Origin of the sequence: Mucilaginibacter roseus (genome assembly GCF_021215455.1) — a bacterium.
In the GTDB taxonomy this organism is placed as follows: Bacteria; Bacteroidota; Bacteroidia; order Sphingobacteriales; family Sphingobacteriaceae; genus Mucilaginibacter; species Mucilaginibacter roseus.
Genome location: NZ_JAJPWV010000003.1, coordinates 403,701 through 634,386, shown reverse-complemented (window position 1 = coordinate 634,386; position 230,686 = coordinate 403,701). Strand labels below are relative to the sequence as shown.

The following is a 230,686-nucleotide window of genomic DNA, read 5'->3' as shown; positions in this document are numbered from 1 at the left end:
ACTGCGTACGTATTTTGCGCTCTTTCAGGTTATCCTCTTTGTTTAAATCGTACACATGATACATGTAATCCTCAAAAACCTTGATGGAGCTAACCAGCAGTACCGCAAATGAAATAATAAGCGATATCTCCACAAAGCGGCTAAACGGTATGTAAAAACGCTTTTGCATATCCATCAATGGCAGCATCAGGTTGAGCACCAGCAACGGCACAAAGTGGTTCATGGGCCTGCCGGTATGCACAATAATGCTCCGGAAAAGCGAATAATCGTTGCGGTTTTTATAAAAGTTAAGTATCGATTTTATAATCAGCTTTATAATAAGGCCGATAATCACCGCCGTAATAGTTATCAGTATATTCCATAGCCACGACGGCATGTTATCAGACCAATTTTCTAAAACTTCTTTCATACTTTTTCCTTTAGTAGTGTATAACTCAACAACGGTTTAATTGTTAGTTACATTTTTAAATGTGGCTAAAAAAGGCTATTTTATGGCTTTTGCACGTTAAAACATACTACTTATGAGTAAAACAATCATTGTTTCAAACAGGCTGCCTGTAAAGATATATGAGGATGATGGCGGCTTTAATATTGTAACAAGCGAGGGTGGCCTGGCCACCGGGTTAGGCTCTGTTTACCGGTCGGGAGATAACGTTTGGCTGGGTTGGCCCGGCATTGAAGTAACCGACGAAGCCCAGCAGGAACAAGTGAAGCAAAAACTTGCCGAAAAGAGCCTAGTGCCGGTATTTTTGAGCGCGGATGAAATATCAGGCTATTACGAAGGTTTTTCAAATGAGATACTTTGGCCGATTTTTCACTATTACGCATCAACTTATTCAAACTACAAACAAAGCAACTGGGAATATTACAGCGCCGTAAATAAAAAGTTTATGGCCGCCGTAATGCAGATTGCCGAGCCCGGCGATACCATTTGGATACACGATTATCAACTGCTGTTACTGCCAGGCCTGATACGTGCTGAACAGCCGGACGTGTCTATAGGTTTCTTTTTGCATATTCCGTTCCCGTCTTTCGAGATGTTCCGCCTGATACCATGGCGAAATGAACTGATTGAAGGTATGCTGGGTGCCGACCTGGTGGGCTTTCACACTTTTGATGATGCCAGCCACTTTATAACCGCGGCAACCCGACTGTTGCCCTACAATTCAACATCAAACGTAATTACGGTTGATGACCGCCCGGTGGTGGTGGAATCGTTCCCGATGGGTATTGACGATGAAAAATATGCCGCATTAACCACAACTGACCGCGTAAAGCAAGAAGCAGAGCATTTAAAAGAGACGTTTAAGGATAAAAAATTGATCCTGTGTATTGACAGGCTCGACTACAGCAAAGGCATATTACAACGTTTGCAAGCCTTTGAAATGTTGCTCGAAGCGCATCCTGAGTATCGGGAGAAAGTTGTATTGCACATGATTGTGGTGCCTTCACGAGATAATGTACCGCAATACAAGGAGCTTAAGGAAAATATTGACCGTAAGGTAGGTGATATTAATGCGCGGCACCGCACCATAGAATGGAGCCCGATAAATTATTTTTACCGTGCGTTCCCGATCGAAACGCTATCAGCACTATACCATACGGCTGATATATGCCTGGTAACGCCCATGCGTGATGGCATGAACCTGGTAAGCAAAGAGTACGTTGCCAGCCGCACACAGGAAACCGGCGTATTGATATTAAGCGAAATGGCCGGGGCATCCAAAGAGTTGATTGATGCCATAATTGTAAACCCGAGCAACATTAATTCCATGGCTAAGGCTATGGTAAAAGCGCTCAGTATGCCGGTGTTTGAACAGCGCCGCCGCATGAAACTGATGCGCCAGGTAGTATCAAAATTTAACATTAAGCATTGGGTGCGCATATTTATGGAGCGCATTCGGGAGGTAAAACAGATGCAGCAATCCATGCGCTCGCGCCATATTACCGATGTTACCGAGCAGGCTATTAAAAAGATATATAGTAAAACGCAAAACCGTGTAATATTCCTGGATTATGACGGAACGCTGGTAGGCTTTAAATCAGATATTAACGCAGCCAAACCGGATGAAGAACTTTATGCCCTGCTTGACGACCTGAACGCCGACCCTGCCAATCAAATAGTACTGGTGAGTGGCCGGGGTTATGATTGCCTGGAAGAGTGGTTTGGCCATACTAAACTTACCCTGATTGCCGAACACGGCGCCTGGATGAAGAAAAACGGCGAGTGGGAAAGCATACCCGGCCTTAACGATCAATGGAAACAGGATGTATACCCGCTGCTTGAAATGTATGTTGACCGTACGCCGGGCGCTTTTATCGAAGAAAAAAACTACTCGCTGGTATGGCATTACCGCAAGGTGGAGAAAGGCTTGGGCGAACTCCGCACCAACGAGTTGATGAACAACCTGCGCTACCTGATTAATGACCGAGGCCTGCAATTGCTGCCCGGCAACAAGGTGGTTGAAATAAAAAACATGGAAATTAACAAGGGTAAAGCAACATCAGCCATGCTGCACAATAAGGACTACGACTTTATAATGGCACTTGGCGATGACCATACCGATGAGGATATTTTTAAGGCCCTGCCTGATAATTCGCTTACGGTGAAGGTGGGCAGCAATATCTCCGCCGCTCGGTTCTACCTGCGTAATCACCACGAGGTTAGGCACCTGCTGCATAGCCTGGTGCAGCCCGTAACCATAACTGCTGATAAATAACTGCGATAGAGCCTCATAACGGGGCTCTTATTTTTTTTCAAAAAATTTGCACGATAGATAATTAATCATTTACTTTGAAAATAAAAGTACTTTCCAGTGGAAGAAAAGGAATTGCATGATGAGTTGAGCTCCATACGTAGTTTAATGGAGCGATCATCGAAATTTATATCGCTAAGCGGCCTGTCAGGTGTAATGGCGGGAGTGTATGCTTTGATAGGGGCGGCACTCGCTTATTATTACATTGCGTATACTAACCAAGTTGGTTATTACCAATCTGACTCCCCTGTTGCAGGGTATTTTGCAGATGAAGCAGGGTCAGTAATCAGGCCCTTATTTATCATAGCCATGCTGGTTTTGGCCTCATCTTTATTAACAGGTGCTTATTTAACTAAACGTAAGGCAAAGCGTAAAGGGCAAAAAGCGTGGGGTAAAACCAGCAGAAATTTGCTAATCCATTTAGCGATACCGCTTGTTGCCGGCGGGTTTTTTTGTTTAATATTACTCAGCAGAGGTTTCATAGGTTTTATAGCCCCGGCCACACTAATTTTTTACGGCCTGGCCTTAGTTAGCGCAAGTAATTATACTTTTGGCGACGTAAAATACCTGGGTTTGCTGGAAATTAGCCTTGGTTTGATTGCTGCCCTGCTGCCAGGATATGGTTTATTGTTTTGGGCGATAGGTTTTGGCGTGCTGCATATTATTTACGGTAGCATAATGTATTTTAAGTATGACGGGTAATAATCCTTTCGAGAAACTTGATAAGGCTTTTGAGAACCGCGTAAGGCTGCAGATAATGAGTGTGTTGATGGCTAACGAACGTTATGACTTCAACTCGCTTAAAGAGCTGTTGGGCATTACGGACGGTAATCTGGCATCGCACCTTAAAGCTTTGGAGAAGGACGAATATATATTAGTGAACAAAACCTTTGTTGGCCGAAAGCCAAACACAAATTATGAAGCTACCAAAAAAGGAAAACAAGCATTTGAGCAACATTTAAACGCGCTTGAACAGTTGATCAGGTTGCAAAAAGGGATGTAATTTTTTTTGTGTATATACTTTGAAATAAAAAGTACTTTTAATTAAAATATCATGAACTCAGAAAATCAATCATTTATGCCGGTATGGCAAAAATTATCCAGCACTATCAAGGCAGTTATTTTGGGTGTACTTACGCTGGTGCTGCTTATCCCGTCAATCTTTGTACAAAACCTTATTGAAGAACGACAGAACCGCAACCAGCAGGTTTTGGATGAAATATCAAACCAATGGTCGGGCAGCCAACTCATTAACGGGCCGGTATTGGTTATTCCTTACCGTTCGTACGAAAAATATGTAGATACCTTTAAACAGGTGAACGTACGCGAAACCATTGGTAAGCTGTATATACTGCCTGAACACCTGAACTATAAGGCAGATACCAAATCACAAAAACTACACAAAGGCATATTTTATGCTGCCGTATATAATGCTGACGTAAATGTAAACGGCGATTTTGGAAAAATTGACCTTACCGGCATGCAGATATCGCCGGCGCAGCTATTGCCCGAGCGAGCTTACTTACTGTTTGGGCTTAGTGACACTAAGGGCTTAAAAAGCCTCCCCGAGATTAATATCAATGCTCAAAAAATAACGGCCCGCCCCGCTTTTAACGATACCCTTTTTGAAAACACTATGCAGGCCGCTTTCAATGCAACCGAATTATTAGAAAAGAGCGGAAAGTTCAATTACAACCTGCAGATAAAAGGCAGTAACGAACTTCAATTTCTACCGTTAGGAAAAGCGACTACAGCCCGTATATCCGGTAACTGGAACTCGCCGTCTTTTGATGGTTCGGTTGCTGCGGATAGTCGCAATGTTGATACCAGTGGTTTTACGGCTAGCTGGCATACCCTAAATCTGGGCCAAACCTTTCCGCAGCAATGGATAAACGTTGATAATGTATTTGCCAACAAACTAAAAGTAAGCAAGTCATCATTCGGTGTAAAAATGATTATCCCGGTTGATGATTATCAAAAAACCATGCGTACCAGTAAGTATGCTATCCTGATTATACTGTTAACTTTTGTAGCCCTATTTCTTACCGAAATTATTACCCGGACAGTCATCCACACCTTTAATTACTTGTTGGTCGGGGCGGCTATGGTAGTATTTTATATACTGCTGCTATCATTTGCCGAGCAAGTAGGCTTCAATATCTCATATGCGATAGCGGCAGTAGCTACAGTAGGGTTGATATCCTGGTTTATAGCATCATTATTAAAAAACAGGAAAGTAGCAGGTTTACTAACTTTTATACTCGCCGTGTTTTATGTGTTTGTTTTTGTCATCATCCAACTGGAAGACCTTGCCCTATTGGTTGGCAGTGTAACCTTATTTGCCATCATCGCTATACTCATGTACTTTTCGCGCAAAATAAATTGGGATAACCAGTAAACATATCTCAACCTAACCCTATCACCCCGCCCGGCGGCAATAGTCGCCGGGCTTTACAAACAACATCACTCATCCTAACTACAATATAAAAACATGCACACAAGTAACTACTGGGTAGGCCACTTTAAGGCTAATGCCACACAGCACCGTATTAACTGGGAGCAGCTCCCCTTAATAAGTCTTAAAGAAATAGATCGTATACTGCCTTCGCTACAGGCCTGGCAGCTTGGCGAAACGTCCGAAGGCAAACAACTTATAGCCGCGGCAACACGCTATGCGAGCAAAACAAATGATCCGGCGTACCTGGAAGCTATTAAACTATTTATTAAAGAAGAACAAAAGCATGACAATAACTTGGGGAGGTATCTTGATGTGCTCGATCTGCCGCGCATCAAACATAACTGGGGCGACTCGCTTTTTCGCTTCGCGAGGCACCTCAATACCAGCATGGAGATGTGGACGTTGGCGGTTATTACGGTTGAAAGCACCGCGCAAATATTTTATCAGGCATTAAGGAACGCCACCAACTGCCCGTTGCTAAAAGAGATCTGCACCGACATACTGATTGATGAGGCATACCACATCACCTTTCAAACTGAGCGGCTGGATATGATATTTGCCAACAAATCCGTATTTTTAAAAGCGTGGCGTGGGGTAGCCTATAAAATATTCTACTACGCCACCATCCTAACGGTTTGGGCGGCACACCGCAAATTATTTAACGCGGGAGGTGTAGATTTTACCGCTTATTTTAAAAAAATGCGGTATAAGTATGCCAAAACCATTAAAAGTATTACACATTCATCAGGCTTTGTACAATTAGCTTAATATAAATGTCAAGTTCACTTAAATATTCATTGAAAACAGTAGGGGCCAGTATATTACTTTCGCCTGTTGCTGCATTGTTAACAAATGGTTTAAAAGACCCATCGTCACTTGTGTTCTTATACTTTTTAATGGTGTTTTTTGGTGCTATCGCCGCCATTCCAATCTTTATCTTATTTTGGCCTGTCTGTCATTGGCTTAATACGTTCGTAAATAATAATTATATTAAAAAAAGTATACTAAGCTTGCTAACAGCGGTATTGATTGCTGCGGATTTTTATTTTATTCATTATGATCTTGGACCTGACGGGCCAGAATTCAATGATGTAGCGGCTTTTGCAGTTTGTTATATTTTGTGCTGTTGTTCAGCTATATGGTATTATAATATTAAACCATCGCTCACTGCATCGGAAGTAAAACCGGTAAGCCAACAAATTTAAATAATTGGCTTAACTTTGCAGCCTGATGAGCAGAGGTGCAAAAAAAAGTAAGTTCTTCGAGAACGTAGCTATAATTGATATTGCCGAGGAAGGCAAGGGCGTAGGCAAGGCCGATGATTTTGTGTTGTTTGTGGATAAGGCCATCCCCGGCGATGTGGTAGATGTAAACGTTTTTAAAAGTAAAAAGAATTTTGGCGAGGGCCGCATAACTGAGCTAAAAAAAGCATCCGAGCACCGTGTTCAGGCTTTTTGCAAACATTTTGGTACCTGCGGCGGCTGTAAATGGCAGCACATGACGTATGATGCCCAGCTTACCTTTAAACAAAAAGCTGTGGCCGATGCCATCACTCGCCTGGCTAAGCTGGATGCCGGCGGCATTATGCCTATTGTGGCTTCGCCTGCCGATAAATATTACCGTAACAAACTGGAATTCACTTTTTCCAATAAGCGCTGGCTGTATGATGGCGAAAACCGTGAAGACCAGCAACTGGATATGAACGCCCTGGGTTTCCACATCCCCGGCCGTTTTGATAAAATACTGGATGTGGAACATTGCTACCTGCAAGCTGAACCATCCAACTCGCTGCGTAACAGCATTCGCGAATTTGTGAAGCAGCATGGCTACAGCTTTTATGACCTGAAACAGCACACCGGCGCGCTGCGCAACCTGATTGTGCGCACCTCATCAACCGGCGAGGTAATGGTGGTGGTAGTTTTTGCCTATGCTACCGATGAGGAAGTGCAAAAACTGATGGGTTTTATTGAGGCCGAGTTTCCGCAGATCACCTCGTTACTATACATCATCAACCATAAAAAAAACGATACCATTTTTGACCAAGAGGTAGTAGCCTTTAAAGGCCCTGAATATATATACGAGGAGATGCCATCGCCAAATGGGGTAATCAAATTCCGCATCGGGCCAAAATCATTCTACCAAACCAACTCCATACAGGCATTAAAGCTGTACGAAATAACTCGTGATTTTGCCGGATTTAAGGGCGATGAACTGGTGTATGACTTATATACCGGTGCCGGCACCATTGCCAACTTTGTGGCAGGCCATGTGCGCGAAGTAGTGGGTGTTGAGTATGTACCATCGGCCATTGAGGATGCCAAGATCAACTCGCAGATCAATAACATCAGCAACACCAAATTTTACGCCGGCGATATGAAGGATGTGCTTTCGGCTGAGTTTGTGGCCGAGCATGGCAAGCCTGAAGTTATTATTACCGATCCTCCGCGCGCGGGTATGCACCCGGATGTGGTAGCCCGCCTGATGGAAATTGAAGCCCCCAAAATTGTTTACGTAAGCTGCAACGCCGCCACACAAGCCCGTGACCTGGTAGTACTTAAAGAAAAGTACGACCTGGTAAAAATTCAACCGGTTGATATGTTTCCGCATACACAACACGTAGAGAATGTAGTGCTGTTGGTGTTGAGATCAGAGATTGTTGGTGAGAGATTAGAGACCGGTAATTAGTAGTATTAGAGTTTAGAAATTAGTATTTAGATTTAAAAGAGAGATGAACCCCGAAGATCTGTTGAACGAGGGCGCTGACGATAAGAAGAAGCAAAGTCCGCTGGTTAGCCTTGAGGTCGACCTGAAATTCTTTAGCGAATCCATACGTGAGGTAGCTGTGGAAATAATGGTTGAAGGCCTTTCAGCCTACCCCATATTTATCGCCCATCAGCACGATGTAAGCATTGGCGAGTTGATACTTGACCACAATGAGTTGAATTCGGAATGGACCATCAATGCGTCGACCCTTGAGGAATTTATTGAAAAGGGTGTTATCAAAAAAGAATTAAAACAGCGCTTTATTGACAGCTATAAAAACCCGCACGATTTTATGTGCGTTTTTGCTATAGTGCCTGAGGGTGCTAATTTTGTTTTCTTTCCGTATAGTAAGGAGTAAAGCTTATATATTAGCTCCGTAAATCAATAAAAGCTGCCGCCATGCCCGAAAAAAAATTGCTCATATTAAACAGCCAGCAAATACAGCAGAAGATAGACAGGATTGCCTATCAAGTATTGGAAGACAATTTTGATGAGGAAGAAATCATGATAGCGGGCATATTGCCCCGCGGCAATGTTATAGCAGAACGCATAAAAGCTATACTGGATGAAAAGGCGCCATTTAAAAGCCGCCTGTTAACCATTGATATTGACAAGCAAAGCACCACCTTACAGGCCAAAACTGATTTTGATATAGAGGAGTGCCGCGATAAGGTGATCATTATTGTTGATGATGTACTTAACAGCGGTAAAACCCTGGCTTATGGGTTGGGTGTGTTTTTAAACGTGCCTTTAAAGAAAATACGCAGCGTAATTTTAATTGACCGTAACCATAAAAGCTTCCCGGTGACTACTGATTTTTCGGGCATCGCGCTATCAACTGTAATAAAAGAGCACGTAGATGTGCGATTAAATGAAACAAATGAGGCCGATGCTGTGTATTTAATATAGTTTTTGATTTGCTTTGTGACCAATTTTCCCACTTGGGGAAAATGCACCCCGCTCGATGGGGTAAAAAATACACGTTAAAACATCATTTTTCGCGAATTAAACTTAATTATAAGTTGAAATAAGTTCACGTTCGGCCTTGGCATCACTTTTGGATATGTATTAATACCCTTCTCAGAGGGTTTGTTTTTCATAGGTAGATGTAAGGCCGAGATACTGCGAGAGTGTTATCGGCCTTTTTTATTTTACCTGGCGGCGAGTGCCTGTTTAGCAAACCGCAATAGCTCGCTCGGCTCAATAAATCCAACCGTATGCAGCACACGTTTGCCTTTTGAATTAAAGATAAGCAAAGTAGGGTAACCCTCAAGCGCCCACTGCGAACCCAGTTCAGGCCCCTGCCCTTTTTCCATATCCATGGCAACGTTAACAAAGTTTTTGTTGAAGAAGTCGGCTACTTCTTTATCCTTAAAAGTAGTGCGTTTAAGCATTTTACAAGGCCCGCACCAAACTGCGTAAGCATCTACAAAAATGTATTTATCCTGCTTGGCTGCTTGCTTTAAGGCTTCGCCCCATGAGTTCTCTATGAAGTTAATTCCGGGAGCATCATCAACGGCTCGTTTGCCCTGGGCATTGCTTGCCAGGCCTACGCAGCATAGCAGCAACATAAGTAAGTTATATCGTAAGGTAGCAATCATGGTATAAAAGTAAGGACAATTACTTTACGCAATTGTCCTTACCATCTAATATTAAGATAACGATTTTGTTATAATCAGTTACGGCCCGGGCGGCCACCGCCTCTGCTGCTGCGTTGTTCATCACGCTGTTGCTGGCGTTGCTCTTGTTGTTGCTGCCTTTGCTGATCGCGCTGCTGGCGCATTTGCTCCTGCTGTTGCTGGCGTTGCTGATCGGCTTGTTGACGTGCTTGCTCTTGTTGTTGCTGGCGTTGCTGATCCGCCTGTTGGCGGCGTTGCTCTTCCTGCTGTTGCCTTTGCTGATCGCGCTGCTGGCGCATTTGCTCCTGCTGTTGCTGGCGTTGCTGGTCAGCCTGTTGGCGGCGCTGCTCTTCCTGCTGTTGCCTTTGCTGATCACGTTGCTGGCGCATTTGCTCCTGCTGTTGCTGGCGTTGTTGATCGGCCTGTTGGTCGCGTTGCTGACGTTGCGCTTCACGCTGCTGGCGCATTTGCTCCTGTTGTTGTTGACGTGACTGATCGGCCTGTTGGTCGCGTTGCTGACGTTGCGCTTCACGCTGCTGGCGCATTTGCTCCTGTTGTTGTTGACGTGACTGATCTGCCTGCTGGTCGCGTTGCTGACGTTGTGCGTCACGCTGCTGGCGCATTTGCTCTTGCTGTTGCTGGCGAGATTGATCCGCCTGCTGATCGCGTTGTTGGCGTTGCACATCACGCTGGCTGCGGTCGCTGCTGCGTACATCGCCATCGCGCTGTGGCCTTTGTCCGCGGTTATTGTTATCGTCGTTACTTTCGCGGCCACCTAACTGTTGGTCGCGGCGGTTTACATTACCCATTACAGCATCGCCACTATTGTTGTTATCGTTCGCACGATTACGTATTTGTTCGTTACGGCGTGATGCACGGCTTTCGGGCCTGTTCTCATTAACCCTTACCACATTATTGTCGGGCTTTTCGCTGCGGGCAACCCTTGCCAGGCGGTCGGCATTACCACGGCTGATACCTGCTGAACGGTCGGCAATGCGCTGATTCGGGTTTTCACGCTGATAAGCGGCACCATCAATAACCCTTGCAGGCCTTGCATTATCAGCCCTGCGAACGTTGGGACGATAGATATTTACACTATTATCACGTATACCGGTACGTTCAGGGCGGCCGCTATTGTTGATATTATATATCCTTACCGGCCTGCCTGTAATACGCTCAACATCATTAGCTCTCGGGCCACTGTAATACCTCCGGTTATTATATACATAGGTATTGTTTATATAAGTGGTACGGTTAATTATAGTTACCCTGCGGTTATAAGGCACATAATAATTGTATATGTTTGGGCTGGTAATGTAAGCCTGGGGCGCGCATACCCAATAGTTATCCGGAATGTTATAGTTGCCGAATGATACGTTAATGTTTATACCCGGTGAAAGCGGAGCCCAGCCATAATAACCACCACCCTGGCGCCATGCCACCCATGCAGGTGCCCATTCGTAGCCTGGTATCCACACCCAGCCGTAGTAATTATCAAAACGCCAGCGGCCATAGTGGAAAGGTGCCCAGCCCCATTCATAGTCAGACACCCAGGTATTACCGTATGATGTCATTGCCCAGTGGCCCCGGGTAGCATAAGGCTGAAAACCCTCATCAACATCGGGCACCCAAACGTTACCATAGTCAGGGTCATCAACCCAGGTACCATAAGGTTCAAGGCCATCGTAAAACTCTTGGTCGGTAACATAACCCTGAGCGTAGCTTTTATTTGGTGAGGCAAATGCCATAATCAGCATCATGATACCTAAGCCCCATATTTTGTTAAACATCTTCATAACTATATAATTGATAAACGGCTAACGCCTTTGTACTGTTATTGACGAGGCAAACCTGAAAACGTTTAAACCGTTATTATTAATTATAAACATACCTGTGTAATAAACGGGCTAAGTGTAATTTTGTAACTTTAATAAACACAAACAATAAGCATCCACGCTATGAGTACAGTAAATATACCCAGGCTTGACCTGAATAATTATACAAACGGCTCCGCCGAGCAACGCCAGCAATTTTCGCAGGATATTGGCCGCGCCTTTAATGAAACCGGCTTTGTTACCATAACTAACCACGGCCTGAGCAAGCAGCTTATTGAGCGTTTGTACGAACAGGTTAAAGCCCTGTTTGCTATGCCCGACGAGATAAAAGCCAAATACGAGATACCCGGCCTGGCCGGACAGCGCGGTTATACCGGTAAGCAAAAAGAAACTGCCAAAGGTTTTACCAAGCCCGACCTGAAGGAGTTTTGGCAGATAGGCCAAACCGTTGAAGACAACGACCCGGTAAAAGATATTTACCCGGCTAATGTACAGGTTGAAGAGTTGCCGGAGTTTAACGCCGTTACCCTGGAGATTTATAAAAAACTCGAGGCTATTGGCAAGCAATTGCTGCGGGCTATTTCGGTTTACCTTAACCTGCCCGAAAATTATTTTGACGATAAGGTACATAACGGCAACAGCATACTGCGTACGCTGCACTACTTCCCCATTGCTGACCCGGATGCCATATCTGACGATGACGTACGCGCAGGAGCGCATGAAGATATAAATCTGATTACCCTATTAATTGGCGCCAGTGCCGACGGGCTGGAAGTGCTTACCCGCGAGGGCAGCTGGTACCCGGTAAAAGCGCACGGCGAAGACCTGGTGGTAAACGTGGGCGACATGCTGCAAAGGCTAACCAACAACAAACTCAAATCAACCACACACCGGGTGGTTAACCCGCCGCGCGAACTGATGAAGACCTCAAGGTTTTCGGTGCCCTTCTTTTTGCACCCAAAATCAGATATGGATTTAACCAGTCTGGAATCATGTATTGATGCCGAGCATCCTAAATTATATACTGATATCACCGCAGGCGAATATTTGGATGAGCGGTTAAGGGAGATTGGGTTGAAGAAGTAATTATTCCATCCACGTAGGATGCACTGAAGAAAACACCCACGTGTTACCACTCTTTTTGAAAATAGCTTCGGCACCACCGCCTTTGGTTGATCTGAATTCTACTATGGCGGTGGTGCTTTTTTCGTTTAAATATACACCCACAAAATTTGGATAGGTAACTGGGGTTACGTTAAAACCCCATGATGAACTATGTGATAAAGCTACAGCAAGAGATAAAAAGTGCTGTCGCTTTACACGTTCGTTAATTATGTATTTAATATTTTCTTTGGTTATTCCCTTAGGTAAGTTTATCAATAAGAAATCATCAAACATTTTCTTGTCTTCTGCATGGAGATAAATAACTTTTTTATTACTTGAAGGGATGACAGTTCTAAAATTTTTGATAACTCCTTTACTTTCCCCCTTTTTGCTTACATATCTTGTATTAGTGTCTTGCTTTATGGAGTATATGCTAATGGTGTCAGGTAAAAATAAGTAATCTGTGTTTTTGTATGACTTTTGAAAGTATTCATATTCGTCCATCTTAACTAAGTTTTCTTTAGTATAAAAAGCGCTTATCACCTCATTTATTACGCTTTTCTGCTTTGTTTTTGAGCTATCGGGTAGCAAATTGTTCTGATACCACTTTTCAAGAAATTGATCTAATAAAAGTCGCGATTGCTGATGATAGGCTTTATGCAGAAGTGATGTATCAGGTTGTGCCTTTGCTGATAATGTGGCAAGGATGAGTGCTAACAATAGCGTGCGAAACATGGGTTTTCAGGTTTTAGTTTTTGCAATGGTGTTTTAAAGATAGGTTTTATACGACATGTTTTAAACGGCTCTTTTACTATCTTCGCCGTTATTTTAAAGCAAACCAACGGGACGAATGATATTCCTGACCTTTTTTATCGGGCTGATAGCCAATTTTATCGGTTACATTCCGCCCGGTAACATTAACCTTACCTTAGTACAAATCACCATTAACCGTGGCATGAGGCATGCCTTTCAGTTTATCACAGCATTTTCGGTGGTTGAGTTCTTTTTCACCTTCGTAATTATGCATGGCGCTAAGTGGCTTTCGGAGCAGGCGCATCTGGATACGGTGATTGACTGGGTAATGGTAGTGCTTTTTGGTACGCTCGGCATTTATACCTGGATAGGGCGCAACAATCCGCCTAAAACAAAATACTCCAATCATGCCAGCATCAGGTACGGCATTATGCTTGGTTTTTTAAACCCCATGCAGATTCCTTTCTGGATGGTTACCGGCACCTATGTTATCACGCATGAGTGGATACTGGACGGAAACTTCGCACTGGTCATTTTCAGTATCGGCTCTGCATTGGGGTCGTTTTTGTGCCTGTACCTGTACGCAAAATTTGCGCAATACATTCAAAGCAAGTTCGCCTTAAGTACAAGGGTAATTAACAGCAGCATTGCCTGGCTGTTCTTCGCTTTCGCGGCTTACCATATTTGTAAGCAATTGTATATCATCTTTATTAAATAACCATCTTTTTACAAACGCAATTGTATTAGGTAACTATTTGTTGCCGTTATTAGTATCATGAAAACCGCGTACACTAACCTGCTTAAAGGTATCTTCATAATACTGATAGCTTTTACCGGCTATAACACGCAAGCGCAAACGGCAATAACCCGCTCGTCACTTACTTACGAGGTAAAAAATCTGGGAATAAACACAACGGGTAAATTTACCGGCGTAAAAGCTGACATTAAATTTAACCCTGCCCAGCCGGGCAGCAGCAGCATTGAGGCAGTTGTCGACGTTAATACCGTAAACTCCGATAACGAAACGCGCGAGGAGCATCTTAAAGGCGCCAAGTTTTTTGATGCCGCTAAATACCCCACTATCAACATTAAATCAACCTCCATACAAAAAAAGGGCAGCGGTTACCTGGGTAAGTTCAACCTCACCATAAAAGGTACCACCAAGCCGGTTGAAATACCTTTTACTTACACGGCAGGTGGCGACAAAACACAATACAAAGGCAGCTTTAAAATAAACCGTAAGGATTATAATGTAGGCGGCAGCAGCATGACGTTAAGTGACGAGGTAACCATCAATATTGATATTGAAACCGCTAAATAAGTAGTTTACAGGTTACTAAAAACCGTAACTTTAAGGCATGAAATTACGTGTTTTGGTTTTTATAAACGCCTTTGCGGTGGCGGTTACCTTATCAATTGCCAACTATTACTTTCAGCAAAGCCTGCACGCTGTTTTGGTAACCTTTTCGGCTACTTTTATTATTAGCTACATTATTTTCTACTATCTGATAGAAAAGTACATATACTCCAAAATCAAGCTTATTTATAAACAGATACACAACCTAAAACTTGGCCGCGACCTGCGCGACGCCCTTGGCGAGCATGTATCTGCCGACCCGATAAGCGATGTTCAGCAGGAAGTGAAAGAATGGGCTAACCAAAAGAAAGGCGAGATTGAAGTATTACGCGCGCAGGAAAAATTCAGACGTGAGTTTTTGTCGAATATATCGCACGAATTTAAAACACCGCTGTTTGCCATTCAGGGTTATATTGACGCCATTGAGGATGATGATTTCGAGGACAAGGATATGGCCCGCGAGTTTCTGCAAAAGGCGGCGCGCAATGTGGAGCGTTTGAGTTTTTTGATTAAGGACCTTGACGAAATATCAAAGCTGGAAACGGGACAAATTGCTATCAATTACAGTAAGTTCAAGATAAACGATTTGATTAAAGAAGTGCTTGAAAACCTGGAACTAAAAGCCAAGAAGCATCACATCAAATTGGTTTTTAAGGAGAAGTATGATGAATCGATCATGGTAAACGCGGATAAGCAAAAAATAACGCAGGTGCTTACCAATCTAATTGACAACTCGCTCAAGTACGGCAAAGTAGGTGGTACTACCGGCATCAGTTTATTTGAATTGCACGACCAGGTTTTGGTTGAAATAACCGATGATGGTATCGGCATCGAAGAGAAATATTTGCCTCGCCTATTTGAACGCTTCTTTCGTACGGATAGCAGCCGTTCAAGGCAAATTGGTGGCTCGGGATTAGGGCTGGCCATTGTTAAACACATTGTGGAAGCGCACGATCAAACCATTAACGTGCGCAGTACCGAGGGCTTAGGGTCTACTTTTGGGTTCACATTGCAAAAAGCAAAACAGCAAATAAATATAGCCGGTATACCTGTGTTGAAAAGTTAACATTAACTTAACATACGTGGGTTACCTTTGCACCATTAAAAAGCAACAATGTCATTAAACAGTATCTTCCAGTACTTTGTCCCAAAGGATAAGAAAGTATTTTTCCCTTTATTTGAGCAAGCATCAAGCAACGTGGTTGCTATGGCTACCGTTTTGGTTGAGGCAGTTAACTCGGCTAATGCCAACACCCGCGAAGAGCTGTTCAAGCAAATTGACAAACTTGAGAACAAAGGCGATGAAATTACCCACCAGATTTACCTGGAACTGGGCAAAAACTTTATTACGCCGTTTGACCGTGAGGATATCCACTCCCTGGCAACCGCTATTGATGATGTTGCCGATTATATACAGGGCGCTGCTAACCGCATGATGTTATATAACGTTGATAACGTTAACGAGCCGATAAAAAAATTATCAGAACTTATTTTGCAAGCCAGCATTGACCTGGAAAAGGCAGTTAAAGAACTACGCGACCTTAAAAACGTGCGCAACATTGCCGACTCTTGCATCCGCATAAACAGTGTTGAAAACCAGGCTGATTACGTATTTGACCGTGCCGTTGCCGACTTGTTTTTGTACGAAAAGGATGCGATAAACCTGATTAAGTACAAAGAGATATACGCTGCACTTGAAACCGCGACGGATATGTGCGAGGATGCGGCCAATGTAATGGAATCAATCTTAGTTAAGAACGCGTAAGCAATATATTTTTATTCCACAGATACATGGTTACCACCCTGCTTGTAGTTGTAATTTGCCTGGCAATTATATTCGATTTTATAAATGGTTTTCATGATGCCGCAAACTCTATTGCTACCATTGTATCAACCAAGGTATTAACGCCGTTTCAGGCAGTGCTTTGGGCGGCCTTGTTCAACTTTTTGGCTTTTATTGCGGTTAGGTACTTTGGCTTTCATGGCGGTAACTTTGAGGTAGCCAATACTGTTGCTAAAACCGTGCTCGAGGAGTTTATTACCATGAAGGTGGTATTAGCAGGTTTAGTTGCCGCTATTACCTGGAACCTGATCACCTGGTGGTTTGGTATCCCTTCAAGCTCGTCGCACACGCTGATTGGCGGTTTTGCCGGCGCGGGCATGACGAACGCCGCTTTTTTAGGCGTAAACGCTTTTAAGGCAGTTAATACATCCGTCGTGCTTAAAACCGTTGCGTATATATTTTTAGCGCCATTTATCGGTTTATTTATAGCCTACGTAATTACCATCATCATTTTATATATCTGTAAAAATGCGCGCCCTGCTACTGCCGAGCGTTGGTTTAAAAGCGGGCAGCTGATATCGTCAGCCGCGTTAAGCTTTGCACACGGCGGTAATGATGCGCAAAAGGTAATGGGTATTATCTACGTAGCCCTGTTTTCATCTCAGGTAATACAAAACGGCGATCCGATGCCAACCTGGATACCGGTAGCCTGTTACAGTGCCATAGCCTTAGGTACGCTTTCAGGTGGTTGGAAGATTGTAAAAACCATGGGTAGCAAAATTACCAAGGTTACCCCGCTTGAGGGTGTAAGTGCCGAAACTGCAGGTGCCGTAACCTTATTTATTACCGAGAACCTGGGCATACCGGTATCAACCACGCATACTATCACCGGTTCTATTATTGGTGTAGGTTTAACTAAACGTGTTTCAGCTGTACGCTGGGGCGTAACACTTAACCTGGTTTGGGCCTGGATCATCACCATCCCTATTTCAGCGCTTATAGCTGCTATAGTATTCACCGTGGTAAAATATATTTAATAAACCTTTTGCTTCCAGACAGGTTTAATCAGGTATGAAAAAGGTATTACTTATCATTCCTGCCCTTATAGGCATGTCTATCATATCCGGCTGCGACACCCTGAATCAGGTTGCGCAAACCGCCGGCCAGCAAATTGGCAATCCGTCGGCTTTTGAGATAGCATCGGCACTAAAGCAGGCGTTAGAACAGGGTACCACCAAAAGTTCAAACGAGTTATCAGCACAAAACGGTTTTTTTGGTAATGCGCTTATCAAACTGGCGTTCCCGCCCGAAGCTCAAAAGGCTGAAAAAACACTGCGTTCAATCGGCTTAAATTCGCTTTGCGACAACGTGATACTCTCATTGAACCGCGCCGCTGAAGACGCTGCAAAAGAAGCAAAGCCTATTTTCATCAATTCCATTAAACAGCTTACTTTGCAGGATGCCACCAATATATTGTTTGGTGATAAGGATGCCGCTACGCAATATTTTAAACGCACTACCATTAACCAACTGGCAGCGAAATTTAAACCAGTTATTCAAAACAGTTTAAATAAAGTAGGCGCCACACGTTATTATGGCGATGCAGTTACAGCGTACAATAAAGTTCCGCTGGTTACCAAGCTTAACCCCGACTTGAGCGACTATGTTACCCAAAAAGCGATTGAAGGCTTGTTTGTGGAGATAGCTAAAGAAGAACTGAACATCCGCCAAAACCTATCGGCACGCTCAACTACGTTGATGCAGCGGGTATTTGGTTATGCTGATAGTAAAAGAGCAAAAGGTTAAGCTGTTCGATTATTTGGATGCCTGAACATAATAAAGGCAAACAGCAAAGCCATCACCACATAAATACCGGCCAGTATAACTAAGCCGGCAGGTAGTTGCTGATTGCGTAATGCTGTTTTAGCCAACATAGCCCCGCCGATAAAAAAGTGGGCGAAGTTGGCCATTACTAAAGGCTTGTTATAAATGCCGCCGATGATTGCCCCTTTTGCCATCCAGTTAAGTACGGCAAAGGCAAAATAAGTTGCGCCTAATAATTGTGAGATAATCCTTAATATTTCTGTCGGCTCAGCAACAAAAGTTATGATGATATCATCTGCCGCGAATGTTAAGGCGATACCCATAACCGCTAAAAAAGCTGCGCATATGGTCATGATCAGTTTAGAATTCATCAGAGGGAAAAATATTTAGCCCGCAAACATACATTTATTTGCACATCAGCGGGCTAAACATTTCGCTATAATCCCTTTTCAATCGCTTTGTAAACCACATCCTGAATACGCGGACGAATACGCAGGCTGGACAATTTTTCGGTAACCTTTGGATGTACCCGGTTTGAAAGGAAGATGTAAACCAGGTTATATTTCGGATCAACCCAAACGCAGGTGCCGGTATAACCGGTATGTCCATAGGTTTGATCGGATGCCAGTTCGGATGGATAGTGACGGGTCAGGATCGGGTCCCAACGGTCAAAACCCAAGCCCCGGCGACTAACCGCTGATTGTTTTGCAGTGAATTGCTCTACCGTTTCGGGTTTAAAATATTGTACGCCACCGTAAGTGCCCTTGTTCAACATCATTTGGAACAATATGGCCAGGTCATTAGCATCAGCAAACAATCCCGCATGGCCTGATACGCCGCCTGCCAAAGCCGCACCCTGATCGTGCACATAACCCTCAAGCAAGGTGTGCCTGAAATAGGTATCATCCTCAGTTGGTATTATACGGTCGACACCAAAACGGTTGCGCGGCAAAAAGCCCGCAGTTTGCATACCCAGCTTATTATAAAACTCGGTTTGTACATATCTATTCAACGGTTCAGCGGTTATGGATTCCACAATTTCCTTCATAAAGTACATACTCAAATCGCTGTACTCATATTGCCCGCGCGTGCGCAAACCAGTTTTAAGCATACGGGGCAGCATATAGTCGGAGTAAAACCCTTTACGCACAAAATAACCGTCGGCTACCTTGGTATTATATACAGCAGATGAATCGCTGCTGTGATCTGCCGGTTTTATATCGTTATGAAACGGAATGTAGGGCACCAAACCAGCCTGGTGCAACATCAGTTCGCGCACGCGGATATTATTTTTATTTGTGGCACGAGCTATCGGCAAGTAGTCGCCCATGGTAGAGTCAAGGCTTAGCTTGCCCTGTTCCGTCAGGCGCATCACTTCCATAGTGGTAGCAGCAATTTTAGTTACGGATGCAAGGTCGAAAATATCGGTGATCTTATCCGGCTCATCAGCGCTGTAAGTATGATAGCCGTAAGCTTTGTTAAAAATCACCTTGCCATCCTTGGCCACCAATACCACACACCCCGGCGTAGCCTGCTGGCGCATAGCTTCTGCGGCAATATTATCAATTTCGGTCAGGTTGGCTGAGTTTATACCCGCCGCCTCCGGAATAGTGTACTGCAACCGTGTTTTAAGTGTAGCAAAGCCGCTATTAGCTACATATTTAGGAGAAAAAGTTTGCGGCAGTTTTTGCGATAACGGCACGCCGCCAAATATGGCCTGGGCAACATAACTTGCCGATACGGGCGTAGCCTTTCCGCTCCAGATAATGGGATTTTGCTCAGCATTTAATTTAGCCAGCGCGTTGCCGTTGCCAAACAATGCAATAACCACCTTTTTCAGCTTGCGGTTAAGCGCAATAAAACTCATTACCTGCGGATTGTTCAGGTCAATATCGGTAAGCTGAATAACGAGGGTATTATAAAACTTGAGATCCTGTGCCAGATCGTTAACAGTTTTTTGGCCAAGATAGCCTGCACCATTAAATGAGCGCACTTCGGCATACTTGTTCAGCAGGCTATCAAATTGTGCAGCATAAGTATTTGAGAAATTTACACTGGCAATTTTTATGCTATCCAGATTTTTTAGGGGCACCGACTGGCTTTCGTTATTCAGCAACACGGTGTTTTGTTCGGTTTGCTTTTCTTCGCTCAGGTAGGTTACGGCACTCATGGGCGGGTTTTGCGCGCAGGCCGAATTGAACATTACAAACAAGGCTAACATAAAGGGCATGGCACCCCACTGGTTTTTTCTCATATACAATAAGTAACGGTATTTTATGTTACCTGATATTTACAGGCGCATGTTTTATTACAATCCACAAACCGTAAAGTTATGCCGTCAATTGATTAATTTTACACCCTGAATTTAATTTTTCTATCTCATGCCCGATATCATACAGCTTTTACCCGATTCCGTTGCTAACCAGATTGCCGCAGGCGAGGTGGTGCAGCGCCCGGCATCGGCAGTAAAGGAGCTGATAGAGAATGCCATTGATGCCGGGGCCGATAAAATACAGCTTATTTTAAAGGATGCAGGCAAATCACTCATCCAGGTTATCGACAACGGCTGCGGCATGAGCATGACCGATGTGCGCATGTGTTTTGAGCGCCATGCCACCTCCAAAATCCGCAAGGCTGATGATCTATTTGCGATACGCACCATGGGTTTCAGAGGCGAGGCCATGGCATCTATAGCGGCCATTGCGCAGGTGGAACTAAAAAGCCGTCGGCATGAGGATGAACTGGGTACCTGCATCACCATCGAAGGGTCTGAAGTGATCAGCCAGGAGCCCTGCGCTACAGCTACCGGTACATCTATCTCTGTAAAAAACCTGTTTTATAATACACCCGCCCGCCGTAACTTTTTAAAAAGTAACCCGGTGGAGATGCGCCATATTATCGACGAATTTCAACGCGTAGCGCTGGCTAACCCCCAGGTGTTTTTAACGCTGCATCATGATGGGCAGGAGGTTTATCATTTACCGGCATCCGGCTTAAAACAACGCATTGTACACTTATTGGGTAATAACTACAACCAGCGTTTGGTACCGGTTGAGGAAGATACCACCATTATAAAGCTGCACGGCTTTGTAGGCAAGCCGGAGTTTGCGCGTAGAACACGTGGCGAGCAGTTCTTTTTTGTAAATAACCGCTTTATCCGGGATGCGTATCTGAACCATGCGGTGCTGACTGCCTTTGAGGAGCTTTTACCCGAGGATAGCTTTCCGTTGTACGTGCTGTTTATTGATATTGACCCGGCTAAGATCGATATTAACGTACATCCTACTAAAACAGAAATCAAGTATCAGGATGAAAAAGCTATTTACGCCATTATCCGTTCAGCTGTAAAAAGGGCCTTAGGTAAATATAACATTACGCCTACTATTGACTTTGACCAGGAGAACAGCATCGGCCACCTGATAACTGAAAAGCCACTGAGCGAAATAGTACCGCCAACTATTACGGTAAACCCTGATTTTAACCCATTTGCTGTAGAAGCTAAACAGCCAGCACGCGAGGAACACCCTTTTTTGCGCGACAGCAACTTAAACCGGAGCAATGGAAGCGGCGGCGGCTATCGCCAGGCGCCTGTACCGCAAAACTGGGATACGCTTTATCAGATCAGCAAACGTGAGCAGGCCGTACAGCAGGACCTGCATACAGAGCAGTTGATCACAGTTAACGAGCAGGATGTGAACAAGGCCAGCGAACGCCAGTTGTTCCAGGTGCATAACAGGTTTATATTGTCGCAAATAAAGTCGGGCTTTATGCTGATTAATCAGCAGGCGGCGCATGAGCGGGTTTTATACGAGCGCTTTTTGCAACAGCTGGAAAGCCACTCGGGCACCAGCCAGCAAAGCCTTTTCCCGCAGTCGGTCACACTAAACAGCAGCGATTTTGAGTTATTAAGAGAACTGCTGCCCGATATAAAATCCCTTGGATTTGATATACGCGAGTTTGGCAAAAACACGGTGGTGGTTGAGGGCATACCTGCCGACCTGAACAATGCCAGCGAGCACGAACTGCTGGAGCACTTGCTTGAAGGTTTTAAAAACAACCAGGCAGTTTTAAAGTTAAATAAACGCGATAACCTTGCCCGTTCGCTGGCGCGTAACGCGGCCATAAAAGCAGGCACCAAGCTATCGCTCGAGGAGATGAACCTGTTGATTGATCAGCTTTTTGCCTGCCAGATGCCTAACGTGGCCCTGAACGGAAAACCGGTAATCAGCACCTTTACCATGAATGAAATTTTAGAGCGATTTGAAAAGTAACAACTTTTTATAATGGCTATATTTAAATAAAAAGCTTAACATGCAATTTAACCTTACCCCGGCGGTAAAAAACCTGCTCATTATTAATGTAATCTTCTTTATAGCAACCATAAGCCTAAAACAATTAGGTTTGGTTGAGCATCTGTCTGCATTTTATTTCGACTCGCCTTTTTTTAAATTTTGGCAACCTTTAACGTACTTGTTCATGCATGGGTCATTTGAGCATTTGTTGTTCAACATGATAGCTGTTTTCATGTTCGGAACCGTGATTGAGCAAACCTTAGGCATCAAACGCTTTATAGAGTATTATTTTATTACAGGCTTAGGAGCACTTGCGTTACATATGTTTGTACAAGGGCTGGAAGTTTACTCTGTACTCGGATCGTTCACTGCAAATACAGTTAACGCCGGTAATGTTAATGATGTAGCTGGACTTATAAAAGTAAGAGATATTTATAGCACCCCAGTATTAGGCGCCTCGGGAGCAGTGTTTGGTATATTGCTCGCGTTTGGATATCTGTTTCCCAATGCCGAAGTATTTATTTTTTTTATTCCGATTCCCGTTAAAGCAAAATATGTAGTTACGGGTTATATGCTTATAGAGCTCGTTCTTGGTGTGCGTAATTCTCCGGGCGATTCAGTTGCGCATTTCGCACATATAGGCGGTGCGCTGTTCGGATTTATACTGCTGAAAATATGGGGGTACCGCAGCTCAAGAAATTTCTATTAAAACACACAGGAGTTATCAATCATGACACTCTGGCAAAATATATCTTACAAAATAAAATATGCGCAAAGCAAACTGTTCGTGCTCATTGGCATTAATGTAGCGGTGTATCTGCTCATTAATATCCCGGCTGTATTTGAACAGTTATTTGTATCCGGATTCGGAAACAGCAGGATTATCGCCTTCAGCCGGGAATATTTGCAACTGCCTGCCCAATTTAACGAGTTATTGCACCGCTTCTGGACACCGGTTACCTATATGTTTATGCATGCCGATATTTTCCATATCCTGTTTAATATGTTATGGCTTTACTGGATGGGGCAAATATTTGAGGAGTACCTCGGCCACAAGCGTACTATAGGTTTGTATTTGATGGGCGGTTTAGCCGGAGCTTTCTTTTTTGTGTTAGCCTTTAATACCATCCCGGCATTTGAAGGCGCAAATGCGAGTGTGGTAGGTGCATCCGCAGGGGTGATGGCTATCATTATCGCTACAGCAACTTTATTGCCCGATTATACTATCCATTTGTTTTTATTTGGCCCGGTAAAGTTAAAGTGGCTGGCCATATTTTATGTACTGATTGATTTTTTAAGCATGGCGGGTAGCAACGCAGGCGGCAGTATCGCCCATTTGGGCGGAGCTTTTTTAGGCTTTATTTATATTAAACGCCTGCAACGCGGCAGCGATTGGGTGGGCAACGTAAACAACCTGTTTAAGCCGAAACCCAAAATGCGCGTGGTTTCCAAAAATCCTGAAAAAAGTACTTCATCCTATCCGGCACAGGACGAAATTGACCGTATATTAGACAAAATTTCACAATCGGGATATGACAACCTTACCCGCCAGGAGAAGGAAGTGCTGTTCCGGGCCAGTAAGGATGAACGCTAAAAAAAAGAAAGCCAGTTTTTTTGACCGCATTTTTTTGTGGATAAATTACCTGCTTTGCGCGGCGTTGCTGGTTAGTTACCTGGCGCCGGTGATAAATCCGGTCAAAAGCTGGGTGATCGCTTTTTTTGGGCTGGCTTACCCATTTCTACTACTGGGCAATATCCTCATCATCGTATACTGGTTGTTTCGCAGAAGCGCTTATGCGGTAATATCTGTCATCGCTATTGCAATAGGATATAATATTCTGTTCAACAATATTGGTTTTCGCGCATCTGGCAATAATAAGGCTACCGCTAACAGCATGCGCGTGCTTACTTATAATGTACACAACTTTAAGCCATATGGGCTGGAGAACGACTCGGCTACCAGGCATGATATTTTAAAACTCCTGTCGGCGCAGCAGGCGGATGTGATCACCTTTCAGGAGTTTTTTACCCGCAAGCGCGGTAAGTACGCGCTTGTTGACTCGCTTACAAAGCTGATGCAAAGCAGCCATTATTTTTTTAAGCCGATACATTCCAGTCAGCAGGAAGATATCGGTATGGCTATATTCAGTAAATACCCGGTACTTAATACCGGTTCAATTACCTTCACCAGCCAGAATACCGATAACCAGTGCATATATGCCGACCTGGATTGTAAAGGCAAAAAGATCCGGATTTATAATGTTCATTTGCAATCGGTAAATTTTGGACCGGAAGATTATCGCTACCTGGATACCGTATCGCAAAAAGGTAAAGCCAGCATGACAGCCAGCCGTCGCCTTGGCGGTAAGCTTAAAACCGCTTTTATAAAACGCAGCGAACAGGTTTTCAAAGTAAAGGAACATGCTTCGGCTTGTCCGCACCCCTACATTATTGTTGGAGATTTTAACGACACACCAACTTCATTCGCGGTTAATACCATGGCCAAGGGATTAAAAAATGCCTTTAGGGAAAAAGGGTCGGGCATTGGGCGTACCTATAATGGCAGCTTCCCCAATTACCAGATAGACTACATACTGGCCAGCCCACAGTTTGACATTGCAGGCTATCGCATCATCGAAAAAAAATTATCTGATCATTATCCGCTCTACAGCGATGTGGTGCTTAAATAAGCACTAGCCTATCATCATACTTATATAAAATATGGCAGCTTTGGGCATACATTTAGAGGGGGTTTTGTAAGTTTGCGCTTATATGAAACAAAACTTATTTGTTTATAATACTTTAACACGTAAAAAAGAAGAATTTAAGCCGCTTAATGCGCCCCATGTGGGCATGTACGTTTGCGGGCCCACTGTTTACAGCGATGTACACATGGGTAATTGCCGTACTTATATATCTTTTGATTTGATTTTCAGGTACCTGCAGCATTTGGGCTATAAGGTACGCTACGTTCGTAATGTTACTGATGCCGGTCACCTGGAGGGCGACGCCGATGAGGGGGAAGATAAAATCACCAAAAAAGCCAAGCTCGAAAAATTGGAGCCTATGGAGGTGGTGCAACAATACACCGTTGGCTTTAGAGAGGTGATGAAAACCTTTAATACCCTGCCGCCCAGCATAGAGCCTACGGCAACCGGCCACATTATTGAGCAGATTGAGATGGTAAAGGGCATTTTAGATAAAGGCCTGGCTTATGAAGTTGATGGATCAGTATATTTTGATGTTGAGAAATACAATAACAGCCAGGATTACGGCGTACTGAGCGGCCGAAACCTCGAAGATATGCTGAACAATACCCGTACCCTGGGCGGGCAGGATGAAAAACACGGTAAGCTTGATTTTGCCCTATGGATAAAAGCCAAGCCTGAGCACCTGATGAAATGGCCATCGCCTTGGAGTGTGGGTTTTCCCGGCTGGCATCTGGAATGCTCGGCCATGAGCCATAAATACCTGGGTGATCAGTTTGATATACATGGTGGCGGATTGGATTTGGTACCTACCCATCATACAAACGAGATAGCGCAAAACATGGCTTGCTGCGGCAAAAACCCGGCTCGCTACTGGGTGCATACCAATATGCTGACAGTTAACGGCCAAAAGATGTCAAAATCATTAGGCAACAGCTTTTTGCCACATGAATTGTTCTCTGGCAATAACCACATCCTGAGTAAAGGCTACAGCCCGATGATGGTGCGCTTTTTTATGTTACAGGCACATTACCGCAGTACACTTGATTTTGGTAACGAGGCTATGGAAGCATCTGAAAAAGGTTTCAAGCGCTTGATGAATGCGCTGAGCCTGCTTGACGGATTGAAGACCAATTCCTCGACTGAAGTGGAGATACAGCCACTGATTGACCGCTGTTACGAGGCCATGAATGATGATTTTAACAGCCCCGTGTTAATTGCCGAATTGTTTGAAGCATCGCGCATTATTAATTCCGTGCACGACAATAAGCTGAAGATCGACTCAAAAAATCTGGAGTTGCTTAAAAACATGATGCACACCTTTGTGTTTGATGTTTTAGGTTTGAAAGATGAGCAAACCGAGAATGACGATCTGCCAAAGATAATGGACTTTATTGTTGACCTGCGTAACGAGGCAAAGGTTAATAAGGATTATGCCACGTCAGACAAAATTCGCAACGGCTTGCAGCAGATAGGGTTTCAACTGAAGGACGGTAAGGAAGGTACTACCTGGAGCAAAGCTTAAACTGTTTATAAATTACAGGCAGGTATAATTACATAACATATTATTCGTTAAAGTAGCATCTGTCAATTAATCAACATACACCATACACATATTTATGAAAAAACTACTATTAGCCGCCGGTATTCTGTTTACCTGTAATGGCATTGTGGCAGCACAAACAACAAGCGCGCAAAGTGGTGCTCCGGCCGAAGTAAAAACCGTTGTAGCAGCAGAAAACGCCTTTGAGAAATTGATAGCACGCAAAGGCATTAAAGACGGTTTTTTAGCAGTTGCTGATCCGGAAGGTATTGTTTTTAAACCCAACGCGGTTAAGATAAGCGAGTTTTATGGCACTATTGCCAAGCAACCTGGTTTGCTAACCTGGCAGCCTAAATTTGCACGTATATCAGCCAGTGGCGACTTAGCTTTTACTGCCGGACCATATATCTATCAAAACAGCAAGAAGGACGATGATAAAATTTATGGCGAATGCGTTTCGGTTTGGCGCAGCGATGCACAGGGTAAGCTTAAATTGCTGATTAACCTCGGCATTCAGCACCCTGAACCTACAAAGGAAACTATTGAGGATATTAAAGACCCGGAAGCGGTTAAGGCTTCTACAAGCAAAGATCCCTTTAAAGGAAAAAATATTATACTGGCTACTGATAAGCAATTTAACGATGCGCTTTTAAAATCATCTGCCGGCGCTTATAAAGAATTTTTAAGTCCGGAAGGGCGTTACTATTTCCCGGGTTTTGAAGCTATGACCGGTCAGGACCAGGTGATGCGCTTTGTACAAAACCAGGCTATATACGTTACAGCATCAACAGTTAATGCCGGCCGTTCGGCAAGCAGCGATCTGGCATACAGCTATGGCACTGCCCGCATCAAAAAAGGCAACATTGTAAGCAATTTTAATTACGTGCGCGTTTGGGAGATGGATAAAAGCCATAAATGGAACATTTTGTTAGAGATATTCTCTGCAGTAGAAAACTAATCGATAAGAATTTTTAGAGATGTGAGGCCGGACATGATGTTCGGCCTCTTTTTTTTGCCTGAAATTTAGTTTGGATTAAGCTTTCGGAGTTTTACTAAAGAAATGAACCCGGTTTGATCATTTATATGGTTGTTCCTTATAGTAATTAAAAAATAGCAGTTTGATTTATTTCAAGAATGAAGAAAATTTATTGGTAGCAATTGATTATTGAGTAAATAATTCGATTAATTAAAGGATTTATTCACTTAGAATCGATTTTGAAGATATTATTTTTGAATTATTTTTAATTTTATGTTATTTTTATTGAAATATTTTTGATATTGCGATGTGATTTATGAAATTATACGATAATTTAGATTGTTGTGTCAATTATATAGTTGATAAGTTGACGATTTAATCGGAGAATTAGGCATTAAGTGCAAATGTCATCTTGTTTCGAGAAAAAAGAAGAAAATATTAACCTCAATAAATAATTAACCCTAACTAAAAAAAGCGAAATGAAAAAAATCCTACCCTTTTTACTTTTGGTGGTGGTTGTCGTGCTCGCACTGATTTACCCCTCTGTTGACGTGACTACCATTGCCGATAGCAAAATTGACAGTGGCGACACTGCATGGCTGCTGGTAAGTACCGCGTTAGTACTCATCATGACCCCGGGCCTGGCCTTCTTTTACGGTGGTATGGTGAGCAAAAAAAACGTACTTTCTACCATGATGCAAAGCTTTGTGTGTATGGGCATCATCACTATTTTATGGGTGGTGTTTGGCTTCAGCCTTGCTTTCGGTAAAGACATGTTCGGCGGCTTCCTGGGCGATCCATCTACCTTCTTTATGATGAAGGGGATGCTGGGTAACGATACCTGGCCGTTAGCGCCAACCATTCCGTTGGTGTTATTCGCCATGTTCCAGTTAAAGTTTGCCGTAATTACCCCGGCGCTTATAACCGGTGCTTTTGCCGAGCGTATCCGCTTTAACTCTTATGTGATATTTCTTTGTTTGTTTATGATATTCATTTATGCCCCGCTGGCGCATGCTACCTGGCACCCGGAAGGTTTCTTCTTTAAATTAGGGGTGTTGGATTTTGCCGGTGGTACCGTAGTACACATGTCGGCAGGTTGGGCAGCTCTGGCATCAGCTATCTACCTTAAACAACGTACAGATAAAGCACACGCTCCAGCCCGTATCAGCTATGTGCTGTTGGGTACAGGTTTACTTTGGTTCGGCTGGTTCGGCTTCAACGCGGGTTCGGCTTTAGGTGCTAACGCACTTGCAGCTACAGCTTTAGGTACTACAACCACAGCATCAGCTGCCGCCGCTATCGCCTGGATATTTTTTGATATGCTGCGCGGTAAAAAGCCATCTGTTGTAGGTGCATGTATAGGTGCTGTTGTAGGTTTGGTGGCCATTACACCTGCTGCCGGTTTTGTAACTATCCCGCATTCACTAATTATCGGTATTGTTGCCGCCGTTGTAAGTAATTTGGTAGTAATCTGGCGCAGCAAAACCAGCATTGACGATACGCTTGACGTATTCCCTTGCCATGGCGTTGGTGGTATGGTAGGTATGCTGTTAACCGGTGTATTTGCTCATGCTAACGTAAATAGCGCCAACACTACCGGTAATGGTTTATTTTATGGCGATACCAAGCTGTTTGTAACTCACCTTATTGCTTTGGTTGGCGTATCAGCATTCGCATTTATCGGTTCATTCATCCTGCTAAAGGTTACTGACCTGATCTCAAAACTGCGTGTTACTCCTGAAGAGGAAGCTATCGGCCTTGACGTTAGCCAGCACGACGAAGAATTATAATCAAGATTTTCAATAAATATTAACTGACCATTGTATTTATTTACCGGCTGCGCCCTCCAGGTGCAGCCTTTTTTATTTACAGCCTTTTATATTTGTTAATGTATGATATGTTATAAAAAGGGCTGGTTAATGTTGTTAATACTTGCGGTTTGGTTGCCGGTAATCGCGCAGGACGTTAAAGTAGCTGCCGCGGCAAACCTGCAAAGCGTTATGAAACCGCTCGCTGCTGAATTTAAAAAGCAATTGGGCATTAGCATAGCCGTTATCAGCGGAGCATCAGGTAATTTAACGGCGCAGGCCATGAACGGCGCGCCTTATGACATATTTTTATCAGCCGACGTAGCCTTTGCTGAAACATTACACAATAAGGGCTATGCTATCAATAAACCTACGATTTATGCATCAGGTAGTCTTATATTATGCAGTCAACAACCTATCGATGCAAAAAAATGGAAAGCACTGCTGACTGATAATGCCACGAAAAAAATCGTGATAGCAAACCCGTCAACTGCCCCTTATGGCAAAGCGGCTATGGAAGTTTTCAAAGCAGGTGGTGTGCTAAACATCCTAAAACCTAAGTTGGTGTATGGCGAAAGCATATCGCAGGTGAACACTTATATTACGACCGGTGTTGTATCTGCGGGGTTTACAACAGAGGCTTTAATTAAAGACCCGCAATTGAAAACCAAACTGTATTGGCTTAAAATGGATAGTAGCGCTTACTCCCCAATAAAACAAGCGATGGTGCTGTTAAAAGCCGGAAAGCATAAGGCCGATGCTCGGAAATTTTACGATTTTCTGCTAAGTCCGGCGGCAAAACGCATTTTTAAACAATATGGTTACCGATAAATAATGGATGCTGCACCAATTTGGCTATCACTTAAGCTGGCTGTAGTAACAACCTTGCTGCTGTTGATCATCTGCCTGCCGTTGGCCTGGTGGCTGTCAAAAAAGCGTACCCTTTTCAGGATGCTGGCAGAGGTGCTGATCACCATGCCGCTTGTACTGCCGCCATCGGTATTAGGCTTTTATCTGCTGTTAGCTTTTAGTCCGCAACTTGGGTTAGGTAAATGGCTGAATGATGTGTTTGATGTGCAACTGGTTTTCTCGTTTCCCGGCTTGGTATTAGCGTCGGTAGTATACAGCTTACCATTTATGGCGGGGCCGGTTAAGTCAGCATTGCAACAATTGCCACCGTCACTTGCCCAGGCATCGTATACGATGGGTAAATCGGAGTGGCAAACCTTCAGATATATACTGCTGCCTAACATAAAGCCGGCGCTCCTAACGGCTGCGGTATTAACCTTTGCTCACACGTTGGGTGAGTTTGGCGTGGTGCTGATGATTGGTGGTAACATTCCCGGCGTTACGCGCGTTGCATCAGTAGCGGTGTATGATGCTGTTGAGCAAATGGATTATAGCCTTGCCGCCAATTACTCTGTTTTGCTGTTCGGTATTACTTTTTTATTGTTGATGGGCGTATTTATCTATAATCGTACACAAGCTAAGTCCCCGTTGGAATGATCGAGATCAATATTGAAAAAAAGTTAAACATGTACAACGGCGGGCAATCGATAAAATTCTCGGGCCGTTTCCCGTTACATATGGTTACTAAAATAACGGGACCATCCGGTGCAGGCAAAACAACGTTATTAAAAATTATAGCGGGGTTAATAACGTCTGAATCGGGACGTATTTCTGTAAACGGTTCTATTTGGCTGGACACTGAAAGGGAAATAAATCTACCACCTCAAAAACGCCTTGCCGGATTTGTATTCCAGGATTACGCCTTATTCCCGAACATGACGGTGCTGCAGCATTTGCAATATGCTACAAAAGACGCGGAATGGATAAACCGCCTGCTAAATATAGCTGAGCTAACGACATTCGCTGATCACAAACCTATACATCTATCAGGCGGGCAACAACAGCGCCTTGCGGTTGTTCGTGCGCTTGCTATAAAACCAAAACTGGTTTTAATGGACGAGCCATTTTCGGCATTGGATAGTAAAACCAAGTCGAGGTTTTTACCGGCGTTAAACATACTTTTTGAAGAAATCAAAACTACCGCGGTAATAGTTAGCCACTATCCGATGGAACTGGATGTTTTTACAGGTAATGAAATCAGTATGGGAGAATGATCAGGGGGCTTTCGCTACCACAATTTTACTCAGGTTATGCAGATAACGCCTGCCGGTTTTGTAATCTTTAGCAGAAAGCATCTGTATGCTTTCGGGCATTGCGGTGATATCAATACCATTCTTTTCAACCAGCAGGTATACAGTTTCACCAACGGCGGTATTATACAACTCATTCCAGGAGTAAACCACTTTATAACCATCGCTCGCCACAAAAACCAGGTAAAGCTCACTTAACAGTTTCGGACTACCAACCTTAAACTTAGTATGGCTTAGTACGTCTCTAAGCAAAATGCCTTTTAGTTTTTCGTCTTTATGCTTAAACGCGCCTGTATGGCTGGTTACATTAAGGCTGTCGATATAATACAACTTGTATCGCTTAAGCGAGTCAACAGTAATTAATTGTTGCTTAATTACCTCGCCGCTTATTAAAAAGCTTTTGGTTTGTTGCGCAAAGCCTACGCAATAGCACATCAGCGCAACGCATAAAACATGTAACCGTTTAAACATATAGCGCTAACTTATGAAAATTATTTTTACTGTAATTGGTAAAACTTTTACCATAAAAAGCTTGTTGCAACGTATATAAAACGTTTTTACAACTTTTTGTGCTAATTGTGTACTATTACCGGATAATAATATTAAAAGAGAAAGTGTTATTATTACAATAATATTGCGCAAATAGAGTTACTTTTGCAGCATTCAATCGATTTCTATAGCATAGGTTCGATTGTATTAAGTGTTCCTGTAGACGTTGAGTTATCCGTTACCTGAACAAAAAGTTTAGCTGCCCTTTGCAGCTTTTTGATTTGGCTTTTTTTCAATAAAAAGTATAGTTTAATTTAATTGGTTACCCGCCAGGCGCGAGGCCCAGCGGGTTTTTTTATCTTAAACTACTATTATTTAATCTTTCTTGCAGGCACACCTTCATTGGTGATTTTAACAGGTTTTATTTCCCCGTTTTCGTCAAAATAGATTCGATCTATACATGTTGCACGGTGATTACCGTCTGTTTCAGTAAGTGGTCGGCGGTGGTAAATAATATACCATTCGTCAGTACCGGGTATGTTAATCATAGAATGGTGGCCTGCGCCGGTCGCAATACTGGCATCCTGTTTAAGGATGGTATTAATGCGTTTGAACGGTCCGGTTGGTGAATCGCCAATGGCGTAAGCCACACGGTAATCAGGGCCTGTCCAGCCACCTTCACTCCACATAAAGTAATATTTACCCTTGCGTTTAAACATTACCGGGCCTTCTACATAACCTTCAGGCGTTATTAATTTATAAGTTTCGCCATTCTCAAACGGAACTAAACCTGTAAAGTCCTTATTTAGCTGGGCAATGTTACACTGGCCCCAGCCGCCGTAAATAATGTAATATTTACCATTGTCGTTAAACACAAACTGGTCGATAGGCTGCGCTTTATTAATGATCTTATCAATCAGCGGCTTGCCTAAATGATCTTTAAATGGCCCCGCCGGGTTGTCGCTCACTGCTACGCCTATGCCACCATATTCATTGTTATTCTGAATATCATTCGCCCCAAAAAATAAATAGTATTTATTGCCTTTTTTTGTGATGGCCGGCGCCCATAATGCTCGCTTTACCCATTTTAAAGCCGAGGTATCAACAATGCTTGGATGCTTAGTCCAATGCACCAGATCAGTTGATGAAAAAGCATCAAACTTAATCTGCTGGTTATACGGCGCAGAGTAAGTAGGGTAAACCCAAAACGTTTTACCAAAAATAGCCGCCTCCGGGTCGGCATACCATCCCTCGAATATCGGGTTGCCTGATGTTTCCTTTTTTTCCTGGGCTAATGACAGTTGTGTTGATGCCGCAAGCACGCCCATTAAAAGTATAGTTCTTAATTTCATTGGTTGTTTGTTGGTTTCTTTTTATTACCAAAGCGTTTATTTTTACGCTTAAAATGAGGCTTCTTTTCTTCCGTTAATACGGGCGCTTCACCCAACTCGGCAGGTATCGGCTTTTGCTCTATCGTTTTTTCTATGAGCGATTCGATGCTCTTAAACCGGCGCAGATCACGTTGATTTACCAGGGTAATAGCCGTTCCGGTGGTAGCGGCACGTGCTGTACGGCCAATGCGGTGAATGTAATCCTCCGGATCGGGCGGAACATCGTAATTGATCACCAGGTCGATACCTTCCACATCAATACCACGCGAAAGCGCATCAGTACCAATGATGATCGGCAAGCTCTTGTTTTTAAATTCCAGCAAGATCTGCTCTCGTTCGGCCTGCTCCAGGTCAGAGTGAAAGGCGCTGATTTTCAAATTGCTTCTCTTCAAATCCTTGTAAACCTCCTTCACCTTATCCTTGGTTGATGAAAAGATAATGATGCTGTTATAGTTGCCATCGCGTAGCAGCATTTTAACCAAACCATTTTTTTGCTGATCGGCAATGTAGTATACCTGCTGATCAATGCCTACTGCCGGCTGTGATACAGCAAGATTTATCTGCTGCGGATTATGCAACACCGTTTTGGCCAGTGAGCGGATACGCGGCGGCATAGTTGCTGAAAACAACAGCGTTTGCCTTTTTTTAGGCAGATAACTGATGATGCGCGTAATATCATCCTGAAAACCCATATCCAACATACGGTCGGCCTCGTCAAGTATCAGGTGGCGTATGTGGTTAAGCTTTAACACGCCAGATGTTAAGTGCGCGATCAACCTGCCGGGTGTGGCTATAATGATATTTACGTTATTTTGAATGCCGCGGCGCTGCTGCTCATACACAATACCATCACCGCCGCCAAATACAGCAAGCGAGCTTATGCCGGTAAAGTAAGCCAGCCCTTCAACCTGCTGATCTATCTGTTGTGCCAGCTCACGCGTGGGGGTAAGTACAAGTGCGGTTGTGTAATGCTTATGCTCTTCAGTGATAAAATTTAGCACCGGCAGTAAAAATGATGCGGTTTTGCCGGTGCCTGTTTGGGCACAGGCTATCAGGTCGTTACCTTCCATAATAACCGGAATTGCCATTTCCTGTATGGGGGTTGGCTTGGTGTAACCCATGCTCAAAACGCCTTCTAATAAATCACTGTTAAAATTAAAATCCTGGAATGTCACTGTCTCTGCTTATAGGTGAGTGCTGCAAGATAACAAAATTTAATTTATACTATTAACGAGGGCTTTACATACCTATTTTAATAACCTTACGTTTATAAAAAGGTATCCGTTTTTTTACATGCCTGATTTCAAATTCTAAAGCATCTATTTAAAAAAGCAATATATTTACCGCACCTACACTTGCACGCACACAAAAAACTTATTGAATAAACTATGAAGAAATTATTACCGGGCATTGCTGCTCTATTACTTTGCAACTCAGTATTTGCCCAAACCACGCCGGCCACTACTCCTAATAAGGATAAAAACGGCTGGACAACCCTGTTTGATGGAAAAACCACCACAGGATGGCATACTTATAACAAAGGCGAAGTAGGCAATGCATGGACAGTTGTTGATGGTGCCCTAACGCTTAACCCGGGCGCTGATGGCCGTGGCGACCTGGTTACTGATAAAGAGTATGAAAACTATGAGCTTACCCTGCAGTGGAAGATTGCCGAGGGCGGTAACAGCGGTATTATATTCGATGTAAATGAAAACCCGAAATACAGCTACTCGTTTTTAACCGGCATTGAAATGCAGGTGCTTGATGATGTTAAGGCTGAGGATAACAAAAAGGAAAACCACCTTGCCGGATCGTTATATGACATTATCGCGCCATCAAAAAAAGCAAAACCTGCCGGTGAGTGGAATACCATAAAAATACGCCAGAAAGATGGCCAGCTTACCTTTTGGATGAATGGCAGCAAAACGGTTAACGTAAAACTTTGGGGCCCGGAGTGGAAAGCATTGGTTGAAAACAGCAAATTTAAATCGTACCCGGCGTTTGCTACCTACTATAAAGGACACATAGCTTTGCAGGATCACGGTAATACCGTTTACTACCGCGATATCAAGATAAAAGAACTATAATAGCGTTTTTTTTAGCCACTACTATTTATTTATTAGCCGGGAGGACAGGCATGAGTGAATTTCAGATAAAAAAATCAACCGTTGTTTATGACGCCGTGATTGTGGGTTCGGGGGCAGGAGGCGGCATGGCCGGTTATGTATTGGCTCATGCCGGTTTAAAAGTATTGATGCTGGAGGCCGGGCCGTTTTACGATCCGGCTAAAAACTCCGATCAGCTGCGTTTCAGCTGGGAGTCGCCACGCCGGGGTGCGGGCACAACCCGTCCTTTTGGCGATTTTGATGCCGCCTTTGGCGGCTGGGAACTGGAAGGCGAGCCCTATACCACCAAAAACGGTACTGATTTCCAATGGTTTCGCTCACGCATGCTGGGCGGGCGTACCAATCACTGGGGGCGTATATCATTACGTATGGGGCCAAAGGATTTTAAACCTACCGACGGGCTTACTGAAGAATGGCCGTTTACCTATAATGAGATAAAACCATATTACGATAAGGTTGACCGCCTGATTGGTGTATTCGGTACAGTTGAAAATATAGAAAGTGAACCGGACGGCATCTTTTTGCCGCCGCCCAAGCCAAGGCTCAATGAGCTTTTTATAAAGAAAGCAGCAATTAAAGCCGGCGTAACTACTATACCAAGCCGTGGTTCAGTACTCACCGAAGCGTTGCCGGGCAATAAAGATAGGAATGCCTGTTTTTTTTGCGGGCAATGCGGCCGCAGCTGTAAAATTTATGCTGATTTTTCTTCATCATCGTGCCTGGTTATCCCGGCATTGAAAACGGGAAACCTGCAGGTAATATCAAACGCTATGGTGCGCGAGGTGCTGACGGATAAAAACGGACAGGCCACCGGTGTATCATACGTAAATAAGGATGATATGCTGGAGTACCAGGTAAAGGCGAAGATTGTAATACTGGGCGCCAGTGCATGCGAGTCGGCAAGGCTGCTGCTCAATTCAAAATCAGCAGCGCACCCTAACGGGCTGGCTAACGAAAGTAATGTGGTTGGTAAATACCTGCATGATTCAACCGGATCAAGCGCTTCAGGTTTTTTACCACAATTGCTGGATCGTAAACGTTATAATGAGGATGGTGTAGGCAGTATTCACATCTATTCACCTTGGTGGCTTGATAATAAAAAACTTGGCTTCCCGCGCGGATACCATATTGAATATGGCGGCGGTATGGGTATGCCATCATACGGCTTCGGCTCAGGCATGCACCTTAAAAACGGACTGGTACCCGGCCCCGATGGTAAAGTGAAAGAGGCCGGTGGCTACGGTGCATCTTTAAAGAACGATTATCGCAGATTTTACGGTACCGAGGTTTATATGGCCGGCCGTGGTACCGCCATTGCACGCGCTGATAACTATTGCGAGATTGACCCTGAAGTGGTGGATAAGTACGGTATACCGGTATTGCGTTTCCATTACAAATGGGCGGCTGATGAATACAAGCAGGCCAAACACATGCAAGAAACCTTTAAGGAAATAATGCACAACATGGGCGCCTTGGGTGCCGAGTTTAAGGGAGCTGATACGGGCTATGGCCTTGAAGCGCCAGGCAAGATCATACACGAGGTAGGTACTATCCGCATGGGTAACGATCCTAAAAAATCAGCCTTGAATAAATGGTGCCAGGCGCATGACTGTAAAAATCTGTTTGTGGTAGATGCCGCACCGTTTGTGCAGCAAGGTGATAAGAATGCTACCTGGACCATACTTGCATTGAGTATGCGTACAGCTGAGTACATTTTATCGCAACGTAAAAAATTGAACGTTTAATATAGAGGGAATATGAACAGGCGCGACTCGTTAAAAGCCCTTGGTTTGGGCACACTGTCAACCACTTTACTGCTTGACGCATGTAAGCCTAAACCCGTAAAAAAGGCTGCTGAAACTCCGGCGGCAGCACAACCCCAAGCTCAACCTCAAGCCACTGACAATAACCCCGGCAGGCAATCCTGGGAGATAGAGCGTGATAAGCAATTGCTGGCACAGCGCTTTTTTACTACACAAGAGATGACTGCCATCACCATACTATCAGATATTATAATTCCGAAGGACGATGTATCGGGCAGCGCGTCTGATGCTAAGGTGCCGGATTTTATTGAGTTTATTGCTAAAGATCAGCCGGAACACCAGGTACCGCTGCGCGGCGGGCTGCGCTGGCTGGATGTACAATGCCTTAATCGATATAATGCCATATTTGCTGATTGCAAACCCGAACAGCGCATTGAGCTGATTGATCAGATTGCTTATCCAAACAAGGCCAAACCGGCCATGCGCCAGGGTGTAGCTTTTTTTAACCGCATGCGGGATTTGGTGGCTACCGGTTTTTTTACCTCACAAATGGGTATGAAAGATATTGGCTATGCCGGTAACGCGCCTAACCCGCAATGGGCTGGCGTGCCTGCCGATGTATTAAAGCAATACGGCTTTTCAAGCAATTCTTAACCATTTATCCATCGAGCAGGAAAACAAATAGTTCTTTGGGGCCATGTGCGCCTAAAACCAACGTTTTCTCGATATCTGCCGTGCGGCTTGGCCCGGTAACGTTGGTTATCATGCTGGGCAGGTTACTGCCGTATTTTTGCTTCAACAACCGGAAGCCGTCTTTCAGATCAAGCACCATCTGCGATGTGTAAGCCAGCACAATATGTACCGGCGGATATATGCTCAACCTGCGCCCTGCTGCGCCCGCGTTTGATAGCAGAATGCTACCATTACGCGCTATTAAAGCCTCGCACAAGGTAAAACCTACCTGAGCTTGGTCAAAGTCTTTATCAGTCTCAAAATACGGATATTCATATTGCTGCAGCATTTGCTGTAAGGCAGGCTCCCAGCAATATATTTTATGCCATTTACGCTCTTCGGCGAGGTTGAGCAGGTTTTCTATAAACTGTACCTCATCCTCACAAAAAACAAACTGCCCGGCAACGGCGGTAAATTGCTCGGCAAATATCACCTCAAGCATATCATCAGCAAGCGGGTAAAGCGGCTGATCCTCAAAGTTTGGATATGGGTTTTCCCGCTTCTCCAGCAAAGCCTTGCGGATTTTTTTTAACAGTTTTTCTTTAGAGGTAGTGATATCTTTCATCATTATAAACAACAAAGCCATCCGTTTTTAATGCGGATGGCTTTATGGGTTATTAGTTTTTAATTACCGGTTTCGGTACCGTTGGCATCCTTTTCTTCAGGGTTGCGGTTAAAGGTGCCTGAGTGGTCGTTAACACCCTCATGCACCAGGTTTTGCGCAACCGGGTCCTGGTTTGATTCCTGCGCGCCGTTTACAAACTCATCATAAGTAGTACGATGATCGAACGGGCGTTTTCCCAGTATCTCTTCCAGGTCTGATTGGAAAAGGATCTCTTTTTCCAACAGCTTATTAGCCAGTTTTTCCAAACCTTCGCGCTTGTCGGTCAGTAACTGCTTGGTCATATCATATACACGATTGATCAGGTTACGCACTTCTTCGTCAATCAACTCCGATGTTTTTTCAGAGTATGGTTTGTTAAACTGGTACTCGCCCTGGGTATCGTTAAATGATACATTACCCACTTTAGGATTCATACCATAAATAGTTACCATGGCGTATGCCAGTTTGGTAATGCGCTCTAAATCGTTCTGCGCGCCGGTTGATATTTTGTTGAATACAATGTCTTCGGCAACGCGACCACCCATGGTCATGCACATACCGTCAAGCAACTGTTCGGTAGTATATAAAAATTGCTCCTTAGGCAGGTATTGCGCGTAACCTAATGCAGCAACACCACGAGGTACTATTGATACCTTAACCAGCGGATCAGCATGCTCCAGGAACCAGCCTGCAATAGCGTGACCGGCTTCGTGATAAGCAACAATGCGTTTTTCCTCTGGTGATATGATCTTGTTCTTTTTCTCTAAACCACCGATCACACGGTCAATAGCATCCTGGAAATCCTGCATATCAACTGCCTCTTTGTTTTTACGGGCGGCTATCAGGGCAGCCTCATTACAAACGTTGGCAATTTCTGCGCCCGCAAAACCCGGGGTTTGGGCGGATAGTTTTTTAGCGTCAACACCCTCAGCCAGTTTTACGGGCTTCAAGTGTACTTTGAATATTTGTTCACGACCAACCAGATCCGGTTTATCGATAGATACCTGCCTGTCGAAACGGCCCGGACGAAGCAATGCGGAATCCAGTACATCGGGGCGGTTAGTGGCCGCCAGGATGATGATACCCGAATCGGTACCGAAGCCGTCCATTTCTACCAGTAATTGGTTAAGCGTATTTTCACGCTCATCGTTACCGCCAACAATATTGTTTTTGCCACGGGCGCGGCCTATAGCGTCAATCTCATCAATAAATATGATACAAGGCGCTTTATCCTTAGCCTGGCGGAACAGATCACGCACACGTGATGCACCCACACCTACAAACATCTCCACAAAATCAGAACCTGAAAGGGAGAAGAATGGCACCTGCGCTTCGCCTGCAACGGCTTTTGCTAATAAGGTTTTACCGGTACCAGGTGAGCCAACAAGCAACGCGCCTTTAGGGATTTTACCACCCAGGTTAGTGTATTTTTTAGGGTTTTTCAGGAAATCAACAATTTCCATAACCTCCTGCTTGGCTTCTTCCAAACCGGCAACATCGTTAAAGGTTACGGTTACCTGTGCTTCCTTATCAAACAAGGTCGCTTTTGATTTGCCGATGTTAAATATCTGGCCACCCGGGCCACCGCCCGCGCCACCGCTCATGCGGCGCATGATGAACATCCAGATAGCTACCAGCAATACGCCCATGATGATGAATTGCAGCAACGGGCTTGATAACCAGTTGTCGTGCTGAACGTAAACGATCGGCGTTTTTTGTTCATCAGGCAAATCTTTCTCGGTAGCATTGATCGATTGCTTCAAACTTTCGTAAGAGGCATCAGTAAAAGTATACTGCGGTCCGCCGGAGCCAAGGCCAATAGAACGCTTGTCGCGCTTTACATCCTCATATTGCGGTTTGTTTAAGCTTGATGGTTTGATATACACATCAGCATATACCAGCTCACCGCTTTTGTAAACTTCTACCTTTTCAACATCGCGCTGTTTAAGCATCTGTGTTTCAAAACGCTTATATGCAATACGCTTGCCCTGCGAACCGTCAAGAATGGTGGGTACAACCAGCACCGCTATGATAACGATGGCATAAAGCCACATTAAATTGAATTTAGGCGGCTTGGGCGTTATCTTTTTATTTGATAGTCTTCTTATAGGTTTTGGCTTATCCAATTTATTATCTTTCATGTGTTTTATACCTGCTCAAACTTACAATCAATATTTTAATAATAGGCAATGTTAATATGGTTGTATAATTTAAGCGCTCCTGTAGCTTTTTATCTCCGCATCGCCCCATAGGTCTTCAACGCCGTAGTACTCTCTTTTATCGGTTCTGAATACGTGGATAACCACGTCAATATAATCAAGCAATATCCATTCGCTATACTCTAAACCTTCTTTGCGCCATGGTTCCTGGCCGGTGGCTTTGTATATTTCATCTTCAACGCTCGCCGCTATTGCACGCACCTGTGTTGACGAATCGGCATGGCATATTACAAAGTAATCAGAAACTGAACTGAATATGTTCCGAAGGTCTAACCTCACTATATCATTCCCTTTTTTTTCCTGTATGCCGTGTATGGCTATTTCAGAAATGTAAGCGGATTCATTTAACGCTTTATTTTTTACCATTAAAAAGAATTAGTTTTGAACGATTTTAATATACAGAATATTATACATTGCAAAGTAACATATTTTCAGGATTATTTGTTGGCCGAAATTTAGTAACTCTTAAGCAAGTTGACTCAACAAACACATTCCTAAAAAATCTATTGGCAAATTCCACGCCAGTGTCTGAAGGCACCGTCATTATGGCAGAAGAACAGTTTGCCGGCCGTGGCCAAAGGCAAAATACCTGGTATGCACAACCCGGTAAAAACATTACTGCCAGTATATTGCTCAATCCCTCGTTTTTAAATATAAATAACCAATTTGACCTTAACCGCGCCGTTAGCGTGGGCATACAGCGCGCGCTTAAACCCATATTAGGCAACAAACTAAAAGTTAAATGGCCTAATGATATATATTATGACGATTATAAGGTAGGTGGGATTTTAATTGAAAACATTTTATTTTCAAATATTCTTAAACACGCCATAGTAGGTATAGGGCTTAACGTTAATCAGGATGAATTTCCGCAGGATGTAACCAACGCGTCCTCTGTAAAGCAGATATTACACAGGGATTATGATTTGAAAGTTTTACTTTCAGACCTTTGCAGCGGTATTGAGGCTGCTTACCTGGAATTAAAGGCCGGTAAGGTGCAGGAGCTGCGTAATGAATACACGCAATACCTGTACGGATTAAACGAAAAGCGGCAATTCAAGTCAAATAATTATATTTTTGACGCCACCATAACCGGGGTTGCACCTAACGGTTTGCTGGTGCTGCAAAATGAAAATGAAGAATTAACGTTTGACCTCAAAGAATTAGAATTTTTAAACCCAACTACATGAAAAAATTACTGGTATTATTTGCCGCCATCATGCTATCAGCAAGTGCTTTCGCACAGATAGAAACCCCCGTTAAATGGAGCTATGCAGCTAAACGAGTAAGTAAAACTGAGGCTGTTGTATTTTTTAAAGCCACTATGGAAGATGGCTGGCACATATACTCGCAAAACGTAAAAGAGGGCGGCCCTAACAAAACATCATTCACTTTTGCCGCTTCAAAGGATTTTACACCGGTTGGTAAAACCACCGAGCCAAAAGGCATCACCAAATACGAAAAGGTATTCAGCATGGATGTTACTTACTTCGAGAAATCAGTAATATTCCAGCAAAAAATAAAACTCAAGTCAGCAAAGGCTACCACTGTAAAAGGCAAGCTGGAGTACATGACCTGTAATGATATGAAGTGCCTTCCGCCGGAAGAAGTGGCATTTAGCATACCTGTTAAATAATAGCGCCTTAAAACGATGAATACTCTCACAACGTCGCTAAAGCGTATATTATTTATATTGATTGTTAGTTCACTGTCACTTGCATTTTCTACAAACGTAAAGGCGCAGGACACGTCTTCGACCGATGGACTGGAGTTTACCGACATCCCTACCGCTGCCGACAGCCTGGCTGCTGCTAAAGCAAAACAAAAGCAGGATACAGTTAAAAAAGCTGCGGTTGCAAAAACCACGGTAAGCGCACCTAAGGAAGCTAAACAAACCTTGTGGCAAATATTTATTGCCGGTTTTTTAGGAGGCCTGGTTGCCGTTAGCATGCCTTGCATATATCCAATGTTGCCGCTCACCGTTAGCTTTTTTACTAAAAAAGCAGGCTCGAGAGCAAAGGGTATAACTCAGTCCATGATCTACGGGCTATCAATCATTATAATTTATGTGCTGCTTGGCATGTTGGTAACCTTAATATTTGGTGCCGATGCTTTAAACGCGCTTTCCACCAACGGCATATTTAATTTTTTCTTTTTCCTGCTTTTGGTGGTGTTTGGCATCTCCTTTTTGGGAGCGTTTGAAATTACTTTACCCAGCTCGCTGGCTAATAAGCTTGACGAAAGCTCAAACAAAGGGGGCCTTACGGGTATATTCTTTATGGCGGCCACACTGGTTGTGGTGTCATTTTCATGTACAGGCCCTATCATTGGTACATTGTTGGTTGAGGCGGCTTCAAAAGGCGCACGTTTAGGCCCGGCTATTGGCATGCTCGGCTTTTCAATAGCGCTTGCCTTACCTTTTACATTATTTGCATTATTTCCCTCAACTTTAAAAAGCCTGCCAAAATCAGGCGGTTGGCTCAACAGTATTAAAGTGGTGTTAGGCTTTTTAGAGCTGGCGTTTGCTTTAAAGTTTTTATCAAATGTAGATCTCGCTTATCACTGGGATTGGTTTGACCGTGAGGTGTTCCTTTCATTATGGATAGCGATCTTCTTCCTGATGGGATTATATCTGATCGGCAAGATTAAGTTTTCTCATGATAGTGACCTGCCATATTTATCGGCTACCCGCACTATTATAGCTGTAGTAGTTTTCGCGTTTGTGGCTTACATGGTACCAGGCTTATGGGGTGCGCCGCTTAAATCAATCAGCGCGTTTTTACCACCACCGGCCACGCAGGATTTTTATTTATCAGACAACGCAGGGCAGGCTGCACCTGTTGTCGCGCAAAAAGTTTCAGTGGGAGAAAAAAAATACGCTGACTTATTTAAACGTGTACGCATAAAAGGCATTGATAGCTGGTATGATTATGATCAGGCATTGCTTGTGTCAAAGCAACTAAAAAAACCTATCATGATTGATTTCACGGGTTGGAACTGCGTTAATTGCCGCAAAATGGAGAATGATGTATGGGAAGATCCGCAGGTGTTTAAGCGTTTACGTGATGATTATGTTTTGTTGCAATTGTACGTTGACGAAAAAACTGCGCTAAAGCCCAGCGAAGTATATATATCTGATTTCAGTGGCAAAAAAATTACTACATTAGGCGCAAAATGGAGCGATTTTGAGGCATCACGTTTTAATGCCAATTCGCAGCCCTTTTATGTATTGCTTGATAGTGACGGAAGTTTGATGAATGATGCACATGGACAGCCTATACAGCCTTCTGGTGTTAATTTAAACATTGAGAGTTATATAAAATTTTTGGACAGCGGAATTGCTGCCTACAAGAATAAAAAATGAGTGAGATAAAAAATATTGGAGTATTTACGTCAGGCGGTGACGCGCCGGGCATGAACGCTGCCATCAGGGCGGTAGTGCGTACAGCTTTATATCATAATCTGCAGGTTACCGGCATACGCCGTGGCTACGAAGGCATGATTAACGGCGAGTACGAGCCCATGAACCGCAAATCCGTTTCAAACATTATACAACGCGGCGGTACTATTTTAAAATCAGCCCGCAGCGAAGAATTTAAAACCCCCGAAGGCCGTAAGCTGGCCTACTATCAGCTGAAGAAACATAAGGTTGATGCCCTGGTAGCCATAGGCGGCGATGGTACTTTCACCGGCGCCCGTTTATTAGGTGATGAGTACGGCATACCCGTTATTGGTTTGCCCGGTACTATCGATAACGACCTGATAGGTACTGATTACACCATTGGTTATGATACTGCCATTAACACGGTAATCAACGCCGTTGATAAGATACGTGATACAGCCGAATCGCACGACCGTTTGTTTATTGTTGAGGTAATGGGCCGCGATTCGGGTTTGATTGCCCTGCGTACCGGTGTCGCGTCGGGCGCTGAAGTGGTTTTGATACCTGAAAGCACTGAAGATTTACCGGCGCTGCTGCACCGCCTGGAGCATGGCCGTAAAGATAAATCATCGCGTATTGTAATGGTTGCCGAAGGCGACCGTGAGGGTGGCGCTTTTGAGATCGGCAACATCGTTAAAGAGAAATTCCCACAGATTGACACGCGTGTATCTATACTGGGCCACATACAGCGCGGCGGCAAACCAACCTGTATGGATAGGGTACTGGCAAGCCAGGTAGGCTTCGCGGCTGTTGAAGCCCTGAAAGCCGGCCGCAAAGGCGAAATGGCAGGCATCATCAATGGCGAAATAACCTTTACGCCGTTTGATCAGGCTTGCAAAAAGAATTCGCACAAGCTGGATGCCAACATGGTAAAATTGGTAGAGATATTATCGCTGTAGAATATACAGCAATAAAAACGAGAAAGGCTTTGCAATGCGCAAAGCCTTTCTCGTTTTATTACAACAGCAAATCGGCCACCTCCTGCCAACTATTCACGCGCTCATAATCGTGTATGTTCAGGTTATGCGGCGAGGTGAACAACAGCTTGCGGCCCTCAAAATTCACAAAGTTTTTAATACGGTCGTCAATCATAATATCCACGTCGACAATCTTATGTCCGCAAAAAACAATGTTCGTCCATGATATAAACGGGAAGTGCTCATTAAGCCACTCGAGTTTATCAGCCAATGAGTTTTTGAATTCCATGGCAGCCGATACGATGTACAGGTCGTATTTTTCGTGCAGTTTTTCAACCACCTCGTAAGCGCCTTCCATTACCGGTATATCCCTGAAAAAGCCGGGCTCGTTAATATAAACGCGCAGGGTTTGGCGAATGTCTTCAGGCAATACCTCTCGGAACTCTTTACCGGGCAAATCTTCAAGCTTTACAATGGTTTGATGCCGCTTTTCGTAAACGGTTATAAATTTGCCAATGGTGTCGGCCAGTACTTCATCCATATCAATGGCAAGTCGTAGTTTTCTCTCCATGGTGTTAAAAATACACGTTGCGGCGGTATTGTTTGCCATTTATTTTAATTTGAAAATAAGGCTATTACGAATGATATTTTTTAGTACCTTTGCGTCCCCGCTGAAAGAAAACTCCGGGGGAATGTTGAATACATAATTTAATTTAAAGCATGGCAACTAAAATCAGATTGCAAAGACATGGTAAAAAAGGCAAGCCTTTTTACTACATTGTGGTAGCCGACTCACGCGCTCCACGCGATGGCCGTTTTATTGAGCGTTTAGGTTCATACAACCCAAACACCAACCCGGCTACTATCGACATCAACTTTGATAAAACTTTTGAATGGGTTAACAACGGTGCGCAGCCAACTGATACCTGCCGTGCTATCCTTTCATACAAAGGTGTTTTATACAAAAAACACTTACAAGGTGGTGTAACTAAAGGTGCTTTAACTCAAGAGCAGGCTGATGAAAAATTCACTGCATGGGTTGATCAGAAAGAAGGCAAAATTACCGGCAAAAAATCAAACCTGGCAACTGCTAAGGATGATGCCCGTAAAGCCGCTTTAGCTGCTGAGGCTAAAAAGAATGAAGACAGAGCTGCTGCAATTGCCGCTAAAAATGCTCCTGTAGCTGAAGAAGAAGCTCCGGCAACTGAAGAGGGTGCTGAAGCTGCTACTGAAGAAACAAGCGAAAACGCTGAATAATTATTCTTCGCAAAAACTTTAAATAATGGCGATGCACCCTAAACGGTCATCGCCATTGTTGTTATATTGAAATTACGCCCATGAGTAAACAGGAAAACTTCAGGATAGGTACCATATTAAAAACACGCGGACTAAAAGGCGAGCTGCAGCTGTATGTTAACTTTGATGGCCTTGATGCTATAAAGTTCAACTCGTTATTTGTGGAAATAGCCGGTAAGCAAGTGCCTTACTTTGTAGCCTCTATAAAATACCCCATGCCTAACACAGCCTACCTTAACCTGGAGGATGTGGATACTATTGAAAAAGCATCAGCCCTGGTAAAAAAGGATGTTTACCTGGCCGGTAAGTTGAAACCTAAAAAGAAGAAGGACGAGTTTACCCTGATGGATGTTAAAGGCTTTATAGCTATTGATGATAATCACGGCGAACTTGGCGAAATAACCGATGTGTTGGAATACCCGCAGCAGATCATCGCCACAGTACGTTACAATAACCGCGAAGTGCTTTTCCCGCTAAACGAGGCAACCATTAAGGGCATAAATGCTGAAGACGGCGAGTTATACATTGAGCTGCCTGACGGTTTACTTGATGTGTATATGGAATAAAAATGTCAAATATATTTGACATTTGTAAAGTTTGTTTTACTTTTGGTAAATCAAACTTTACATACATGAAAGCACGTTTTCTTTTTCCGCACAAATGGAGCCTGATCGGGGCTATTCTGTTTATTCTTGGTTTTGTAGTTGCCGCGCTCAATTACCATTATTTACATCGTATAGAAGTGATGCAAGGCGATACTACTTTTGACATCAACGGTGCATTACACGACATCGCCATACTCCTGTGGATAGGCGGGTTATTTCTTGTAGCATTTTCAAAAGAGAAGATAGAAGATGAGCAAATAGCGCAACTTCGCCTCGACTCGCTACAATGGTCTATTTACTTCAACTATGCCATCCTGGTATTATGTATTCTGTTTATCGACAGGTGGCACGTGATGCTGGGTGTGGCAGCTCATTTTATATTTACCCCATTACTGTTTTTTATCGTTCGCTTTAAATGGGCTATCTATCAACTTAATCGTTCACTAAAAAATACCGACTAAGCGCATGAAGAATACCCTGCGCGTAGAACGCGCCATTAAGAACATGACCCAGGGCGAGCTGGCCGAGCTGATCGGTGTATCGCGCCAAACCATAAATACCATCGAGAGCAATAAATATGTACCCTCAACTGTGTTGGCCTTAAAAATCGCCCGCGTGTTTGAAAAGCCGGTTGAAAGTATTTTTATATTGGAAGAGGAGGATTGAGTGTAGTGATTGTATTAATTAGGCTGCAGCAAAATTACTAACCTACTTGAAAAATTCGACGATTACAATCACGACAGGAAATCATTACTATGGTCGTTGAAATGACCGTAAGTGCTGTTCTTGCGAAAAAGGATAATATAAAAGTATGATGCCGGAAGATAGGTAATATGCGTTGAAGTCGAAGGACTATTGTTATTTATATGAAATAAAGACTATCAAATAAATTAGCAGAATTGTTAAATTGCAAATCTAAACCAATTGCAATGTATTTAATGTATGTCGATGAAAGCGGTGACCCTGGAGTAAGCCAACATTCATCGCCCCATTATATATTATCAGGATTAATAATATCTCAAACTGACTGGGATAAGTACTTACAACGGTTAAAGGTTTTTCGTAAAGCAATTAAAGCTACTTATAATCTAAATCAAAGAACTGAAATACATACTTCGGAATTGATAAGGATAAATAAGATAGAGGAATATAAGAGGATTAACAAAACTGATAGGATTAATATAATTAAAGATTATTGTACTCAGATACCTTTAATGTTCGATGAATCTCGCTGTATTAATATTTGTATAAAAAAAGCTGAACATGTTGGCCAAGACATTTTTAACCTTGCTTGGGCAAGACTGCTTCAAAGGTATGATACCTTTTTAAAAAAGGATACTACTGATAAAGGAATAATTATAGCTGATGATACTAATAGCCTAAAATTAATGAACATTCAAAGAAAAATGAGAGTATTTAATATAATCCCATCGCATTTCACTGGTACTTATAATGCACCTATAGATAGTATTTTAGAAGATACATTCTCAAGAGCATCTCACCATTCCTATTTCTTGCAGTCAGTTGATGTTATCGCATATTGTCTTTATAAAAAAGAATACCCTAAAGGAAGCCAAAAGAAATATGGTTTACATCTTCAATTTGATAAGATTGAACCTATTTTGTTGAAGAAAGCCAGTAGAAGTGATAATTTAGGAATAGTCCGATCATAAGAAAACCCCGGTTAAAAACCGAGGTTCAAGTAATCTCTTGATTTTCGCGGCCCGATAAGAGCAAGCGGTCTTACCGAGTCGACTTATAACAAATATACAAAAGCTACACCTGCATTGTGTCAAAAAGTTATCACGATATTAACAATTTAGCTGATAATAATAAATTCAGATACGAAATTACAGTTTATCACTTTCGTATCTTTGCCCCATGCGTTTTGATATCCTTACCGTTTTACCGGGCCTGCTCGAAAGTCCTTTTGCACATTCAATTTTACAGCGTGCGCAAAAAAAGGGCATAGCCGAAATTCACGTACACAACCTGCGCGATTATGCCACCAACAAGCATAAAAGCGTTGATGATTATCCTTACGGTGGAGGCAGCGGTATGGTAATGATGATTGAGCCTTTTGCGGCTTGCATCGAAAAATTAAAATCAGAGCGCGAGTATGACGAGGTGATTTTTATGACGCCCGATGGCGAAACGCTTAACCAAAACATTGCCAACCAGCTATCGGTAAAAGGCAACATTATAATACTTTGCGGGCACTACAAGGGGATTGACCAGCGCGTGCGCGATCTGTATGTTACCCGCGAAATTAGTATTGGCGATTATGTACTCTCCGGCGGTGAATTGCCCGCGGCCGTATTGGTCGATTCTGTTGTAAGGCTAATTCCGGGTGTGCTGAGCGACGAAACTTCGGCCTTGTCCGACTCCTTTCAGGGCGACCTGCTGGATGCCCCGGTTTACACCCGCCCGGCCGATTGGAACGGCCATAAGGTGCCCGATATCCTATTGAGCGGCAATACGCCCGAAATTGAGAAGTGGCGGTTTGAGCAGGCTTTGGAGCGTACCAAAACCCGCCGTCCCGATCTTTTGAATGAGTAAAAGCGTTATTGCAGGATGTTATTCCTGCAATACGCCGATGTAGTAATTGAAGGTATCTACCTCAACATTATCTTTAGTAGCGCCATCAAGCGCGAGCGGCGATAAGCCCCTGTTAACATTCACCACTTTATATTCTCCGCCTTTTATGCGGATGCGTACAGGCATGGCAAAACGTGGTGTTTCAGCTATCCAGCGGGCATATACTTTACCGCGAACATCCACCAGTTCGAGTACCGGCAAGGTACTATGTTTCAAATACTGCTCAAATACGGTCGACAGGTCAATACCGGCCTGCTCGCTGATGTATTTGGTCACATCATCATAGGTAACCGTTTTGTGGTAGAAGGTTTTGCCCAGGCCACGCAGTATGCCGCGCCATTTTTCATCATCATTAATAATGGTGCGTACCATGTTCAGCACATTAGCCCCTTTAGGGTACATATCGCCAGAACCTTCCTTGTTTACATCATACGGGCCAACAATCGGCCCACCGTTTGATATGCCGGTACGCTGACCGTGTATATACTCCTGCCCGGCTTGCTTACCCCAGCGGCTTTCGGTGTATATGCCTTCGCTATAAGTAGTAAAGCTCTCGTGTATCCACATATCAGCAATATCCTTTGAGGTAATGTTGTTGCCGAACCATTCGTGGCCGCTCTCGTGTACAATAATGTAGTCCCATTTGGTACCATAACCCGTGCCCGACATATCCATACCCAGGTAGCCTTTTTTGTATTTGTTACCATAAGCCACGGCGCTTTGGTGCTCCATACCCAGGTGAGGTGTTTCAACCAGCTTGTAGCTGTCTTCATAAAAGGGATATGGGCCAAACCAGTGTTCAAAGGCCTTAAGCATTGGCTTTACATCTTCCGCAAAATGAACTTTAGCTTTGGCCAGGTTGTAGCTCAACACCCAAAAACTTAGGTCGAGTTTGCCTTTTTCGCCGGCATAACTGTCGGTCCAGTTGGCATAATCCCCTATGTTGGCGGCAACATCATAGTTGTTGATGGGATTTTTGACGATCCAGTCGAAACGGGTGTAGCCATCCTTCAGTTGCGTTACTTTACGCAGGCGACCGTTTGATACATCCTTCAACCCCTTTGGTACGCTGATGCTAATGAGCATACTATCTACCTCGTCGGCCTGATGATCCTTATTTGGCCACCAGATGCTGGCACCCGCTCCCTGGCAGGCCGTAGCCACCCAGGGCTTCCCTAATGAGTCGGCCGTAAACACCACGCCGCCATCCCAAGGGGCATTTTTGGCGATGGTTGGGTTGCCTGAATAATAAACTGTAAACTCATCCTTGCTGCCTTTTTTGATGGCCTTAGGGAAGGTAGCAAACACTGCGTTAAACTCACGGGTAAACGGTACTTCTTTACCTTTATAAGTTACCTTTTCAACTTTAAGGTTATCATACAGGTCAAACTGAAGTTTAGTAAAATCCTCGGTGGCTGTGAATTTGAAAAGGTTATTACCGCTGATAAATTTCTGCTCGATGTTAAACTTAACATCGAGGTGGTAGTAATTAATATCGTAACACATACGCAGCGGAGTAAGCATACCACGCAACGTATCGGCACGTGTAAAGTCGTTCTTTTTTTTCATTAACTGGGCAGATGCAGTACTGATCATCGTACTACAGGCCGCTAATAGTAATAAGGTTTTGCGCATGGGTCTATTTTAATATCTGTACATCAATAAAGCTATCGTTAAATACGGTTTCGGTAGCTTTTATGTAATCGCTCTCGTTGGCTTTATATGGGTTATCCACAAATTTTTGCGGGTTGCGTGCCACTATCGGGAACCAGGTACTTTGTACCTGTACCATAATTCGGTGTCCTTTTTTAAAGGTGTGCAATACATCCTGCAAACGGAAGTTCACATCAGCCTTTTGCCCGGCAACCAGCGCTTCCGGCTTTTCAAAGCTTTTGCGGAAACGGGCCGGCATTACTTCCGAGCGTACCATTTGCCAGTAGTTGCTCAATATGATGCTTTTATTCGGCATATAGGCATGGTTAGCCTCGTCTGGTGGATACACGTCTATCAGCTTCACCACAAAATCAGCGTCAGTACCAGTGGTGGCAATTTTCAGGTTAGCCATGATCTCGCCGCCAAGGGTAACGTCATCCGTCAATACATCGGTTTGATACACCAGTACATCCGGCCTTCGGCCCGCAAAGCGCTGATCTTCGGTCATGTAATTAAACGGGGTAAAGCCCATGGTGCTTGAGTTATCCTCGGTGTAAGGCACCGGTTTCATTGGGTCGCTGATGTAGCTCATAGAGCCTGGCGTTGTTGGCTGTGTATCGGCCAGTTTACCGTCGGCAGCTAAATAGAATTTTTTGTGCTCGGCATTGGTAGCAGGCCATTTATCAAAAGTAGCCCATTCTTTTTTTCCGGTGTTAAACATATACGCTTCGGGCAGACCGGTAGCTTTATCGCCTTTGCCCTTTAAAAAGTGCCTGAAAAATTTGGCCTCAATTTCCTTTTGATAAAAGGTGGCTATACTATCGCCAAAGTACACATTACTGTGCAGCGTATGCCCTGTCTCCTGCGACCAACGGCCATGGCCGAAAGGCCCCATCACAATGGTATTGTAGGCTGATGGATTCTTCTTCTCGATGGTTTTATAAATGTTAAGCGGGCCCGAAAGATCCTCAGCGTCAAACCAGCCGCCAACGGTCATCACCGCAGTTTTTGATTTATTGTTGAAGTGCTTTAACAAACCCCGCTTTTGCCAGAATTCATCATAGTTAGGGTGATCAATGGTTTCCTGCCAAAAAAAGTTGTTTTTGTAATATTTATCGGCATTTTTTAGCGGACCAAGATCAAGCAAAAACTGGTAGCCATCGCGGGTGCCAGGGTTGATCATCTTACTGGCGAACCATGATGCGCCGGTAGTATCGGCATTGCCTTTAGGCACACCAAACACCGGGAAGGTGAAAAAGTAGCTCTCGATAAAAGCGCCGTTATGATGAAAGTCATCAAACCAAAAATCAGAAATCGGAGCGCCTGGTGACGATGCCTTTAAAGCCGGATGATTTGACAATATACCCGCCGCGGTGTAAAAGCCCGGGTACGATATGCCGTACTGCCCTACGCGGCCATTATTGCCGGTAACGTTTTTAACCAGCCAGTCGATCGTATCATAAGTATCCGATCCTTCGTCCACATCGGTCTTGCTTTTCTTATTGTCGATAACCGGGGTCATGTTGGTCCAGGTACCCTCACTTTTGTAGCGGCCGCGCACATCCTGATAAACAAAAATATAGCCTTCTTTCATGATCTCGGCGGATGGGCCAAGCCTTCCGGGATATTTATCAGCACCATACGGACCTATGCTGTAACAGGTGCGGTGCATCATTATCGGGTATTTGTTTTGCTTTGAGGCGTCCTTTGGTGTGTAAATGGAGGTAAACAGCCTCACCCCATCGCGCATGGTAATGTAAACATCCTTTTTGGTAAAATGCTCCTTAACATAGTCTTGCTGTGCAAAGGCGGCCTGGCAAACAGCTATAGCTGTTAAAAACAGTGCGGTAAACTTTTTCACGAGATTGAATAATTGAGTGTACAGTTAATGCAACTAAAATAGCAATAATGTAGCAATATGTTGCCGCATAAGCGGCCAACCCTGTATCTATAATAAACAAATTATGCGGTATGCTGTCCTATTGTCAACCCGGGGTATAAAAGGGCTACATTAGGGGTGGTTTAGTTTCAATACCAGCATTTAATGTTTTAACTTTGCCCCGTAATAAAACACGAAATTATGCAATATGATGTTATCGTAATAGGGTCAGGCCCGGGTGGGTATGTGGCTGCTATACGTTGCGCCCAATTGGGTTTAAAAACCGCTATCATTGAAAAATACAGCACACTTGGCGGCACCTGCCTTAACGTAGGCTGCATCCCGTCAAAAGCCCTGCTCGATTCATCTGAGCACTATCATAACGCTGCACATACTTTTAAAACACATGGCATCAACCTTGATAACCTGGGCATTGATTTTGGCCAGATGATAAAACGTAAAGAGGAAGTAGTTAACGCCAATACCAGCGGCATCACTTACCTGATGAAGAAGAACAAGATCGATGTTCACCAGGGTGTGGGCTCATTCAAGGATAAAAATACTATTGTAGTTACTAAAGAGGATAAAAGCACGCAGGAGCTGACCACCAAAAATGTGATCATCGCTACCGGTTCAAAACCGTCTTCACTGCCGTTTATCAAGATAGATAAACAACGCATCATTACCTCTACTGAAGCCTTAACCCTTAAAGAAGTGCCTAAGCATTTGGTGCTGATAGGCGGTGGTGTTATTGGCCTGGAGCTGGGTTCGGTGTATGCTCGTTTAGGTGCCAAGGTATCGGTAATTGAGTTTATGGATGGTATTATCCCCACCATGGATAAGAGCCTGGGCAAAGAGCTGCAAAAAGTGTTGAGCAAACTGGGTATGGAATTTTACCTGGGCCACAAGGTTACCGGCGCTACTGTACAAGGTGAAGAAGTTACCGTTACGTTTGACAGCCCTAAAGGCGAAAAGAAAGAACTTAAAGGCGATTACTGCCTGGTAGCTGTAGGCCGTGTGGCTTACACCGATGGCTTAGGTCTGGAAAACATCGGGCTTACCGTTGAGGAGCGCGGCCGTAAGATCACGGTTGACGAGCACCTGGAAACCAGCGTTAAAGGTGTTTACGCCATTGGCGATGTGATAAAAGGCGCCATGCTTGCCCACAAAGCCGAGGATGAAGGTACTTTTGTAGCCGAAATTATTGCCGGGCAAAAACCGCACATCAATTACAACCTGATACCGGGCGTAGTTTACACCTGGCCTGAAGTTGCCAGCGTAGGCTTTACCGAGGAACAACTGAAAGAAAAAGGCACTAAATACAAAACCGGTTCATTCCCGTTCAAGGCCAGCGGCCGTGCACGTGCCAGCGGCGATCTGGATGGTTTTGTTAAGGTATTGGCCGATGCTACGACCGACGAGATACTGGGTGTACACATGATAGGCCCACGTGCCGCGGATATGATTGCCGAGGCTGTATTAGCCATGGAGTACCGTGCATCAGCAGAGGACGTTACCCGTACCAGCCATGCGCACCCTACCTATACCGAAGCTATGCGCGAGGCCTGCCTTGCTGCAACCGGCAACCGGGCAATACACATTTAATTTTTAGGTAGCAGATATTAGTAGCAGTTGCAGTAAGTTTTAAGCTTATTGCAACTGCTTTTTGTTTTAGGCGTTTCTATTTATCACCAACCACTTCGTCGTCTCGAACAAGGTAGAAGGAGAAATCTATCGCCTGTTTATAAATGCGGACAGATTTCTCGCTATCGCTTCGAAATGAGAAAGCATTAAGATTAGGACCTTTATTTCAAAGCGCCCTGCTTTATTTCTTCAACAACGGCCGGATCAAGCAAAGTTGACGTATCGCCTAAATTTGAGGTATCGCCTTCAGCGATTTTCCGCAGTATACGCCGCATGATTTTGCCTGAACGTGTTTTAGGTAATCCGCTTACAAACTGGATCTTATCAGGTTTGGCAATCGGACCGATAATCCTCGATACGGTCATGATAATATCTTTGCGGGTAAGATCCGGACTGTCGTGCATATCCGGAATAACTACATAGGCATATACGCCCTGGCCTTTAATATCATGCGGATAGCCTACTACGGCCGACTCTACCACGCTGCTGTGCATATTGATGGCATTCTCAACTTCGGCGGTGCCTATACGGTGCCCTGATACATTGAGCACATCATCTACCCGGCCGGTTATCCGGTAGTAACCGTCATCATCGCGCAGGCAACCATCGCCGGTAAAGTATAAATTATCGTAAGTAGCAAAGTAAGTGGTACGGCAGCGCTCGTGATCGCCATAGGTAGTGCGCAATATACCCGGCCATGGAAACTTAATACAAAGATTGCCGTTTACGCCATTGCCTTCTATTTCTTTACCATTCTCGTCAACCAATACCGGTTGTATACCGGGCAGGGGCAAAGTAGCGTAGCCGGGCTTTGTAGGTGTAACGCCTGCAATCGGCGTTATCATGATGCCGCCGGTTTCTGTTTGCCACCAGGTATCAACAATAGGGCATTTGTTGTGGCCGATATGATCATCCAGCCAATGCCAGGCTTCCTCATTTATAGGCTCACCTACCGAGCCGAGTTTTTTTAATGTGCTCAGGTCTTTGTCTTTTACATAATCGAGCCCGAAACCCATCAGCGAGCGGATGGCTGTGGGGGCGGTGTAAAGGATATTCACGTTATGCTTTGCAACAATATCCCAAAGCCTGCCGGCATCCGGGTATGTTGGCACGCCCTCAAACATCAATGTGGTTGCCCCTTGCGATAGCGGCCCGTAAACGATGTAGGAATGCCCCGTGATCCAACCAATATCAGCCGTACAAAAATATACTTCGCCGGGGTTGTACTGGAAAACGTTTGCAAACGTATAGCCGGCATAAACCATGTAACCACCGCAGGTATGCACTACACCCTTTGGTTTGCCGGTTGAGCCAGATGTATAGAGGATAAAAAGCATATCCTCTGCATCCATTTCTTCTGCCGGGCATTCCGGGTTGCCTTGTGTTTCTACTTTTTTAATCTCGTCTTCCCACCAAACATCACGGCCTTTTATCATGGATACGGCTGTGCGGCTGCGAGTAAGTACTATGGTACGCTTAACCGACGGGCACTGTACCAGCGCGTCGTCAATCACGTTTTTCATTTGTATATCCTTATTGCCACGGTATGCCCCGTCAGAGGTGATCACGATATTACAATCAGCATCCTTTATCCTGTCAGCAATGGATTGTGCCGAAAAGCCGCCAAATACCACAGAGTGAATGGCGCCGATGCGTGCACAGGCCAAAACGGCAATGGCCAGTTCGGGCACCATAGGCATGTAGATACAGATGCGGTCGCCTTTTTTAGCGCCATTGTTCTTTAATACGTTAGCAAACTGGCAAACCTTATCATGCAGTTGTTTATAGGTAAGTATGCGGAAATCTTCAGTCGGGTCGTTTGGTTCCCATATAATGGCCGGGGTATCGGCGTTTTTCTCGAGGTGGCGGTCAAGGCAGTTTTCGGTAATATTAAGTTTGGCCCCGCTAAACCATTTAACATCCGGATCTTTAAAATTCCATTGTAATACGTTGTCCCATTTCTTTTTCCAGGTAAAGTTATCGGCTACATCAGCCCAAAACTGTTCCGGTTGCTCAACGCTTTGCTTGTACGCCTGCTCGTATTGCTCAAACGAGGTGATCTTCATCGGTTTAATAAGTTAAAATCGGTTTATAAAAATAATTAGCCGCGGGGTTAACTAACTCGCCTAAAATACACTTTTCAACATGCTTTTGTGCTGATTATAAAGATTTTTAAAAATTTTCCACATCGCTATTGTCTGTTAGTCAAAAAATTCTGATATTTGCACTCCTCTTTAAAACAGAGGTTGTAATTAATACGAATTGTCATGTCAAGAATTTGTGATTTAACAGGTAAAGGATATATGAACGGTTTCAACGTTTCAAACTCAAACGTTAAAACCAAGCGTAAATTTTATCCTAACTTAAAACTTAAAAAGTTTTACATCCCTGAAGAAGATAAGTGGATCACTTTAAAAGTATCTACTTCTGCTGTTAAAACCATCAGCAAAAATGGTATAACCGCTTGTATAAACAAGTTTGTTAAAAAAGGTTACATTTAATAGATTGAACTGGTAACAGGCTGCCTGCATGTATTGTATGTAGTAGGCCAATACCATAATAAAAAAATACCATGGCTAAAAAAGGCAACAGAGTTCAGGTAATACTGGAGTGCACTGAGCACAAGGAAAGCGGCTTGCCAGGCATGTCTCGCTACATTACCACCAAGAACAAAAAAAATACAACTGAAAGGCTTGAGTTAAAAAAATTCAACCCGGTTCTGCGTAAAGTAACAACTCACAAAGAGATTAAGTAATTAACCTGGTAGCGTTGCTGTTAAGGCAATGATATCAGCATAAAATTTAAACAGAGATGGCAAAGAAAGTAGTTGCAACCCTGAAAACAGGTAAAGGCAAAGAATATTCAAAAGTGATCACTGCTGTTAAGTCACCAAAAACAGGTGCTTACACTTTCAAAGAGATCATTGTACACAACGATCACGTTAAGGACGCTATTAGCGAAGCTAAAGCTTAATTCGTTCCTTTTTCGTTCTGATAAGCTACAAAAGCCGTCTTGTATTTAACGAGAGGGCTTTTTTTGTTGTGTTGGGTTTAAGTGTACCGTCATCCTGAGCTTGTCGAAGGATGTGTGTGGTGGGAAAGCAGTCTGGTAATACGTCGGCAGGCTCAGCATGACATACTCGTAAAGTATATAATATATGGCTGTAATGTAAAGATGTTAGCCGGTTTCGCATTTTAAGCTTTTAATCCGCACATTTACATATCTGCATATTTGCACATAATCAATATCTGCACATAATTATGGGTTTATTTGATTTCTTCAAGAAAAAAGAGAATACCGTACAGGAACAGCAAGCGCTTGACACCGGGCTCGAAAAAACCAAGGACAATTTCTTTTCTAAGATAACCAAGGCCATCGCCGGTAAATCAACCGTTGACGATGACGTGCTGGATGATCTGGAAGAAGTTTTGGTTACTTCGGATGTTGGTGTGAGTACCACCCTAAAAATAATCGACCGTATACAAGCACGTGTAGCGCGTGATAAGTATGTAAATACTTCCGAACTTAACACCCTGCTGCGTGATGAGATACAAAACCTGCTTGCCGAAAATAACAGTAACGATTTTGCCAGTTTTGAATACGGCAGCCACAAGCCTTATGTAATTATGGTGGTGGGTGTTAATGGCGTAGGTAAAACCACTACGATAGGCAAGCTGGCGCACAAGCTTAAACAAGCGGGTAACCAGGTGGTATTAGGCGCTGCCGATACCTTCCGTGCAGCGGCGGTTGACCAGATCAAACTTTGGGGCGAACGTGTTGGCGTAAAGGTGGTAGCACAAGCTATGGGGTCTGACCCGGCATCTGTTGCTTATGATACCCTGCGTTCAGCAGTATCAAACGGTGATGATGTAGCCATTATTGATACGGCGGGTCGTTTACACAACAAAGTAGGTTTGATGAACGAGCTTACCAAGATCAAGAATGTGATGCAAAAGGTGGTACCCGGTGCACCGCACGAGATATTGCTGGTACTGGATGCCTCAACTGGCCAAAACGCTATTGAGCAATGCAAGCAGTTTACCGAGGCTACTTCCGTAAATGCTCTTGCTCTTACCAAGCTTGACGGTACAGCCAAGGGCGGTGTGGTTATAGGCATATCGGATCAGTTTAAGATACCGGTTAAATACATCGGCGTTGGTGAGGCGATGGATCACCTGCAATTGTTTGACCGCAAGACTTTTGTAGATAGTTTATTTAAAAACTGATTGCACTGATTGTAAATAGATTTCACCGATTAAGGTATGAGCAGTTTTGAACACGACACGCTTACCGAACAAATAATCGGTTGTTGCTATGAGGTGCATAGCACATTAGGCCCTGGTTTTGTAGAAAAAATATATGTTAAAGCGTTAAGGCATCAGTTTAATTTAAAAGGCCTTAAATTTGAATACGAGAAAGAATTTGACGTATTCTTCAAAAACGAATTTGTTGGGAAGTTTAGATGTGATCTGTTTGTTGAAAATAGAGTTATAGTTGAATTAAAATCTGTTACAGGATTTATTCCAGCATTGTTTAAATCCCAATTACTTTCTTATTTAAAAGCGAGCAAAGTTAAAACGGGCTTATTAGTTAATTTTGGAAATCCAAGCTGCGAAGTAAAACGGATTTCAACATAAAAGAAAAGAATCAGTGAAATCGAATATAAAATCGGTGAAATCCAAACCAAGAATTAACGTGGTTACGCTGGGTTGCTCAAAAAATATCTATGACTCAGAAGTACTGATGGGTCAGCTTAAAGGTAACGCTTTTGATGTGGTGCATGAGGCGGATAAGGTAAGCAGTAATGATATAGTGGTGATCAACACCTGTGGTTTTATTGATAATGCCAAGCAGGAATCTATCGACACCATTTTACAATACAGCGAATTGAAGGAGCAGGGTAAAGTGGGTAAGGTTATCGTTACCGGATGCTTGTCTGAACGTTATAAACCTGAGCTGCAGTCAGAGATACCTAATATAGATGCTTATTTCGGAACCAACGATCTGCAGGATGTATTGAGCACTATTGGCGCCAACTACCGTCATGAATTAATCGGCGAGCGTTTGCTGACTACGCCTTCACATTTTGCTTACTTTAAAATAGCGGAGGGCTGTAACCGTCCGTGTTCGTTTTGCGCTATCCCGCTGATGCGTGGCAAGCACGTAACCAAACCGATGGAGGAATTGGTTGCGGAAGCCCAAACATTAGTAAGAAATGGCACCAAAGAATTGATATTAATCGCCCAGGATCTGACCTATTATGGGCTTGACCTCTACGGCAAACGCAACCTGGACGAATTGATCCGCCGTTTATCTGACGTGAATGGTGTGGAATGGATCAGGCTGCAATACGCCTACCCGTCCGGCTTCCCGATGGAGGTGCTGGATGTGATGAACGAGCGTGAGAACGTTTGTAAATACTTGGACATGCCATTGCAGCATATTACCGATAATATGCTTAAATCCATGCGCCGCGGCATCACCAAGCAAAAAACCATCGACTTGGTGAACGAGATCCGCGACAGGGTGCCCAACATCGCCTTGCGTACTACGCTAATTACCGGCTACCCCGGCGAAACCGTGCAGGACTTTGAAGAAATGGCACAATGGGTTGAAGATACGCGTTTTGATCGCCTGGGCTGTTTCACCTACTCGCACGAGGAAAAAACCCATGCCCATAGCCTGGTGGATGATGTACCTGATGAAGTGAAGCAGGAACGCGCTGATGCGATTATGGAAATTCAGCAGGGCATATCATTTGAGAAAAATCAGGAGAAGATTGGCAATACCTACAAAGTGCTCATCGACAAAAAAGATGGGGAATACTTTGTTGGCCGTACCGAGTTTGATTCGCCCGAGGTGGATAACGAGGTATTGATCGATGCTAACATAAACTATGCTACCGTGGGCGGCTTTGTTAACGTGAAAATTGACAATGCCGAGGATTTTGACCTTTATGGACAAATTGTAAAATAATTGAAACGTTCGGTTCTTTTATCTTAATCGTTTACATTTGGGCTGATGGATGCTAATTGTATCAGCTATAAGGATACCGGTTTCTTTTCGCAAACGGTAATTGATTACGTGGACGATGCCCCGGCCCTTCGACCATTCTATGGCTACCGCCCGGATATGGATGGCTTTGCACAATTGCTGGCCGCTAAAAAAGTTGTTGCCGACAGGCGGGTGCTGGTTGATGTGTTAACCCGTCAATACAATGCCATTACACATATTGATGGCGGGTTGACCAAAGCTCCGCTTGAACGTATAAAAGAACTTTTATCAGCTGACACATATACTGTTACTACCGGCCATCAACTTAATATATTTGCCGGGCCGCTATACTTTATTTATAAGATAGTAACGGCCATTAAGCTCACCCAACAACTAAAAGCACAATTTCCGGATAAAAACTTTGTGCCCGTTTACTGGATGGCCAGTGAAGACCATGATTTTGCAGAAATAAACTATACCAACATAGGTGGCAAAAAGGTACACTGGTGGTATGAGGCATCGGGCGCTACCGGGCGTATTAACCCGGACAGTATGCGCCAGGCGCTAAACCAATACAAAGGTGTGCTGGGTCTGGAGAACCATGCGTTACCGTTAGCGCAAATAGTTGAAAAGGCATATACCGGTTTCGATAAACTGGCCGATGCTACCCGGTATTTGGTGAACGCCCTGTTTGGGCAATATGGGTTAGTGGTTATTGATGCGGATGATATCGCCTTTAAAAAACAATTCGCGCCGATTATTGAGCAGGACATTATTGAGCAAAACAGCTTTAAACATATTAGCGCTACTAACCAGGAGTTAGAAAAGCTTGGCGTTAACATTCAGGTTAACCCGCGCGAAATCAACTTTTTTTACCTGTTGGATGGCTTGCGCGAACGACTGGTTTTTGAAAACGATACATACAAAGTACTGAATACCGAGATAGCCATTAGCGAGGCTGAACTGAAAGCCGAAATAGCGGAGCATCCTGAACGTTTTAGCCCGAACGTGGTAATGCGCCCGCTTTACCAGGAGTGCATTTTACCCAACATTGCCTACATTGGCGGTGGCGCGGAGGTGGTTTACTGGCTCGAACTAAAAGCAAACTTTGAACATTACAGGGTTGATTTCCCGATACTGATACTGCGTAACTCTGGCTTGGTGATCCCTAAAAAAACATCGGCCAAAATTGAGCAGATGGAGCTTTCGCCAGTGGACTTATTTAAGTCAGCCGACCTGATCAAGAACGACTGGGTAAAAAAACACAGCGAGCATATGCTTTCTCTCAACGAGGAATGGCAGCAACTACAGTCCGTTTTTGAAAAAATAAAACAACGCGCCCAAAAGATAGACCCTACACTTGCCCCATCAACCGAAGCGGTAAGCTCAAGACTGAAACACGCTATTGATAACCTGGAGAAAAAGCTGGTGAAGGCAGAAAGATCAAACTACCAAACCCGCCTGGAACAAGTAGAACAGATCAAAGCCGAACTATTCCCAAAGAACAGCCTACAGGAACGTGCCGAAAACTTCGGGCTATTCTATGTGAAGTGGGGCCAGCAATTTATTGATGAATTGATCGAACACTTTGAACCGCTGGATTTTAAATTTACCGTACTTTCTGAATAACACTTAATTACTAAAAGTAAACAAACTATGCTGGCTGGCCGTATGCAGATCGCGCCATACATGGTTGATCTCTGTGTCCGGGTTTGCGGCTATCAATCCGCAGTAAGGATATAGTTGATCTACCATATTCCGGGCAAGTGTAGCAAGGGTATGCGATGCTTTGCTTACAGCCTTTAACGCTTTAGTACTGTCAGCTTTTTGACTTACCGCCTGCCATGAAGCATCGACTGCGAAGTAAAAAGCTCTGCGGGCATGGTTCAGCCTATCGATGCTTTCCTGTAACAACTGTTGTACTTTTTGTTGTTGCGCGGCATTGTACCGGCCACGAAAAGGTTTATCGGCAAACAAGGTTTCGCATAGATCAGTAAAGTGTATGGCCATGCCGCTCATGTTGGCGGTCAGTGTAGCTTCGGCTAACTGTATAAAGGGGTAATTATACAACGCTCCATTAACCTTAGCGGCCGAAGCATCTATTTTAAAGCAACGGCTTGCAGGCACAAAAAGGTTATTTACCCGGTAAGCATCGCTCCCGGTAGCCATCATACCCACATATTTCCATGCCGATTGTATGGTAACATCTTCCCGGTTGAACACAAAGGGCAATATCAGCGGCGTGCCATCCGCATTTAATACCGTTTCATCACCTTGCTTTATTATGCAATTGGCGGTTACATGCGTGGCATGTTGTATCCCGCTGGCGTATTTCCACTCACCGTTGATGATGTAACCGGCATCCGTAATAGTAGCCGTACCGCTTGGCGCGCCGCTGCCTGCCAGGCAAAGCTGCGGGTTTGCAAATATCTCTTGAGCTGCATCCGGCTCAATAAAACCACCGAACCAACCCGCGCCACTGCACAGCGTTACCACCCAGCCCAAACTACCGTTGGCCCAGGCCAGGCTTTCCTCTAATCTAACCTGATCGGTCAGGTTGAGTTCAAGGCCTGAATAAATTGCAGGTACCAAAAACTTGAACCAGCCCTGTTCATGCACCAGCGCCAACTGCGCCGGGTGTAACTTGCCGCTCTTTTCGGCTTCCGGCACATGGCGGCGTATAATATCTACCCATTCGGGTTTTAGCAGTTCAGATGGATGCATAAACAGTTTTTATTGAACGGCTATATTGATTTTACCGTCCAGCTTCTTCTTCCAGTCGAAAAAGCCGAATATAGCCACCACAAATAAAAAGATGGTCAGGCAGGCAAAAAGCGGCAGGCCTTTATAAAACAACAGGGGCACCGCCACAAAATTACTTATGTTGAGCAGCACCCAGTTCTCAATTTTCCGCCTGGCCAGTAACCACATACCCGCCCACGCGGTTGATGACACAAAGGAATCCAGTATTGGCACATCCGAGGGGGTAAAGTATTTTAGCAGCAGGTACAGTACCGCCCAGCCCCCTAAACTGATGGCAAGGGTAACAATCCACTCGCTACGGTTTGCATAGCTGATCTGCACCGGTGGTTCATCGCGCTTTCGCGTCCAGTATATCCAGCCGTAAATGCTCATTATCAGGTAATACATGTTCAAGGCGGCCTCGGCATACAGCTTAACATCCACCAGCAAATACAACGATAGTACAATACCAATGATACCCGCCGGATAAAGCAATATGTTATTACGCTTAGCCAGCAGCACCTCGGCCATACCGAATACGGTGGCAATCCACTGCAGCGGGCTGGTTTCTTTTATTTGTGTGATGAATAGTTCTATCCAGTGTTGCATGATACCCCTCCCAACCCTCCCCAAGGGGAGGGCATTTAATTATCGACTATCGTCATTTTATTTCAACTAACTATCCTCCCAATGGCTAATCAAGTCCTCCCCCTCGTGGAGGATTTAGGAGGGGTTAAAACGCCAAGCTCAATGATGCCAGGAAATTCCTGGTGGCCTGTACGTAGAAATAGTTATAATTATAAATATTGCTGCCGCTAAGACCAGGGTAAGTGGCGCCGTTTGCTTCGTATTTTTTGTTGAACACGTTGTTCACCAGCAAGCCGATACCGATGTTTTTAACCGCCTTGGTGCTGAAATTATAACGTAGGCGCACATCGCTTACAAAGTAACCGTTTATTTTACGGTTGGCGGCGTAAGGGTTTAAGGCGCTTTCGTCGTCAATCGTATAACCTGCAGGGTTAGTATTCATAGTGTTATCCAAAAACTGGCTGCTGATGTATTTGCTCAGCAAAGCAATCTCGCTTCCTTTTATAGGTGAATAACTTATCTCGCTCGATCCTATGAATGACGGAGAGAAGGCGATAGTGGTTTTCTTTAGCTGTAGTTCAACCAGGCTGTTATCATCATAATTGGTGAAGAACTGTCCATAGTCTTTAATTTTGTTTGCACTTACCGTGGCAGTCGCTCCCCAGGCTAATTGATCAGTTATCTTCACCCTTCCATCAAATTCAACACCTGCACGATAGCTGTCCTTCACATTGCGGCGAATAGCGGAGCCCACATCATTCAGTTGTCCGGTTAATATCAGCTGATTTTTATAAAGCATATAAAACCCGTTGATGCCACCGGTAAAACGCGATGTGCTAATGCGGTAACCGGCTTCAAAATCTTTCAGGTTTTCGTGTTTCGGACGGCTTTGGGGAGAAGAGTTTGTAAAGTCGTCGCGATTAGGCTCACGGTTACCCACCGCGAATGATGCGTAAACGTTGCTACGGTCGTCTATCTTGTAAGTAACACCGGCCTTTGGATTAAAGAAATTCAGTGTAGCGCTTTGTTGTACGTTGTTCAGATTCCTGTCAAAACCCAGGAATGAATAGTAAACATAGCGGTACTGCATATCTGCATACAGCAACCATTTTTCCAGATTCCATTCCGCACGGGCAAATATGTTAAAGTCGTTCTTTTTGGCATCGTCTCGATAGTACTCATAGTTATACGGTACGTTGATGGTATTGCTGCTGTTAATGATGTTGCCGTAATGGCCCCCTTTATATTCATTGTAAGCGCCGCCCAACGTCATGTTCAGTTGATCGGTAGGCAGATATTTTAAAGCGTAGGTTACTCCGTAAAAATCGTTATCTAACCATCGGCGACGAACTATATTACTGGTTGCCAGCGTGTCGCTACCATAAATTACCGGGTTTAAGCCATAGTTCTTTACGGAATCGCCCTCACGGAATTCCTCGTAATAACCCTTACCCTTGGTGTAGTGCAGCGCTCCACTAAAAGATAATTTGTCGGATATACGCTGGTCTAACAGTAGCTGGTAATGGTTTTGGGTGTAGTTATCTACCTGATCTTTATAAGTATATTCGTTATAGCGGCGGTTATTCTGTATTTCATAGTCCGGCACACCGTTCCAGGCTTGATAGGTGCGCTCGTAACCGGTAAATACGTTGGCACGGATCGTAGTGTTTTTACCATAATAAGCACCGCTTAAAAAGTACGATTTGAGGTTAGAAAAGGCACGGTCGATATAACCATCAGAATGGATGCGCGATAAACGGCCATCAAAACTGAAATGGTTGCCCAGCAAACCTGTACCTACGCTTACAGTGTTTTTTACCGTGTTGAACGAGCCTGCGGAGTTGTTCAGCTCGGCGTAAGCCGTATCGCGGCGGGTTGCCGTTTGTACGTTAATGCTGCCACCAAATGCGCCCGCCCCATTGGTGGATGTGCCCACGCCGCGCTGCACCTGTATGTTATTTACGGATGAGGCGATATCCGGGATATCCACAAAGAATGAACCTTGGCTCTCTGAATCATTATACGGGATGCCGTTGATGGTTACGTTGATACGCGTTGGGTCGGAGCCGCGAATACGGATGCCGGTATAACCCACACCTGCGCCGGCATCAGAGGTTACCACTACCGATGGGGTTTGATTAAGCAGGAAAGGCAGATCCTGGCCGAAGTTGTTTTTTTCGAGATCTTTTTTACTCAGGTTGGTGAAAGCCGTAGGCGAGTTTTTACTTGCCCGGGTTGCTGTAACCGTTACCTCTTCAGTAGTATAGTTTGATGGTACCAGGCTAAAGTTAACCGTTTGGTTACCGCGCACCGCAATGCTTTTAGTAGTTTGCTGATAACCGATATAGTTAACAACTATAGCATACGTCCCGGTTGCCAGGCTTAACTTATACTGGCCGGAGGCATCGGTTACGGTGTTTTGTTGTGCTGACGAGATGGTGACCGTTGCACCGGGCAATACGTCACCGTTTTGATTAGTTACTTTTCCGGATACAGAAAACTGGGCCGATACCACGTAAGGCAACAGCAGGGCGATGATCGCCGCGAATAAATTTTTCAATGTGTTTAGTACAAAATTGAGTTAAACCATCTGCAAGCCAGGGCGAACATGCAGTACACTTAACTTATTACCTCTCCCTACGCCGGCATTATCCGGATCAGGTGCTGCCCCCGGCCCCTGAAGGGGTGAGTTATAACTGATAGCTCAGCAATAACTCCCTTCAGGGCCGGGGCACGGGTATGATCTCAGCCTGTCTTTCAGTTTGGCAAACCATCTGCAGATAGTTTATTTGACCAAAGCAAGGCACCCCTTGAGAATTCTTTGCGGCAAATATAGTTTTTTATATCAAAAATCAGCTATGCTAAACTAATCAGCTAAAAGCCCTTTTTACGAACGATCCCTTGTCTGCGCGATGGTCGTTTAGCTTTTTGCTCATCATCATCATCCAAATGATAACGTCGGGCCATTTTGGCTACGCGTTCCTCCAGGGTTTCGGTAGTCAGTTTGTCGCGGCTCAGGTTGTCAACCATAATGGGGAAAGCGAACGGCGTAGGCCTTTCAATATGCTTTAAAATAATATTTTGCCCGGCGATGCGCTGCAAGGCGGCGCGTAACCGAAACTCTTCTAACTGAAAGGAGAGTGCCTCGTTATAAGCCTGCCTGATCAGCAAGTTATCAGGCTCGTATTCGGTGAATACCTCAAACAGTAACGAGGTGGAGGCCTGTAGGTGCTTGTTCTTGATCTGCTGACCGGGGTAGCCGGTAAACACCAGGCCGCCAATATGGGCAATGTCCCTGAATTTGCGACGGGCCATTTCATTGGCGTTCAGGCTACTGTGGATATCATTCAATAAATTATCTAACGAGAAAAAATCAGCATCTTCCAAAATTTCTTCGATGGCGATATCCTCATCAGCCAGCAGCTCAAAGCCATAATCATTCATGGCGATGGAAAAACTGGCGGGTTTAACTTTGGTAATGCGGTAGGCAAGTATGGAAGCCATTCCCTCATGCACTAACCGCCCCTCAAATGGATAAAATATAAGGTGGTGACCTTCGCGTGATTTGAACGACTCGATCAGGAACTCATTGCTTTGCGGCAAGTGCGAAAGTTTGTTTTGCAATTCGAATAAAGGCTTCAAGGCTTTAACCTCGATATCCTTTTCTACGCCGTGCGATACCTCATCCAGCTTATCCCTAAACACGGCCGATAATTGCGATGACAATGGCATACGCCCGCCAGCCCAACTGGGTATCAAACCTTTTTTTGCGTTCGATTTTTTAACGTAGGCCGTCATCTCCTTTACCCGAACAAATTCCAGGCTGCGGCCTGCAAACCAAAAGGTATTACCGGGTTTTAGTTTAGCTATAAAACCTTCTTCAATCGTGCCCAGCGATCCGCCGCTCAGCCAGCTTACCCTTATCGTCATCTCGCTGGTGATGGTGCCGATACTTAGCCGGTGGCGCATAGCTACCCGGCGGCTGTTCACTTTATACAATCCGTTCTCTACCTCTACCTTTAAAAACTCATCATACTGGGCAAGGGTTTTGCCGCCGCGGGTTATAAAATCAAGCAACTGGCCATATTCATTTTGGGCTAGATCGGCAAAGGCATACGTAGTTTTTACTTCGTCAAACAATTCATCTGCACGAAAACCATCAGACACGGCTAACGTAACCATGTATTGCACCAGCACGTCCATGGTAAGCAGCATAGGGTCGCGGCTTTCAAACACGCCGCGTTTAATAGCTTCTTTTAAGGCTGCACCTTCCAATAACTCCAGCGAGTGCGTAGGCACAAAATACGCCCTTGATATTGCACCGGGATGGTGACCGCTGCGCCCCGCCCGCTGCATAAACCGGGCAACGCCTTTCGGGCTGCCCACCTGCACCACGGTATCAACCGGACGAAAATCTACCCCTAAATCCAAACTTGAGGTACAAACCACAAGTTTTAAGGCCTCGGCATGGAGGGCTTGCTCAACCCAGTTTCGCAATTCGTTATCCAGCGAACCATGGTGCATGGCCATTACACCGGCGTACTCTGGGTAATTATCTAAAATGGCATGGTACCATATCTCCGACTGTGAGCGGGTGTTACAGAATATCAGGGTGGTTTTGCTTTTAGCTACAATATCCATCACCTGCGGCAGCAGCTTTACGCCAATGTGCCCGGTCCACGAGTAGTTCTCGATGTTGTCCGGTATCACCGAGCGTATATCCAGTTTCTTTTCAATGTTAGCGCGCACCATGCGTATATTTTCCTTCGGGAAGGTGTTACCTAACAGCACCTCGGCCGCCTGTTCCAGGTTGCCTATGGTCGCGCTGATGCCCCAGATTCGGACCCCACCCCGACCCTCCCCGAGGGGGAGGTCGTTTTTATTTTGCTCGAGATTATCCTTTATATTTTGTATAACCTTATCGGGAGCTCGTAATACTTCGTCATTAGTAAAGCGTAATATCTTGTAACCCTGTTCTGCTAAGTAAGCGGAACGTTGTTCATCTGCTAATTTTTGTTCTTTTTCAAGATGATAGCCCCCATCAACCTCTATTATCAACTTCTTTTCAATACAAATAAAATCAGGGATATAGTCTAATACCGGATGCTGCCGCCTGAATTTATAGCCGGTCTTTTTACTTCTCAAAAGTTGCCATAGCATATTTTCTGCCTCAGTAGGCTTATGCCGCATCGCTTTTGCGTTTTGCAAATTAGTTGTCCAACTAAGCGCATCAGTCGTATAATATCCCGGTCTGTCTTTACTATCAGAGTTATTTCTATTATCCTCCACATCAATAGCTCCCTCTCCTCCGGAGAGGGCCGGGGAGAGGTTCTTCAACCTGCTCAACCCCAACTCCACCTGCACGCCACGTTTCGTACCCAGCAGTTCGTGCCACTCGTCAACAACTACCACTTGCAGGCTCTTAAATATTTTAGGGTATTCCTTTTGGGCCAGCATTAGGTGCAGGCTTTCAGGGGTGGTTAGCAGTACCTCGGGCAGCTTTTTTTTGAGGGCTTGTTTCTCGGCGGTGGAGGTATCGCCCGTACGGGTGGCAATCTTCCAGGGCAGGCCGATCTCGTCGCAAGCCTCCTGCATGGCTTTGCGGATATCGTTGGTAAGCGCGCGCAGGGGCGTTATCCACATCATCAGCAAACCATTATCCTTACGGGTTTGCCAAGTATCGGGGCATTGGTTGATGTAGCCTGCTAAAAAAGGTAAAAACAAAGCATAGGTTTTACCGCTGCCCGTAGGCGCGTTCAGCAAACCCGAATAGCCATCCAGGTAAACCGCCTCCATCTCTTTTTGAAACGGAAACTGTTTCCAGTTTTTCTGTTTATACCATTGCTGAATAATCTTTTGGCCGGGCGTGCTCATAATCAATGTCAATAACAAAATAAGCGGTAAATGGTTATTACATCCACACCAATTCTGTTATTCATGAAAAAAACATTTTTGTTTATGATAGTGCCGCTGCTATTCGCTTGTAACAGCCCGGCAGATAAAAAAGTGGCCGACAGCGCGACAACAGACACCACCGTAGCAATTGAAACCGAGGTTAAACCGGATCAATTGATTACGCCCGGTAAAGGTATCGGTCATCTTACAATTGATTTACCAGTAGACAGCGCCATAGCTAAACTGGGTAAACCTGACTCATCCGACGCGGCTATGGGTAGCAGCCTGATGGCCTGGTACAGTAAGGACGCCGATAAATACCGCACCGCAGTTTTTGCCCGTCGCAATATGGGTAACGATGAAGTTAGCCGTATCAAGCTCATCATGGTGAGTTCGCCATGGTTTAAAACGGATGACGGTATTGCAACGGGTACAACGCTTGCTGATATAGAAAAGAGCTATCAATTAAAACCCGTTGATAACACTGCCGCCGCAAAAAAAGGTTTGCTTGTGTATGATGATAATGCAAAAGGGATAACCTTTGACGTTGACAGCGCCAGCAAAAAATGCGTTGCTATTACCGTTCATCAAGCTAACGAAAAGCCGGGTTCGTATATTAATATGCATTAAATAAAAAAGCGGCAGACTGATTTAGTCTGCCGCTTTTTGATCCGTATAGATTCCTTATTTCTTTTCAGGCATAAGTATAAGCTTTATCAGGTTTTTACCGCTCAGATATTTGTTAGCGGCATCCTTTGTGCTTTGTACCGTAACTTTCTCGGCAGTTTTAGGGTAATATAATATGCGGTGCGGAGGCAAATCATATTGCGATCCGCTGGCCAGGTAGCCCGCCCAGAAATAGTTTTCGTGCAGCTGTACTTGTTTCGAGCGCATATCTTCAGCCTTGAATTTTTGAATATCTGTGGCCTGCGCGCCGTTGGTTTTAATCTTGTTGATCTCATCCATCGTGGCGGCTATCAGCTTGTCCACATTTTCGGGAGCGCAGCCAAAGCTTACCGTAATGGTGTATCTGCCTGTAGGTATTTTTTGGTAGATAGACCGTACGCCAGGCGCGTAAACGCCGCTTTCCTGCTCGCGTAAGCGCTCAATCAGCTTAATGTTCAACACTTCCTCAAGCGCGTCGAGCTGCATGTTGTTCACCTCGCTATAATCATAGTCTCCGCTGAATACTAATTGCACGGTACTCTTTTCGCCAATACCTTTGTTTACTGTTTTAGAAACCAGGCCGGCAGGCGGGTACATGCCAAGGTCTTTATACGTTTTTTTGTTTTCGGATGATGGCAGGCTGCCCAGGTAGGTAGCTAATAACGGTTTAATGGCGTCAATATCAAAGCTACCTACAAAGGTGAAAACAAAGCCATTCGCGTTGGCAAAGCTGCTTTTATAAAAATCGTAAGCCTTATCAAGCGTTGCGTTATTAAGCCGTTCGGTAGTCGGAACCATCGCCCTGAAATTATAGCGGTTTAACACCGCCGATACGGTGTCCTGAAATACGCTGTTTGGGTCAAGGTTGCGGTTAACCAGCAAAGAACGGTACTGGCTTATGTTTGATTCCCAAATATCCTTATCCTTACGCGGCTGTGTAAAATAGAGGTAAATAAGCTGTAGCGCCGTACCCAGATCCTTAGTAGTGGAGTTGCCGCTAAAGCCCTGCGTATATTCGCTGATGTAAGGCTCAACCGATACACTTTTGCCGGTCATCATTTTTTGCAACTGTATTTGATTAAACTCGCTTACACCGCTATTGCCCACAACACCCGATGCCATGCTGGCCGAAGTATAATCAACATCGCTTACCACTGATGTGCCGCCAAAGCTGTATCCGGTAAGTATTACCTGGTTGTTTTTAAAATCGGTAGGTTTTAAAATAGCCTTTACGCCGTTTTTAAAAGTAAGCGTGGTTACACCAATAGAGTCGTCGCGCATTTGGTCAACAATTTCGCCGGCATCAGGTATGTTCTCAATAAGCGGTTTGGTACTTACGTTATCCACGTAGGCAGTAAGGTTTTTACCGGCTTCGCCTATCCATCCCAGCAAAGCTGCTTCGGTTGGCAGTTTTGGCTTTTCGTTATCAGGGGCTTCAACAATAATGCTGCGGCTTTGTCCGGCAATAACGCGGGCGGCCATGGCATTCATTTGTTCAAGGGTGATCTTGTCGATATTATCCAGGTAAAACTGGTATTCCCAGGCTATACCCGGTATACCCGATCCGTTTAAAAAGTGTTGCTGGTATTCGCTTACAAAGTTTGATGAACGTGTTTTATCACGCTCCTTATACGCATCGCCCATTTGCACCAGGGCGTTCTGCTTGGCACGTTCAAACTCCGTTAAAGTGAACCCGAATTTGCGGGCACGCTCAGTTTCGGCTACCAAGGTTTTTACCGCTGTTTCCAGTTCACCCGGGCGGGCCACCACTGTAGCGGTAAAAGCATCCTGCTTGCCAATGAAGTTACCGTAGGTAGCACTACCGTACAAAAACGGCGGGTTTGATTTTTGCAGCAGCTCGTTCAACCTTGCGTTTAGCATCTGATTAAATAATCCGCTGCGCATGCTTTGCAGGTATTCGGCCGTGGTGCGCACCTGTGTGCCAGGCATCTTAACAATTATCTGCGCTACGGTGTATGGAAACTCAGGGTCGGTAGCAAATTTAACACTGGTGCCGGGCGCTGAGGTTACTGTATATTCTGTACGCGGTTTTGGCGAAGCCGGGTTTTTAAGCTGCGAGAATTTCTCTTTTATCAGCTGTTCTACTCTTTTCGGGTCAAAATCGCCTACGGCTATCACCGCCTGCAAATTCGGGCGGTACCAATCATCGTAAAAACTTTTTATGGTAGCCAGGTTAAAGTTTTTTATAACGTCCTCTTTACCTTTTGGCAAACGGGTGGCGTAGCGCGAGTTGTTTAGTATCACCGGTAGTACCTGCTGCTGCAAGCGTTCCTGCGCGTTTTTACCACGCAATCGAAGCTCCTCTAATATTACACCTCGTTCTTTATCCAGTTCTGCCTGATCAAATGATACATAACCCGCCCAGTTAGCCAAAATGTCAAAACCGCGCTCAAATACCTTGGCGCTGTCTGTAGGCAACGGTAACTGGTAGACCGTTTCATCGAATGAGGTGAATGCGTTAAGATCGGCACCGAAGCGTACACCTGAACTTTGCAAAAAATTCACCAGCGCGTTTTTCGGAAAGTCGCGTGTGCCGTTAAAGGCCATGTGCTCGGTAAAGTGTGCCAGGCCCTGCTGTGCATCAGTTTCCAATATTGATCCGGCTTTGTTAACCAGGTATAGTTCGGCACGGTTTTGCGGCAAACTGTTTTGCCTGATGTAATAGGTTAAGCCGTTAGGTAATTTGCCGATAATAACATCTTTATCAACAGGCAGTGTAGCGGCTTTAACCTGTGCTGCCGGGTTAGTGGGTTTTTGTTTTGGCGATGGTGCAGGTTTCTTTTTTACCTGCGCGAAAGCTCCGGTTGCGGCAACGCATAAAGCCAGCGCCGCAACCGATAGTTTAAAATCAATACGCATATTTAATTAAGGGACATGTATCTAAAAACGAAAAACTTAGTTCCGGAAAATTAGTAAATAATACGCTATCTTAAAACTTAAAGCAAAAAAGTTACCTTTTAACAAAGCCTGAACAATCGCCTCATAAAAAATTAACACAACAGTATGCTGTTGTTGCTGTTAAACTATTATAAATCACCCGTTATGAAAGAAGTAAACATGCCCGAAGGGTACCAGGCCGTAATGCCTTACCTCATTTTAAAAGATGCCTTGAAGTTTTTTGATTTTACCTCGGCCGTATTTAATGCAGAAAAGAAAACGCGTACCCTGCGCGATGATCAAACGCTGATGCATGGCGAGGTGAGTATTGTAGGTAGTACCATAATGTTTGCCGAGGCTACCGACGAGTATAAGGTGCAGAATGCCGGTATGTTTGTTTACGTGGATGATTGCGACAATGCTTACCAGCTGGCACTTGATGCAGGCTCGCAAAGCATAATGCCGCCGGCCGACCAAAGCTATGGCCGCAGTGCAGGCGTTACCGATCCGTTCGGCAACACCTGGTGGATAACATCGGCCCAGTAATTATTTTTTATGCGAGAATAACCATGGCAGCAGGTCCGGCTCGGCAAAAGCCTGTGTCCAGCTGTCGTGCATGGCAGTTGGGTATACCGTATAGCGCGGGTCGCCGCCTGCTTCGCGGATAGCGGCTACCATCACTTCGGAGTGATCCGGCGGCACAACATTGTCCTTAGCGCCGTGGAATATCCATAAAGGAACTTTTTTAGCATAGATTTTTGCATTAAGCGTATTATCTCCACCGCAAATAGCAAACGCGGCGGCAAATACTTTAGGCTTGCGGCGCAGCATCTCGAATGTGCCCATGCCTCCCATTGAGAGGCCGCCAATGTATACCTGCTTTTTGTTTACATATGGCTTATCCAGCAATTCTTCTGTTAAACCCATCAGCGCTTTCATGGCCTTGGTAGGTTCGGCCTTGGCATCCTGAAAATAAAACTTGCGCTTGCCGGATAATGAGTCTTTCCTGATATCGACGTTTGACCAATAGCTGTCCGCCGGGCATTGCGGGTAAACCACAATAGCCTGGTGCTGCTGTCTCACTTCCTGCGATAGAAAGAGCTTGGTGCCGTACGCCAGCTGCGCTTCATTGTTACTGCCGCGCTCACCGGCGCCATGTAAAACAATTATTAACGGGTATTTGGTGTTGGGGTCAAACTGAACCGGGAACAATATACGGTAGCGGAGGGTGTCGCTTTTTTCGGCGTAAAGCCCTTTATCAAAAGCAGTTTTATCCTGCGCGCGGGTAATGCCTGCTGCCAACAAGGTAAGTACGAATAGCAGCGTGCTGAATTTTTTAATCATGCTATGGTAGTAAGTTGAATAATCCGCAGATCAAGAAGTAAACGTAATAAACTACGATAAAATTGCCAACAGGGTTGGTACAGCTTAACATGTAGCGACTGAATTGGTTTTAATTACCCATTTGTTATTCACTAATTAGGCTCTAAGATAGTTTAAAGGGCATTATGGGTTTTGAAAAATGGCTCACCGGGCAACTATTAAGCAGATGCCAACTTAATTAAATGCCCTGCTTTAAAACCCTTTGTTGTGTGCAAAAGTTATATCATTGCATTAATAGCTTTGTTATGAGATCAATATGGAAAGGTTCGATAGGCTTTGGGTTGGTAAGCATTCCGGTTAAATTATATTCGGCTGTGCAAAGTAGTTCGCTTGATCTGGATATGCTCGACGGGCGAGACCACTCACGTATTAAATACCAGCGCGTAAACGAGAAAACACATAAGGAAGTTCCCTACGATAAAATTGTAAAGGGCTATAAACTGGATGAGGATTATATAATACTTGAAGAGCGTGATTTTGAAGATGCAGCGCCCGAAAAAAGTAAGGTGATTGAGATTGAGAGTTTTGTGGATATTGCCGACGTTAACCCGATGTTCTACGAAACATCGTACTACACCGAGCCCGATACCAAGAATAACAAGGCTTACGCCCTGCTGATGCAGGCATTGGTTAAATCAAAAAAAGCCGGGCTTGCCCGTTTCGTATTACGCAGTACCGAAACGCTTTGTATTGTGCACCCAGTTGAAAACGTGCTGGTGGTAACCAAGATCCGTTTCGGGCAGGAAATACGCAGCACGGAAGACCTTAACATTGCCGATGACGTAAAAGTGAGCAAGAAGGAGCTGGATGTGGGCTTGGCGCTAATCAACCAATATGCTGAGGATTTTGATGTGTCTAAATTCAAAGATGAATACCATGAGGAGCTGCTGAAGATCATTCAGGCAAAAGCCAAAGGCAAGCGGCCAACCATCAAAAAGCTAAAACCACAGAAAACTAAGGGAACCGATTTGTATGAACAATTGATGGGAAGCCTTAAAGCAAAAAAAGGTGCATAATTAATTGATCGGCTACAACTATGTAGAATATAACATACAGATCATTTCGACAGCGCAGGTTATCAAATATAAAATATTGAGACAATGGTGCTTTGTAAAGATAATTCAAAATTTATCCTAATAGTTAATTGTGTGGCATAAAATTAGCTGATGCTATGGTAAATAACATCTATCAATTATGGCAACCACAAAAGCAAAATCAAAAAAAGCTGAAACCGAAACCACAGAGATTGCGGAAGAATCAGCATTGAACGAATTATTTATTGACGAGTTAAAAGATATTTACTGGGCAGAGAAACACCTTGCAAAGGCGCTGCCTAAAATGGCCAAAGCTGCAACATCTGATGAGTTGCGCGCCGCCATTGAAACACACCTTGAAGAAACCGAAAACCAGATAACCCGCCTGGAATCTGTTTTTGAGTCGGTTGACGAAAAAGCGGCCGCCAAGAAATGTGATGCGATGGAAGGTTTGATAAAAGAAGGGGAATCGATAATTAAAGATACAGAGGATGGCAGCATCACACGCGACGCAGGTTTGATCTCGGCTGCTCAAAAAATTGAGCATTATGAAATTGCGTCTTACGGTACGTTAAGAACCCTTGCCGCAACGTTAGGTTATGATGAAGCAGTTGAACTGCTGGACGCTACCTTGCAGGAAGAGAAAAAGACTGATGGTTTGTTAACCGAACTTGCGGAAGCGGGTATCAACCAAAATGCTAAAAGCGAAAAGAAATAGTTTTAGCGATTAATTTGATTTATGAGGGGCCGCTTCTAAACAGGAGCGGCTTTTTTGTTGAAGCAAGTCGTTCTGATTGATATAAATATCGGTAATAAAAAAAGGGAGCATTTGCTCCCTTTTCTAATGTTATTTAGCGATGGTTTACACCGCCGTATCTCTGCGGATAATACCTAGTAACAACGCTATAACAGCAATTACTAATAAAGCGTGGATTAAACCTGTTGCAGTGTAAGCGAATACGCCAATTGCCCAACCAATTATCATGATCACAGCAATAATATACAGTAGAGATCTCATAGTTTTTTATTTTTATAGTTAAACATAGATAGATATTGGTTTAATACCATAAACTGTGCCGAAACTGCTTTTAAGCGTATTCGATAGCAAAAAAGGCCGTTAGCGCTTAGCTAACGGCCTTTTTTGTAAACACTTTAGTTGTAATTACAGATTAAGCCATTTCTTTCTAACAGCTAACTGTTTCTCGGTAGCATTATCTGCCGGTTCAACTTTATATTTAACGCGGGTACTTTTTAACAGGGTAACAGGCAGTACCAATTGCTTGCCATCGCGTGTAACGGTAAAGTTTACTTTGTCGCCTACCTTTTTGCTGTTAATTAACGATTGCATATCCGTAACCGGGCTACCGTCAATAGCTGTAATTTCATCATTCACATTTAATCCATCAACCCAGGCAGATGAACCTCGGCTAACGGCCGTTATCATGATGTGGTTATTTGCTGTTGAAGTAGCCACGCCCAACGCAGGTGTGTTACTACCGGCAAGCTCATCGGTAACTTTATAACCGGCATAACCTAAGTAAAGTGCATTGTCGGGCAGTTCAACGCCATTAACATATTTTTTATAAAAGTCGTCCAGGTTTTTACCGGCGAATTTTTCAAGGCCAAGCTTAAACTCCGCATCGGTGTAACCACGCTTTTTCACTTTGTAGTACTCGTTGTACATGTATTTCATCACATCGTCAAGCGAGTATTTGCCGTTTGAGCTGTTGATAATTTCCAAGTCGAGCATGTAGGCAATGATAGCGCCCTTGCCATAATAAGATATGGTTGAGTTATTCGAGTTTTCGTTAGGGCGATAAAACTTGATCCAGGCATCAAAGCTTGATTCTGCCGCCGATTGGATCTTACTGCCCGGCTGATTGTCGTGGTTACTCAGGCTGGTTGCCAATGTATTTACATAACCATCCGCAGGTAATAAACCGGCATGGCGCATGGCCTTAGCCTCGTAATAAGCGGTAAAGCCCTCGGCTATCCAAAGGTTGGTGGTGTAGTTTTCGTTCTCATAATCAAACGGACCAAGCGCTATCGGGCGCAGGCGTTTTACATTCCAGAGGTGGAAATGCTCGTGCGATACCAGTTCCAGGAAGCCAAGGTAGCCGCGCTCTGTGCTATAAGCATCGCGCGAAGCGCCTAATACAGTAGAGCTCAGGTGCTCCAGGCCGCCACCACCGCGTTGAAAATTGTGCACAATGAATACATAGCGCTTGTTCGGGTTCTCGCCAAACGTTTTGGTGTGCTGCTCTATCACTTTCGGCATATCTACTTTAAGGCGTTCCTTGTCGTAATTGCCGCCGCCATACATGGCCACCTCGTAGTTTACATTGCCTACCTTAAAGCCAAAAACGTCCTGCGTGCCAACTTCTATCGGCGAATCAAACAAGATATCATAATTAGGCGCCGTCACCGTAAACTGGTCACCGCCTACGGTTTCTAAACTGGTTGATACGGTTGTCCAGCCTTTGTAGGGCACTATTTTGATGGTTGATGGCTGGTTAAGCATTCCCTGCGGGTAAAGAAATAACCCTGAAGTTGACAGGAAAGCGTGCGATGCATCAATAAAAGCGGTACGTACCGATATTTCATTAGCGTAAACGCGATACTTCACTTTAAGCGTTCCTATGCCCGCGGTATTTATACGCCAGGTGTTTTTATTTACTTTTCCGGCCGGTATTTCTTTGCCGCCGTTCCAGGCGGTAAAGCCTTCAACGTTCTTGGCAAATTCGCGTACCAGGTATGATCCGGGTGTCCAAACCGGCATTTTAAGGTTAGTTGTTTTTTGCGCCAGGCCGCTGATGTTCATCTCAATATCAACGTAATGCGCCTGCGCTTCAGGAAAAGAAACCGTGTAGCTGATTTTAGCCGCGGGTGCCGCGTCGGCCGTAATGCTCATTAAATTCAGTATTAAAAAAGTATAAACTAATGATAGAAAATTTTTCATCCGGCAATTTATAAAAAATTGCCCTGCGCCATAAAGTTTTTGTAACACAAATGAGATGTAAAATGGTTGATACATAAAACCTTTTATGCGCCAATTGCGATTATTTTGCCGGAGGTATTCTGGTACATGGAACAGCCTCAATATCAACTTTCGCTAAGCCTTTGAGGCACATTGTAAATTATGAAGATCAGATATATTATTTATACCCTGCTGGTACTGCTGGTAGGCTATTTATTGTACAACAAGTTTTTTGGCGAAGGGGCGTCGAAAAAAGAAGGCGCAGGCGGAGCTAAGGGAAGCCGTAAGGGCGGACCAGTGCCGGTTAACGTTTTGCTGGCTCATGATACCACCCTTAATACCGTTATTGATATTACCGGAACTATAAGCGCTAATGAGCAGGTAAACCTGGTTGCCCAGGCATCGGGAGATGTAACCGGCATTTATTTTAACGAGGGCAGCCGTGTAAAAAAGGGACAACTGCTGGTGAAAATTTATAACCAGGATCTGCAGGCGTCGCTGGCACAAAATAACTACAATGTAACGCTGGCCCGCGAAAACGAAAACCGCAACCGCCAGCTTTTTGAAAAGGAAGCGATAAGCAAGCAGGAATACCAAACCTCGCTGGCGTCATACAATGCGCTTAAAGCACAAAGCGATGCTATAAACGCACAAATAAAACGCACCGAAGTAAGGGCGCCATTTTCCGGCACTATTGGTTTGCGTAATATTAGCCCGGGTGGTTATATATCGCCGCAAACGCCAATAGCTACGCTGGTAAACATTGATCCGGCCAAGCTTACCTTTTCGGTTCCTGAAAAATACCTTTCGTTGGTTAAGGTGGGTAACAAAGTAAAGTTTACTACCGAGAGTGCCTCAAAAACATATAATGCTACGGTTTATGCCATCGAGCCTTCGGTTGATGTAAACTCGCGTACAATAACCGTGCGTGCAAGGGCTGCCAATCCGGATAACGAACTTACCGCAGGCAGCTTCGCAAAAATAAGCCTAGCGCTAAACCAGATACCTAAAACCTTTATGGTGCCAACGCAAAGCGTAATTCCGGATATAAAAACCAATTATGTTTTCGTAGTGGATAGCGGAATGTCGGTACAGCGCGAAGTTAAAACAGGTTTGCGTACCGATACGCAGATTGAGATTACCGAAGGTCTTAAAAATGGCGACAGCGTAATTGTATCGGGCATTATACAGTTGAGGCAGAAAGCGCCTGTTAAGGTACAAAAGGTGGTGAAGAAATGAGTTTATCGTCGGTAAGTATAAAAAGGCCGGTACTGGCGGCCGTAATGTCGGTAACCATTGTGATATTTGGTATTGTGGGCTACCGTTACCTGGGCGTGCGCGATTTTCCTTCTGTCGATCCGCCGATCATCTCCGTATCCACTTCTTATTCGGGAGCTAACTCGGATGTTATAGAATCGCAAATAACCGAGCCGCTCGAAAAAGCTATTAATGGCGTGCAGGGAATCCGTAACATATCATCAACCAGTTCGGTAGGTTCAAGCAATATTACCGTAGAGTTTGACCTGGACGCCGACCTGGAAACCGCTGCCAACGACGTGCGCGACAAGGTATCGCAGGCACAGCGCCAGCTACCGCAGGATATCAACGCGCCGCCGGTGGTTACCAAGGCCGATGCTAATGCCGACAATATTATCACCCTGATTGTAAGCAGCAATACGCGTAACATTATGCAAATAAATGATTACGCGGAGAACGACCTTCAGGAGGCTTTGCAGACTATCCCCGGAGTAAGCTCCATCAACATTTTAGGTCAGCGCCAGTATGCTATGCGTTTGTGGATCGATCCCAACAAGCTAACGGCAATGGGGCTTGCCGCTACTGATATCAGCACAGCGCTCGCGCAGGAGAACGTGGAGCTGCCTGCCGGTAAACTGGAGGGCAATAACACTGAGGTTACCATACGTGCCATTGGTAAATTACGCACGCAGGATGACTTTAATAACATGATCATCCGTGCCGATAGCAACAAGGTGATACGCTTGCGCGATATTGGTTACGCCGTTTTAGGCTCATCTAACGAGCAAACCGCACTTAAGGAGGATGGCGTACCCAAAGTAGGCCTTGGCCTGGTGCCGCAGCCCGGCGCAAACTACGTGGAGATAGCCGACGAATTTTACCGCCGCCTGGAGCAGATCAAAAAGGATGTGCCGCCGGATATTCAGCTTAAGGTAACGATGGATAATACCAAGTTTATCAAGCAATCTATCAAAGAGGTGGAAGAAACGCTGATCCTGTCGTTCATACTGGTGGTAATCATCATCTACCTTTTCTTCCGCGACTGGCTCATTGCTTTCCGTCCGCTGATTGATATACCGGTGTCACTGGTAGGTACGTTCTTTGTAATGTATACCCTTGGATATTCTATCAACATACTTACCCTGCTGGGTATTGTACTGGCAACCGGTTTAGTGGTGGATGATGGTATTGTGGTAACCGAAAATATCTTTAAGAAGATTGAAGAAGGCATGGCGGTTCGTAAAGCCGCTTTCGAGGGCTCAAAAGAAATATTGTTCGCGGTTATATCAACCTCAATAACGCTTGCTGCGGTGTTCCTTCCCATTATATTTCTGCAAGGGTTTACCGGGCGTTTGTTCCGTGAGTTTGCAGTGGTGGTAGCATGTGCTGTGCTGATATCAGCTTTTGTATCGCTATCGTTAACACCAATGCTGAGCGTGATCATGATACGTAAGGATCAGAAGAAATCAAACTTTTACTTAAAAACCGAGCCGTTCTTCGAAAAGATGACCAGTGGCTATACTGAAACGCTGATCAACTTTATGAAACGTAAATGGGTAGCCGTGGCGGTATTGGTGGCATCTGTAGGCATCGCTGTGTTTTTCCTGACATCAAAAACCATCCCGTCAGAACTTGCCCCGTTGGATGACCGCAGCATGCTGCGCTATAACGTTACCGCCGTGGAGGGCGCTACTTATGAGTACATGACCAAGTATATGGATAAGGTGGCGCAGCTGATCACCGATTCCATACCCGAAGCCAATGTTAACCTGGAGGTCATTTCGCCGTCACGTGGTGGGGCCGGATCTGCCAACTCAGGTTTTGGCAGGATAGGCTTGGTGCTGCCCGACGAGCGGGAACGATCGCAGCAGGAAATTGCCGACTGGCTCAACGCCAAGCTTGCTAAAATGCCCGATGCGCGTGCCCTTGTATCGCAGGAGCAAACCATAAGCGGCGGCGGTAGCGGCGCCCGTAACTCATTGCCGGTGCAATATGTTATCCAAAACCAGGATTTTGAAAAGATCCGTAAGGTACTGCCCGACTTTTTTGCCGAAGTACAACGCAGCCCCGTTTTTCAGGGTACCGATGTTAACCTGAAATTCACCAAGCCCGAATTACGGGTAAATACCGACCGTGACCGTGCGCGCGACCTGGGAGTTTCGGTAGCCGATATCGCGCAAACGCTGCAACTTTATTACAGTGCCGGGCGGCTCGATTACTTTTTAATGAACGGTAAACAGTACGAGGTAATAGCACAGGTTGACCGTGCTAACCGCGATCAGCCGCTTGATATGAAATCGGTATACGTGCGTAGCGCGCGCGGCAGCTTGGTGCAGTTGGATAACGTGGTACAGGTTGCCGAAAGTTCTGCGCCGCCATCCATCTATCACTTTAATCGTTATAAGTCGGCTACGGTACAGGCAGGGCTGGCACCGGGTAAAACCATTGGTGACGGTTTGGAAGAAATGGATCGCATCGCAAAAAAATATCTCGACCCTACGTTTAGCACCGCACTTAGCGGCCCTTCAAGAGATTATGCCGAAGGTGGTTCGGGCATTCTGTTCGCGTTCGGCTTTGCGCTGGTGCTTATATACCTGGTGCTTGCCGCGCAATTTGAGAGTTTCCTTGATCCGTTGATTGTTATGTTTACCGTACCAATGGCTTTGGCCGGTGCTATGCTTTGCTTATGGCTTTTTGATCAAACCTATAATATCTTCGGGCAGATAGGTATCATTACACTCGTGGGCCTGGTAACTAAAAACGGTATCCTGATCGTAGAATTTGCCAACCAGCGTATGGAGCACGGCGTGTCAAAATATGAGGCCATTGTTGAAGCCGCAACCTCACGCCTGCGCCCGATTTTGATGACCAGTTTAGCCGTTATTTTAGGTGTGGTGCCTATTGCCTTTGCACTGGGAGCGGGTGCAAAAAGCCGCGTTTCGTTAGGAATTGTTATTATGGGGGGCATGTTGTTCTCATTGATACTCACGCTGTATGTCATACCTACCATGTACCTCATTATGGCACCTAAAAAGCGCCGCGACCCTGACCACGAACCCGAAGAGGAACCCATACATCAACCTAAACTTATAGAGAACCTGTAATGATTACGATGAAAAGATTAGGTTTATTGTTTTTATTCATACTGTGTGCAGCCCGGTTAACTGCACAGCAGGCGCCGCCTAAGCTTACGTTGCAGGAAGCAGTGGAGTTAGCGTTGAAAAATAATTTTAACATTAAGCTATCGCAAAACAACGCCGCTATAGCCAAAAACAATGTAAGTGTTGGTAATGCAGGCATGTTGCCGTTTGTTACTGCTGATGTAACCTCAAGCAACAGTATACAAACCACCCGGCAAACACGTGCCGATGGCACCATAAATAACATTACTAATGCACGTAACACCGGTATTACCTATGGCGTAAACCTCGATTGGACTATTTTTGACGGTTTTGCCATGTTTGCCAATTATGATGAGTTAAAGGAACTGGATAAATTAGGCCAGCTTCGTTTACGCGATACAGTGCAAAGCATGGTAGCCAATGTAATAACTACCTATTACAGTTTAATAAGCCAGGACGCGCAGATCAGGGCGCTGAATGGCGTACTATCAACCTCGCGCACGCAGGCGCGATATGCCAATGACAGGTACCAGGTGGGCAGCGCGTCGCGGCTGGAGCTTAACACCGCGCTTGTAAATGCCAATTTAGATACCGCCAACTTAATAAACCAGATACAGCAGTTCAGGTACACCAAAATTCAGCTCAACCAGTTATTGGTTCGGGATGTACAAACCGAATTTGTGGTGGCTGATACTATTATTGTTGACGAGAGCCTGAAACTTGCTGATATTATTAATGAAGCACAAACCCAAAACCCGGCGATATTAGCCGGGCAGATTAATAAGCGTTTAGCCGAAATAAATTTGCGGCAGGTGAAAGCTACCCGTTATCCGCAAATTGCCGTTACATCGGGCTATACTATAAGTGATAGCAGGAACCCGGCCGGTTTTGCCAGGGTGCAAAACGCGCGAGGCTTTAATTATGGTGTAACCGCCTCATTAAACATTTTTGATGGCTTTAACCAATGGCGGCGCGAACGCAATGCAAAGTTGGAGATACAAAACGCCGAACTGAATTTTAAGCAAAGGCAGCAGGATATAGAGGCAACTATCAGCAACTTTTTTATCAGTTATGCTTCGGGGCTTGAGTTGATCAAGATAGGGCAAGCCAATAAGGATCTGGCTAAACGGAACCTGGAACTCTCGCTTGAAAAATACCGCCTGGGCAATATAACCCCGCTGGAAATACGTGAGGCTCAACGCGCTTACCTGGATGCGCAATCGCGCTTTTCGGCCGCGCAATATCAATCAAAACTGGCCGAAATAACGTTGAAACAGCTGACTAACAGGGTAGATATTAAATAAAAATTTATAAGATATTATTTTAAAACATTAAATTTGGTTAATGTTTGCCCCTTTCAAATTATGTTTATTGATTGACGATAATTACATCGATAATTTCGTTACGACCAGAATGTTGGAGTCGGCAAACTTTGCTGAAAAGATAGTGGTATACCAGTCGCCATCAGAGGCTATTGACGCGCTCAGGGATGGCAAGGTAAAACCCGATGTGATATTTTTGGATATACGCATGCCTGTAATGAGCGGGTTTGAGTTTTTGCAGGAGTATGATAAGCTGGGTATCGATAAAGATAACATCAAATTATATATGCTTTCGTCATCGCTCGACCCGACGGATATCCGTAAATCAACCGATAATAAATACATAACACAATTTATTCATAAGCCGCTTACCTTCCAGGTACTCGAGGATATTTGTACATGATATTAGTTGCTGATAGCGGTTCCTCAAAAACGGATTGGCTATTGGCTATTCCGGGTAAGGACCCCAAACCATTTAAAACCGACGGACTAAACCCATATTTTTTATCGGAAAAGGAGATCGTAAAGATCATGCAAAGCCAGGCCGAAAGCCTGCTTAGCTATGCACCCGATATAAAAGAAATATACTTTTTTGGAGCGGGATGTTCCAGTCCTGACCGGCATGAGATTGTATCAAATGCCTTGAGCCAACTTTTTCCGGATGCTTATGTAAGTGTGGACAGCGACCTTTTAGGGTCAGCCTATGCTACCTGCGGCCACGAAAAGGGGCTCTGCTGTGTGTTGGGTACTGGGTCAAATATTTCTTTTTTTGACGGTACCGATATCCACGAAGGGCAACACGGGCTTGGCTACGTTTTGGGCGATGAGGGATCAGGAACAGCCTTTGGTAAAGCGCTGATAACCGATTACCTGTATGGTAACATGCCTGCAGAAGTACATACGTTATTTAAGGATACTTATAAGTTGACCAAGGCGAGCGTGATTAAAAATGTGTACCGCATGCCTAAGCCAAACTCATATCTCGCCTCATTCACCCGTTTTTTATACAAAGTACGCACAACGGATTATGCACAGGACCTGATCAGGCGATTGTTGCAGGATTTTATCGATACCAACATTAAACCTTATCCGCAGCATCATCGCTACAAATGCCATTTTGTTGGCTCGGTAGCTTTTGTATTTGCCGATGAGCTAACAGCTTTGCTGGCTGAAAACAACATCAAAACAGGTAAGATAATTAAGCAGCCAATAAATGATTTGCTCGACTTTGTACTTACCCGAGAACAGGAGCAGTTGGATTGATTCGCTTCCTAAATTTAAGATTAAAAATTACGTAAAATATTCCGATAATTGTTAACAGGCTTGCTGCTTTTGGCAGGTAATCGCCAAAGCGGGCATAGAATGTCAAATCGGAGTTAAGATTGATGTCTTGCTTAAGCGCGGACTGCACCCACCAGCCGCTATGCTGCACTATATCGCCACGCTGGTTAATAAACGCCGAAATACCCGTATTGGCAGACCGCGCTACCCAACGCCGGGTTTCAATAGCACGTAGCTTGGCATAATCCAGGTGCTGATCTTTGCCTGATGTGTTTTCCCACCAGCCATCATTGGTGATAATGGCAATGAATTGTGCGCCTTTTTTCACGGATTGCGCCACGTACTCTCCCCAGATGGATTCATAACATATAACCGGGTCAACGCCTATACCGCTTTGCGAATAGAATACGCCTGCCTCGGCCTGCTTGCCGTAACTGCCGGTGCTGCCGCCCAGGTGCTCAAACACCGGCTTCAAAAATGAAAGGTAATTTTCAAAAGGTAACTCCTCGGCGCCGGGTACCAGTTTCGACTTATGGTATATCTGTACCTGTGCAGAATTTTCAATATTTAAGGCCGTATTAAAGCTATCAAAAAACAACGTTCCCTTTGGGTCTGCCGGACGTGCTGAAGTAGTTTTACGGGTGTTGTACAATTTATGGGTTTCGGCGCCTGTTAACACGTTACCATTACGGTATTTGCTGATGAACTGCTGCACCTTTTCAAACTGTAGGTTATGGCGGATAGCATCCTCATCCATATTTTCGGCAAGAGCGGTTTCGGGCCATATAAAATACTCCGTATTCGGTTGCGCCAGCGAATCAGACAGGTGGGTTAATATCCTCAATTGCTCAGCATGGGGTATATTGCCTGATTTGCCGTAAGGGTCAATATTAGGTTGCACTACCACAATATTCGATGGGTTTTTCTGCTCCTGATAGTTGTAATAGCTGTATAGCGAAAAAGATAGGGGCAACAACAAAATGGCCAATGCAGTAGCTCCTAATTTCAGCCGTGCTTTGCCGTTCATATTTTCCGCAAAGCTTATGTAAATCAAAAACAGCAGAATGTTTATAATCCATATCCAAATGGTGCCGCCATAAACGCCGGTATACTCGTACCATTGAATCCAACTATGCGATACGGCGAAGCCATTGCCTAAGGTCATCCACGGGAAATTTAAATCCCAGGTTTGATGTAGGTATTCATATCCCATCCAAAAAATAACCAAACCGGTCAACGCCTTACCTCGTGACATTTTTAGGCGTACCCGGTAATATAACCAGCAAGCCAAAGACATAAGCAACGGACCTAATGAGTAAGGCACCAGGCTTATAAATACCGCCGCAACTGTACCGGCGTCTTTCAATGAATTGTAAACCCAGTATATGGATAGGGTGTTCCATATAAAGAACCCCAGAAAGGTTGTCCAATACAGCTTTTTGCCTTTATTAGCAGTTGCTGATTGGATGATGTTTTCCATTGCGAGCAGCATAGGCACAAAGCCTGCAAATAGCAGAAATGTGGTATATGATGTGGGCGGCCAGGCTATCCAAAGTAACAGGCCTGATAATATGGAAAGGAGTATATTTTTTTTCATGGAGATGCTACTGGTTAGTTAGCTTTATTGTTGCCTGGCTGATATATTCCTTCATTAACGGGTACGAAGCAATCAATGAGCGACTTGTCTGAAGAACAACATCCTGAAGAGATTGCTTCGTACCCCGCAATGACGCTTATGTTTACGTTTGTCATTTCGAGCGATAGCGAGAAATCTCTCTGCGTTCTTGGCAAAACGACAGTTTCTCCTCGTTCCTCGTTCGATATGACAAGGAGTTTTTTATAAGAGGGCTATTACTCCTTCCCCTTAACACATATTACAAACTCACCTTTTACGGTATGCGTTTCAAAATGTGTTTTTACTTCGGTTACTGTACCGCGTACCGTTTCCTCGAACATCTTGGTCAACTCGCGCGATACGGAGATCAGCCTGTCGGCACCAAAATGCTCGGCCATTTCGTCAAGCGTTTTAATTAAACGGTGCGGCGACTCATACAGTATAATGGTGCGCTCCTCGTTAGCTAAAAATTTATAGCGCGTTTGGCGCCCTTTTTTTAACGGCAAAAATCCCTCAAAGCAAAACCTGTCCGTAGGGAAACCGGAGTTCACCAGCGCAGGGACGAAAGCCGTGGCACCGGGCAGGCACTCAATGGCTATGTCATGTTTAAGCGCCTCTCGCACCAGGTAAAATCCCGGATCGGATATAGCGGGTGTACCGGCATCTGATATAAGGGCGATATTTTTACCTTCCTTTAAAAACCGGATGATCTCGTTTGATGACTGGTGCTCGTTATGCTGATGATGTGCAAAAACCTTTTGATGGATATCAAAATGCTTGAGCATCGGTGCCGAAGTACGGGTATCTTCAGCAAGCAGCAGGTCAGCTTCTTTGAGTACACGTAAAGCCCGGAGGGTAATGTCCTCCAGGTTACCTATGGGTGTGGGGACTAAAAAAAGCTTACCTGTCATATGCTTATGCAGGCTTAGCCCGCTATATTATGGTAAACGGCCTGTACGTCGTCATCTTCTTCCAGTTTGTCAACTATCTTAAGCGCGTCAACGGCTTGTTCCTCGGTTACATCAACAGTAGTAACCGGTATACGCTCCAGTTTAGCTGATTTGGTTTCGATGCCCAGCTCCTCAAGAGCTTTCTGCATCTTGCCAAAATCCTCAAAAGCAGTGTGTATAACAGCAATATCTTTTCCTTCTTCGTCAGCCTCCACAAATAAATCTTCCAAACCGGCGTCAATCAGTTCAAACTCCAGTTCTTCCAGATCTCGGTCGCCCGGCTCAAATGTAAATACCGATTTGCGGTTGAATACAAAATCAAGCGAGCCGGTTTTACCCAGCGTACCACCATGTTTGGTAAAGTAGCTGCGTACGTTGGCAACCGTGCGGTTAGTATTATCAGTAGCCGTTTCAACCAATATAGCAATGCCGTGCGGAGCATAGCCCTCATACACCAGCTCATCGTAATCCTTTTCATCGCGGCTTGAGGCGCGTTTAATAGCGGCTTCAACCCTGTCTTTAGGCATGTTTACGGCTTTGGCATTTTGCACAGCGGTACGCAGGCGCGAATTGGTTTCAACATTAGGGCCACCGGCCTTTACTGCCATCACAATCTCTTTGCCTAAACGGGTAAACTGCACCGCCATTTTGGCCCAGCGCTTAAATTTTCTCTCTTTACGGAATTCAAATGCTCTTCCCATGGTATATATAAAAGCCTGTTGTAATACAGGAGTTTTTTGCGTGCAAATATAGTTATTTATGTGGGTTTGTAATAAACAACAAAGCCCCGGGCGCAATGCCGGGGCCGTGTTAAAAATTGATCAGATTAGAAACGGTATGAAACCGTAACGCGGTAGTTACGCGGCGCTTCTGTTTGCCAGTAGTAGGCATTTAGCCAGCTGTAGTATGAGCCACTGTACAGATATTTATTGGCAACGTTGTACACGTTAGCGCTGATACGCATTTTGCTGCCTTCCCAAAACAGGCCGCCATCAATTTTAAAATAGTCAGGCAGGCGCACGGTTGACGGGCTCCAGGTATCGGTAGCGCGATCAAGCAAACCGGTAAAACCAGCTGATACCCCCGAACCTTTTAACGGGCCGCTTTGCAGTTTGTAGTTTAACCAGCCGTTAATAGTGTGTTTTGAAAAGCCTGGTACAACATCACCAACTTTTACAGAACCATCGGTAACATCGCCAACGCTGGTAACTTTTGAGTCGGTGTAGGCGTAGTTGGCTGTCAGGGTCAGGCCTGATACAATTTCGCCACGTAAGTCAAACTCAAAGCCTTTGGCACGGCGCTGGCCTAACAACATGCTGATAGGGTTGCCCGGAGTACTGTTTGAAGTTGGCGTAGCTTCATTGTTCTTGGTGATCTGGTATACGGCAACAGTAGTGTTCCACTGGCCGCCAAACCAATCGCGCTTAATACCAAATTCAATATTGTTACCGGTTATCGGTTTAACTGTACCGCCATTTATCAACCTTGCACCGGCTTGTGGTGTGAAGGCCTGGTCATATAAACCATATACCGAAGTTTGCTTATCAACTGAGACGCTTAAACCTAAACGGGGGGTGAATTTTTTAGCACTTTGAGGAGCGCCGCCAAATGAGCTTTGTTTTACATAGGTGTAACGACCAGCTACTGTTAAGCGGATCATGTTATCCAGAAAGCCTAATTCATCCTGAGCATAAAAGCCGGCATATTCCTGGTTTTGCGTACCACCGGCTTTTACCGCACGGGCTTCCAGGTTTTGTGTACGATCCCAAACCGGGAAGCCGTTAGAAGGCGTGCCATAATTAGGATTTAGGTTATCGAAAGGGGCGCTCAGCGTATCAAGCGAGTGCGATTGGCCCCAATCGGCAAAATAAGTTTTAGTGCCTACGTCAATACCACCTAAAATGCGATGACGGACAGCGCCTGTAGTAATGTCGCCGGTTAAGGTACCGCGTGCCATGGTCATCTCGCTTTTCGCGTCCCACAAACCTACGTAACGGTAAATCTTGTCGCCTTTTACAGAGTCGGGCCACATTGAAGCGCCGTTTTGGCCATAGTTAAAATAAGATGCCTCTGCGGCAAAATTCCAGTTATCACTAAGCTTATGGTCTAATTTTAGGAATAAGCTATGATCATTGATATTAGTTAGAGGCAGTCCTGGCTGGTATTGTGTAAAATCAACCGGATATTTGGCATACTCGGTACCAAATACGTAGTATGAACCTACGTTGGTCATGCGGGCATTTTGGTAAGTATATTCTGCAGTCAATTTCGTTTTATCATCAAACTGATAAGAAACTACCGGCGCGATAACAATGCGATTGTTATCTTCATAAGGGCGGTGTGAGCCTCTTTTTTGAGCGGCCAGGTTTAAGCGGTATAAAAATTTGCCATCTTTACTCAGCTTACCGTCCAGGTCAAGCGTGCTGCGATATAAACCAAAGCTACCGGCGGTTAACGTAAATTCACCTTTTTCTTGTCCTGTAGGTTTTTTGGTTACCACGTTGTATAAACCAGCCGGATCACCGTTTGATACCATGAAACCTGCCGGGCCTTTAACAAACTCGATGTGGTCAACAAAACTCATGTCCTCAGTTAACGGTCCCCAATAGGAGTTTACTACATTGAAACCGTTACGGAAAGCCTGTATTTGCGAGCCACGCATGGTGATGTTGGTATACAGGTCGCCCCAGTGCTCCAGGCGTACGGCACCGCTCACGTTACGTATCAAGCCGTCGCTCATACTGATGATCTGCTGATCGCGCAACGCGGTGTTTGATACGATTTGGATGTTCTGCGCAGCTTCAAGCACCGGCTCGTTCAGGCGTAATGAAGACGAAGGATTGTCGATTTTAAGTTTGTTATTTTTTTCCTTGATCTCCACCTCCTGTAGCTGCGCGTTGTTGATGTCAAGCACAAAATTTTCGACGGTGTTTTCGCCTGCTTTAATAACAACTTCCTTTTCTTGTTTGCCCAGGTTGATGGCAGAAACAACAATGGTATAAGTGCCTGCTCTTAAACGGCCGATACGATATTGGCCTCTGTCATTAGTCATGCTGCCGTTCCCGTGGTCTTTAACACCAACAGAAACATAAACGGCCGGACTCCCGTCGCGGGTGGTTACCGTACCACTTACACTGCCATATTGCTGCTGGCCAAAAGCTGAAGCAAATGCGAGTAAGATTGTAAATAGGGTAAAAAGTTTTTTCATTTTATTTGGAATAAGTCTAAATCAGCCGCAAAGAAAAGTAAATATCATAGCATTGTCAACCTTTATTTAGAAATAATCTAAATAAATTCATTATCTATTGAGAATAATTTTTAAACCAAATGATAATCAGGCAGTCTTAAACGTTATCCTGTTAGCAGATACCGCTATGAAAACAATGATGAGATATGCCAACGGCATAATTGCCGCTTTATTAATTATGCCTTTAGCGGCATTTTTTACTGCGAAAGATGCTAACAGTCTCCGGTTTCCATATGTAGCAGCGCATCTCACAAAAAATGAGGCCGCCGCCCATCTGCTTAGCAGGTTTACTTATGGAGCGACACCGGGCGAGATAGAAAAAGTTGCCAACGAGGGCCTGGAAAACTGGTTTGCCAAGCAATTGGAAGCCAGGCTGCCTGACGATTCTCTATCGGCATTACTGAATAATTATGACGCGCTGAAGTTGAGCAATGCAGAGGTATTAAAACAGTACCCTAAAAATGGCCAGGTATTGCGCATGGCCGTTAAAGATGGCTCACTTAATAAAGATTCAGTAAAAACTGACCGCAAAGGTTACCGCGATTCGCTTGCCGCTTACATGGAGAAGAATGGCCTGAAGCCTGAACGAGAACTGTTCAGACAGTTTATTAACCAAAAAGTGTTGCGCGCCACCTGTACCAATAACCAATTACAGGAAGTGATGACCTCGTTTTGGTTTAATCACTTTAATGTATCCATAACCAAAGGCAATTGCGCGCAGTTTGTTCCGGCTTATGAGCGGGATGTGATACGCCCTAACGCCTTGGGCAACTTTGGCGATCTGCTGCTGGCAACAGCTAAAGCCCCGGCCATGCTTTATTACCTCGACAATTTTAGCAGCGTGGGCGAAAAGGCACCGCGCATGACTAACCAGCGCCCAAAGCGTATGAGCGCTGATACTACGGCAATGATGGTAAGGCCACCTAAAAAGAAGAACAACCGTGGGCTAAATGAAAACTACGCCCGTGAGGTGATGGAACTGCATACGCTTGGTGTTGATGGTGGTTATACACAAAAAGATGTAACCGAGGCGGCCCGCATACTTACCGGGTGGACTATTTATCCTTTTGGGCAATATGGCGGTCAGGCTAAAAACGCGCTTACTAATTTGAGCGAAGATCAGTTGCAAAAACGAGGCTTTGTACACGAGGGCGATTTTTTGTTTGCTGCCAATAAACACGATGATGCCGCAAAAGTTGTTTTAGGCAAAAAATTCAAAGCAGGGGGTGGTTATGAAGAAGGCGTTGAGTTGTTGGAAATGCTCGCCCACCATCCATCAACCGCAAAGTTTATATCGCGCAAGCTGGCCGTGCGTTTTGTGAGCGATAACCCGCCCCAAACACTGGTTGATAAGATGGCCAAAACATTTCTGTCTACCAACGGAAATATAAAACAGGTGCTGACCACCATGGTGAACGCACCCGAGTTTTGGGCAAAAGATGCCGTTCGCGAAAAAACGAAATCGCCATTTGAGCTGGCCATTAGCGCGGTACGTGGGCTTGATGCTACCGTAACACAGCCTTACCAGCTGTATAACTGGATAAATAAAATGGGCGAGAAGGCATATTACTACCAGGCGCCAACCGGCTTTCCGGACAAGGGGCAATTCTGGATCAATACCGGCTCGTTACTTAGCCGCATGAACTTCGGGCTTGCTTTAACATCGGGCCGCATACCGGGTGTAAAGGTTAACTTAAAGGCGCTAAACAATAATCATGAGCCGGAGAGTGCCAAGGCGGCGCTGGCCACTTATTGTAAACTGATATTGCCTGAGCGCGACCCGGCAGCGACCATTAAACGGCTTACGCCGTTACTGAACGACCCGCAACTGGTAACTAAGGTGAACAATGCTTCGGCAAAGGTTGCGCCTAAAACTACCGATGCCATTACCGGGGCGGATAGTACCATTCGCCGCGAAACCAAAAAGCAAAACCAGGCTGTAATGCAGGCGAGCAATGGCAACAGCGCCATGCTGGCACAGGTTGCAGGCATTATTATAGGCTCGCCCGAATACCAGCGGCGATAGTTAAGGAGAAACACCATGTTAACACGCAGAGGATTTTTAAAAGCAGGCGGCCTGTCGTTATTCGGTATAGGGCTGATGGGCGGCATACCGGCGTTTATAGCGGAAGCCGCCGCAAGCGAAAAGCAATCGCAACTGTACAAAGGCAAAAAAGTGCTGGTATGTATATTTCAGCGCGGCGCGATGGACGGCCTGATGGCTGTAACGCCATTTACCGACGAATATCTGAAAAAAGCGCGGCCCGACCTGTTTATGTCGGCCGCTAAAAGCGGCGGCAACGGTTCGTTAATTGATTTGGACGGCCGCTTTGGCCTGCACCCGGGCATGAAAAGTTTTGAACGCGCGTTTTTGGATAAGCAGCTGGCCATAGTGCACGGCATAGGTTCGCCTAATACCACCCGCTCGCATTTTGACGCGCAGGATTACATGGAGTCGGGCACGCCATTCAGCAAAAGTACCTCAAGCGGCTGGCTCAACCGTGCCGCGGGTTTGCTGGGGCATGATGCTGCTACGCCTTTTACGGCGGTAAGCCTTACCTCTGCCATGCCACGCTCATTTTACGGCGATAACCCGGCATTAGCCATAAGCAGCCTGCAGGATTTTGCTATACAGATGCGCGGCAACCCGGCAGGCGCTAACCTGGCAGCGAAAAGCTTTGAGGACCTGTACGATCAAACCGCGTCGGGCTTGTTGCAGCAAACCGGGCGCGAAAGTTTTGAGGCGGTTAAAATGCTGCAAAAGACCAATGTAAAAAATTATAAACCCGCAAACGGCGTGGTTTATCCAACCTCAGCATTAGGAAACTCGCTTAAACAAATTGCGCAGCTTATCAAGATGAACGTAGGGCTGGAGATCGCCTTTGCCGAATCAAATGGCTGGGACACCCACTTTAACCAGGGCACAGCCAACGGGGTTTTCGCCCGCAATGTAACTGATTTGAGTGATAGCATTATGGCCTTTTGGCATGATATCGGTGCTTTGCAGGATGATGTGGTAGTAATGAGCATGACCGAATTTGGCCGCACTGTGCACCAAAATGGTACCGGCGGTACCGATCATGGCCGTGCATCATGTAACTTTATTTTGGGTAACGATGTTGCAGGTGGCAAAGTGCATGGCAAGGTAGATGCCCTGGCTGTTGAAAACCTGGAAGATGGCCGCGACCTTGCTGTTACAACCGATTTCCGTAGCGTGTTCAGTGAGGTGGCTGACAAGCATCTGCTCCTTAAAAACGACAAAGTACTTTTCCCGGATTGGAAAGGCAGCCGTATTGGGGTGATGAATACCTAAGCGCTTTCATCACCCTGACAAACTTATTTTTTTGCGAAACCAGCCGCTAAGGCGTTAAGCTGTGCAGGGCTCAATGTTTGGTTGCCATTGCTGATAACCACACGATATTTAAACGTTACCGATTCGCCTTTTTTAAGCGTAAGGTTCTTTTCTGACTTGCCGTTGGTAAACACCTTTTCGCCAAGCGGGTTAGCCGCAAAAAGGCCGTAACCCCGGGCGTGCCAAAACGTAGGGTAATTCACATTTTTAGGATGATCAATAATAGATACACTTACCGAGTCGGCACCTATTTTACCGAATACTTTACACCATGCCGCGCGGGTACTCCAGGCGGCATCACCGGTTTTACCTTCGCTGGTGAGGTAGTTGCCGTTGGCCAGCTTATCGGTGCCGCCTTTTACAACGGTTTCAATACCTTTATCATCGGTAAATTTCTGATCTTCCTTTGTAGGTATTTGCAGTTCATGTGCCAGGCGCAAACCAAGCAGGCCGTCCTTGGCATCTTTAAATGCAGCATCCTGCACGGCTTTTAACGTAGTAATGCGGTCGACCACACGCTGGTTAGCCGAACCACTGAATTCAAACCGGGTAGTTTCTTCTAAAATAACCTCTTTGGCTTGATTGGTCCAGTTGGCATGATACTCCAACACGCCGGTTTTGCCGCTTTGAGCTTTGATGATCTTATCAGTACGGATCCAACCGTATTGCTTTTTACGATCAGCCGGAATAGCGTAGCTGTTGTTCCAAAAATCCAGCCCGTTTAAATTCTCAAAATTAAACCATAGCCCGATGTGATGCGGGTGATCTGTCGGGTCGCCTTTGCGTTTATCCAGCGGAAAACTTCGGGTAACCACCAGTCCATCGGCCGTATGCAGAGGGTAAAGCACCGGTTTTTCCAGCGTATCCGGGTACAGAAAACTGGTGAATAGCTTGCCGTTAATTTTAACATCCACCTTTTTTTGTGCGGGCAATGGAACAACACTCACCTGTTGTGCCATTGCGCTTATTGACAGTAGTGTAGCACCAATGCCAAAAACGGCCTTTTTAATTACGCTCATGGCTACTGGTTTAGTATTTGAATACTTTACCATTAGCCATTACTTCCTGCTTAGCCTCATCAAACGTAGCCCTTGAGCCTGTGTGGGCGGCAGCGGTGGTCATGATGTTGGCAATGGAGTGGCTGTAACCCGCCTCAACCGGCGCGTTGGGCTCCTTACGGCTACGTACACATTCCATCCAGTTACGTATGTGGTTTGAGGTCAAAACATCGCCACCCGTATTGGCTGATGCCACCACCTTTTCGCTGCTTTTTAAATCCATCTCTGGCAGTAAGTTAGCCTTCATGCCCATGGCAGCGGCCATTTTCTCGGTCAGGCCGCCTTTTGGTGATATTTTGTTGGTGATAAGGTTAAGTTCACCGCCGTTTGAGTAATAGATCTCGGCCGGATTTTCATCGCCATTATGCATCCTCGATCCAAACGTTACCTGGAAGCCTTTGCTCATATCATCCAGTGGGCCATAGTCAAATGCAGCCATCAGCGTATCCCAGTTGCGGCGGCCATCCTTCCATTGGTAAATGCCGCCATTGGCCACCACACTGCGTGGGTGCTTTAAGCCGGTAAACCAGTGTACGGTATCAATCTGGTGGCTCATCCACTGCCCGGGCAAGCCCGATGAGTATGGCCAGAACAGGCGGTACTCCAGGTATATCCTCGGATCAAAAGCCTCGTAAGGGCGGTTCATAATAAAGCGCTTCCAGTCGGTATCCGATTCCTTTAACTGAGGCAGCAGGTCGGGACGGCGCCAGCGGCCGGGCTGGTTTACGTTCCAGGTAAGCTCAACCATAGTGATCGGCCCGAATTTGCCGGAGCGGATAAACTCATTTGCCGCATGATAGTTGGTACCGCTGCGGCGTTGCGAACCTATTTGCACTATTTTGCCACTTTCCTTAACGGCTTTAAGGGCGGCACGGTTATCCTCCATGGTTTCGGCAAAGGGTTTTTCAACATACGCATCGCAATCGGCCCTCACGGCTTCAATGGTATGGCGCGCATGCTGAAAATCGGCTGTGGCAATGAATACCGCGTCAACCACCTTGGCGTTATACATTTCCTCGTTGTTGCGGTAGGCCTTTACATCGTTCTGCATTTTTTGCTTCCAGATGGCGGCGCCTTCTTCACGGCGTTTGTTCCAGATGTCTGACACGGCAACCACTTCAAAGTTGAGTTCTTTGTAGTGATTCATAAAAGCCGGGATGTGCGAGCTGCGGTGCCTGTCGGCAAAGCCTACCACGCCCACGCGAACACGATCATTAGCGCCGATAATGCGTTTATAGCTTTTGGCGGTCCACCCTGTTTTGCTGATTAAGATGCCGGCACCGGCCAATGAAGCCTGCCTGATAAAGTTACGACGGGATTTTTCCATAGGTTAAGGATCAAGTAATAGGTACAAATTGGTTTAACAGTCGCGAAAGACGGCGGCCGCTCTTTTCAAATATCAGTTAAATTCGCAAAAAAGCTATATCCGCCATAAAAATATTACATGAAGTTTTCATGGCTATTGGTTGATGTTACGCAGTACTAATAAGAAAAATCCGGCACTGAATGGGTACATTCAATTTAAGCTGAAATTACATACGATAATTAGTGGACTATAAGGTAAATGCAAAATGGTACTTTAACTAACAACTAAAACCAAACCGTTAGGCCTCTACCTTTTCAAAAGCAGATTTTGAAGCCGAGCATACGGAACATGTGTAGGCGTTGGTTATCTGGTCAAACCTTGTCCCAACAGATATGCCATTTAGTTCATCTCCATACCGGGGGTCATATAATGTTTTACAATGCTTGCAACTAAAAATATCTTGAGTAGATAACACCTCGGTTTTTTCATCATCCTCAGCAGCCTCCACCTTAGTTGCACTCTTTAATTTGTTTTCGTAAAAGGTGTTGCAAATTGCTGCTAATTCTTCGGTCAGGCGGCCGCGCGTAACCCTCTTTTTGCAGCTAATGTAAACCTTTGAGTTTGGATTGAAGTTAGGCGTATGCAACAATTCAAAAGTACCCAATGGATTAACTTTAATAACCACTGAACCCATGAGCCCGGTTTTGGGCCTTGTTTTTATCACAAAGCTCAAGCGGTACGTACGCAGGTCGGCTTCCTCGAACTCGCGTACCAACTGTTGCTTTAACACAAGGCCTTCGGCGCAGAGGTCTTCAATTTGCCAGTTAAGTTCGTTTGCGGCATGCTTGATGTTGAGGCGGTATTTGTCAAGCATAAGCCCCCAATCAGCGCGTTGGTTGGTTTCGATGCTTTTAATGATGATGGATTTCCAGGGCGTGGTGTATATTTGGCCTATCCTGTTTTGTATACACAGGCTGCAAACATCCTTTAAAAAGCTGATAGAAAACAACTCGTTGCGGCGATATATACCCAGCCAATATTTGTTTGTATACTTATTAAAACCCTCGTAATAGGGCAAATAAAAATCTGGTAATTGCAGCGGCTCAGTTATGGCTTGGGTTGATACCTCAAGCAGCTTTGATAGCATTATGTAAAACAGCTGCTCATCGGCATGGGCTTTATCATAAAATAAGCTTTTGTTTTCGAATATCAGCTTTTCGGCTTGTTGACTTACCAGCGGTATATCTTCCGAGTAAATAAGCGCCGGCCAGCAGTAAAACTTGCTTGTTTTAGGAAAGCGGATATACCAATACCAGTAATTGCTTACCTCCGAACTAATGAAGTTAAAATTACCGCTAAAGAAGGACACAAAGGTTTGATGCCTGTCTACAACATTGATTTTTAGCCGCGGCTTGTAATTAAATAAGTCGAAAATATCGCGGTACACGCCCTCGCGCAGCCAGCTCTCCTGCGAAAAAATGCTATCGCACACATACGAGCTGATGATGTTTGGGTAATTTTCGGCATCCAACTCGAAATCAATTCCGGCGCGTAGCATATCGGTTTCCATGTCTTCAAGCATGGCGCTATCAACTGTAAAATACAGTTGCTGACGGTTGCCAAAACGCACATCAACGGCGCCTGCATCTTCGGCTACTGCCAGCATTTCATACAAATCGCCTGCCGATACATAGCCGCCCGGGAGGTTTATTTTAACTACGTGCTGCGTGCTCATGCGGTTATCTTTTTAAGTTCTTCTTCTAACAAACGCTTCACCTCGGGCCTGCAAGATCCGCAACCCATACCCGCACCTGATGCTGAACACAAGGCCGTCATGTTATCGCAGCCCTCGTTTATTTTATTGATGATATTTTGGCTGCCGATGTTATTACAGCTGCACACCAGTTTACCCAGTACCGGGTTGGCCTTGCCGCCGCTGCGTAGCAGTTGCAGGCGTTTTTCGCTTAGCTCGGTTTTATTGGCTATAAGTTCTTTAAACTCCAGTAACTCACTTTTATCGCCAATAAGAATAGTGCCCACCAACTTGTCTTGATGAATGATGCATTTTTTGTAATAGCGTTTGGCTTTATCAATAAACACCACTTCTTCATATTCCGGGTCGTCGGGGCATTCAGGCAGGCCAATACTGCACAGGTCAAACCCATGAATTTTAATAATATTCATAAATATGCTACCCTTGTAATAGCTGCCTACGTCGCCGTTCATGTAAGCGGCAACAACGGCAGCCTGCTGCTCGGCGGCAGCGGTAATGCCATAAAGTGTGCCGTTAAATTCGGCAATTTCGCCAATGGCATAAATATCGGGATCGCTGGTTTGCAGGCGCTCGTTTACTACAACACCACGCTTGCATTCCAGTCCGCAATCGCGGGCCAGCTCAAGGTTGGGCGATGTACCGATGGCAATAATCATGGCATCGCAGTTTATTTTACGGCCGCTTGCCAGCCCAACGCCTGTAAGCTTGTTACGCCCGTAATACAGTTGCACCTCATCGTTATAATAAATATCGCAGCCCTGATCAACCATTTCTTCGTGCAACAGTTGGCTACCCAGAGCATCCAACTGCCGGTTTAAAAAGGCGGAGGTACGCTGAATGATAGTAATTTTTATGCCTATCTCACGCAGCGATGCCGCCATTTCCAGCCCCAGCAAACCACCGCCTACTATAACCACGTGCCCGTTTTTTGGCAAATGCCTTTTAAAATTGTCGGCATCGGTACGGCTGCGCATGGAGAAAATACCAGGTAACGCAGGGACATTACGCGGAACAGCCGCTCGACTGCCGGTTGCCATTATTAATATATCGTACGGCGTAACAATACCTCGCGAATCGGTTACCTGCTTTTTTTGCCGGTTTACCTTTTCTACACTTACGCCGCGTAACAGGTTTATTTTGTATTGAGGCTCTTCCTCGTCTTTCATTTTAATGAGCTGCTCCCATTGCTGCTCGCCGCTTATGTAATCGGGTAGCATCACCCGGTTATAAAACGGAAAGTCTTCCTTGCTAAAAACGGTAATGCGGTCGCGCGCGTTTAACTCACGGTACGATTTTATGAATCCGTAAGCGCCGGCTCCGGCTCCGATAATTACAATGCGCTGAAAAGGCTTTTCATACTTTTGAATGCTTACCGCACAGTATTTAAAATCTGGTTCCTTTGATATCGGATCGAGTACATCATTAGTTAAATTATTAACCCGGTGCAAATCGTTACCTAATAGTTTACCCCAGTGCATAGGTATAAATAGTACACCCTGCTTTATGGTTGAAGTCACTTTGGCTTTTACCTGCACTTCGCCCCTTCGGGATCTTACCAACATTACATCACCATCGTTTACCTGCAAGGCGAGTGCATCGTGCGGGTTAACTTCAACAAATGACTCTTTGATGTGTTGATTGAGCTTATTTACCTTACCGGTTTTGCTCATGGTGTGCCATTGGTCGCGTATGCGGCCGGTAGTAAGAATGAAAGGATAATCTGAATCAGGTAGTTCGCTGTTCAGGGTATCGGGTACAGCATGAATGATAGCTTTACCTGATGGGGTATAGAACTTTTTATCGGTAAACAACCGTGGTGTACCCACTTTACGGTTGCGTTTATTAAACGGCCATTGTACCGATTTTTGTTCTTTCAATACTTCATAACTTACGCCTGTAGCCTCAATATTGGTATTTGCCGTTAGCTTTACATGTTCGGCATAAATGGCGGCGGCATCCTTAAAATCAAAACCCTTGTAACCCATTTTTTGTGCAAAGCGACAAATAATTTCGGCATCGGGCAGGGCTTCGCAGGGTGGTTCGGTTACCTTGTTCAGGTAGCTGATGCGCCGTTCAGAATTGGTCATGGTGCCCTCTTTTTCAGCCCAGGCGGCGGCAGGTAGTATTACGTCAGCATAAGCTATGGTTTCGGGCTTATTGCTTATTTCCTGCACAACCACGAACTTTGCCTTTTTGAGCGCTTGCTCGGCCTGCCGTGCATTTGGCAAACTTGTAAGCGGGTTGGTACACATAATCCAGATGGCTTTCAGCTTGCCACTCTCCAGTGCTTCGAACATCTCGGTAGCGGTTAAGCCCGGCAGGGGATTGATAGGTTTGCTGTTCCATAATTTTTGCACTTCCTCACGATGCACAGGATTATTCAGATTGCGGTGAGCGGGCAAAAGGTTTGATAAGCCTCCTACCTCGCGCCCGCCCATGGCATTGGGCTGGCCAGTTAATGAAAATGGCCCCGACCCCGGTTTGCCGATATGCCCGGTAATAAGGTTGAGGTTTATAAGGCTCAAATTCTTGTTTACGCCAACGGAGCTTTGATTAAGCCCCATGGTCCACATGGTTATAAAGCCTTTGGCCTCAGCAATATAGTTAGCGGCCAGCTGTATATCAAACTCGCTTACTCCGCAAATTTGAGCGGCTTCGGCAAGGCTTCGCTTAAAAACCAGTGCGCTATAGGCGGCAAAGCCTTCGGCATGGTTGCGAATGAAATCGATGTCGATATCACCGTTCTCAATCAATAAGCGACCGATGGCATGGTTAAGGACAATATCTGTTCCAGGATTAATTTGCAGATGCAGGTCGGCCACGCTGCAGGTGTCGGTAGCGCGCGGATCAACCACTATAATTTTTACGTGTGGATTAGCTGCTTTATGGGCCTCCACCCTGCGCCATAAAATAGGGTGGCACCAGGCCGGGTTGGCACCTGTCACCAAAAAGCAGTCGGCCAGTTCTATATCATCATAACAAACCGGAACGGTGTCTTCGCCCAAAGCGAGTTTATAGGCCGCTACGGCGCTGCTCATACATAAGCGCGAATTGGTATCGATGTTGTTACTGCCAATAAATCCTTTAATGAGCTTGTTCACCACATAATATTCCTCGGTTAAGCACTGTCCGGAAGCGTAGAATGCTACCGATTCAGGGCCATATTTATCAATGAAGGTATTAAAAACGGCAGCCGTGCGTTCTAAGGCGGCATCCCAGGTTACGCGTTGCAGAGGCATGCTTTTATTATAGCGCATTTGTGGGTACAGCAGGCGGTCGGTTTTATCGTTTGCGGTATAGTGCAAATTTAACCCTTTGCTGCAAAGCATGCCTTTATTTACCGGATAATCTTTGTTCCCTTCAACGGTAATACTGCCATTTTTTTCCTTTTTCACAATAACACCGCACCCTACACCGCAGTAACAGCAGGTTGAGGTGTAGGCTTGAATATGCTTTCCAGATGTTTGCATGCGCTGAGTTTAACCGAAAGGGACGTAATTAAGCAATACTAACTGATGCTGCCGGTTGTGCAACGCCTTCGGGCTCGCGCTTAAAACGCGTTATTAGTACAATTACGGCCACCGCTACCACCGTATATCCTATGTAAGTAAATGCTTCGCCATAAGTAATAGTGCTCGATTTAAACAGAAAGCCAAACAGCATACCGCCCAAATTGCCACCGGCACCAACAATGCCGCTTACTAAACCCACGTTTTTTTGGTTAACAAAAGGCACAATACCATAAGTAGCCCCATTAGACATTTTGAGGAACAGGGCAAAGGTTAACATGGCCGAAATAGCCGCCATCAGAGTGCCCGCCTGTGCAAATAGTAACAGGCCCAAACCTTCGAGTAGCAATACACCGGCGAGCAATAGGCCTTTACCGCGCATGCCATATTTTTTACCAACCTTGTCAGACACCCAACCGCCCAGGGCACGGGCAAAAATGTTCATGAAACCAAATATGCCTGCCCAAAAACCGGCCGAGCTTTGTGATAATTTAAAGGTATCTACAAAGTGCAGTGAGGCTACGTTATCAAAAGTTACTTCCATACCAAAGCACATGGCGTATGCCATGGTTAGCGCCCACACGCGCCAGTCGGCCAGTATGCTCCAATCCGTTTTGGTATTTTTGGTGGTATGGCCTATTTCAGTGTAATTGCCATTGGGCGTATCGGTAGTGTATTTATAGTATAGCCAGGCAATAAACAGCATCATGACACCGGGCACTATCATGGCATACCGCCAGGCTTGCGCAGGCGAATAACCAAAGCCAACTATAGCAGCAAAAATGAGCGGCATTACCATATTGGTTACACCCCCACCTAAGTTGCCCCAGCCGCCGGTTACCGCATTGGCCGTACCTTTTATGCCGGGTGCAAACATCATAGAGGTATGAAACTGGGTAATTACAAATGATGCCCCAATAATGCCGATAGCCATACGAAATAACAAAAACGTGGTATAGTCATTAGCCAGCCCCACTAAAAATACTGGCAGAGAACCTGCCAACAGCAGCCTCACAGCAGTTTTGCGCGGCCCCCAGCTATCGCACAGGCGGCCTATAATTAAGCGGGCAAGTATAGTTGAACCAACTGACCCGATCATGATATTGCCGATTTGAGCTTTGGTTAAAGCCAGTTCGGTACGAATGGTTGGCATAAGCGGCGCCAACCCGAACCAGCCGAAAAAGCAAACAAAGAACATTAACCATGTGATATGGAAGGTGCGCATTTGCACGCCCTTAACCGTAAATATATTGAGTTTGGCGAGTTGATTTTCCATTTTGAGTTGATATTTTTAAGAGCGTTACTTAACTAAAAATTCGGGGGTGATGTTCAATTGCACGTATGCCCACACTGGGTGTAAAGCCGATGTGCCGGGCGTTACGTTTTTGGCGTATTCCATGCTTTGTGTTGCGGCCATGTACGATACGCCCAGGCTGGCCAGCGCAAACTTATTGAGCCTGTAAGCCGTGGTAATATCAAACTCGGCACCCAAATACCGGTCAACAGCGGCACCTGTAATGTCCTTTTGGTCGGCCGCGAGCAGAAAGTAGTGATTAGCCAGCTCGGCGCTTAGCCGTTTATTGGCCGATGTATATTTTATTTTGGCATACGGGTTATTCAGCCCGCCCGTTGGCGAACCGGTTGGTGCATAGAAGTAATCCATCAACCCCCAAAACTTATGCGGTGTACCATACAGTGGGTCGAACCGGTGATTGGTAGTTGACGACGAAAAGGCATCGTTACCCGAAAGATAATCCCACCCTGCCGTGTAACTCCATTTGCCTGGGTTGTACGCTGCTGAAAGGTTTAGCATCCAGGCGCTTTGCTTTAAACCATCGCGGCTGCGGCCGCCCTGATAGTAATAGCCACCGGTTAATGCCCATCGGTTTTTACTCCCCAATATCGGATTGATGAATAGTCCTGTGGTGTACCTTAGGTTTACACCTGGTTGGTTGTAACGGTAACCATAAACATAACCTACATCGGTACCGGCAGTGTTCTTTACCGAATCGATGGCATACTTACTAAACTGATCGGTTAAAAACAGACCCGATATTTTAGTTTTATTAACCTTTTTAGATATATAAAGATATTGTAATGCTTTATAATTTTGCGTAGCGCCATTGGTGCCTGCCGGGCTTAACAGTACCGCGCTGCCGTTTTTGTTGCTGTTACCTGTGCTCCCCACCAATGGAATCATTCCTGAAGGAGTGTTTACTAAATTACCATTACTATCCTTTACCGTTGCTGGTACATTTGCCGGGGTATAGAGGGTGCCATTGTAATTAATGGCATCAGTGTTTTGGTTAAATGCCGCGCCTAAATCAAATTGCCAGCCTTTGTTGAAACCTTTAAGCACCAGGGCATCGTGCCTGCGGCCTTGTTGCAGCCAGTCGAGGTTGCCCAAGAGGCGCTCATCATCATAAACCAACTCTTGCCGGCCTGCTTTTAAAGATAAATAATCTACGGGCGAGTATTTAAAGGATGTATCGTTTTTATTGGCTAACACCAACTCGGCCCAGGCTTCGTGCACACTAAGGCGGTTACCGTCGTTTACGCTAATGGTTGATGCATCCTGCCCCCAAACCCGCACATCCTGCAACGTGGTTTGAAAAATTAATCGATTCGATCTGTAATTGAAAATAAGCCTCATTCGTTGCGAAATGAAGGCTGCAGCTTTATTGTTTTTGGGTTTTAAAGTTCCAAATCCGTCGCGCAATTCTGCCCTTGGCCTTAATTGCCCGGTAAAGGTAATTTGTGCATTACCCTGCTGAGCGCATAATCCAAGGCCTAACCCAATGAGAACAATCCTGTATTGTTTAGATACATTTTTGTACATTTGTTTGGTTTTTTAATTTGTTAAAGCAATTGAGAACTGATAACCCTGTCCGGGAATGCGACCTCCCGGCGGGGCTTTTTATTTAGCACTGTTCTTACGTAAGTATTACTAATTCTTACCCGTACAACTAAGCAATTCCCACATACACCTTCCCCTCCATTACCTTTACGGGGTAAGTTTTTATCTGATAATCATCGCCCGAAAGGCAATCGCCCGATATTAATGAGAACGTTTTTTTGTGGAAAGGGCAAGCCACTTTGGGCTCACAGCCTTCGCCTGCGCTCCCTATCATCCCGCGCGACAAAGCCATTTGCTGTTTGTGCGGACAAAGGTTTTGGGTGGCATACCACTCTCCGCGGCGACTGAAGTTATAGATTGCTATCTGCTCATCACCGTGCTTCATACAGGCGCCGCCATTTTCGGGTACATCATCGGCGTAACAGGCCAGTACCCACTCAATATCTGCTAATACTTCCATGTGTTTGTTTTTATATTGATGATTTTGATTGTTACCAGATAGCTTTTACCTGCTGGCGCATACTCTCAAATTTCACGCTCGGGTCTTTTTCAGTTGGAGCGTTTACAAAGTGGGTAAAGCGTTTGCGCAATTGCGGATTGTTTACCACCTCTTTCCATTCGCAATGAAAGCTATCAACCAGTAGCTGCATTTCTTCCTCCAACTGGGTAGCTATGCCCAGGCTATCGTTCACTACCACGTTTTTTACGTAGCTCATGCCGCCTTCGAGCTTATTAAGCCAGGTTGCGGTACGGGTAAGCGGGTCGGCTGTTTTAATGTAAAACATCAAGAAACGGTCAAGGTATTGGATGAGGGTTTTGCTGTCAATATCCGCCGCGAGGAGCTGAGCATGCTGTGGCTTGGAGCCGCCGTTGCCGCACACATATAAATTCCAGCCTTTTTCGGTGGCAATAATGCCAAAATCTTTGCCCTGCGCTTCGGCGCACTCGCGTATACAGCCGCTTACACCTCCCTTTAATTTATGCGGAGAACGAACACCTTTATAACGCTCCTCAATCTCGATGGCGAATGAAACGCTATCATGTAAACCAAACCTGCACCAGGTGCTGCCCACACAACTTTTAACCGTACGCAACGATTTACCATAAGCATGGCCGCTCTCGAAACCGGCATTCACTAACTCCTCCCAAATATTAGGCAGATCGCTTACGTGAGCGCCGAAGAGGTCTATACGCTGTCCGCCGGTAATTTTGGTGTACAGGCCATATTTTTGAGCTACTTGCCCAATAACGATCAGCTTTTCGGGCGTAATTTCACCGCCAGGTATGCGCGGCACTACCGAGTAGGTGCCGCCCTTTTGTATGTTGGCCAAATAGCGGTCGTTACTATCCTGAATAGTATCTTGCTTAACTACCAAATCGTTCCACAGGCTCGACAGTATACTGGCCACAAGCGGCTTGCACACCTCGCAGCCATCGCCTTTGCCATAATGATCGAGAATAAGGTCGTAATTTTTGAGTTTGTTAATTTTTACGAGGTCGAACAACTCTTGCCTTGAATATTCAAAATGCTCGCAAATCACGTTTTTAACATACTGCCCGTTGGCTTTCATAGTACCTGCAATAAGGTCTTTTACCATCGGCACGCAGCCGCCGCAACCGGTTCCGGCTTTGGTACATTTCTTCACGGCATCGAGGCTGAGCGCGCCATCATTTACCGAGCAGCATATATCGCCTTTGCTTACCGCCTCGCATGAGCATATCAGCGCATCATCGGGCAAACTCATTACGCCTGCGCCTTCGGCTTGCTCGCCGCCACGGGCGCCCAGTATCATATCTTCAGGGTTAGGGGGCAGGGCAACTTTGTTATTTACCGTTTGCAGCAACATGTTGTAAGCTTCGGCTTCACCAATAAGGATTCCGCCCAGCAATAACTTACCATCGTTACTTATATTGATGCGTTTGTAAATTCCTTTGTGCGTATCTTCAAAAACAATGGTGCGGCAGGCAGGTTCGCTAATGAAAGCATCGCCAAAGCTGGCTACATCTACACCTATTAGTTTGAGCTTGGTGCTCATGTCAAAGCCTTTAAATAGCTTGTTGGTGCCGGCCAGTTGGGCTGCCACCACCTCGGCCATTTCATAACCGGGAGCAACCAAGCCGTATATCATGCCCTCATACAGCGCACATTCACCAATAGCAAAAACATCGGGGTGACTGGTTTGCATTTGAGAGTTTACCACAATGCCGCCACGGGTGCCTACTTCTAAACCAGCCAAACGGGCCAACTCATCGCGTGGGCGTATACCAGCCGATATAACCAGCATATCGGTTTCCAGTACACTGTCATCATTAAATCGCAAACCGGTTATGTGGCCATTGCCCTCAATTGTTGAGGTGCTTTTATTGAGATGAATTTGCAACCCCAGTTGCCCTAATTTGGACTGTAGCATAGCGCTGCCCGCCGCATCAATTTGACGGGGCATTAAGCGTGGTGCAAACTCAATTACATGGGTTTGTTGGATGCCTAAATCAATAAGGGCTTTTGCAGCCTCCAAACCCAGCAAGCCACCGCCCATTACTACACCGCTTTTGGCATTGGTTGCATAGGCTTTAATATGGTCAAGATCATCAATGCTGCGGTATACATATACGCCTTGCTTTTCAACACCCGGCAAATCGGGCACAAACGCTCCTGAACCTGTGGCCAGCACGAGGTAATCGTATTTTACTACAAGCCCGCTTTGGGTATGAATCTTTTTTTGATAAAGGTTGATTTCCTGAACGGCATCGCCCAAGTGCAATTGTATGCCGTTATCTGCATACCACGATGCTGAAGACATAGATAGGTCTTCGGCGGTTTTACCTGCAAAATACTCGCTCAAATGTACGCGGTCGTAAGCGCGGCGTGTTTCTTCGCCAAAAACGATAATTTGGTAAGCCGATGACTTAGATATAAGCTTTTCGCAAAACTTATATCCTACCATGCCATTTCCTACCACTACAATGGTGGGTTTCATGTGGTTAAATTAATTTGTTAAAGCAACTGAACCTGATTTTTTCTTCTTTTTGCGACCGAAGTGAAAATCATTTTAACAATAATAACTAATTAGCCATGTAAAATTCAAAAAATAGGCATAAAATTTTGGCTTTTTTTAATATTTTTATGATTTACGCAATAATAAATGACGTTACATATTAATTTTTATTAATATTATAACAGATAAATCATGTTGATATTGACAAATAGTGATTATTTTTAGACGCATATACGATTATCGTCATATTTATGATTTCAAATAGTGGAAATTTTAGTAAAAATTATGCTGAGCCTGAACTTATTGTATTAGGAGCAGGTCCGGGCGACCCGGAATTGATCACTTTAAAGGGTTATAGGCTATTGCAACAGGCCGATGTGATATTATATGACAACCTTGCCAACCAACAATTGCTGGAATTAACAAAACCATCTTGCTTAAAGGTGTACGTAGGTAAACGCCCGTACGAACGCTATGCCTCGCAGGACGAAATAAACGGACTGATAAAAAAATATGCTTTTGAATATGGTTCGGTAATACGATTAAAAGGTGGAGACCCATTCATATTCGGCAGAGGTTATGAAGAAATTATGTATGCACGCAGCCAAGGCATTCGAACAACTTTTGTGCCGGGTATTACCAGTATGCAGGCTTCTGGATTTGAAGATATTCCGTTAACCCACCGGGCTATAAGTGAAGGGGTATGGATGGTAACCGGCACTAAAAAAGATGGCACCCTATCGGCCGATTTACGGCTGGCTATGCAGAGCAATGCCACTGTAGCTATATATATGGGTATGAAACAGCTGCCTGTTATTACCGACACTTACATTAAAGAAAACCAGGGCGATACCCCGGCAGCTATTATTCAGCACGCCTCGCTTCCGCAACAAAAATCAATTAAAGGGCTAATTAAAGATATGCCCGCCCTTGCCGAAGAACATCAACTAACCTACCCTTCTATAATTATCATAGGCCAGGTGGTCAATCTAAATTCATTGTTATGAAAATACGCATAAAAGGAAACTCGTTGCGTTACCGCCTCACTCGGTCAGAGGTAGAACGCTTTGGCTGTGAGGGTTATTTAGAAAATGTAACTGATTTTGGTGCTACCCGGCTTGTTTATGCTTTAAAAATATCAGCAGCAGATGAACTTTGGGCCAGTTTTGAAAACAACAAAATAACCCTGTTCATGCCCGCTTCTATGCGTGCCGAATGGATAAATACCGACAAAGTTGGCTTTGAAAATCGCACACCTGATTTTTATTTACTGGTTGAGAAAGACTTTCAATGCTTAGATAACACCGAAGAAGACCAGAGTGACAATTATCCCAATCCGCTGAATATTGACCCCATAGCATAATTTTATTCGTTAATACTTGAAGGGGTAAACACGGGTATAAACAAAGCAGCAAACCTTTATAACTTGAAAAAGCGTGCGAGGCCAGTTATAAAACCGCTCAAACATGCTTTGTTGTAGTCGGGATGAGAGGATTCGAACCTCCGACCTCCAGCACCCCATGCTGGCGCGATACCGGGCTACGCTACATCCCGAATTGTTTTCAAAGGCTATATCACAAGATATAACCAATTGTTTTGTGTCGCTTACGATAATCTGATACCGAGTTAAACAAATAGTGATTTGTGTCCATTGTTTACCGAATAGCCATCGGTAGTAAACAGAGTTGTAAACAAATTCGGCTTCAAAGATAACCGAAGTAATAGTAACTTACAATTGTAAGTAGTAATTCTGTGGGAAGTGATTTGCTGTGTTGCTAATAGTGTTATTGATTATAAAGCTCTACATAGGCTAGGCTGAATTAAGCCAAGGAGAAACGGAATAAATGAAGGGGTTGTGGAGAGGCTGTGTTTAAGTCGTAGTTCCTTGCCTTGTGTTCTATTCAAAGATAAATTTGTTATCTATCCCAGAAAAATACAATTCTTATTATTAAAATTGATAACCTAAAATCTTTTCAATGTGATTGCTTTTTTTTTCAAAATCTTTCATTATAGTAAATTCTATAATTTACTATTACCATTTATAATTGCTGTGTTCTATGTATTTTGTGCCTGTAAAAGTTCTGGTTATTTACAGGAGGATGAACATTATCAGATAATTGAATTTGCCAATTACAAACTCGGATTGGTTACTGAAAATAAGCTGGCATGGGAATTTGAAGCGCAAGTCAGATCCGGATTTCAACCATTTATTTGCTATGTTATCTTTAAAGTCGCAAATCTATTTGGAGTAAATGATGGTTATGATCGTGCCTTTTTGCTAAGAGCTATCACTGGCTTACTATCAATTTATGTAATAACTGCTTTTATTAGTAGCTACAAGAAATACATTGCACCTTCGTTGAAGGGGATTTTTGTAATTATTTCTTTTTTACTATGGTTCTTGCCGTACCTGAACATTCGATTTACCTCTGAAAACCTGTCAGGGTTGATGGTGATTTTGTCATTATCGATTTTTGAAAAAGCTGGATATGGCGAAGATCGAAAACTGACATTTGTTACAGGTTTAGCTTTAGGTGGTGCAGCTCTATTTCGATACCAAATAATGTTAGCGATAGCCGGACTTGTGTTTTGGCTACTGTTTGTAAAAAAAACAAAACATGTAAAAATCCTTAATCTGTTTGCCGGAATAATATCGATGTTACTTTTAGGAATATTAATTGACCACTGGCTTTATAACGAATGGACAATTACTGCCCTTAACTATTTTGATGCTAATATTATTAAGGGTGTGGCAAGCAATTTTGGCACTGAGCCTTTTTACCAGTATCTGGTATATGTAGTTAGAGCTCCGGGAGTGTTGGGCATATTTATATTAGCATCATTTATCTTTGTCGTTTGTTTTTATCCTAAAAATTTAATTGTATGGATGTGTGTACCTTTCCTGTTTGTACACTCGATTATCCCTCATAAAGAGTTACGCTTTTTATTTCCGTTGATAAATCTTTGTCCTTTCATATTAATAATTGCTTATCAAAAGGCAATACATTTATTGTATAAGAATTCATATAATAAAAAATTAAAGCTTGGTTTCACGGTTTTGGTAGGTTGTGCCTTCTTAGTAATAAATATGTCGGGACTTTATGCTATATCCACTACAAGTGCTGCATCCGGTAAATTTTCTATTGCTGACTATATACACCATCGTTATAACAAAGAGCATATAGAAATAATAGTGGTTGGCGGAGCTTTCCCATTTATTGATTGGGGCACTATACAGAATAGTTACTACAGCAGTAAAGGTTATCACATAGATCGTGCGGTAAACATTTGGCAACAAGGAATATTTAACAGAAACAATGAATTAAATAAGAAACAGATTTTACTGATAAAAGCGAACGAGGTGGCTGGCCCTAAAGAACTTGAATATCTCAGGAGTTTGGGTTTTAAAAAGGTATATCAAAATATTCCTGAGCTTACGTTATTCATCTATAATTTCTACAATCCTGATTTAAAAGCGCAGCAAACATATCTTTTTGAAAAAAAATTAGAATACTCTACTCGGCAATAAAGCACAAAATTCCATCCTTGTTTATATCAGTGCTTTGATACATGATCACAGCTTTTGCCCCAGGTGTTACGGGCCAGGGCTTCACTTTTTTATAAAAATCAACAGGCATTTTAATAAAGTAAGGCTGACTGTTCAAAATAACCAAAGAGTCAATTTTATTTGCGGTTAAAAATTCCACCAGCGGGCCTTTTGTAATAAAATGGGCGGAGGTTTCCTGATAACCTTTTCCGATACTGAAAGTTAGTGCTTTTTGGTGATTTACATTTAATAGTTTTATTTGAACGTAAAGCGTTATAGCTAATGAAATAGCGAGTGTATAAATTAACGCCTTGTTAAGTACTGCTAAATCGCTAAAATTATTAAAAGTAAGCGCGATGAACAGGGCAAATATTAAACTTAGTTCCAGGTAATACCTGTAAGAATTAAATGTTGTGTACAAGCTGAAAACGCCGATGTAGCTTAAAATAAATATTGCCGGTAAATATTTATCTACCCCCGAAAAAAGATAAGTACGTAATTTAACTGCTAAGTAAAGTACAATTGAGCTGGCTATAAAACCGCATGACACAATAATCAATTTGCCGCTTTCAATAGAATATTGCTGCATGTAAATTTTATAACCGGCCAATACCTCAAAAAATGCTTTGCCATGATAATAAAGGAATGGAATAGTAATTCCGAATGCTATTGCCGCTACAAGCTTTTTATTGATATTAATTCTAAGGGAATTTAAGAAATCAAATTTTAATGTAGATACAAGATAAGTTTGAAAAAGAAGCAATAAGCTGACCCCTGTTAAATAAATCATCAAGTTCGGGATTAACTGATCTTCACCGTACTTAAAAAATAACAACTGTAACGAGATGTCAATTACAGATAGAGCAAACAACGCAGACAGCTTTCCATATACTTTTCTTTTGTAATGCAAGTAACCCGCTCCAAAAGCCACCATTAAGGCAACAGGAACTGCAGAGAAAATAATATGGTTATAAGAGCCGAGTACACTAATAAACAGCGAAATAAAAATCCATATTGGCGGAGAATTCTCATTTTTTAAAAGCTGGACAATTGCTGTCAACAATATTGAGGAAAAAAGTACAGTGAATGTATTTACCTCCCAAGCTACCTTAGGAGAGCAGATAAGCAAAGCAGATTGACTGGTAAACAGTAAAAAAATAACAGCTTGTTTAGCAGATAAATTTTGCCAGAGAACGCGGCATATTATTAAAATGCCCAATAAATTGAAAATGACACCGCTTATTCTGAGATTGAAAACGCTAATGCCTGCAATAGTAAAGGCGAACTTGGTTATTAAAGTTTGTAAGATACCCGTGTAGTAATTCATGCCGTTAAGCCGGGTTGAAGGCTTGGCCATCATGCTGCATGCATCTAAACCAAACCATGCCTCATCTCCGTGTAATCCGGGCAAGGTACCTAATTTATAAATCCAGCAGCATAGTAAATAACAAAGTAAGATACTGCATGCAAAGAAAGGCCAATTTGCTTTAAGTGAAAATAGTTTAGGTTTCATGTTGTATAAATAACTAAAATATACAATTTTGTAAAGCAAGCCTAACCTTTACCTAAATGAACGCTAAATTACTTAAAAACTTTTTCAGCCATCATATAACCCAACTATGCCTGGCAGGCATAGTTGTATTTGCGCCATTATTAACTTTTAGTTTTTTAATTGGTTGGGACGACCAAATTTATGTATTAAACCGATATACTGAGAGTGGCCTGGCAATTAAGAACATAATAGCAATAATAACCGAATTTTATTATAGCCAATATGCTCCTTTAAATCAACTTTATTATTCAGCTATTTTTGAATTTTTTGGATATAAACCAGCTTATTTTCATGCGTGCAGCATGGTTATACATATCGCAAACAGTGTGCTTGTATACCTGTTTGTTAATCAAATAACAGAGAAATTATTTACAGAAGCATCCGGCAAGAAGCATATTTCCTTTATAACCGCACTGCTATTTTTAATTGCCCCGATAAACCTTGAACCTGTTGCCTGGATAGCAGCATCAAAAGTACTTATATACGCTTTTTTTTATCTGTTATCACTAATATTTTATGTAAAGTATATTAAGTCGGTATGTTCAAAATACTACTATTATACGCTTGTATGCTTTATACTATCATTCGCTGCTAAAGAGCAAGCCCTAACGCTGCCGCTTGCTATGCTGCTTTTGGATAACTTATACGGCCGCGAGTTTAAAAGGGCCCTGCTTTGGTGGGAAAAAATGCCGCCGTTGTTGTTGTCATTTCTTTTCGTGCTGGCCTCGTTTCAGTCGCAAGGCCGTTTTGTGTTTATTTCTACGGAAAGTTATGAATTAACGGATAGGTTGCTGTTATCATTTTACACAGTATCAGAATATTTTACCCAAATATTATTGCCGGTAAATCTCTGTTACGTTTATCCATTTCCTTTTCTTCCGGGTAACAGTCCACCAATGTGGTTATGGTTGTTTCCGGTATGTATCATATTAGCAACATATTTTTTAAGGCACATATTGCTCCAAAAGCACGTTCTTTTTGGAGCAGGCTTTTTTTTTGCACACATTATAATGGTTTGTAACCTGGTATCTTTGTCGCGCCACTCCATAGTTGCCGATAGATATGCCTACATCGCATCAATAGGTTTATTGTGGCTGCTTTGCGTTGCTGGCAGTGAGCTATTAAATAAGGCCCGCAGGGTGCAAAAGTTATATTACAAGGGCCTTTTCGCTATATATATCATTTACTTTTTAACTTACACGTCTGTACATCTTTGGGTATGGCAAAACGCTGTTGAGCTAAAGCAAAAAATGCGAAACGAAATAATTAAAAGAGGTGACTATGACGTGCAATAGACTTAATAATATAATAGCCGGCAACAAAAGTGTGCATACAAAGCTTGGGCTATTATTATTAATGATAATAATAATAGCCAACCTGATAATTGCATTCAATTTCTATTTTTTACAAACTATTAAAATTCCGCTGTTCTTTTACCAGCAAAGTCATCCTATGGAATTATTTGATCCTTCAAAAAGATATTAACTTTTATCGTGGTTTTTATTTTAAAGTTAATATCTTCATATAACCAATTGGCGTAATTAAACAAACAACAAACCTTAAATTAACCTTACCGCTTCCTTATCTAACCTATAAGTAAGCCTTATCTAAACACTTAAATGAAAAAGCGAAGTTTATCATTGCTCAGCTTAGTGTGCGCACTATGTTTGGTGCTTTTTGCCTGCCGGAAAGAAATTGGGCAAATTATTGATACCGAAATACCAAAGGTATCCGCCGTAAAATTAGAATCGGCCAAAATTTATAACGCGAAGTTTATTGCCAAACACCTTACCGAAAATTCAAAGCAACCGGGTTTTGTAACGCTTAACCCGCTGTGGGATCAGGCCTGGACGTTGAAAGCCGCAGGAGGTAATGAATATGTAGCCGTGCCCACCGCTATTGATTACATTGATCAGCTAAATGTTACTATTAGCAGGCTGTTTTTATTTGAAATGAGTGGGGACGAAGTAGAAAATGCTGAAATAACTGAATTTGTAGGCCTAAACTACAGTGTTGAAAGAGAGCAGGACAAGCTGATCCTGAACAATAAAAATACATCCATCAGCGGTTTTAATGGCGCGATAATTCACTACGATTTAAATTACCGCTGGAAGGGTGGAAGTATTTTTGAAGATGGCGCAGTTAAACTTACTAATGCAGCCATTACCCGAAAAGTAACATTTGCCGAACCCGCCTCAGTTGAAAAAATACCTTTGTATTTAAGTACGTTGAGTAAAACAAGCACAGGCAGCTTTACAATTACTAACTACAAATACTTGTTTACACCAAGTGGCAGGTTGCGTGTAGCGGCTGATGGGAGCGGAAGCGGAGTTACCAGCGGAATGGGCGGAGATTTGTCTGTAGTTAATGTTACAAGCACTGCAGGTGGTGGCGGTGGAACTAATACTGGTGGTACTACTGGTCCAGGTGGTAATCCGCCGCCTAATACAGGAGGGGGTACAACAGGTGGAAACAATTCTGTATCTGCAAGACTTGACAACTTACTACTAACAAATTATGTGGCACCCGGAAACAAGCCATTATTTGAATATAGCTCAGTTTGTAATGGTATTTCGAGTGTAGAATCGCTATCCCAGAATCATAGTAAAGAGGTTATCGCTCTTGTTAGTCAGGATGGAAAATTAATGGTTATTGCTGTCACTGGACCCAATGGAGGGAGTTTTAAAGGTTTGATTAGAGATCCAGATACTGGAATTGTATATTATTATTACCCATCTACTGATGGTGCTCCGGGTCAGCAGTATCAAGGTATAATATCTGGAGGTCCGCGATATTACATTCCTGTTAAGGCTACTTTACATACACATCCCTGTAATACAACTGAAAGTACTGATGGCGTAACAGGGTATAATCTAAGCTCATCAGATCATGATATGGCTGTAAAATTTCCGACTCTTAGAAATTATATTTTGGGTTGTTATGCACTTGGTAGTTTTACAAAAAATAGTGAACACCCACAACTTGAACAGCAAGGGAGCAATAATCAATTATGCACAATAGTCCAATAATTAAATATTTAACGAGATTACATCTAATTGTATTCGGTATAGTATATTCAAGCTGCTCCGTTCAATCTGATAGTCTTAAAATACAACAGGTATCATTGACTGATTCGGTTGTAAAACAAGAAATTGAGAAACTGATTGACACACGCGTAAAGTTAGACTCTGCATTCAAAAGAGGTTATGGATATATAATCGTTGATTATTCGACTGCTTTAAAAGATAACATGAGCGCAAGATACCTGCTGACCCCAGCGATTCAGGAGTTGGATGAAGATAGCATGCTTCCTCCTTTTTACACGTTTGTGAACAAAAAGTTAGTATTGATTTATGATAGCGGATTAAAAAAATATATAAATCTTCACTATAATCGGACTTCGCGAAAAAAAATTTTAGGCTTGATAGCAAAATCAATTGATCCCGAACAAAAACGTCAATCCAAAGAAATAATCAATGATTTCATAGAGGCTAAAAAAAGACAAGGCATGCCAGCTACCAAAAAAATAAAAAACTCCGATCTAACTTTAATTTATTGGGGATTTACCACTTCGATTTATATATCAAATACCGGAGAGTATTTAATTAATTATAACATTAATCCATAGTGAATTTAATCTATACGTCAGAATGTTAGATTGACAATCGGGTGCTGCAACAACAGCAGGAAATGCTCCGGGCAATACTGGCTCTTGTCAATAATTAAAAATTTATGCTATGAAATATATCTTATTTTTTGCCATAATGTTTTGGAGCGTCAAAGTAGGTGCTCAACCACAGAAAAATGTTCTGAAGTCTTTTCTTTCGGATATACAAGAAAGCAACTGGGATTTTGACAGTATTGCATACGAGCATTTTATCAAAAATAACAGAGATAAATTACATAACAAGGAAAGCAGTGATTATAAAGAAATGCGCGCAATATATATGAAAAGCTTAAACGAGTTAAGCCAGCAATTGCGCACCTTAGATATTCAATCCTTGAAGATTTTAAAATATAGCGAAGCTCCTGATAGCTTACAGGTAATGGCTCTTAATCAAAATGCAGCAGAAGGAGCCTATATAGCTTTAAATGATAACGGCTTTATGCATTATTTTCATTTTACTGACGATAAGATTGATTCCTGGATCAGATTTAAAGGTGGAAAAGCTTTTTTAAATTATGGTTTATAAGGCAGAAAAAATGACTATTAGCACCGAATTCAAAAGCGCTTTATTTTTCTAAATTTCTTAACACCTAATTAAGTAAGTGCAACCTGCTATGTTTAGCGTGCTGCACTTACTAATTCATACACCAGGTTTTATAAAATTATATATGCGATTTAAACAATTGGTATATGAAATACATTTACGTGTTTTTTTTAATTCTACTCTTCAAAACCTCATCTGTTCTTTCGCAAGAAATAAAATGGCAAAAGGATTCCCTGCTCACCTGGAATAATTTTAGAGGACCTATTGAACCAAACCGTGGTGTATCGGCCGTTGTATATTGCGGAATGAAATACAGTTACCGATATTATCCTTCGGTTAAGGATAGCGGCTATACTGCTAAGTTTGAGGTGTACAGTTATGTTGATCCTACCAAATCATGGTCGATGAAGGAGCGGGAATGCCCGCCGCTGTTAAATCACGAACAGGGGCACTTTAATATATGCGAATACTTTGCCAGGCAGCTCAAATTAGCATTGGAGTCGGCTCGTTATACTAAAAAGGTAAATGAAGAAGTGAAAGCGATTTACGATAAGTATGAATTGCAATTAAACAAAATGCATCATGTGTACGATACCCAAGCAAATCATGGAGCTGATGTCCATATCCAAGCAAAGTGGAACACCTTTATAGCAGCCTTGTTATCAAATAACCCGTCGTTAGAGGAAACACTGAAAGCTGTAAATAGTGTCAATGCAGATGCTAATTATTATCAGTGACAAAAACATGGTTAGAATACGTTTATTTTCAAGATACAAACCGGAGAGGCCAGCCCTCCCTTGCTCATCTAATGTCTTTATAAGGGAATCGTAGTAGTCTTGAAGTTTTGTTATTTGTGGTCGCTCTTTCTTCTTAAGGTCAATCTCGAACTATTCAAGGCTAAAAGCTAAACCTTCGGCATCGTAACGTTTCAAGGTGGCCTGGGCTTCTGATAGTTTAGCTTCTATTATTGCATTACACTCTTTATAAGCTTTAAACGTTTTACGGAATCTACCTAACCCATTGTCTTCTATTGAAGCAGGTTTCCAATCATCTGCTTTACACCTCCATCTACAAGTTTGATTTACTAAAAGGTTGCTTAAGGAGTAATAGCGACTTTGTCTTTCATGAGTACTCTTAAAGAGACGGAGTACTCATTGTTTGTTAATTTTCTTGTAGAGTTCAACACTACTGCAATTGATGCCATAACTGAACGTTATGGTATCAGATCGGTAGTAAACAAAACAGTAAACAATCTGAAGAAAGAGCACTTATATAAGCATCTTTAGCCTCCAGCAATGATTGCCGACAGGCAAGCATTGAGAGCGAAGCGAAGACCCCATGCTGGCGCGATACCGGGCTACGCTACATCCCGAAGGGAGTGCAAATATATAGCTTGGGATGAAATTTAAAAATAAAGAGACATTCAGGCGGCCCGTCAAAATAAAAGCTTAAATTCAATGCTTTTAAGTCGAACCGGAACATTAAAAAAATTACAATGGTTACTTTATCAATTGTGTTGACCGCGTTTGTAGCAATAGAGCATTGTTACATTTTGTGGATGGAAATGTTTGCCTGGGAAACCGTAGGTAAAAGGGTGTTCTCTACTTCTTTGCCAAAGAAATTATTTACACCCACAAAGCGTTTGGCCGCTAATCAGGGCCTTTACAATGGCTTCCTGGTTGCGGGGTTAACATGGTCTTTTTTGATTGACGACACAGAATGCTATTAACATCCGTTTGTTCTTTTTAGGCTGTGTAGCGGTTGCAGGCATTTTTGGTGCGCTTACCGCATCAAGAAAGATATTTTTTATGCAGGCGATGCCGGCACTGCTGGCGATGTTGTTTGTTTGGTTGAGTAAATAAGGTTCTATGCTCACTTAAAGCCAATTATACGGCGGTAATATTAATATCAAAGCTCCATAATCGCATTCTTCTTTAGGTTCGAGCCAAACCATTAACCTTCAACGCTTAAACATTCTTTTCCAAAAGGGTTTCTTAGAATTTTCGCTAAGTAGTTTTTCATAGTACGATTTTGAATTTTCCTCTATTTCACTCATTATTATCTTTGACTGTTTTAGTATGTTCTCAAAATCAATGCGTTCTTCGGGTTGGATAATGTTATCCGGTTTTTGGAATAGACTATTCACAGCGTTGAACTCATCGCTAATAAATTCATTAGCTGGCCATGCAAAATTATCTAAAAGGGCCACCTCACATGCTTGTTGAGCGTAATAATACTGTGCTTTCGGCACCCAGGCAATAAGAAGATCGCTATTTAACTCGTGACCGGCCCGATGAAAATTAATTGCGTTTAGTTGAGATCCGATAGCAAGCCAGGTATCCCAGGGAGGGGCATCGCCAATATCGATGAAAAAAGCGCTTACATCTTCAGGTGCACCATCTAATACCGTTTCATTGGCTTCAAAAAACATAATTCGCCCGTAATCTCCTAAGTCTGGAATTGGAATCAGCTCAACTCTTGCTGTTTGTAATAATTTTGAGCGTTTACTGATCAGGTCATTTAAAACATTCCCCTTCAAATAATCAGGGATCTGATGGTAATAGCTTTTGGGAGATAGCTCCTGGCTCCGGTATAGATTGACTTCAAAGTCAGGATTTACCTTTTCTATCCATGTAACAGTTTCTTGAATAATGCGGATGAAATTCATTATGATTTTTTTATGTGTTTGCCAACGAGACGTTGTTTCCCATTACAAAATAGATAATTGTTATTAAATACAGATGAAAGTGTGTTATACTTTGCCTAATAATACCCTTGAGCTCCCCTCTTTTCACCGCCAAAAAAACCACACTTACCGACTACCTTAACACGTTAACCTATTTTACATTGGCTAATGTTGGTGGGCAACGTACCTTTATATCAACAAATTAATCAAATCACTAAAAACTGAAAGCCATGTACGCTCCTAACAATCCATACTATACATTCTCAGGTATTACCCCTGAAGAGGTTCTGTTTTTACAGCAAGCCACTGCCGAGCTTGACGAACAGCAGAAAAACCGCTTTTACGGTATCTACTCAACCAAGCGTAAAAATCCGCAGGATATATTGCTGGTAAGCTTGTTGGGTTTTGTGGGATTTGCCGGTATACAACGTTTTATGTTGGGGCAGATAGGCATGGGCCTTTTATATTTCTTTACTGCAGGGTTGTGCTTTATAGGCACCATTGTTGACCTGGTTAATCATAAAAACCTCACAAACGAGTACAATAAGCAAATGGCTTACGAAAGTTTCCAGATTGCTAAAATGTACCAATAAATATACTTGCAACCATGCCGCTCAACAGCGGTACTGGTAAAATACTTAATAATAGCCGGCCTGCTTATTATGCTTGCCGGCTTTGCTGTTTTTTAAGTTAGATGCGTGGGCTTAGTTAGCCGTTAGGTTATAGTCGCTTGATTCTGCAACCTGTTTTATAACTTCATTACGCTTAATGAGCAGGTTGGTAAGGTAGGCTTTCAATATCCACTTGCCAACCAGCCAGCCAATCCAGCCGAGCGGCGCTTCAAAGGCGAATATATCCTTCATGGTGGTATGTCCGTTGGTTTGTGTAAACCAATGCTCATGCCTGAAGCTTTTAAAAGCGCCCCGAACCATCTCATCGGTAAAATGCCATGGCCGGTTAAACGCCGTTATTTTGGAGGTGAGTGTTTGCCTGATGCCGAAGTGCTTCGCTCTCCAGGTAACGGTTTCACCCATGCCGATCAATCCGCTGGTACGCCCGGCAATGGCCTGCTCGCCGGTATGTTTTGTTGATTGTATATGCAAATCAATACTGCGTGCCAAATCAAATACCCGCTCCACCGGCGCACTTATTGGTGTTTGAATAACAATGGTGATGAGCGTATTCATAATTACAGCGCTACGTTTAGTCCGGCGTAATAATTTCGTAACGGTGCCGGGTTATAGTAGCGGTTCCCTACCGCGTTCAGATCGTTACCCAGGCTGTATCTTTCGTTCAGCAGGTTATCGGCAGCGGCAAATATTTCCAGCCTTGTTTTGCCTATGCGGTGCTGCCAGCTTACCCGCGCCTGTAACAGGTGATATTCGGGCGCGAAAACGGTATTGCCATCGTTAAGCGGAATGCGGTCGGTAAAGTTGTGCTGCACAAATACCGATACTGATTGGGGTAACAGTACCTGTACATTGCTCACTACTACATTACGCGGAATACCGGTAAGCCTGTTGCCCGAAAAATCTGCATCGGCAGCGCTATAACTCCTGAAGATGTACTTGCTAAAAGTATAAGCGGTGTTAAATTGCAAGCCCTTTACAAATCCGGTTCCTTTGCGCAGCAGCCAGCTGCTAAAATAAATTTCGGCACCCGGTTGGTTGGTGCCGCCAGCGTTTACATAATATTCAGTTTCATTCTCTAAACGGCGGGGCACAATGGTATTTTGCATCCTGAAATAAAATGCCGACACATCCAGGTAAGTACTTTCGTCATTGTTACGCAAGCGGAAGCCACTTTCATAGTTCCAGCCGGTTTGGGCGTTCAGCGTGGTATTTACTATGTTGTTGCTCGGGCGCACTTCAAGGTTGGTAGGCGAGGAGTAACCCCGGCTTACTGATGCCCGCCAGCTGAAATTATTGTTAATAAGATACGATAAGGCCAGCCGCGGCATTAGTTGCGCGTCAAAATTGCGCTCGCTAAAATCAGCCTCATTGGCTGGGGCAATGTTTTTAAAGCGGTATTTAAAGTAATTAAGGCTTATTGCGGCCTCAACATTAAAACGGTCAAATAACGTGGCTGCATAGCGGGTAAAAACAAAATGCTGGTTGCTGTTCAGCCGGTCGGTAGCCTGCACATCGCCGCGGGTGCCGCCGTTATTATCGTAATTGGCAATGGTTGAATTGGTTTGCTGCCACTCTACACCAAGGTCGAGCTTCCAGTTAAAGTTTGTTTTCCTGACGGAGTTAAGTTCAAAGTATGTGCGCAGGCCGTATGTGTCCTCGTTCCTGAATTCATAATTGGTGATGAACGGGTTGGCAAAGTCCACATGATTGCCAAATACGGCAGCTACATTTTTCAGCCGGTCATTAATCTGCCAGTTATTTACCAGCCCACCGAAATATATTTTTTGCCTGATGCCGATTTTTTGCTGTAAAGCCCCGGGCAGTGTAGCCGTTGGCAGACGTGCCGATTGCGGGTTGGCTTCCATTTGCGCCAGATTAAGCCCACCGGGAGTTTGGTAATTTAAATCGGAGAAAAAAGCAATAGCCTTTACCTCGTTGCCTGTGCCATATTTAAGCCGGTTGGTTGTATTTACAAAATGCCTGTACATATAACTGTTTTGCCGGTAACCCCCGTAGCTTTGGTAGGCCTGATTTACAGACAGCCCGTAATTGCCCCATTGCTGCTGCAAACCGGCATTTTCATGAAACAAGCCATACGAGCCCGCATTTATCCCGGCAGAGATGCTGTTGTCATTTGGTGATGATGTGTTTAACAGCACAACGCCACCGGTGTTGGCGCCAAACAAGCTGCCATCAGGCCCTTTTAATATTTCGATATTGCGGATGCTGTTAAAATCGAGTGCATTTAAGTAAGTGTTGCCGCCGGCATCGGTAAGCGGTATTTCATCGTAATACATCTTAATGTTACGCACGCCAAAGGGCGAGCGTAGCAGGCTTCCCCTAACGGATAGGCGGTAACTTCCCGGAGATCGCTCTTCAGCCCTGATGCCCGGTACAGTATTTAAAGCCGGTACAAATGAGGCCAATGGCTGCAACTGCAATTGCGCTGAGCTTACTACCCCTACCGATGCTGGTGTACTCAATACCGGCTGCTCGCTTAAATAGCCTTTTATCGTTACCTGTTTTAGTGTTTTTGTAGTGTCGATAGTTTGAGCAGAGGCAAAGCCCAAGCCGCTGCCAAGGGCGAATATTGTGATGAAAAGTTTTTTCACGGTATAGTAGTATAAAACAAAAATAGCCCTTTAACTGAATAGAGGGCTATTTATTAAATTAATAAATGAAGCTATTTAGCGGCCACGCGCCATATTTTATTGGCTGAGTCATCACTTACCAGTATTGATCCGTCTTTCAAAACCGCTACATCAACCGGGCGGCCGTAAACATCTCCTTTTTCAAGATCAGCAACAAAGCCGGTTAAAAAGTCCTGTAGTTGGCCGGTTGGTTTACCGTTGGCAAAGGGTGCATACATAACTTTATAACCTACAAGTTTTGAACTGTTCCATGAGCCATGCTGCGCAATGAAGGCACCACCGCGGTATTGCTGCGGAAATTTATTGCCGGTATAAAACGCCAGTCCTAATGATGCCGTATGCGGTCCTAAAGCCAGGTCGGGTACCAATGTCTTTTTCACCATCTCCGGATTCTTTTGCTTTACCGATGGATCTTCATGCTGACCGAAGTACGCATAAGGCCAACCGTAAAAGCCACCTTCTTTAACGCCTGTCAGGTAATCAGGTACCAAGCCATCGCCTAATTTGTCGCGCTCGTTAACCACGGTAAACAGTTTGCCTGTTTTAGGTTCCCAATCAGTGCCCACAGGGTTGCGCAAGCCCGAGGCATAAATGCGCTCGCCTGATCCGTCAGGGTTGATCTCCAGTATGTTCGCCCGGCGTATCTCATTGTTCAGGCCGTGCTCGGCAACATTACTGCCGGAGCCTACAGAAATGAAAATCTTTTTACCATCCTTACTTGCAATCAGGTTACGTGTCCAGTGGTTGTTGTAACCACCCGCGGGCAGGTCGAGTATCTTGGTGCCTTTCGCGGTAATTTCAGTTTGGCCGGTTTTATATGGGTAACGCCACAATCCATCGGTATTGGCTACGTAAAACCAATCACCAAGTACCAATATACCATAGGGCTGGTTCAATTTGCCTAAAAATATAGTGCGTAAATCATATTTGCCATCGCCATTGGTATCGCGAAAGAGAATCACGTCATTAGCACTTTTGCCCATGTTTTGTGATTTGTCACGACCGGTTACCAGGTCTTCAGCTTTCTTTTTGGGGCTTTTTGATTCGGTATTGGCTTCCGATACGAAGATATCGCCATTAGGCGCCACATAAATATTACGCGGGTTGCGCAGGCTATCGGCAAAAAGGCTTACCTCAAAACCCTCGGGCGCTGTAGGCATCTTATCTTTAGGCCAACCCAAAACTTGGCTGAATTTGGTGGTTGATTCCGTTTCGTAAGGTGCGGGCAGATTTACCTGTTGGTTGCTTTTATTGGTTACGGTATCGGCATCGTTATGATTGGCTTTTTTATCGCCGCCACAGCCCGCGGCCAATATGCCCAAGGCTAAAAAATATGCTGAATATCTGTTTTTCATAGGTAGATGTATTTTAAAACACTTATTTAACTACTATGAAAATTATTTGTTTGGCTCAGCTCTAAATCGTTACTTGGCATATTAAGGTTAATGTGCTACCTTATACCCCGTTATAACCAATTACATTCTTATTGTTCATGCGGCGCTTTTTTCACGGCTTTATATGTGTGTTGTTTATTGCTTTTTTATCAGGCAAGGTAACGGCACAGGTTTGTGACGGTAGCCTGGGCGATCCGGTAGTGTCAGAAAGTTTTAATCAGGGCGGAGCATTACCAAATGGGCAAGCGCAGATTATACAATTCACTACTAATACATGCCCGCAGGATGGGCAATATACCATTGTTCGCACTTACGCCCCGCCGCCCTGTAATGCGGGTACCTGGCATTCCGTTCCGTCGGATAATACGGGTAATGGCGGTTACATGATGGTGGTAAATGCATCATACGCCAAAAGTCAGTTTTTTGAGAAAAAGGTGACCGGTTTGTGCGGTAATACGGTTTACGAACTTTCAGTGTATATACTTGATTTGATGCGGCTTGATATTGAGTCGCCGGATGTTCGGCACCCGGCACTGCGGTTCTTAATTGTGGATGACAAAGACAGCACCATACGCGATACCACCATAGCCATAAGGCCTACAGCGGGGCCTGAATTTATAAAGCGGGGCGTAACATTCCGTACTACACCTAATACCGATAGCGTTACCTTGAAAATCTTTAACGATGCTGAAGGGGGTTACGGTAACGATTTTATTTTGGATGACTTTGCCTTTCGGGCCTGCGGACCACAATTAAGCAGCACTATTGATGGCTCGGCGCAGGACTTTGCAGATTGTGTTAGCAGCGGCAGGCGAAACTTTACGTTAAGAACGGCATCTCAACCGGGTTATGTTTTTCAATGGCAGCAATTTGTAAACAATAAGTGGGAAGATATAGCCGGACAAAACGGTACACAATACACGGCCAATATCGATCTTTCAGTAGCGGCGGTGCACCAGTACAGGGTAGCAGCTGCAAGGGCTGGTAATTTGGGGTCAGAGAAATGCCGGATTTACTCCTTACCGCAAAGCATAACCATCTACGCCCGGCCGGTATTGGCTCCTATCAATAGCGTCACTATTTGCCGTGGCGAAGATGTAACCATCAATCTCTCTGGAGGGGTGCGTTACCGGTTGCTTGGTCCTGACGGATTCAGTGCCGAAACCACAAATTCACAATATACCTTTCAAAAACCTGATCCACCCAGCGGATGGTCATATACTGCATACGCAGTATCCGCCGAAGGGTGTTTGAGCGATCCGCAAACTTTTCAAATCAATGTGAAACCGAAGTTTGTAGCGGATGCCGAAACAGATAAAACAGGTATATGCCGTGGCGAGTCGGCGCAGCTTAATGTTTCAACCGACGTATCCGACACCTATACCTATAGCTGGTCGCCATCAGCAGGGCTTAGCCAAGCAGACATTGTCAACCCTATAGCGAGCCCCACGCAAACAACAACCTACACGGTAAATGTTAGCAACGGCGCGTGCAGTTACACCGATACGGTAACCGTAAATATTATTGAGCCGCCCGACGTGACCGTTAGCCCGAGACGGGAGATGCTGGAGGGCGCAACTATAAAACTTGATCCGGTTTACGCAGGTGCTATCGCCACCTACAAATGGTGGCCTGAGGATGGGCTGGATAACCCAACTGATCCAAACCCAGGTATAACTGCAACTGAGGATACGCGCTACACCGTAACCGTAACGGGACCTTGCGGTATTGACACGGCCAGCGTTTTTGTACGCGTTTATCAAAAAATACAGGTGCCAAACACGTTTACGCCAAACGGAGATGGTATTAACGATGTATGGAATATCGCGGCGTTGTCAACCTATCCGGCAAGCGAAACTTTGATATTTAACCGCAACGGGCAACAGATATTCCGCAGCATTGGTTATACCACGCCGTGGGATGGCACCTTTAACAGCTCACGTTTGCCGGTAGGTACCTATTACTACATCATCGACCTTAAGAATAATACACCAAAAGTAGCAGGCTACGTTACGCTTTTGCGGTAACACGCTTTTTTTACCTTTGCAGGTATGGAAACGATATCCTGGAATGATTTTGAAAAGGTAGAACTACGGGTGGGCACTATACTCGAAGCGGCTGATTACCCGGAGGCCCGCAAACCTGCCTACAAGGTTCGGGTTGATTTTGGGGAGTTCGGCATCAAGTGGTCGAGCGCCCAGATCACCAAACACTATTTAAAGGAAGAGTTAGTTGGCCGGCAGATCGTCGGTGTGATCAATTTTCCCAAAAAGCAGATCGGTAAATTCATGTCGGAGTTTCTGGTTACCGGCTTTGCCGATGAAAACGGCGATATTGTATTAGCCGCACTCGAGCGGCCGGTCCCAAATGGCCAAAAATTAATTTAATATGGATTTGCTTAGCTGGATAATTGTCCCGCAGTTGATCGGTATAATCTTTATTCTTGCAGGATATATTCAAAAGCGTTTTCCACCAAAAAAAATTAACGGGCTTTACGGCTACCGTATGCCCAGCTCTATGAAAAACCAGGAAACCTGGAATGAGGCTAACCATTACGCCGCCCGGTATATGATGCGTTGGGGATTTGTGTTGTTGCTTGTCGGCATCGTCACAACGGCTGTTTTAAGCGCGGTTAATTTAGAACACGAAACTTTTATGTTCGTGAATTCCATATTGCTTATACCATCAGCCATAGGCTTTTGTGTCGCGCTGATGGTATCAACCGAAAAACATTTATCACGCAAATTTGATAACAAACTATAATGCGATACATCAACTTTGAGGGTGAACCCACTATATCACCCGATGATTTTTTTATGAACGAGGCGCTCAATGAGGCTAAGCAGGCGCTGGCCGAAGATGAGATACCCATTGGTGCTATTGTAGTTTGCAAGGGCAAGATAATTGGCAGGGGGCATAACCTAACCGAGCGGCTTAATGATGTATCGGCACATGCCGAAATGCAGGCGTTAACCGCTGCTGCCAATTATATGGGCGGCAAGTATTTACAGGACTGTACACTTTACGTAACGCTGGAGCCCTGTGTAATGTGCGCGGGCGCATCCTATTGGTTCCAGGTGGCGCGCATTGTTTTCGGCGCGTATGATCAGCGTATGGGTTTCGGGCGGTTAAACCAAAAGATCACTCACCCTAAAACAGAAATAACAGGAGGCATACGCGAAAATGAATGTGCTGAACTGGTGCGGAATTTTTTTAAAAGTAAGCGGAAGTCTTGAACCGGAATGTGTTCTTGAACCAGAATTTAGGGAATATAGAATTTACAGAATACGTTGATATTCTAATTCTGCTCATTCATTAATTCTGCAAATTCCGGTTCAAGACAATACAGACCAACAAATGACATTTATTTAGAACAATATGCCGCTTACGGACTTATATTTGCTGGTACAACTACAATAGTAAACTTTAAAACTAATAATCATGGCTTTTACACTACCTGCGTTACCATACGCACCCGAGGCATTAGAACCGCACATTGATAAAGCTACCATGGAGATTCACCACGGCAAGCACCACCAGGCTTATGTTACTAATTTGAACAAAGCGCTTGAAGGCAAACCGGAGGCTGATGCCAGCATTGAAGAGATTGTTGCCAACATATCAAAATACCCTGCCGCAGTACGCAACAACGGTGGTGGCCACTATAACCACTCCCTGTTTTGGACGTTGTTAGCGCCTAATGCCGGCGGTACGCCAACAGGAGCTTTGGCTGAAGCAATCAACAGCACTTTCGGCTCATTTGATGAATTGAAAACTAAACTTGCTGACGCCGGCGCTACCCGTTTTGGTTCGGGCTGGGCATGGTTAATTGTTACTGCTGATAAAAAACTGGCTGTAACCTCAACCCCTAACCAAGATAACCCGTTAATGGATATCGCCGAAGTTAAAGGTACCCCGGTTCTAGGTATCGACGTTTGGGAACATGCATACTACCTGAAATACCAGAACCGTCGCCCGGATTACCTGGCGGCTATCTGGAATGTGATTAACTGGGAAAAAGTAGCTGAGCTTTATACCAAAGCTATCGCTTAATCTCAAAAATGATTTTATAAAAAGGCGGCAGGGTGTTATATCCTGCCGCCTTTTTTATGATTGCATATCATGCAGGCATTGCGCGTAAGTAGCCCCTATGGGTACCGTATGTTTATCAATGTACACCTGGTAGCGGTCAAACCGGCTTATTTTATTCCGGGCTACCACGTAAGCCCGGTGTATGCGGATGAAGGACTTGGAGGGTAGCATCAACAGCATATCGCCAATCGTCATTCGGGTACTAAGGGAACTATCGTTATGCAGATGAACTTTCACATAATTTCCTGATGCTTCTAAAAACAGGATATCATTTATAGCTACTTTTACTTGCTCGTAGCCATCCTTTATAAAAATAGCTTCGGGCGCACCTGTCACATGCTGCTTGTTTCTGAGTTCATATAATTCGAGGGCTTTGTTACAGGCCTTTAAAAATCGCGCCAGCGAAAATGGTTTTAATAGATAGTCTACCGCGTTGAGCTCAAAGCTTTTTACCGCATGTTCTGAATAGGCTGTTGTAAACACCACCATAGGCGGGCTGGTAAGGCTGTTCATAAAGTCTATTCCGCTGATATCGGGCATCTTGATATCTAAAAATATCAGGTCGACCTTGTTGCGCTGCAAATAGCCGAGTGCCTCAAAAGCGTTTGTGAAGTAACCATCCATTTGTATAAAGGGTACTTTTTGGGCATGCGTGCGTACAATATCTAACGCGATGGGTTCATCATCAATGGCAATGGCAATCATGTTATAAAGTTAAACGGCATCTTCTAACTGCAAGGTAAGGTGTACAAAAAAGTCTTTCGCGGTTTCGCGGATAATTAATTCGTGCTTGTTGTTGTAAAGCAGATTCAGGCGTTGCTTCACATTTTCGAGCCCGATGCCGCTTTGCCCCTTTTCTGGGTCATTATCGCTTTTCAGGTGAATGCTGTTATGCACATCAAAGTAAAGGGTATTGCCGCTGGTTACCAGTTTCATTTTTATAAATGAAGGATTAATAAGGCTGATGCCATGCTTAAAGGCATTCTCAACAAAAGGGATAAGCAGCATAGGCGCTATTAGCAGATCAGGATTATCATTACTTATCTCGGCCTCAATTACAACATTGGCAGATGTAGCGGTGCGTAGCTTTTGCAACAGGATGTAGTTGTTGAGATAATCAATATCCATGGTCAGCGCTATTTTATCTTTCATGTTTTCCTGGAGCATTAGGCGCATCATATCGCCAAGCTTTTGTATGCCCTCGCCGGTGCGTTCCGCGTTTTCCTGCAAGGCGGTACCATACAAAGTATTTAAGGCGTTAAATAAAAAGTGCGGGTTTATCTGCGATTTTAAAAAGTTAAGGTTGGCATCGGTTTGCCCAAGTTCGGTTTTAAGCTCGTTTATTTGCTGGTCTAATTTTCTGTTACGGCTTTTAAAATTGCTCCAGGCAAAAGGAATTACAAACAGTAAGTGTGTCAATAGGCATATTACCAGCAGCGCTTCAATATCGTTCCCTTGAACTTTAAAGTTTAGCAGATCGAGCCTGAAAGCTTCATTTAAACTGTAAGGGTAATTGTGTTCTTTTAATTGAGCTACTGTTAGTATAGTTACTAATGTTGAAAGAGCTATACAAGGCATAATCCTTATAAAATAGTTTAAAAAAAGCCATTTTTTATGTTGATTTCGTGGCAATATGCGGTACATGGCGTACAGATAAACAATGATACAAGCGGGTATTACCAATAAAATAAAAACCCTTATTACTGTGTTTATATCAACAAATACAGAAGCTACGGTCAAAAAAATCCAGCTTGCGGTAAGTAATCCGCTTTCGTAATTTAAGGCATTAGTAGCTGATCTGTTAGTCCGTGTAAACAGGATGATCCATAATCTGAGCGCCAGAAGCGCACCAAAGTAAATGCTGATTAAGTTAAGCAACAGCGATACTGCTATCAGCGCATATACTAAAACCGCCGGCCTGGCAGATTGGCCTTCTGGTTTTTTAAACTCCGGGGCTACGTAAGCGCACAATAACAAATAGCATACAAATGTTACGGCATATTTAAAGGCAGCCGGGGCAAGCAAAAACCCGTAGGTAGTTGGAATGCCGTTTAAACGATTGATTTTAACAATATCTGCTGCATCAAACAGGTGAACAATAAACGTAGCTAAGATGACGAGTGCAACCAATAAAAGCTCAATGAGCGTTTCGGTTTTTAATTTAGTTTGGAGAGATTTAAGCATAAGGTGATTTGTTTAGGGCAATGGTACGCAACACGGTTTTCCAAAAGTAAAAAATGTGACCAACAGTGCGATAAATGTGACCAAAGCGGAATTTTGATAGTTTTACCCCATAGTCGCTTAGTTCGGGTTTTCGGAACAGTGATTGCTCCGCCTAAATATAAAGTAAAGTTTAATTATGAAAGCCATTGTACTGGAAGGGCTGAATCAGCCATTAACCGTAAAAGATATTGATAAACCGACGCCCAAACCCGGAGAAGTGCTGGTGCAGTTAAAAGCGGCATCATTAAACCGTCGCGATTGGTGGATAACGCAAGGTAAATATCCGGGCATAGCTTATCCTGCGGTAATCGGTTCTGACGGTGCGGGTACAGTTGTCGAAGCAGGCAGTGATGCCGACAGCAACTGGATTGGTAAGGATGTAGTAATATACCCCGCGCGCGGTTGGGGGGAGAGTACTGAACACCAATCAAAAGACTTTAACATTATAGGTTTGCCGCCCGACCAAGGCACTTTAGCTGAGTATATAGCCGTACCGGTAACCGATATACAAGCCAAACCCATGCATCTTGATTTTGAGCAAACCGCAACATTACCCGTAGCGGGTTTAACCACCTTTCGGGCGTTGTTTACCAGAGGGCAGGCAAAAAAAGAAGATAAGGTGCTGATAACCGGCGTTGGCGGCGGAACCGGGGTTTTTGCCTTGCAATATGCTTTAGCTGCAGGCTGCCAGGTTTTTGTAACATCCGGCTCGGCCGAAAAGATTGAACGGGCAAGAAAGTTGGGAGCTTCGGCAGGGGTTAATTATAAGGCTCAGGATTGGGCGGAGCAGTTGCACCAGTTATCTGGTGGTGGTTTTGATGTGATTTTGGATAGCGCGTTAGGGCAGGGCTTTGAAAAGCTGATTGACATATGCAAACCGGGTGGACGCATCGTATTTTGGGGCGGCACCGCAGGCAGTATTCCAGAGCTTAACGGTCGAAAAATATTCTGGAATCACATCAGTATATTAGGTACAACGCTTGGCGCTCCCGCCGAATTTGAGCAGATGCTCCAATTCATCGCCGAGCATAAAATTGAACCGGTTATTGATGAAATATTTCCGTTAGCTGAGGCTGAAAAAGCAATCAGGAAGATGGATGATTCAAGTCAGTTTGGTAAGTTGGTGTTAAGAATAGGCTAATGCTACAGTTAAGGGTTGAGAAGATAGAACAAGAAACGGCTGATACATCAACGTTTTACCTGAGCAATGTAACCGGCGAAAAGGTAAGCTATAAAGCCGGGCAGTTTATTACGCTGGTATTTGATCATCATCATGAGGAAATACGCCGATCGTACTCGCTCAGTTCATCACCTGATGAAGCATTGCTGGCTATTACCGTAAAGCGCATCCCCAACGGCGAAATATCACGCTTTATGTTTACCAAGGTTAAGGTTGGCGATGTCTTGCGCGCTGTTGAACCGGCCGGCCGGTTTCTTATCAGTCGTCCCGAACAAAAGAAAGATATTATCATATTCGCCGCCGGGAGCGGTATTACGCCGGTATTTTCGCAACTGAAATATCATTTGGCGAGAGATGGCAAGAGTAGTATAACTGTTGTCTATAGCAGTCTTAGCGAGTTATCAATTATTTTTAAGCAGCAATTGCATGACTTGACTGCTATGCATCCAGAAAGGTTAAAAGTAATACACCTGTTAAGCAGCGAAGCAAACCGGCTTAATAATATTATGGCTGAAAAGCTTGTTAGGCAGCACACGCCTAATGGTTTGCTCAATGCTGATTTCTATCTGTGCGGGCCATTCGCTTATATGCGTATGCTTAGGTTGACTTTGCTGTATATGGGCATTGAACCACAGCGCATCCGTAAAGAAAATTTTGTAATAGAAACGGTTGCCGTTGCCCCGCCTGTGCTTAATTATCCGCCCCAAAAAGTAGGCATTAACTATAGGGGCGAGCGTTATGATATTATAGCCGGGGAAAATCAATCCATATTACAGGCTGCCCTGCAAAATGGTATTCAATTATCTTACAGCTGCAAAGCAGGCGTATGCTCAGCCTGCGCGGTTATTTGTAAAAGCGGCAAAGTCGAAATGGTGCGTAACGACGTACTCACCGCCGAAGACTTAGCCGCAGGCTGGATACTCACCTGCACCGGCCACCCGGTAACGGAAGTGGAGATAGAGGGATAGTGAGTTGTGAATGATGAGTTGGAAGTAGTGAATATATGGTTAGGTAGTTGTTAATATGGATTAGATGCGAGTACAAATCTCTATTAACACTCTACTGTTCATTACTGACTATTCACCATTCACCGCTCGCCTCTTATATATCCATTATCTCTTTCTTTTTCTTGGTTTTTAGCCTTTTGGGTATAAAGTCAAGTATCTCATTTTTGAGAGCCTCAATCATGCGGCGCTTTAAAAAGTTGCGCGGAATAACGATGCTCACCTCGCGCGCCGGTTCCGGCGATTTAAAGTAACGCACGCGGTCCAGTTGTTTCTCTGTCAAATCGGCGAGGGCGAGTTCTGGTAGTATGGTAGCGCCATTGTTTTGGTCAACCATGCGTTTCAATGTTTCAACGCTGCCCGTGTTGTATTCAAAATGCTGAAATCCGCGTGTGCTTTTTCGGCGCTGGCAAATATTCAAAACCTGCTCACGCATGCAGTGCCCCTCGTTAAGTACCCATATCTCTTCTACATCAATGTCATCAGGCTGAATGCTTTTCTTTTTAAACAGGTTGCTATCGCGCGATACGTAGGCCACAAAGTTTTCGTAAAACACTGGTATTTCTGTTAGTGAGGCCTCGTGCAGCGGTGTTGAGAGGATGCCGCAATCAATCATGCCCATCTTTAATTGCTGTATGATCTGCTCGGTGGTTTGCTCCCATACTACCAGCTTTACCTGCGGATATTTCTCAATAAAGCTGGTGATGATTTTAGGGAGTATGTACGGCGCAATGGTAGGGATAATGCCTACTTTGAGTTCACCTGAAAGTTCCTTCTGTCTATCGCTGATGATCTCTTTTATCTTTTCGCTTTCGGCCAATAAAACCCGCGCCTGGCTAATCACCTCTATGCCTATTTCCGTAGGTATAACGGGCTGCTTGGTGCGGTCAAAAAGTTTTACGCCTAAAGTGTCCTCAAGCTTTTGTATTTGCATGCTCAAGGTTGGTTGCGTTACAAAACATTTTTCGGCAGCAGTAACAAAACTGCGGTAAGTGTCAACGGCTACAATGTATTCCAGCTGTGTAATAGTCATGTTATAGAATAAATTGATGCAAATTTAATTTTATCATTGATTTATTCTATTGGTTTGCCTGTGTTTTTATCCACAATAAAAAAACGGGTTGTTACATTGTAACAACCCGTTTAAACTAAATGAAATGTTCATTATTCAACCGTTACCGATTTTGCCAGGTTCCGCGGCTGATCTACATTACAACCGCGCATTACAGCGATGTGATAGGAGAGCAACTGCAGCGGTATAGTAGCTAACAGCGGTACAAAGGCCTCGCCGGTTTGCGGTATCTCTATTACATAGTCGGCCATATCCTTAACGGCAGTGTCTCCCTCGCTTACAATGGCGATCACTCTGCCGCCCCGCGCCTTTACTTCCTGTATGTTGCTGATTACTTTCTCGTATGATGAATGTTTGGTGGCGATAAATACCACCGGCATCTCGGTATCAATCAATGCTATCGGCCCGTGTTTCATTTCGGCAGCGGGGTAGCCCTCCGCATGAATGTAGGATATCTCTTTAAGCTTCAAAGCTCCCTCAAGTGCTACCGGGAACGAGCTGCCCCTGCCCAGAAAAAGGCAGTTACGGCTATCCTTAAACTTGGCGGCTATTTCCTTTATCTCGTCGTTTGTTTTTAAAGCTTTTTCAATCAGTGTTGGTATGGCGTCCAGTTCAGTCAGGTATTCTATCAGTTTGCTTTGGGTTATAGCGCCGCGCTGCTGCGCCATATAAAAGGCCATCAAGGTTAACACGGTCACCTGCGATGTAAAGGCCTTGGTCGAGGCAACGCCTATTTCGGGCCCGGCATGCGTATACACACCCGCGTGCGTGATACGTGGGATAGATGCGCCCACCACGTTACATACGCCAAATATGGTAGCGCCTTTTTCCTTAGCCAGCTCTATAGCCGCCATGGTATCAGCTGTTTCTCCGGATTGTGATATGGCTATCACCAAATCTTTTTCGGTAATGATCGGGTTGCGGTATCTGAATTCCGAAGCGTACTCCACCTCTACTGGTATGCGCGCGTATTCCTCAATCAAATATTCGCCTACCAAACCGGCATGCCATGATGTGCCGCAGGCTACTATGATAATACGGTCGAGGTTGCGGAGCTTATCGGCATACTCTTTTATACCACCTAATTGTACATTGCCCTGCTGCGGATAAATGCGACCACGCAGGCAATCACGTATTGATCGTGGCTGCTCGTAAATCTCCTTCAGCATAAAGTGATCGTATCCACCTTTTTCCAGCATTTCCAACTTCAGGTCAAGTTCCTGGATGTAGGGTGTTTGTACCGTATTGTCAATGTTTTTTATCAGTAGCTCTTCGCGGGTAAGGTAAGCGATCTCGTTATCGTTCAGGTAAATTACATTCTTGGTATACTCCACAATCGGCGTAGCGTCCGAAGCTATAAAGTATTCGCCTTCACCCACGCCGATAACCATCGGACTACCCTTGCGCGCCGCGATGAGCAGATTGGGGTCGTCCTCGCTCATTATAACAATAGCATAAGCGCCAATTACCTTATTAAGTGCAATGCGTACGGCTTCCTTCAGGTCCATTCCTGTAGCCGTGGCAATATCTTCAACCAGGTGAATTAAAACTTCGGTGTCGGTATCGCTTTTAAATACATGTCCTTTTGCAAGCAGTGTTTCCTTAATGGTAGCGTAGTTTTCAATAATGCCATTATGAATGATGGTTAGCTTGCGGTTATTTGAGGCATGCGGATGCGAGTTGCGATCGCTTGGAGCACCGTGTGTAGCCCAGCGGGTATGGCCCATGCCGATAGTGCCCGTTACCGGCAAGTTTTTAGCAAACTCTTCGAGCGCGCTTACCTTGCCTGCTTTTTTGTAAACTTTAATACCATCATTATATATAGAGATGCCCGCGCTGTCATACCCGCGGTATTCCAGCCGGTGCAAACCTTTTATTATTATTGAATAGGCTTCACGGTGACCTATATATCCAACTATTCCGCACATTGTTTCAGGTTTTTGTTTGTAGATTGATTGTTGCAAATGTAACGAGGTTTAGCGCAATCAAGTGTAAGGCTGCCAAATTAATTGTGCACCTTTGCGCAATCTATTTTTAGTATTAAAGGCATGATCTTAATAACAGGCGCAACGGGTTTTTTAGGGGCTGAAGTAGCCATGCAGTTAGTAAAGCAGGGTGAACGTGTGCGTTGCACAAAACGTAAATCATCTGTTGTGCCCACTATATTGACGCCTTTCTCTGGAAACATTGAGTGGGTTGATGCCGATATACTGGATGTTTTTGCGCTTGAGGATGCTTTTGCAGGCGTAACGCGGGTGTATCATGCTGCTGCATGGGTATCATTAAAGCAAAAGGATAAGGATCCCATGATAGCCGCCAACGTTGCAGGCACAGCTAATGTAGTAAACCTTTGTCTCGATAATAACTGCAAGTTGGTGCATGTAAGCTCAATAGCGGCACTGGGTTTAGCAAAACCTGGTGAGGTTATTACCGAGAATACGCATTTAGATGTAAGCACCGAGACGGATGGCTATGCCATATCAAAACTGGAAAGTGAGATGGAAGTTTGGCGAGGTATTGCAGAGGGGCTGGATGCCGTGATCGTAAACCCATCATTAATTATAGGCAAAAATGCCGGCGACGAGGGTACGGGGCAAATATTTAACACTGTACGTAAAGGCCTTAAATTTTATACCAGCGGCACTGCCGGACTGGTTGATGTGCAGGATGTAGCCAAATGCATGATCGCCTTAATGAACAGTGATATCACCGCCGAACGTTTTATAATAAATGCTGAGAATCGCGCTTACAAGCAACTGGTTGAAGAGATAGCGCAAGGCTACGGTATACCAGCGCCAGCCAAAGAAGCAAAACCCTGGATGATGAACCTGGCCTGGCGCGCGGCCGCCCTGGTTGCGGCTTTAACAGGTAAAGACCCTGTGCTGGATAAAATAGCCGCTCAATCGGCCGTTACCACCAAGTATTTTGACAATTCTAAAATAAAGAAAGCAATCGGGATAGAATTTAAGCCGGTGAGCGAGAGTATAAAGGAGATTTGTGCTGTATAACAGCCTATGCAAAGCTAATTACTATTGGCTTTGCATAGGCTGAAAGTTATTTAATAGGCATAAAATTGCACCCCTTCGTAAGCATAAGTACCGGTGCCGTTTATAAATTCATTTTGGTTTTTAGTATAAAAGTGGTCTCCGGTTTGTGTATTGTAATAACCATATACAGGTACAGCGCCATTTGTTGCCGAAGCATAAGCATAAAAAGCTACCCGCTCATAAGTGTAACCCGAGTATGAGCCCAGAGTCCGCGTATAATAATGATCGCCGTTACCTGAATTATAATAACGATAAACTGGAGATGTGCCGGAAATTTGTGATGTCGGTGCAAAAAAGCCTACTCCTTCGAATAAATAGCTGTTATTGCCCCCTTGCGATAGCTCATAATAGTTGCTTGTGTAAAAATGATCGCCATTGCCGACATTGTTATATCTGAATACGGGTGACATACCGGCAACAGGCGGGTTTTCCGGATAAATAAACTGAACCGCTATTTTATCATAATCAGATAGCTGTGTAGCGCCGTAAGAACACTCTCCGCTATTCATTAAAGAAACATAATCATAACCGGTAGGCGTACCTAGTATATGGGTGGTATTATATTTTGCTCCATTACCTGTAGTTCCGGAGCCCGCATCGCCAACGGCAAACCAATTGGTATGAGCCAGCCCTATTGTATGCCCTAACTCATGGGTTACAGTGCGCTGCCTTTGGTCAAAAGACATACTGGTTGTGACCGCTAAATTTATCCATATCTGATTGCCGGGCGCACCGTTCATGGGGTAATAAGCTGCACCGCAAGTGTTAGTGCCTAAAGAGCCATTCGTGATGGTTACATTTGGTGGGGCATAAGGAACGCCTTGTCCGTTATGTATAATAAACTTTACCCTGCAATTAGGTACGTTATTCCATTGCGTTATGGCAGAATTTATTTCATTAACATAGCTGTTCATAGAAGGGTCTATTTTAATGATGACATTTGACAGTAATCCTAAATAGTTTTGTGAACCATACTGATCAACTCGAAGCTTGTTGTTATTTTTCTTTAATAACTCTTCTACTTGTTTTTTTGAAAAAAGAATATCTTCATTAACAAGATAATTTTCTCCAATATCCTTTATCTCTGATTCGCGAAAGCCAAGGGATTTAATGTAATCTATTGCAGTTTTTATCGGCTTTTCCACAGCCTCATTAGATTTTACGGATGGTTCCTTTTTACACGAATTAAAAAGAAAAAGTAATGTGCACAGCAGCATGCCATAGCGTAACAAGTGATTTCTCATAATGATAATGTTTAAATTGAAATCAAATATAAATTTTTAAGCAATATCTTATTGATTAAAAAATAATTATTATTTAATTTTTTGACGTGCTTTATGTAAATGGAGAGGTTTTTTTTATTGAACTAAAAGTTTTGAAACCGAAATTATAACGCCCATCTAAAATATTTTCTATCAGGCATTTGCTAATAAAAAAAATTGACATACCTTTGCAGTCCTTAAAATAGGAATAAAACTGTAAAGAAACAAAGCAAGAAATGCCTACTATTCAGCAATTAGTTAGAAAAGGTAGAGTAGCTCTGGAAGACAAGAGTAAGTCGCCAGCGTTGGACAGCTGTCCACAGCGAAGAGGCGTGTGCACCCGTGTGTACACCACTACCCCTAAAAAACCAAACTCAGCAATGCGTAAAGTTGCCCGTGTGCGCCTTACTAACGGTAAAGAGGTTAACGCCTACATCCCGGGTGAAGGTCACAACTTACAGGAGCACTCTATCGTGTTAATCCGTGGCGGTCGTGTTAAGGATTTACCAGGTGTACGTTACCACATCATCCGTGGTGCGTTAGATACTTCAGGTGTTGCCGGCCGTAACCAACGCCGTTCTAAATATGGTACCAAGCGTCCTAAACCAGGTCAGGCAGCTGCTGCACCTGCAAAAGGTAAAAAGAAATAATAAGGAGGATAATAGAAAATGAGAAAGTCGAAACCAAAAAAGAGAATTATCCTTCCTGATCCAAGGTTCAATGATACCATGGTAACAAGGTTTGTAAACAACATGATGTATGATGGTAAAAAATCTACCGCGTACTCAATTTTTTACAACGCTGTTGATATCGTTGAGAAAAAAACCAGTGAAAACGGTTTAGATACCTGGAAAAAAGCTTTGAACAACGTAATGCCAGCTGTTGAAGTTAAATCACGCCGTGTAGGTGGTGCTAACTTCCAGGTTCCTACTGAGGTTCGTCCGGAGCGTAAAATTGCTTTGGGTATGAAGTGGTTGATCAGCTATGCTCGTAAACGTGGCGAAAAAACCATGATGGAGAAATTAGCCGGTGAGATCATCTCTGCTTCAAAAGGTGAAGGTGCTGCGGTTAAAAAGAAAGAAGATACGCACAAAATGGCTGAAGCCAACAAGGCGTTCTCACACTTCAGGTTCTAAACAAAAGGATTACACCGATTTAATATACGATTCCACCGATTTTGTTAGGATTGCATTTTTAATCTCAACAGGTCGGTGAAATCATTTTAAATCCGAGAAATCAAACAACAAAAGATGTCAAGAGATCTTAAATATACAAGAAACATTGGTATTGCCGCTCACATTGATGCCGGTAAAACCACCACTACCGAGCGTATACTTTATTACGCTGGTGTGAGCCACAAAATTGGCGAGGTGCACGAAGGTGCAGCTACGATGGACTGGATGGCACAAGAGCAGGAGCGTGGTATCACCATCACTTCGGCAGCTACTACCGTGTTCTGGAACTACCGTAACAATAAATACCAGGTAAACGTAATTGATACCCCGGGTCACGTGGATTTTACCGTAGAGGTAAACCGTTCATTACGTGTACTTGATGGTTTGGTTTTCCTTTTCTCAGCAGTTGATGGTGTTGAGCCACAGTCAGAAACTAACTGGCGTTTGGCTAACAACTACAACGTACCACGTATCGGTTTCGTTAACAAAATGGACCGTTCAGGTGCTGACTTTTTGAAAGTTGTTAAGCAAGTTAGAGATATGCTGGGCAGCCACGCTGTGCCACTGCAAATCCCTATCGGTGCCGAAGATGGTTTTAAAGGTGTGGTTGATTTGATCAACTTCCGTGGTGTGGTTTGGAACGAGCACGATAAAGGTATGACCTTTACTGAAGTTCCGATCCCTGATGATCTGATTGACGAAGCTAACGAGTGGAGAGAGAAATTACTTGAAGCTGTTGCCGAGTTTGACGATACGCTGATGGAAAAATTCTTTGACGACCCGACCACTATTACTGAGCGTGAAGTACTTGACGCTTTACGTCAGGCTACACTGGCCGGTAAGATCGTTCCGATGACTTGCGGTTCATCGTTCAAAAACAAAGGTGTACAAACTATGCTTGATTATGTAATGGAGTTGTTGCCTTCGCCACTTGATGTTGAAGCTATCACCGGTACAAATCCAGACACTGGTGAGGAGATCACCCGTCAACCGGATATTAAAGAACCATTCTCAGCACTTGCATTTAAAATTGCTACCGACCCATTTGTAGGCCGTTTGTGCTTCATCCGTGTTTACTCAGGTAACCTGGATGCTGGTTCATATGTATACAACATGCGTTCAGAAAATAAAGAGCGTATCTCTCGTATATTCCAAATGCACGCTAATAAGCAAAACCCTATCCCTAACGTAGGTGCGGGTGATATTGCTGCGGTAGTAGGCTTTAAGGATATTAAAACCGGTGATACCCTTTGCGACGAAAAACACCCTATCGTGTTAGAGTCAATGCAATTCCCTGAGCCGGTTATCGGTTTGGCTATTGAGCCTAAAACTCAGGCCGACGTTGATAAACTGGGTATCGCGCTTGGTAAATTAGCTGAAGAAGATCCAACCTTCCGCGTACAAACAGATCAGGATACAGGTCAAACTGTAATTTCAGGTATGGGCGAGCTTCACTTGGATATCATCATGGACCGTTTGAAACGTGAGTTCAAGGTTGAGGTTAACCAGGGTGCGCCACAGGTAGCTTACAAAGAGGCTATTACCGGTACTACCCAGCACCGCGAAACTTACAAGAAACAAACCGGTGGTCGTGGTAAATTCGCCGATATTCAGGTTATCATCTCTCCTGCTGATGACGATAAAGAAGGCTTACAGTTTGTTAATGAAATCGTTGGTGGTGCTATCCCTCGCGAGTTCATTCCATCTGTTGAGAAAGGCTTCAAATCAGCTATGGATAATGGTGTGCTTGCAGGCTTCCCGCTTACCGGCTTAAAAGTTCGTTTGATAGATGGATCATTCCACGCTGTCGATTCGGACGCGTTATCTTTCGAGATCGCAGGCCGTTCAGCTTACCGCGCAGCATTGCCAAAATGTAAGCCGGTATTGCTTGAGCCGATCATGAAAATCGAGATCCTTACCCCTGAAGAAAACATGGGTGACGTTATCGGTGACATGAACCGTCGTCGTGGCCAACTGCAAGGTATGGATACCCGTAACGGTTCTCAGGTAATTAAAGCTATGGTACCACTTTCTGAGATGTTTGGTTACGTAACGCAATTACGTACTATTACTTCAGGCCGTGCAACTTCAACCATGGAGTTTGATCACTACGAAGAAGCACCACGCAACGTACAGGAAGAAGTTGTTGCTAAAAACAAAGGCCGCCAAAAAGGTGGTGACGACGAATAATTCGTTATATAATTGCACTGATTTAGGAGTGATTTCACCGATAGATCAGTGCAATTAAAAATAAACCGGCCATTACCTAACAAATAGCTCTTAGGTATAGCCAAATTAACAAATCGGAGAGATCGCTCTATAATCAGTGAAATCCCAAAAGTAAAATTAAAATGAGCCAAAGAATCAGGATCAAATTAAAATCTTACGATTACAATCTGGTTGACAAGTCAGCCGAGAAAATCGTAAAGACTGTAAAGCCAACCGGCGCTGTAGTTAGCGGACCGCTGCCTTTACCAACCGAGAAAAAAATCTTCACTGTATTACGTTCACCACACGTAAACAAAAAAGCACGTGAGCAATTTCAACTTTGCTCATACAAGCGTTTGTTAGACATCTACAGTTCAAACTCAAAAACTGTTGATGCTTTAATGAAGCTTGAATTGCCAAGCGGTGTTGAAGTAGAGATCAAAGTGTGATAGTACCGGAAGATCCGAACATAATAAAACAGCCATTTGCCTAAAGCAAATGGCTGTTTTATTTTAAGCCATTATTTACCTGATGCAGTGATCCTGATCCTGCCAATAGATCAGCTCCAGATACAGGCGCTTGTTTACTGCCAACTCGGTTTTCTTCCTTTCCAGTTGTTGCTCCAGTTCGGTGCCGGTAAGCGATGCGGGCAGCGTTATGTACGAAATTACATTGCCTGTTTGCAGGTTTATGAACTCGTAATGTTTTAATTCCTGTTTCATAATGCAAAATTTAAAGTAAACCAGGAAATATGTGAGTGTAGTTCGGCTATAAAAGGTAAGTAAATATATGGAAAATAATTCAGATTGATTTCCTTAAGATTAATTTATTTTCTTTTAAACAATATGCTTAGACCATAGGTTACCACTGTAAAGAATATAATTATGGCAAAGCAACATCAAGAAGACAACGAAAAGGAATTGCGTACTGAAGGCCCGATCAGTGAGAAAGACGAGGTAAAGGAGGCTGAAGCGCGCACGGCAAAACAGCAAGCCAAAAAGACAGATGGCAGTGTAGCCGCTGACCTTAAAAACAGGGAAAAGAAATAGCGACGCTTAGCTCCCGCATTTGCTATTATTTGCCGCTACGTTATATTTTTATCTGCCCATCAGTTCGTCAAGCTTATTACGCTCCGTTTGCAGTTCGCGGGCAAGCTTTTTCTCTTTTTCGTTCGCCTTGGTTTTATACGTTTGGAACTCTTCCGAAAGCTCATTGTAAAGCTTGATGCGGTATTTGGCCTCCTGCCTGAAACGCGTGGTAGTAATTATCACAATAGCCAGCGCAATGCCAAAACCCAGCACCAGCCCCCACATCAGGGTATTATAGGCGGCTTTGGTAAGGCTTATCCCCAGTAGGTTAATCTGGTCTACACGTGAGTTTGCTGCGGATATGGTTTCATCTTTAACAGTAACATCAACATTCAGCTTTTTAATGATAGCTGCCTGGCTGGCCACGGTGGCCTGGGCTTTGCGTAACGCTGCACGTTCGGTTTTTATGGTATCCATCACGTTGCGGTAAAACGCACCGATAACCGGTTGCTGATAGTTGTACGTTTTAGTAAGCAGGTAACGGTACTGGCCGCTCAGGCTGCGATCGGTATTTTGCGGAGCGGCTGCTTGTGCACGCGCTTGTGCTGGAGCACTGGCTTTTTTGGTAGAGTCCTGCCCCTGGGCAAACGAAAAAAACGCTATAAAAATAATTATCGGTGTAAAAAATAATTTCTTCATAGGTATAGCTTTAGATGGTTTTACATTATACGGCCTAAACATGGGTATTGTTGTTACCCGGCCGCTTGCAATAAACGAAAATAATGTTTCATTCCAAAATATGCCTTGCATACTTATATTAGCAACATGTTAATAGGCATTATAGGTTTGGGCGATATGGGGCGTTTATACGCCAAGGCTTTTGCAAAGGCGGGTTACGAGGTGTTTGGCTGCGACATGCCCGAAAACCGGGAGAAACTGGAGGCGGATCTTGCCCCTCATGGCGTACAATTGCTGGATAGCGGAAGGGAAATAGCCCACCGTTGCGACCTCATTATTTACTCAGTAGAGGCAGAAAAGATAATGCAGGTAGTAGCCGAGTACGGCCCGATCACCAAGTATGGCGCCATTGTAGCCGGGCAAACCTCGGTAAAGCATCCCGAAATAACCGCCTTTGAAAAACACCTGCCTGCCGATGCCAACATCATTACCTTCCATGCTATGCACGGTCCGGGCTTTGCACCTGACGGGCAGAAGCTGATCCTGATCAATCACCGTTCTGATGCGGATGCTTATAAGCGAATGCTCGATCTGTTCACGGCCATCGGCTCAGATGTGGTGGAGTTAAAAGATTACCACGAGCACGACCGTATAGTAGCAGATACCCAGGCTGTAACCCACGTAGGTTTTGAAAGTATGGGTACCGCCTGGAGCAACGCCGGTTTTTTCCCGTGGGACAACGGTTCCTACCATGGCGGTATAGACAATGTAAAAATACTTACCACGCTGCGTATATTTAGCTATAAAGCCCACGTATACGCCGGACTGGCCATCATGAATCCATACGCGCGCCAGCAGGTAAAGCGTTATGCGCAATCCGAGTCGGAGTTATTTAAACTGATGATTATGGAAGAAGAGCAAAAGTTTCGCGACAGGTTGTACCGCGCCCGCGACTTTGTTTTTCACGAAAGCCGCAAGCCTATCATGTTTAATGATGCTGTGATGAAGGAGTTTTCCTTAGCCGATGGCCCCGCCCAGCGTAAACCAAATTCGCACCTTAGTATATTAAGTATGGTTGATGCCTGGTGCCATTTGGGCGTTAGTCCGTACGATAACCTGATAGCCCAAACCCCACCTTTCCGCCTGAGGTTGGGCATTGCCGAATATCTGTTCAAGAACCAGGAGTTACTGGAAGAATCCATCAAGACCGCACTATACGATAAAACCATCCGCGGCGATGATCTGGAATTTCATTCAGCCGTGCGCGAGTGGTCGTCCATCATAGGCTATGGCGATATGCAGGGCTACAAAAATCACTTTAATCACGTACAGGCTTTTTTTAAGGACAGGCTCGATGAAGGCAATAAACAAAGCGCCGAACTCATCAGGCGGTTGACGATGGAATAGTAAAATCACAGTAACCCGGCCTTATCATGTCACACTTTGCAGCCAAGCTTCGCCGCATAATTTTACCGTATTTTTTTATTGCCTTTGTAGTTATAGGTTTGTATACCTTTTTGCATTGGTGCTTTATTATTAAGCATAGAATGATAGTGGCAGATGAGACTGCTATTAATGTTTTCATTACGTCAGCGTTGTCAGGTTTGTTAATAATTGTGTTTTTAAGGAAGCGCATTAAATATTTGGTATTGGTTAATAAAGTAGGGCGACATGATCCGGTTTTTAATATTGGGTTTATTGCCTGTCTGAGTATCGCAATTCCTGCTATTATAGCACAGGAGTATATTGAACAATTAACAGGTGGTTTAACTAAGCTGGATCATGTTACACAAATAAAACAGTACCCTATAACTAAATATTATACGCTTAAGCGTTCTTTTGTTGATAAAAGCGGTGTTAAAGTTTTGTATGGTAGTGATGTTGCAAGAAAAAGTAAGTACAGCAGTGATAGGTATTATGAAATGGAGTTATACTTCTGTATGCCGATACTTGATAATGCGTCGCAAGTTTACATAGACTCGGGTTATATGGATGTTCCTGAACCTTACCGGAACGCCACGTTTATACTAAACGGTAAAAAGATCAGCCGGAAAGAACTTAAAAATATCCGGCCTGCAGCTGTTGAGGGATTCAGAATGTTAAATCCTGAATATGCTTTAAAAACGTACGACGCAGATACAGTTATTAAAGTGATATTGAATAAGCGTCAATATACATGGAAGCCAACACATGCAAAATCAGGTACGCCAGTTGCCTGGTTAGGTTTTAAATATGAAGAGCGTATTGATGACGCTCTTTCGCAGCAGGAAAAGGACCGGGAGAAGCAGGATTTTTATGAGCGAAGTTTGGCTAAACTCAAGTCAAAGCAGTTAAATGATTTTATTTATCTCGACAGGGTTAAATACAGCAAAGACTATCGAGGCTATGTTGCAGCGATTGGTGGCGAAAAGCGCGAATGGTCAACGCTGATATTCTCGCCCGTTTACGAACCATTTGAGAGTAGAAGTAATTTAAAACTGCTTTTTATAATAGGGGGATTTGTAACAGGTAGCCTGATATTTATTCTGATGGTAGGTTATAAACAGTTACGGGTGCCATATCGTTGACATTAACTATCTATCTTTAACAAATAAGTCGCCTTTTTACCGGCAACTTTGTGCTGTTCATCGTATTGCTCTTCAGCAATAATGATACTATTTGACAAAAATTCCTTGCCAAGCAGTTCTTCCGCCTGATCTATGTTATATTCTTTATCTTTTATCAGGAAGAAAAAGCCGTAGTCGGACTTACGGAGTTCTTTCATGGTCACCATCGCTTTCCGGTGATAAAAAGCAATTGGGATGGTATATTGTACCCTTACCGGTTTTCCGTTTTGTATACCGGGAATCCACTTAGGTGATTTCAATAAAATCCGTTCAGCTTCGGCCTCACATCCGGCACCTATACAATTAAGGGCTTTAACCTCAGCAATACTACCGTCCCTTTCAACAATAAATTGCATCTGTAATTTTCCATCTATGCCAAGTATTTGCGCTACGCCGGGATATTTCAGGTTGTTACTAATGTATTTACTAAAATTAGCGTAGCCGCCCGAAAACTGGGGCTGTGTTTCAACAGCTATAAAAAAGCTGGTCGAAGTTGAGTCTGAATTTGATTGCCCGAACACGGTAGCCGCGCACGAAACGCTAAAAATAAAAGGTAAAAGGAATTTCATGATGCTAAAAGATCAATCTAATTTATACAATTATCAACTTGTAGTCAAGCCTGATATGCGTTTTATTGAGGCTGATGACGTAACTGCATGACACCTAAATAAATATTTTAAAAATAACTTCGTAACTATTTGACAATTAAAGTAAAATTTCTAACTTTGCCGTCCCTTAAAAGGGAATAATATGCCTTGAACGAAGCCCTACTGCTTCGATGGGCTTAAACAAATTAAAAGAAATGTCAGGAATTATTGGTAAAAAAGTAGGAATGACCAGCATTTTCGACGAGTCAGGGAAAAACATCCCATGCACTGTGATCGAGGCTGGCCCTTGCGTAGTTACGCAAGTGAAGTCTGTTGAAGCAGACGGGTATGCTGCTGTTCAGTTGGCATACGGCGAAAAAAAGGAAAAAAACACTACTGCTCCTTTAAAAGGCCATTTCCAAAAAGCCGGCACTGCGCCAAAAAGCAAGCTGGTTGAGTTCAAATCATTCGAGGATCAAAAATCATTAGGCGACACCGTTACTGTCGACATTTTTGAGATTGGTGATTTTGTGGACGTGGTTGGTACCTCAAAAGGTAAAGGTTTTCAGGGTGTTGTAAAGCGCCACGGGTTTGGCGGTGTGGGTATGCAAACTCACGGTCAGCACAATCGTTTACGTGCGCCAGGTTCATTAGGTGCGTCATCATGGCCATCACGCGTATTTAAAGGTATGCGTATGGCGGGGCAAACCGGTAACGTTCGCGTTAAGGTTCAGAACCTGGAAGTAGTAAAGGTATTTGCTGAGCAAAACCTATTAGTTGTTAAAGGTTCCATTCCAGGAGCTAAGGGTTCATTCGTAATAGTGGATAAATAAGATGGAAGTGAATGTATTGAACATCTCAGGTAAAGAAACAGGTGCCAAGGTGCAGCTTCCTGAGTCCGTATTCGGTATTGAGCCAAACGACCATGCTATCTATCTTGACGTTAAGCAATATTTAGCTAACCAACGCCAAGGTACTCACAAAGCAAAACAGCGTAATGAAATTGCAGGTTCAACCCGCAAGCTATACAAACAAAAAGGTACCGGTGGTGCCCGTGCTGGTAGCATCAAATCGCCATTGTTTAATGGCGGTGGCCGTGTATTCGGTCCGCAGCCGCGCGATTACAGCTTTAAGCTAAACAAAAAGCTTAAATCACTGGCTCGTAAGTCAGCCCTGTCATACAAAGCTAAAGATAACAACATCGTGGTGTTGGAAGACTTTAACTTTGACAGTGTTAAAACCAAGAACTACGTGAAGCTGGTAGCCGATCTTAACGTGTCTGACGTTAAAACATTGCTGGTATTGCCTGCTGCAAATAACAATGTGTATTTATCAAGCAGAAACCTTAAAAAAGCAAAGGTTATTACTGCCGATCAGTTAAGCACTTATGACGTACTTAACGCCGGTAAACTTTTGTTAACTGCTGGTTCTGTTAAAACTTTGGAGGAAGCGTTAGCTAAGTAATTATGGAAATTTTAAAGAAGCCTATACTTACTGAAAAAGTAGCTCAATTAACTGAGAAGCTTAACCGTTATGCTTTCAAAGTTGATCACAGAGCTAACAAAATTCAGATTAAGGCAGCAATTGAGCAAATGTATGGTGTAAGCGTTACAGCGGTAAACACCATGAAATACGTTGGAAAACTGAAAACCCGCAACACTAAAGCTGGTGCCATCCAAGGCCGTGCAGCTACTTATAAAAAAGCGGTTATCACGTTGAAAGACGGTGAAGTAATAGATTTTTATAGCACAATATAAAAAACGGAAATGGCAGTAAAAAGATTTAAACCGGTTACTCCGGGTACCCGCTTCAGAGTAGGTGCTGATTACTCGGACGTTACAACCAACGTGCCTGAAAAGTCACTGGTTGTATCGCACAAGAAATCAGGCGGACGTAACAGTTCCGGTAAAATGACCATGCGTTATATCGGTGGGGGACATAAGAAATCATACCGATTGATCGACTTTAAACGTAACAAATTTGACATCCCCGCGAAGGTTGCGACTATTGAGTACGATCCAAACCGTTCAGCACGTATCGCTTTATTAGTATACGCTGACGGTGAAAAGAGATACATCATCGCTCCAGAAGGTTTAACCGTTGGTTTAACCGTATTATCTGGCGAGAGCGTAGCTCCTGAAGTTGGTAACACGTTACCATTAAAGAGCATACCACTGGGTTCGATCATCCATAACATCGAGCTTAACCCAGGTCAGGGTGGTACTATTGCCCGTTCGGCAGGTACTTATGCTCAGCTTTCAGCACGTGATGGTAAATACGCCATTATCAAATTACCTTCAGGCGAAACCCGTATGATCCTGGCTACCTGCCTTGCAACTATCGGTACCGTTTCAAACTCTGAAAAGGCAAACGAGGTGTTAGGTAAAGCTGGTCGTAAACGTTGGTTAGGTCGTAGGCCTCGCGTTCGTGGTGTTGCCATGAACCCGGTTGATCACCCTATGGGTGGTGGTGAAGGCCGTGCATCAGGTGGTCACCCACGCTCACGCAAAGGCTTGTTAGCTAAAGGCTACAAAACCCGCGACAAAAAGAAAACATCGGATCGCTACATCATTGAAAGAAGGAAGAAATAATGGCACGTTCAATTAAAAAAGGACCTTATATTGATTTTAACCTGGAGAGAAAAGTTCTTGTCCTGAATGAATCAAATAAAAAATCAGTGGTAAAAACATGGTCACGCCGTTCCATGATCTCTCCTGATTTCGTTGGTCACACATTTGCAGTACACAACGGCAATAAGTTTATACCGGTGTACGTAACCGAAAACATGGTTGGTCACAAGCTGGGAGAGTTTGCTCCAACCCGTACATTCCGTGGTCACGCAGAAAAGAAAAAATAACAGGCAATGGAAGCAACAACAAAAATTAAAAGGTCTGTACTGATCAAGCAACAAAAAGAGGCCGCGAAGGCTCAAATAGGAGGTGCTTCTGTTGCTAAGTTACAAGACTGCCCAACTTCACCACGCAAAATGCGTTTGGTGGTTGACTTAGTACGCGGTAAAAACGTATTCGAGGCTTTGAACATCTTAAAGTTCACAAATAAAGAAGCGGCTATTCGTGTTGAGAAATTACTGGTATCAGCAATTACTAACTGGGAAGCTAAAAACGAAGGCAAGAAAGCTGAAGAAGCCGGCTTGTTCGTTAAAGAGATCTCAGTAGGTGGTGGCCGCCAGTTAAAAAGATTGCGTCCTGCTCCGCAAGGAAGAGGTTACCGCATCCGCAAACGCTCAAACCACGTAACCCTTATTGTGGATAGTAAAAACGAAAACAATTAATTTGAAATGGGACAGAAAGCACATCCAATAGGTAACAGATTAGGAATCATCAGAGGTTGGGATTCTAACTGGTTCGGTGGCAACAACTACTCCGACAAATTAGTTGAGGACGAAAAAATCCGCAAATACTTATCAGCACGTATCAACAAAGGCGGCGTATCTAAAGTAGTTATCGAACGTACTTTGAAACGCATCACTGTTACTATACATACTGCCCGTCCGGGTATCGTTATCGGTAAAGGCGGTCAGGAAGTTGACAAGATCAAAGAAGAGTTGAAAAAACTTACTAAAAAGGAAGTTCAGATCAACATTTTCGAGATCAAACGCCCTGAGCTTGATGCGCAATTAGTTGCTGAAGGCATAGCAAAACAATTAGAAGCACGTATATCTTTCCGTCGTGCCATGAAAACCACAATCGCGTCAACCATGAGAATGGGTGCCGAAGGTATCAAGGTAATGACGTCTGGCCGTTTAGGCGGTGCCGAGATGGCGCGTTCTGAGCAGTATAAAGAAGGAAGAATTCCTCTGCATACTTTCCGTGCCGATATTGACTACGCTTTAGGTGAAGCTTTAACTACTTATGGTAAAATAGGCGTTAAAGTATGGATCTGCAAAGGCGAAGTTTACGGTAAACGCGATCTTTCTCCGAACATTGGCAGCAACAGCGGCCCAAGCGGAAAAGGTGGCCGTCCGGAAGGTGGCTCACAATTTGGTGACCGTAACCAACGTGGCGGTGAGCGCGGCGGCGAACGTCGTGACAACCGTGGTGGTGGTAACCGTGGTCCGGGTGGTAACAACAACCGCGGTGGCCAGGGTGGTTTCAACCGTGGCGGCGGCAATCGCCCGGGCGGACAAGGTCAAGGTAGAAGATAATTATTAACCAAGTCGAGACAGACATCGTTTAGATATAAAAGCTTAAAAAAATGCTACAGCCAAAAAGAACGAAGTTCAGAAAGATGCAAAAAGGCAGGATGAAAGGTTTAGCCACCCGTGGTGCTGAGCTTTCATTCGGATCTTTCGGTATAAAATCACTCGAGCCGGCCTGGATAACCAGCCGCCAGATCGAGGCAGCCCGTATCGCTGTAACACGTTTTATGAAACGTGAAGGCCAGGTATGGATCAGGATTTTCCCTGACAAGCCTGTAACTAAAAAGCCTGCAGAGGTACGTATGGGTAAAGGTAAAGGTGCCCCTGAATACTGGGTAGCGGTTGTACGCCCCGGCAGGATCATCTTTGAAGCTGAAGGTGTGCCTTTAGAAGTTGCTAAAGAAGCATTACGCCTTGCAGCACAGAAATTACCTGTACAAACAAAATTCATAGTGCGTAGAGATTACGCAGAAGCATAAACGTGGTAGCTACAGGTGGTAAACAACATAATTGAATACCTGTAGTGTGGGATAAACATTGTAAGTTGAAAAGTTGTGAGTTACATATTGCTTGCAACTCACAACCTACAGCATACAACAAATTATAAAATGAAGAACTCAGAAATTTTAGAGCTTTCAACCGAGGAATTGGTTGCGAAGATCGGTGAGGAGAAAAACAACCTTACCAAACTGAAATTTGCGCACGCGGTATCGGCTATTGAAAATCCAAGCCGTATAACAAAGGTACGTAAGGACATCGCTCGTTTGAATACCGAATTAACAAAACGTAAAGCAGCGGCGTCAGCTTCTGAAACGAATTAATTTTTAACGTCGGGAAAAAATGGAAAGAAATTTAAGAAAAACACGTACCGGTTTGGTAGTTAGCAATAAAATGGAGAAATCTATTGTTGTTGCCGTGGAGCGTAAAGTAAAGCACCCAATCTATGGTAAGTTCGTAAAAAAAACTACCAAGTTTATGGCTCATGATGAAGCAAATACCTGTGGTATTGGCGATACCGTATTAATTATGGAAACCCGCCCCCTGAGCAAAAATAAGAACTGGAGATTAGTTGAAATTTTAGAAAGGGCTAAATAACATGGTACAACAGGAATCAAGATTAAACGTAGCCGATAACAGCGGCGCTAAAGAAGTTTTAGTGATCCGCGTATTAGGTGGTACCGGTAAAAGATACGCCTCAATTGGTGACAAAATCGTTGTTACCGTTAAAAGCGCAATTCCGTCAGGAAACGTTAAAAAAGGCACCGTATCAAAAGCCGTAGTAGTAAGAACTAAAAAAGAGATCCGTCGTAAAGATGGTTCATATATCCGTTTCGACGATAACGCAGCCGTTTTGTTAAATAACCAGGACGAGCCAAGAGGTACCCGTATCTTTGGCCCGGTTGCCAGAGAACTGCGTGAGAAACAATTTATGAAAATTGTATCATTAGCACCGGAGGTATTGTAACATGGCACAGAAAGTAAAAGCACAAACCGGCAAATTAAAGCTCCGCAAGGGCGACCTGGTTAAGGTTATTTCCGGAGATTCAAAAGGATCACAAGGTAAAATCGTCGAAATTATTACAGCAAAAAACAGGGCTGTGGTTGAAGGCGCCAACATGGTGTCAAAACACACTAAACCTAATGCTGCTAATCCAAACGGCGGTATCGTTAAACAAGAAGCGGCTATCCATATTTCTAACCTTGCGCTGGTTGACCCTAAAACAGGTAACACCACCCGCGTAGGCCGTAAGCTAAATGACGCCGGTAAGCTGGTAAGGGTAGCAAAAAAATCAGGGGAGGAAATTAAGTAATGACTTACACACCGAGATTAAAATCGAAATACAAAGACGAGATCCGCACCGCGCTGAAAGATAAATTTCAGTACAAAAGCGTAATGCAGGTTCCGAAGCTGCAAAAAATTGCTATTAACCAAGGTGTTGGCGGCGCTACTACCGATAAAAAACTTATCGAGAACACGATCACTGAGTTAACCACCATTACCGGTCAGCAAGCAGTTGCTTCAAAATCAAAAAAGGATATCTCAAACTTTAAGTTACGTAAAGGTATGCCGGTAGGTGTACGTGTTACTTTACGTGATAACACCATGTATGAATTCCTTGACCGTTTGATCGCTGTTGCCCTTCCCCGTATCCGCGATTTCAAAGGTATTAACGATAAAGGTTTTGACGGTAAAGGCAATTATACCTTAGGTATTACCGAGCAAATTATCTTCCCGGAAATCAATATTGATAAAATCAATAAAATTCAGGGTATGGATATTACCTTTGTAACTTCGGCTACCAACGATGTTGAGGCTCTGGAGTTGCTGAAACAATTTGGATTACCATTTAAAAATCAAAATAATGGCTAAAGAAGGTGTAAAAGCGCGTGAAGTTAAACGTGCTAAATTAGTAGCTAAATACGCTGATAAAAGAGCTGCTTTGAAAGAGGCAGGTGATTGGATAGCTTTAGATAAATTACCTAAAGCATCATCACCGGTAAAGCTGCACAACCGTTGCAAATTAACCGGCCGCCCTCGTGGTTATATGCGCCAGTTCGGTATTTCGCGTGTAACATTCCGCGAAATGGCCTTAGCAGGCCAGATACCGGGTGTTAAAAAAGCAAGCTGGTAAAAATAAGTGAATTGTGAATGGTGAGTTGTGAGTAATGTACTTGCAACTCACCATTCACTGCTCACAACTCACAAAGAATAAAGACTAACCGATGGAAGGTCGTTAGCCACGGTGGCTAAAGGAAACCACCATCATAAACAACAATAATGAATACAGATCCAATCGCAGATTATCTTACAAGAGTAAGGAATGCTATCAAAGCCAACCATAGGGTTGTTGAAATTCCTGCATCAAATCTGAAAAAGGAAATCACGAAAGTGCTTTTCGACAAAGGTTACATCGCTAATTACAAGTTTGAGGAAGTTGGTCCTCAAGGCACTATCAAAGTGGCTTTGAAATACCACCCGATCACTAAAATCCCTGCTATCCGCAGCATTCAGCGTATCAGTAAACCAGGTTTGAGAAAATACGCAGGTACTACTAACATGCCACGTGTATTAAATGGTTTAGGTATCGCAATTCTGTCAACATCAAAAGGTGTCATGACAGATAAGGAAGCCCGTCAGCACAACGTTGGTGGCGAAGTTTTATGCTACGTTTATTAATAGGAGGAAATTAAGCAATGTCAAGAGTAGGAAAAGCACCTATAGCATTAGCCTCTGGCGTAACGGTAACCGTATCAGCTGATAACGTTGTTACTGTAAAAGGCCCTAAAGGTGAATTGCAGCAAGCAGTTGATAAAGATATCACTGTTGAGCAGGAAGACGGCCAGTTACTGGTTAAACGCCCGTCTGACCAAAAACGTCACAAAGCATTACACGGCTTATACCGTGCGCTTTTAAATAACATGGTTGTTGGTGTAACCACTGGTTACAAAGTTGAGCAGGAATTAGTGGGTGTGGGTTACCGTGCCACCAACACAGGTAATACTTTAGATTTAGTGTTGGGTTACTCTCACCACTATATTTTTGAGTTACCACAAGAAATTAAGGTTACAACCACCGCTGAAAAGGGTAAAAACCCTACCATCATCCTGGAATCTATCGATAAACAATTGATCGGTCAGGTTGCTGCAAAAATACGTTCGTTACGTGCACCAGAGCCTTACAAAGGTAAAGGTATCAAGTTCGTAGGCGAAGTATTACGTAGAAAAGCAGGTAAATCAGCATCTAAAAAATAATCGTCATGGCAGGTAAATTATCAAGAAGAGACAGAATAAAAAGAGGAATCAGAAACCGTATTTCGGGTTCTTCAGCGCGTCCGCGCTTGTCAGTGTACAGAAGCAATAAAGGTATTTACGCTCAGATCATTGACGATGTAACCGGTAAAACATTAGTATCAGCATCATCTTTATCTAAAGATTTTTCAGCTAATGGTTCAAAATCAGATCAATCTGTAGCTGTAGGCAAACTGGTAGCTGAGAAAGCTATTGCCGCCGGTATCAAAGATGTAGTGTTTGACAGGAATGGTTATTTGTACCATGGCCGTGTTAAATCATTGGCTGAAGGTGCACGTGAAGGTGGTTTAAACTTTTAATAGAAACGAGAGATGTCAACAATCAACATAAAAAGAGTAAAAACCAGCGAGATCGAATTAAAAGATCGCCTGGTAAGCATACAACGTGTGGCCAAAGTAACCAAAGGTGGCCGTACTTTCAGCTTCAGTGCCATTGTGGTAGTGGGCGATGAGAACGGTGTTGTAGGTTACGGCTTAGGTAAAGCAAAAGAGGTTACCGAAGCTATCGCTAAAGGCATTGATGATGCTAAAAAGAACCTGGTAAAAGTGCCTATCATTAACGGTACAGTACCTCATGAGCAAATAGGTAAATTCTCTGGCGGTTTTGTTTTCATAAAACCTGCTGCTAACGGTACCGGTGTTATTGCCGGTGGTGCGATGCGTGCGGTATTAGAAAGCGCTGGTGTACATAACGTATTGGCAAAATCAAAAGGTTCATCAAACCCGCACAACGTGGTTAAGGCAACCGTATCGGCTTTAGCGCAATTGCGCGATGCTTATACAGTAGCTCAACACCGTGGTGTTAACTTAGGTAAAGTATTTAACGGATAATCATCATGGCAAAAATCAAAATAACTCAGATTAAGAGCGTGATCGATAGAACTGAGCGCCAAAAAAGGACCATTGCAGCATTGGGCCTTAAGAAAATTAACCATAGCGTTGAGGTTGAAGCTACTCCGGCTATCATCGGTATGGTTCGAAAAGTTAATCATTTGGTAGCAATAGAAAGCATTTAATATCATGAATTTAAATAATCTTAAACCTGCTGAAGGTTCTACCAAAAGCAGAAAGAGAATAGGCAGAGGTACCGGTTCAGGCCGTGGTGGTACTTCAACCCGTGGCCATAAAGGTGCCGGTTCACGTTCAGGTACCAGCACTAAAGTTGGTTTTGAAGGTGGCCAGATGCCATTACAGCGCCGTGTACCAAAGGTAGGTTTTAAAAACCCTAACCGTGTTGAGTATGTAAGCATTAACCTTGATGCATTGCAAGGTTTAACTGAGAAGTATTCAATTTCAACTATTGATTTTGATACTTTGAAAGAGCATGGTTTAGTTTCAAAAAATGACCTGGTTAAAATCCTTGGTCGTGGCGAGATAAAAGCCAAAGTAGAAGTTAAAGCGCATGCATTTTCTGCCTCTGCCCAAAAAGCAATCGAAGCAGCAGGCGGTACAATCGTTAAGTTGTAAATTTCAATGAAGAAATTATTCACCACACTTTCCAATATCTGGAAAATTGAGGATCTAAGAGTGCGTATTATAAACACACTCTTATTTCTTCTGATATACCGTGTAGGTTCATTCATCATCCTTCCGGGCGTTGACGCTGCTGCTATCAGCAACGAAACCGCTAAAGAAGGGTTATTAGGCTTATTGAATATGTTTGCGGGAGGCTCGTTCTCCCGCTCATCAATTTTTGCACTGGGTGTGATGCCATACATTTCGGCCTCTATCGTGGTGCAATTGCTGGGTATAGCCGTTCCTTACTTTGCTAAAATGCAAAAAGAGGGCGAAAGCGGCCGTAACAAAATTAACCAGTGGACCCGTTACCTTACTATCGCTATTACCGCTTTACAGGCTATCGGTTACATCAAATCGCAAATCAACCAGGAGGCAAAGCTTTTAGAAGAGCCTTACTTCACCCTGATCAGCGTATTTGTGTTAACTGCGGGTACCCTGTTTGTGATGTGGCTTGGTGAAAAAATCACTGATAAAGGTATCGGTAACGGTATATCATTGATCATCATGGTGGGTATCATTGCCCAATTACCGGGCGCTTTCGGTACTGAGTTTAACGCTCGTACTACAGGTGCAGGTGGTTTGGTAACCTTTATCGTTGAGATTGTTGCACTGATACTGGTAGTTATGTTTACCATACTGATAGTACAGGGTACACGTAAAATTGCGGTGCAATACGCAAAACGTATTGTGGGTAATAAGCAGTATGGCGGTGTTCGTCAGTACATACCTTTAAAGGTAAATGCTGCCGGTGTAATGCCAATCATCTTTGCCCAGGCATTGATGTTCATACCTGCTACTATTCCGCAGTTTTTCCCGAGCACAGCTTCTAATGGCGTATTAATGTCATTAGCCAACTACAACTCATGGTCGCACAATATTTTGTTTGCGGTATTGATCATTCTGTTCACTTACTTCTACACTGCTATTACGGTTAATCCTAACCAAATGGCTGATGATATGAAGAAGAACGGTGGCTTTATTCCGGGTGTTAAACCAGGTAAAACCACTGCCGACTATATTGACGACGTTATTTCAAAGATCACTCTGCCGGGTTCGGTGTTCTTAGCTATCATAGCTATTATACCGGCATTGGCCAGCAGCGTAGGTGTAAACAGTTTGTTTGCCCGTTTCTTTGGTGGTACATCACTGATCATCTTAGTAGGTGTTGTGTTAGATACTTTGCAGCAGGTTGAAAGCCATTTGTTAATGCGCCACTATGATGGCCTGATGAAAACAGGACGTATTAAAGGCCGTTCGGCAGTACCTGCCGCGCCAGGCACAGTACCTCCGGCTATTTAATTACTGATGCCCAAAATACATTACAAATCTGCAGAGGAAGTTGAGCTGATACGTGCAAGCGCGCAGATGGTGTCAAAAACCCTGGCCGAGGTGGCCAAGGTAATTGGCCCTGGTGTTACCACGCTTGAGCTTAACAACCTTGCTGAAACCTACATTCGTGATAATGGCGGCATTCCCGCTTTCCTGAACTTCCACGGCTTTCCATATTCACTTTGTATTTCTCTGAACGATCAGGTGGTACATGGGTTTCCAAGTAAGCATGTGCTGGTTGAGGGCGATATAGTATCAGTAGATTGTGGTGTGATACTGAATAAATATTACGGCGATTCTGCTTTCAGTTTTGCTATAGGCGAAGTGGATGAAATCACCAAAACTCTTTTGCGGGTAACCCGCGAATGCCTTGACAAGGGCATTGAGAAAGCGGTTACCGGTATGCGTGTAGGAGATATAGCCTATGCCGTACAGGAGCATGCAGAGAAGCACAAATTTGGCGTAGTTAAGGAATTGGTCGGGCATGGTGTTGGCCTTGAGCTGCACGAGAAACCCGAGGTACCTAATTATGGTAAACGAGGCAGCGGGATTAAGCTTGAAGAGGGTATGGTAATCGCTATCGAACCGATGATCAATGCCGGCCGCGCCGGTATAAAGTTTTGGGACGATGGCTGGACAGTATCAACAATAGATGGAAAACCATCGGCGCATTTTGAGCATACGGTGGCTATTAAGAAGGGTAAAGCAGATATACTTTCAACATTTTCATACATTGATGATGTTTTGAAAGAAAAAAATAATAATTAAAAAATTTTTATTAATTTTGCGTCCCGCTTTGAGGACGGGTAATTAAGTAGAAATCAATAAAATATGGCTAAACAATCGTCGATCGAGCAGGACGGCACAATAAAAGAAGCATTGTCAAACGCAATGTTCAGGGTTGAATTGGAAAACGGTCACGAGATTATAGCGCATATATCAGGCAAAATGCGTATGCACTACATCAAAATTCTTCCTGGCGACAGGGTGAAACTCGAGATGAGCCCTTACGATTTGACCAAAGGCAGGATTACTTACAGATATAAATAATAAAGCGATGAAGGTTAGAGCATCAATTAAAAAGCGTAGTGCTGATTGCAAAATCATCCGCCGCAATGGTAAACTTTACGTTATCAACAAAAAGAACCCTAAGTACAAACAACGTCAGGGTTAATAAAAAAGAATTGGCAACAATCGTACATCGGTAGCCGCCGGTCGGTTGTTGCGTAACAACGGAAAATTATAAATATGGCAAGGATTTCAGGTATTGATTTACCAAAGAACAAAAGAGGCGAGATCGGCCTTACCTACATTTATGGTATCGGTCGTTCAACCGCTCAGCACATCTTAAACCAGGCAGGTATAGATGTAAACATTAAGGTGCAGGAGTGGACTGACGATCAGCTAGCTGCTATCCGTGGTATCATTAATGATCAGATTAAAGTTGAAGGTGCTCTTCGTTCAGAGGTGCAGCTTAACATCAAGCGTTTAATGGATATCGGTTGTTACCGTGGTACCCGTCACCGTAAAGGTTTACCTCTGCGTGGCCAGCGTACTAAAAACAACTCACGTACCCGTAAAGGTAAACGTAAGACTGTTGCTAACAAGAAAAAAGCTACTAAGTAATCAATAAATTAAGATGTTAGATGTGGGTGTTTCACATGCGCGCATCTAACGGATAAAGCATAGGATACGGTTAATTTGAAATGAGGCTATAGCCCTCACATCTCAAACATCATATCTCAAAACTTAAAAATAAAATGGCTAAAAGCAAAAAAGTAACCAAGAAGCGTATTGTAGTTGTTGAGCCGGTTGGCGAGGCGCATATCAACGCTACTTTCAACAACATCATCATTACCCTTACCAACAAAAACGGTCAGGCTGTGTCATGGTCATCAGCTGGTAAAATGGGTTTCAAAGGTTCAAAAAAGAACACTCCATACGCTGCGTCTCAAGCTGCTGCCGATTGCGGTAAAGTTGCTTATGACCTTGGTTTACGTAAGGTAGAAGTATTTGTAAAAGGCCCGGGCGCTGGTCGTGAATCGGCTATCCGTACCCTGCAAACTACAGGTATCGAAGTAACCACTATTAAAGATATTACACCGCTTCCGCACAACGGTTGCCGTCCTTCAAAAAGAAGAAGAGTTTAATTAACACGATTTTTAAAGCTAAGATTCTGCAGCTGCAGGTTGCATGATACTTTAAAACAACAACACAATGGCAAGGTATACAGGACCAAAATCCAAAATTGCGCGCCGTTTCCGTGAGCCGATCTTCGGTCCGGATAAAGCGTTAGAAAGAAAGAACTATCCTCCGGGCATGCACGGTGCCTCAAAAAGGAGAGGTAAGCAATCAGAGTATTCAACTCAGTTGCAAGAGAAACAAAAGGTAAAATACACTTATGGTGTATTAGAGCGTCAGTTCGAAAACCTTTTCCACCGCGCTTCAGCTAAAGAAGGTATCACCGGTGAAAACCTGTTGAAATTCTTGGAAGCTCGTTTAGACAACGCTGTTTACCGTTTAGGTATCGCGCCTACACGTTCAGCTGCACGCCAGTTGGTTGGTCACAAACACATCACTGTTAACGGTGAGGTTGTGAACATCGCTTCTTACTCGTTAAGAGCTGGTGATATTATTGCAGTACGCGAAAAATCAAAATCTCTTGAGGCTATCACTAATTCAGTTGCCGGCCGCAAGATTAATAAATATAGCTGGTTAGAGTGGGATGCTAACGAATTGGTTGGTAAATTCCTTAACTATCCAAACCGCGATGAAATTCCTGAGAACATCAAAGAGAATTTAATCGTCGAGTTGTACTCTAAATAAGATATAGGATTTGAGATATATAGTATAGGATATGGGTTTTTAAGTAATTACTCATATCTTATACTGTATATCTCACGTCTGTTTAAATACAATTAGAAACTAAAAAAAGGATATAAATGGCAATTTTAGCATTTCAGAAACCGGACAAGGTTATCATGCAAAAATCGACTGATTTTGAAGGTACGTTCGAATTCCGTCCCTTAGAACCAGGTTTCGGTGTAACCATAGGTAATGCTCTGCGTCGTATATTACTTTCATCGTTAGAAGGTTTTGCTATCACTTCTGTTCGTTTTTCAGGAGTTACGCATGAATTTTCAACTATAAAAGGAGTTGTTGAAGATGTAACCGAAATCATCCTGAACCTTAAACAAGTAAGGTTTAAGAAGACCGGCGAATCTGGCGACAGCGAAAAAATATTTGTGATCATCAACGGTCAGGATAGCTTCAAGGCTGGCGATATCACTAAATTCTCAAATAACTTTACAGTACTTAACCCTGATCTGGTTTTAGCCAATATGGATTCATCAGTAACACTTGAAGTGGAACTGACCGTAGGTAAAGGCCGTGGTTATGTAGCAAGTGAAGAAAATAAAAATCCGGATGCTAACGTAGGTGTTATCGCGATCGACTCGATCTACACTCCGATCAAAAACGTTAAGTACACTATCGAGAACTATCGTGTTGAGCAAAAAACCGATTACGAGAAACTGGTTCTTGACATTGCTACTGACGGTTCTATCCACCCGGAAGATGCACTTAAGGAAGCTGCGAAAATCCTGATCCAGCACTTCATGTTATTCTCTGATGAGAACATGATGTTAGAGGCTCAGGCGAAAGAAGAAACTAAAGAGGTTGACGAAGAGATACTGCACATGCGCAAGATCCTGAAAACTGAATTGGTTGATCTTGACCTTTCAGTACGTGCCCTGAACTGCCTTAAAGCTGCTGACATCCGCAGCCTGGCTGATCTGGTATCGTATGATGTAGCTGATATGTTGAAGTTCCGCAACTTTGGTAAAAAATCATTAACTGAAATTCAGGACCTTGTTAAATCAAAAGGCCTTTCTTTCGGCATGAACCTGGCTAAATACAAGCTGGACGAAGAATAATATTTAATAGATACAAGAGTTAAGAGCTTAGAACCAAAAAGGCTCTTGTTTCTTAGCTCTTGATTCTTAATTATAATTAAACAACAGGCATAATTCCGAGGGCTTGACGATAACACGCCGCCCAACGGTATGCACGTGCCGCAACAAACAACAAAATGAGACACGGTAAAAAAGTTAACCACTTAGGCCGCACCGACAGTCATCGCAAAGCGATGATGAGCAACATGGCCTCTTCGCTTATCCTGCATAAGCGCATCACTACAACATTGGCAAAAGCAAAAGCCCTGCGCGGTTATGTTGAGCCTTTGATCACCAAATCAAAAAACGATACTACACACTCTCGTCGTACAGTGTTTGCTTACCTTAAAAGTAAAGATGCTGTTGCTGAGCTGTTCCGCGATGTAGCTGCTAAAGTTGCTAACCGTCCGGGTGGTTATACTCGTATCATCAAAATGGAAAACCGTTTGGGTGACAATGCTGAAGTAGCAATCATCGAGCTGGTTGATTACAACACAGTTTACGGTGCTGAGACTGCTCCTGCTGCTAAAAAATCAACTCGCCGTCGTGGTGGTGCCGGTAAAGGTAAAGCTGCTGCTGCAACAGCTGAAGTTACTCCTGCTGATGACGCGGTAGTAGTTGAAGATGCTCCTAAAGCTGAAGCTGCTGAAGAAGCTCCGGCAACTGAGGCACCTGCAACTCCTGAAAAAGAAGAAAACGCTGAGAAAGGCGAATAATTCATATCAGAATTTAAAAGGTAAAAACGCCCGGCTATTTAGTCGGGCGTTTTTTCGTTTTTTATGATATTCTTTAAGAACTCAAGCCAATTCCATAAGTGTTGGTTAGATACTCAGGGTCGATATTATATCTTTTATATAATTGAAATGATTCGTTATCTGTATCACCCCAGCTATTTCTCCATACACCTTGAAAATAGTGATCTGCATTATTGATTATCATAATATCTCTTAATAATCCTATAAATGTTAGTGAATCACTTTGTTTGTATATATCTTGTAAATTATCAATAAAATTAATAGGAACTATAGAGTCTAAATCTTTTAAGTTTTTTATCCCATATCTATTTAATTCATTTAAAATAACATTATCGTGGGATAGAATTGGCTTTAACAAATCTTTCTTTATAAGAGCATTAAATTTCGTTATCAAAAATTGTTTTAAAGTGGTGCTGTTTAATTCAATACTATCAAGTATATTTTGTTGTTCGGCGACAAGCACGCTGTTGGAGATTTTATCAATATCTAATGACAGTTGATTGAACTCTCTGTCAGCCAATTCTAACGTTCCAGCTAATATTTTAAAGCGTCTCTTTATCTCGGGAGGAAGTACACCATTGAATTTGTAATTTCTATCATGTTCAATTTCTGCCCATGCGTGTTGTAATATAGTTCTAACCTGAATCTCAAATTTTAAATCTTTAAATTTTTTATATTCAGGGAGATTCAATCTGTCTTCTTTTAATCTTGCTATATAGTGAATCGAACGATACCCTACTTTGTCAGTTCCTAATTCATTAGTTTTGTCCAAACTATTTTGTGGATCTATGTGAAAAGAATCTTCCAAGATCTTACAGATCGGCTTTAAATCATCCTCCACATATGCGATTATTCTTATTCCAGCTAAATCAGTTACTTGTTCTGCAGGATCATCGTATTTGGGATTGTCGATTTTAGTTCTAAAGCTTTCTATTTCTTTAGTGCGATTTGTTATTGCATGAACAGCAATGGTGTTTTCTTCTAAGAGCTCTAAGATTATACTATTAATTTTGGCTGATAGTTTTTTAAATAAACCTCTATTTTGGGCATACCATTGTATGGCTTCGTCTTTGTTAAGTTTAGGCATGACCTAATTTAAAAAGTAACTTTCTGTTTCACAAATTTTTCTGCCAACCTGTCATCAATCTGTCTTATTTTGCTGACGAAGTGATATTCGATTTTTTGGCAAATACGCCATTTTCTGCCATTTGCTATTTGGCACAGGCATTGATAAACAGCTGTGGGTAATTAGTATTAACAAACAAGAAATAACAATCATACATATGTCTAAAATTATCGGAATCGACTTAGGGACAACAAACTCATGCGTGGCTGTAATGGAGGGTAACGAGCCTGTGGTTATTGCCAACAGCGAGGGTAAGCGTACTACGCCATCAGTAGTTGCTTTTGTTGACAACGGCGAACGTAAAGTGGGTGACCCGGCAAAGCGCCAGGCTATCACCAATCCCCGCAAAACTATCTATTCTATCAAGCGCTTTATGGGTAACCAATTTGCTGAAGTAAGCAAAGAGAAAGAGCGCGTTCCATATAACGTGGTTAACGAAGGTAACACCCCACGTGTTGCTATTGACGACCGTAACTATACGCCACAAGAAATTTCGGCCATGATCCTTCAAAAAATGAAGAAAACAGCTGAAGATTTCCTGGGTACAGAGGTAAGCGAAGCGGTAATTACCGTACCGGCTTACTTTAATGATGCACAGCGCCAGGCTACTAAAGAAGCCGGTGAAATTGCTGGTTTAAAAGTACGCCGTATCATCAACGAGCCTACTGCTGCTGCCCTTGCCTATGGCTTGGACAAAGCACACAAGGATATGAAAATTGTTGTGTTTGACTGCGGTGGCGGTACGCACGACGTTTCGGTACTTGAATTAGGTGATGGTGTGTTCGAAGTAAAATCAACCGATGGTGATACCCACCTGGGTGGTGACGACTTTGACCAGGCTATCATTGACTGGCTGGCCGACGAATTTAAGAGCGACGAAGGCATCGACCTGCGTAAAGACCCAATGGCTTTACAGCGTTTAAAAGAAGCTGCCGAGAAAGCTAAAATTGAGCTTTCAAGCACTACACAAACCGAGGTTAACCTGCCATATATCACCGCTGCCGATGGTATGCCTAAGCACCTGGTGAAAACTTTGAGCCGTGCTAAATTTGAGCAACTGGTTGACAGCCTGGTAAAACGTACTATTGAGCCTTGCCGTACCGCTTTAAAGAATGCAGGTTACAGCACATCAGATATTGACGAAATCATCCTGGTAGGTGGTTCAACCCGTATCCCTGCTATTCAGGAAGCCGTGCAATCATTCTTTGGCAAAGCTCCTTCAAAAGGTGTTAATCCTGACGAGGTGGTAGCTATTGGTGCCGCTATACAAGGTGGTGTGTTAACCGGTGAAGTTAAAGATGTATTGCTGCTTGACGTTACCCCGCTTTCGTTAGGTATTGAAACCATGGGTGGTGTAATGACTAAACTGATCGAGGCTAACACAACCATCCCGAGCAAAAAATCGGAGACTTTCTCAACAGCGTCTGACAGTCAGCCATCGGTAGAGATCCACATTTTGCAAGGTGAGCGCCCAATGGCCGCTCAAAACCGCACCATAGGCCGTTTCCACCTGGATGGTATTCCGCCAGCACCACGTGGTGTGCCTCAAATTGAAGTAACTTTTGATATTGATGCCAACGGTATATTGCATGTATCTGCAAAAGATAAAGCTACCGGTAAAGAGCAAAAAATCCGTATCGAGGCTTCATCAGGCTTAACAGACGAAGAGATCAAAAAGATGAAAGCAGAAGCAGAAGCCAATGCGGAGTCTGATAAAAAAGCTAAAGAAGAAGTTGAAAAACTGAATGGTGCCGATGCTTTGATCTTCTCGACCGAGAAACAGTTGAAAGAGTATGGCGATAAGATACCTGCTGATAAAAAGGCACCTATCGAAGAAGGCCTTACTAAGTTGAAAGCCGCCCATGCTTCTAAAAACCTGGCCGATATTGAGGTTGCTCAGGCCGAGTTGGATAGCGCATGGAAAGCCGCGTCAGAGGATATGTACAAAGCTGCAGCCGAAGCCGGTCAACAGCCGGGTGCTGATGCTGGTGCTGCTGGTGCGCAAGCCGACAACTCAGACACCGTAACTGATGTTGATTACGAAGAGGTAAAAGACGATAAAAAGTAATAATTCCTGATAATTTGAAAGGCCCTGCAACTCATCGTTACAGGGCCTTTCTATTTTATAAGCTGATGCTTACAGGTTGATCTCGATTATGCCTGAATGATAAGGCACTTCTTGCGTCTTAACAGTCTTTCCAAATCCGTGAGGTATTAATTTCAACGTATTAAATTTTGAAGTATAAGTGCCGTCTGCTACGGCAACTGTCACCTTATTTTTTTCAGCTTGATAGCCAATATCTCTTTTATGAAGGATGCCCCGCTCGTTATCGTACGTTACACCATCGTCCTCATAATAAATAAATGTCGAATCTTCAGTGCCTTTCCAGATGTGCAGGTAAAGTATACCATCACCCGCCTCATTGGTGCTTTGAATAACGCTTTGCATCGGGATGATGCCCCCGCCTTTTACAAACACCGGCAAATTGTTCAAAGGGGCAGGTACTGAATGCGCCATGCCACCCTCGTATGCTTTATCATCACCAAAGCGATACCATTCACCCTCAGGTAAATAAACCTCGGCGGTAAGCCTCGTACTTTCAACCGGCGCCACTAACATGGAATTGCCAAACAGAAACTGGTTTTGATAACGAACATCAAACACGTTTTCATCCAGCGTATAATCAATAGCCAATGTGCGGCTCAATGGCAGCCCGTTTTGTGATGACTCATAAAAGCCGGAATAAATGTACGGCAGCAACTGGTAACGCAGCTCAATATCCTTACGGATGATGGCCATATTCTCCTCGCCCCATTCCCATGGCTCACGCATAGCGGTACCAATTTCAGCGTGGTTACGGTACATAGGGATGTAAACACCCAGCGAATTCCAGCGCAGCATCAGTTCAGGGGTAGGGTTGCCGGTGTAGCCCCCAATATCCACCCCGGTGAATGACATGCCCACCAAGCCCAGGCTATTAACCAAACGCTGCCCGTAAAGCATATGCTCATCGGTAGCGGTATTATCACCCGTCCACACGGCTGAAAAACGCTGTGTGCCGCAATAAGCCGCACGGGTAAGCATAAAGGGGCGTTTGTTGCCTAATATTTTACGCGTACCATTATAAGTAGCTTTGGTCATTTCCATACCGTAAGCATTACGTACCTCGGCCATGTAACGGTCGCCAAATTTTACCAGGTAAGGTATGTTTTGTCCCCAAGCGGCAGGCTCGTTCATATCGTTCCAGAAACCCTCAACGCCGGGTTCGGTAAGTGCGGTAAAAGCAGCTCCCCACCATTCCTTCACCTTGTCATCAAAAAAGTTGGGGAAGTGGCAGCGCCCCGGCCATACGCTGGCTACATAGTTATCGCCATTGATATAAGTAGCGAAGTAATTTTTAGCAACGCCCTCATCATACTGCTTGTATCCGTCCTCAACTTTAATACCCGGGTCAACAATACAAACCGTGCGAAAATCAAGTGCTTTTAACTGATCTATCATTCCCTTCGGATCAGGGAAAGCCTCATCGTTCCAGGTAAATATTTTGTAATTGTCCATATAATCTATATCACAATAGATCACATCGGCAGGTATATTATGCTCTCTTAACTTTTGGGCGATGCCGAGCACTTCATCGGCACTCATGTAACTGTAGCGGCATTGCTGGTAGCCAATGCTCCATAGCGGCGGCATTTCCATACGGCCTGTAAGCCAGGTATAATCTTTAATAATTTCGGCCACACCCTGCGCCCCGAAGAAGTAGTAGTTCATATCGCCGCCATCGGCACCAAACCAGCTCATTTCGTCATCGGTAGTTGCGCCAAAGTCGAAATAGCTTTTGTGGGTATTATCAAAAAACAACCCGTAAGTTAACCTGCTGTGCAGTCCGATAAAGAACGGGAAGGTTTTATACAGCGGATCGGTATAAATGGTATGCTTGGATGCATCCGTATTCCAGTTAACATAATGGGTACCGCGACGGTTAAGAGCGCCTGTTTTTTCGCCCAGGCCAATAAACTTTTCATCAACATAAAGCTTACGGTAATTAATTACCCGCTCGTTTTGCCAGTTAACGCCAAAACGGGCATCATCCTCACTCAAAGGTTTGCCATCAAGCGTATAAAAGCTGAAACGTAACGGGGTTTTGTTTACTTTAAGTATCAGCTGATCAGTGGTGACTGTAAGTTCATTTTCGGCCTCCGTAAAGTTGATGCCTGTTTCCGGCTGCTGTATTACCGCGAACGAAGTATCGGCCTTATCCGGCGTTTTGGTGATATTTACCCGGATGATGGCCGGGGCATACAACCATATTTTGGCCGTTGCTTCGGCTGTTTGTATGGTGATATGATCGTTATGTTGAGTTACCTGTTTTGCGTTGCCTAATAGCTGGGTTTGCATACTGTTGGTTTTTGCTTGTTGATGATTGCCAATTTACACTTCATACTTATTTAAATAAACAAAAAACAGGCTAATTGTTGTTTTTGGGCGATTAAGTAAGTAAGGCGTCAAATCTGCCACCTTTTTTTGTCGCGTTCACACCCCTGCCATCGGCATGTTGTTTGATATCTTTATTATAACTTTATTATAAAATCACTACCATGTTTAAACCAACCAGCGCATTCTCCGGCTTTTCAGTAAACGATATTGAAAAAGCCCGGCAATTTTACGGTACCACGTTAGGATTAGAAGTTAAACTAAACGAGATGGGTGTGCTTGACATAAAGTTACCCGGCGGCAGTTCTGCGATAATTTACCCAAAGCCAAACCACGAGCCTGCTACTTTTACAGTACTCAATTTCTTGGTTAGTAACATTGAAGATGCCGTAAAGGACTTAAAGGAAAAGGGCATTCAATTTGAAAGCTATGATCATCCGCAGCTTAAAACCGATGATGACAATATTATGCGTGGTAACGGGCCAACTATTGCCTGGTTCACTGATCCGGCCGGAAATATACTTTCGGTGATACAGGAAAGCTGATATCTGTTAAAACCCGATTGCTTATATTTGCCGAATGGTAAAACTCAGGCCATTAAAAAAAGCGGTTGAATTTATTGAACACCCAGCGGCCGGCGGTGTTTTGTTGTTGGCCTGTTTGATATTGTCGCTTATTTTGGCTAACTCACCGCTAAAGGCTGGTTTTGCCAATCTATTAGCTACTGAAATTGCAGATGATGTTATAGCGCCGCATTTTACACTGACTTCATTTATTAATGATGCGCTGATGGCCGTATTTTTCCTGATGGCGGGGCTGGAGATTAAACGTGAAATAGTGGAAGGTGAACTGGCCGGAGTAAAAAAGGCGGCGTTGCCGGTGTTAAGCGCTATTGGCGGTATGGCTGTGCCCGCGTTTATCTATTTTCTGTTTGATCGGGATACCGAAACAGCCTCAGGCTGGGGTATACCCATGGCTACCGATATTGCTTTTGCGGTGGCCATACTTAACGCTTTACGCAAATCGGTTCCAGTAGGTGTAAAGGTATTTCTAACGGCTTTGGCCATTGTTGATGATCTGGGTGCCATAATCGTAATCGCGTTGTTTTATACGCAAGGTTTAGAAACTACGTATCTTTTATACGCGCTGGCATTTTTCGCATTAGCCGTAGTGTTTAATTATTTTGAATTTAAAAACGCCTGGTTTTACCTGGTGCCCGGTTTGTTCATATGGTACTTTATCCATCACTCAGGTATACACGCTACGGTGGCTGGTGTGCTTACGGCGTTCACCATACCGGTGCGGACTAAATCAGGCTACTCGCCACTGTGCGAGTTGGAGCATAAGCTGTCGGCACCGGTTAATTTCTTTATCCTGCCAATATTCGCATTGGCCAATACTAATATAACTTATGAGCAGGGGATGCTGGCAGGTCTGTTAACGCCGCTTGGTTTGGGTATAATTTTCGGGCTGATTTTAGGCAAACCCCTTGGCATTTTCTTAATGACCTTTGCCGCCGTTAAAACCAAGCTAAGTAAATTGCCCGAAGGGATCAACTGGGTACACATAGCGGGAGCCGGTGCGCTGGCAGGCATCGGTTTCACCATGTCGATTTTTATTGCGCTATTGTCATTCAACGAGCCTGAATTGCAAAGCCGTGCAAAGTTCGCCATCTTAACCGCTTCAATAATCGCCGCCACAGTTGGATTTATATGCTTAAAAGCTTATTCAAAAAGAACGCGGCAGGTTCAATAGGCTCGCTCATACTCGAGCGTTGAAAAGCAGGTAATGGTTTACTAAAAATCTTCGTATTTTTACGTACTTATGCAAAACCCCATTTCCGCAAAATACAATGCCAAATTTCAGGAAGCGCTGGCTTCACTCAACCCGGAGCAGCTTTCGGCTGTTAATAAAATGGATGGCCCGGTGCTGGTGGTGGCAGGCCCTGGTACCGGCAAAACGCAGATATTAGCCGCCCGCATTGGCAAGATACTGACCGATACCGATGCCCAGCCCAACGAAATACTGTGTTTAACTTATACCGATGCCGGCGCAGTGGCCATGCGCAAGCGTTTGTTTGATTTTATTGGCCCCGATGCTTACCGCATTAACATATACACCTTCCACGCCTTTTGCAATGAGGTGATACAGGAAAACCTCGAGTACTTTGGCAAGCTGAACCTTGATCCGTTGTCGGACCTGGAATCTGCCATGCTGTTCCGTGAGCTGATCGACGAATTCCCGAATGACCATTTACTGAAGCGCTTTACGGGCGATGTGTATTTCGACGCGCCAAGGCTCAAAAGTTTGTTCTCCACCATGAAACGGGAGAGCTGGGATGCCGAACTGATCAACCGCGCGGTTAAGGAATATATTGATGACCTGCCCAACCGTGACGAATATATTTACAAACGCGCCAATGCCGCCAAGGGCATCAAGATAGGCGACCCGAAGCAGGCCGATATCGACAAGGTGACCGAGCAGATGAATAAGCTGCTGGCCGCCGTTGCCGAATATAAGAATTACGATGCTAAAATGAAGCAACGGGGTAGGTACGATTATGACGACATGATCATCTGGGTGCTCAAAGCCTTCCGTGAGAATGATGATATATTACGCCGCTACCAGGAACGCTACCAGTACATTTTGGTGGATGAGTTTCAGGATACCAGCGGATCGCAAAACGCGCTGCTGAAGTTTTTGCTGGATTACTGGGATACGCCAAACGTTTTTGTGGTGGGTGATGATGACCAGTCCATCTTCAAATTTCAGGGTGCCAATATGGAGAACATCCTTGATTTTGCCAATGATTACGTGCACGCCCTGCATACCGTGGTATTAAGGCATAACTACCGCTCTAATCAGCATATTTTGGACATGTCGAGGGTGCTGATCGATAAAAATAAAAAGCGACTTACCGCACAATTATCGCTGGATAAAAACCTGAGCGCCTCGCATCCGCGTTTCGCTACGGATATGGTGGAGCCCACCATCCGCGAGTACGAAAACCCGGATCAGGAACTGGCGGACACTGCGCGTATCATCAAAAAACTGACCGAGAGCGGCGTGCCCGGGAATGAGATAGCAGTTATTTACCGCAACCACCACCAGGTAGAAGATCTGGTTCATTTTTTAGATACGCAAAAGATTATCGTTAATACCAAGCGTAAAATTGACATACTGACGCTGCCATTTGGTGAAAAGATTATCACCATACTGCGCTACCTGGCTATGGAGTTGGACTCACCCTATAGTGGCGACGAACTGCTGTTCGAGATTATGCACTACGACTTTTTTGGCATTCCGCCTATCGAGGTAGCCAAGGCCAGCATCGCGGTAGCCAAAGCAAACTACAGCACTTTTAGTAACGATCAGCCTAAAACATCGCTGCGCAGATACGTGAGTGAACTGCGCACCCCTGCACAACCTGGTTTGTTTGATAACGTGCAGAACGTGGAGATGAAGTTTTTGATGAACGACATTGACTACCTGCTCAAGGCGTCGGTAAGCCTTACGCTGCAGCAACTGTTTCAGCAGGTAATCTCGAAAATGGGTATTCTCAAATTCATCATGCAGCAGGCTGATAAGGGCGCATTCATGCAGGTGCTTACCAGCTTTTTTGATTTTATTAAGGATGAAAGCCGCAAGAATCCGGATATTACTCTTGCTGAACTGATTGCTACCATTGATCTGATGAAGAAGAACAATATCCGCATGGAGCTTAATCAAGTGATATTCTCGGATAATGGTATCAATTTTCTGACGGCCCACGGTTCAAAGGGGCTGGAGTTTGAACACGTTTTCTTTATCGGTTGTGATAAAAAAACATGGGACAGTAAGGGCCGCAACACGGGCTTTAGCTACCCGGATACCCTCACCGGATCGCCGGATGATGACATTGCCCAAAAGGAAGAAGCACGCCGTTTATTCTATGTAGCTTTAACCCGTGCCAAGCAATGCCTCAACATATCATACGCCCGTAAGGATAAAAAGGGCAAAGATCAGGAAGCCTCACAATTTGTGGGCGAGATACTGGCCGAAACAAATATGCAGGTGGCCTATCCGCAGGTACCTGCAGATGACATGGTTAATTTTATGGCTACCCAGTTTACCGAATCCGATAAGCCGCAGGTTGAATTGCTGGATACCAATTACATTAACCAGCTACTGCAAAATTATACACTTTCGGTTACACACCTTAATAACTACCTGGATTGCCCGCTGCGCTTTTACTTTCAGTGTTTGATCAGGGTACCATCGGGTAAAAGTCCGGCGGCAACGTTTGGGCAGGCGGTGCACTGGGCGCTGAACAAGGCCTTTCGTAAACTGAAGGAAAATAACGATGTGTTTATGCCGACTGAGGAATTTATGAAGGAGTTTCGCTGGTATATGTTCCGCAATCGAGATTCGTTCACGAAAGACGATTTTAAACTGCGCTTAGCCTACGGCGAAAAGATATTGCCGGAGTATTACGACCAAAATGTTAACGTATGGAACAAGGTAGCCGTTACCGAACGCACTATAAAAAACATTGAAGTGAACGGCGTGCCAATAAAGGGTAACCTGGATAAGATTGAGTTTGACGGAAAAAATGTAACCGTGGTTGACTATAAAACAGGCAAGCTCAAAAATGCCAAGGATAAACTACAGCCACCTACCAACGATAACCCCAACGGCGGCGACTACTGGCGGCAGGCCGTGTTTTACAAAATACTGGTGGATAACGACCGCAGTAACGACTGGCAGGTGGTGAACACTCAGTTTGAATTTGTAGAGCCGGTTAAGGCTGGCGAATATCATAAGGAAAAGGTGGCCATATCACCCGAAAGTGTAGAACTGGTTAGCGAACAGATTACCTCTGTTTACCAAAAAATAATGAACCACGAGTTTAACACCGGCTGCGGCAAAAAGGAATGTGACTGGTGCCACTTTGTAAAAACCAACTTTAAACAAGCTGAAGGTATTATGATTGATGTAGAGGAGTAAGTAACGAAGCTCCCCCTTTATGGGGCGGGGGGCTTATAAAAACACTACTTCCTCAACCACTACTTCCTGCGCTTCATCGTTTATTTTTTGGATGATCTGATTGCGTATCAGCATCAGCTCATGCTTGATTACGGATGATTCAATACGTACAAAAAGTTTCTTATCGCTGATGTATATCTCCTTGGTGCGGTTGGCTACGGAGGTGCCCACCAGTTGCGGCCAGTTGGCGATGACGGAGGTTTCGTTAAACTTGCGTTTAAGCTTGTAAACCTGCATCATTTGCTCAATGGCATCCTTTAGTGTTTTATCATTCGCTTTGCGCATGGGCTTCTCCTTTCGCTATCTCAAAAATTTTAACGTCAACATCAATGTCCTCAAATACATTTTTTACCCGGCTGGCACTGGTATCGGTTATAAAAACCTGTCCAAAATTATGGGCCGATACCATTTGCATCAGTTTGGTAACCCGCTTATCATCCAGCTTATCAAAAATATCATCCAGCAACAGCAACGGCTTAAACTTTTTCTGCTCGTACAAATAACTATATTGGGCCAGCTTGAGGGCTATCAGAAACGATTTTTGCTGCCCCTGCGATCCAAACTTTTTCATGGGCATGCCGTGTATCGAAAAAGCAAGGTCATCCTTATGAATACCGGCCGTGGTGCGTTCCAGCACGCGGTCCTTTTCCAGTGTTTTTTTGAGCAGCAATGCAAAATCATCCTGCAATAATTGCGATTCGTATACCAGCGATACCCGCTCCGCCTGCCCGCTTATAAAATCGTAGTGGGTGTTAAATATCTCGGTGAAGCGTTCCATAAAAGCCTTGCGTTTGGCAAATATACGGTTGCCCGATGCTGTCAGTTGCTCGTCCAGTATCTCCAGCAAAACCGGGTCGTACCGGCCCGTGTCGGCAATGGTTTTTAGCAAAGCGTTCCGGTTGACCAGGGCTTTGTTGTAAGCGATCAACTCGTCCAGGTACTGATTATCCGTTTGCGATATGACGTTATCAATAAACTTGCGCCGTTCCTCGCTGCCTTCAATAATAATGCTGATATCATACGGCGAGATCATCACCAGCGGAAACAACCCGATATGATCAGCCAGGCGCTGATAATCTTTTTTATTGCGCTTGAACTGCTTTTTTTGGTTTCGCTTAACCGAGCAGGCTACTGCTTCGTTATTATTATTCTTGTCAAACGTGCCGGTAACAATAAAAAAGTCGGCACCCTGCCGTATCTGCTGGCTGTCTATCGGGTTAAAATAACTTTTACATAACGACAGGTAGTGCACCGCATCAAGCAAATTAGTTTTGCCCGCGCCGTTGCCCCCCACAAAGGCGTTAACACCACTGTTAAAGGTAAGTTCGGCCTGTTCGTAGTTTTTAAAGTTGATTACCGATAATTGTTGCAGATACATATTGAGCCTTCAAAGGTAACACAATCCGCGCGATGGTCGAGGCATCCATCCGGGTTTAATTTCGAGGGTTAATTATTTAAGTTAAAAGGTGTTGATAAAAACTTTGAAAACTGTATTTTTGCAAACTTAATTTTTGAATAAGAATGTCGACAACCCAGGCAAACACCAAAATTGTGAACGAAGATAAACCGGTTAAACATACAGGGAGTTTTGTGAACGAGAACAGAAAGAGCTTATTATTTATAGCCGCGGCCGTTTTAGTGCTGATAGCCATATACTTTATATATCTTAAAGCATACGCTGGTCCGCGCGAGGTAAAAGCGGCCGACCAGATGCACGTAGCCCAGGAGTTTTGGCAACAAAAAGAATGGGATAAAGCTATAAAAGGCGATGCCGGTTATCCTGGGTTTGAAAAGATCATCTCTGAATACAGTAACACCAAAGCTGCTAACCTGGCTTACTATTATATCGGTATTGCATACCTTAACAAAGGCGATTACGGTAAAGCCATTGATAACCTGAACAATTACCGCGGCGACGATTACATGGTTGCGGCTGAGGCTTTAGGTGGTATAGGCGACGCATACGTTGAGCAGAAAAAATATGATGACGCTGCCAGCTATTACAACAAAGCAGTTGATAAAGCATCAAACAGCTTTTTATCGCCATTGTACCTTAAAAAATTAGGTTTGGTATATGAGGCTACTAACGACAAAAAATCAGCGGCCGAGGCTTACAACAAAATTAAAAACGACTACCCTACCAGCGCTGAAGCACAAAATATTGATGCTTACATTGGCCGGGTTGAGGCAAACTAATAAAACCTTAACATGAGGTTGCAATAATTGAAGGTTGCAATGTTGAAGAATGAGTTATTACATTTCAACATTGCAACCTTTTTAAATTTAACAACTATTTAAAATGGCAACACAATTAAAAAACCTGTCCGACTTTTCGGCAACCGAGATACCTGATGCAGCCGCATATACCTTTGGCATAGTGGTGGCCGAGTGGAACGCTGAGATAACCAATGCCCTTTACGAAGGCGCGTACCAAAGCCTGGTAAAAAATGGCGCATTGCCCGAAAATATTTTCAGCTATAGTGTGCCCGGTAGTTTTGAGCTTACATCAGGGGCCGAACTGCTGTTGAAGAATAAACCTAACCTGGATGCCGTAATTTGCCTGGGTTGCGTGATACAGGGCGAAACACGCCACTTTGATTTTATTTGCGATGCTGTTGCAAATGGCGTAAGTAATGTTGCCATAAAGTATTCGAAACCTGTTATATTTGGTGTACTTACTACTGATAACCAGCAGCAGGCAATTGACCGCGCCGGTGGTAAACATGGTAATAAGGGCGACGAAGCAGCGGTTACAGCTATAAAAATGGCTGATTTGGCGCGCACGTTGCAGGCTTAAACTTTATCAGGTTATAAACGTTAACACAAGTATTATGAAAAAGATCGCATACATTGCTTTGGTAGTGCTGGCTATGGGTGCCTTGGCATCGTGTTCAAACAAACTATGTCCGGCTTACGGATCATATCCGCGCGGGCGCTAACAGCAAAATGTCATATTTAATGCCGTTTGCAAACATTTACAGGGCTTTGCTGTAATTTTGTATCAGTATTAAATTGATAAAAACTTTAACAAATGAAGTGGATAGCGCTGGAGTCGGCAGATCAGATTAACGAAATAAAGCAACACCCCGGGTATAGCATTATTTTTAAGCATAGCACACGCTGCTCTATCAGCATGATGGCTAAAAAACGTTTTGAGTTGGAGTGGAGCGATATTCCTGACGATATTTCACTTTACTTTTTAGATCTGATTAAATACCGCGAACTGTCAAACCAAATAGCTGCGGATTTCCACGTACATCACGAATCGCCGCAGATGTTACTGATCAAAAGCGGCGAATGTATTCTCGATCAATCACACGGCGGCATTTCGGTAGAAGAAGCGTTGACGATGGTGGTTTAGATTATAGTCGGGAAGTCAGCAAGTCCGGAAGTTTTTAAAGCGATATATATTCATACAACATAACAAGAAAAGCGGCTTGATGGCCGCTTTCTGTTTTATATGGTATGTGAAGATCATTCCTTTGTCTTTCGGTCTTTCAGACTTCCCCGACTTCCGGACTAAAAATCTACCACCCAAAATCCACCGTCTTTTTCACATCCTCGCCAAGGCTCAAGTGCACAGGGCAGGTAAGCGCGGCGTGTTCCAAAATTTTCTTCTCTTTATCAGTATATTCTTTCGGAAATTTAAAGTTAACTACTACCTCGGCTACACGGCGCGGATTGGCAGCCATAATTTTAGTGATGGAGCATTGCGTGTTATCAATGTCAATGCCATGGGTATTGGCGGCAATGCCCATAATGGTCATCATGCAACTGCCCAATGATGCAGCTAACAGATCGGTTGGTGAAAATGCCTCGCCTTTGCCGTTATTATCAACGGGTGCATCAGTAATTATTTTAGTGCCCGATTGTAAGTGGGTAGCCTCCGTACGCAAGCCGCCCAGGTATGTAGTTTCGATTGTTGCCATAAGGCTAAATTAGCTAAATTCAATAGGTAAGCAAATACTACCTTTATCAATCCACTGTAATATATTATTTGGGGCTGTAGGGCGTTATATGGTTTTTACTTACTTTTGTTGTTATGATTGATTTGCCGGTAATTCCAGCCACACAAGTGCAGCGTAAACCAGATTGGTTAAGAGTGAGGCTTCCTGTTGGTAAAGAATATGCACAGGTGCGTAGCCTTGTTGATACGCACAAGCTGCATACCATTTGCGAGAGTGGCAATTGCCCTAACATGGGCGAATGCTGGGGCGCGGGTACGGCAACCTTCATGATACTGGGCAACATTTGTACCCGCTCGTGCTCGTTTTGCGCGGTAGCTACCGGCAGGCCCTTAGCGGTTGATCTGGATGAGCCAAACCGCGTGGCTAACTCGGTGAAATTAATGCAGGTTAAACACTGCGTAATTACCTCGGTTGACCGTGACGACCTTAAGGACGGTGGTTCCATCATCTGGGCCGAAACCATTAATGCTATCCGCAGGGAAAGCCCTGAAACTACCCTTGAAACTTTACTGCCTGACTTTAAAGGTAACTGGGATAACCTGGCACGTGTGTTAGAGGTAAGGCCCGAAGTGGTATCGCACAACTTGGAAACCGTACGCAGGCTTACCCGCGAAGTACGTATACAAGCTAAATACGATCGTAGTTTAGATTGTTTGCGCCATATATCAGCAGCCGGGTTGCGCACCAAATCAGGCATTATGCTGGGCTTGGGCGAAACCGAGGCCGATGTTTTGGAGGCCATGGCTGACCTGCTCGATGCAGGTGTACATATACTTACACTGGGCCAGTATTTGCAACCTACACGCAATCACCACCCTGTGGTTGACTGGATACATCCCGATCAATTTAACTTCTACAAACAAAAAGGCCTCGAGATGGGTTTCAGGTATGTAGAGAGCGGACCATTAGTGCGCTCATCGTATCATGCCGAGAAACACCTGTTTGATTTTTAATTTTTCTTTTTACCTTGTAGCCAGTGAGTAGAAGACCCAAAATATCACTGACTGAAGAAGAATTAGTTAGAGGGCTCCGTCAGCGCGAGAAAGTGGCTGCCGAAGCCTTATATGACATGTATTCCGCATCGTTGTACGGTGTTATCCTGCGCATTATTAACGATGAGCCATCGGCAGAAGATGTATTACAGGAAACTTTTATAAAAATATGGCAATCTTTTTCGGCTTACAGTGCCGAAAAGGGGCGTTTATTTACCTGGATGGTGAATATTGCGCGCAATTTGGCCATTGATAAGGTGAGATCTAAAGATTTTAAGAACCAAACTAAAAACCAAGAGCTCGAAAATAACGTAACTTTTATTGACGAGCAAAGAAACACGGTTTACAAGCCCGAACTACTCGGCTTGAAGGATCTGGTGCAAACACTTAAGCAGGAGCAAAGATCAATACTTGACCTGGTATATTTTAAAGGATATACCCATGTTGAGGCTGCCGATGAATTGGGTGTGCCTTTGGGTACAGTAAAAACACGGTTACGAATGGCGATACAGCAGCTCAGAAAACAGTTTTAATAAGAAAATTGGAAGACATAAGCGCATATATTGAGTCGGGAATACTGGAGCTTTACGTTTTGGGGGATGTTACTCCTGACGAAAGGCAACAGGTTGAGGCTGCTGCTATAAAATATCCGAAGATTAAAGCTGAACTGGACGCGATAGAAAAAGCCATGGAGAGCTACGCCCTTGAGCAAGCCATAGAACCATCGGAGCACCAGCGCAACCGCGTACTTAACAGCCTGCTTACCAATTTAGCCGACGATAAAATTTTCACCAAAGCACGGATTTATACTGACGATGAGGATGCGAAAGTAGTTCAACTACCCGCACGTAGTGTTAACTTTTACAAGTATGGTTTTGCCGCCAGTCTTTTCCTGTTGGTGATCAGCATAGTTGCCATAATAGGTTTGTATGGAAGGCTAAAACAATCTACTGAGTTAATAACGTCGTTACAAAGCCAAAACCAACGTTTTAGCAGCCAGGTAAATTTGATGGACGGGCAGATCAGCGTGCTGCGCGATCATTCCTTCCGCTTTATAAAACTTAAAGGTACGCCGAAGGCACCTGCTTCTGCATTAACCGTTGCATGGAGCCCACAAAAGAAAAAAGTGATGATTGACATGGAAGGCATGAAAATGCCTGCCAATGACAAAAAACACCAATACCAGCTATGGGCTATTGTGGCCGGAAAGCCGGTTGACCTGGGTTTATTTGATGTTAAGGCTGACACATCTGGCATGAAGGAAATGAAAGCCGTTGAGCAGCCCCAAGCCTTTGCCGTAACGCTTGAACCACGAGGCGGCAGCGTTAACCCTACCATGGATGCCATGATGGTAATCAGCAATATTTAAACGGCCGGCACTATTATTCCCTGCTTAGCATAAAGCGCTGTCAATTCATGGATATTTCTATAAACAATAAAGAGCGGCAGCATACATATAATGCCGAACGAGCAATCAATGAATTGCCAAAACACGGGTATGCCCCGAACGCCACCTGCTATAAACGCCAGCGGAAATATGGCTACGCTGGCGATCATGCCAAACTGAATTACCCATAAATTTTTAACCGGATGCCTGTACGGGCCAATGAACAACACGGCCAATACTAAATGTGCAAAGGCCAGCCAGTCGGTACCGTAAGCTAAATAGGGATATTGGATGTTGGTTTTATGCAAAGCCAGGTAAATACTGTTCAACCAATTTTGCGCAGAGACAGGTAGCAATTGCATGTTTTTAGTTAGCCAACCGATCTCTGTTTCTAAAGGAAAAGCCGTAGCGCCGCTGATGAACAGTCCGACAATAATAACTATTATACAAATTCGTATGCGTTTTAATAATTGTTGTTGTGTTTTCACGATGAATATGTAATAAGGTTTAGATATCCTCTGCCCGCTGCTTAATTACCTGGAGGATGTTGTTCTGTATATCCTTCATTATCCAATCGGCCCACAGGCCTGCGTAAAAGTTGAAGGTAGTGGTCAGCTTAAAGTGACTGTATAAATGAAGGCGATAGGTTTTATTGTTCAATCGTTCGAGCTCGTACGTTCCGTCTATCACATCAAAATATTCGCCGCCTATTACCACGTGTTCATCCATGGTGGTTGAGGGTATCTCGTGCGGGTTAGCCTTGATGGTAAAACGCATAAATTTTTGATCTGAATAGTTGGTAACCTGCTCGTGAAAGATCAATCCTTTATCAAATATAGCCTTGCGATAACCGCCCACACCGTTATAGTTCAACTCTGCGCGCAACGGGCGCGGAAAGCCAAGGGTTTCAGTAAGCCAGCCCTTATCTTCGGTTGATGTGATGCCCCTTACACGGGTTACGTTATTCCAGATATGAGCCTTGTCGGCGTCAATATCGATATAGGTATACGCTTTGTAAATTGAAGGATGATCACCAATGTAGCGTTCAATTGGTGATATCAGGAAGGGGAGAAGTACAAAAAGGGATACTTGTATTTTTTCATTGCGGTATTTACGTAAGCGGTAACGCCGGGCTATTAAGCCACCTAAACTCGCTGCAAATAAAAACACGGGCAAAATCATCAGCCAGCAAGCCCAGCCCTCTAACGAAAGGAATAATGTGATCAGGAAAAAAGCCATAATGCTTATCCATGGGGCCAACATTGCATATCTTATTTTTTTAATCAATTGGATGTCGGAAAAATAAACTGTAAGCAAGCCGATGCTAAATGGTACAAGAAAGATAAAGCTGATGGACATAATATTGAAAAGATCCTCAAAGCTGTCAATACCGAATATAAAATAGCAGATAAATGCGAAAGCTAAAGGAAAAACTATAAGCCGAAATGGTTTCAAAAAGTTGGTTGTCATAATATAAATGATAAGGTTTAAGTGTTAAATACATTTTTCAATAGCTGTTTTTATATCCGGCACTTTAAAATTGTAGCTTGCTTCGGTTAACCGGGTGGGTAAAACCCAGCGACTTTTCAATATCAGTTCAGTTTCGGTGCGTAGCAGCCATGTGCCTATTTCCAGCATCCATTTAGTAGCAGGCAAGCCAAATGGGGCACCTACGGCTTTGCGTATCACGGCCATCAACTCCCGGTTTTGAATGGGGTTTGGTGATGCAATATTAAATGCACCCTGCAGGTTGGGGTTATCCAGCAAAAAATCTATACTGCCGGTAACGTCATCCTCGTGCACCCAGCTAAAATATTGTTTGCCGTTACCCTGTATCCCACCTAAGCCAAAACGGGCCAGATTTAAATAATAACCGGCCACACCACCATGTTTACCCAGCACAATGCTGATGCGCAATACTATTTTGCGAATGCCGCGTATATTTTGTTCGGCAAAAGCCTGCTCCCATTGTTTACAAACCTCTACTGAAAAGCCTGCGCCAATATCCCCGGTATATTCATCCTGCGGCCTGTCCTCAGCGTGGCGGTAAATAGTAGCTGATGCCGCGTTTATCCATACTTTGGGCTTGTTATCAGTCAGCAGGAGCGCTTCACCCAATATCCGGGTGGCGTTTAGCCGGGAAGAAAATATCTCCGCCTTATTCTTTTTGTTATAGCGGCAGTTTACGCTTTTGCCCGCCAGATTTATCAGTACGTCGCTATCTTCTAAATGAACGGCCCAATCGCCCAGGGTACGGCCGTTCCAGTAAACCATGGTTATATTGCCGTTTTGTGGCTGAGGATTGCGGGTAAATATAATTACCTCTTTTGCCAGTTTGCTAAAGTGCGCCGCCAGCACGGTGCCTAAGTAACCGCTGCCGCCTGCAAGTATCACCTTATTGTATTTCATGACGGTTCAGTTTTAAATGATGATTAATAATACAAACAGGCGATAAAGTGCCCAGGTGATTGTAAGCAGCCAGCCCAGCTTGAGCAATTTGGTGCGGCGGATATGTTCTAAAAACATCAGCCCGGCAATCGCCAAAAAATACAGTGTGCTTATCATTGGAGGTATTGCGATAAGCTGTGCTGCAATTATCAAAGGCAGTAAAAGCAGCGCACCTGCGAACGAAATAGTCATCATATTGCCCAGGTAATCCCAACGCTTAATAGGCGCATACAGGCTTACTACTATCCCCTGAAATAATATCTGCCCGCCACAAATGAGGTACTCACGCCATGCATTGCCTGTTGATATCATGGGCACCAGCAAACCTGCATATTGCGTTAATACCGTGCCGACAATAAACCATGTAAATAGCAGATATGCCAAGCGTAATTTCAGGCTGAAAGTTGGCTGAATTGCATAGTCATGATTATTAGCCGGGATGATTACCCTGCGGTTGTATGATATAAAGGCATAACACTTAGCTGATATCCACACAAATGGCTTAAAGCTGAACAAGCCTTTAAAAGCAGGAAAAGAATTGCCAATTACCTTAAACAAACTTTCGATGCCATAATTGACTTCGCCGGTTTCCGTATTCACCAGGGCTATCTCATTAACGGCCCGCTGCCGGTCAATCAGCGGACAAAGCATTTCGGGTGTTTCCTGATAGGCCGTTCTGCCGGTGTCGTCTAACATACCTGCATTTACAAAAGCTTTGGTATACAGGTTGCACATAGGGCATTCCGCATCGTACAAAATAATATGGTTATGCAGCGTTTTCATATTAGGGAGGTTTGATTTTTTTTATTTTTCTGCAAATGGTTTGTAGCGCTCCATCATGACCTTTGTCCAATGAGCCTTGTTGCGTAACCTGAAGAATATGGCGAGGTTTATGAAGTGCACGGCGCCCAATATTAAAATAATGCGGCCAACCTTATAGCTTAGTATTTCTATCACTTCACGCGTATTTGCAATAGTGCCATACTCTTTCAAAACCACTACCATATAACCAATATTGATTAGATAAAAGCCCACTAACAGCAGCTTATTTACCGAGTCGGCAAGCTCGGTGTTGCCGTGAAATATATCCACCAGAAAAACACGGCCGTTGTTGAATAAAACTCGCGCTACCCAAATGGTAACTGCAATGCTTATTGATAGGTAAAGTGCGTAGGTCAAGATGACGTAGTTCATGATGATTGTTTTTATTTAATGATAAGTTTTGAATTTTCAGTAATTAATGAAATATATAGATAAAATTTTTTATTTAAATATTTTAAGGATAGATCCCCAAAACCAGTTCTCCTCCGCCTTTATCATGGTCTCCAAAGTCTTGTTCACGTTTGCCGATAGTTTGGTTATACCCTTTACAGAGCTTTTGAAAGTTTTATAAGCAGGGTCTTTTTCACTTCCCTTTACTTCAGATAGATCGTTTAATACCTTCAGCAGCGGATCGAGCTCGCGTTTTTTGCGTTCCTGGGCTACCTGGCGGGCAATGGTCCAGGCGTCTTTCTCGGCAAAAAAGTATTCTTTACGTTCTCCGGGTTTTAATTGCTTTTCAACCAACCCCCAACTGATTAGGTCGCGCAGGGTCATGTTAGCGTTGCCGCGCGATATGCTCAGCGCTTCCATTACTTCTTCGGTTGTAAGTGCCTCTGGAGATATCAGCAGTAGGGCATGTACCTGTGCCATGGTGCGGTTGATGCCCCATTCTGATCCCAGCTTACCCCACGTTTCAATAAATTTCTGTCTTGCTTCAACCAATTCCATATACAAACATACACTTATTATTTAACTTTCAAAAATTATTGAAAGTTTATTTTGAAATAAAAACATACCGTTTCGTAAAAAAGTTCAAATATGGTGTAACGTATTCAAAGTCGACACGTCTTATAGATAATTACAGAGAGTATTTAGTTCTTTATAAGGTCAGTTAATAGTTAAAAAGAAAGGCGGTTGTCGATACTCACAACCGCTTTTTTTATGCCATCAACTTCGCCATGGTAACAGGTAGCTGTTGCGCCAGTTTGCCCGGCAATACCACATTCATCCGGTTGGGCAATGCCAGTTCATCTCCGGCTTTACCATGCACATATACGCCGGCTATGCAAGCCTCTTGAGGCGTATAGCCCTGCGCAAGCAGTGAGGCCAGTATGCCCGTAAGCACATCGCCCATACCGCCGGTGGCCATTGCAGCATTGCTGGTTGAATTAAAGTAAAGCTTGCCATCAGGTGTTGCAGTTATGGTATAATCATTTTTTAGTACTATATACAGGTTACGTTCGGCAGCCTGCTGCTTTGCGGTTTGCAGGCGTGCCCACCAGTTGGTATGTTCGCCAAACAAGCGGTCAAACTCTTTCATGTGCGGGGTGAGTATGCTACCTGCAGGGATGGCCTGCCACAGGGTGTTATTATTAGCCAGCAGGTTAAGGCCGTCGGCATCAATAACCATAGGTTTTTTATAGTTGGTAAGTACGTAGGCAAAAAGTTCGAGGGCGCTTTCATCAGTACCTAAACCCGGGCCAAAGGCAATGGATCTGAATTTTTTCCAGGCAATGTCTGGCAGTGTATCGCCATCGCGGATGATGGCCATCAGCTCGGGCATATAACTATTAAGCGCCGTTAAGCCGCTGCCGGGTATGCAAGCTGTAGTTAGCCCGGCACCCGCATAAGCCGCTGCCGACGAACACAATAAAGCTGCCCCCATAGTACGCGCCTCGCCTGCAATAATCAAGGTGTGGCCATAAGTGCCTTTATTGCTGAAACGCGTACGATATTTTAGTATATCCCGCACATCTTTTTCCTCAATATACTGATATAGGGAGTTAAGCGAACGGGTATATTCCTCATTTATGCCGATGTTTACCGCTTCCCAGCAATTAATATGATGCTTTGACTCCGGCAGCAAAAAATTGATTTTGGCCTGCTGAAATGTAATCACCAGATCGGCCCTTAATACGGTTGCGTCCTGCGGAACCTCGCCATCGGCAAAAAAGCCGGTAGGTACATCAACGGCCACCACTGTTTTATTCAGGCTGTTCAAATAATCAACCAATAATTTATAATCGCCGTCGAGCGGTTTGTTTAGCCCGCTGCCCAGCAGGGCGTCTACAATAATGTTGCTGTCATCGTCAGGCAGTGCTTCGCCGCTGTTTATGGTTATCGGTTCTATGCCACACTCCCTTAAATGGTGCAGGTTTGCATCAAAATCAGCAGTTGATTTATCGCTGAACCGAGCTATAATAACTTTTAAATGCTGGTATTTATGCTGATGCAGCATACGGGCTATTGCCAGTCCATCACCGCCATTATTGCCGGTTCCGCAGTAAACACTTATGTGCTCATTCCGCTCAGGAAAGTGATTGATGAACCATCCTACAAAAGCTTTTGAGGCCCGTTCCATCAGGTCGACGGAAGTTACGGGCTCATTCTTTATCGTCCAGGCATCAGCCTCGCGTATCTGGGATGAAATAAGTAAAGGCAGCATATTATACTAATTTATAACATGCTGCCTTTGTTTTTAAGGGCTTATCAAAAATATTTTAACCTCAGTTTTTTATGCTCATCTCTTTAGCCTGCATCATTTTACGCAGGTTGTTAAGGGCATAGCGCATACGGCCAAGGGCAGTATTGATGCTTACATCGGTAATGTCTGCAATCTCTTTAAAGCTCATATCACCAAAATGGCGCATAATCAATACCTCTTTTTGCTCGGCAGGCAGCAACTGTATCAATGTTTTTAAATCCTTGTGTGTTTGCTCGCGCACCATGCGGTCTTCCATGCTTTCGTCGTAGTTGCCTAACACCTCGAAGATGTCAAAATCATCACCGTTGCTAACCATTGGCGCACGCTTTTCGCGGCGGAAATGGTCAATAACCAGGTTGTGCGCAATACGCGTTACCCATGGTAAAAACTTACCTTCCTCGTTGTATTTTCCGGCTTTTAAAGTGTTAATTACTTTTATAAACGTATCCTGGAAAATATCTTCGGCGAGGTATTCGTCTTTAACAAGCAAATAAATAGAAGTATATATTTTGGTTTGATAACGGCGAATAAGCTCAACAAGCCCCCCTTCATCGCCCGAAATATAAAGATGGATTAGATCCTGATCACTTTGCAATTTTAAATCCATAGAAAACCTTACTACTTAATTAAGTTTACTTAAAATGTTGTTGAGTAAAGTTTATTCTATAATTTTTTGCTTTAGGGGTTATACAAATGTTAAGTCAAATAAAACAAATTAAACAATAAAATGCAAATTTATTTGTTTGACCATCTACACTAACTTACGTTTAATACCGCATGTAAGTTTTTTTTCAAAATAAAATTATTGCAAGTGTCGTAAACGCAGTTAATAATTACAAGCAGCCCTACAAGCCGCGCGTTTTTGCACAGCTTTGCTATATTTGCTTTCGGCGTTAACAGCGCTTTAAGATACACAAAACATGGCTAAAAATAAAGCAGAAACAACACATACACCAGTAGTGACCGATAAGTCGCTCGAATTTTTTGAACGATACATTAACAATCCATCCCCAACAGGTTTTGAGTGGAAAGGCCAGGAGCTTTGGCTTGATTACCTTAAGCCGTATATAGATGATTACTATGTTGACAACTATGGTACGGCTGTAGGCATTATTAATAAAGATGCCGAGTATAAAGTAGTAATAGAAGCACATGCCGACGAAATATCATGGTTTGTGAATTACATTACTAATGATGGTTTGATCTACGTAATTCGTAATGGCGGCTCTGACCACCAGATAGCGCCATCAAAGCGGGTAAATATTCACACTGATAAAGGCATTGTTAAAGCCGTATTCGGCTGGCCTGCTATCCATACCCGCCAGGGTGGGGAGAAGGAAGAAGCGCCTACATTAAAAAATATCAGCATTGATTGCGGCTGTACTTCAAAGGAAGAGGTGGAGAACCTGGGCATCCACGTAGGTTGCGTTATTACTTACGAGGATGAGTTTATGGTACTGAACAACCGCTACTACGTTGGCCGCGCATTGGATAACCGCGCCGGCGGTTTTATGATAGCTGAGGTAGCGCGCTTGTTGAAAGAAAACAATATTAAGCTACCGTTCGGCTTGTACATTGTGAACGCCGTGCAGGAAGAGATTGGCTTGCGTGGTGCCGAAATGATAGCCCACCACATAAAACCAAACGTAGCCATTGTTACCGATGTTACGCACGATACCAGCACGCCAATGATCAACAAAATTGTTCAGGGTGATCTGGCTTGTGGTCGTGGCCCGGTAGTGTCATACGCGCCTGCCGTGCAAACCAACCTGAATAAGCTATTAGTTGAAACCGCGCAAAAAAATAATATCCCGTTCCAGCGTCAGGCTTCATCACGTTCAACCGGTACTGATACTGATGCCTTTGCTTATTCAAATGACGGTGTGCCATCTGCATTGATATCATTACCATTACGCTACATGCACACTACGGTAGAGATGATCCATAAAGAGGATGTAGATAACGTGATTCGCCTGATATACGAATGTTTGCTGAATATTGAGGCCGGTCAGGATTTCCGTTACATTAAAAATCGCTAATTATTTTAATGGCCCAGTACGTAATTCCGCTCAAGTACCGCAAAATGGAAAACCTCCATATTGTGTTCTGGTTGTTAAAGGATATTGGCTGGTGCCTGATATGGAAGCCGTTGGGAATAGTAATGATATTCCCAACGCTTATCATCTCCCTTGTTATTGCCTGGCGTACCAGGCAACTCATGTCTGAGCTGTGCCATAACCTCGCCATCACCTTTTGGATAACGGCCAACAGCTATTGGATGGTTAGCGAATTTCTGCACCTTGATGCCCGTGTGGTTTACGGAAGTATCACCTATAAGCACCTGGCGCTTATTCCGTTTTTGTTAGGTGTTTTTTGCCTGGCTTACTATTACGCCATATGGCGCCCCAAACATCCCGAATCGTTAGAAACCCTATAACGGGCACTATCGTTCACCGTTCCACTCGGCATAAAATTGATTGAGAAACTGGAGCATATAGTCATGGCGCTGTTGGGCTATTTGCTCGCCGGTAGCGGTGTTCATCTTATCTTTAAGCAATAGCAGCTTTTCGTAAAAATGATTAATGGTTGGCGCGGTGGTGTTTTTATATTCGTCTTTGGTGAGATTCAGATTTGGCGGGGTAGCCGGATCGTAAAATGCCCTTCCTTTAAAGCCGCCGTAACTAAATGCCCGTGCAATACCGATAGCGCCAATGGCATCCAGCCGGTCGGCATCCTGTACGATCTGCATCTCTTTAGATGTAAACGCCACCTGCCCAAAGCTTGCCTTGAACGACATGTGCCTGATGATCTGCTGTACATGAGTAACGGTTTCGGCATCAACATCAAGGCTTTGCAGCCATGCGCCGGCTGTAGCCGGGCCAACCTCCTCATCGCCACCATGAAACTTGGCATCGGCAATATCATGCAACAGGGCAGCCAGCTCAATCACAAAATGATTAGCCTGTTCGCCTTTGGCAATTAGCTTTGCATTACCCCAAACACGGTGAATATGCCACCAGTCATGCCCGCCTTCGGCATGTGCAAGGGTTTGCTGTACGTAAGTTTTGGTTTGATTGATAATTTCCGCTTGTTGTGGTGCTAACATGCGGCAAATATAAAAATCAGAAACTGCTATGCAGCCTCTGATTTTCCGGCCTCAATAAGGCCTGTAATACTTGTACCTAAAATATCCGCTATCTGGAAAAGCCGTTCAACGGTAATCTTGGTATAGCCTAACTCTATTTTGCTATAGGCATTTTGAGAAATCTTAAGTTTGGCGGCAAGGTACTCTTGGGTATAGTTCTTTGCCTCTCGCTGTTTGCGAATGTTTATCGCAACCGACTTAATTTTTGAGCTTAAACCATCTGTCATACTAATCAATGTATCTGATAAATGATAGTATAAACGAGAATTATTTAAGCCCGGATTTTTACAAATTCACTTTTATATTAAATTATTTCTCACGAAATAAATACCTACTTATGGGTATAGCTTAGTTGCCCTTTGGTTGTTGTTTTAAGCTATAGTTTACGGCAACGGTAGGCAACAGGGTAGCCATATCCAACGGAACCTGGTCAAAAGACATGATAGGCTTGCGGTTGGTATAGTAATCGTAAAACTCTTTTTGAATTTTATCCGGCGCAGTTGCGGGAGCCAAAAAGCTGATGGAAAAAGGCAATATAAAATCGTGCATTTTTTCGCCGTCAGGTATCACCCATTTTTTGTTTGATTTACGCAGCGCATCTATAATCGGCTGTACCAGTGAGGCATCGTCAGCATAATAAACAATAATTTTTTTGATGTTACCCTCGCCGTCGGCCGTAAATTTAAACACGGCTGTTCCTGATGCTTTTTTCTTGATGATATCAGCCGAAACCTGCAGGCTATCTTTAAAAAACTTAGTCATTACCGTTTTGCCACCCTGAAACGGGAAAGCCAGGTGCTGTTGTGCCATAGCGCCGAGGGTAAATAAGGCGGCACATATGGTAATTATTAATTTCTTCATTTTGATTGTTATTCTTCTATTGGCTGTCGCTTTGTACCCTGATATAGTTCATACTCCAGCAGGCGGCAATCCAGTTTTCCGTTATAAAATTCAATGCGGCGGCTGGCTTTCAGTCCGATTTTTTTTGCCAGGTCAGGGTTGCCCGTAAAAATGTAGCCTCGGTACCCTAAACACTTTTGCTTCATATAGTCGCCTATGCGCTTATACGTAGCTTCCAGCTTGGTATGTACACCCAGGCGCTCTCCGTACTCAGGGTTAAACATAACCACGCCCGGCTGCTCCGGTACTTCGGTGTCTGCAAAATCACAAACGTTAAAATCAATCAAATGTTCTACACCGGCAGTATTGGCATTGCGGCGGGCAATATCAACCGCGTCGGCAGATAGATCGGTAGCGATAATTCTAAAGTCAAGCTGTTTAATGGCCTTATCCTTCAGTTTACGGCGCTCGGTAAAAAATACCGTTTCGTCGTAACCCATAACGTGCATAAAGGCATAGTTCATCCTGAAAAAGCCGGGGCTTTTATTGGTAGCCAGCAAGGCTGCCTCAATGGCCAGCGTGCCTGAGCCACACATGGGGTTAATAAAGGTGCTTTTACCATCCCAGCCGGTAGCCATAATGGTTGATGCTGCGAGTGCCTCAAGCATAGGCGCTTTGCCCGGTATTTTACGGTAGCTGTGTTTGGCCAGTGTTTCGCCCGAGGTATCCAGGAAAATCTCAGCCCGGTCATCCTGCCAGTACAGGTGTACTACCGCTTTATTTACATCAGCACCTGAATTTGGCCTGATGCCTTTTACCTGCTTAATACGGTCAACAATGGCATCCTTTACTTTAACGTTGGCAAACAGCGGCGTGCGGATATGCTCGTTATTTACGTTGGAGGTGACAGAAAAGTATCCTGAAAAATCAATCAGTTTTTCCCATTCTATCTTAACCAGCTCATTGTACAATTCATCAGGGTTGGCCGCTGTAAACTCTTTGAGCGAGTATAACACCTGGCTGGCGCAGCGCAGGTTAAGGTTAAGCGGAATGCTGTCATTTACAGTGCCTTTAAGCTCTATTCCGGTTTGAAAAACGCGTACCGGGGTAAAGCCCAGTGCCTCAACTTCACGCTGCAAATAGGGCGATAGCCTTTTGTTGCAGGTAATAACTATCTTACTTTCGGTGTGGAAAACTTCCATAATATTTGGCGAAAATAAACAATTAAATACACCTCTATTTTAATTTGTTAGCATTAACTTTACATTTTTAAATTTGAAGCATGGATATCAAAGGCAAAGTACATGAAGTGTCGCCAACCCAACAGGTGACAGACTCACTTAAAAAACGCGAACTGATTGTTGAATATATAGAAAACCCGCAATACCCTGAATACTTAAAATTTGAGGCTATACAAGACCGTTGCAACCTGCTTGACAATGTTAAGGTAGGTGATGACGTTGAGGTTTTCTTTAACCTGCGCGGCCGCCCATGGACTGACAAAAGCGGTAAAAAAAGCTACTTTAACTCGCTGCAATTGTGGAGAATAAATGTATTAAGCGGTGCAGGCAACAGCGCTACGCCAGAGTATGCACCACCGGTTGACCTAAGCTCAGCACCTGACGAGGACGATCTGCCGTTTTAATGGTTGATGATAGATAATATTGAAAGGAGCGCTTTGGTGCTCCTTTTTTTATACCCCTCCTAAATAATATAAGAATACCCCTTCTAAATCTTCCCCAAGAGAAAGGACTTTAATATCGTCATTTCGAAAGAGGTACGAGAAGAAATCGGTAGCGTCTGTGATGAACGCAAATAAAATTTCTCCTTCGTCGAAATGACAAAAATTATTAAGCCTGCTGATTAGAAAAGTATAGAATGATCAGCACGATAATAGCCAAGATCATCAGCACAAACAGCGTGATCTTGATGGCGCTGTAGGGGCGTTTGCCTATCACCTCGCCGGTGCGCGCGTTTACGGTGAATTGGTAAACTTTATTGTTATAGCTATAGGCGCTTACCCAAACCGGCAGCATAATATATTTTATGCCAATGTTGTAGTAACTGGTGGCATGGCTATCAATACGCTGTTCATCTCCACCGATATCGTTACGTACATCGCTTAGTATTTTAGGCTCGATAAGTTGTTTTGCGGTTTCAAGCCCCACTTGCGGCGTGGTCTGAAAGTTCTCTGACCGGAAACCGCTCAGGTACCGCTCATCAAAATTGGCCAGCATGCGTAAATCCCACGGCTCAAGTTCAAGCAGCGTATCTTGAGGTAAAGATTTACTTGAAGGTACCAGCACATCTCTATAGTCGCGGCTCACGGTACCCGAAGCGTAACTCCACCGTGTTTTGCGTACTTGACGGGTCTGCGTTTGCTGCTGCCCGTTAACGGTGGTGGTATAAGTTTCGGTAACGTAATAATGATCGCCGCGCTGCCCTTGATATTGGGTTACGGTATCGGTATCATACGTCCAGAATGGCATGTAAACACCTTTAAGGGCGGATACATTGGCGTTGACTTTTTTAGCCAGATCAGACGGGGCAAACCACAATCCCTTAAGCCATTTATTAAAAAAGCCAACGGCCGCTTTGGTGTCAATTTTAAAGGGCAGGATGTAATGCGGTTTCACCATGCCCTGGTTGGTAGTAGATACCACGAGCGGTGATGCGCAAAACGGACACCTATCAGCTGTTACGCTTTGTTCCAGTATGGTTTCCGATCCGCAGCCGCTACACTTTACCGCGTGTAAAACCGGTGTTTGGTACAGCGCCTGTGTTTCGGTTATATACAATTCGTAATCGAGCGAAATTACAGGTTCTGATGAAACTTCAATCTCCTCTTCAGACCCGCAATGATCGCAGCGCAACTTGTTGCTGCCCGGCAAAAACCGGGTTGAAGCGCCACAGCTTTTGCATTTAAGCAGGCTGATAACTTCGGACGTTTGTGGTGATTCGGCAGGCATATTAGCGTAATAACGGAATTGTATTAAGCCAGTGGCGGCGGTGTGTTACCAAACAGATCAGCAAGTTCATCAACTGATTCGGCCGGTGCCCAGTCGGCCATGCCTTTTTTCCAAACCTTGGTATCTCCACCTAATTGCTTTTGCCCGATGATGGTTTTTAACTGTTCCAACGTAGCCGGACCTTCTGGTTTACCGTCAATAGCAACGTAATATTGTGTTTCAGCTTTTATCGGCGGCGGTCCATCATTAACCGGCGGCGCGGCATCCACATGGTTATCTTTAAAAATATTGCCAACCTGGCCCATCATGGCAGCACCTACGCCCAGGCCCATACCCGCGGCACCCAGGTTGCCGCCGATACTGTTCTCGGCAGATTTTTCGATGGCGTTGGCAGCCTGAAACTGTGCGTAAGCACCCAGGTTGCCGATGATGCCCATTTGCGTACGTTTATCAAGCGCACTCTCCACCTCTGGTGGCAGGGATACATTTTCAACCAGCAGGGCGGTCAGGATCAATCCCATCTCGGCCAGATCGGGCGCTATGTTGTTTTTAATGATCACGCCAACCTCATCATAGTTAGCGGCTAAATTAAGTACCGGTATTTTTGAAGCAGCAACGGTATCCATGCCGCGAGAAACGATGATGTTGCGTAGTTGTTCATTTATATTTTCTACGTTAAACACAGGGTTCGTTCCTGTTATCTGCCTGAAGAAAACAGCGGCATCAGCCACCCTGAAAGCATACGAGCCGAAAGCGCGCAGCCTTACCGGGCCAAACTCCGCATCGCGCAGCATAACCGGGTTTTTGGTGCCCCACTTCTGGTTAGTGAACATGCGCGTACTAACAAAATAAACATCAACCTTAAACGGACTTTGAAAGCCATACTTCCAGCCCTCAAGGGTGGTAAGTATGGGCATGTTTTGCGTGGTAAGCTCATACATGCCGGGCTGAAAAATGTCGGCTATTTTACCTTCATTTACAAATATGGCTACCTGCGATTCGCGCACCGTAAGTTTGGCGCCCATCTTAATAGCGTTATCATTGCGCGGAAATTTCCATACCAATGTATCATGGGTGTTGTCAACCCATTCAATAACATCTATAAGTTCGCTTAACAATCTGCTGAAAAGTCCCATAGGTGATTTTTTTATTTAAATGTAGTGATAAGATTTAAAAAGCAACTATTTGTTACAATATCAGGCACTTTGCAGTTTCAATAATTCAATAGCCCTGTTAGCATTTTCTTCTGCTTTCCTGATTTTGTAATCAAGCCATTTGTCCTTGAACAATCTGCGCATGGTGTTGTCAAACCGTCTGACCAAAAAAATATTGTTAAAACCACGCAGGCGCTCAACGGGTCGCTCGTTAAGCATGCGTAAACTAACTGAATAGCCCTCGGTAACGTATTTGATATAATGCCAGTAGCCCGACGGAATGTATAAAGTTTCGCCAGGTTGCAGGTTGCATTCCCAGCCTTGCAGATATTGCAGTGCGGGGTGTTTTTCTGAATCCGGCTCGTTGAGGTTGGCTATGCCGTGAAAGTTAAAAGGCAGCTTATATAACAAAGGCGATTGCTCCAGCGAGAAGAGCAACACCTTTTTAACACCCTTAAACTGCGTTAAAAATATGTGCGACATATCAATATCATAATGGTAGCGCACGCTTGAACCCTCGCCCCCAAAAAACATATAAGGCAGCCACGATACTATTTTTCCACCGGTTGGATCGTTATACACCAGATCCTTCTTTAACTCCGGATTGTGCTGCAACAGGTTGAATAAAAACAGGCGCAACTCCGCAGGCCCTTCGGCTATCATATTTAGGTACTCGCCAAACGTTGATTTCATTACCGGAGCGCTGGTAGCACGGTCGTTAAACTCATCTTCGCGGCCGTAAAGATTTACCTTGTAATCACCGGCAATCTGTTTAAAGTAATCGTAGTTCCACTTTTGCAGCGCGGGGCTATCCTTAACAAAGCTTTTTAGAATAACCGGTGTTTTGGTTTGTAAATGCAGTTTTTGAAAATCGGCCCTGTCAATGTCATCAACGCGGGCAATAGGCTTTAGCAACATGGTATCAAATTTACAAATACAGGCTTATTGGCAAAGTCCAAATTATAGTAAAATAACATAAGGTAACAATGCTGCAAGGCACTAAACTTTTTTAACGCGCGGCTGTATTTAAGCACTCAGGCTGAGTATTTAAATGGCTAAAAGTTATAAATCAATTTACAGTGCACTTGCGGCTAACCTGCTTATTGCGGTAACCAAATTTGTTGCCGGTGGCTTTAGCGGCAGCCCTTCCATGATATCAGAGGGGGTACACTCGCTGGTTGATACCATTAACCAGATACTTATCTTGTATGGCATCAGGCAAAGCCACAAACCTGCTGATGCCACGCATCCGTTTGGTTATGGTAAGGAGATCTACTTTTGGTCGTTCATTGTATCGATACTTATATTCAGCCTGGGTGGCGGTATCTCCGTTTACCAGGGCATCACCCATATTATACATGCCGATCCGCCGGGCGACCCGACCTGGAACTACGTGGTGCTGGTGCTGTCTATGATATTTGAGGGCAGTTCGCTATGGATTGCTATTAAAGAGTTTAATAAGGTACGTGGTAACGATACCTGGTGGAACGCAATCGTTAAAAGTAAAGATCCATCCAGTTTTTTGGTGCTGTTTGAGGATAGCGCAGCGGTTATTGGTTTGGCGATTGTATTGGTATTTATGCTGATAGGCCATGCTACCGGACTGGAATATATGGATGGCGTAGCATCGGTATTGGTTGGTTTGCTGTTAATATTCGTATCGGCCATATTGGCTCGCGAAAGCCGAAGCCTGTTGATGGGTGAGGGCATAGCTCCAGAAACCAAGGAAAAAATAAAGGCACTGGCCGAAAGCGATCCGGCGGTTACTAAGGTGTGCAATATCCTGTCAACCTATCAATCGCCGGAAGAGGTAGTGCTGATGCTGATGATAGCCTTTGAGCCTGACCTGGATACGGAAGATATTACCGATGCGATATCAAGGCTACGCAACCGTATAAAAGAAAATTACCGGTTGGTGCAATTTGTAATTATACAGCCAAATGCTATTGATTGATATTTTTATTAACCAGCCTGATCCATACATAAACCGGTATACCCGCGGCCATAAACAGGAAGCCATAAAACACGGTTAGTTCTCCCGCACCGATGATGCCCCACAGGCAATAGGCGAATGCCAGAATTGCAAGTACCACCGCCCCAGTCCACCCGGTTTTTATATTTTGCTTAGCCCTGATGATGACGTATGATGCCATGGTAAGCAGATAGGACACAAACACGGTGAATATGGATAACAACATTAAAAATTTAAACTGTTCCACCAGCCCTTTCGTGTAATTCATCGCCATAAAAACCGATACCATAACGCTATTGATCACCATGCCCACGTATGGTACGTCACGTTTGTTTTCGCGCGCAAATATGGCTGGGAAAAGATTGTCCTTAGCGATGGAGCGTGGTATTTGCCCCTGTATCAATATCCAGCCGTTTAGTGAGCCAAAGGCCGCTATGGCGATACCCGCGCTTACCCAATAGCGAGCTGAATTACCGAACATGATCTCCGCGGCATCAGCGTATGGCGTGGCTGATTGAGCCAGTTTTTGCACCGGAATAACGCCCATAATACTGATGCTTCCCAGCAGGTAAATCAAGGTTGCGATGCCTAAGCCTATAACGGTAGCTTTCGACACGGTTTTATCAGCATCCTCTACATCTGCCGCCGGAATGGCCGCGCTCTCGATACCCACAAAGGCGAACATGGCTAAGGTAACCGTAGCGTTTATAGCCGTGGGTATAGATGTGCCGCTGTTATTAAAGGGCAAAAAATTATCAAACCTGATAAAGAACAAGCCGCCAACCGCAACCACTAAAAGCGGCAGTATTTTAAGCGCCGTAGTAGCCAGTTGCAGCTTTCCGGATACGATGATTCCCCTTGTGTTTATCCACGTAAGCAGCCAGATAGCCGCCAAACCGGTAATTATAGATGCTGTGGCGCTGCTGCCCAATGCCGGTACAAAAGCGGTTAATGCACTGACTAATGATATAGTGATGGCGGCGTTAGCGCACGATACGGCTATCCAGTAACACCAGGCCACCAGGAAGCCCGCGAAATCACCAAAGCCACTGCGGGTATAGGCATATGGCCCGCCGGAAACCTGTGGCAGCAACTTGCTGAGGTTGCTGAATACCCTCGCCAAAAAATAGGCGCCGATTGCCGCGAAAACCCAACCCAGCAAGCTGATGCTGCCAAATGACGCCATTGCCGACGGCATCAGGAACACCCCCGCGCCTATCATATTGCCAATGACCAGCGAGGTGCTTGTCCATAAACCTAATTTATTTTTATTGGGTGGGAGTGAGGGCATAAAATGGGTGGTGGTATTTTAAAGCAAAGTAAGGAAATTTTACTTCACCCCAACACCTCTCCAAAGGAGTACCCCTCCTAAATCCTCCCCGAGGGGGAGGACTTTTAAAAATTAAAATTATTTGTCATCTCGAACAATAGTGAGAGATCTAACCGCGTTTATAGCCATGCGACAGATTCCTCCTCGTACCTCATTCGGAAAGACAATAGTTAAAAAGCAAACAAGTACTACATGTTCATAACCTATAATTCCGGCCTCTTAATTTTCGGGTGGCACTTACGATGCACTGCCTTTCATAGAAAATTAAAAAGCCGGCAGTTTTTCTTTGGTTACTTTCTTTTGTCTGCACAAAAGAAAGTAACAACCACTGACGCTTCAATTCAACAGATCCTTATCCTCACAAGCACTATTTGAAAATTAGCTGGTCTACCAAGAGCTCTCTCTTTTATTAATCATTGAAATCAATACCTTTACCTTACTATGATCATCGTTATACAGTGCCGCGACCAGGTGGGGTTAGTGGCTTCTATCTCGGCTTTGATGGCCAGGCATCACTATAATATCGTATCATTAGGTGAGCATGTCGATGTTGCCGAAAACCTGTTTTTTATGCGCCTTGAGGTCGACGGTAACGCTGCCGATACCCAAACGCTGGAGCAGGAACTTTGCGATATATTGCCACCGCAAGCACTGGTAAAGATCAACCCTAAACCGGATAAAAAGATAGTGGTGCTGGTTACCAAGGAATACCATTGCCTGGCTGATATACTGGTGCGTAATTACTTTGGCACCCTTGGGGCAAGTGTGCAGTGCGTTATCGGTAATCATGCTGTTTTGGCGGATGTTTGCCGCAGGTTTGATGTTCCTTTTCACCATATAAGTTATGAGGGGCAAACCAAGCAACAGGCAGAAGGGCAAATTACCTCGCTGGTGCAGCAAAGCAACCCGGATTATGTGGTGCTGGCTAAGTTTATGCGCATATTGTCGCCTGCGTTTAACAGCCTGTTCCCGATGCGGATCATTAATATACATCACTCCTTTTTACCCGCCTTTGTAGGTGCGAGTCCGTACAAGCAAGCGTTTGAGCGCGGGGTGAAACTAATAGGTGCAACAGCGCACTTTGTATCTAATGAGTTAGACGAGGGGCCGATCATCGCGCAGCAGATCATCCCGGTTAACCACGGCTATACTGCTGCCGACATGGTAACCGCCGGCAAAGAAGTTGAAACATCGGTATTAGCCAAAGCGTTGAAGTTGGTGTTTGACGACAGGGTATTTGTGTATAATAACAAAACGGTGGTGATAGAGTAAAAGCCATGAAAAGATTGATTTTTCTTTTTGTTTTATTATTCGTGCAGCAAGCTATGGCTCAGGTTAAGTCTGTTGCGCTTACCGCTGCCCAATTACCAAAGGAAATAAAGTTCGAGGGCAAGTTTGTCAAAGCAATTCGCTTTACAGATGCGGGAGGAGAACACCTGATTTTAACGACTGAAACCGGCGAAACACAAAGTAAAACAAACAGCGATGGTGATTACCGTGAAGCGGCGTTGCATGCTTATCAATTTAAGCAAATAAACGGTGCATGGGTAAATGGCTGGGTGGTGAATGATTTTGTTAAAGAGTGTCCTGTTGATATTGCTGCCGCGTTTATAAAAAACGCGTTACAGGTAACCGATCTGGATAACAACGGCAAAGCCGAGGTTTGGCTGATGTATAAACCACATGCCGCGGAGATGTTAGCCCGTCAGACCTGAAAGTGATTATGTACGAAGGCGGAAAGAAATATGCCATGCGCGGACAGAGCCTCATAAAAATGCCCGGCGTGGAAGCCGATGGCGGCAATTATACTTTTGACGGAGCGTTTAATGCCGGCCCCAAAGTTTTTAAGCAGTATGCCCAAAAACTCTGGAACAAGTATAAACTTGAAGACTTTAAATAATTACAGCCCCTGTACAAACTCACGCATAGCTGCTCCGGGATCTTCCTGTCGCATAAAGTTTTCGCCTATTAAAAAGCCGCTGAAACCCGCTTGCTTTAAATCCTTAATAACTTCTGTATTGCTGATAGCGCTTTCTGAAATTTTCAGGAAATCGTCCGGAATATGTTTGGCTAATTGGAATGAAGTGTCAACGGATACAGTAAAATCGGCCAGGTTGCGGTTATTCACACCAATGGCATCCAGCTTAGGGTTAGTGCTGCGCTCCAGCTCTTCCAGATTATGTACTTCAAGTAATACGCTTAGGCCAATGCTTTTGGCAAGGGTAGCCAAGGTGTCAATCTCAGCAGGGGTAAGTATGGCGGCTATTAACAGGATAACATCTGCGCCAATTGCCTTGGCCTCAATTACCTGGTACTCGTCTATCATAAAGTCCTTACGCAGTATGGGGATGTTGTTGAGTAAGCGGGCGCGCTTAACGTCAATTTTTTGTCCCATAAAAAACTGTTTGTCGGTTAATACCGATAGCGCTGAAGCACCTGCATCCGCATAGGCGGTGGTCACCTGTTTAACGGTAACCTTGTCGTTAATAATTCCTTTTGACGGTGATCTGCGTTTAAACTCCGCTATAATTCCGGTGCGATCAGGTGCCAGCAAAAATTCGCGGAACGAGTAGGGCTGACGCGCAAAAAACTCCGCTTCTTCTAACTTCGTGTACGACACACGGCTTTTAGCACGTGCTACTTCTTTACGTTTATTGGCAACTATTTTATCGAGTATGGTCATGTAAGGCCCCCTGCCCCCTAAAGGGGATGTATATATATGTATTTTTTATTTCGAATCAGTGTTTTCAGCCTCCGCAGCAGCACCCCCTTTAGGGGGCTGGGGGGCTAACCAGTTTTTCAGCATCTCTTTTCCGTATTCCGTCAGTATGGATTCCGGGTGAAACTGTACACCGCGTACATTATACTGCTTGTGGCGTAGTGCCATAACCGAATTGTCAGTCTCATCAACAGCGGTAACGGTAAGCGTGTCAGGCACTCCCTCGTTATTTACTACCCACGAGTGGTAGCGGCCTACGTTAAAGCTTTGCGGCAAACCAATAAACAAAGGCTCTTGCGCATCAGTAACCGTTATAGGCGTGGCTATACCGTGCATAGGTTGTTTTAAGTTAGATAGGGAGCCGCCAAATACCTCTGCAATGGCTTGCTGACCAAGGCATACCCCAAAAATACTTTTGGTAGGGGCGTAACGCTCTATCACCTGCAGCAATAAACCCGCTTCGGACGGTATGCCCGGCCCCGGCGACAGGATGATATGGTCGAACGCTTCCACATCTTCCAGCTTAAACTGGTCGTTACGCCATACCTCACACTGTAAACCTATCTCGTTTACTAAATGCACCAGGTTATAGGTAAACGAATCATAATTATCTATTATCAGGATGTTGCCCCCCGGCCCCCTAAAGGGGGAGCTTGTATGGGTTGCCGTATTTTCTGTACTCATAACTATATTCTTAAATACTTTTTTTATCACCTCCCCTTCAGGGGAGGCGGGGAGGGGCTATAATTCCTCCGCCAATTCAATCGCCTTACGCAAGGCTGCAATTTTATTATTTACCTCATTAAGTTCGCTCTCTGGTACCGAACCGGCTACAATACCCGCGCCTGCCTGGTAATGCAAGGTGTTGTTCTTGCTCAAAAACGAACGGATCATAATAGCATGGTTAAAATCGCCGTTAAATCCTAAATAACCGATAGCGCCGCTGTAAAAGCTACGTTTTATATTTTCGTTTTCATCAATAATTTCCATAGCGCGGTACTTTGGCGCACCGCTCAATGTTCCGGCCGGAAAGGTATCGCCAACGATTTTAAATGCCGATGCACCTGCGTGCAGCTTACCGCTTACATGCGATACCAGGTGGATCAGGTGCGAATAGTATTGTACCTCCTTAAAGGCTTTTACTTCCACTTCTTCGCAATGGCGGCTCAAATCATTACGGGCAAGGTCAACGAGCATTACGTGTTCCGCCGATTCCTTTGGGTCATTCTTTAAGCTTAACGCCAACTCGGCATCTTTAATATCATCGCCGCTGCGACGGAAGGTGCCCGCTATCGGGAAAATGCTGGCTACACGGTTCTTGATCGTGATCTGCGCCTCCGGCGATGAGCCGAATATGCGGAAATCGCCAAAGTCAAAGTAAAACAGGTAAGGTGACGGGTTAATAGAGCGCAGCGCACGGTAAACGTTAAACTCGTCGCCGGTAAACTCTTTAGAAAAAGCACGCGACGGCACGATCTGGAAAACATCACCACGATAAATATGCTGCTTCATCTTCTCCACAATGGCTATGAATTGCTCATTCGTCAGGTTTGACTGTTCCTCTGCTTTGCTTCTGAATTTATATTCCGGGAAGTTTTTGTTTTTGATGAGATACTCCATTTTTTCAATACCACCATTGGTAGCGCCACCTTCTACTTGGTTATGAAAAATGTACAACTCATTCTTAAAATGATCTATCGCGATAATATAGCGGTAAATGTTATACTGCATCTCCGGTATTTGCCGGGCATCATCTTCAACCTGCTTAAGCTTAATGGTTTCAAAATGCTCAACCGCTTCGTGTGTAAAATAGCCGAACAAACCGTTCGAGATCATTTTAAGCGGACTTGCCTCCGTTTCAAAAACGGATAGAAACTGGTTTATCTCGTCTATCAGTTCAAACTCACCCGCCTTATGGGTTTGTGTGCTATTGTCGGGATAAGTGATCTTAAGTTCTCCCTTGTTCAGTTTAAGTCCGCCAATAGGCTCGCAGCAAACATAACTCATACTGTTTTCTCGGCTATGATAGTCGGAGCTTTCCAATAGCAACGAATTAGGGTATACATCACGCAGGCGCAGGTAGATGCTTACCGGTGTGGTAGTATCGGCTAATAGTTTTTTATATGTGGTAACAATTTTAAAATTCTTCATGCGTTAAATGCTTATAAACAAAAAAACCCGTCGAATGAGTGAATTCGCCGGGTTCTATTAGGTTTACAATTGGTTAGTAGTTGATCAATACACTATCCGGCTGCCAAAATTAAATGGTGCCACCAGTTGTTTAAAAGTGTGATTTTGATCATAATGTGAGGCAAATTTAGAAAGAAATTTGATTTGACCAACTTTTTGTAAAATTTTTAGGACGTAATACCAAATAATCCTCTTTTGCTTTGAATTATAGCTACTACGATAATCAAAATCGCTAATCCAAAAAATATGGCTATTGTTCTGTGCTTACCTTGCGGCAAAGTAATCTTTTTTGATTTGCTGTTACCAATGGTGATCAGCACAATGGCGAAAAGCATCATAACTACGTGTTCCATTGTCCAGTAACGGGTTTCAGCGTTCTTCATGGTCTGGCTGGTGAACTGTACGAATGGGCTTAGGAAATATAGTACCAAGCCGATCAGAAATTGTACGTGTGCCGATATAAGCGCGAAGACGTTAAGCTTGCGGCTGCCTTCGGTGTAAGGCTTGTTACCAAACCAGCCTAAAAACGCGTTAATAACCGCTACCACTACCAGTAATAATACAATATACCTGAAGCCTGAGTGTAGATGTTTAATGATGCTGTAAAGTTCCATAAGGGAAATATTTTTTGTACGAAGATAGGCAACATTCAGCAAAAGGGATGATAACAAACCAATTTATCGTGCAGTGGTTATAATAACCTATGGCCAAGCCGTTACTTGAATTTACCGACCGCGGCATTTATTGCGAACAGGGACGATTTTACATTGACCCCTGGAAGCCTGTGGATGACGCAGTAATTACCCACGCCCATGCCGACCATGCCTACGTTGGGCACAAGCGCTACCTGGCACATCATCTGTCGAAAGAAGTGTTATATTACCGCCTCGGAGAGATCAGCCTGCAAACGGTGGAGTATGGCGAAACGGTAATGAAAAACGGGGTAGAAATATGCCTCTTCCCGGCAGGGCATGTTATTGGCTCGGCGCAGATCAGGATAAGTTACAAAGGTGAAGTTTGGGTAGTGTCCGGCGATTATAAAACGCAGGAAGATGGCGTCTCTACACCGTTTGAACCGGTGGCCTGCCAGCATTTTATATCAGAGTGTACATTCGGAATGCCCGTTTACCAGTGGAAGGAGCAGGCGCAAATATTTAATGATATTAACAGCTGGTGGTACAGCAACCAGCAGCAGGGTTTGTTAACGGTTATATCAGGCTACTCGCTGGGTAAGGCGCAGCGCATACTGCAAAACCTGGACCTGAGTATCGGCCCGGTTTTTACCCATGGCGTTATCGAGAACACCAACGAGGCGCTGCGGCGTAATGGAGTAGTGCTTAACCCTACCACCCGCATTACTGCAGATACCCCGAAGGATGAGGTAAGAAAGGGAATCATATTGGCGCCACCCTCGGCCATAGGTACGCCCTGGATTCGTAAGTTCGCACCGTTTAGCTTCGGATATTGTTCGGGCTGGATGGCTTTGCGCGGAGCTAAGCGCCGTCGTGCTGCCGATAGGGGTTTCGTACTTTCCGACCATGCCGACTGGGACGGGCTTATGAGCGCCATTGATGCTACCGGCTGCGAAAAGGTTTATCTAACGCACGGCTACACCGCATCGTTCACCCGGTATTTAAATGAGATAGGTTTTGACGCAAGAGAGGTGCATACGCTGTATGGGGAAGAGGAGGAAGAAGAAACCCATCCAAACCTCCCCAACAATACCCCCTCTAAATCTCCCCCCAAGGGGGAGACTTTAACTGAAAATGGTAAACCCTCCGACAGGCAAGTCTCCCCCCTCGGGGAGGATTTAGGAGGGGTAAAATGAAAGCCTTTGCCCAACTTTTTCTTTATCTTGATGAAACCAACAAAACCAATGAGAAGGTACGCCGGCTGAAAGAATACTTTAACAGTGTGCCTGATGATGATAAGATGCACATGCTGGCCCTATTTACCGACAGGCGGCCAAAGCGTCCCATCAATTCAACGCTGGTGCGTACCTGGGCGGTGGAGGTATCAAACATACCGGCGTGGCTGTTTGAGGAGAGCTACCATGTGGTGGGTGATCTGGCCGAAACCATGTCGTTGCTGATGCCCGAAAATACATCCGGCAGTAATAAAACGCTCACCCAATGGGTTGCCGAAATTAATGAGATAGGTACCCGTAACGAGGAGGAGCGCAAGCTTTGGCTTACCGAAGCCTGGGCCATGCTGGATAAGCAGGAGCGCTTTGTATTCAATAAAATATTAACCGGAAGTTTCCGAGTGGGCGTATCACAAAACCTGGTAATAAAAGCCTTGGCTGAAGTAACCGGTATTGAAGCGCCAACGTTAACACACCGCATAATGGGTAGCTGGATGCCCGAAACCTATAGTTACGAACAACTGATACAGGCGCAGGGAGCAGCTGATGATATATCACGCCCTTACCCTTTCTTTTTGGCATACCCTATACAGGAAACCTCCGAAAAGCGCAAAGCGGCGGCCGACCTGGAGGATGCCTTAGGCGAACCGCAGGAATGGCAGGCCGAATGGAAATGGGACGGCATCCGCGCGCAGATGATCAAGCGCAATGGCAAAATATTCATCTGGAGCCGTGGCGAGGATCTGTCGACCGAAAAATTCCCGGAGCTGCATCCTTTTCTGAACGATCTGCCTGATGGAACGGTACTCGACGGAGAAATTCTCAGTTTCAGCAACGGCTTGCCCATGCCCTTTAACGTATTGCAAACCCGTATCGGAAGGAAAAACCTGAGCAAAAAAATATTGCAGGAGAGTCCGGTAGCCGTTATTGCTTATGATTGCCTGGAATACGGCGGTGAGGATATTCGCACCAAAACACAAGCCGAGCGCCGCGTGCTGTTAGAGCAGTTACAAGCTGGTACTGAGTACCCGGAGATATTCAGGATATCAGAACTGATTAAGTTTGATACCTGGGAGGAGCTGGAAAAGGTAAGGGAACAATCGCGCGCTATGATAGCCGAGGGTATTATGCTCAAGCGTAAAAAAGCCACTTACCAGGTTGGCCGCCGCCGCGGCGACTGGTGGAAGTGGAAGATAGATCCGCTATCTATCGACGCGGTGATGATCTACGCGCAAAAAGGCCACGGCCGCCGTGCCGACTTGTATACTGACTACACCTTCGCCGTTTGGGACGGTGATAAGCTTGTACCCTTTGCCAAAGCCTACTCTGGCCTTACGGATCAGGAAATAAATAAGGTGGACTATTTTGTGAAGCGCAACACGCTCGAAAAGTTTGGGCCGGTGCGTACCGTAAAACCTGAACTGGTATTTGAGATCGGTTTTGAGGGTATCAATAAATCTACCCGGCATAAATCGGGCATTGCATTGCGCTTTCCGCGGATATTACGATGGCGGCATGATAAGAAAAAAGAGGAGGCCGACACGCTTGAAACGTTGAAGGCACTCCTCGACCCTATCTCCCCATCCCCCGACGAGGAAGCGTAAATGATTTTTATTTGAACTGTGCAACTACATCAGGCGCGTTGCCGGGTAGTTTCACTTTATAGCGATAACCGCCGTTGAAGGCATCTTCTTCCTTTAAAAACTCATGCGTTTTTTTAGTTATCCAAAAAGTTTGGGTGAATTTGTTACCGTTAAAATCACCCTCGTTCACCAGCTTCCAGCAGTCTATTTTTTCGTTGTCAAAAAGCGTCAGCATTTCACTACCGGTAACTTTGTAAACCGTATATGCCGGTTTTCCGATGCCGGCGTCGTAAAAATTGATAGCGAAGGTTTTGCCATAAGCCAATGACAGCATCTCGAAGGTTTCTATATCCAAGTTCCAGTTCAGGTTTGGTTGATCGAACGTTATTGAGAAATCTTTAGCCAGGTTATTAGCCACCGTATCGGCACCCGTTACTTTGGTTTCGCTCCAGTTGAAAGCTTTGGTTTTGTTGCCGATGGTTTCCCGGTGGGAAATCGGACTAAAATCTGTGGTCTTGTTTACCGATACGATGTGACGGTATTGATTAGTATCATTACCATACCAATGTTGTGTTGTTACAAATACCTCATTGCCGTTTGTAGTCTGTTTTCGCACATCTCTTAACCAAAGCGAAATATTCAAGCTCTTTTTTCGTGCGGGCATTTGAAAGTATACCATGTATTGTTTCAGGCCGGTTTTCAGCTGACTGGTTAGCAACTTTTTGTCGCCTGCTTTTATTGAGTCAACTTTTTGAGCGGATGCCCGATTGGTAATAATAATGCCCGCTGTAAGCATTAATGACAGGTAAAGATTGCGTATCATGATGTTTTCTCTTTTGATTTGATTAGCAGTAGTTTGTTACATCAAAACAAAAAATCGCACTCCTTTGGGGAATAAAAAGAATTATTTCCACACTTATGGGAATGAAACTCCCCGTTAAAAAGCATTAATTTTCAGCTAAAACGATTTGCTTTAATAAATCAGCAGTTAAAAATATTGGAACCATAGTTGTAAATGTTCGTATAACGAATACTAATTAATCAATATGAAAAAATTATTTACTTGCCTGTTAATACTGAGTGTAGCAGGCCTGGCGTCATGCAAAAAGGACAGATCGAACGAGCCGACGCCTGAAGTTCCTGTCGACAAGATTGCACCTGATGGCTTTAACTTTAAAACCAGCAAAGATGTTAATGTTGATGTAACGCTACGCGCCAACAACAACCAGCCATTATCGGGCGTTGTGGTTAGCGTTTATGACCCTGCCAACACTGACGCTAACGCCGCTATTTTTAAAGGAGTTACCGATGCAAACGGTAACCTTAAAGGTAAAGTTAATGTGCCATCTTATTTAACAAAATTGACTATTGATCCGGCTTACGTAGGTTTGATCCGCTACGCCACAGCTTCAATAAACGGTAGCTCAACCACTGTAGTTATAGGTGGTAAAGATGGTTTTTCGGGCGATATCGTTCCTGAAAATGTAGGAAACAGCATCCGTAACAACAGCTTGGGCAATAACGGTTTATTAAATACTGATTTTGTATATCCAGGCTCATATAGCGCTTCAAATGCTTTTGTAAGCCCTACCAACTTAGGTAAGCCGGTATTCCTGGAAAGCACTTCAGATGTTATCGATCCGTCATTATTGTCATACGTAAATGCGTCGTTGCCTGAAGGTACTCCGCTTACAACATCTCACCCTGAATATTTAACCTCCTCAGCTGTTCAAACCATCAACGTAACAGCAAAATCGGATGTGTGGGTAACTTTCGTGTCAGAAGGCGCAGGCTATCGCAATACGCTTGCTTACTATACATACTCAACAAACAACCCTCCAACAGCAGCCGGTGGCGGTACATTGTTAGGTGGTATTGATAAGGTTACTTATATATTCCCTAACGCATCAGCATTAGGTTCAGGTGGTGGCCTGGTAAGCGGTAACAAGGTTAAACTGGGTACTTTTGAGGCCGGTACATCAATAGGTTTTGTGTTGATACAAGATGCCTGGACCGGTACAGGTGTAAACGCTGGTAACACCAAGTTTTACACAATGGATAAGTTTAATCCTGAAACTACTACCGCTACCCGCAGGCACAGTGTCATGTTGTATGATGATGTACACAAGCTGTTCTTGTTAGGCTTTGAAGATATCAACAGGCAAAATAATTCAGATAACGACTTTAACGACCTGGTAGTTTACGCTACATCAAACCCGATAACCGCTATCTCAAAAACAGGTGTTGCTGAAATTGACAATGGCGGCGATACCGATGGCGACGGCGTACTTGATGAGCTTGACGCTTACCCTAACGATGCTACCCGTGCTTATAACAGCTACTATCCATCAGCAAGCACTTATGCACAGGTTGCTTTTGAAGACAACTGGCCAACTAAAGGCGACTACGATTTGAATGACCTTGTGGTTAACTACCGCTATTCATTTGTAAGCAATGCTAAAAACCAGGTTGTGAGCATGAAAGGTGAGTACGTTCCGGTTGCTGCGGGTGCATCTTTCAAAAATGGTTTCGGTGTACAATTACCGGTGAGCGCTTCGGCAGTATCATCAGTAACCGGCCATAAAATTACGGGCACTTACCTGCAAATGTCGTCAAACGGTACTGAGGCAGGCCAAAGCAAAGCAGTAATTATTCCGTTTGATAATCAGGATGCGGTAATCAAGAATGCAGATAACTCATTCTTCATCAACACCATGACATCTAAAGATAAAGTGGCCGGCACGCCGGTAACCGTAAACGTTAACTTTGCTTCGCCGGTTGATCAGGCAAACCTTACAGTATCGGCATTCAACCCGTTCCTGATCAGCAACCAGCGCCGCGGTTATGAAATACACTTGCCGGGCTATGCTCCAACAGATAAGGTCGATGCTAAGTTGTTCGGTACCAATGATGATGCTTCGGCACCGGGTAGTGGTAAATATTATTTATCTAACGAGAACTGGCCATGGGCTATCAGCTATAACACTGCTATCCTGTACCCAATTGAGGAAGCAAACATTACTAAAGCTTACCTCCACTTTGCCGAGTGGGCTGCATCAGGCGGTACAAGCTACGCGGATTGGTACAGCAACACAGCATCAGGCTACCGCAATACAAGCTTTATTTATACCAAGTAATTTTCTATAACTGACCCATAAGTTTCACCAAGAGTGATCCAGATCCTGGCCTCGTAACACGCGCCGGGATTTTTTGTTTTAAAAATTGGGGAATTCCCCAGTTGCCATGCCAATATCTTCCCCAATGGGGAATTTTTTACCGAAATAGAACGCATGTTTAAACAACTATGCGGAATAATTAGCTATAAATCAGGTGAATTTTAAAATTGGAACTCGAATTGCCTAAGTGTTCACATCAACACTAATTAATTTAAAAAATGAAAAAGATTTACACCTTTTTGCTTTTAGGCACTTTAGCCGGTATGGCATCTTGTAAAAAAGACGGCGTAACCGAACCAACCCCTGTTACAAATAACGGCAGCAAAATAGCTCCTGAAGGCTTCAACTTTAGCACTACTAAAGACGTCGCAGTAAACATCAGTTTACGCGCTAATAATAACGAGCCGCTATCAGGCGTAGTGGTTAGCGTTTTCAACCCATCAAATACTGAATCCCCAATTTTCAAAGCAGTTACCGACCACAACGGTAATATCAATGCTAAAGTTACTGTTCCAACATCGGCAACACAATTGGTTATTGATCCTGCGTACGTAGGTTTAATCCGTAATGCAACAGCAAACATTAACGGCAACGCTACATCGGTAGTTATTGGCGGCGAAGAAGGCTTTGGCGGCGATGTAGTAGCAGCCGGCTTCGTCAAAAGCAAGGTGAACAACTCAATATCTACGTTTGCAACAAGCACTATTGCTTTTGCTTACCCATCTCCATATAATAACTCAACAGATGCTGTAGTTAATACTTCAAAATACCCGGCAAACCTGGGCCGTCCAAAATATCTTGAAGCTACTGGCGATGTAATTGACGCATCATTATTAAAGTTTGTTAACGCATCATTGCCTGAAAATGTTCCGTTATCAACTTCACATCCGGAGTATCTTTCAAGCAATGCTACAACAGTTATCAAGGTTACTGCTGAATCTGATGTTTGGATCACATTCGTGTCAGAAGGCGCGGGCTTTTTGAATACGCTGGCTTATTACACTTATAAAACCGGTACAACGCCTACATCAAGCAGCATTACCAACGCTACTATCGTGTTCCCTAACTCATCGGCATATGGTTCAGCAGGCGGCTTAAACGCGGGCGACAAAGTAAAGATCGGCCGTTTCCCTGCCGGTACATCAATTGGTTTTGTGTTATTGCAAAACGCTTGGACAGGCTCAGGCATTTCAACCACCGCGACAAAATACTTTTCAAACGATGCCCTTAACCCTGAAAGTAGTGCAAGCCAGAAACGCCATTCAGTGTTATTGTACGATGATGTACATAAGTTATTCCTGATAGGCTTTGAGGATCTTCCGCGCGACCGTGATTCAGATAATGACTTTAATGACCTGGTATTCTACGCAAGCTCAAACCCTGTAACTGCAATATCAAACGAAGGTGTGGCACCGATAGATAACGGTGGCGACTCTGACGGTGACGGTGTACTTGACGAACTTGACGCTTACCCTGATGATGCTACTAAAGCTTATAATAGCTACTACCCATCGGCTTCAACTTATTCACAAGTAGCGTTTGAAGATAACTGGCCTCAAAAAGGTGACTATGATATGAATGACCTTGTGGTTAACTACCGTTACAAATTTGTTTTGAATGCTAAAAATGAGGTTGTGAATATGGAAGGTACCTTTAACGCGATGGCTGCCGGTGCATCTTTCAAAAATGGCTTTGGCGTACAGTTGCCGGTAGCTGCCTCAACGGTATCATCAGTAAGCGGTCAGCAAATTGCGAGCAACTACATCCAGTTCGCGTCAAACGGTGTTGAAGCCGGTCAAACCAAAGCGGTTATTATACCTTTTGATAACCACGACGCGGTAATCAAAAATGCCGATAACTCGTTCTTCATCAATACACTAAACTCGAAGAATAAGGTAACCGGTAACACTGTAACGGTAAACATTAACTTTGCTTCGCCGGTAGCTCAGGCTAACTTGTTGCCATCAGCATTCAACCCGTTCCTGATCAGCAACCTGCGCCGCGGCTACGAAATTCACCTGCCAGGTTATGCTCCAACCGATAAAGCTGATGCAAAATTGTTCGGCACAAGTGACGACGCTTCAAAAGCTTCAACAGGTAAATATTATTTATCAACCGAGAACTGGCCATGGGCTATCAGCTACAATACTGCTATAGCTTACCCAATTGAAGAAGCAAACATCACCAAAGCATACCTGCACTTTGCAGAGTGGGCTGCAAGCGGTGGCACATCATTTACCGACTGGTACAGCAACAGCGCAGTTGGCTATAAAAACACTGCTTTGATTTATACAAAGTAATATAGAGCGATTAGTGATTTGTGAGAAATGCATTGCCCAAAAGGCAGTGCATTTTTCGTTTAAAAGCAGCTTTGTTTAAAAAAAATCGTGCCTGATTTACTTTGTAGAAATAAATCTCGATTTTGTAGAAATTTTTACTCAATTTGAGTAAATAAAATTTCGGCATTGTGGTGTTTATAAGTATAAAAGTCGTTTTGGTGAAGTGTTTGCCACTTTTCAAATACAGACATCTATACTTATAACGACTATGAAAAAACTATTTACTCTGCTACTTGCAGGGGGTGTGGCAGGTATGGTATCCTGCAAAAAGGACTCATTTAAAGAGGGCCAGAATGCCTCAGATACACCGGGTGCTAAAGCAGCAGCCGGGTTCAATTACCAAACATCAAAAAATATCAACGTTAACATCAGCCTGCTTACCAATACTGACGAAGCTGTTGCCGGCGCCAAGGTTAAACTGTACGAAACGGTGGGTGACTCAACAGTGGCTATTTACACCGGTATTACCGACAACGCCGGTAAATTACAAGCTAAGGTTAACGTTGCGGCAGCAACTACCCAACTTATTGTTGACCCGGAGTACGTAGGTTTACAACACAATGTGTTAGCTAAAATAAGCGGCACCAATGCCAATATCGTAATTGGTGGTAAAGCTGGTTTTGGTGGCGATGTTGTTGCCGAAAAGGTTAACTACAGCAACCGCAAAGTATTTGCTTTAGGCGCGAGGGTAACTAACACGCAGTTTGTTTACCCGGCTCCTTATACTTCAGCTAATGATGGTATTTATAACGATAACAATTATCCGCTGTACCTGGGTGTGCCTAAAAACCTGGACCCTGAGCGTGAGGTGGTGAGCGCTAAAATGCTTAAGTACGTAAACAATTCACTGCCTGAATATCAAAACGTAGCCAAGCATCATCCGGAATATTTACAAAGCAGCGCGCCATCAGTTATCAGAGTAACCAAAAAAACTGATGTTACCATAACCTTTGTTGCCGAGGGAGCATCATACCAAAATACATTGGCTTATTATACCTACCCAACATCAAACCCGCCAAAAACGGCTAATGATATGGCTAAAGCAACATTCATATTTCCTAATGCATCAGCAGCGGGTACAGGTGGCGCTTTAATGCCGGGCCACAAAATAAAGCTGGGAACTTTTGAAGCCGGTACCTCGATTGGTTTTATCGTGCTGCGCAACTCGTGGACAGGCAGTAACATACAAACCGAGGTGGAAAGATTTTACTCGCACGATGCCTTTAACGGCGAAACAAACGCCAACTTAAAAAGGCATAACGTTGTGCTGCGCGATGAGGAGAACGACAACTTCATTATCGGTTTTGAAGATATTAATCGCATGGAAGCCGATTGCGATAACGACTTTAACGACATTGTATTTTATGCCCGCTCAAGCGTAGCTGATGGTATTGATGATAGCAACGTTCCGCCGGTTGATCAGAACAATGACTCAGATGGCGACGGCGTGCCGGATGATAAAGACGAGTACCCGAACGATCCGGATCGTGCGTATAACGATTATTACCCAACTGATACCAAGTTCGCGCAATTTGGCTTTGAAGATAACTGGCCGGTAAAAGGTGATTATGATATGAATGACCTGGTGATCAACTACCGTTACAAATTTGTGCTGAACGCGCAAAATAAGGTGGTTGACCTGGTAACTACATTCATTCCGCTTGCAGCAGGTTCATCATTTAAAAATGGTTTTGGTATGCAATTACCGGTTAGTGCATCAAAAGTTAAATCGGTATCAGGCCAAATCATTACCAGCAACTACATAAGCTTTGCAAGCAATGGTGTTGAGGCTGGCCAGGCTAACGCGGTAATCATTCCGTTTGACCACCAGGATGCGGTGTTGAAATATCCGGATATGTCATACTTCGTAAACACCGAGCCTGATAAAGCCAAGGTTAACGGTAAAAATATAAACGTAACCCTGAACTTTACCAGTCCGCTTGATCGCAGTGAGTTGAGTGTTAGTGAATTCAATCCGTTCCTGATTGCTAATTTGAAACGTGGTGTTGAAGTGCACTTGCCGGGTTATAAACCAACTGATAAGGCTGACAAATCTTTGTTCGGTACAAATGATGATGACTCTAAACCGGGCGAAAACCGTTACTATCTGTCGGCTAATAATTTACCATGGGCCATTAGCTACAAATATTCAACACGTTACGCTATTGAGCGTACAGATATTCGCGACGCATATAACCACTTTGCCGAGTGGGCAGCATCAGGCGGTACTTTATACCCAGACTGGTATGCACACTGGAAACCAGGTTATGCAAACCGTTCGCTACTATACCTAAAATAGTCGATTAAACATTTCATATCCACCAGCGTTGCCTCGTAAAGGGGCAGCGCTTTTTTTATGCCCTGAAGAAGAATTATATTTAGAGCCAATCTATCCAATATGTTTACCGGCCTTGTAAAACACATCAGTAAATATGTAAGCCTCACTGCCGAAGAAGAGCTTATTGTTGCGGAGTATTTCAGGCCCGAAACGGTAAATAAAAAGCAATACCTGCTATCCGAAGGTGAAATATGTTCAACACAATATTTTGTAACACAAGGTTGCCTGCGCATGTATTTTATAAAAGATAATGGCAGCGAGCATATTGTGCAATTCGGTATAGACAACTGGTGGCTGGCTGATTATATGAGCATTGATACCCGGCAACCATCCGGGTTTTATATACAAGCGGTTGAAAAATCTGAGTTACTTACCTTAAGCGTCGCCAACCAGGAGAAGCTGCTGGAGCGTTTACCTAAGTTGGAGCGATATTTTATGCGCGTAATGCAAAAGGGGTTTGGCGCTTTCCAGATGCGGATACGCTATTTGTTTGACATGACGAGCGAGGAGCAATATAACTTATTTGTTGATCGCTTTCCGGGCTTTGTGCAGCGCGTGCCGCAATATATGCTGGCATCGTACCTGGGTGTAACCCCGGAATTTTTGAGTAAGATACGCGGAAAGAAACGATAAAGGCCTGCTGTTTTGCTTGTTGTATAAAATGCATTATCTTTGCATCATCATGGAAATTACTACCGTATTTGCTTAATGCTTTGGTTCCCAGGTAAAGCTATTCCCAAATAGCCGGACCGGAGCATGTTAATTAATCTTTCTTTTTAATACTTGATCAATATTGCCGGGTTTATCCGCAATAGGCGTGTATATGTTATTTTGGCATGTGCATGGGTTAAATAATGCCTTTTAGTAACTTGGCATTTTGATTGTAATCATTTTACTGAATGAAACAAAAATTTTATGATACTGCTGTGAAGCAGGAAAAAGCGGTTTTAGTAGGTGTAATTACTGCCGACGAAACCGAGGAAATGGAAAAGGAGTACCTGGAAGAGCTGGAGTTTTTGGTGGAAACCGCCGGTGGAAAAACCGTTAAGCATTTTACCCAAAAGCTAAGCCGTCCGGAACGTGCTACCTATGTAGGTACCGGTAAGCTTGAAGAAATAAAAGAATATGTAATTGCCGAGGAGATTGACATAGTGGTGTTCGATGACGAACTGTCGCCGTCGCAATTGCGTAATATCGAGAATGAGCTGAAGGTTAAGATACTCGATCGTAACAACCTTATTTTGGATATATTCGCCGGCCGTGCACAAACCGCTCAGGCTAAAACGCAGGTTGAGCTGGCGCAGTTGCAATACCTGTTGCCACGCCTTACCCGTATGTGGACACACTTAGAGCGCCAAAAGGGTGGTATCGGTATGCGTGGTCCGGGTGAATCTCAAATTGAGACTGACCGCCGTTTGATTTTAAATAAGTTATCTTTACTAAAGGATAAACTTAAACAGATAGACCGCCAGAACGAAACGCAGCGCAAAAACCGGCATCAACTGGTGCGCGCGGCTTTGGTGGGCTATACTAACGTGGGTAAATCAACCATCATGAACATGCTATCCAAGTCGGAAGTATTTGCGGAGAACAAGCTTTTTGCTACGCTTGATACTACTGTACGTAAGGTGGTGATTGAGAATGCTCCCTTTTTACTGTCAGACACGGTTGGGTTTATCCGCAAGTTGCCTCACCATTTGGTAGAGTGCTTTAAATCGACGCTGGATGAGGTGCGCGAAGCGGATATATTAATCCATGTGGTTGATATTTCGCACCCCAATTTTGAGGATCAGATACGCACCGTAAATGAAACCTTGAAGGAACTGGGCGCAGTTGATAAAGAGAACATAACCGTGTTTAATAAAATTGACGCGTATCAACCCACAGAGATATTTGAAGGGGAGGAGTTAAAACCATTAACGCTTGAAGATTTTAGGCACAGTTGGATGGCTCGCCACAATAGTCCGGCTATATTTATCTCAGCCGCCAAGCGCGAGAATATTGACGAATTCAGGCAGTTATTGTATGATAAGGTGAAAGCCATACATACCGCCAGGTATCCTTACGATCATTTGTTGTATTAACCGGATGGTCGATAAAAAAAGGCGCTGCTTTATAGAGCAGCGCCTTTTTTTATCACATCGACGCGGTTAGCGGCGGCAAATTGCTGACCTTCTTTTGCAGGTACCTGTTCCAGACCAGTTGTTGTTCCCTGTTTTGCATGTGGTTGGTTTCGCGCTCGTAGTCAGCATTCATCTGCTGGTATTTGGCATCTATACGGTTAAAAATATCAGCAATTACCATACTGTAATCACGGCCGAATTGGGTTCGGTTAAAAGCTCTTAATACTTCCTGCTGTTGCAGGTAAGCAATATCGTAATGCCCTTGTTCGTGCCTCAATATCTCGGCCAGCATCTCCGGGTTCTTTACGCGGCTGCGGTCAAGCCAAGATTTATCCTTATTCATCAACAGGCTTACCTCAAAGTCTATCCTGAAAACGCCGCGTATACGTTTTACGCTGTAATTGTAGCTAATGCTGCAATTAGTATAGGCTACCGCGGCAAAATTACTACGCCGTGGCAAACCCTGAAAATCATTTACAGTAAGTGTTTTATAGCCCTGCTGCGCAAAGCTGCTGCCGGCTGTACACACCACAATCAACAGCAAAGCCTTCCAAAATTTTAATGCCATACAGCCAAAAAGTTTTACTTTTTGACCTTGTCATCCTTTAAAAGGTTTAAGCCCATTGTTTCTTTCATGGTGCGCTGCATACCATCTACAGATCCATCAAGGAATATTACGTTGCCGGATGAGTTCTCTGCAAAGTGTTTGATGGACTCTGTCCACATGGTAAACAGGATCACCGAGGTATCCATATCGGCTTCCTGCATTTCTTTGGCAGCTACCGTCATACCCTTGGCAACTTCTTCGCGGAAGAGCGCTATACCTTGTCCGCGTAATTGAGCGGCCTGGCGCTCCGCTTCGGCGGATATTTTGATGGCATTGCCTTCTGCCTCGGCAGCCTTTGTTTTGGTGATTAATAGTGCTTGTCCTTCATTCTCAGCGGCAGCCTTCAGATTATTTGATGCCACTACCTGGCTCATTGATTTCATGATGATATCGTCGAATGTGATGTCATTCAACTGCAAATCCTGTAAATGATAGCCCCAGCTTTCGAGAATGTTGTCTAACTGTTCTTTTACATGTTCCACAATATCACGGCGGAGTATCAGCACGTCGGCCTGGCGTTTGGTAGCTACAAACGCGCGGATAGAACCTTCAACGGTGCGTACCAGCGCCTGCATCAGGTTACGCTCATCCACAAACTTAAAGGCAACGTTCTTAATGGTTTCTTCCTGCTGGTCGAGCACCGAGTAAAGCAGCATGGCTTTGAAATACACATTCGCCTGATCGTAAGTCACCGCCTGAAACTCCAGTTCAACCGACCTGTTTTGAATAGAGATGCGGGAGTAAATCAGCTCAATAAGCGGTATCTTAAAATTCAGGCCCGGCGTAAGTATGCGGCGGTATTTGCCGAACACGGTAACCACAGCTATAGTGCCCTGTTTTACGGTCACAAATGAACTGAACAGTATAATTAAAAGTAATACGCTTACAATGGTAATAGGGATAGAAACGTCCATAACTGATATTTAAAGGTTTAATAAAGATAGAATTAATTATTGGTGTGCAATTTGTTTTGCATTTGCAAAACACTAAATAACTATGAACTTAAAACGCACCTTCGGAACAATACTTACCATTTTAGGTATAGTGGGTTTAATTTACACCGGCGTTGGTATTATACAAAAAAGCGCCGAAATGACTACGCTTGTTGTAGTTGGCGTTATAGCCATCATGTTTTTTTTTACAGGCATTGGCCTTGTACGCAACACGGCCGACAAAGCGGTTTAATAACTTGCCGACAATAAGCCATCATTGCTAATAACCAGCGGTGATTCCGGAAAGTCGGCAGCGTTAAGCGACTTGATCTTTTTAATAACACGATTACCGGTATCAATTTCAATACCTCTCGGATATGTTTGCCGGGTAGCTATAATGCGCCCGGCAGCAAACTCCCCTTTTTTATTGATGGTAAGTTTAAGCAAGGGTGCAAGGCCGCATACTCCGCTGGTGTTAACACCTTTATAAGTGCAAAAATTCCCTAAGCTGTAAGCAATAAACCTCTTTTTATAAAGCTCCATACCGCGTGTAAGGTGCGGGCCATGGCCTAATACTACGTCTGCCCCGGCATCAATTGCATTGTGCGCAAAAGCATAAACGTTACCGCGGTTTTCGCCTTTGTAGCTCTCTATAGCACGGGTTACATGCTCAAAACCTGTACCCTCGCCGCCTCCATGAAATGATACGATAACAATGTCACTTTGCTGCTTTAATTCCTGGATAATATTTGCAGCATTTTTCAAGTCGAGCAACGTTACGGTTTGACTATTGGGTGAAAACGCGCAGAAACCCACCTTTATATCCTTTACTTTTATAATGGCGGTTGGTTTACTGCGTAGGCCGGCATAAGCAATTTGCAGCGAGTCGAGGATGCGCATGGTGGATTTTCGCCCGGCTAAACCAAAGTCGTTTGAGTGGTTGTTTCCCAGGCTGATCAGGTCAAACCCGGCATCCTTTATCAAGCCACCATATGACTGCGGCATCCTGAAAAGATAAGCTTTGCTGCGTTGCCTCAACTTAAATTCAGCCGCTGCACCTGTATCCAGCAAAACACCTTCCAGATTTCCGAAAGTTATATCCGCATTACGCAGATGACTAAGCACAGGTTTAAAACTTCGCTTCCCGCTATCGGGCGGCAGGTTAGAGCGGCTTGGGTAAGAGGTGCCCAGCATCATGTCGCCTACGGCAGCAATGCTTATAGTATCACCGGTTAGCGGGGATTGTTGTGAAGCGCTATTGGTAGCGGCTTCTGTTTGCTTAATGGATGGTTGTTTGTTTCCGGGCTTACAAGCCTCAAACATCGAAATAATAAACAGTAAAAGGTAAAGGTAACGGCGCATGGGCAAAAAAAAATCCTTCCGTAATTACGGAAGGATTGGGCATTTAGTATAAATAAGTTTTTAATTAGTTTCTTCTTCTAACGGAATTTCCAATTCTTCCTGGTATTGTGCGGTTAAACGGCCGCCTTTATAAAAATAACGGCTGTAGTAACGGTCTTCAAGGTTTGAGATAGCTACACCCCTTGATGATGCGTGTGCAAAACGGCCACCACCCAAATAAACACCTACGTGTGAAATGCGGCGGCTGCGTATTTTAAAGAAAACCAAATCGCCTTCTTTTAACTCGTTACGACGAACAGGGCTAACCATGCTGAAAATATCGCGTGAGTTGCGTTTGATGGTTAGGTTGAATACTTTGCTATAAATTTCTTTAGTGAAGCCTGAGCAATCAATGCCTTTGCGGCTGCTGCCACCAAAACGGTAAGGAGTGCCTATCCAATCATGTACTGCTTCAAAAAGTTTAAGATTTGAGGTTGCGTTAAGGGCAACACCCATAATTTGCGAAAGATATGTTTTGGCTAAGCTTTCCTGGTCGTCACCGGTGTTTTCTGTGTTAGCAGTGGTGTTGCTTTTTGTTTGAGCCTGAACGCTAACTGCACTGATGAACAAAGCGATAGCAATAGTAATTTTCTTCATTTAATCTCTTTAGTTTGTTGATAGGGGTACAACAAAATGTTTATTAAATTATACAACAATGTCTATTGTTAACTACAAATCTATCCATTCAGTTTATAATTACAAATAAATGATACATTTTTTTGTAAAAAACAATCGCCCAGATTGTTTCGATTATAAAAATGAAGTATAAAAAATGAAGTTTTTACAGGCTGTACAGCGCTAATAAACAAATATTTACGCGTTTTACGCAAACTCGCAAATAAAGTTTCAGTCAAAGAAAATAAATTTCAAATAAATTAAAGCGCTTAAATCTCGTTTAGTTCCCGCGACAGCTTTTCTTCGTTAAGGTTTCGCATGATTTTTGTAAAGCCGCGGTGCTGTTCTTCCTCGTCATGCAGCGGAAACACCAAGCCGGTACCCCAGAATTTCGATCCGTCCTTACGTACGTGGTAGCGCTCGTCAATAGCACGGCCATTTTCTATTGCGGTAGTCAATTCCCTGGCAGGTACATCGCGCGATACATCTTCTGTAGTGAAAAATATGCTGGCGCTTGAGCCTAAAACTTCGTTCTCCGCATACCCTAATACTTTTTGCGCGCCATTATTCCAGCTGTTAACATTGCCGCGTGTATCGGTAGTAAACACTGCGTAATCATCCAGACTATCAAGTACCTGTCTGAAAAAGCTTTCACTCATCCTGAAGTAGCTGTCGTTATAGGGTGCTTCGGGAGTGCTCCCGGCAGTGGTCAGGCTTTCCTCGTATTCTACCAGTACAGTTACGCCGGTATTTCCGCAGCACATCTGCAAGGGTTCCTGGGTGATGCGGTAGTAGGTTTGATAGCCATCGGGTAATTGCTGTACCAATGGTTGTGTTTTTACAGGCTTTAAAATGATCTGTTCTTTTTCATCATGCTCAAAAACTTCACTTGCCAGCATATAGATAAATCCTTTTTCTATAAGGTCGCCAAGTAGCTGTGGTGTAAGGGCTATCTTCATGGTATGCGTTTTACAATTTGGGTAACTGTAACACGTATAACCGTTTAAAGTAATTAATGTTTAGATAGGTGTAATTTGATTAACTAAAAATTAACGCCCAGTAGTTTTAAAACGCTGCTAAATTCAGGACTGATAGTCGCGTTTATTTGTACTGCATACCCGGTTACTGGGTGAATGAATGACAGGCTTGAGGCATGCAGAAACATGGTTTCAATCTCCCAGCGTTCTTTAAACAGCTTGTTTTGCTTATTGCAGCCGTGGGTGCGGTCGCCTATAATTGGATGCAAAATATGCGCCATGTGCTTGCGTATCTGGTGCATACGCCCGGTGCGAGGCTTAACCTCAATCAATGAATAGCGTGATGTAGGGTGCTTACCCAACGGTACATCAATCTCGGCACGTTGCAGGGTTTTGTAGGCGGTAAATGCATCCTGTAAAGTGCCGTTCTCTTTTCGCAACGGGTAATCTATCTCGCCTTCATCAGGGGCGTACCCGCGTACCAATGCCAGGTAGATTTTGCTGATCCGGTTCTCGGCAAATAACTTTTGCATGGCTATTTCGGTATCCTTGTCAAAAGCGAATAGCAGCAGGCCAGCGGTCTTACGATCGATACGATGAACGGGATAAACTTTTTTATTAAGCTGATCTCGGAGAAGCTGTAACGCGAATTCGCTGGCATCATTGGCTATTGATGAGCGGTGTACCAGCAAACCGTGCGGTTTATTGATGGCCACGAGGAAATCATCCTGATAAACTATTTCGAGCATTGGCGGCAAAGGTATAACATCTGCGCTAAACCTTAATTGGCATCATGGCCGGGAACGTAGCTATACACTACCTGGTAAGCTTGTTTTTTTAATTTGGATGATAGCTGCCCGATTTTGAGGTCTTCGGGCTGCAGGGTAGGCTCACATACAGAGTAGGCTCTACCTTGATAAATTACAGGCTTGCCTATTGGCTTATCAAACTGCACGGCTATGGTAATATGCGTAGGGTACAGCATGGCTATCATCGGCAGATCATATATCTCCTTAACCAGGTAGAAGAACAGCGCGGCACGGTCATCGCAATCACTATACTCAGAGAACAGGGTTTCCTCCGGAGACATGCGTTTTTCCTTGCCAAAGTTTTGCTCATCGTCCTCATACAAGAAAGCGTAGCGGGTAAAACGCATCAGGTAATCAATGCCTTTTTTTTGCGGCATGCCTTCTAAATTTTTGCGCAAGGCAGGTATCAGCGAGCCGTAAGTTTCCTTACTAAGCGGAATATTAAAGTAGTAGCTGAAATCAACACCAGGGTAGTTGGCAAATATGCCTTTCACCTCATTGTTAAGCTTTACATTAAAGTGGTACATGGTGTTGCCATATTTAAACTGAAGCTGTTTTTCGATATAGCTTTCGGGTTTAAAATCGGGCAAACGGGTTATCAGGTAAGAAAAAGCATGGGTAGCACCCGGAACATTTACCGGAACGGGCAGCGGCGGATCCTGATGCAGGTCGGCATGCGCATAGTCATGATAATTTAGGCACATGTATTTTTTGCCATCAACCATAAAAAACGGAATGTCGGCTATATCCTCGTTATTATAAACGTAAAATATTACCCGGTTTTCGGGGGTTATAGCCAGCCTCGCGTCAAACCCGGAATTGCTGAGCAGATACCATTTATAAAGCGTATAGCGGCTGTAGTTGGCATTTTTAGGGCTTAACTGCTGGGCGGTTTTGCGTACCAACTGATAGTACAGCCAATCGTTAAGTTTGTATTTTGCGCGGTAGGCCTGCATGGCAGCAAGCAAAGGCTTATAGTTAATTGCGTTGATGCCCGTATAAAACTCCTTTATATTTTTCGGGGTGATATGTTGCGGTATGGTGGCGTTGAGCGATGTGTCAGCCTCGGCACAAAAGGTGTTGCCATAAAAATCAAAGCAAAAAGAAGCCTGTTTGCCCTGGCCGTAAGCCGCAACTGAAAAAAATAAAGCCGACAATAAAACAAGTAATCTCATCGCAACACCTCCTTTCGCCTGGTTTGAGATTTATAAATGGTAGATTAAATCTAATAAGTTTTTGTTTGAAAAACAATATCTATTTATAAGTACAATCAACACGCGTTTTTGATTTTTGTATATTTACGCTCTCATGAAACCCCTATTACTTAAACTATCACGCACCGTGGTGGCCTTATTTACTATAGCCACCGTTACCCAAAGCTGCAAACATCAAAAGCCGGGATTTTGGAAAGACGATAAAATTAACATTGACGAACGCCAGCACTTTCACGAATTAAATACCGACCTGATAAAGGCCATGCGAACCGATGACAAACAAACACTGGAGAACATGCTCTCAAAGGAATTGCTTGACGATCCGGCTACAAAAAGGGAGATAGAGTTAGTGGCTAACCGGTTAAAGGCGGATAGTAGTTACTCCGTAATGAACGAGTACTATGTTGTTAACAAGTATAATGACCGTGATACCATTTTGGCCAGTAACAATGGCCTGGATGCATATCAACTGATATACCCTGCTTTTGCAGAGGAGATGTACCTTGCTTTTTTAACGCCAAAGAAAGGGCCTAACAAGGAGATGATTACCATTATGTACGCTAATTATAACTATGGCTGGCGTTTGTGTAAAATAGATGTAGGGCCGTATACCATCAATAATAAAACCGCATCGCAGCTTTATAGTTACGCTAAGCAAAGCTATGCCCAAGGGCAGGTTGTAGAGGCGTTAAATACGCTGGCGCTTACCATGAGCTGCCTGCATCCAAGCGGAGTATGGCAATATACTTTTGAGCAACCTATGGCAGAAATATATGCTACCGTAGGTGCTGACGCGAATAAACTTTATCCTTTCCCTTATACCATTAAAGGTGTCGCTACCAATCCCAGGATTTTTGGTGTGTTTAATAAGACTACTCCTGAGGGTAGTTTTCCTCAAATTTGCTATCAATCTAAAATCGACTTAAAGGATACTGCTGCTTTAAAGGCTGAGAACCTGGCCATACGCAAAGCCTTACCTGCTATTATGCCGGGGGTTGACCAAAATAAAGCCTATGTTTATTATTCGGCCTATAATGAGCGGCCAAGCGTGACAAAGCAGGTTAGGTTTTTTGAGATGGCGCATAAGCTTAAGTAGTGATGATGAAAAAGCTATTGTTATCTATCGGCTTGTTAACGGCAATAACCACAGCAAATGCACAGAGCTTTAAAGAGCAGATTGCAGCTCACCGGCAAAAGTACAAGGATGATTTTTTGGCCGAACAACGCTCTCCGTTAAAGGCGGAAGATTTACCCAACCTGCGCTTTTTTGATGCGGACAGCACCTATAGTATTGTTGCTAAAGTTGAACTGTTACAAGATCAGCCGGTGATTAAGTTGACTACATTTAATGGCAGCAGCCAGGAGTATGTGCGTTTTGCAAAACTTACATTTACGCTGAAGGGTAAGCAATTGCACTTAACCTTATTTAAAAGCCTGTCCCTTACCGCCATCCCGCAGTACAAGGATTATCTCTTTCTTCCCTTTACCGATCAAACAAACGCTGCTGAATCTTATCCCGGAGGGCGTTATATTGATATCAACGCTACTGATATTAAGAACGGCGCTTTAGCTATCGATTTTAATAAGGCCTACAACCCTTACTGTGCTTACAGCGATGGATACCGCTGCCCGGTACCGCCTATGGAAAATAAGCTGGGCATACGTGTTGAGGCCGGTGAAAAGGCGTTTGCCGGAGAAAAGAAACACTGATGATCAAAACAACCGTAACTGATCGGTATGTGGTTCAGCTTTACGCTGCGGTTCGCCAAAGTTGGAAAGAGAAATGCCCAGCAGGCGTACCTTCATATCATCAGTAGCGGCTACGGCCAGCAACTGTTTAGCGATCTGTGCGATCTCGGCAGCTATATAAACAGGAGTAATAACCGATTGGTTGCGGGTGATCTGCCTGAAATCGTGATACTTTACCTTGAGTGTTACCGTGCGGCCTTTCAGTTTATAGCGCTCCAGGCGTGTGGCTACCGTTTCGGCAATACGGTCGAGCTCAGGGTTCATTTCATCTAATTGGGTAAGGTCATAAGCAAAAGTATCTTCCGCGCCAACTGATTTGGTTTCACGGTGGGGTTGAACCGCCCGGTTATCAATTCCACGAACTATCTGGTAATAAAATCGCCCGGCCTTGCCAAAGGCTTTTACCATTTCATCTTCGCTGAGGCGTTTCAGATCTGCACCGGTATGCAGGCCCATATTTTTCATTTTGGTGGCGGTAACCTTGCCTACGCCAAAGAACCTCTCTACCGGCAGCTTTTCCATAAACGCCGCTAATTGCGAGGGGCCGATAAAGGTGAGTCCGTCGGGCTTGTTCATGTCCGACGCTATTTTAGCCACAAACTTATTAATGGATACCCCGGCCGAAGCGGTTAATTGCAGTTCGGTTTTTATGGCATCCTTAATCTGTCTGGCTATCTCAATGGCCGATCCTATTTCCAGTTTATCGGTAGTTACGTCCAGGTAGGCTTCATCCAGTGATAACGGCTCGATCAGGTCAGTATATCTGCGAAATATCTCCCTGATCTTTTGCGACACCTCTTTATATACCGCGAACCGTGGTCGCACAAAAATAGCATGAGGGCACAATTGCAGCGCCTGCTTTGATGGCATGGCCGAGCGTACGCCAAACTTACGGGCCTCATAACTCGCTGTAGCAACCACACCGCCCCGCCCTTCGGGCAGGCCGCCTACTACTAAAGCTTTGCCGCGATATTCGGGATGATCGCGCTGTTCAACCGACGCGTAAAAGGCATCCATATCAATATGGATGATCTTTCGGCGGGTATGTTGAGCGTCTTCGGGCATGGGATAAATTATTAAGCTTTTTCTTCCCAGATGGCGCATAGGTGCAGAATGGTATCAACCGCCTTTTGCATATCTTGTACCGATACCCATTCCTGCTTGCTATGGAACGCGTGTTCGCCGGCAAAAATATTAGGGCAAGGTAAACCCATAAATGACAATCTCGAACCATCTGTACCGCCGCGTATGCTGCACAATTTGGCCTCCATACCCGCACGGCGGATAGCCTCCAGTCCGTATTCTGTTATTTCGGGATGCTGATCCAGTACCACCTTCATGTTGCGGTATTGTTCGGCTATTTTAAGGGAGTAGGAGGATGCGGGGTAGTTTTCTAATACCTCATCGGTAACGCGCTTTAATGTTTCGGCATGGGCATGGAGTTTCTCCTCATCAAAATCGCGCAGTATAAATTCAATCGTCGCAGTTTCCACGTGGCCTTGTATCCCTACCGGGTGAATAAACCCTTCCATTCCTTCTGTCCCCTCCGGCGAAAGCTCAAACGGCAGGGCGGCAATAATTTCACCGGCAATTTTAATGGCGCTTTCCATTTTTCCTTTAGCAAAACCGGGGTGCGCGCTCACGCCGTTAATGGTCAGTTTGGCACCATCGGCAGAAAAGGTTTCGTTTTCGAGGTTGCCCGCGCTTTCGCCATCCATGGTATAGGCAGCATAAGCGCCTACTTTTCCAAGGTTCACCTTATCCACGCCGCGGCCAATTTCTTCGTCAGGGGTGAACAATATTTTGATGATACCGTGCTTTATCTGCGGGTTTTTCATCAACTGGAGACAGGCATCCATTATCTCGGCAACACCAGCCTTGTTGTCGGCACCCAGCAGCGTATTGCCGCTGGCCGTTATAATGTCATTGCCTAATTGGTTTTTCAGGTCAGGATGATCAGCCAGGCGGATCACCTGCGTTTCATCATCAGGCAATACAATGTCAGCACCGGTATAATTTTGATGTACTATCGGCTTTACACCTTTTCCGCTGCAGTCGGGCGCGGTATCCATGTGCGAGCAGAAGCAAATCACCGGCACATCCTTATCTGTATTTGCGGGAACGGTGGCATATACATAGCCATGTTCATCCATATGCGCATCGGCAAGGCCAATTTCAAGCAGTTCGGCAACCAGCACCCGGCCCAGATCTTTTTGCTTTTCGGTTGATGGGCTGGTCGGCGATTCCGGGTCCGACTGGGTATCGATAGTTACATAACGCAAAAAGCGTTCGGTAACGGTATAAGTGAGGGCTGACAGATTCATAGTTACAATAATAATTATCCGTTTAACAATTGAAACCTAAAAAGGTATTTTTGACAAATCGCATAAAATACCTTTTGCCATGAATATTGAAGAACTGCGCGACTACTGCCTTACCAAACCCGCTGCCGAAGAGAGTTTTCCGTTCGGTGATGACACGCTGGTATTTAAGGTCGGCGGCAAAATATTTCTGCTTGCAGGGCTTGACGGCAATAGCTTTAACGCCAAGTGTGACCCTGAGCTGGCCGTTGAACTGCGTGAGCAACACCCCGAAGTGCAGCCCGGTTACCACATGAATAAAACACACTGGAACACCGTGCAGATGGACGGCAGCCTTACCATAAAACAGCTTCACCAAATGATCGACCACTCGTATGAGCTGATACTAAAAAGCCTGCCGAAAAAACAGCAGGCCGAAATAGTTTCTGAAAAATAAGGTCGATATAAATATTAATCTTCCATTTTTGGGATGCGTGTTGGCGTATCCTTACCGGCCACAATACTGCGCGAGCTTAGCGCTATGGCACGTATGGTTGAGGTAATGTTGTTTACATCCAACGAGCTGTATTCATCCTTCACCGTGTGATACAGTTTATCAATATCAATCTGATCGGTTGAGATGGTGTGCGCCGGTACGCCATGCCTTGCCAGGGTAGCGTTATCACTGCGGTAAAATAATTGCTGCTCCGGGTATGGATCAGGATGGAACTTAAAGGCAGTACCTTCCAGGTTTTTTTGCAGGATGGTACCAAAGTCAGACCGTTCATAGCCCGTAATAAATGCCGAGTTAGTACCAAATTTTGACGCCTTGCCAATCATCTCGATATTAAACATGGCCACCGTTTTATCCGGATCAACCTTGCCCGAAAAATATTGCGAACCGTAACCGCCAATTTCCTCAGCTGTAAAGGCTACAAAGATCAAAGTACGGGCGTTGTTATTTAGCTTTTTATAATAATTAGCTAACGCGATAACCGCCGTTGTACCCGACGCATCATCATCAGCGCCGTTGGCAATGCTATCCTTATCCGTTGGTTTGATGATACCGAGGTGATCATAATGGCCTGAGAAAACAACGTACTCATCAGGTTTGGTTTTGCCCTTAATCATGCCCGCTACATTAAATAACGGTGCTTCCTCGTTTTTTACCTGGTAGTTTATTTCGTAGTTAGATGGGTTATCAAACTTGCCCAATACAAACACTAACGACTGGCTGCTATCAACCTTCATGCTCACATTGCCGCCCATAGCACGGTTGCGCAAACGGCCAAATATGTCGGCGAATGATGGGTCAACCAAAATCAGCATGTTCTTGCCTGATGACAGGTACTTGCGATATTCAGTACGAAAATCCTGCCCGGCGGCTAATGTAGCTACTTCGGCACCACTGGCGACAGTCCATTTAAATGATGCGCCTGCCATAGCGAAGGCATTTTCAGTAAGTACCGGTTTGCCGTTAATGCTGGCCTGTATGCTTACCGGGGTGGAGCGTATTACGCTGAACGACTGGCGGAAATCCTTTTCGCCGGTAAGCGGGGTAAGGCCTGCTTTTTTAAACTCGCCCTCAATAAATTTGGCGGCCTTGTCAATTCCCGGCGTAAAGCTGCCGCGGCCCTGCATATCATCTGCCGAGAGGGTTTTGATGATCTTGCCTACATCTTCCTGAACAATCAGCTTGTTCACATTCTGCGCATAGGCTCCCACCGTTGCGCTAAGCAGCAATCCCGCCGCTAAAAATCTTTTTATCATGGTGTTATTTTACTTTTGATTGTAGCCAGTTGTTTCTGAATGTTTCCTGCTCCTTGCTCAATGTTTTGCCTGCCTTTTCAAAGCTGATCACATCGTAATATGGGCTTACTTCAAGTGTCACATTTGTATTATGTTCGCCGCTGCGATTACGGTATTTAACGGCCAGCTTATCGCCCGGCTTTTTTGAGCCGATGATGCCCTCAATGTCTTTCGCCGTTTTCACGGTTTGCCCGTCAATGGTCAATATTACATCACCGGCATCAAGCCCGGCTTTGTACCATGGTGTGTTTTGTACGGTTGGTATAGCAATCAGCACACCGTCACCGGCATACGAAGCATGCGCCTGGCCTGATTTTACCCTGCCGCCACCTGTGGATAAATTGCCTGCCCAAGCCTTATCAGCACTTGCTTTACTTACCAAAAATCCTGCGTTTGCTAACAGCGCTTCGTAGTTGTTTTTCTCGATGCCATAAATATATTGCCTGAAAAAATCAGAGGCGAAAGCAGGTTCCTTGGTGAACTGGGCAAGCGCTAACTGCAGCATAGGCACGGTGTAGGGCTTTTCGGTTTTGCCGTATTTTTTCCATACAAAGCGCATATAATCATCCAGCGTGAGGTTGAACTCGGCACGCAGGCGCAGGTCAAGCGCCAGGGCTGTTGCGCCGCCATACACATAGTAGGAGGTAAAAATATTCGAGTTGTTATTCATGTCGATAGATACGCCCGCATCTGCAAAAACCGCGTAGCGGCTCATTTGCACCGGCGGATACTTTTTAGCGCCCGGCGTGTTTAGTGCCGAATTCACTAATCCGTCCAATACCTGCGCGTAATCATCAACCGTATAAAAGCCTGCTCGTTTCAGCAGCATTTCGCCGTAATATTGGGTAAAGCCCTCGGCAAACCATAATTCACTGCTTTGGTTAGCATGGGTAAAATCAAACGGTTCTAATGATTTCGGACGGATGCGCTCTACATTCCAGCTATGGAAGTACTCATGTGAGAACGTACCTAGCACCTGTACCTCGTTACCTTCTATCTTATCAATCGGGTCGGTAATAATAGTGGAGTTGCGGTGCTCCATACCATCGCCATTAACGGTAGAGTGTACGTTGTTGATAAAGGTGTATTCGCCATAATCGTAGTCCGGCAGTTCGCCAAACACGGCTTGCTCCTCTAAAACCACCTTTTGCACCATTTGCGCAAAGGAGTTGATTACTTGCTGATTATCGTCTGAATATACGTTCAGATTGATTTTTTGCCTTTTGCCGGTTGGATTAGTTACTTCCCAACTCACCTGTTTGTAGCCCGATAATTCGGTAGGGCTGTCCATCATGTATTGCAGGTTGGGCGCAGTGTAAGTGGCGTTGCCCTCGTATTTAAGTTGTGATGATACCTTCCACTGGTGCTTATCCAGATCGATGAATTGAATTTTTACCGGGCGGCGGTCAAACCCAACAGCCCACATAAACGAGGCGGGCATGTTCAGGTGTGCCTGGCCTGCATCAATACCGGCATATGTGCCATCAACCCAGTTGCCAAACAGCGTATAGCTGATGTTTACTACGGATTGATGCGAGGGGATCTCATACACATCGCCCTCAATTTGCTTGATGGGCAGCTCGGTACCCTTGTTGGTGTAGGCTTTAACGTTATAAATGTTCTTGCCGAACTCGTGTGTGGCATACCTGCCCGGTGATGAGCGGCTCATGCGCACACGCAAAGGGCCTTGCGGCACTGAGGTCAGCGTCATTACAATTTCGGCTTCGTGGTGTACCGCGTTAGGAAACGATACCGTATAATAAACAGGGCTGCTGCTGTAAACCGGGCGCGAACGGTGGCGCTTACGCTGGCCAAACGTTGAGGATACCGCCAGGCATACAACTGCTGTAAGTAACAATTTTTTCATGAAGTGCAGTTAAATAAACAGCCGGAAAATTACGAGTTTATAACTTAACAAACACGTAAATTATTGATTACCTATACGGTATAAGTCCATAGCTGCCTGTTAATCATAACTATGCCTGCTCAGGTCATATTCGGACTGCCCGGTGATGATGCGCTTTCGCTTGTCCACATCCGCTTCCAGGTGATGGTCGTACACATTGTCGGTAACGGCCATATCACGCTCTTTGTCGCGCTCGGCATAGTGAATGTTGGCTTCGGCAATTTTACCCATCGCTACATCATAAGGCCCTTTAGGTGACATCAGCTTAACCAACACCGGTAAGCACTCAAATAATATAAACAGGTAGCCTATAAATGATATAGCCAGGTAGGTATCCAGGTCGCGCTCGCCCTTGTCATTATATGATAATTGCCCCAGCGCCCAGTTACGGTCAGAGAATCCGGCAACGTTTGCCAAACTGTCCAGTTGCTTGTCCGAAAA

The 230,686-nt window shown here is 44.2% G+C and carries 227 protein-coding genes, 1 tRNA gene and 1 pseudogene (2 of these 229 only partly in view); 141 read left to right on the top strand and 88 right to left on the bottom strand.

Annotated elements, in window-relative coordinates; all coding sequences use genetic code 11:
- On the bottom strand, positions 1-409 hold the beginning of the coding sequence (locus LT679_RS12000) for a mechanosensitive ion channel family protein (protein ID WP_232177834.1). Its footprint begins 698 nt before the window's first position; only the first 409 of its 1,107 coding nucleotides appear in the window; it begins with the start codon at positions 407-409; its stop codon lies off the left edge, out of view.
- 112 nt (positions 410-521) lie between these two features.
- On the opposite strand from LT679_RS12000, the gene LT679_RS11995 reads away from it, so the two are divergent.
- From LT679_RS11995 to LT679_RS11955, 9 genes are all read left to right on the top strand, one after another.
- Entirely contained in the window at positions 522-2,720 is a 2,199-nt protein-coding gene (locus LT679_RS11995; protein WP_232177833.1) for a bifunctional alpha,alpha-trehalose-phosphate synthase (UDP-forming)/trehalose-phosphatase, read from the top strand.
- A 96-nt stretch (positions 2,721-2,816) separates the two neighbouring features.
- On the top strand, positions 2,817-3,458 hold the full coding sequence (locus LT679_RS11990; RefSeq protein WP_232177832.1) for a hypothetical protein: 642 nt from the start codon (positions 2,817-2,819) through the stop codon (positions 3,456-3,458).
- On the top strand, positions 3,448-3,759 hold the full coding sequence (locus LT679_RS11985; protein WP_232177831.1) for a winged helix-turn-helix domain-containing protein: 312 nt from the start codon (positions 3,448-3,450) through the stop codon (positions 3,757-3,759). Before LT679_RS11990 ends, LT679_RS11985 begins: the two co-directional genes overlap by 11 nt.
- Positions 3,760-3,810: 51 nt before the next feature.
- Positions 3,811-5,154, top strand: coding sequence for a cell envelope integrity protein CreD (gene creD, locus LT679_RS11980; protein ID WP_232177830.1), 1,344 nt, complete (start codon positions 3,811-3,813; stop codon positions 5,152-5,154).
- Between the two features lie 93 nt (positions 5,155-5,247).
- Complete coding sequence (locus LT679_RS11975; RefSeq protein ID WP_232177829.1) at positions 5,248-5,982, top strand: ferritin-like domain-containing protein; 735 nt, start codon at positions 5,248-5,250, stop codon at positions 5,980-5,982.
- A 5-nt stretch (positions 5,983-5,987) separates the two neighbouring features.
- Entirely contained in the window at positions 5,988-6,419 is a 432-nt protein-coding gene (locus tag LT679_RS11970; RefSeq protein WP_232177828.1) for a hypothetical protein, read from the top strand.
- A gap of 25 nt (positions 6,420-6,444) precedes the next feature.
- Positions 6,445-7,899 (top strand): 23S rRNA (uracil(1939)-C(5))-methyltransferase RlmD, encoded by a 1,455-nt coding sequence (gene rlmD / locus LT679_RS11965; protein WP_232177827.1) that lies wholly within the window; start codon positions 6,445-6,447, stop codon positions 7,897-7,899.
- Positions 7,900-7,942: 43 nt separating this feature from the next.
- On the top strand, positions 7,943-8,335 hold the full coding sequence (locus tag LT679_RS11960) for a hypothetical protein (protein WP_232177826.1): 393 nt from the start codon (positions 7,943-7,945) through the stop codon (positions 8,333-8,335).
- Positions 8,336-8,376: 41 nt separating this feature from the next.
- Complete coding sequence (locus tag LT679_RS11955) at positions 8,377-8,886, top strand: phosphoribosyltransferase family protein (RefSeq protein WP_232177825.1); 510 nt, start codon at positions 8,377-8,379, stop codon at positions 8,884-8,886.
- 242 nt (positions 8,887-9,128) lie between these two features.
- Here LT679_RS11955 and LT679_RS11950 read toward each other — a convergent pair whose 3' ends face one another.
- Together LT679_RS11950 and LT679_RS11945 are read right to left on the bottom strand one after the other, a co-directional pair.
- Positions 9,129-9,578: a thioredoxin family protein gene (locus LT679_RS11950; protein ID WP_232177824.1), complete on the bottom strand. Its 450-nt coding sequence runs from the start codon at positions 9,576-9,578 to the stop codon at positions 9,129-9,131.
- A 74-nt stretch (positions 9,579-9,652) separates the two neighbouring features.
- Positions 9,653-11,392: a DUF6600 domain-containing protein gene (locus LT679_RS11945; protein ID WP_232177823.1), complete on the bottom strand. Its 1,740-nt coding sequence runs from the start codon at positions 11,390-11,392 to the stop codon at positions 9,653-9,655.
- A gap of 162 nt (positions 11,393-11,554) precedes the next feature.
- Here LT679_RS11945 and LT679_RS11940 point away from each other — a divergent pair, with 162 nt between their 5' ends.
- Positions 11,555-12,517 carry an isopenicillin N synthase family dioxygenase gene (locus tag LT679_RS11940; protein ID WP_232177822.1) on the top strand — a complete coding sequence of 321 codons (963 nt, stop codon included), beginning with the start codon at positions 11,555-11,557 and terminating at the stop codon, positions 12,515-12,517.
- On the opposite strand, the gene LT679_RS11935 is transcribed toward LT679_RS11940, so the two are convergent.
- Entirely contained in the window at positions 12,518-13,270 is a 753-nt protein-coding gene (locus LT679_RS11935; RefSeq protein WP_232177821.1) for a hypothetical protein, read from the bottom strand.
- A gap of 115 nt (positions 13,271-13,385) precedes the next feature.
- Here LT679_RS11935 and LT679_RS11930 point away from each other — a divergent pair, with 115 nt between their 5' ends.
- Genes LT679_RS11930 through LT679_RS11905 form a run of 6 tightly spaced genes read left to right on the top strand, consistent with a single transcriptional unit; the run spans position 13,386 to position 18,234 of the window.
- Positions 13,386-14,006, top strand: coding sequence for a LysE family translocator (locus tag LT679_RS11930; RefSeq protein ID WP_232177820.1), 621 nt, complete (start codon positions 13,386-13,388; stop codon positions 14,004-14,006).
- A gap of 57 nt (positions 14,007-14,063) precedes the next feature.
- A complete protein-coding gene (locus LT679_RS11925; protein ID WP_232177819.1) occupies positions 14,064-14,609 on the top strand; it encodes a YceI family protein in 546 nt (181 codons plus the stop codon).
- Between the two features lie 37 nt (positions 14,610-14,646).
- Complete coding sequence (locus tag LT679_RS11920; RefSeq protein ID WP_232177818.1) at positions 14,647-15,711, top strand: sensor histidine kinase; 1,065 nt, start codon at positions 14,647-14,649, stop codon at positions 15,709-15,711.
- A gap of 48 nt (positions 15,712-15,759) precedes the next feature.
- Positions 15,760-16,410: a DUF47 domain-containing protein gene (locus tag LT679_RS11915; RefSeq protein WP_232177817.1), complete on the top strand. Its 651-nt coding sequence runs from the start codon at positions 15,760-15,762 to the stop codon at positions 16,408-16,410.
- Between the two features lie 26 nt (positions 16,411-16,436).
- The gene (locus LT679_RS11910; protein ID WP_232177816.1) at positions 16,437-17,465 is read left to right on the top strand and encodes an inorganic phosphate transporter; all 1,029 of its coding nucleotides are present in this window, start codon (positions 16,437-16,439) and stop codon (positions 17,463-17,465) included.
- A gap of 34 nt (positions 17,466-17,499) precedes the next feature.
- Positions 17,500-18,234, top strand: coding sequence for a DUF4197 domain-containing protein (locus LT679_RS11905; protein ID WP_232177815.1), 735 nt, complete (start codon positions 17,500-17,502; stop codon positions 18,232-18,234).
- Here the strand turns inward: LT679_RS11905 and LT679_RS11900 are convergent.
- Complete coding sequence (locus LT679_RS11900) at positions 18,231-18,623, bottom strand: hypothetical protein (protein ID WP_232177814.1); 393 nt, start codon at positions 18,621-18,623, stop codon at positions 18,231-18,233. The two genes, LT679_RS11905 and LT679_RS11900, sit on opposite strands and share 4 nt — an antisense overlap.
- A 65-nt stretch (positions 18,624-18,688) precedes the next feature.
- The gene (locus LT679_RS11895; RefSeq protein WP_232177813.1) at positions 18,689-20,506 is read right to left on the bottom strand and encodes a serine hydrolase domain-containing protein; all 1,818 of its coding nucleotides are present in this window, start codon (positions 20,504-20,506) and stop codon (positions 18,689-18,691) included.
- 127 nt (positions 20,507-20,633) lie between these two features.
- On the opposite strand from LT679_RS11895, the gene mutL reads away from it, so the two are divergent.
- From mutL to LT679_RS11845, 10 genes are all read left to right on the top strand, one after another.
- Positions 20,634-22,523 (top strand): DNA mismatch repair endonuclease MutL, encoded by a 1,890-nt coding sequence (gene mutL / locus LT679_RS11890; protein ID WP_232177812.1) that lies wholly within the window; start codon positions 20,634-20,636, stop codon positions 22,521-22,523.
- Between the two features lie 40 nt (positions 22,524-22,563).
- Positions 22,564-23,253: a rhomboid family intramembrane serine protease gene (locus LT679_RS11885; RefSeq protein ID WP_232177811.1), complete on the top strand. Its 690-nt coding sequence runs from the start codon at positions 22,564-22,566 to the stop codon at positions 23,251-23,253.
- Between the two features lie 21 nt (positions 23,254-23,274).
- Entirely contained in the window at positions 23,275-24,138 is an 864-nt protein-coding gene (locus LT679_RS11880; RefSeq protein WP_232177810.1) for a rhomboid family intramembrane serine protease, read from the top strand.
- A complete protein-coding gene (locus LT679_RS11875) occupies positions 24,128-25,234 on the top strand; it encodes an endonuclease/exonuclease/phosphatase family protein (protein ID WP_232177809.1) in 1,107 nt (368 codons plus the stop codon). The genes LT679_RS11880 and LT679_RS11875 overlap by 11 nt, the downstream gene beginning before the upstream one ends.
- A gap of 82 nt (positions 25,235-25,316) precedes the next feature.
- A complete protein-coding gene (cysS, locus tag LT679_RS11870; protein ID WP_232177808.1) occupies positions 25,317-26,777 on the top strand; it encodes a cysteine--tRNA ligase in 1,461 nt (486 codons plus the stop codon).
- Positions 26,778-26,871: 94 nt separating this feature from the next.
- A complete protein-coding gene (locus LT679_RS11865) occupies positions 26,872-27,753 on the top strand; it encodes a nuclear transport factor 2 family protein (RefSeq protein WP_232177807.1) in 882 nt (293 codons plus the stop codon).
- A gap of 497 nt (positions 27,754-28,250) precedes the next feature.
- Positions 28,251-29,561 (top strand): ammonium transporter, encoded by a 1,311-nt coding sequence (locus tag LT679_RS11860; protein WP_232177806.1) that lies wholly within the window; start codon positions 28,251-28,253, stop codon positions 29,559-29,561.
- A gap of 129 nt (positions 29,562-29,690) precedes the next feature.
- The gene (gene modA / locus LT679_RS11855; RefSeq protein WP_232177805.1) at positions 29,691-30,410 is read left to right on the top strand and encodes a molybdate ABC transporter substrate-binding protein; all 720 of its coding nucleotides are present in this window, start codon (positions 29,691-29,693) and stop codon (positions 30,408-30,410) included.
- A gap of 3 nt (positions 30,411-30,413) precedes the next feature.
- Positions 30,414-31,085: a molybdate ABC transporter permease subunit gene (gene modB, locus LT679_RS11850; RefSeq protein WP_232177804.1), complete on the top strand. Its 672-nt coding sequence runs from the start codon at positions 30,414-30,416 to the stop codon at positions 31,083-31,085.
- Entirely contained in the window at positions 31,082-31,702 is a 621-nt protein-coding gene (locus LT679_RS11845; protein WP_232177803.1) for an ATP-binding cassette domain-containing protein, read from the top strand. The genes modB and LT679_RS11845 overlap by 4 nt, the downstream gene beginning before the upstream one ends.
- On the opposite strand, the gene LT679_RS11840 is transcribed toward LT679_RS11845, so the two are convergent.
- The 3 genes from LT679_RS11840 to LT679_RS11830 form a co-directional block, all read right to left on the bottom strand.
- A complete protein-coding gene (locus LT679_RS11840; RefSeq protein WP_232177802.1) occupies positions 31,703-32,209 on the bottom strand; it encodes a hypothetical protein in 507 nt (168 codons plus the stop codon).
- Positions 32,210-32,598: 389 nt separating this feature from the next.
- Complete coding sequence (locus LT679_RS11835) at positions 32,599-33,579, bottom strand: glycoside hydrolase family 43 protein (protein ID WP_232177801.1); 981 nt, start codon at positions 33,577-33,579, stop codon at positions 32,599-32,601.
- Entirely contained in the window at positions 33,576-34,793 is a 1,218-nt protein-coding gene (locus LT679_RS11830; protein WP_232177800.1) for a DEAD/DEAH box helicase, read from the bottom strand. Before LT679_RS11830 ends, LT679_RS11835 begins: the two co-directional genes overlap by 4 nt.
- 213 nt (positions 34,794-35,006) lie before the next feature.
- Between LT679_RS11830 and LT679_RS11825 the strand changes: the two genes are divergently transcribed.
- Genes LT679_RS11825 through LT679_RS11815 form a run of 3 tightly spaced genes read left to right on the top strand, consistent with a single transcriptional unit; the run spans position 35,007 to position 38,161 of the window.
- Entirely contained in the window at positions 35,007-35,705 is a 699-nt protein-coding gene (locus LT679_RS11825; RefSeq protein ID WP_232177799.1) for a 3-keto-disaccharide hydrolase, read from the top strand.
- Between the two features lie 50 nt (positions 35,706-35,755).
- Entirely contained in the window at positions 35,756-37,489 is a 1,734-nt protein-coding gene (locus LT679_RS11820; RefSeq protein WP_232177798.1) for a GMC family oxidoreductase, read from the top strand.
- Between the two features lie 12 nt (positions 37,490-37,501).
- Entirely contained in the window at positions 37,502-38,161 is a 660-nt protein-coding gene (locus LT679_RS11815) for a gluconate 2-dehydrogenase subunit 3 family protein (RefSeq protein ID WP_232177797.1), read from the top strand.
- 4 nt (positions 38,162-38,165) lie between these two features.
- Here the strand turns inward: LT679_RS11815 and LT679_RS11810 are convergent, their stop codons facing one another.
- The 3 genes from LT679_RS11810 to rsfS form a co-directional block, all read right to left on the bottom strand.
- The gene (locus LT679_RS11810) at positions 38,166-38,804 is read right to left on the bottom strand and encodes a LutC/YkgG family protein (RefSeq protein WP_232178070.1); all 639 of its coding nucleotides are present in this window, start codon (positions 38,802-38,804) and stop codon (positions 38,166-38,168) included.
- Between the two features lie 59 nt (positions 38,805-38,863).
- The gene (ftsH, locus tag LT679_RS11805; protein ID WP_232177796.1) at positions 38,864-40,984 is read right to left on the bottom strand and encodes an ATP-dependent zinc metalloprotease FtsH; all 2,121 of its coding nucleotides are present in this window, start codon (positions 40,982-40,984) and stop codon (positions 38,864-38,866) included.
- A gap of 69 nt (positions 40,985-41,053) precedes the next feature.
- Positions 41,054-41,428 carry a ribosome silencing factor gene (gene rsfS, locus LT679_RS11800; RefSeq protein WP_232177794.1) on the bottom strand — a complete coding sequence of 125 codons (375 nt, stop codon included), beginning with the start codon at positions 41,426-41,428 and terminating at the stop codon, positions 41,054-41,056.
- Positions 41,429-41,475: 47 nt separating this feature from the next.
- Between rsfS and LT679_RS11795 the strand changes: the two genes are divergently transcribed.
- Genes LT679_RS11795 through pfkA form a run of 4 tightly spaced genes read left to right on the top strand, consistent with a single transcriptional unit; the run spans position 41,476 to position 45,403 of the window.
- A complete protein-coding gene (locus LT679_RS11795) occupies positions 41,476-42,252 on the top strand; it encodes a biotin--[acetyl-CoA-carboxylase] ligase (RefSeq protein WP_232177793.1) in 777 nt (258 codons plus the stop codon).
- A complete protein-coding gene (locus LT679_RS11790; protein ID WP_232177792.1) occupies positions 42,249-42,698 on the top strand; it encodes a protein-disulfide reductase DsbD domain-containing protein in 450 nt (149 codons plus the stop codon). The genes LT679_RS11795 and LT679_RS11790 overlap by 4 nt, the downstream gene beginning before the upstream one ends.
- A 15-nt stretch (positions 42,699-42,713) precedes the next feature.
- Positions 42,714-44,426 carry a protein-disulfide reductase DsbD family protein gene (locus LT679_RS11785; RefSeq protein ID WP_232177791.1) on the top strand — a complete coding sequence of 571 codons (1,713 nt, stop codon included), beginning with the start codon at positions 42,714-42,716 and terminating at the stop codon, positions 44,424-44,426.
- Positions 44,423-45,403, top strand: coding sequence for a 6-phosphofructokinase (gene pfkA, locus LT679_RS11780; RefSeq protein WP_232177790.1), 981 nt, complete (start codon positions 44,423-44,425; stop codon positions 45,401-45,403). The genes LT679_RS11785 and pfkA overlap by 4 nt, the downstream gene beginning before the upstream one ends.
- A gap of 58 nt (positions 45,404-45,461) precedes the next feature.
- Here pfkA and LT679_RS11775 read toward each other — a convergent pair whose 3' ends face one another.
- Positions 45,462-45,992, bottom strand: a complete 531-nt coding sequence (locus LT679_RS11775) for a 5' nucleotidase, NT5C type (protein WP_232177789.1) — start codon at positions 45,990-45,992, stop codon at positions 45,462-45,464.
- A 149-nt stretch (positions 45,993-46,141) separates the two neighbouring features.
- On the opposite strand from LT679_RS11775, the gene LT679_RS11770 reads away from it, so the two are divergent.
- The 6 genes from LT679_RS11770 to trmD all read left to right on the top strand — a co-directional run bounded on the left by LT679_RS11770 (position 46,142) and on the right by trmD (position 49,881).
- On the top strand, positions 46,142-46,678 hold the full coding sequence (locus LT679_RS11770; RefSeq protein WP_232177788.1) for a 30S ribosomal protein S16: 537 nt from the start codon (positions 46,142-46,144) through the stop codon (positions 46,676-46,678).
- A gap of 80 nt (positions 46,679-46,758) precedes the next feature.
- Positions 46,759-47,283 carry a ribosome maturation factor RimM gene (gene rimM / locus LT679_RS11765; protein WP_232177787.1) on the top strand — a complete coding sequence of 175 codons (525 nt, stop codon included), beginning with the start codon at positions 46,759-46,761 and terminating at the stop codon, positions 47,281-47,283.
- A 65-nt stretch (positions 47,284-47,348) separates the two neighbouring features.
- Entirely contained in the window at positions 47,349-47,783 is a 435-nt protein-coding gene (locus LT679_RS11760; RefSeq protein ID WP_232177786.1) for a hypothetical protein, read from the top strand.
- A gap of 4 nt (positions 47,784-47,787) precedes the next feature.
- Complete coding sequence (locus LT679_RS11755; RefSeq protein WP_232177785.1) at positions 47,788-47,988, top strand: helix-turn-helix transcriptional regulator; 201 nt, start codon at positions 47,788-47,790, stop codon at positions 47,986-47,988.
- A 263-nt stretch (positions 47,989-48,251) separates the two neighbouring features.
- Positions 48,252-48,995, top strand: a complete 744-nt coding sequence (locus LT679_RS11750; RefSeq protein WP_232177784.1) for a DUF3800 domain-containing protein — start codon at positions 48,252-48,254, stop codon at positions 48,993-48,995.
- 208 nt (positions 48,996-49,203) lie between these two features.
- A complete protein-coding gene (gene trmD, locus LT679_RS11745) occupies positions 49,204-49,881 on the top strand; it encodes a tRNA (guanosine(37)-N1)-methyltransferase TrmD (RefSeq protein ID WP_232177783.1) in 678 nt (225 codons plus the stop codon).
- Between the two features lie 18 nt (positions 49,882-49,899).
- Here trmD and LT679_RS11740 read toward each other — a convergent pair whose 3' ends face one another.
- Together LT679_RS11740 and LT679_RS11735 are read right to left on the bottom strand one after the other, a co-directional pair.
- Complete coding sequence (locus LT679_RS11740) at positions 49,900-51,555, bottom strand: M1 family metallopeptidase (RefSeq protein WP_232177782.1); 1,656 nt, start codon at positions 51,553-51,555, stop codon at positions 49,900-49,902.
- A 4-nt stretch (positions 51,556-51,559) separates the two neighbouring features.
- Positions 51,560-53,434 (bottom strand): CocE/NonD family hydrolase, encoded by a 1,875-nt coding sequence (locus LT679_RS11735; protein ID WP_232177781.1) that lies wholly within the window; start codon positions 53,432-53,434, stop codon positions 51,560-51,562.
- Between the two features lie 219 nt (positions 53,435-53,653).
- On the opposite strand from LT679_RS11735, the gene lpdA reads away from it, so the two are divergent.
- Complete coding sequence (gene lpdA / locus LT679_RS11730) at positions 53,654-55,057, top strand: dihydrolipoyl dehydrogenase (RefSeq protein WP_232177780.1); 1,404 nt, start codon at positions 53,654-53,656, stop codon at positions 55,055-55,057.
- Positions 55,058-55,257: 200 nt separating this feature from the next.
- Here the strand turns inward: lpdA and acs are convergent, their stop codons facing one another.
- Complete coding sequence (acs, locus tag LT679_RS11725) at positions 55,258-57,162, bottom strand: acetate--CoA ligase (RefSeq protein WP_232177779.1); 1,905 nt, start codon at positions 57,160-57,162, stop codon at positions 55,258-55,260.
- A gap of 201 nt (positions 57,163-57,363) precedes the next feature.
- Here acs and rpmB point away from each other — a divergent pair, with 201 nt between their 5' ends.
- From rpmB to bshC, 7 genes are all read left to right on the top strand, one after another.
- A complete protein-coding gene (gene rpmB, locus LT679_RS11720; RefSeq protein ID WP_232177778.1) occupies positions 57,364-57,597 on the top strand; it encodes a 50S ribosomal protein L28 in 234 nt (77 codons plus the stop codon).
- 71 nt (positions 57,598-57,668) lie between these two features.
- Positions 57,669-57,851: a 50S ribosomal protein L33 gene (gene rpmG / locus LT679_RS11715; protein WP_232177777.1), complete on the top strand. Its 183-nt coding sequence runs from the start codon at positions 57,669-57,671 to the stop codon at positions 57,849-57,851.
- A 56-nt stretch (positions 57,852-57,907) separates the two neighbouring features.
- A complete protein-coding gene (locus LT679_RS11710; RefSeq protein WP_232177776.1) occupies positions 57,908-58,069 on the top strand; it encodes a DUF4295 domain-containing protein in 162 nt (53 codons plus the stop codon).
- A 287-nt stretch (positions 58,070-58,356) separates the two neighbouring features.
- On the top strand, positions 58,357-59,322 hold the full coding sequence (gene ftsY / locus LT679_RS11705; protein WP_232177775.1) for a signal recognition particle-docking protein FtsY: 966 nt from the start codon (positions 58,357-58,359) through the stop codon (positions 59,320-59,322).
- Between the two features lie 36 nt (positions 59,323-59,358).
- Complete coding sequence (locus LT679_RS11700) at positions 59,359-59,733, top strand: GxxExxY protein (RefSeq protein ID WP_232177774.1); 375 nt, start codon at positions 59,359-59,361, stop codon at positions 59,731-59,733.
- Between the two features lie 13 nt (positions 59,734-59,746).
- On the top strand, positions 59,747-61,072 hold the full coding sequence (gene rimO / locus LT679_RS11695) for a 30S ribosomal protein S12 methylthiotransferase RimO (RefSeq protein WP_232177773.1): 1,326 nt from the start codon (positions 59,747-59,749) through the stop codon (positions 61,070-61,072).
- A 45-nt stretch (positions 61,073-61,117) separates the two neighbouring features.
- Positions 61,118-62,719 (top strand): bacillithiol biosynthesis cysteine-adding enzyme BshC, encoded by a 1,602-nt coding sequence (bshC, locus tag LT679_RS11690; protein WP_232177772.1) that lies wholly within the window; start codon positions 61,118-61,120, stop codon positions 62,717-62,719.
- Positions 62,720-62,722: 3 nt separating this feature from the next.
- Here the strand turns inward: bshC and LT679_RS11685 are convergent, their stop codons facing one another.
- The 4 genes from LT679_RS11685 to LT679_RS11670 all read right to left on the bottom strand — a co-directional run bounded on the left by LT679_RS11685 (position 62,723) and on the right by LT679_RS11670 (position 70,294).
- Positions 62,723-63,814 carry an acyl-CoA dehydrogenase family protein gene (locus LT679_RS11685; protein ID WP_232177771.1) on the bottom strand — a complete coding sequence of 364 codons (1,092 nt, stop codon included), beginning with the start codon at positions 63,812-63,814 and terminating at the stop codon, positions 62,723-62,725.
- A 9-nt stretch (positions 63,815-63,823) separates the two neighbouring features.
- Positions 63,824-64,441, bottom strand: coding sequence for a nicotinamide riboside transporter PnuC (pnuC, locus tag LT679_RS11680; protein ID WP_232177770.1), 618 nt, complete (start codon positions 64,439-64,441; stop codon positions 63,824-63,826).
- 124 nt (positions 64,442-64,565) lie between these two features.
- The gene (locus LT679_RS11675) at positions 64,566-66,980 is read right to left on the bottom strand and encodes a TonB-dependent receptor (protein WP_232177768.1); all 2,415 of its coding nucleotides are present in this window, start codon (positions 66,978-66,980) and stop codon (positions 64,566-64,568) included.
- Between the two features lie 314 nt (positions 66,981-67,294).
- The gene (locus LT679_RS11670; RefSeq protein WP_232177767.1) at positions 67,295-70,294 is read right to left on the bottom strand and encodes a DUF559 domain-containing protein; all 3,000 of its coding nucleotides are present in this window, start codon (positions 70,292-70,294) and stop codon (positions 67,295-67,297) included.
- A 63-nt stretch (positions 70,295-70,357) separates the two neighbouring features.
- Here LT679_RS11670 and LT679_RS11665 point away from each other — a divergent pair, with 63 nt between their 5' ends.
- Positions 70,358-70,945 (top strand): hypothetical protein, encoded by a 588-nt coding sequence (locus LT679_RS11665; RefSeq protein ID WP_232177766.1) that lies wholly within the window; start codon positions 70,358-70,360, stop codon positions 70,943-70,945.
- A gap of 54 nt (positions 70,946-70,999) precedes the next feature.
- Here LT679_RS11665 and LT679_RS11660 read toward each other — a convergent pair whose 3' ends face one another.
- The gene (locus tag LT679_RS11660; RefSeq protein ID WP_232177765.1) at positions 71,000-73,861 is read right to left on the bottom strand and encodes a M16 family metallopeptidase; all 2,862 of its coding nucleotides are present in this window, start codon (positions 73,859-73,861) and stop codon (positions 71,000-71,002) included.
- Between the two features lie 183 nt (positions 73,862-74,044).
- Here LT679_RS11660 and LT679_RS11655 point away from each other — a divergent pair, with 183 nt between their 5' ends.
- A complete protein-coding gene (locus LT679_RS11655) occupies positions 74,045-74,425 on the top strand; it encodes a VOC family protein (protein ID WP_232177764.1) in 381 nt (126 codons plus the stop codon).
- Here the strand turns inward: LT679_RS11655 and LT679_RS11650 are convergent, their stop codons facing one another.
- Positions 74,426-75,223, bottom strand: coding sequence for a carboxylesterase family protein (locus tag LT679_RS11650; protein ID WP_232177763.1), 798 nt, complete (start codon positions 75,221-75,223; stop codon positions 74,426-74,428). It lies immediately after the preceding gene.
- A gap of 284 nt (positions 75,224-75,507) precedes the next feature.
- On the opposite strand from LT679_RS11650, the gene ku reads away from it, so the two are divergent.
- Entirely contained in the window at positions 75,508-76,278 is a 771-nt protein-coding gene (ku, locus tag LT679_RS11645) for a non-homologous end joining protein Ku (RefSeq protein WP_232177762.1), read from the top strand.
- 178 nt (positions 76,279-76,456) lie between these two features.
- On the top strand, positions 76,457-77,014 hold the full coding sequence (locus LT679_RS11640; RefSeq protein ID WP_232177761.1) for a YciE/YciF ferroxidase family protein: 558 nt from the start codon (positions 76,457-76,459) through the stop codon (positions 77,012-77,014).
- Between the two features lie 144 nt (positions 77,015-77,158).
- On the opposite strand, the gene LT679_RS11635 is transcribed toward LT679_RS11640, so the two are convergent.
- On the bottom strand, positions 77,159-77,314 hold the full coding sequence (locus LT679_RS11635; protein WP_232177760.1) for a lmo0937 family membrane protein: 156 nt from the start codon (positions 77,312-77,314) through the stop codon (positions 77,159-77,161).
- A gap of 144 nt (positions 77,315-77,458) precedes the next feature.
- The gene (locus LT679_RS11630; protein ID WP_232177759.1) at positions 77,459-79,255 is read right to left on the bottom strand and encodes a M61 family metallopeptidase; all 1,797 of its coding nucleotides are present in this window, start codon (positions 79,253-79,255) and stop codon (positions 77,459-77,461) included.
- A gap of 180 nt (positions 79,256-79,435) precedes the next feature.
- Here LT679_RS11630 and LT679_RS11625 point away from each other — a divergent pair, with 180 nt between their 5' ends.
- From LT679_RS11625 to LT679_RS11605, 5 genes are read left to right on the top strand one after another with little or no spacing between them, the layout of a single operon-like run.
- Complete coding sequence (locus LT679_RS11625) at positions 79,436-80,512, top strand: efflux RND transporter periplasmic adaptor subunit (RefSeq protein ID WP_232177758.1); 1,077 nt, start codon at positions 79,436-79,438, stop codon at positions 80,510-80,512.
- Positions 80,509-83,634: an efflux RND transporter permease subunit gene (locus LT679_RS11620; protein WP_232177757.1), complete on the top strand. Its 3,126-nt coding sequence runs from the start codon at positions 80,509-80,511 to the stop codon at positions 83,632-83,634. The genes LT679_RS11625 and LT679_RS11620 overlap by 4 nt, the downstream gene beginning before the upstream one ends.
- Before the next feature lie 8 nt (positions 83,635-83,642).
- Positions 83,643-84,956, top strand: a complete 1,314-nt coding sequence (locus LT679_RS11615) for a TolC family protein (RefSeq protein ID WP_232177756.1) — start codon at positions 83,643-83,645, stop codon at positions 84,954-84,956.
- A 40-nt stretch (positions 84,957-84,996) separates the two neighbouring features.
- Entirely contained in the window at positions 84,997-85,377 is a 381-nt protein-coding gene (locus LT679_RS11610; RefSeq protein ID WP_232177755.1) for a response regulator, read from the top strand.
- Entirely contained in the window at positions 85,374-86,237 is an 864-nt protein-coding gene (locus LT679_RS11605) for an N-acetylglucosamine kinase (RefSeq protein WP_232177754.1), read from the top strand. Before LT679_RS11610 ends, LT679_RS11605 begins: the two co-directional genes overlap by 4 nt.
- Here LT679_RS11605 and lnt read toward each other — a convergent pair.
- From lnt to LT679_RS11585, 4 genes are all read right to left on the bottom strand, one after another.
- Positions 86,209-87,852 carry an apolipoprotein N-acyltransferase gene (gene lnt, locus LT679_RS11600; RefSeq protein WP_232177753.1) on the bottom strand — a complete coding sequence of 548 codons (1,644 nt, stop codon included), beginning with the start codon at positions 87,850-87,852 and terminating at the stop codon, positions 86,209-86,211. The two genes, LT679_RS11605 and lnt, sit on opposite strands and share 29 nt — an antisense overlap.
- Positions 87,853-88,106: 254 nt before the next feature.
- A complete protein-coding gene (rsmI, locus tag LT679_RS11595) occupies positions 88,107-88,781 on the bottom strand; it encodes a 16S rRNA (cytidine(1402)-2'-O)-methyltransferase (protein ID WP_232177752.1) in 675 nt (224 codons plus the stop codon).
- A 14-nt stretch (positions 88,782-88,795) separates the two neighbouring features.
- Positions 88,796-89,521, bottom strand: coding sequence for a YebC/PmpR family DNA-binding transcriptional regulator (locus LT679_RS11590; protein WP_232177751.1), 726 nt, complete (start codon positions 89,519-89,521; stop codon positions 88,796-88,798).
- Between the two features lie 125 nt (positions 89,522-89,646).
- Positions 89,647-92,028 (bottom strand): TonB-dependent receptor, encoded by a 2,382-nt coding sequence (locus LT679_RS11585; protein ID WP_232177750.1) that lies wholly within the window; start codon positions 92,026-92,028, stop codon positions 89,647-89,649.
- 166 nt (positions 92,029-92,194) lie between these two features.
- Here LT679_RS11585 and LT679_RS11580 point away from each other — a divergent pair, with 166 nt between their 5' ends.
- Together LT679_RS11580 and LT679_RS11575 are read left to right on the top strand one after the other, a co-directional pair.
- Positions 92,195-94,093, top strand: a complete 1,899-nt coding sequence (locus LT679_RS11580; protein WP_232177749.1) for a DUF1800 domain-containing protein — start codon at positions 92,195-92,197, stop codon at positions 94,091-94,093.
- A gap of 15 nt (positions 94,094-94,108) precedes the next feature.
- Positions 94,109-95,380: a DUF1501 domain-containing protein gene (locus LT679_RS11575; RefSeq protein WP_232177748.1), complete on the top strand. Its 1,272-nt coding sequence runs from the start codon at positions 94,109-94,111 to the stop codon at positions 95,378-95,380.
- A gap of 23 nt (positions 95,381-95,403) precedes the next feature.
- Here LT679_RS11575 and LT679_RS11570 read toward each other — a convergent pair whose 3' ends face one another.
- The 8 genes from LT679_RS11570 to nirB form a co-directional block, all read right to left on the bottom strand.
- Positions 95,404-96,438, bottom strand: a complete 1,035-nt coding sequence (locus tag LT679_RS11570; RefSeq protein WP_232177747.1) for a DUF6807 domain-containing protein — start codon at positions 96,436-96,438, stop codon at positions 95,404-95,406.
- A 10-nt stretch (positions 96,439-96,448) separates the two neighbouring features.
- On the bottom strand, positions 96,449-97,804 hold the full coding sequence (locus LT679_RS11565) for a Gfo/Idh/MocA family protein (protein ID WP_232177746.1): 1,356 nt from the start codon (positions 97,802-97,804) through the stop codon (positions 96,449-96,451).
- Between the two features lie 277 nt (positions 97,805-98,081).
- Positions 98,082-99,518 (bottom strand): rubredoxin, encoded by a 1,437-nt coding sequence (locus LT679_RS11560; RefSeq protein ID WP_232177745.1) that lies wholly within the window; start codon positions 99,516-99,518, stop codon positions 98,082-98,084.
- Positions 99,515-103,027 carry a nitrate reductase gene (locus tag LT679_RS11555; RefSeq protein ID WP_232177744.1) on the bottom strand — a complete coding sequence of 1,171 codons (3,513 nt, stop codon included), beginning with the start codon at positions 103,025-103,027 and terminating at the stop codon, positions 99,515-99,517. The genes LT679_RS11560 and LT679_RS11555 overlap by 4 nt, the downstream gene beginning before the upstream one ends.
- A gap of 28 nt (positions 103,028-103,055) precedes the next feature.
- On the bottom strand, positions 103,056-104,342 hold the full coding sequence (locus tag LT679_RS11550; RefSeq protein WP_232177743.1) for an MFS transporter: 1,287 nt from the start codon (positions 104,340-104,342) through the stop codon (positions 103,056-103,058).
- Between the two features lie 24 nt (positions 104,343-104,366).
- Positions 104,367-105,905 carry an alginate export family protein gene (locus LT679_RS11545; RefSeq protein ID WP_232177742.1) on the bottom strand — a complete coding sequence of 513 codons (1,539 nt, stop codon included), beginning with the start codon at positions 105,903-105,905 and terminating at the stop codon, positions 104,367-104,369.
- 127 nt (positions 105,906-106,032) lie between these two features.
- Entirely contained in the window at positions 106,033-106,383 is a 351-nt protein-coding gene (nirD, locus tag LT679_RS11540) for a nitrite reductase small subunit NirD (protein ID WP_232177741.1), read from the bottom strand.
- 31 nt (positions 106,384-106,414) lie between these two features.
- Positions 106,415-108,901 (bottom strand): nitrite reductase large subunit NirB, encoded by a 2,487-nt coding sequence (gene nirB / locus LT679_RS11535; RefSeq protein ID WP_232177739.1) that lies wholly within the window; start codon positions 108,899-108,901, stop codon positions 106,415-106,417.
- Between the two features lie 269 nt (positions 108,902-109,170).
- On the opposite strand from nirB, the gene cobA reads away from it, so the two are divergent.
- Both cobA and LT679_RS11525 read left to right on the top strand, forming a co-directional pair.
- Positions 109,171-109,926 carry a uroporphyrinogen-III C-methyltransferase gene (gene cobA, locus LT679_RS11530; protein ID WP_232177738.1) on the top strand — a complete coding sequence of 252 codons (756 nt, stop codon included), beginning with the start codon at positions 109,171-109,173 and terminating at the stop codon, positions 109,924-109,926.
- The gene (locus LT679_RS11525) at positions 109,923-110,282 is read left to right on the top strand and encodes a DUF7009 family protein (protein WP_232177737.1); all 360 of its coding nucleotides are present in this window, start codon (positions 109,923-109,925) and stop codon (positions 110,280-110,282) included. Before cobA ends, LT679_RS11525 begins: the two co-directional genes overlap by 4 nt.
- A 117-nt stretch (positions 110,283-110,399) precedes the next feature.
- Here LT679_RS11525 and LT679_RS11520 read toward each other — a convergent pair.
- Positions 110,400-110,473 (bottom strand) — tRNA-Pro (locus LT679_RS11520).
- 424 nt (positions 110,474-110,897) lie between these two features.
- Between LT679_RS11520 and LT679_RS11515 the strand changes: the two genes are divergently transcribed.
- Positions 110,898-112,448, top strand: coding sequence for a glycosyltransferase family protein (locus LT679_RS11515; RefSeq protein WP_232177736.1), 1,551 nt, complete (start codon positions 110,898-110,900; stop codon positions 112,446-112,448).
- On the opposite strand, the gene LT679_RS11510 is transcribed toward LT679_RS11515, so the two are convergent.
- Positions 112,435-113,979, bottom strand: coding sequence for a hypothetical protein (locus LT679_RS11510; protein ID WP_232177735.1), 1,545 nt, complete (start codon positions 113,977-113,979; stop codon positions 112,435-112,437). The genes LT679_RS11515 and LT679_RS11510 overlap by 14 nt on opposite strands.
- A gap of 341 nt (positions 113,980-114,320) precedes the next feature.
- Here LT679_RS11510 and LT679_RS11505 point away from each other — a divergent pair, with 341 nt between their 5' ends.
- From LT679_RS11505 to LT679_RS18615, 8 genes are all read left to right on the top strand, one after another.
- Positions 114,321-115,313, top strand: a complete 993-nt coding sequence (locus LT679_RS11505) for a hypothetical protein (RefSeq protein ID WP_232177734.1) — start codon at positions 114,321-114,323, stop codon at positions 115,311-115,313.
- Positions 115,314-115,637: 324 nt separating this feature from the next.
- Positions 115,638-117,047, top strand: a complete 1,410-nt coding sequence (locus LT679_RS11500; protein ID WP_232177733.1) for a hypothetical protein — start codon at positions 115,638-115,640, stop codon at positions 117,045-117,047.
- Positions 117,048-117,142: 95 nt separating this feature from the next.
- Positions 117,143-117,646 carry a hypothetical protein gene (locus LT679_RS11495; RefSeq protein ID WP_232177732.1) on the top strand — a complete coding sequence of 168 codons (504 nt, stop codon included), beginning with the start codon at positions 117,143-117,145 and terminating at the stop codon, positions 117,644-117,646.
- Positions 117,647-117,755: 109 nt separating this feature from the next.
- Positions 117,756-118,211 (top strand): hypothetical protein, encoded by a 456-nt coding sequence (locus LT679_RS11490; RefSeq protein ID WP_232177730.1) that lies wholly within the window; start codon positions 117,756-117,758, stop codon positions 118,209-118,211.
- A 164-nt stretch (positions 118,212-118,375) separates the two neighbouring features.
- Positions 118,376-118,966, top strand: a complete 591-nt coding sequence (locus LT679_RS11485; RefSeq protein ID WP_232177729.1) for a DUF922 domain-containing protein — start codon at positions 118,376-118,378, stop codon at positions 118,964-118,966.
- 387 nt (positions 118,967-119,353) lie between these two features.
- On the top strand, positions 119,354-119,515 hold the full coding sequence (locus LT679_RS11480) for a hypothetical protein (RefSeq protein WP_232177728.1): 162 nt from the start codon (positions 119,354-119,356) through the stop codon (positions 119,513-119,515).
- A 209-nt stretch (positions 119,516-119,724) separates the two neighbouring features.
- The gene (locus LT679_RS18620; RefSeq protein ID WP_317206545.1) at positions 119,725-119,958 is read left to right on the top strand and encodes a DUF1304 domain-containing protein; all 234 of its coding nucleotides are present in this window, start codon (positions 119,725-119,727) and stop codon (positions 119,956-119,958) included.
- On the top strand, positions 119,936-120,091 hold the full coding sequence (locus LT679_RS18615) for a DUF1304 domain-containing protein (RefSeq protein ID WP_262909278.1): 156 nt from the start codon (positions 119,936-119,938) through the stop codon (positions 120,089-120,091). Before LT679_RS18620 ends, LT679_RS18615 begins: the two co-directional genes overlap by 23 nt.
- A gap of 98 nt (positions 120,092-120,189) precedes the next feature.
- Here LT679_RS18615 and LT679_RS11470 read toward each other — a convergent pair whose 3' ends face one another.
- On the bottom strand, positions 120,190-120,897 hold the full coding sequence (locus LT679_RS11470) for a hypothetical protein (RefSeq protein ID WP_232177727.1): 708 nt from the start codon (positions 120,895-120,897) through the stop codon (positions 120,190-120,192).
- A 248-nt stretch (positions 120,898-121,145) separates the two neighbouring features.
- On the opposite strand from LT679_RS11470, the gene LT679_RS11465 reads away from it, so the two are divergent.
- A complete protein-coding gene (locus LT679_RS11465; RefSeq protein WP_232177725.1) occupies positions 121,146-121,508 on the top strand; it encodes a TM2 domain-containing protein in 363 nt (120 codons plus the stop codon).
- Positions 121,509-121,619: 111 nt separating this feature from the next.
- Here LT679_RS11465 and LT679_RS11460 read toward each other — a convergent pair whose 3' ends face one another.
- From LT679_RS11460 to LT679_RS11450, 3 genes are all read right to left on the bottom strand, one after another.
- Positions 121,620-122,102, bottom strand: a complete 483-nt coding sequence (locus tag LT679_RS11460; protein ID WP_232177724.1) for an SRPBCC family protein — start codon at positions 122,100-122,102, stop codon at positions 121,620-121,622.
- A 2-nt stretch (positions 122,103-122,104) separates the two neighbouring features.
- Entirely contained in the window at positions 122,105-124,159 is a 2,055-nt protein-coding gene (locus LT679_RS11455) for a TonB-dependent receptor (RefSeq protein WP_232177723.1), read from the bottom strand.
- A gap of 71 nt (positions 124,160-124,230) precedes the next feature.
- Positions 124,231-125,553, bottom strand: coding sequence for a PQQ-dependent sugar dehydrogenase (locus LT679_RS11450; protein ID WP_232177722.1), 1,323 nt, complete (start codon positions 125,551-125,553; stop codon positions 124,231-124,233).
- 137 nt (positions 125,554-125,690) lie between these two features.
- Between LT679_RS11450 and LT679_RS11445 the strand changes: the two genes are divergently transcribed.
- From LT679_RS11445 to LT679_RS11425, 5 genes are all read left to right on the top strand, one after another.
- On the top strand, positions 125,691-127,619 hold the full coding sequence (locus LT679_RS11445; RefSeq protein WP_232177720.1) for a gliding motility-associated C-terminal domain-containing protein: 1,929 nt from the start codon (positions 125,691-125,693) through the stop codon (positions 127,617-127,619).
- Between the two features lie 24 nt (positions 127,620-127,643).
- Positions 127,644-127,979 (top strand): tRNA-binding protein, encoded by a 336-nt coding sequence (locus LT679_RS11440; protein ID WP_232177719.1) that lies wholly within the window; start codon positions 127,644-127,646, stop codon positions 127,977-127,979.
- Position 127,980: 1 nt separating this feature from the next.
- Positions 127,981-128,355 carry an SdpI family protein gene (locus tag LT679_RS11435; protein ID WP_262909277.1) on the top strand — a complete coding sequence of 125 codons (375 nt, stop codon included), beginning with the start codon at positions 127,981-127,983 and terminating at the stop codon, positions 128,353-128,355.
- Positions 128,355-128,828 (top strand): nucleoside deaminase, encoded by a 474-nt coding sequence (locus tag LT679_RS11430; protein ID WP_232177717.1) that lies wholly within the window; start codon positions 128,355-128,357, stop codon positions 128,826-128,828. Before LT679_RS11435 ends, LT679_RS11430 begins: the two co-directional genes overlap by 1 nt.
- A gap of 205 nt (positions 128,829-129,033) precedes the next feature.
- On the top strand, positions 129,034-129,645 hold the full coding sequence (locus LT679_RS11425) for a superoxide dismutase (protein ID WP_232177716.1): 612 nt from the start codon (positions 129,034-129,036) through the stop codon (positions 129,643-129,645).
- Positions 129,646-129,699: 54 nt separating this feature from the next.
- Here the strand turns inward: LT679_RS11425 and LT679_RS11420 are convergent, their stop codons facing one another.
- Together LT679_RS11420 and LT679_RS11415 are read right to left on the bottom strand one after the other, a co-directional pair.
- A complete protein-coding gene (locus tag LT679_RS11420; protein ID WP_232177715.1) occupies positions 129,700-130,389 on the bottom strand; it encodes a LytR/AlgR family response regulator transcription factor in 690 nt (229 codons plus the stop codon).
- Between the two features lie 9 nt (positions 130,390-130,398).
- Positions 130,399-131,868 carry a sensor histidine kinase gene (locus LT679_RS11415; protein ID WP_232177714.1) on the bottom strand — a complete coding sequence of 490 codons (1,470 nt, stop codon included), beginning with the start codon at positions 131,866-131,868 and terminating at the stop codon, positions 130,399-130,401.
- A 175-nt stretch (positions 131,869-132,043) separates the two neighbouring features.
- On the opposite strand from LT679_RS11415, the gene LT679_RS11410 reads away from it, so the two are divergent.
- Complete coding sequence (locus LT679_RS11410; protein WP_232177713.1) at positions 132,044-133,048, top strand: quinone oxidoreductase family protein; 1,005 nt, start codon at positions 132,044-132,046, stop codon at positions 133,046-133,048.
- Entirely contained in the window at positions 133,048-134,055 is a 1,008-nt protein-coding gene (locus LT679_RS11405) for a ferredoxin--NADP reductase (protein ID WP_232177712.1), read from the top strand. The genes LT679_RS11410 and LT679_RS11405 overlap by 1 nt, the downstream gene beginning before the upstream one ends.
- A gap of 133 nt (positions 134,056-134,188) precedes the next feature.
- On the opposite strand, the gene LT679_RS11400 is transcribed toward LT679_RS11405, so the two are convergent.
- Both LT679_RS11400 and glmS read right to left on the bottom strand, forming a co-directional pair.
- Positions 134,189-135,124, bottom strand: a complete 936-nt coding sequence (locus tag LT679_RS11400; protein WP_232177711.1) for a hydrogen peroxide-inducible genes activator — start codon at positions 135,122-135,124, stop codon at positions 134,189-134,191.
- 131 nt (positions 135,125-135,255) lie between these two features.
- Positions 135,256-137,091, bottom strand: a complete 1,836-nt coding sequence (gene glmS / locus LT679_RS11395) for a glutamine--fructose-6-phosphate transaminase (isomerizing) (RefSeq protein WP_232177710.1) — start codon at positions 137,089-137,091, stop codon at positions 135,256-135,258.
- Between the two features lie 120 nt (positions 137,092-137,211).
- Between glmS and LT679_RS11390 the strand changes: the two genes are divergently transcribed.
- Positions 137,212-138,171, top strand: a complete 960-nt coding sequence (locus tag LT679_RS11390; protein WP_232177709.1) for an NAD-dependent epimerase/dehydratase family protein — start codon at positions 137,212-137,214, stop codon at positions 138,169-138,171.
- A 50-nt stretch (positions 138,172-138,221) separates the two neighbouring features.
- Here LT679_RS11390 and LT679_RS11385 read toward each other — a convergent pair whose 3' ends face one another.
- Positions 138,222-139,454, bottom strand: coding sequence for a M57 family metalloprotease (locus tag LT679_RS11385; RefSeq protein ID WP_232177708.1), 1,233 nt, complete (start codon positions 139,452-139,454; stop codon positions 138,222-138,224).
- 254 nt (positions 139,455-139,708) lie between these two features.
- Here LT679_RS11385 and rpsL point away from each other — a divergent pair, with 254 nt between their 5' ends.
- The 4 genes from rpsL (at position 139,709) to rpsJ (ending at position 143,304) form a co-directional block, all read left to right on the top strand.
- On the top strand, positions 139,709-140,122 hold the full coding sequence (gene rpsL, locus LT679_RS11380; RefSeq protein WP_079717716.1) for a 30S ribosomal protein S12: 414 nt from the start codon (positions 139,709-139,711) through the stop codon (positions 140,120-140,122).
- Positions 140,123-140,140: 18 nt separating this feature from the next.
- Positions 140,141-140,608: a 30S ribosomal protein S7 gene (gene rpsG / locus LT679_RS11375; RefSeq protein WP_232177707.1), complete on the top strand. Its 468-nt coding sequence runs from the start codon at positions 140,141-140,143 to the stop codon at positions 140,606-140,608.
- 114 nt (positions 140,609-140,722) lie between these two features.
- Positions 140,723-142,837, top strand: a complete 2,115-nt coding sequence (fusA, locus tag LT679_RS11370; protein ID WP_232177706.1) for an elongation factor G — start codon at positions 140,723-140,725, stop codon at positions 142,835-142,837.
- Positions 142,838-142,998: 161 nt separating this feature from the next.
- A complete protein-coding gene (rpsJ, locus tag LT679_RS11365) occupies positions 142,999-143,304 on the top strand; it encodes a 30S ribosomal protein S10 (RefSeq protein WP_022830652.1) in 306 nt (101 codons plus the stop codon).
- Between the two features lie 75 nt (positions 143,305-143,379).
- On the opposite strand, the gene LT679_RS11360 is transcribed toward rpsJ, so the two are convergent.
- Entirely contained in the window at positions 143,380-143,577 is a 198-nt protein-coding gene (locus tag LT679_RS11360; protein ID WP_232177705.1) for a hypothetical protein, read from the bottom strand.
- Positions 143,578-143,739: 162 nt separating this feature from the next.
- On the opposite strand from LT679_RS11360, the gene LT679_RS11355 reads away from it, so the two are divergent.
- The gene (locus LT679_RS11355) at positions 143,740-143,904 is read left to right on the top strand and encodes a hypothetical protein (RefSeq protein ID WP_232177704.1); all 165 of its coding nucleotides are present in this window, start codon (positions 143,740-143,742) and stop codon (positions 143,902-143,904) included.
- Positions 143,905-143,952: 48 nt separating this feature from the next.
- Here the strand turns inward: LT679_RS11355 and LT679_RS11350 are convergent, their stop codons facing one another.
- Complete coding sequence (locus tag LT679_RS11350; protein ID WP_232177703.1) at positions 143,953-144,582, bottom strand: hypothetical protein; 630 nt, start codon at positions 144,580-144,582, stop codon at positions 143,953-143,955.
- A 126-nt stretch (positions 144,583-144,708) separates the two neighbouring features.
- Here LT679_RS11350 and LT679_RS11345 point away from each other — a divergent pair, with 126 nt between their 5' ends.
- Both LT679_RS11345 and LT679_RS11340 read left to right on the top strand, forming a co-directional pair.
- Positions 144,709-145,968: a prephenate dehydrogenase gene (locus tag LT679_RS11345; RefSeq protein WP_232177702.1), complete on the top strand. Its 1,260-nt coding sequence runs from the start codon at positions 144,709-144,711 to the stop codon at positions 145,966-145,968.
- Positions 145,969-145,994: 26 nt separating this feature from the next.
- A complete protein-coding gene (locus tag LT679_RS11340) occupies positions 145,995-147,128 on the top strand; it encodes a hypothetical protein (RefSeq protein ID WP_232177701.1) in 1,134 nt (377 codons plus the stop codon).
- 2 nt (positions 147,129-147,130) lie between these two features.
- On the opposite strand, the gene LT679_RS11335 is transcribed toward LT679_RS11340, so the two are convergent.
- Positions 147,131-147,736 carry an energy transducer TonB gene (locus tag LT679_RS11335; protein WP_232177700.1) on the bottom strand — a complete coding sequence of 202 codons (606 nt, stop codon included), beginning with the start codon at positions 147,734-147,736 and terminating at the stop codon, positions 147,131-147,133.
- Positions 147,737-147,969: 233 nt separating this feature from the next.
- Here LT679_RS11335 and rplC point away from each other — a divergent pair, with 233 nt between their 5' ends.
- The 29 genes from rplC to rplQ all read left to right on the top strand — a co-directional run bounded on the left by rplC (position 147,970) and on the right by rplQ (position 163,238).
- A complete protein-coding gene (rplC, locus tag LT679_RS11330) occupies positions 147,970-148,587 on the top strand; it encodes a 50S ribosomal protein L3 (RefSeq protein WP_232177699.1) in 618 nt (205 codons plus the stop codon).
- Position 148,588: 1 nt separating this feature from the next.
- Positions 148,589-149,218, top strand: coding sequence for a 50S ribosomal protein L4 (gene rplD, locus LT679_RS11325; RefSeq protein WP_232177698.1), 630 nt, complete (start codon positions 148,589-148,591; stop codon positions 149,216-149,218).
- A gap of 2 nt (positions 149,219-149,220) precedes the next feature.
- Positions 149,221-149,511 (top strand): 50S ribosomal protein L23, encoded by a 291-nt coding sequence (gene rplW, locus LT679_RS11320; RefSeq protein WP_232177697.1) that lies wholly within the window; start codon positions 149,221-149,223, stop codon positions 149,509-149,511.
- Between the two features lie 9 nt (positions 149,512-149,520).
- A complete protein-coding gene (rplB, locus tag LT679_RS11315; protein WP_232177696.1) occupies positions 149,521-150,345 on the top strand; it encodes a 50S ribosomal protein L2 in 825 nt (274 codons plus the stop codon).
- Positions 150,345-150,611: a 30S ribosomal protein S19 gene (gene rpsS, locus LT679_RS11310; protein WP_166586580.1), complete on the top strand. Its 267-nt coding sequence runs from the start codon at positions 150,345-150,347 to the stop codon at positions 150,609-150,611. The genes rplB and rpsS overlap by 1 nt, the downstream gene beginning before the upstream one ends.
- A gap of 6 nt (positions 150,612-150,617) precedes the next feature.
- The gene (gene rplV / locus LT679_RS11305) at positions 150,618-151,046 is read left to right on the top strand and encodes a 50S ribosomal protein L22 (RefSeq protein WP_262909276.1); all 429 of its coding nucleotides are present in this window, start codon (positions 150,618-150,620) and stop codon (positions 151,044-151,046) included.
- A gap of 6 nt (positions 151,047-151,052) precedes the next feature.
- Positions 151,053-151,919: a 30S ribosomal protein S3 gene (rpsC, locus tag LT679_RS11300; protein ID WP_232177695.1), complete on the top strand. Its 867-nt coding sequence runs from the start codon at positions 151,053-151,055 to the stop codon at positions 151,917-151,919.
- Positions 151,920-151,969: 50 nt separating this feature from the next.
- Positions 151,970-152,392, top strand: coding sequence for a 50S ribosomal protein L16 (rplP, locus tag LT679_RS11295; RefSeq protein ID WP_127704048.1), 423 nt, complete (start codon positions 151,970-151,972; stop codon positions 152,390-152,392).
- Between the two features lie 129 nt (positions 152,393-152,521).
- Positions 152,522-152,734, top strand: a complete 213-nt coding sequence (gene rpmC, locus LT679_RS11290; RefSeq protein WP_232177694.1) for a 50S ribosomal protein L29 — start codon at positions 152,522-152,524, stop codon at positions 152,732-152,734.
- A 19-nt stretch (positions 152,735-152,753) separates the two neighbouring features.
- Positions 152,754-153,008: a 30S ribosomal protein S17 gene (rpsQ, locus tag LT679_RS11285; protein WP_232177693.1), complete on the top strand. Its 255-nt coding sequence runs from the start codon at positions 152,754-152,756 to the stop codon at positions 153,006-153,008.
- A 1-nt stretch (position 153,009) separates the two neighbouring features.
- A complete protein-coding gene (rplN, locus tag LT679_RS11280; RefSeq protein ID WP_067059744.1) occupies positions 153,010-153,378 on the top strand; it encodes a 50S ribosomal protein L14 in 369 nt (122 codons plus the stop codon).
- A gap of 1 nt (position 153,379) precedes the next feature.
- On the top strand, positions 153,380-153,724 hold the full coding sequence (gene rplX / locus LT679_RS11275) for a 50S ribosomal protein L24 (protein WP_232177692.1): 345 nt from the start codon (positions 153,380-153,382) through the stop codon (positions 153,722-153,724).
- Complete coding sequence (gene rplE, locus LT679_RS11270) at positions 153,724-154,284, top strand: 50S ribosomal protein L5 (protein ID WP_232177691.1); 561 nt, start codon at positions 153,724-153,726, stop codon at positions 154,282-154,284. Before rplX ends, rplE begins: the two co-directional genes overlap by 1 nt.
- The gene (rpsN, locus tag LT679_RS11265) at positions 154,277-154,546 is read left to right on the top strand and encodes a 30S ribosomal protein S14 (RefSeq protein ID WP_232177690.1); all 270 of its coding nucleotides are present in this window, start codon (positions 154,277-154,279) and stop codon (positions 154,544-154,546) included. Before rplE ends, rpsN begins: the two co-directional genes overlap by 8 nt.
- Before the next feature lie 146 nt (positions 154,547-154,692).
- A complete protein-coding gene (gene rpsH, locus LT679_RS11260; protein ID WP_262909275.1) occupies positions 154,693-155,091 on the top strand; it encodes a 30S ribosomal protein S8 in 399 nt (132 codons plus the stop codon).
- Between the two features lie 17 nt (positions 155,092-155,108).
- Complete coding sequence (rplF, locus tag LT679_RS11255; protein ID WP_232177689.1) at positions 155,109-155,666, top strand: 50S ribosomal protein L6; 558 nt, start codon at positions 155,109-155,111, stop codon at positions 155,664-155,666.
- A gap of 5 nt (positions 155,667-155,671) precedes the next feature.
- Positions 155,672-156,022 carry a 50S ribosomal protein L18 gene (gene rplR / locus LT679_RS11250; protein ID WP_232177688.1) on the top strand — a complete coding sequence of 117 codons (351 nt, stop codon included), beginning with the start codon at positions 155,672-155,674 and terminating at the stop codon, positions 156,020-156,022.
- Positions 156,023-156,034: 12 nt separating this feature from the next.
- Complete coding sequence (gene rpsE / locus LT679_RS11245; RefSeq protein ID WP_194101685.1) at positions 156,035-156,553, top strand: 30S ribosomal protein S5; 519 nt, start codon at positions 156,035-156,037, stop codon at positions 156,551-156,553.
- Positions 156,554-156,558: 5 nt separating this feature from the next.
- Positions 156,559-156,738, top strand: coding sequence for a 50S ribosomal protein L30 (rpmD, locus tag LT679_RS11240; protein WP_232177687.1), 180 nt, complete (start codon positions 156,559-156,561; stop codon positions 156,736-156,738).
- 4 nt (positions 156,739-156,742) lie between these two features.
- Positions 156,743-157,189: a 50S ribosomal protein L15 gene (gene rplO / locus LT679_RS11235; RefSeq protein WP_232177686.1), complete on the top strand. Its 447-nt coding sequence runs from the start codon at positions 156,743-156,745 to the stop codon at positions 157,187-157,189.
- A gap of 6 nt (positions 157,190-157,195) precedes the next feature.
- On the top strand, positions 157,196-158,539 hold the full coding sequence (gene secY / locus LT679_RS11230; protein WP_232177685.1) for a preprotein translocase subunit SecY: 1,344 nt from the start codon (positions 157,196-157,198) through the stop codon (positions 158,537-158,539).
- A 6-nt stretch (positions 158,540-158,545) separates the two neighbouring features.
- A complete protein-coding gene (map, locus tag LT679_RS11225; protein ID WP_232177684.1) occupies positions 158,546-159,337 on the top strand; it encodes a type I methionyl aminopeptidase in 792 nt (263 codons plus the stop codon).
- A 63-nt stretch (positions 159,338-159,400) separates the two neighbouring features.
- A complete protein-coding gene (gene infA / locus LT679_RS11220; protein WP_074487406.1) occupies positions 159,401-159,619 on the top strand; it encodes a translation initiation factor IF-1 in 219 nt (72 codons plus the stop codon).
- A gap of 7 nt (positions 159,620-159,626) precedes the next feature.
- A complete protein-coding gene (gene rpmJ, locus LT679_RS11215; protein ID WP_074487407.1) occupies positions 159,627-159,743 on the top strand; it encodes a 50S ribosomal protein L36 in 117 nt (38 codons plus the stop codon).
- A 74-nt stretch (positions 159,744-159,817) separates the two neighbouring features.
- A complete protein-coding gene (gene rpsM / locus LT679_RS11210; protein ID WP_232177683.1) occupies positions 159,818-160,195 on the top strand; it encodes a 30S ribosomal protein S13 in 378 nt (125 codons plus the stop codon).
- 134 nt (positions 160,196-160,329) lie between these two features.
- Positions 160,330-160,719 carry a 30S ribosomal protein S11 gene (rpsK, locus tag LT679_RS11205; protein ID WP_232177682.1) on the top strand — a complete coding sequence of 130 codons (390 nt, stop codon included), beginning with the start codon at positions 160,330-160,332 and terminating at the stop codon, positions 160,717-160,719.
- 67 nt (positions 160,720-160,786) lie between these two features.
- Positions 160,787-161,395, top strand: a complete 609-nt coding sequence (rpsD, locus tag LT679_RS11200) for a 30S ribosomal protein S4 (protein ID WP_232177681.1) — start codon at positions 160,787-160,789, stop codon at positions 161,393-161,395.
- A 116-nt stretch (positions 161,396-161,511) separates the two neighbouring features.
- Positions 161,512-162,504: a DNA-directed RNA polymerase subunit alpha gene (locus LT679_RS11195; RefSeq protein WP_232177680.1), complete on the top strand. Its 993-nt coding sequence runs from the start codon at positions 161,512-161,514 to the stop codon at positions 162,502-162,504.
- Positions 162,505-162,659: 155 nt separating this feature from the next.
- A complete protein-coding gene (gene rplQ / locus LT679_RS11190) occupies positions 162,660-163,238 on the top strand; it encodes a 50S ribosomal protein L17 (protein WP_232177679.1) in 579 nt (192 codons plus the stop codon).
- 73 nt (positions 163,239-163,311) lie between these two features.
- Here rplQ and LT679_RS11185 read toward each other — a convergent pair whose 3' ends face one another.
- Positions 163,312-164,364, bottom strand: a complete 1,053-nt coding sequence (locus LT679_RS11185; RefSeq protein WP_232177678.1) for a GTP pyrophosphokinase — start codon at positions 164,362-164,364, stop codon at positions 163,312-163,314.
- Positions 164,365-164,560: 196 nt separating this feature from the next.
- Here LT679_RS11185 and dnaK point away from each other — a divergent pair, with 196 nt between their 5' ends.
- A complete protein-coding gene (gene dnaK / locus LT679_RS11180) occupies positions 164,561-166,471 on the top strand; it encodes a molecular chaperone DnaK (RefSeq protein WP_232177677.1) in 1,911 nt (636 codons plus the stop codon).
- A gap of 69 nt (positions 166,472-166,540) precedes the next feature.
- Here the strand turns inward: dnaK and LT679_RS11175 are convergent, their stop codons facing one another.
- The gene (locus LT679_RS11175; RefSeq protein WP_232177676.1) at positions 166,541-168,802 is read right to left on the bottom strand and encodes a glycoside hydrolase family 31 protein; all 2,262 of its coding nucleotides are present in this window, start codon (positions 168,800-168,802) and stop codon (positions 166,541-166,543) included.
- A gap of 200 nt (positions 168,803-169,002) precedes the next feature.
- On the opposite strand from LT679_RS11175, the gene LT679_RS11170 reads away from it, so the two are divergent.
- The 3 genes from LT679_RS11170 to LT679_RS11160 all read left to right on the top strand — a co-directional run bounded on the left by LT679_RS11170 (position 169,003) and on the right by LT679_RS11160 (position 173,824).
- Positions 169,003-169,383: a VOC family protein gene (locus LT679_RS11170; RefSeq protein WP_232177675.1), complete on the top strand. Its 381-nt coding sequence runs from the start codon at positions 169,003-169,005 to the stop codon at positions 169,381-169,383.
- A gap of 34 nt (positions 169,384-169,417) precedes the next feature.
- The gene (nhaA, locus tag LT679_RS11165) at positions 169,418-170,593 is read left to right on the top strand and encodes a Na+/H+ antiporter NhaA (protein WP_232177674.1); all 1,176 of its coding nucleotides are present in this window, start codon (positions 169,418-169,420) and stop codon (positions 170,591-170,593) included.
- A 69-nt stretch (positions 170,594-170,662) separates the two neighbouring features.
- On the top strand, positions 170,663-173,824 hold the full coding sequence (locus tag LT679_RS11160) for an ATP-dependent helicase (protein WP_232177673.1): 3,162 nt from the start codon (positions 170,663-170,665) through the stop codon (positions 173,822-173,824).
- A 33-nt stretch (positions 173,825-173,857) separates the two neighbouring features.
- Here LT679_RS11160 and LT679_RS11155 read toward each other — a convergent pair whose 3' ends face one another.
- Entirely contained in the window at positions 173,858-174,148 is a 291-nt protein-coding gene (locus tag LT679_RS11155; RefSeq protein ID WP_232177672.1) for a DciA family protein, read from the bottom strand.
- Positions 174,132-175,241, bottom strand: a complete 1,110-nt coding sequence (gene recF, locus LT679_RS11150) for a DNA replication/repair protein RecF (protein WP_232177671.1) — start codon at positions 175,239-175,241, stop codon at positions 174,132-174,134. Before recF ends, LT679_RS11155 begins: the two co-directional genes overlap by 17 nt.
- A 143-nt stretch (positions 175,242-175,384) precedes the next feature.
- Between recF and LT679_RS11145 the strand changes: the two genes are divergently transcribed.
- From LT679_RS11145 to ytxJ, 3 genes are all read left to right on the top strand, one after another.
- Positions 175,385-176,059: a tetratricopeptide repeat protein gene (locus LT679_RS11145; RefSeq protein WP_232177670.1), complete on the top strand. Its 675-nt coding sequence runs from the start codon at positions 175,385-175,387 to the stop codon at positions 176,057-176,059.
- Positions 176,060-176,162: 103 nt separating this feature from the next.
- A complete protein-coding gene (ribH, locus tag LT679_RS11140; protein ID WP_232177669.1) occupies positions 176,163-176,660 on the top strand; it encodes a 6,7-dimethyl-8-ribityllumazine synthase in 498 nt (165 codons plus the stop codon).
- Positions 176,661-176,894: 234 nt separating this feature from the next.
- Positions 176,895-177,224, top strand: coding sequence for a bacillithiol system redox-active protein YtxJ (ytxJ, locus tag LT679_RS11135; RefSeq protein ID WP_232177668.1), 330 nt, complete (start codon positions 176,895-176,897; stop codon positions 177,222-177,224).
- Positions 177,225-177,390: 166 nt separating this feature from the next.
- Here the strand turns inward: ytxJ and LT679_RS11130 are convergent, their stop codons facing one another.
- Complete coding sequence (locus LT679_RS11130; protein ID WP_232177667.1) at positions 177,391-177,792, bottom strand: OsmC family protein; 402 nt, start codon at positions 177,790-177,792, stop codon at positions 177,391-177,393.
- A gap of 113 nt (positions 177,793-177,905) precedes the next feature.
- On the opposite strand from LT679_RS11130, the gene lipA reads away from it, so the two are divergent.
- The 3 genes from lipA to LT679_RS11115 are packed head-to-tail and all read left to right on the top strand — an operon-like array spanning position 177,906 to position 180,192.
- The gene (lipA, locus tag LT679_RS11125) at positions 177,906-178,784 is read left to right on the top strand and encodes a lipoyl synthase (RefSeq protein ID WP_232177666.1); all 879 of its coding nucleotides are present in this window, start codon (positions 177,906-177,908) and stop codon (positions 178,782-178,784) included.
- 23 nt (positions 178,785-178,807) lie between these two features.
- On the top strand, positions 178,808-179,356 hold the full coding sequence (locus tag LT679_RS11120; RefSeq protein ID WP_232177665.1) for an RNA polymerase sigma factor: 549 nt from the start codon (positions 178,808-178,810) through the stop codon (positions 179,354-179,356).
- A gap of 8 nt (positions 179,357-179,364) precedes the next feature.
- Entirely contained in the window at positions 179,365-180,192 is an 828-nt protein-coding gene (locus LT679_RS11115) for an anti-sigma factor (RefSeq protein WP_232177664.1), read from the top strand.
- Here the strand turns inward: LT679_RS11115 and LT679_RS11110 are convergent.
- The 8 genes from LT679_RS11110 to LT679_RS11075 form a co-directional block, all read right to left on the bottom strand.
- Positions 180,189-180,698: a hypothetical protein gene (locus tag LT679_RS11110; protein ID WP_232177663.1), complete on the bottom strand. Its 510-nt coding sequence runs from the start codon at positions 180,696-180,698 to the stop codon at positions 180,189-180,191. The genes LT679_RS11115 and LT679_RS11110 overlap by 4 nt on opposite strands.
- Positions 180,699-180,717: 19 nt before the next feature.
- The gene (locus LT679_RS11105) at positions 180,718-181,680 is read right to left on the bottom strand and encodes a hypothetical protein (protein ID WP_232177662.1); all 963 of its coding nucleotides are present in this window, start codon (positions 181,678-181,680) and stop codon (positions 180,718-180,720) included.
- A gap of 24 nt (positions 181,681-181,704) precedes the next feature.
- Positions 181,705-182,619 carry a TIGR01777 family oxidoreductase gene (locus tag LT679_RS11100; protein ID WP_232177661.1) on the bottom strand — a complete coding sequence of 305 codons (915 nt, stop codon included), beginning with the start codon at positions 182,617-182,619 and terminating at the stop codon, positions 181,705-181,707.
- A gap of 12 nt (positions 182,620-182,631) precedes the next feature.
- The gene (locus LT679_RS11095; protein WP_232177660.1) at positions 182,632-183,441 is read right to left on the bottom strand and encodes a thiol-disulfide oxidoreductase DCC family protein; all 810 of its coding nucleotides are present in this window, start codon (positions 183,439-183,441) and stop codon (positions 182,632-182,634) included.
- A 21-nt stretch (positions 183,442-183,462) separates the two neighbouring features.
- Entirely contained in the window at positions 183,463-183,852 is a 390-nt protein-coding gene (locus tag LT679_RS11090) for a hypothetical protein (protein ID WP_232177659.1), read from the bottom strand.
- Positions 183,853-183,921: 69 nt separating this feature from the next.
- Complete coding sequence (locus tag LT679_RS11085; protein ID WP_232177658.1) at positions 183,922-184,428, bottom strand: GbsR/MarR family transcriptional regulator; 507 nt, start codon at positions 184,426-184,428, stop codon at positions 183,922-183,924.
- A 211-nt stretch (positions 184,429-184,639) separates the two neighbouring features.
- On the bottom strand, positions 184,640-186,145 hold the full coding sequence (locus LT679_RS11080; RefSeq protein ID WP_232177657.1) for an NAD(P)H-hydrate dehydratase: 1,506 nt from the start codon (positions 186,143-186,145) through the stop codon (positions 184,640-184,642).
- 61 nt (positions 186,146-186,206) lie between these two features.
- Positions 186,207-186,791: an RNA polymerase sigma factor gene (locus tag LT679_RS11075; RefSeq protein WP_232177656.1), complete on the bottom strand. Its 585-nt coding sequence runs from the start codon at positions 186,789-186,791 to the stop codon at positions 186,207-186,209.
- 313 nt (positions 186,792-187,104) lie between these two features.
- Between LT679_RS11075 and LT679_RS11070 the strand changes: the two genes are divergently transcribed.
- Together LT679_RS11070 and LT679_RS11065 are read left to right on the top strand one after the other, a co-directional pair.
- The gene (locus tag LT679_RS11070; RefSeq protein WP_232177655.1) at positions 187,105-188,223 is read left to right on the top strand and encodes a M42 family metallopeptidase; all 1,119 of its coding nucleotides are present in this window, start codon (positions 187,105-187,107) and stop codon (positions 188,221-188,223) included.
- An 8-nt stretch (positions 188,224-188,231) separates the two neighbouring features.
- Positions 188,232-188,621 (top strand): hypothetical protein, encoded by a 390-nt coding sequence (locus LT679_RS11065; RefSeq protein WP_232177654.1) that lies wholly within the window; start codon positions 188,232-188,234, stop codon positions 188,619-188,621.
- Positions 188,622-188,627: 6 nt separating this feature from the next.
- On the opposite strand, the gene LT679_RS11060 is transcribed toward LT679_RS11065, so the two are convergent.
- The 4 genes from LT679_RS11060 to LT679_RS11045 form a co-directional block, all read right to left on the bottom strand.
- Complete coding sequence (locus tag LT679_RS11060) at positions 188,628-189,290, bottom strand: HD domain-containing protein (protein ID WP_232177653.1); 663 nt, start codon at positions 189,288-189,290, stop codon at positions 188,628-188,630.
- Positions 189,291-189,316: 26 nt separating this feature from the next.
- The gene (locus LT679_RS11055; protein ID WP_232177652.1) at positions 189,317-189,556 is read right to left on the bottom strand and encodes a helix-turn-helix domain-containing protein; all 240 of its coding nucleotides are present in this window, start codon (positions 189,554-189,556) and stop codon (positions 189,317-189,319) included.
- A gap of 121 nt (positions 189,557-189,677) precedes the next feature.
- Positions 189,678-190,190: a hypothetical protein gene (locus LT679_RS11050; protein WP_232177651.1), complete on the bottom strand. Its 513-nt coding sequence runs from the start codon at positions 190,188-190,190 to the stop codon at positions 189,678-189,680.
- An 8-nt stretch (positions 190,191-190,198) separates the two neighbouring features.
- The gene (locus LT679_RS11045; RefSeq protein WP_232177650.1) at positions 190,199-191,371 is read right to left on the bottom strand and encodes a THUMP domain-containing class I SAM-dependent RNA methyltransferase; all 1,173 of its coding nucleotides are present in this window, start codon (positions 191,369-191,371) and stop codon (positions 190,199-190,201) included.
- A gap of 80 nt (positions 191,372-191,451) precedes the next feature.
- Between LT679_RS11045 and LT679_RS11040 the strand changes: the two genes are divergently transcribed.
- Entirely contained in the window at positions 191,452-191,814 is a 363-nt protein-coding gene (locus LT679_RS11040) for a DUF3127 domain-containing protein (protein WP_232177649.1), read from the top strand.
- 205 nt (positions 191,815-192,019) lie between these two features.
- Here the strand turns inward: LT679_RS11040 and LT679_RS11035 are convergent, their stop codons facing one another.
- The 3 genes from LT679_RS11035 to LT679_RS11025 are packed head-to-tail and all read right to left on the bottom strand — an operon-like array spanning position 192,020 to position 195,210.
- Positions 192,020-193,138: a hypothetical protein gene (locus LT679_RS11035; protein ID WP_232177648.1), complete on the bottom strand. Its 1,119-nt coding sequence runs from the start codon at positions 193,136-193,138 to the stop codon at positions 192,020-192,022.
- A gap of 23 nt (positions 193,139-193,161) precedes the next feature.
- Positions 193,162-194,274 (bottom strand): SPFH domain-containing protein, encoded by a 1,113-nt coding sequence (locus tag LT679_RS11030; RefSeq protein ID WP_232177647.1) that lies wholly within the window; start codon positions 194,272-194,274, stop codon positions 193,162-193,164.
- A 60-nt stretch (positions 194,275-194,334) separates the two neighbouring features.
- Complete coding sequence (locus LT679_RS11025) at positions 194,335-195,210, bottom strand: cupin-like domain-containing protein (RefSeq protein ID WP_232177646.1); 876 nt, start codon at positions 195,208-195,210, stop codon at positions 194,335-194,337.
- 133 nt (positions 195,211-195,343) lie between these two features.
- On the opposite strand from LT679_RS11025, the gene LT679_RS11020 reads away from it, so the two are divergent.
- A complete protein-coding gene (locus LT679_RS11020; RefSeq protein WP_232177645.1) occupies positions 195,344-196,246 on the top strand; it encodes a cation diffusion facilitator family transporter in 903 nt (300 codons plus the stop codon).
- Here the strand turns inward: LT679_RS11020 and LT679_RS11015 are convergent.
- A complete protein-coding gene (locus LT679_RS11015; RefSeq protein ID WP_232177644.1) occupies positions 196,236-197,555 on the bottom strand; it encodes an amino acid permease in 1,320 nt (439 codons plus the stop codon). The genes LT679_RS11020 and LT679_RS11015 overlap by 11 nt on opposite strands.
- A 480-nt stretch (positions 197,556-198,035) precedes the next feature.
- Between LT679_RS11015 and purU the strand changes: the two genes are divergently transcribed.
- Together purU and LT679_RS11005 are read left to right on the top strand one after the other, a co-directional pair.
- Positions 198,036-198,866 (top strand): formyltetrahydrofolate deformylase, encoded by an 831-nt coding sequence (gene purU, locus LT679_RS11010; RefSeq protein WP_232177643.1) that lies wholly within the window; start codon positions 198,036-198,038, stop codon positions 198,864-198,866.
- Between the two features lie 5 nt (positions 198,867-198,871).
- Positions 198,872-199,494, top strand: a pseudogene (locus LT679_RS11005) (M949_RS01915 family surface polysaccharide biosynthesis protein).
- Here the strand turns inward: LT679_RS11005 and trpC are convergent.
- The 4 genes from trpC to LT679_RS10980 form a co-directional block, all read right to left on the bottom strand.
- Positions 199,495-200,277, bottom strand: a complete 783-nt coding sequence (gene trpC / locus LT679_RS10995) for an indole-3-glycerol phosphate synthase TrpC (protein WP_232177640.1) — start codon at positions 200,275-200,277, stop codon at positions 199,495-199,497.
- A gap of 45 nt (positions 200,278-200,322) precedes the next feature.
- On the bottom strand, positions 200,323-200,997 hold the full coding sequence (locus tag LT679_RS10990) for an anthranilate synthase component II (RefSeq protein WP_232177639.1): 675 nt from the start codon (positions 200,995-200,997) through the stop codon (positions 200,323-200,325).
- Between the two features lie 57 nt (positions 200,998-201,054).
- Positions 201,055-202,464 (bottom strand): anthranilate synthase component I family protein, encoded by a 1,410-nt coding sequence (locus LT679_RS10985; protein WP_232177638.1) that lies wholly within the window; start codon positions 202,462-202,464, stop codon positions 201,055-201,057.
- Positions 202,465-202,670: 206 nt separating this feature from the next.
- Entirely contained in the window at positions 202,671-203,117 is a 447-nt protein-coding gene (locus LT679_RS10980) for a cytochrome B (RefSeq protein WP_232177637.1), read from the bottom strand.
- A gap of 89 nt (positions 203,118-203,206) precedes the next feature.
- On the opposite strand from LT679_RS10980, the gene LT679_RS10975 reads away from it, so the two are divergent.
- Together LT679_RS10975 and LT679_RS10970 are read left to right on the top strand one after the other, a co-directional pair.
- Entirely contained in the window at positions 203,207-204,331 is a 1,125-nt protein-coding gene (locus LT679_RS10975) for a ligase-associated DNA damage response exonuclease (protein WP_232177636.1), read from the top strand.
- Positions 204,328-205,971: an ATP-dependent DNA ligase gene (locus LT679_RS10970; RefSeq protein WP_232177635.1), complete on the top strand. Its 1,644-nt coding sequence runs from the start codon at positions 204,328-204,330 to the stop codon at positions 205,969-205,971. The genes LT679_RS10975 and LT679_RS10970 overlap by 4 nt, the downstream gene beginning before the upstream one ends.
- A gap of 7 nt (positions 205,972-205,978) precedes the next feature.
- Here LT679_RS10970 and LT679_RS10965 read toward each other — a convergent pair whose 3' ends face one another.
- Positions 205,979-206,773: a DUF3108 domain-containing protein gene (locus LT679_RS10965; protein ID WP_232177634.1), complete on the bottom strand. Its 795-nt coding sequence runs from the start codon at positions 206,771-206,773 to the stop codon at positions 205,979-205,981.
- Between the two features lie 223 nt (positions 206,774-206,996).
- On the opposite strand from LT679_RS10965, the gene LT679_RS10960 reads away from it, so the two are divergent.
- The 5 genes from LT679_RS10960 to hflX all read left to right on the top strand — a co-directional run bounded on the left by LT679_RS10960 (position 206,997) and on the right by hflX (position 215,887).
- A complete protein-coding gene (locus tag LT679_RS10960; RefSeq protein WP_232177633.1) occupies positions 206,997-209,087 on the top strand; it encodes an LruC domain-containing protein in 2,091 nt (696 codons plus the stop codon).
- Positions 209,088-209,344: 257 nt separating this feature from the next.
- The gene (locus LT679_RS10955; RefSeq protein WP_232177632.1) at positions 209,345-211,426 is read left to right on the top strand and encodes an LruC domain-containing protein; all 2,082 of its coding nucleotides are present in this window, start codon (positions 209,345-209,347) and stop codon (positions 211,424-211,426) included.
- Positions 211,427-211,673: 247 nt separating this feature from the next.
- Positions 211,674-213,764, top strand: a complete 2,091-nt coding sequence (locus tag LT679_RS10950) for an LruC domain-containing protein (protein WP_232177631.1) — start codon at positions 211,674-211,676, stop codon at positions 213,762-213,764.
- Positions 213,765-213,863: 99 nt separating this feature from the next.
- Positions 213,864-214,436: a Crp/Fnr family transcriptional regulator gene (locus LT679_RS10945; RefSeq protein ID WP_232177630.1), complete on the top strand. Its 573-nt coding sequence runs from the start codon at positions 213,864-213,866 to the stop codon at positions 214,434-214,436.
- 266 nt (positions 214,437-214,702) lie between these two features.
- Positions 214,703-215,887 (top strand): GTPase HflX, encoded by a 1,185-nt coding sequence (gene hflX / locus LT679_RS10940; protein WP_232177629.1) that lies wholly within the window; start codon positions 214,703-214,705, stop codon positions 215,885-215,887.
- 52 nt (positions 215,888-215,939) lie between these two features.
- Here the strand turns inward: hflX and LT679_RS10935 are convergent, their stop codons facing one another.
- Entirely contained in the window at positions 215,940-216,494 is a 555-nt protein-coding gene (locus LT679_RS10935) for a DUF922 domain-containing protein (protein ID WP_232177628.1), read from the bottom strand.
- Between the two features lie 14 nt (positions 216,495-216,508).
- Positions 216,509-217,447 (bottom strand): SPFH domain-containing protein, encoded by a 939-nt coding sequence (locus LT679_RS10930; RefSeq protein ID WP_232177627.1) that lies wholly within the window; start codon positions 217,445-217,447, stop codon positions 216,509-216,511.
- Positions 217,448-217,529: 82 nt separating this feature from the next.
- Here LT679_RS10930 and LT679_RS10925 point away from each other — a divergent pair, with 82 nt between their 5' ends.
- Positions 217,530-217,718, top strand: a complete 189-nt coding sequence (locus LT679_RS10925) for a hypothetical protein (protein ID WP_232177626.1) — start codon at positions 217,530-217,532, stop codon at positions 217,716-217,718.
- On the opposite strand, the gene LT679_RS10920 is transcribed toward LT679_RS10925, so the two are convergent.
- The 5 genes from LT679_RS10920 to LT679_RS10900 all read right to left on the bottom strand — a co-directional run bounded on the left by LT679_RS10920 (position 217,715) and on the right by LT679_RS10900 (position 222,442).
- Positions 217,715-218,827 carry a CapA family protein gene (locus LT679_RS10920; RefSeq protein ID WP_232177625.1) on the bottom strand — a complete coding sequence of 371 codons (1,113 nt, stop codon included), beginning with the start codon at positions 218,825-218,827 and terminating at the stop codon, positions 217,715-217,717. The genes LT679_RS10925 and LT679_RS10920 overlap by 4 nt on opposite strands.
- A gap of 60 nt (positions 218,828-218,887) precedes the next feature.
- Positions 218,888-219,463: a C40 family peptidase gene (locus tag LT679_RS10915; RefSeq protein ID WP_232177624.1), complete on the bottom strand. Its 576-nt coding sequence runs from the start codon at positions 219,461-219,463 to the stop codon at positions 218,888-218,890.
- A gap of 287 nt (positions 219,464-219,750) precedes the next feature.
- Complete coding sequence (locus LT679_RS10910; protein WP_232177623.1) at positions 219,751-220,440, bottom strand: PAS domain-containing protein; 690 nt, start codon at positions 220,438-220,440, stop codon at positions 219,751-219,753.
- Positions 220,441-220,523: 83 nt separating this feature from the next.
- Positions 220,524-221,207 carry a pseudouridine synthase gene (locus LT679_RS10905; protein ID WP_232177622.1) on the bottom strand — a complete coding sequence of 228 codons (684 nt, stop codon included), beginning with the start codon at positions 221,205-221,207 and terminating at the stop codon, positions 220,524-220,526.
- Between the two features lie 32 nt (positions 221,208-221,239).
- Positions 221,240-222,442: a hypothetical protein gene (locus tag LT679_RS10900; protein ID WP_232177621.1), complete on the bottom strand. Its 1,203-nt coding sequence runs from the start codon at positions 222,440-222,442 to the stop codon at positions 221,240-221,242.
- A 133-nt stretch (positions 222,443-222,575) separates the two neighbouring features.
- On the opposite strand from LT679_RS10900, the gene LT679_RS10895 reads away from it, so the two are divergent.
- A complete protein-coding gene (locus LT679_RS10895) occupies positions 222,576-223,577 on the top strand; it encodes a hypothetical protein (RefSeq protein ID WP_232177620.1) in 1,002 nt (333 codons plus the stop codon).
- Positions 223,578-223,579: 2 nt separating this feature from the next.
- Positions 223,580-224,191, top strand: a complete 612-nt coding sequence (locus LT679_RS10890) for a DUF1684 domain-containing protein (protein ID WP_232177619.1) — start codon at positions 223,580-223,582, stop codon at positions 224,189-224,191.
- A 3-nt stretch (positions 224,192-224,194) separates the two neighbouring features.
- Here the strand turns inward: LT679_RS10890 and dinB are convergent, their stop codons facing one another.
- Together dinB and pepT are read right to left on the bottom strand one after the other, a co-directional pair.
- The gene (gene dinB / locus LT679_RS10885) at positions 224,195-225,295 is read right to left on the bottom strand and encodes a DNA polymerase IV (protein ID WP_232177618.1); all 1,101 of its coding nucleotides are present in this window, start codon (positions 225,293-225,295) and stop codon (positions 224,195-224,197) included.
- Positions 225,296-225,306: 11 nt separating this feature from the next.
- On the bottom strand, positions 225,307-226,554 hold the full coding sequence (gene pepT / locus LT679_RS10880) for a peptidase T (protein ID WP_232177617.1): 1,248 nt from the start codon (positions 226,552-226,554) through the stop codon (positions 225,307-225,309).
- 79 nt (positions 226,555-226,633) lie between these two features.
- Between pepT and LT679_RS10875 the strand changes: the two genes are divergently transcribed.
- Complete coding sequence (locus tag LT679_RS10875; protein ID WP_232177616.1) at positions 226,634-226,987, top strand: MmcQ/YjbR family DNA-binding protein; 354 nt, start codon at positions 226,634-226,636, stop codon at positions 226,985-226,987.
- Between the two features lie 14 nt (positions 226,988-227,001).
- Here the strand turns inward: LT679_RS10875 and LT679_RS10870 are convergent, their stop codons facing one another.
- The 3 genes from LT679_RS10870 to LT679_RS10860 all read right to left on the bottom strand — a co-directional run.
- Entirely contained in the window at positions 227,002-228,300 is a 1,299-nt protein-coding gene (locus LT679_RS10870; RefSeq protein ID WP_232177615.1) for a M20/M25/M40 family metallo-hydrolase, read from the bottom strand.
- 4 nt (positions 228,301-228,304) lie between these two features.
- Positions 228,305-230,206: a M61 family metallopeptidase gene (locus LT679_RS10865; RefSeq protein ID WP_232177614.1), complete on the bottom strand. Its 1,902-nt coding sequence runs from the start codon at positions 230,204-230,206 to the stop codon at positions 228,305-228,307.
- A gap of 99 nt (positions 230,207-230,305) precedes the next feature.
- Positions 230,306-230,686, bottom strand: partial view of a DUF4407 domain-containing protein gene (locus tag LT679_RS10860; protein WP_232177613.1) — the end only. Its footprint extends 738 nt past the window's final position; the window shows 381 of its 1,119 coding nt (coding positions 739-1,119); its start codon lies beyond the right edge, outside the window; it ends in the stop codon at positions 230,306-230,308.

Bases quoted from the DNA above. Each gene is read 5' to 3' on its own strand.
- LT679_RS11605 (WP_232177754.1), top strand. From the start codon at position 85,374: ATGATATTAGTTGCTGATAGCGGTTCCTCAAAAACGGATTGGCTATTG.
- LT679_RS10935 (WP_232177628.1), bottom strand. From the start codon at position 216,494: ATGGCATTAAAATTTTGGAAGGCTTTGCTGTTGATTGTGGTGTGTACA.
- fusA (WP_232177706.1), top strand. From the start codon at position 140,723: ATGTCAAGAGATCTTAAATATACAAGAAACATTGGTATTGCCGCTCAC.
- LT679_RS11100 (WP_232177661.1), bottom strand. From the start codon at position 182,619: ATGAAATACAATAAGGTGATACTTGCAGGCGGCAGCGGTTACTTAGGC.
- bshC (WP_232177772.1), top strand. From the start codon at position 61,118: ATGGATGCTAATTGTATCAGCTATAAGGATACCGGTTTCTTTTCGCAA.
- lnt (WP_232177753.1), bottom strand. From the start codon at position 87,852: ATGAAAAAAAATATACTCCTTTCCATATTATCAGGCCTGTTACTTTGG.
- LT679_RS10865 (WP_232177614.1), bottom strand. From the start codon at position 230,206: ATGAAAAAATTGTTACTTACAGCAGTTGTATGCCTGGCGGTATCCTCA.
- LT679_RS11440 (WP_232177719.1), top strand. From the start codon at position 127,644: ATGGAAACGATATCCTGGAATGATTTTGAAAAGGTAGAACTACGGGTG.
- rpmB (WP_232177778.1), top strand. From the start codon at position 57,364: ATGTCAAGAATTTGTGATTTAACAGGTAAAGGATATATGAACGGTTTC.
- rimM (WP_232177787.1), top strand. From the start codon at position 46,759: ATGAGTAAACAGGAAAACTTCAGGATAGGTACCATATTAAAAACACGC.
- LT679_RS11340 (WP_232177701.1), top strand. From the start codon at position 145,995: ATGTCACACTTTGCAGCCAAGCTTCGCCGCATAATTTTACCGTATTTT.
- LT679_RS11755 (WP_232177785.1), top strand. From the start codon at position 47,788: ATGAAGAATACCCTGCGCGTAGAACGCGCCATTAAGAACATGACCCAG.
- trpC (WP_232177640.1), bottom strand. From the start codon at position 200,277: ATGACCATACTCGATAAAATAGTTGCCAATAAACGTAAAGAAGTAGCA.
- LT679_RS11950 (WP_232177824.1), bottom strand. From the start codon at position 9,578: ATGATTGCTACCTTACGATATAACTTACTTATGTTGCTGCTATGCTGC.
- LT679_RS11095 (WP_232177660.1), bottom strand. From the start codon at position 183,441: ATGAAAACGCTGCATAACCATATTATTTTGTACGATGCGGAATGCCCT.
- rpmD (WP_232177687.1), top strand. From the start codon at position 156,559: ATGGCAAAAATCAAAATAACTCAGATTAAGAGCGTGATCGATAGAACT.
- rplX (WP_232177692.1), top strand. From the start codon at position 153,380: ATGGCACAGAAAGTAAAAGCACAAACCGGCAAATTAAAGCTCCGCAAG.
- LT679_RS11580 (WP_232177749.1), top strand. From the start codon at position 92,195: ATGAAAACAATGATGAGATATGCCAACGGCATAATTGCCGCTTTATTA.
- LT679_RS11425 (WP_232177716.1), top strand. From the start codon at position 129,034: ATGGCTTTTACACTACCTGCGTTACCATACGCACCCGAGGCATTAGAA.
- LT679_RS11945 (WP_232177823.1), bottom strand. From the start codon at position 11,392: ATGAAGATGTTTAACAAAATATGGGGCTTAGGTATCATGATGCTGATT.
- LT679_RS10890 (WP_232177619.1), top strand. From the start codon at position 223,580: ATGATGAAAAAGCTATTGTTATCTATCGGCTTGTTAACGGCAATAACC.
- LT679_RS11640 (WP_232177761.1), top strand. From the start codon at position 76,457: ATGGCAACCACAAAAGCAAAATCAAAAAAAGCTGAAACCGAAACCACA.
- LT679_RS11500 (WP_232177733.1), top strand. From the start codon at position 115,638: ATGAAAAAGCGAAGTTTATCATTGCTCAGCTTAGTGTGCGCACTATGT.
- LT679_RS11450 (WP_232177722.1), bottom strand. From the start codon at position 125,553: ATGAAAAACAGATATTCAGCATATTTTTTAGCCTTGGGCATATTGGCC.
- LT679_RS11700 (WP_232177774.1), top strand. From the start codon at position 59,359: ATGAGCAGTTTTGAACACGACACGCTTACCGAACAAATAATCGGTTGT.
- rplV (WP_262909276.1), top strand. From the start codon at position 150,618: ATGGAAGCAACAACAAAAATTAAAAGGTCTGTACTGATCAAGCAACAA.
- LT679_RS11775 (WP_232177789.1), bottom strand. From the start codon at position 45,992: ATGGAGAGAAAACTACGACTTGCCATTGATATGGATGAAGTACTGGCC.
- cysS (WP_232177808.1), top strand. From the start codon at position 25,317: ATGAAACAAAACTTATTTGTTTATAATACTTTAACACGTAAAAAAGAA.
- LT679_RS10965 (WP_232177634.1), bottom strand. From the start codon at position 206,773: ATGATACGCAATCTTTACCTGTCATTAATGCTTACAGCGGGCATTATT.
- LT679_RS11430 (WP_232177717.1), top strand. From the start codon at position 128,355: ATGCGATACATCAACTTTGAGGGTGAACCCACTATATCACCCGATGAT.
- nirD (WP_232177741.1), bottom strand. From the start codon at position 106,383: ATGGAAGTATTAGCAGATATTGAGTGGGTACTGGCCTGTTACGCCGAT.
- LT679_RS11660 (WP_232177765.1), bottom strand. From the start codon at position 73,861: ATGCGTATTGATTTTAAACTATCGGTTGCGGCGCTGGCTTTATGCGTT.
- LT679_RS11590 (WP_232177751.1), bottom strand. From the start codon at position 89,521: ATGGGAAGAGCATTTGAATTCCGTAAAGAGAGAAAATTTAAGCGCTGG.
- rpsC (WP_232177695.1), top strand. From the start codon at position 151,053: ATGGGACAGAAAGCACATCCAATAGGTAACAGATTAGGAATCATCAGA.
- LT679_RS11825 (WP_232177799.1), top strand. From the start codon at position 35,007: ATGAAGAAATTATTACCGGGCATTGCTGCTCTATTACTTTGCAACTCA.
- LT679_RS11060 (WP_232177653.1), bottom strand. From the start codon at position 189,290: ATGTTAGCACCACAACAAGCGGAAATTATCAATCAAACCAAAACTTAC.
- LT679_RS11985 (WP_232177831.1), top strand. From the start codon at position 3,448: ATGACGGGTAATAATCCTTTCGAGAAACTTGATAAGGCTTTTGAGAAC.
- ribH (WP_232177669.1), top strand. From the start codon at position 176,163: ATGGCAACACAATTAAAAAACCTGTCCGACTTTTCGGCAACCGAGATA.
- LT679_RS11655 (WP_232177764.1), top strand. From the start codon at position 74,045: ATGAAAGAAGTAAACATGCCCGAAGGGTACCAGGCCGTAATGCCTTAC.
- LT679_RS11335 (WP_232177700.1), bottom strand. From the start codon at position 147,736: ATGAAATTCCTTTTACCTTTTATTTTTAGCGTTTCGTGCGCGGCTACC.
- lipA (WP_232177666.1), top strand. From the start codon at position 177,906: ATGATTGATTTGCCGGTAATTCCAGCCACACAAGTGCAGCGTAAACCA.
- LT679_RS11505 (WP_232177734.1), top strand. From the start codon at position 114,321: ATGGTTATACATATCGCAAACAGTGTGCTTGTATACCTGTTTGTTAAT.
- LT679_RS11575 (WP_232177748.1), top strand. From the start codon at position 94,109: ATGTTAACACGCAGAGGATTTTTAAAAGCAGGCGGCCTGTCGTTATTC.
- LT679_RS10900 (WP_232177621.1), bottom strand. From the start codon at position 222,442: ATGAGATTACTTGTTTTATTGTCGGCTTTATTTTTTTCAGTTGCGGCT.
- LT679_RS11420 (WP_232177715.1), bottom strand. From the start codon at position 130,389: ATGATTGCCATTGCCATTGATGATGAACCCATCGCGTTAGATATTGTA.
- creD (WP_232177830.1), top strand. From the start codon at position 3,811: ATGAACTCAGAAAATCAATCATTTATGCCGGTATGGCAAAAATTATCC.
- LT679_RS10985 (WP_232177638.1), bottom strand. From the start codon at position 202,464: ATGAAGAATTTTAAAATTGTTACCACATATAAAAAACTATTAGCCGAT.
- nhaA (WP_232177674.1), top strand. From the start codon at position 169,418: ATGGTAAAACTCAGGCCATTAAAAAAAGCGGTTGAATTTATTGAACAC.
- rsmI (WP_232177752.1), bottom strand. From the start codon at position 88,781: ATGACAGGTAAGCTTTTTTTAGTCCCCACACCCATAGGTAACCTGGAG.
- rplP (WP_127704048.1), top strand. From the start codon at position 151,970: ATGCTACAGCCAAAAAGAACGAAGTTCAGAAAGATGCAAAAAGGCAGG.
- LT679_RS11935 (WP_232177821.1), bottom strand. From the start codon at position 13,270: ATGTTTCGCACGCTATTGTTAGCACTCATCCTTGCCACATTATCAGCA.
- ftsY (WP_232177775.1), top strand. From the start codon at position 58,357: ATGGGTTTATTTGATTTCTTCAAGAAAAAAGAGAATACCGTACAGGAA.
- rpsM (WP_232177683.1), top strand. From the start codon at position 159,818: ATGGCAAGGATTTCAGGTATTGATTTACCAAAGAACAAAAGAGGCGAG.
- LT679_RS11615 (WP_232177756.1), top strand. From the start codon at position 83,643: ATGAAAAGATTAGGTTTATTGTTTTTATTCATACTGTGTGCAGCCCGG.
- LT679_RS10945 (WP_232177630.1), top strand. From the start codon at position 213,864: ATGTTTACCGGCCTTGTAAAACACATCAGTAAATATGTAAGCCTCACT.
- LT679_RS10875 (WP_232177616.1), top strand. From the start codon at position 226,634: ATGAATATTGAAGAACTGCGCGACTACTGCCTTACCAAACCCGCTGCC.
- LT679_RS11175 (WP_232177676.1), bottom strand. From the start codon at position 168,802: ATGCAAACCCAGCTATTAGGCAACGCAAAACAGGTAACTCAACATAAC.
- LT679_RS11845 (WP_232177803.1), top strand. From the start codon at position 31,082: ATGATCGAGATCAATATTGAAAAAAAGTTAAACATGTACAACGGCGGG.
- ytxJ (WP_232177668.1), top strand. From the start codon at position 176,895: ATGAAGTGGATAGCGCTGGAGTCGGCAGATCAGATTAACGAAATAAAG.
- LT679_RS11105 (WP_232177662.1), bottom strand. From the start codon at position 181,680: ATGACAACCAACTTTTTGAAACCATTTCGGCTTATAGTTTTTCCTTTA.
- ftsH (WP_232177796.1), bottom strand. From the start codon at position 40,984: ATGAAAGATAATAAATTGGATAAGCCAAAACCTATAAGAAGACTATCA.
- LT679_RS11940 (WP_232177822.1), top strand. From the start codon at position 11,555: ATGAGTACAGTAAATATACCCAGGCTTGACCTGAATAATTATACAAAC.
- rlmD (WP_232177827.1), top strand. From the start codon at position 6,445: ATGAGCAGAGGTGCAAAAAAAAGTAAGTTCTTCGAGAACGTAGCTATA.
- LT679_RS18620 (WP_317206545.1), top strand. From the start codon at position 119,725: ATGGTTACTTTATCAATTGTGTTGACCGCGTTTGTAGCAATAGAGCAT.
- LT679_RS11360 (WP_232177705.1), bottom strand. From the start codon at position 143,577: ATGAAACAGGAATTAAAACATTACGAGTTCATAAACCTGCAAACAGGC.
- LT679_RS10980 (WP_232177637.1), bottom strand. From the start codon at position 203,117: ATGGAACTTTACAGCATCATTAAACATCTACACTCAGGCTTCAGGTAT.
- LT679_RS11810 (WP_232178070.1), bottom strand. From the start codon at position 38,804: ATGAAAGATATCACTACCTCTAAAGAAAAACTGTTAAAAAAAATCCGC.
- LT679_RS11630 (WP_232177759.1), bottom strand. From the start codon at position 79,255: ATGAAAAATTTTCTATCATTAGTTTATACTTTTTTAATACTGAATTTA.
- LT679_RS11090 (WP_232177659.1), bottom strand. From the start codon at position 183,852: ATGAACTACGTCATCTTGACCTACGCACTTTACCTATCAATAAGCATT.
- LT679_RS11930 (WP_232177820.1), top strand. From the start codon at position 13,386: ATGATATTCCTGACCTTTTTTATCGGGCTGATAGCCAATTTTATCGGT.
- rplW (WP_232177697.1), top strand. From the start codon at position 149,221: ATGGAAATTTTAAAGAAGCCTATACTTACTGAAAAAGTAGCTCAATTA.
- modA (WP_232177805.1), top strand. From the start codon at position 29,691: ATGTTGTTAATACTTGCGGTTTGGTTGCCGGTAATCGCGCAGGACGTT.
- LT679_RS11770 (WP_232177788.1), top strand. From the start codon at position 46,142: ATGGCAACTAAAATCAGATTGCAAAGACATGGTAAAAAAGGCAAGCCT.
- rpsD (WP_232177681.1), top strand. From the start codon at position 160,787: ATGGCAAGGTATACAGGACCAAAATCCAAAATTGCGCGCCGTTTCCGT.
- rplD (WP_232177698.1), top strand. From the start codon at position 148,589: ATGGAAGTGAATGTATTGAACATCTCAGGTAAAGAAACAGGTGCCAAG.
- LT679_RS10950 (WP_232177631.1), top strand. From the start codon at position 211,674: ATGAAAAAACTATTTACTCTGCTACTTGCAGGGGGTGTGGCAGGTATG.
- recF (WP_232177671.1), bottom strand. From the start codon at position 175,241: ATGTATCTGCAACAATTATCGGTAATCAACTTTAAAAACTACGAACAG.
- LT679_RS11465 (WP_232177725.1), top strand. From the start codon at position 121,146: ATGTACGCTCCTAACAATCCATACTATACATTCTCAGGTATTACCCCT.
- rpmC (WP_232177694.1), top strand. From the start codon at position 152,522: ATGAAGAACTCAGAAATTTTAGAGCTTTCAACCGAGGAATTGGTTGCG.
- LT679_RS11040 (WP_232177649.1), top strand. From the start codon at position 191,452: ATGGATATCAAAGGCAAAGTACATGAAGTGTCGCCAACCCAACAGGTG.
- LT679_RS11065 (WP_232177654.1), top strand. From the start codon at position 188,232: ATGGCCCAGTACGTAATTCCGCTCAAGTACCGCAAAATGGAAAACCTC.
- rpsL (WP_079717716.1), top strand. From the start codon at position 139,709: ATGCCTACTATTCAGCAATTAGTTAGAAAAGGTAGAGTAGCTCTGGAA.
- LT679_RS10970 (WP_232177635.1), top strand. From the start codon at position 204,328: ATGAAAGCCTTTGCCCAACTTTTTCTTTATCTTGATGAAACCAACAAA.
- LT679_RS11570 (WP_232177747.1), bottom strand. From the start codon at position 96,438: ATGAGCGTAATTAAAAAGGCCGTTTTTGGCATTGGTGCTACACTACTG.
- LT679_RS11665 (WP_232177766.1), top strand. From the start codon at position 70,358: ATGAAAAAAACATTTTTGTTTATGATAGTGCCGCTGCTATTCGCTTGT.
- LT679_RS11885 (WP_232177811.1), top strand. From the start codon at position 22,564: ATGCAATTTAACCTTACCCCGGCGGTAAAAAACCTGCTCATTATTAAT.
- lpdA (WP_232177780.1), top strand. From the start codon at position 53,654: ATGCAATATGATGTTATCGTAATAGGGTCAGGCCCGGGTGGGTATGTG.
- LT679_RS11030 (WP_232177647.1), bottom strand. From the start codon at position 194,274: ATGGGACTTTTCAGCAGATTGTTAAGCGAACTTATAGATGTTATTGAA.
- LT679_RS10955 (WP_232177632.1), top strand. From the start codon at position 209,345: ATGAAAAAGATTTACACCTTTTTGCTTTTAGGCACTTTAGCCGGTATG.
- rplQ (WP_232177679.1), top strand. From the start codon at position 162,660: ATGAGACACGGTAAAAAAGTTAACCACTTAGGCCGCACCGACAGTCAT.
- LT679_RS11485 (WP_232177729.1), top strand. From the start codon at position 118,376: ATGAAATACATTTACGTGTTTTTTTTAATTCTACTCTTCAAAACCTCA.
- rpsJ (WP_022830652.1), top strand. From the start codon at position 142,999: ATGAGCCAAAGAATCAGGATCAAATTAAAATCTTACGATTACAATCTG.
- LT679_RS10930 (WP_232177627.1), bottom strand. From the start codon at position 217,447: ATGGACGTTTCTATCCCTATTACCATTGTAAGCGTATTACTTTTAATT.
- rpsH (WP_262909275.1), top strand. From the start codon at position 154,693: ATGAATACAGATCCAATCGCAGATTATCTTACAAGAGTAAGGAATGCT.
- rplR (WP_232177688.1), top strand. From the start codon at position 155,672: ATGGCAGGTAAATTATCAAGAAGAGACAGAATAAAAAGAGGAATCAGA.
- LT679_RS11445 (WP_232177720.1), top strand. From the start codon at position 125,691: ATGCGGCGCTTTTTTCACGGCTTTATATGTGTGTTGTTTATTGCTTTT.
- LT679_RS11050 (WP_232177651.1), bottom strand. From the start codon at position 190,190: ATGAAGAAATTAATAATTACCATATGTGCCGCCTTATTTACCCTCGGC.
- LT679_RS11740 (WP_232177782.1), bottom strand. From the start codon at position 51,555: ATGCGCAAAACCTTATTACTATTAGCGGCCTGTAGTACGATGATCAGT.
- LT679_RS10905 (WP_232177622.1), bottom strand. From the start codon at position 221,207: ATGCTCGAAATAGTTTATCAGGATGATTTCCTCGTGGCCATCAATAAA.
- LT679_RS11625 (WP_232177758.1), top strand. From the start codon at position 79,436: ATGAAGATCAGATATATTATTTATACCCTGCTGGTACTGCTGGTAGGC.
- LT679_RS11155 (WP_232177672.1), bottom strand. From the start codon at position 174,148: ATGCGCAAAGCGAATGATAAAACACTAAAGGATGCCATTGAGCAAATG.
- LT679_RS11170 (WP_232177675.1), top strand. From the start codon at position 169,003: ATGTTTAAACCAACCAGCGCATTCTCCGGCTTTTCAGTAAACGATATT.
- LT679_RS11960 (WP_232177826.1), top strand. From the start codon at position 7,943: ATGAACCCCGAAGATCTGTTGAACGAGGGCGCTGACGATAAGAAGAAG.
- LT679_RS11635 (WP_232177760.1), bottom strand. From the start codon at position 77,314: ATGAGATCTCTACTGTATATTATTGCTGTGATCATGATAATTGGTTGG.
- rplB (WP_232177696.1), top strand. From the start codon at position 149,521: ATGGCAGTAAAAAGATTTAAACCGGTTACTCCGGGTACCCGCTTCAGA.
- LT679_RS11925 (WP_232177819.1), top strand. From the start codon at position 14,064: ATGAAAACCGCGTACACTAACCTGCTTAAAGGTATCTTCATAATACTG.
- rpsN (WP_232177690.1), top strand. From the start codon at position 154,277: ATGGCTAAAGAAGGTGTAAAAGCGCGTGAAGTTAAACGTGCTAAATTA.
- dinB (WP_232177618.1), bottom strand. From the start codon at position 225,295: ATGCCCGAAGACGCTCAACATACCCGCCGAAAGATCATCCATATTGAT.
- LT679_RS11080 (WP_232177657.1), bottom strand. From the start codon at position 186,145: ATGCTGCCTTTACTTATTTCATCCCAGATACGCGAGGCTGATGCCTGG.
- rpmJ (WP_074487407.1), top strand. From the start codon at position 159,627: ATGAAGGTTAGAGCATCAATTAAAAAGCGTAGTGCTGATTGCAAAATC.
- LT679_RS11915 (WP_232177817.1), top strand. From the start codon at position 15,760: ATGTCATTAAACAGTATCTTCCAGTACTTTGTCCCAAAGGATAAGAAA.
- LT679_RS11070 (WP_232177655.1), top strand. From the start codon at position 187,105: ATGGCTAAAAATAAAGCAGAAACAACACATACACCAGTAGTGACCGAT.
- LT679_RS11995 (WP_232177833.1), top strand. From the start codon at position 522: ATGAGTAAAACAATCATTGTTTCAAACAGGCTGCCTGTAAAGATATAT.
- LT679_RS11860 (WP_232177806.1), top strand. From the start codon at position 28,251: ATGAAAAAAATCCTACCCTTTTTACTTTTGGTGGTGGTTGTCGTGCTC.
- LT679_RS11785 (WP_232177791.1), top strand. From the start codon at position 42,714: ATGAATACTCTCACAACGTCGCTAAAGCGTATATTATTTATATTGATT.
- LT679_RS11355 (WP_232177704.1), top strand. From the start codon at position 143,740: ATGGCAAAGCAACATCAAGAAGACAACGAAAAGGAATTGCGTACTGAA.
- LT679_RS11920 (WP_232177818.1), top strand. From the start codon at position 14,647: ATGAAATTACGTGTTTTGGTTTTTATAAACGCCTTTGCGGTGGCGGTT.
- LT679_RS11035 (WP_232177648.1), bottom strand. From the start codon at position 193,138: ATGCCTGCCGAATCACCACAAACGTCCGAAGTTATCAGCCTGCTTAAA.
- LT679_RS11055 (WP_232177652.1), bottom strand. From the start codon at position 189,556: ATGACAGATGGTTTAAGCTCAAAAATTAAGTCGGTTGCGATAAACATT.
- LT679_RS11900 (WP_232177814.1), bottom strand. From the start codon at position 18,623: ATGAATTCTAAACTGATCATGACCATATGCGCAGCTTTTTTAGCGGTT.
- LT679_RS11525 (WP_232177737.1), top strand. From the start codon at position 109,923: ATGAAAATACGCATAAAAGGAAACTCGTTGCGTTACCGCCTCACTCGG.
- LT679_RS11650 (WP_232177763.1), bottom strand. From the start codon at position 75,223: ATGATTAAAAAATTCAGCACGCTGCTATTCGTACTTACCTTGTTGGCA.
- LT679_RS11750 (WP_232177784.1), top strand. From the start codon at position 48,252: ATGTATTTAATGTATGTCGATGAAAGCGGTGACCCTGGAGTAAGCCAA.
- LT679_RS11345 (WP_232177702.1), top strand. From the start codon at position 144,709: ATGTTAATAGGCATTATAGGTTTGGGCGATATGGGGCGTTTATACGCC.
- LT679_RS11840 (WP_232177802.1), bottom strand. From the start codon at position 32,209: ATGTTTAAACGGTTACATGTTTTATGCGTTGCGCTGATGTGCTATTGC.
- dnaK (WP_232177677.1), top strand. From the start codon at position 164,561: ATGTCTAAAATTATCGGAATCGACTTAGGGACAACAAACTCATGCGTG.
- rsfS (WP_232177794.1), bottom strand. From the start codon at position 41,428: ATGGTAAAAAATAAAGCGTTAAATGAATCCGCTTACATTTCTGAAATA.
- LT679_RS11905 (WP_232177815.1), top strand. From the start codon at position 17,500: ATGAAAAAGGTATTACTTATCATTCCTGCCCTTATAGGCATGTCTATC.
- LT679_RS10925 (WP_232177626.1), top strand. From the start codon at position 217,530: ATGAACTTAAAACGCACCTTCGGAACAATACTTACCATTTTAGGTATA.
- LT679_RS11865 (WP_232177807.1), top strand. From the start codon at position 26,872: ATGAAAAAACTACTATTAGCCGCCGGTATTCTGTTTACCTGTAATGGC.
- LT679_RS11400 (WP_232177711.1), bottom strand. From the start codon at position 135,124: ATGACTATTACACAGCTGGAATACATTGTAGCCGTTGACACTTACCGC.
- LT679_RS11145 (WP_232177670.1), top strand. From the start codon at position 175,385: ATGTCGACAACCCAGGCAAACACCAAAATTGTGAACGAAGATAAACCG.
- cobA (WP_232177738.1), top strand. From the start codon at position 109,171: ATGATTTCAAATAGTGGAAATTTTAGTAAAAATTATGCTGAGCCTGAA.
- rpmG (WP_232177777.1), top strand. From the start codon at position 57,669: ATGGCTAAAAAAGGCAACAGAGTTCAGGTAATACTGGAGTGCACTGAG.
- LT679_RS11550 (WP_232177743.1), bottom strand. From the start codon at position 104,342: ATGGAAAATCAACTCGCCAAACTCAATATATTTACGGTTAAGGGCGTG.
- LT679_RS11130 (WP_232177667.1), bottom strand. From the start codon at position 177,792: ATGGCAACAATCGAAACTACATACCTGGGCGGCTTGCGTACGGAGGCT.
- rplF (WP_232177689.1), top strand. From the start codon at position 155,109: ATGTCAAGAGTAGGAAAAGCACCTATAGCATTAGCCTCTGGCGTAACG.
- LT679_RS11555 (WP_232177744.1), bottom strand. From the start codon at position 103,027: ATGCAAACATCTGGAAAGCATATTCAAGCCTACACCTCAACCTGCTGT.
- nirB (WP_232177739.1), bottom strand. From the start codon at position 108,901: ATGAAACCCACCATTGTAGTGGTAGGAAATGGCATGGTAGGATATAAG.
- LT679_RS11075 (WP_232177656.1), bottom strand. From the start codon at position 186,791: ATGGATTTAAAATTGCAAAGTGATCAGGATCTAATCCATCTTTATATT.
- LT679_RS11545 (WP_232177742.1), bottom strand. From the start codon at position 105,905: ATGTACAAAAATGTATCTAAACAATACAGGATTGTTCTCATTGGGTTA.
- LT679_RS11405 (WP_232177712.1), top strand. From the start codon at position 133,048: ATGCTACAGTTAAGGGTTGAGAAGATAGAACAAGAAACGGCTGATACA.
- LT679_RS10870 (WP_232177615.1), bottom strand. From the start codon at position 228,300: ATGATAAAAAGATTTTTAGCGGCGGGATTGCTGCTTAGCGCAACGGTG.
- LT679_RS11085 (WP_232177658.1), bottom strand. From the start codon at position 184,428: ATGGAATTGGTTGAAGCAAGACAGAAATTTATTGAAACGTGGGGTAAG.
- mutL (WP_232177812.1), top strand. From the start codon at position 20,634: ATGCCCGATATCATACAGCTTTTACCCGATTCCGTTGCTAACCAGATT.
- LT679_RS10910 (WP_232177623.1), bottom strand. From the start codon at position 220,440: ATGAAGATAGCCCTTACACCACAGCTACTTGGCGACCTTATAGAAAAA.
- LT679_RS11815 (WP_232177797.1), top strand. From the start codon at position 37,502: ATGAACAGGCGCGACTCGTTAAAAGCCCTTGGTTTGGGCACACTGTCA.
- LT679_RS10975 (WP_232177636.1), top strand. From the start codon at position 203,207: ATGGCCAAGCCGTTACTTGAATTTACCGACCGCGGCATTTATTGCGAA.
- LT679_RS11025 (WP_232177646.1), bottom strand. From the start codon at position 195,210: ATGTTGCTAAAGCCTATTGCCCGCGTTGATGACATTGACAGGGCCGAT.
- LT679_RS11435 (WP_262909277.1), top strand. From the start codon at position 127,981: ATGGATTTGCTTAGCTGGATAATTGTCCCGCAGTTGATCGGTATAATC.
- LT679_RS10990 (WP_232177639.1), bottom strand. From the start codon at position 200,997: ATGAGTACAGAAAATACGGCAACCCATACAAGCTCCCCCTTTAGGGGG.
- acs (WP_232177779.1), bottom strand. From the start codon at position 57,162: ATGAAGATCACCTCGTTTGAGCAATACGAGCAGGCGTACAAGCAAAGC.
- trmD (WP_232177783.1), top strand. From the start codon at position 49,204: ATGCGTTTTGATATCCTTACCGTTTTACCGGGCCTGCTCGAAAGTCCT.
- LT679_RS11760 (WP_232177786.1), top strand. From the start codon at position 47,349: ATGAAAGCACGTTTTCTTTTTCCGCACAAATGGAGCCTGATCGGGGCT.
- LT679_RS10915 (WP_232177624.1), bottom strand. From the start codon at position 219,463: ATGAAGAAAATTACTATTGCTATCGCTTTGTTCATCAGTGCAGTTAGC.
- pnuC (WP_232177770.1), bottom strand. From the start codon at position 64,441: ATGCAACACTGGATAGAACTATTCATCACACAAATAAAAGAAACCAGC.
- LT679_RS10960 (WP_232177633.1), top strand. From the start codon at position 206,997: ATGAAAAAATTATTTACTTGCCTGTTAATACTGAGTGTAGCAGGCCTG.
- LT679_RS11470 (WP_232177727.1), bottom strand. From the start codon at position 120,897: ATGAATTTCATCCGCATTATTCAAGAAACTGTTACATGGATAGAAAAG.
- LT679_RS11385 (WP_232177708.1), bottom strand. From the start codon at position 139,454: ATGAGAAATCACTTGTTACGCTATGGCATGCTGCTGTGCACATTACTT.
- rplE (WP_232177691.1), top strand. From the start codon at position 153,724: ATGACTTACACACCGAGATTAAAATCGAAATACAAAGACGAGATCCGC.
- LT679_RS11565 (WP_232177746.1), bottom strand. From the start codon at position 97,804: ATGGAAAAATCCCGTCGTAACTTTATCAGGCAGGCTTCATTGGCCGGT.
- LT679_RS11910 (WP_232177816.1), top strand. From the start codon at position 16,437: ATGGTTACCACCCTGCTTGTAGTTGTAATTTGCCTGGCAATTATATTC.
- LT679_RS11835 (WP_232177801.1), bottom strand. From the start codon at position 33,579: ATGAAATTAAGAACTATACTTTTAATGGGCGTGCTTGCGGCATCAACA.
- LT679_RS11460 (WP_232177724.1), bottom strand. From the start codon at position 122,102: ATGAATACGCTCATCACCATTGTTATTCAAACACCAATAAGTGCGCCG.
- LT679_RS11185 (WP_232177678.1), bottom strand. From the start codon at position 164,364: ATGCCTAAACTTAACAAAGACGAAGCCATACAATGGTATGCCCAAAAT.
- LT679_RS11685 (WP_232177771.1), bottom strand. From the start codon at position 63,814: ATGCATCCATCTGAACTGCTAAAACCCGAATGGGTAGATATTATACGC.
- purU (WP_232177643.1), top strand. From the start codon at position 198,036: ATGATCATCGTTATACAGTGCCGCGACCAGGTGGGGTTAGTGGCTTCT.
- LT679_RS11880 (WP_232177810.1), top strand. From the start codon at position 23,275: ATGACACTCTGGCAAAATATATCTTACAAAATAAAATATGCGCAAAGC.
- LT679_RS11955 (WP_232177825.1), top strand. From the start codon at position 8,377: ATGCCCGAAAAAAAATTGCTCATATTAAACAGCCAGCAAATACAGCAG.
- LT679_RS11480 (WP_232177728.1), top strand. From the start codon at position 119,354: ATGAGTACTCTTAAAGAGACGGAGTACTCATTGTTTGTTAATTTTCTT.
- LT679_RS11585 (WP_232177750.1), bottom strand. From the start codon at position 92,028: ATGAAAAAACTTTTTACCCTATTTACAATCTTACTCGCATTTGCTTCA.
- secY (WP_232177685.1), top strand. From the start codon at position 157,196: ATGAAGAAATTATTCACCACACTTTCCAATATCTGGAAAATTGAGGAT.
- LT679_RS10920 (WP_232177625.1), bottom strand. From the start codon at position 218,827: ATGCGCCGTTACCTTTACCTTTTACTGTTTATTATTTCGATGTTTGAG.
- LT679_RS11875 (WP_232177809.1), top strand. From the start codon at position 24,128: ATGAACGCTAAAAAAAAGAAAGCCAGTTTTTTTGACCGCATTTTTTTG.
- rpsQ (WP_232177693.1), top strand. From the start codon at position 152,754: ATGGAAAGAAATTTAAGAAAAACACGTACCGGTTTGGTAGTTAGCAAT.
- LT679_RS11015 (WP_232177644.1), bottom strand. From the start codon at position 197,555: ATGCCCTCACTCCCACCCAATAAAAATAAATTAGGTTTATGGACAAGC.
- LT679_RS11415 (WP_232177714.1), bottom strand. From the start codon at position 131,868: ATGCTTAAATCTCTCCAAACTAAATTAAAAACCGAAACGCTCATTGAG.
- hflX (WP_232177629.1), top strand. From the start codon at position 214,703: ATGAAACAAAAATTTTATGATACTGCTGTGAAGCAGGAAAAAGCGGTT.
- LT679_RS11970 (WP_232177828.1), top strand. From the start codon at position 5,988: ATGTCAAGTTCACTTAAATATTCATTGAAAACAGTAGGGGCCAGTATA.
- LT679_RS11390 (WP_232177709.1), top strand. From the start codon at position 137,212: ATGATCTTAATAACAGGCGCAACGGGTTTTTTAGGGGCTGAAGTAGCC.
- LT679_RS11195 (WP_232177680.1), top strand. From the start codon at position 161,512: ATGGCAATTTTAGCATTTCAGAAACCGGACAAGGTTATCATGCAAAAA.
- LT679_RS10895 (WP_232177620.1), top strand. From the start codon at position 222,576: ATGAAACCCCTATTACTTAAACTATCACGCACCGTGGTGGCCTTATTT.
- pfkA (WP_232177790.1), top strand. From the start codon at position 44,423: ATGAGTGAGATAAAAAATATTGGAGTATTTACGTCAGGCGGTGACGCG.
- rplN (WP_067059744.1), top strand. From the start codon at position 153,010: ATGGTACAACAGGAATCAAGATTAAACGTAGCCGATAACAGCGGCGCT.
- LT679_RS11895 (WP_232177813.1), bottom strand. From the start codon at position 20,506: ATGAGAAAAAACCAGTGGGGTGCCATGCCCTTTATGTTAGCCTTGTTT.
- pepT (WP_232177617.1), bottom strand. From the start codon at position 226,554: ATGAATCTGTCAGCCCTCACTTATACCGTTACCGAACGCTTTTTGCGT.
- infA (WP_074487406.1), top strand. From the start codon at position 159,401: ATGGCTAAACAATCGTCGATCGAGCAGGACGGCACAATAAAAGAAGCA.
- ku (WP_232177762.1), top strand. From the start codon at position 75,508: ATGAGATCAATATGGAAAGGTTCGATAGGCTTTGGGTTGGTAAGCATT.
- rplO (WP_232177686.1), top strand. From the start codon at position 156,743: ATGAATTTAAATAATCTTAAACCTGCTGAAGGTTCTACCAAAAGCAGA.
- LT679_RS11975 (WP_232177829.1), top strand. From the start codon at position 5,248: ATGCACACAAGTAACTACTGGGTAGGCCACTTTAAGGCTAATGCCACA.
- LT679_RS11790 (WP_232177792.1), top strand. From the start codon at position 42,249: ATGAAAAAATTACTGGTATTATTTGCCGCCATCATGCTATCAGCAAGT.
- LT679_RS11490 (WP_232177730.1), top strand. From the start codon at position 117,756: ATGAAATATATCTTATTTTTTGCCATAATGTTTTGGAGCGTCAAAGTA.
- rpsE (WP_194101685.1), top strand. From the start codon at position 156,035: ATGTCAACAATCAACATAAAAAGAGTAAAAACCAGCGAGATCGAATTA.
- LT679_RS11410 (WP_232177713.1), top strand. From the start codon at position 132,044: ATGAAAGCCATTGTACTGGAAGGGCTGAATCAGCCATTAACCGTAAAA.
- rpsK (WP_232177682.1), top strand. From the start codon at position 160,330: ATGGCTAAAAGCAAAAAAGTAACCAAGAAGCGTATTGTAGTTGTTGAG.
- LT679_RS11820 (WP_232177798.1), top strand. From the start codon at position 35,756: ATGAGTGAATTTCAGATAAAAAAATCAACCGTTGTTTATGACGCCGTG.
- LT679_RS11020 (WP_232177645.1), top strand. From the start codon at position 195,344: ATGGCTAAAAGTTATAAATCAATTTACAGTGCACTTGCGGCTAACCTG.
- modB (WP_232177804.1), top strand. From the start codon at position 30,414: ATGGATGCTGCACCAATTTGGCTATCACTTAAGCTGGCTGTAGTAACA.
- LT679_RS11620 (WP_232177757.1), top strand. From the start codon at position 80,509: ATGAGTTTATCGTCGGTAAGTATAAAAAGGCCGGTACTGGCGGCCGTA.
- LT679_RS11350 (WP_232177703.1), bottom strand. From the start codon at position 144,582: ATGAAGAAATTATTTTTTACACCGATAATTATTTTTATAGCGTTTTTT.
- rplC (WP_232177699.1), top strand. From the start codon at position 147,970: ATGTCAGGAATTATTGGTAAAAAAGTAGGAATGACCAGCATTTTCGAC.
- LT679_RS11045 (WP_232177650.1), bottom strand. From the start codon at position 191,371: ATGGAAGTTTTCCACACCGAAAGTAAGATAGTTATTACCTGCAACAAA.
- LT679_RS11710 (WP_232177776.1), top strand. From the start codon at position 57,908: ATGGCAAAGAAAGTAGTTGCAACCCTGAAAACAGGTAAAGGCAAAGAA.
- glmS (WP_232177710.1), bottom strand. From the start codon at position 137,091: ATGTGCGGAATAGTTGGATATATAGGTCACCGTGAAGCCTATTCAATA.
- LT679_RS11560 (WP_232177745.1), bottom strand. From the start codon at position 99,518: ATGAGCACGCAGCACGTAGTTAAAATAAACCTCCCGGGCGGCTATGTA.
- map (WP_232177684.1), top strand. From the start codon at position 158,546: ATGCCCAAAATACATTACAAATCTGCAGAGGAAGTTGAGCTGATACGT.
- LT679_RS11610 (WP_232177755.1), top strand. From the start codon at position 84,997: ATGTTTGCCCCTTTCAAATTATGTTTATTGATTGACGATAATTACATC.
- LT679_RS11670 (WP_232177767.1), bottom strand. From the start codon at position 70,294: ATGAGCACGCCCGGCCAAAAGATTATTCAGCAATGGTATAAACAGAAA.
- LT679_RS11160 (WP_232177673.1), top strand. From the start codon at position 170,663: ATGCAAAACCCCATTTCCGCAAAATACAATGCCAAATTTCAGGAAGCG.
- rpsS (WP_166586580.1), top strand. From the start codon at position 150,345: ATGGCACGTTCAATTAAAAAAGGACCTTATATTGATTTTAACCTGGAG.
- rpsG (WP_232177707.1), top strand. From the start codon at position 140,141: ATGAGAAAGTCGAAACCAAAAAAGAGAATTATCCTTCCTGATCCAAGG.
- LT679_RS11510 (WP_232177735.1), bottom strand. From the start codon at position 113,979: ATGAAACCTAAACTATTTTCACTTAAAGCAAATTGGCCTTTCTTTGCA.